The organism is Gracilimonas sediminicola (genome assembly GCF_024320785.1).
Lineage (GTDB): Bacteria > Bacteroidota > Rhodothermia > Balneolales > Balneolaceae > Gracilimonas > Gracilimonas sediminicola.
The window spans coordinates 230,686-461,371 of sequence record NZ_JANDBC010000003.1 but is presented as its reverse complement, the minus strand read 5'-3'; the positions used below and the strand labels follow the sequence as shown (position 1 = coordinate 461,371).

213 protein-coding genes and 1 tRNA gene (2 of these 214 running past the window's edge) are annotated in these 230,686 nt (G+C 43.4%); 94 read left to right on the top strand and 120 right to left on the bottom strand.

Features of this window, described 5'->3' with window-relative positions:
• From NM125_RS15040 to NM125_RS15030, 3 genes are all read right to left on the bottom strand, one after another.
• Positions 1-2,531, bottom strand: partial view of a valine--tRNA ligase gene (locus NM125_RS15040; RefSeq protein WP_255135798.1) — the 5' portion only. It extends 157 nt beyond the left edge of the window; only the first 2,531 of its 2,688 coding nucleotides appear in the window; the start codon lies at positions 2,529-2,531; its stop codon lies off the left edge, out of view.
• A gap of 123 nt (positions 2,532-2,654) precedes the next feature.
• Positions 2,655-3,974: a 16S rRNA (cytosine(967)-C(5))-methyltransferase RsmB gene (gene rsmB, locus NM125_RS15035; protein ID WP_255135797.1), complete on the bottom strand. Its 1,320-nt coding sequence runs from the start codon at positions 3,972-3,974 to the stop codon at positions 2,655-2,657.
• Positions 3,975-4,574: 600 nt separating this feature from the next.
• Complete coding sequence (locus NM125_RS15030; protein ID WP_255135796.1) at positions 4,575-6,164, bottom strand: DUF4139 domain-containing protein; 1,590 nt, start codon at positions 6,162-6,164, stop codon at positions 4,575-4,577.
• A 244-nt stretch (positions 6,165-6,408) separates the two neighbouring features.
• Between NM125_RS15030 and atpD the strand changes: the two genes are divergently transcribed.
• The 3 genes from atpD (at position 6,409) to NM125_RS15015 (ending at position 9,195) form a co-directional block, all read left to right on the top strand.
• Positions 6,409-7,908, top strand: coding sequence for a F0F1 ATP synthase subunit beta (atpD, locus tag NM125_RS15025; RefSeq protein WP_255135795.1), 1,500 nt, complete (start codon positions 6,409-6,411; stop codon positions 7,906-7,908).
• A gap of 18 nt (positions 7,909-7,926) precedes the next feature.
• Entirely contained in the window at positions 7,927-8,184 is a 258-nt protein-coding gene (atpC, locus tag NM125_RS15020) for an ATP synthase F1 subunit epsilon (protein WP_255135794.1), read from the top strand.
• 105 nt (positions 8,185-8,289) lie between these two features.
• Positions 8,290-9,195: a hypothetical protein gene (locus tag NM125_RS15015; protein WP_255135793.1), complete on the top strand. Its 906-nt coding sequence runs from the start codon at positions 8,290-8,292 to the stop codon at positions 9,193-9,195.
• Positions 9,196-9,198: 3 nt separating this feature from the next.
• Here the strand turns inward: NM125_RS15015 and NM125_RS15010 are convergent, their stop codons facing one another.
• The 3 genes from NM125_RS15010 to NM125_RS15000 are packed head-to-tail and all read right to left on the bottom strand — an operon-like array spanning position 9,199 to position 13,320.
• Positions 9,199-11,520 carry a penicillin-binding protein 1A gene (locus NM125_RS15010; protein ID WP_255135792.1) on the bottom strand — a complete coding sequence of 774 codons (2,322 nt, stop codon included), beginning with the start codon at positions 11,518-11,520 and terminating at the stop codon, positions 9,199-9,201.
• A 5-nt stretch (positions 11,521-11,525) separates the two neighbouring features.
• Complete coding sequence (locus tag NM125_RS15005) at positions 11,526-12,296, bottom strand: UDP-2,3-diacylglucosamine diphosphatase (protein ID WP_255135791.1); 771 nt, start codon at positions 12,294-12,296, stop codon at positions 11,526-11,528.
• Between the two features lie 4 nt (positions 12,297-12,300).
• Complete coding sequence (locus tag NM125_RS15000) at positions 12,301-13,320, bottom strand: polyprenyl synthetase family protein (protein ID WP_255135790.1); 1,020 nt, start codon at positions 13,318-13,320, stop codon at positions 12,301-12,303.
• Between the two features lie 98 nt (positions 13,321-13,418).
• Here NM125_RS15000 and pfkA point away from each other — a divergent pair, with 98 nt between their 5' ends.
• The 16 genes from pfkA to NM125_RS14920 all read left to right on the top strand — a co-directional run bounded on the left by pfkA (position 13,419) and on the right by NM125_RS14920 (position 26,492).
• Complete coding sequence (gene pfkA, locus NM125_RS14995; protein WP_255135789.1) at positions 13,419-14,408, top strand: 6-phosphofructokinase; 990 nt, start codon at positions 13,419-13,421, stop codon at positions 14,406-14,408.
• A 2-nt stretch (positions 14,409-14,410) separates the two neighbouring features.
• Positions 14,411-15,697, top strand: a complete 1,287-nt coding sequence (locus tag NM125_RS14990; protein WP_255135788.1) for a glucose-6-phosphate isomerase — start codon at positions 14,411-14,413, stop codon at positions 15,695-15,697.
• A gap of 12 nt (positions 15,698-15,709) precedes the next feature.
• The gene (locus NM125_RS14985) at positions 15,710-16,345 is read left to right on the top strand and encodes a deoxynucleoside kinase (protein ID WP_255135787.1); all 636 of its coding nucleotides are present in this window, start codon (positions 15,710-15,712) and stop codon (positions 16,343-16,345) included.
• Positions 16,346-16,398: 53 nt separating this feature from the next.
• Positions 16,399-16,902 carry a YceD family protein gene (locus NM125_RS14980; protein WP_255135786.1) on the top strand — a complete coding sequence of 168 codons (504 nt, stop codon included), beginning with the start codon at positions 16,399-16,401 and terminating at the stop codon, positions 16,900-16,902.
• Positions 16,903-16,920: 18 nt separating this feature from the next.
• Entirely contained in the window at positions 16,921-17,100 is a 180-nt protein-coding gene (gene rpmF, locus NM125_RS14975; RefSeq protein ID WP_255135785.1) for a 50S ribosomal protein L32, read from the top strand.
• Between the two features lie 11 nt (positions 17,101-17,111).
• Entirely contained in the window at positions 17,112-18,095 is a 984-nt protein-coding gene (gene plsX, locus NM125_RS14970) for a phosphate acyltransferase PlsX (protein ID WP_255135784.1), read from the top strand.
• Positions 18,096-18,108: 13 nt separating this feature from the next.
• Entirely contained in the window at positions 18,109-19,101 is a 993-nt protein-coding gene (locus NM125_RS14965) for a beta-ketoacyl-ACP synthase III (RefSeq protein ID WP_255135783.1), read from the top strand.
• Position 19,102: 1 nt separating this feature from the next.
• Complete coding sequence (fabD, locus tag NM125_RS14960) at positions 19,103-19,990, top strand: ACP S-malonyltransferase (RefSeq protein WP_255135782.1); 888 nt, start codon at positions 19,103-19,105, stop codon at positions 19,988-19,990.
• Positions 19,991-19,999: 9 nt separating this feature from the next.
• Positions 20,000-20,749: a 3-oxoacyl-[acyl-carrier-protein] reductase gene (gene fabG / locus NM125_RS14955; protein ID WP_255135781.1), complete on the top strand. Its 750-nt coding sequence runs from the start codon at positions 20,000-20,002 to the stop codon at positions 20,747-20,749.
• Positions 20,750-20,848: 99 nt separating this feature from the next.
• Positions 20,849-21,088, top strand: coding sequence for an acyl carrier protein (locus NM125_RS14950; RefSeq protein ID WP_255135780.1), 240 nt, complete (start codon positions 20,849-20,851; stop codon positions 21,086-21,088).
• 37 nt (positions 21,089-21,125) lie between these two features.
• Entirely contained in the window at positions 21,126-22,370 is a 1,245-nt protein-coding gene (fabF, locus tag NM125_RS14945) for a beta-ketoacyl-ACP synthase II (protein WP_255135779.1), read from the top strand.
• 6 nt (positions 22,371-22,376) lie between these two features.
• Positions 22,377-23,123, top strand: coding sequence for a ribonuclease III (rnc, locus tag NM125_RS14940; protein ID WP_255135778.1), 747 nt, complete (start codon positions 22,377-22,379; stop codon positions 23,121-23,123).
• A gap of 113 nt (positions 23,124-23,236) precedes the next feature.
• Entirely contained in the window at positions 23,237-24,619 is a 1,383-nt protein-coding gene (mgtE, locus tag NM125_RS14935) for a magnesium transporter (protein ID WP_255135777.1), read from the top strand.
• 16 nt (positions 24,620-24,635) lie between these two features.
• The gene (locus NM125_RS14930; protein WP_255135776.1) at positions 24,636-25,484 is read left to right on the top strand and encodes a thymidylate synthase; all 849 of its coding nucleotides are present in this window, start codon (positions 24,636-24,638) and stop codon (positions 25,482-25,484) included.
• Positions 25,481-25,948 carry a dihydrofolate reductase gene (locus NM125_RS14925; RefSeq protein WP_255135775.1) on the top strand — a complete coding sequence of 156 codons (468 nt, stop codon included), beginning with the start codon at positions 25,481-25,483 and terminating at the stop codon, positions 25,946-25,948. The genes NM125_RS14930 and NM125_RS14925 overlap by 4 nt, the downstream gene beginning before the upstream one ends.
• A gap of 67 nt (positions 25,949-26,015) precedes the next feature.
• Positions 26,016-26,492, top strand: a complete 477-nt coding sequence (locus NM125_RS14920; protein ID WP_255135774.1) for a response regulator — start codon at positions 26,016-26,018, stop codon at positions 26,490-26,492.
• On the opposite strand, the gene NM125_RS14915 is transcribed toward NM125_RS14920, so the two are convergent.
• The gene (locus NM125_RS14915) at positions 26,489-27,739 is read right to left on the bottom strand and encodes an HD domain-containing protein (RefSeq protein ID WP_255135773.1); all 1,251 of its coding nucleotides are present in this window, start codon (positions 27,737-27,739) and stop codon (positions 26,489-26,491) included. The genes NM125_RS14920 and NM125_RS14915 overlap by 4 nt on opposite strands.
• 142 nt (positions 27,740-27,881) lie before the next feature.
• A complete protein-coding gene (locus tag NM125_RS14910; protein ID WP_255135772.1) occupies positions 27,882-28,316 on the bottom strand; it encodes an acyl-CoA thioesterase in 435 nt (144 codons plus the stop codon).
• A gap of 125 nt (positions 28,317-28,441) precedes the next feature.
• Between NM125_RS14910 and NM125_RS14905 the strand changes: the two genes are divergently transcribed.
• The gene (locus tag NM125_RS14905) at positions 28,442-29,524 is read left to right on the top strand and encodes a M42 family metallopeptidase (protein ID WP_255135771.1); all 1,083 of its coding nucleotides are present in this window, start codon (positions 28,442-28,444) and stop codon (positions 29,522-29,524) included.
• Here NM125_RS14905 and NM125_RS14900 read toward each other — a convergent pair.
• The 4 genes from NM125_RS14900 to NM125_RS14885 all read right to left on the bottom strand — a co-directional run bounded on the left by NM125_RS14900 (position 29,521) and on the right by NM125_RS14885 (position 35,891).
• Positions 29,521-30,447, bottom strand: a complete 927-nt coding sequence (locus NM125_RS14900; protein WP_255135770.1) for an L-threonylcarbamoyladenylate synthase — start codon at positions 30,445-30,447, stop codon at positions 29,521-29,523. The genes NM125_RS14905 and NM125_RS14900 overlap by 4 nt on opposite strands.
• Positions 30,440-33,784: a transcription-repair coupling factor gene (gene mfd, locus NM125_RS14895; RefSeq protein WP_255135769.1), complete on the bottom strand. Its 3,345-nt coding sequence runs from the start codon at positions 33,782-33,784 to the stop codon at positions 30,440-30,442. The genes NM125_RS14900 and mfd overlap by 8 nt, the downstream gene beginning before the upstream one ends.
• 113 nt (positions 33,785-33,897) lie before the next feature.
• A complete protein-coding gene (locus tag NM125_RS14890) occupies positions 33,898-34,893 on the bottom strand; it encodes a vWA domain-containing protein (RefSeq protein ID WP_255135768.1) in 996 nt (331 codons plus the stop codon).
• A complete protein-coding gene (locus tag NM125_RS14885; protein ID WP_255135767.1) occupies positions 34,893-35,891 on the bottom strand; it encodes a hypothetical protein in 999 nt (332 codons plus the stop codon). Before NM125_RS14885 ends, NM125_RS14890 begins: the two co-directional genes overlap by 1 nt.
• 153 nt (positions 35,892-36,044) lie before the next feature.
• On the opposite strand from NM125_RS14885, the gene NM125_RS14880 reads away from it, so the two are divergent.
• Positions 36,045-37,340: a peptidoglycan DD-metalloendopeptidase family protein gene (locus NM125_RS14880; protein ID WP_284700219.1), complete on the top strand. Its 1,296-nt coding sequence runs from the start codon at positions 36,045-36,047 to the stop codon at positions 37,338-37,340.
• Here the strand turns inward: NM125_RS14880 and NM125_RS14875 are convergent, their stop codons facing one another.
• The 3 genes from NM125_RS14875 to NM125_RS14865 form a co-directional block, all read right to left on the bottom strand.
• Positions 37,341-38,216 (bottom strand): DUF58 domain-containing protein, encoded by an 876-nt coding sequence (locus NM125_RS14875; RefSeq protein ID WP_255135766.1) that lies wholly within the window; start codon positions 38,214-38,216, stop codon positions 37,341-37,343.
• Positions 38,217-38,440: 224 nt separating this feature from the next.
• On the bottom strand, positions 38,441-38,887 hold the full coding sequence (tnpA, locus tag NM125_RS14870; protein ID WP_255135765.1) for an IS200/IS605 family transposase: 447 nt from the start codon (positions 38,885-38,887) through the stop codon (positions 38,441-38,443).
• 139 nt (positions 38,888-39,026) lie between these two features.
• On the bottom strand, positions 39,027-39,644 hold the full coding sequence (locus NM125_RS14865) for a hypothetical protein (protein WP_255135764.1): 618 nt from the start codon (positions 39,642-39,644) through the stop codon (positions 39,027-39,029).
• Between the two features lie 76 nt (positions 39,645-39,720).
• On the opposite strand from NM125_RS14865, the gene NM125_RS14860 reads away from it, so the two are divergent.
• Positions 39,721-41,682 (top strand): aconitate hydratase, encoded by a 1,962-nt coding sequence (locus NM125_RS14860; protein ID WP_255135763.1) that lies wholly within the window; start codon positions 39,721-39,723, stop codon positions 41,680-41,682.
• Here NM125_RS14860 and NM125_RS14855 read toward each other — a convergent pair.
• Complete coding sequence (locus NM125_RS14855; RefSeq protein WP_255135762.1) at positions 41,679-42,698, bottom strand: glycosyltransferase family 2 protein; 1,020 nt, start codon at positions 42,696-42,698, stop codon at positions 41,679-41,681. The genes NM125_RS14860 and NM125_RS14855 overlap by 4 nt on opposite strands.
• A 103-nt stretch (positions 42,699-42,801) precedes the next feature.
• On the opposite strand from NM125_RS14855, the gene NM125_RS14850 reads away from it, so the two are divergent.
• Positions 42,802-43,314, top strand: a complete 513-nt coding sequence (locus tag NM125_RS14850) for a metallophosphoesterase family protein (RefSeq protein ID WP_255135761.1) — start codon at positions 42,802-42,804, stop codon at positions 43,312-43,314.
• 7 nt (positions 43,315-43,321) lie between these two features.
• On the opposite strand, the gene NM125_RS14845 is transcribed toward NM125_RS14850, so the two are convergent.
• The 13 genes from NM125_RS14845 to NM125_RS14785 form a co-directional block, all read right to left on the bottom strand.
• Complete coding sequence (locus NM125_RS14845; RefSeq protein ID WP_255135760.1) at positions 43,322-44,800, bottom strand: phytoene desaturase family protein; 1,479 nt, start codon at positions 44,798-44,800, stop codon at positions 43,322-43,324.
• Between the two features lie 126 nt (positions 44,801-44,926).
• A complete protein-coding gene (locus NM125_RS14840; protein WP_255135759.1) occupies positions 44,927-45,481 on the bottom strand; it encodes a PH domain-containing protein in 555 nt (184 codons plus the stop codon).
• 74 nt (positions 45,482-45,555) lie between these two features.
• A complete protein-coding gene (gene msrB / locus NM125_RS14835; protein ID WP_255135758.1) occupies positions 45,556-46,128 on the bottom strand; it encodes a peptide-methionine (R)-S-oxide reductase MsrB in 573 nt (190 codons plus the stop codon).
• A gap of 118 nt (positions 46,129-46,246) precedes the next feature.
• Positions 46,247-47,725 (bottom strand): hypothetical protein, encoded by a 1,479-nt coding sequence (locus tag NM125_RS14830; RefSeq protein WP_255135757.1) that lies wholly within the window; start codon positions 47,723-47,725, stop codon positions 46,247-46,249.
• 73 nt (positions 47,726-47,798) lie between these two features.
• Complete coding sequence (locus tag NM125_RS14825) at positions 47,799-48,329, bottom strand: peptidylprolyl isomerase (RefSeq protein WP_255135756.1); 531 nt, start codon at positions 48,327-48,329, stop codon at positions 47,799-47,801.
• Positions 48,330-48,336: 7 nt separating this feature from the next.
• Positions 48,337-48,948 carry an acyloxyacyl hydrolase gene (locus NM125_RS14820; protein ID WP_255135755.1) on the bottom strand — a complete coding sequence of 204 codons (612 nt, stop codon included), beginning with the start codon at positions 48,946-48,948 and terminating at the stop codon, positions 48,337-48,339.
• 18 nt (positions 48,949-48,966) lie between these two features.
• Positions 48,967-49,293, bottom strand: a complete 327-nt coding sequence (locus NM125_RS14815) for a hypothetical protein (RefSeq protein WP_255135754.1) — start codon at positions 49,291-49,293, stop codon at positions 48,967-48,969.
• Positions 49,294-49,298: 5 nt separating this feature from the next.
• Positions 49,299-49,532, bottom strand: a complete 234-nt coding sequence (locus tag NM125_RS14810; protein ID WP_255135753.1) for a cold-shock protein — start codon at positions 49,530-49,532, stop codon at positions 49,299-49,301.
• A 108-nt stretch (positions 49,533-49,640) separates the two neighbouring features.
• Entirely contained in the window at positions 49,641-50,225 is a 585-nt protein-coding gene (locus NM125_RS14805) for a hypothetical protein (RefSeq protein ID WP_255135752.1), read from the bottom strand.
• Positions 50,226-50,509: 284 nt separating this feature from the next.
• Positions 50,510-50,594, bottom strand: a tRNA-Leu gene (locus NM125_RS14800).
• Between the two features lie 60 nt (positions 50,595-50,654).
• Positions 50,655-51,665 (bottom strand): UDP-glucose 4-epimerase GalE, encoded by a 1,011-nt coding sequence (gene galE, locus NM125_RS14795; RefSeq protein ID WP_255135751.1) that lies wholly within the window; start codon positions 51,663-51,665, stop codon positions 50,655-50,657.
• A gap of 9 nt (positions 51,666-51,674) precedes the next feature.
• A complete protein-coding gene (locus NM125_RS14790; RefSeq protein ID WP_255135750.1) occupies positions 51,675-52,022 on the bottom strand; it encodes a taurine dioxygenase in 348 nt (115 codons plus the stop codon).
• Positions 52,023-52,030: 8 nt separating this feature from the next.
• Positions 52,031-52,402, bottom strand: coding sequence for an acyl-CoA thioesterase (locus tag NM125_RS14785; RefSeq protein ID WP_255135749.1), 372 nt, complete (start codon positions 52,400-52,402; stop codon positions 52,031-52,033).
• 182 nt (positions 52,403-52,584) lie between these two features.
• On the opposite strand from NM125_RS14785, the gene NM125_RS14780 reads away from it, so the two are divergent.
• The 6 genes from NM125_RS14780 to NM125_RS14755 all read left to right on the top strand — a co-directional run bounded on the left by NM125_RS14780 (position 52,585) and on the right by NM125_RS14755 (position 63,679).
• The gene (locus tag NM125_RS14780; RefSeq protein ID WP_255135748.1) at positions 52,585-53,343 is read left to right on the top strand and encodes a ParA family protein; all 759 of its coding nucleotides are present in this window, start codon (positions 52,585-52,587) and stop codon (positions 53,341-53,343) included.
• A gap of 3 nt (positions 53,344-53,346) precedes the next feature.
• Complete coding sequence (locus tag NM125_RS14775; protein WP_255135747.1) at positions 53,347-53,634, top strand: hypothetical protein; 288 nt, start codon at positions 53,347-53,349, stop codon at positions 53,632-53,634.
• Between the two features lie 56 nt (positions 53,635-53,690).
• Positions 53,691-56,771 carry an exodeoxyribonuclease V subunit gamma gene (locus tag NM125_RS14770; RefSeq protein ID WP_255135746.1) on the top strand — a complete coding sequence of 1,027 codons (3,081 nt, stop codon included), beginning with the start codon at positions 53,691-53,693 and terminating at the stop codon, positions 56,769-56,771.
• Positions 56,768-60,259 (top strand): exodeoxyribonuclease V subunit beta, encoded by a 3,492-nt coding sequence (gene recB / locus NM125_RS14765; protein ID WP_255135745.1) that lies wholly within the window; start codon positions 56,768-56,770, stop codon positions 60,257-60,259. Before NM125_RS14770 ends, recB begins: the two co-directional genes overlap by 4 nt.
• Positions 60,256-62,058: an exodeoxyribonuclease V subunit alpha gene (recD, locus tag NM125_RS14760; protein ID WP_255135744.1), complete on the top strand. Its 1,803-nt coding sequence runs from the start codon at positions 60,256-60,258 to the stop codon at positions 62,056-62,058. Before recB ends, recD begins: the two co-directional genes overlap by 4 nt.
• A gap of 319 nt (positions 62,059-62,377) precedes the next feature.
• The gene (locus NM125_RS14755; RefSeq protein ID WP_255135743.1) at positions 62,378-63,679 is read left to right on the top strand and encodes a hypothetical protein; all 1,302 of its coding nucleotides are present in this window, start codon (positions 62,378-62,380) and stop codon (positions 63,677-63,679) included.
• 77 nt (positions 63,680-63,756) lie between these two features.
• Here the strand turns inward: NM125_RS14755 and NM125_RS14750 are convergent, their stop codons facing one another.
• Positions 63,757-64,401, bottom strand: a complete 645-nt coding sequence (locus tag NM125_RS14750; RefSeq protein ID WP_255135742.1) for an FKBP-type peptidyl-prolyl cis-trans isomerase — start codon at positions 64,399-64,401, stop codon at positions 63,757-63,759.
• A gap of 217 nt (positions 64,402-64,618) precedes the next feature.
• On the opposite strand from NM125_RS14750, the gene NM125_RS14745 reads away from it, so the two are divergent.
• Both NM125_RS14745 and NM125_RS14740 read left to right on the top strand, forming a co-directional pair.
• Positions 64,619-66,148, top strand: coding sequence for a DEAD/DEAH box helicase (locus NM125_RS14745; RefSeq protein WP_255135741.1), 1,530 nt, complete (start codon positions 64,619-64,621; stop codon positions 66,146-66,148).
• Between the two features lie 75 nt (positions 66,149-66,223).
• Entirely contained in the window at positions 66,224-67,390 is a 1,167-nt protein-coding gene (locus tag NM125_RS14740) for an alkaline phosphatase (RefSeq protein ID WP_255135740.1), read from the top strand.
• Positions 67,391-67,398: 8 nt separating this feature from the next.
• Here the strand turns inward: NM125_RS14740 and NM125_RS14735 are convergent, their stop codons facing one another.
• The 12 genes from NM125_RS14735 to NM125_RS14680 all read right to left on the bottom strand — a co-directional run bounded on the left by NM125_RS14735 (position 67,399) and on the right by NM125_RS14680 (position 81,056).
• Positions 67,399-68,880, bottom strand: coding sequence for a PAS domain-containing sensor histidine kinase (locus NM125_RS14735; protein ID WP_255135739.1), 1,482 nt, complete (start codon positions 68,878-68,880; stop codon positions 67,399-67,401).
• Between the two features lie 133 nt (positions 68,881-69,013).
• Positions 69,014-72,340 carry a PAS domain S-box protein gene (locus tag NM125_RS14730; protein ID WP_255135738.1) on the bottom strand — a complete coding sequence of 1,109 codons (3,327 nt, stop codon included), beginning with the start codon at positions 72,338-72,340 and terminating at the stop codon, positions 69,014-69,016.
• 144 nt (positions 72,341-72,484) lie between these two features.
• Positions 72,485-72,967: an outer membrane beta-barrel protein gene (locus tag NM125_RS14725; RefSeq protein WP_255135737.1), complete on the bottom strand. Its 483-nt coding sequence runs from the start codon at positions 72,965-72,967 to the stop codon at positions 72,485-72,487.
• Positions 72,968-73,051: 84 nt separating this feature from the next.
• Positions 73,052-73,546 (bottom strand): hypothetical protein, encoded by a 495-nt coding sequence (locus NM125_RS14720; protein WP_255135736.1) that lies wholly within the window; start codon positions 73,544-73,546, stop codon positions 73,052-73,054.
• Between the two features lie 176 nt (positions 73,547-73,722).
• Entirely contained in the window at positions 73,723-74,754 is a 1,032-nt protein-coding gene (gene nuoH / locus NM125_RS14715; RefSeq protein WP_255135735.1) for an NADH-quinone oxidoreductase subunit NuoH, read from the bottom strand.
• Positions 74,755-76,491 carry an NADH-quinone oxidoreductase subunit G gene (locus NM125_RS14710; RefSeq protein WP_255135734.1) on the bottom strand — a complete coding sequence of 579 codons (1,737 nt, stop codon included), beginning with the start codon at positions 76,489-76,491 and terminating at the stop codon, positions 74,755-74,757. It lies immediately after the preceding gene.
• Between the two features lie 50 nt (positions 76,492-76,541).
• Complete coding sequence (gene nuoF, locus NM125_RS14705; protein ID WP_255135733.1) at positions 76,542-77,828, bottom strand: NADH-quinone oxidoreductase subunit NuoF; 1,287 nt, start codon at positions 77,826-77,828, stop codon at positions 76,542-76,544.
• A 6-nt stretch (positions 77,829-77,834) separates the two neighbouring features.
• Positions 77,835-78,377 (bottom strand): NADH-quinone oxidoreductase subunit NuoE family protein, encoded by a 543-nt coding sequence (locus NM125_RS14700; protein WP_255135732.1) that lies wholly within the window; start codon positions 78,375-78,377, stop codon positions 77,835-77,837.
• Positions 78,378-79,670 (bottom strand): NADH dehydrogenase (quinone) subunit D, encoded by a 1,293-nt coding sequence (nuoD, locus tag NM125_RS14695; protein ID WP_255135731.1) that lies wholly within the window; start codon positions 79,668-79,670, stop codon positions 78,378-78,380.
• Positions 79,671-79,673: 3 nt separating this feature from the next.
• Complete coding sequence (locus tag NM125_RS14690) at positions 79,674-80,186, bottom strand: NADH-quinone oxidoreductase subunit C (protein WP_255135730.1); 513 nt, start codon at positions 80,184-80,186, stop codon at positions 79,674-79,676.
• Between the two features lie 4 nt (positions 80,187-80,190).
• Positions 80,191-80,673, bottom strand: a complete 483-nt coding sequence (locus tag NM125_RS14685) for an NADH-quinone oxidoreductase subunit B (RefSeq protein ID WP_255135729.1) — start codon at positions 80,671-80,673, stop codon at positions 80,191-80,193.
• A gap of 8 nt (positions 80,674-80,681) precedes the next feature.
• Positions 80,682-81,056 carry an NADH-quinone oxidoreductase subunit A gene (locus NM125_RS14680; protein ID WP_255135728.1) on the bottom strand — a complete coding sequence of 125 codons (375 nt, stop codon included), beginning with the start codon at positions 81,054-81,056 and terminating at the stop codon, positions 80,682-80,684.
• Between the two features lie 238 nt (positions 81,057-81,294).
• Here NM125_RS14680 and NM125_RS14675 point away from each other — a divergent pair, with 238 nt between their 5' ends.
• From NM125_RS14675 to NM125_RS14605, 15 genes are all read left to right on the top strand, one after another.
• Positions 81,295-81,873 carry a bifunctional nuclease family protein gene (locus NM125_RS14675; RefSeq protein WP_255135727.1) on the top strand — a complete coding sequence of 193 codons (579 nt, stop codon included), beginning with the start codon at positions 81,295-81,297 and terminating at the stop codon, positions 81,871-81,873.
• A 3-nt stretch (positions 81,874-81,876) separates the two neighbouring features.
• Positions 81,877-83,490 (top strand): bacillithiol biosynthesis cysteine-adding enzyme BshC, encoded by a 1,614-nt coding sequence (gene bshC / locus NM125_RS14670; protein WP_255135726.1) that lies wholly within the window; start codon positions 81,877-81,879, stop codon positions 83,488-83,490.
• Positions 83,487-84,062 carry a 5-formyltetrahydrofolate cyclo-ligase gene (locus tag NM125_RS14665; protein ID WP_255135725.1) on the top strand — a complete coding sequence of 192 codons (576 nt, stop codon included), beginning with the start codon at positions 83,487-83,489 and terminating at the stop codon, positions 84,060-84,062. Before bshC ends, NM125_RS14665 begins: the two co-directional genes overlap by 4 nt.
• A gap of 45 nt (positions 84,063-84,107) precedes the next feature.
• Positions 84,108-84,830: a PspC domain-containing protein gene (locus NM125_RS14660; protein ID WP_255135724.1), complete on the top strand. Its 723-nt coding sequence runs from the start codon at positions 84,108-84,110 to the stop codon at positions 84,828-84,830.
• A gap of 218 nt (positions 84,831-85,048) precedes the next feature.
• Positions 85,049-86,191, top strand: a complete 1,143-nt coding sequence (locus NM125_RS14655; protein ID WP_255135723.1) for a hybrid sensor histidine kinase/response regulator — start codon at positions 85,049-85,051, stop codon at positions 86,189-86,191.
• A 12-nt stretch (positions 86,192-86,203) separates the two neighbouring features.
• Positions 86,204-87,139, top strand: a complete 936-nt coding sequence (locus tag NM125_RS14650; RefSeq protein ID WP_255135722.1) for a response regulator — start codon at positions 86,204-86,206, stop codon at positions 87,137-87,139.
• Between the two features lie 9 nt (positions 87,140-87,148).
• Positions 87,149-88,339, top strand: coding sequence for a DUF3492 domain-containing protein (locus tag NM125_RS14645; protein WP_255135721.1), 1,191 nt, complete (start codon positions 87,149-87,151; stop codon positions 88,337-88,339).
• Complete coding sequence (pelF, locus tag NM125_RS14640; RefSeq protein ID WP_255135720.1) at positions 88,336-89,919, top strand: GT4 family glycosyltransferase PelF; 1,584 nt, start codon at positions 88,336-88,338, stop codon at positions 89,917-89,919. Before NM125_RS14645 ends, pelF begins: the two co-directional genes overlap by 4 nt.
• Positions 89,912-91,546 (top strand): hypothetical protein, encoded by a 1,635-nt coding sequence (locus tag NM125_RS14635; RefSeq protein ID WP_255135719.1) that lies wholly within the window; start codon positions 89,912-89,914, stop codon positions 91,544-91,546. Before pelF ends, NM125_RS14635 begins: the two co-directional genes overlap by 8 nt.
• A gap of 9 nt (positions 91,547-91,555) precedes the next feature.
• Entirely contained in the window at positions 91,556-93,181 is a 1,626-nt protein-coding gene (locus NM125_RS14630) for an HD-GYP domain-containing protein (protein ID WP_255135718.1), read from the top strand.
• A complete protein-coding gene (locus tag NM125_RS14625) occupies positions 93,178-94,041 on the top strand; it encodes a glycoside hydrolase family 191 protein (RefSeq protein WP_489886130.1) in 864 nt (287 codons plus the stop codon). Before NM125_RS14630 ends, NM125_RS14625 begins: the two co-directional genes overlap by 4 nt.
• The gene (locus NM125_RS14620; RefSeq protein WP_255135716.1) at positions 94,038-96,095 is read left to right on the top strand and encodes a hypothetical protein; all 2,058 of its coding nucleotides are present in this window, start codon (positions 94,038-94,040) and stop codon (positions 96,093-96,095) included. The genes NM125_RS14625 and NM125_RS14620 overlap by 4 nt, the downstream gene beginning before the upstream one ends.
• A gap of 58 nt (positions 96,096-96,153) precedes the next feature.
• Complete coding sequence (locus NM125_RS14615; protein ID WP_255135715.1) at positions 96,154-100,014, top strand: DUF2194 domain-containing protein; 3,861 nt, start codon at positions 96,154-96,156, stop codon at positions 100,012-100,014.
• A 32-nt stretch (positions 100,015-100,046) separates the two neighbouring features.
• The gene (locus tag NM125_RS14610) at positions 100,047-100,355 is read left to right on the top strand and encodes a DUF2752 domain-containing protein (protein WP_255135714.1); all 309 of its coding nucleotides are present in this window, start codon (positions 100,047-100,049) and stop codon (positions 100,353-100,355) included.
• Positions 100,348-100,689: a TM2 domain-containing protein gene (locus tag NM125_RS14605; RefSeq protein ID WP_255135713.1), complete on the top strand. Its 342-nt coding sequence runs from the start codon at positions 100,348-100,350 to the stop codon at positions 100,687-100,689. Before NM125_RS14610 ends, NM125_RS14605 begins: the two co-directional genes overlap by 8 nt.
• 5 nt (positions 100,690-100,694) lie before the next feature.
• Here NM125_RS14605 and NM125_RS14600 read toward each other — a convergent pair whose 3' ends face one another.
• The 3 genes from NM125_RS14600 to NM125_RS14590 are packed head-to-tail and all read right to left on the bottom strand — an operon-like array spanning position 100,695 to position 102,520.
• A complete protein-coding gene (locus NM125_RS14600) occupies positions 100,695-101,567 on the bottom strand; it encodes a DUF5777 family beta-barrel protein (protein WP_255135712.1) in 873 nt (290 codons plus the stop codon).
• Between the two features lies 1 nt (position 101,568).
• The gene (locus NM125_RS14595) at positions 101,569-102,114 is read right to left on the bottom strand and encodes a YceI family protein (protein WP_255135711.1); all 546 of its coding nucleotides are present in this window, start codon (positions 102,112-102,114) and stop codon (positions 101,569-101,571) included.
• Position 102,115: 1 nt separating this feature from the next.
• Complete coding sequence (locus NM125_RS14590) at positions 102,116-102,520, bottom strand: c-type cytochrome (RefSeq protein WP_255135710.1); 405 nt, start codon at positions 102,518-102,520, stop codon at positions 102,116-102,118.
• Positions 102,521-102,632: 112 nt separating this feature from the next.
• On the opposite strand from NM125_RS14590, the gene NM125_RS14585 reads away from it, so the two are divergent.
• The 3 genes from NM125_RS14585 to mltG all read left to right on the top strand — a co-directional run bounded on the left by NM125_RS14585 (position 102,633) and on the right by mltG (position 105,828).
• Entirely contained in the window at positions 102,633-103,178 is a 546-nt protein-coding gene (locus NM125_RS14585; protein ID WP_255135709.1) for an HD domain-containing protein, read from the top strand.
• A gap of 81 nt (positions 103,179-103,259) precedes the next feature.
• Positions 103,260-104,525, top strand: coding sequence for a BamA/TamA family outer membrane protein (locus NM125_RS14580; RefSeq protein ID WP_255135708.1), 1,266 nt, complete (start codon positions 103,260-103,262; stop codon positions 104,523-104,525).
• A gap of 217 nt (positions 104,526-104,742) precedes the next feature.
• Complete coding sequence (gene mltG, locus NM125_RS14575) at positions 104,743-105,828, top strand: endolytic transglycosylase MltG (protein WP_255135707.1); 1,086 nt, start codon at positions 104,743-104,745, stop codon at positions 105,826-105,828.
• Between the two features lie 4 nt (positions 105,829-105,832).
• On the opposite strand, the gene NM125_RS14570 is transcribed toward mltG, so the two are convergent.
• The 10 genes from NM125_RS14570 to metG form a co-directional block, all read right to left on the bottom strand.
• Positions 105,833-107,542 carry an ABC transporter substrate-binding protein gene (locus NM125_RS14570; protein WP_255135706.1) on the bottom strand — a complete coding sequence of 570 codons (1,710 nt, stop codon included), beginning with the start codon at positions 107,540-107,542 and terminating at the stop codon, positions 105,833-105,835.
• Positions 107,543-107,682: 140 nt separating this feature from the next.
• Entirely contained in the window at positions 107,683-109,269 is a 1,587-nt protein-coding gene (locus tag NM125_RS14565; protein ID WP_255135705.1) for an AbgT family transporter, read from the bottom strand.
• 73 nt (positions 109,270-109,342) lie between these two features.
• Positions 109,343-110,893, bottom strand: a complete 1,551-nt coding sequence (gene guaA / locus NM125_RS14560) for a glutamine-hydrolyzing GMP synthase (protein WP_255135704.1) — start codon at positions 110,891-110,893, stop codon at positions 109,343-109,345.
• 56 nt (positions 110,894-110,949) lie between these two features.
• A complete protein-coding gene (gene gcvH / locus NM125_RS14555) occupies positions 110,950-111,330 on the bottom strand; it encodes a glycine cleavage system protein GcvH (RefSeq protein WP_255135703.1) in 381 nt (126 codons plus the stop codon).
• A 6-nt stretch (positions 111,331-111,336) separates the two neighbouring features.
• Entirely contained in the window at positions 111,337-112,689 is a 1,353-nt protein-coding gene (gene accC / locus NM125_RS14550; RefSeq protein WP_255135702.1) for an acetyl-CoA carboxylase biotin carboxylase subunit, read from the bottom strand.
• Between the two features lie 9 nt (positions 112,690-112,698).
• Positions 112,699-113,175, bottom strand: a complete 477-nt coding sequence (accB, locus tag NM125_RS14545; protein ID WP_255135701.1) for an acetyl-CoA carboxylase biotin carboxyl carrier protein — start codon at positions 113,173-113,175, stop codon at positions 112,699-112,701.
• Between the two features lie 8 nt (positions 113,176-113,183).
• The gene (efp, locus tag NM125_RS14540) at positions 113,184-113,753 is read right to left on the bottom strand and encodes an elongation factor P (protein ID WP_255135700.1); all 570 of its coding nucleotides are present in this window, start codon (positions 113,751-113,753) and stop codon (positions 113,184-113,186) included.
• Positions 113,754-113,820: 67 nt separating this feature from the next.
• Positions 113,821-115,227: a sodium-dependent transporter gene (locus NM125_RS14535; protein WP_255135699.1), complete on the bottom strand. Its 1,407-nt coding sequence runs from the start codon at positions 115,225-115,227 to the stop codon at positions 113,821-113,823.
• A gap of 50 nt (positions 115,228-115,277) precedes the next feature.
• On the bottom strand, positions 115,278-117,296 hold the full coding sequence (locus tag NM125_RS14530) for an alpha-amylase family glycosyl hydrolase (protein WP_255135698.1): 2,019 nt from the start codon (positions 117,294-117,296) through the stop codon (positions 115,278-115,280).
• Between the two features lie 206 nt (positions 117,297-117,502).
• Complete coding sequence (gene metG / locus NM125_RS14525) at positions 117,503-119,542, bottom strand: methionine--tRNA ligase (RefSeq protein ID WP_255135697.1); 2,040 nt, start codon at positions 119,540-119,542, stop codon at positions 117,503-117,505.
• A gap of 181 nt (positions 119,543-119,723) precedes the next feature.
• On the opposite strand from metG, the gene tmk reads away from it, so the two are divergent.
• The 9 genes from tmk to pssA all read left to right on the top strand — a co-directional run bounded on the left by tmk (position 119,724) and on the right by pssA (position 127,633).
• Positions 119,724-120,326, top strand: a complete 603-nt coding sequence (gene tmk / locus NM125_RS14520) for a dTMP kinase (protein WP_255135696.1) — start codon at positions 119,724-119,726, stop codon at positions 120,324-120,326.
• Between the two features lie 231 nt (positions 120,327-120,557).
• On the top strand, positions 120,558-121,034 hold the full coding sequence (locus NM125_RS14515) for an SRPBCC family protein (protein WP_255135695.1): 477 nt from the start codon (positions 120,558-120,560) through the stop codon (positions 121,032-121,034).
• Between the two features lie 49 nt (positions 121,035-121,083).
• Complete coding sequence (aroE, locus tag NM125_RS14510; RefSeq protein WP_255135694.1) at positions 121,084-121,968, top strand: shikimate dehydrogenase; 885 nt, start codon at positions 121,084-121,086, stop codon at positions 121,966-121,968.
• Complete coding sequence (gene pgeF, locus NM125_RS14505; protein WP_255135693.1) at positions 121,952-122,698, top strand: peptidoglycan editing factor PgeF; 747 nt, start codon at positions 121,952-121,954, stop codon at positions 122,696-122,698. The genes aroE and pgeF overlap by 17 nt, the downstream gene beginning before the upstream one ends.
• Positions 122,699-122,713: 15 nt before the next feature.
• Complete coding sequence (locus NM125_RS14500) at positions 122,714-123,613, top strand: histone deacetylase family protein (protein ID WP_255135692.1); 900 nt, start codon at positions 122,714-122,716, stop codon at positions 123,611-123,613.
• Positions 123,614-123,655: 42 nt separating this feature from the next.
• A complete protein-coding gene (locus NM125_RS14495; RefSeq protein WP_255135691.1) occupies positions 123,656-124,804 on the top strand; it encodes a 1-deoxy-D-xylulose-5-phosphate reductoisomerase in 1,149 nt (382 codons plus the stop codon).
• Positions 124,805-124,809: 5 nt separating this feature from the next.
• Entirely contained in the window at positions 124,810-126,150 is a 1,341-nt protein-coding gene (gene rseP, locus NM125_RS14490) for an RIP metalloprotease RseP (RefSeq protein ID WP_255135690.1), read from the top strand.
• Positions 126,151-126,152: 2 nt separating this feature from the next.
• Positions 126,153-126,806 (top strand): phosphatidylserine decarboxylase family protein, encoded by a 654-nt coding sequence (locus NM125_RS14485; RefSeq protein WP_255135689.1) that lies wholly within the window; start codon positions 126,153-126,155, stop codon positions 126,804-126,806.
• The gene (gene pssA / locus NM125_RS14480; RefSeq protein WP_255135688.1) at positions 126,803-127,633 is read left to right on the top strand and encodes a CDP-diacylglycerol--serine O-phosphatidyltransferase; all 831 of its coding nucleotides are present in this window, start codon (positions 126,803-126,805) and stop codon (positions 127,631-127,633) included. The genes NM125_RS14485 and pssA overlap by 4 nt, the downstream gene beginning before the upstream one ends.
• On the opposite strand, the gene wecB is transcribed toward pssA, so the two are convergent.
• The 9 genes from wecB to NM125_RS14435 are packed head-to-tail and all read right to left on the bottom strand — an operon-like array spanning position 127,624 to position 138,154.
• Positions 127,624-128,718 (bottom strand): non-hydrolyzing UDP-N-acetylglucosamine 2-epimerase, encoded by a 1,095-nt coding sequence (gene wecB, locus NM125_RS14475; RefSeq protein WP_255135687.1) that lies wholly within the window; start codon positions 128,716-128,718, stop codon positions 127,624-127,626. The two genes, pssA and wecB, sit on opposite strands and share 10 nt — an antisense overlap.
• Complete coding sequence (locus NM125_RS14470) at positions 128,715-129,746, bottom strand: glycosyltransferase family 4 protein (protein ID WP_255135686.1); 1,032 nt, start codon at positions 129,744-129,746, stop codon at positions 128,715-128,717. Before NM125_RS14470 ends, wecB begins: the two co-directional genes overlap by 4 nt.
• Positions 129,743-131,302 carry a polysaccharide deacetylase family protein gene (locus NM125_RS14465; protein WP_255135685.1) on the bottom strand — a complete coding sequence of 520 codons (1,560 nt, stop codon included), beginning with the start codon at positions 131,300-131,302 and terminating at the stop codon, positions 129,743-129,745. The genes NM125_RS14470 and NM125_RS14465 overlap by 4 nt, the downstream gene beginning before the upstream one ends.
• Entirely contained in the window at positions 131,275-132,678 is a 1,404-nt protein-coding gene (locus tag NM125_RS14460; protein WP_255135684.1) for an oligosaccharide flippase family protein, read from the bottom strand. The genes NM125_RS14465 and NM125_RS14460 overlap by 28 nt, the downstream gene beginning before the upstream one ends.
• Entirely contained in the window at positions 132,671-133,687 is a 1,017-nt protein-coding gene (locus NM125_RS14455; RefSeq protein ID WP_255135683.1) for a glycosyltransferase family protein, read from the bottom strand. The genes NM125_RS14460 and NM125_RS14455 overlap by 8 nt, the downstream gene beginning before the upstream one ends.
• A gap of 11 nt (positions 133,688-133,698) precedes the next feature.
• On the bottom strand, positions 133,699-134,640 hold the full coding sequence (locus NM125_RS14450; protein WP_255135682.1) for a PorV/PorQ family protein: 942 nt from the start codon (positions 134,638-134,640) through the stop codon (positions 133,699-133,701).
• A complete protein-coding gene (locus NM125_RS14445) occupies positions 134,637-135,692 on the bottom strand; it encodes an OmpP1/FadL family transporter (protein WP_255135681.1) in 1,056 nt (351 codons plus the stop codon). Before NM125_RS14445 ends, NM125_RS14450 begins: the two co-directional genes overlap by 4 nt.
• Complete coding sequence (locus tag NM125_RS14440) at positions 135,692-137,353, bottom strand: WD40/YVTN/BNR-like repeat-containing protein (RefSeq protein WP_255135680.1); 1,662 nt, start codon at positions 137,351-137,353, stop codon at positions 135,692-135,694. The genes NM125_RS14445 and NM125_RS14440 overlap by 1 nt, the downstream gene beginning before the upstream one ends.
• Positions 137,354-138,154, bottom strand: a complete 801-nt coding sequence (locus tag NM125_RS14435) for a hypothetical protein (RefSeq protein WP_255135679.1) — start codon at positions 138,152-138,154, stop codon at positions 137,354-137,356.
• A 357-nt stretch (positions 138,155-138,511) separates the two neighbouring features.
• Here NM125_RS14435 and trpE point away from each other — a divergent pair, with 357 nt between their 5' ends.
• The 11 genes from trpE (at position 138,512) to NM125_RS14380 (ending at position 149,162) form a co-directional block, all read left to right on the top strand.
• Positions 138,512-139,972 carry an anthranilate synthase component I gene (trpE, locus tag NM125_RS14430; RefSeq protein WP_255135678.1) on the top strand — a complete coding sequence of 487 codons (1,461 nt, stop codon included), beginning with the start codon at positions 138,512-138,514 and terminating at the stop codon, positions 139,970-139,972.
• Positions 139,973-139,980: 8 nt separating this feature from the next.
• A complete protein-coding gene (gene trpS, locus NM125_RS14425; protein ID WP_255135677.1) occupies positions 139,981-140,967 on the top strand; it encodes a tryptophan--tRNA ligase in 987 nt (328 codons plus the stop codon).
• Between the two features lie 139 nt (positions 140,968-141,106).
• Positions 141,107-141,670 (top strand): anthranilate synthase component II, encoded by a 564-nt coding sequence (locus tag NM125_RS14420; protein WP_255135676.1) that lies wholly within the window; start codon positions 141,107-141,109, stop codon positions 141,668-141,670.
• On the top strand, positions 141,670-142,710 hold the full coding sequence (gene trpD, locus NM125_RS14415) for an anthranilate phosphoribosyltransferase (RefSeq protein ID WP_255135675.1): 1,041 nt from the start codon (positions 141,670-141,672) through the stop codon (positions 142,708-142,710). Before NM125_RS14420 ends, trpD begins: the two co-directional genes overlap by 1 nt.
• Positions 142,711-142,713: 3 nt before the next feature.
• Positions 142,714-143,550 (top strand): indole-3-glycerol phosphate synthase TrpC, encoded by an 837-nt coding sequence (gene trpC, locus NM125_RS14410; RefSeq protein ID WP_255135674.1) that lies wholly within the window; start codon positions 142,714-142,716, stop codon positions 143,548-143,550.
• A gap of 93 nt (positions 143,551-143,643) precedes the next feature.
• Complete coding sequence (locus NM125_RS14405) at positions 143,644-144,297, top strand: phosphoribosylanthranilate isomerase (RefSeq protein ID WP_255135673.1); 654 nt, start codon at positions 143,644-143,646, stop codon at positions 144,295-144,297.
• 65 nt (positions 144,298-144,362) lie between these two features.
• Complete coding sequence (gene trpB / locus NM125_RS14400; RefSeq protein WP_255135672.1) at positions 144,363-145,583, top strand: tryptophan synthase subunit beta; 1,221 nt, start codon at positions 144,363-144,365, stop codon at positions 145,581-145,583.
• Positions 145,584-145,703: 120 nt separating this feature from the next.
• Entirely contained in the window at positions 145,704-146,501 is a 798-nt protein-coding gene (gene trpA / locus NM125_RS14395) for a tryptophan synthase subunit alpha (RefSeq protein ID WP_255135671.1), read from the top strand.
• A gap of 9 nt (positions 146,502-146,510) precedes the next feature.
• The gene (locus NM125_RS14390) at positions 146,511-147,614 is read left to right on the top strand and encodes a DUF4837 family protein (protein WP_255135670.1); all 1,104 of its coding nucleotides are present in this window, start codon (positions 146,511-146,513) and stop codon (positions 147,612-147,614) included.
• 41 nt (positions 147,615-147,655) lie between these two features.
• Positions 147,656-148,396 (top strand): hypothetical protein, encoded by a 741-nt coding sequence (locus NM125_RS14385; RefSeq protein ID WP_255135669.1) that lies wholly within the window; start codon positions 147,656-147,658, stop codon positions 148,394-148,396.
• Positions 148,350-149,162, top strand: a complete 813-nt coding sequence (locus tag NM125_RS14380; RefSeq protein WP_255135668.1) for a methyltransferase domain-containing protein — start codon at positions 148,350-148,352, stop codon at positions 149,160-149,162. Before NM125_RS14385 ends, NM125_RS14380 begins: the two co-directional genes overlap by 47 nt.
• Positions 149,163-149,358: 196 nt before the next feature.
• Here the strand turns inward: NM125_RS14380 and NM125_RS14375 are convergent, their stop codons facing one another.
• Both NM125_RS14375 and tadA read right to left on the bottom strand, forming a co-directional pair.
• Positions 149,359-149,799, bottom strand: coding sequence for a hypothetical protein (locus NM125_RS14375; protein WP_255135667.1), 441 nt, complete (start codon positions 149,797-149,799; stop codon positions 149,359-149,361).
• Positions 149,800-149,884: 85 nt separating this feature from the next.
• A complete protein-coding gene (gene tadA, locus NM125_RS14370) occupies positions 149,885-150,361 on the bottom strand; it encodes a tRNA adenosine(34) deaminase TadA (RefSeq protein ID WP_255135666.1) in 477 nt (158 codons plus the stop codon).
• Between the two features lie 58 nt (positions 150,362-150,419).
• Between tadA and NM125_RS14365 the strand changes: the two genes are divergently transcribed.
• From NM125_RS14365 to NM125_RS14350, 4 genes are all read left to right on the top strand, one after another.
• A complete protein-coding gene (locus NM125_RS14365; RefSeq protein WP_255135665.1) occupies positions 150,420-150,962 on the top strand; it encodes an adenine phosphoribosyltransferase in 543 nt (180 codons plus the stop codon).
• Positions 150,963-151,028: 66 nt separating this feature from the next.
• A complete protein-coding gene (locus tag NM125_RS14360) occupies positions 151,029-151,517 on the top strand; it encodes a hypothetical protein (RefSeq protein WP_255135664.1) in 489 nt (162 codons plus the stop codon).
• Positions 151,514-152,740, top strand: a complete 1,227-nt coding sequence (locus NM125_RS14355) for a hypothetical protein (protein ID WP_255135663.1) — start codon at positions 151,514-151,516, stop codon at positions 152,738-152,740. Before NM125_RS14360 ends, NM125_RS14355 begins: the two co-directional genes overlap by 4 nt.
• 122 nt (positions 152,741-152,862) lie before the next feature.
• A complete protein-coding gene (locus NM125_RS14350; RefSeq protein WP_255135661.1) occupies positions 152,863-153,378 on the top strand; it encodes a SixA phosphatase family protein in 516 nt (171 codons plus the stop codon).
• Here the strand turns inward: NM125_RS14350 and NM125_RS14345 are convergent.
• Genes NM125_RS14345 through NM125_RS14315 form a run of 7 tightly spaced genes read right to left on the bottom strand, consistent with a single transcriptional unit; the run spans position 153,375 to position 162,746 of the window.
• Complete coding sequence (locus tag NM125_RS14345; protein WP_255135660.1) at positions 153,375-155,471, bottom strand: hypothetical protein; 2,097 nt, start codon at positions 155,469-155,471, stop codon at positions 153,375-153,377. The two genes, NM125_RS14350 and NM125_RS14345, sit on opposite strands and share 4 nt — an antisense overlap.
• A 21-nt stretch (positions 155,472-155,492) precedes the next feature.
• Positions 155,493-156,485, bottom strand: coding sequence for an AAA family ATPase (locus NM125_RS14340; protein ID WP_255135659.1), 993 nt, complete (start codon positions 156,483-156,485; stop codon positions 155,493-155,495).
• Positions 156,482-157,849 (bottom strand): peptidylprolyl isomerase, encoded by a 1,368-nt coding sequence (locus tag NM125_RS14335; RefSeq protein WP_255135658.1) that lies wholly within the window; start codon positions 157,847-157,849, stop codon positions 156,482-156,484. The genes NM125_RS14340 and NM125_RS14335 overlap by 4 nt, the downstream gene beginning before the upstream one ends.
• Entirely contained in the window at positions 157,846-158,757 is a 912-nt protein-coding gene (locus tag NM125_RS14330; RefSeq protein WP_255135657.1) for a peptidyl-prolyl cis-trans isomerase, read from the bottom strand. Before NM125_RS14330 ends, NM125_RS14335 begins: the two co-directional genes overlap by 4 nt.
• A gap of 3 nt (positions 158,758-158,760) precedes the next feature.
• A complete protein-coding gene (locus NM125_RS14325; protein ID WP_255135656.1) occupies positions 158,761-160,701 on the bottom strand; it encodes a peptidylprolyl isomerase in 1,941 nt (646 codons plus the stop codon).
• A 42-nt stretch (positions 160,702-160,743) separates the two neighbouring features.
• The gene (locus tag NM125_RS14320) at positions 160,744-162,072 is read right to left on the bottom strand and encodes a NupC/NupG family nucleoside CNT transporter (protein ID WP_255135655.1); all 1,329 of its coding nucleotides are present in this window, start codon (positions 162,070-162,072) and stop codon (positions 160,744-160,746) included.
• Entirely contained in the window at positions 162,072-162,746 is a 675-nt protein-coding gene (locus NM125_RS14315) for a thymidine kinase (RefSeq protein WP_255135654.1), read from the bottom strand. Before NM125_RS14315 ends, NM125_RS14320 begins: the two co-directional genes overlap by 1 nt.
• 453 nt (positions 162,747-163,199) lie before the next feature.
• Between NM125_RS14315 and NM125_RS14310 the strand changes: the two genes are divergently transcribed.
• Entirely contained in the window at positions 163,200-163,808 is a 609-nt protein-coding gene (locus NM125_RS14310) for a transposase (RefSeq protein ID WP_255135653.1), read from the top strand.
• 205 nt (positions 163,809-164,013) lie between these two features.
• On the opposite strand, the gene NM125_RS14305 is transcribed toward NM125_RS14310, so the two are convergent.
• Entirely contained in the window at positions 164,014-164,595 is a 582-nt protein-coding gene (locus NM125_RS14305) for a 2'-5' RNA ligase family protein (protein WP_255135652.1), read from the bottom strand.
• Between the two features lie 109 nt (positions 164,596-164,704).
• Between NM125_RS14305 and NM125_RS14300 the strand changes: the two genes are divergently transcribed.
• The 3 genes from NM125_RS14300 to NM125_RS14290 are packed head-to-tail and all read left to right on the top strand — an operon-like array spanning position 164,705 to position 169,704.
• Positions 164,705-166,726, top strand: a complete 2,022-nt coding sequence (locus NM125_RS14300; protein ID WP_255135651.1) for an ATP-dependent helicase — start codon at positions 164,705-164,707, stop codon at positions 166,724-166,726.
• 47 nt (positions 166,727-166,773) lie between these two features.
• Entirely contained in the window at positions 166,774-169,437 is a 2,664-nt protein-coding gene (locus NM125_RS14295; RefSeq protein ID WP_255135650.1) for a TolB family protein, read from the top strand.
• Positions 169,438-169,449: 12 nt separating this feature from the next.
• Positions 169,450-169,704 carry a BamA/TamA family outer membrane protein gene (locus tag NM125_RS14290; RefSeq protein WP_255135649.1) on the top strand — a complete coding sequence of 85 codons (255 nt, stop codon included), beginning with the start codon at positions 169,450-169,452 and terminating at the stop codon, positions 169,702-169,704.
• Positions 169,705-169,716: 12 nt separating this feature from the next.
• Here the strand turns inward: NM125_RS14290 and NM125_RS14285 are convergent, their stop codons facing one another.
• Positions 169,717-169,962, bottom strand: coding sequence for a hypothetical protein (locus NM125_RS14285; RefSeq protein WP_255135648.1), 246 nt, complete (start codon positions 169,960-169,962; stop codon positions 169,717-169,719).
• Positions 169,963-170,028: 66 nt separating this feature from the next.
• Between NM125_RS14285 and der the strand changes: the two genes are divergently transcribed.
• The 6 genes from der (at position 170,029) to NM125_RS14255 (ending at position 174,321) form a co-directional block, all read left to right on the top strand.
• Positions 170,029-171,339 carry a ribosome biogenesis GTPase Der gene (gene der / locus NM125_RS14280; RefSeq protein WP_255135647.1) on the top strand — a complete coding sequence of 437 codons (1,311 nt, stop codon included), beginning with the start codon at positions 170,029-170,031 and terminating at the stop codon, positions 171,337-171,339.
• Positions 171,340-171,428: 89 nt separating this feature from the next.
• A complete protein-coding gene (locus NM125_RS14275) occupies positions 171,429-172,118 on the top strand; it encodes a NuoI/complex I 23 kDa subunit family protein (protein ID WP_255135646.1) in 690 nt (229 codons plus the stop codon).
• 13 nt (positions 172,119-172,131) lie between these two features.
• Entirely contained in the window at positions 172,132-172,662 is a 531-nt protein-coding gene (locus tag NM125_RS14270) for a hypothetical protein (protein ID WP_255135645.1), read from the top strand.
• Entirely contained in the window at positions 172,662-173,267 is a 606-nt protein-coding gene (locus NM125_RS14265) for a hypothetical protein (protein WP_255135644.1), read from the top strand. The genes NM125_RS14270 and NM125_RS14265 overlap by 1 nt, the downstream gene beginning before the upstream one ends.
• A gap of 12 nt (positions 173,268-173,279) precedes the next feature.
• The gene (locus tag NM125_RS14260; RefSeq protein ID WP_255135643.1) at positions 173,280-173,735 is read left to right on the top strand and encodes a redoxin domain-containing protein; all 456 of its coding nucleotides are present in this window, start codon (positions 173,280-173,282) and stop codon (positions 173,733-173,735) included.
• 217 nt (positions 173,736-173,952) lie between these two features.
• Positions 173,953-174,321: a response regulator gene (locus tag NM125_RS14255; protein ID WP_255135642.1), complete on the top strand. Its 369-nt coding sequence runs from the start codon at positions 173,953-173,955 to the stop codon at positions 174,319-174,321.
• Between the two features lie 62 nt (positions 174,322-174,383).
• Here the strand turns inward: NM125_RS14255 and NM125_RS14250 are convergent, their stop codons facing one another.
• From NM125_RS14250 to NM125_RS14225, 6 genes are all read right to left on the bottom strand, one after another.
• The gene (locus NM125_RS14250) at positions 174,384-175,067 is read right to left on the bottom strand and encodes an energy transducer TonB (RefSeq protein ID WP_255135641.1); all 684 of its coding nucleotides are present in this window, start codon (positions 175,065-175,067) and stop codon (positions 174,384-174,386) included.
• A gap of 81 nt (positions 175,068-175,148) precedes the next feature.
• Positions 175,149-176,042: a diacylglycerol/lipid kinase family protein gene (locus NM125_RS14245; protein ID WP_255135640.1), complete on the bottom strand. Its 894-nt coding sequence runs from the start codon at positions 176,040-176,042 to the stop codon at positions 175,149-175,151.
• The gene (locus NM125_RS14240; RefSeq protein WP_255135639.1) at positions 176,039-176,386 is read right to left on the bottom strand and encodes a DUF952 domain-containing protein; all 348 of its coding nucleotides are present in this window, start codon (positions 176,384-176,386) and stop codon (positions 176,039-176,041) included. Before NM125_RS14240 ends, NM125_RS14245 begins: the two co-directional genes overlap by 4 nt.
• A 12-nt stretch (positions 176,387-176,398) precedes the next feature.
• On the bottom strand, positions 176,399-177,343 hold the full coding sequence (locus NM125_RS14235; protein WP_255135638.1) for a succinylglutamate desuccinylase/aspartoacylase family protein: 945 nt from the start codon (positions 177,341-177,343) through the stop codon (positions 176,399-176,401).
• Positions 177,336-178,259, bottom strand: coding sequence for a 30S ribosomal protein S6--L-glutamate ligase (rimK, locus tag NM125_RS14230; protein WP_255135637.1), 924 nt, complete (start codon positions 178,257-178,259; stop codon positions 177,336-177,338). Before rimK ends, NM125_RS14235 begins: the two co-directional genes overlap by 8 nt.
• Positions 178,260-178,262: 3 nt before the next feature.
• Positions 178,263-178,718, bottom strand: a complete 456-nt coding sequence (locus tag NM125_RS14225; protein WP_255135636.1) for an ATP-dependent zinc protease family protein — start codon at positions 178,716-178,718, stop codon at positions 178,263-178,265.
• A 111-nt stretch (positions 178,719-178,829) separates the two neighbouring features.
• Between NM125_RS14225 and NM125_RS14220 the strand changes: the two genes are divergently transcribed.
• From NM125_RS14220 to NM125_RS14210, 3 genes are all read left to right on the top strand, one after another.
• Positions 178,830-179,672, top strand: coding sequence for a 5'-nucleotidase, lipoprotein e(P4) family (locus NM125_RS14220; RefSeq protein WP_255135635.1), 843 nt, complete (start codon positions 178,830-178,832; stop codon positions 179,670-179,672).
• Positions 179,673-179,682: 10 nt separating this feature from the next.
• On the top strand, positions 179,683-180,756 hold the full coding sequence (locus tag NM125_RS14215; protein WP_255135634.1) for an alanine racemase: 1,074 nt from the start codon (positions 179,683-179,685) through the stop codon (positions 180,754-180,756).
• Positions 180,757-181,153: 397 nt separating this feature from the next.
• Positions 181,154-181,543 carry a hypothetical protein gene (locus NM125_RS14210; RefSeq protein WP_255135633.1) on the top strand — a complete coding sequence of 130 codons (390 nt, stop codon included), beginning with the start codon at positions 181,154-181,156 and terminating at the stop codon, positions 181,541-181,543.
• A gap of 300 nt (positions 181,544-181,843) precedes the next feature.
• On the opposite strand, the gene NM125_RS14205 is transcribed toward NM125_RS14210, so the two are convergent.
• From NM125_RS14205 to NM125_RS14110, 20 genes are all read right to left on the bottom strand, one after another.
• On the bottom strand, positions 181,844-182,575 hold the full coding sequence (locus tag NM125_RS14205) for an SDR family oxidoreductase (protein WP_255135632.1): 732 nt from the start codon (positions 182,573-182,575) through the stop codon (positions 181,844-181,846).
• Positions 182,576-182,651: 76 nt separating this feature from the next.
• Positions 182,652-183,329, bottom strand: a complete 678-nt coding sequence (locus NM125_RS14200; RefSeq protein ID WP_255135631.1) for a hypothetical protein — start codon at positions 183,327-183,329, stop codon at positions 182,652-182,654.
• Positions 183,330-183,438: 109 nt separating this feature from the next.
• Positions 183,439-184,188, bottom strand: coding sequence for a VOC family protein (locus tag NM125_RS14195; protein WP_255135630.1), 750 nt, complete (start codon positions 184,186-184,188; stop codon positions 183,439-183,441).
• 173 nt (positions 184,189-184,361) lie between these two features.
• Positions 184,362-184,697, bottom strand: a complete 336-nt coding sequence (locus tag NM125_RS14190) for a type II toxin-antitoxin system PemK/MazF family toxin (protein WP_255135629.1) — start codon at positions 184,695-184,697, stop codon at positions 184,362-184,364.
• Positions 184,691-184,948 carry an AbrB/MazE/SpoVT family DNA-binding domain-containing protein gene (locus NM125_RS14185; RefSeq protein ID WP_255135628.1) on the bottom strand — a complete coding sequence of 86 codons (258 nt, stop codon included), beginning with the start codon at positions 184,946-184,948 and terminating at the stop codon, positions 184,691-184,693. Before NM125_RS14185 ends, NM125_RS14190 begins: the two co-directional genes overlap by 7 nt.
• A gap of 211 nt (positions 184,949-185,159) precedes the next feature.
• Positions 185,160-185,498 (bottom strand): helix-turn-helix domain-containing protein, encoded by a 339-nt coding sequence (locus NM125_RS14180; protein ID WP_255135627.1) that lies wholly within the window; start codon positions 185,496-185,498, stop codon positions 185,160-185,162.
• A gap of 247 nt (positions 185,499-185,745) precedes the next feature.
• Complete coding sequence (locus tag NM125_RS14175) at positions 185,746-186,597, bottom strand: hypothetical protein (protein WP_255135626.1); 852 nt, start codon at positions 186,595-186,597, stop codon at positions 185,746-185,748.
• 13 nt (positions 186,598-186,610) lie between these two features.
• Positions 186,611-187,159: an ion channel gene (locus tag NM125_RS14170; RefSeq protein WP_255135625.1), complete on the bottom strand. Its 549-nt coding sequence runs from the start codon at positions 187,157-187,159 to the stop codon at positions 186,611-186,613.
• Between the two features lie 407 nt (positions 187,160-187,566).
• Positions 187,567-187,914 (bottom strand): hypothetical protein, encoded by a 348-nt coding sequence (locus NM125_RS14165; protein WP_255135624.1) that lies wholly within the window; start codon positions 187,912-187,914, stop codon positions 187,567-187,569.
• A gap of 158 nt (positions 187,915-188,072) precedes the next feature.
• Positions 188,073-188,972: a hypothetical protein gene (locus NM125_RS14160; protein ID WP_255135623.1), complete on the bottom strand. Its 900-nt coding sequence runs from the start codon at positions 188,970-188,972 to the stop codon at positions 188,073-188,075.
• A 434-nt stretch (positions 188,973-189,406) separates the two neighbouring features.
• On the bottom strand, positions 189,407-192,904 hold the full coding sequence (locus NM125_RS14155; protein ID WP_255135622.1) for an amidohydrolase family protein: 3,498 nt from the start codon (positions 192,902-192,904) through the stop codon (positions 189,407-189,409).
• 100 nt (positions 192,905-193,004) lie between these two features.
• A complete protein-coding gene (locus tag NM125_RS14150; RefSeq protein ID WP_255135621.1) occupies positions 193,005-195,446 on the bottom strand; it encodes a DUF5686 and carboxypeptidase-like regulatory domain-containing protein in 2,442 nt (813 codons plus the stop codon).
• A 41-nt stretch (positions 195,447-195,487) separates the two neighbouring features.
• A complete protein-coding gene (locus tag NM125_RS14145) occupies positions 195,488-196,513 on the bottom strand; it encodes a S66 peptidase family protein (protein ID WP_255135620.1) in 1,026 nt (341 codons plus the stop codon).
• 28 nt (positions 196,514-196,541) lie between these two features.
• Positions 196,542-197,126, bottom strand: a complete 585-nt coding sequence (nadD, locus tag NM125_RS14140) for a nicotinate (nicotinamide) nucleotide adenylyltransferase (protein ID WP_255135619.1) — start codon at positions 197,124-197,126, stop codon at positions 196,542-196,544.
• A complete protein-coding gene (locus NM125_RS14135; protein ID WP_255135618.1) occupies positions 197,126-197,965 on the bottom strand; it encodes an outer membrane protein assembly factor BamD in 840 nt (279 codons plus the stop codon). Before NM125_RS14135 ends, nadD begins: the two co-directional genes overlap by 1 nt.
• A gap of 19 nt (positions 197,966-197,984) precedes the next feature.
• A complete protein-coding gene (locus NM125_RS14130; RefSeq protein WP_255135617.1) occupies positions 197,985-198,980 on the bottom strand; it encodes a polyprenyl synthetase family protein in 996 nt (331 codons plus the stop codon).
• Between the two features lie 74 nt (positions 198,981-199,054).
• Complete coding sequence (gene fni / locus NM125_RS14125) at positions 199,055-200,080, bottom strand: type 2 isopentenyl-diphosphate Delta-isomerase (protein ID WP_255135616.1); 1,026 nt, start codon at positions 200,078-200,080, stop codon at positions 199,055-199,057.
• Positions 200,081-200,391: 311 nt separating this feature from the next.
• A complete protein-coding gene (locus NM125_RS14120) occupies positions 200,392-201,114 on the bottom strand; it encodes an SDR family oxidoreductase (protein ID WP_255135615.1) in 723 nt (240 codons plus the stop codon).
• Positions 201,111-201,323 carry a DUF2283 domain-containing protein gene (locus NM125_RS14115; RefSeq protein WP_255135614.1) on the bottom strand — a complete coding sequence of 71 codons (213 nt, stop codon included), beginning with the start codon at positions 201,321-201,323 and terminating at the stop codon, positions 201,111-201,113. The genes NM125_RS14120 and NM125_RS14115 overlap by 4 nt, the downstream gene beginning before the upstream one ends.
• On the bottom strand, positions 201,320-201,562 hold the full coding sequence (locus NM125_RS14110) for a hypothetical protein (protein WP_255135613.1): 243 nt from the start codon (positions 201,560-201,562) through the stop codon (positions 201,320-201,322). The genes NM125_RS14115 and NM125_RS14110 overlap by 4 nt, the downstream gene beginning before the upstream one ends.
• Before the next feature lie 155 nt (positions 201,563-201,717).
• Here NM125_RS14110 and NM125_RS16015 point away from each other — a divergent pair, with 155 nt between their 5' ends.
• Positions 201,718-201,957 carry a DUF4160 domain-containing protein gene (locus NM125_RS16015; RefSeq protein WP_349294201.1) on the top strand — a complete coding sequence of 80 codons (240 nt, stop codon included), beginning with the start codon at positions 201,718-201,720 and terminating at the stop codon, positions 201,955-201,957.
• The gene (locus tag NM125_RS14105) at positions 201,917-202,189 is read left to right on the top strand and encodes a DUF2442 domain-containing protein (protein WP_255135612.1); all 273 of its coding nucleotides are present in this window, start codon (positions 201,917-201,919) and stop codon (positions 202,187-202,189) included. The genes NM125_RS16015 and NM125_RS14105 overlap by 41 nt, the downstream gene beginning before the upstream one ends.
• Before the next feature lie 23 nt (positions 202,190-202,212).
• On the opposite strand, the gene NM125_RS14100 is transcribed toward NM125_RS14105, so the two are convergent.
• From NM125_RS14100 to greA, 14 genes are all read right to left on the bottom strand, one after another.
• A complete protein-coding gene (locus tag NM125_RS14100; protein WP_255135611.1) occupies positions 202,213-202,722 on the bottom strand; it encodes a DUF2480 family protein in 510 nt (169 codons plus the stop codon).
• A gap of 77 nt (positions 202,723-202,799) precedes the next feature.
• Complete coding sequence (locus NM125_RS14095) at positions 202,800-203,138, bottom strand: HesB/IscA family protein (RefSeq protein ID WP_255135610.1); 339 nt, start codon at positions 203,136-203,138, stop codon at positions 202,800-202,802.
• A 21-nt stretch (positions 203,139-203,159) separates the two neighbouring features.
• Positions 203,160-203,711 (bottom strand): NifU family protein, encoded by a 552-nt coding sequence (locus tag NM125_RS14090; protein WP_255135609.1) that lies wholly within the window; start codon positions 203,709-203,711, stop codon positions 203,160-203,162.
• 18 nt (positions 203,712-203,729) lie between these two features.
• On the bottom strand, positions 203,730-204,980 hold the full coding sequence (locus tag NM125_RS14085; protein ID WP_255135608.1) for an aminotransferase class V-fold PLP-dependent enzyme: 1,251 nt from the start codon (positions 204,978-204,980) through the stop codon (positions 203,730-203,732).
• 84 nt (positions 204,981-205,064) lie between these two features.
• On the bottom strand, positions 205,065-206,402 hold the full coding sequence (sufD, locus tag NM125_RS14080; RefSeq protein ID WP_255135607.1) for a Fe-S cluster assembly protein SufD: 1,338 nt from the start codon (positions 206,400-206,402) through the stop codon (positions 205,065-205,067).
• Positions 206,402-207,226 (bottom strand): Fe-S cluster assembly ATPase SufC, encoded by an 825-nt coding sequence (gene sufC, locus NM125_RS14075; protein ID WP_255135606.1) that lies wholly within the window; start codon positions 207,224-207,226, stop codon positions 206,402-206,404. The genes sufD and sufC overlap by 1 nt, the downstream gene beginning before the upstream one ends.
• A gap of 125 nt (positions 207,227-207,351) precedes the next feature.
• Positions 207,352-208,794, bottom strand: a complete 1,443-nt coding sequence (sufB, locus tag NM125_RS14070) for a Fe-S cluster assembly protein SufB (RefSeq protein ID WP_255135605.1) — start codon at positions 208,792-208,794, stop codon at positions 207,352-207,354.
• 567 nt (positions 208,795-209,361) lie between these two features.
• The gene (gene pta / locus NM125_RS14065) at positions 209,362-210,315 is read right to left on the bottom strand and encodes a phosphate acetyltransferase (RefSeq protein ID WP_255135604.1); all 954 of its coding nucleotides are present in this window, start codon (positions 210,313-210,315) and stop codon (positions 209,362-209,364) included.
• The gene (locus NM125_RS14060; RefSeq protein ID WP_255135603.1) at positions 210,315-211,178 is read right to left on the bottom strand and encodes a hypothetical protein; all 864 of its coding nucleotides are present in this window, start codon (positions 211,176-211,178) and stop codon (positions 210,315-210,317) included. The genes pta and NM125_RS14060 overlap by 1 nt, the downstream gene beginning before the upstream one ends.
• Positions 211,178-212,881 carry a caspase family protein gene (locus NM125_RS14055; RefSeq protein ID WP_255135602.1) on the bottom strand — a complete coding sequence of 568 codons (1,704 nt, stop codon included), beginning with the start codon at positions 212,879-212,881 and terminating at the stop codon, positions 211,178-211,180. The genes NM125_RS14060 and NM125_RS14055 overlap by 1 nt, the downstream gene beginning before the upstream one ends.
• A 20-nt stretch (positions 212,882-212,901) precedes the next feature.
• Positions 212,902-214,119 carry an acetate/propionate family kinase gene (locus NM125_RS14050; RefSeq protein WP_255135601.1) on the bottom strand — a complete coding sequence of 406 codons (1,218 nt, stop codon included), beginning with the start codon at positions 214,117-214,119 and terminating at the stop codon, positions 212,902-212,904.
• 7 nt (positions 214,120-214,126) lie between these two features.
• Positions 214,127-215,365 (bottom strand): hypothetical protein, encoded by a 1,239-nt coding sequence (locus tag NM125_RS14045; RefSeq protein WP_255135600.1) that lies wholly within the window; start codon positions 215,363-215,365, stop codon positions 214,127-214,129.
• Positions 215,344-215,802 carry an NUDIX hydrolase gene (locus tag NM125_RS14040; protein WP_255135599.1) on the bottom strand — a complete coding sequence of 153 codons (459 nt, stop codon included), beginning with the start codon at positions 215,800-215,802 and terminating at the stop codon, positions 215,344-215,346. The genes NM125_RS14045 and NM125_RS14040 overlap by 22 nt, the downstream gene beginning before the upstream one ends.
• A gap of 16 nt (positions 215,803-215,818) precedes the next feature.
• On the bottom strand, positions 215,819-216,292 hold the full coding sequence (gene greA / locus NM125_RS14035; RefSeq protein WP_255135598.1) for a transcription elongation factor GreA: 474 nt from the start codon (positions 216,290-216,292) through the stop codon (positions 215,819-215,821).
• A gap of 243 nt (positions 216,293-216,535) precedes the next feature.
• Between greA and NM125_RS14030 the strand changes: the two genes are divergently transcribed.
• Positions 216,536-218,323 (top strand): SLC13 family permease, encoded by a 1,788-nt coding sequence (locus tag NM125_RS14030; protein ID WP_255135597.1) that lies wholly within the window; start codon positions 216,536-216,538, stop codon positions 218,321-218,323.
• 3 nt (positions 218,324-218,326) lie between these two features.
• Complete coding sequence (locus tag NM125_RS14025; protein WP_255135596.1) at positions 218,327-220,060, top strand: SulP family inorganic anion transporter; 1,734 nt, start codon at positions 218,327-218,329, stop codon at positions 220,058-220,060.
• Between the two features lies 1 nt (position 220,061).
• On the opposite strand, the gene NM125_RS14020 is transcribed toward NM125_RS14025, so the two are convergent.
• Positions 220,062-221,297 carry a TCR/Tet family MFS transporter gene (locus NM125_RS14020; RefSeq protein ID WP_255135595.1) on the bottom strand — a complete coding sequence of 412 codons (1,236 nt, stop codon included), beginning with the start codon at positions 221,295-221,297 and terminating at the stop codon, positions 220,062-220,064.
• Positions 221,298-221,419: 122 nt separating this feature from the next.
• On the opposite strand from NM125_RS14020, the gene NM125_RS14015 reads away from it, so the two are divergent.
• Complete coding sequence (locus NM125_RS14015; protein ID WP_255135594.1) at positions 221,420-221,944, top strand: RNA methyltransferase; 525 nt, start codon at positions 221,420-221,422, stop codon at positions 221,942-221,944.
• 52 nt (positions 221,945-221,996) lie between these two features.
• A complete protein-coding gene (locus tag NM125_RS14010) occupies positions 221,997-222,797 on the top strand; it encodes a uracil-DNA glycosylase (RefSeq protein WP_255135593.1) in 801 nt (266 codons plus the stop codon).
• Between the two features lie 3 nt (positions 222,798-222,800).
• On the opposite strand, the gene NM125_RS14005 is transcribed toward NM125_RS14010, so the two are convergent.
• Positions 222,801-223,175: a response regulator gene (locus NM125_RS14005; protein WP_255135592.1), complete on the bottom strand. Its 375-nt coding sequence runs from the start codon at positions 223,173-223,175 to the stop codon at positions 222,801-222,803.
• Positions 223,172-226,285 carry a sensor histidine kinase gene (locus NM125_RS14000; RefSeq protein ID WP_255135591.1) on the bottom strand — a complete coding sequence of 1,038 codons (3,114 nt, stop codon included), beginning with the start codon at positions 226,283-226,285 and terminating at the stop codon, positions 223,172-223,174. Before NM125_RS14000 ends, NM125_RS14005 begins: the two co-directional genes overlap by 4 nt.
• A gap of 212 nt (positions 226,286-226,497) precedes the next feature.
• Between NM125_RS14000 and NM125_RS13995 the strand changes: the two genes are divergently transcribed.
• On the top strand, positions 226,498-227,025 hold the full coding sequence (locus tag NM125_RS13995; RefSeq protein ID WP_255135590.1) for a GNAT family N-acetyltransferase: 528 nt from the start codon (positions 226,498-226,500) through the stop codon (positions 227,023-227,025).
• A gap of 121 nt (positions 227,026-227,146) precedes the next feature.
• Entirely contained in the window at positions 227,147-228,661 is a 1,515-nt protein-coding gene (gene dnaB / locus NM125_RS13990) for a replicative DNA helicase (RefSeq protein WP_255135589.1), read from the top strand.
• 444 nt (positions 228,662-229,105) lie between these two features.
• Here the strand turns inward: dnaB and NM125_RS13985 are convergent, their stop codons facing one another.
• A complete protein-coding gene (locus NM125_RS13985) occupies positions 229,106-230,227 on the bottom strand; it encodes a tRNA-queuosine alpha-mannosyltransferase domain-containing protein (RefSeq protein WP_255135588.1) in 1,122 nt (373 codons plus the stop codon).
• Positions 230,228-230,580: 353 nt separating this feature from the next.
• Positions 230,581-230,686, bottom strand: the 3' end of a protein-coding gene (gene mutL, locus NM125_RS13980; protein ID WP_255135587.1) for a DNA mismatch repair endonuclease MutL. The gene runs 1,742 nt beyond the window's last position; 106 of the gene's 1,848 nt are visible here — the last part of the coding sequence; its start codon lies off the right edge, out of view — the gene reads right to left on this strand; it ends in the stop codon at positions 230,581-230,583.

Here is a 230,686-nt window from a genome sequence, read left to right as displayed (position 1 = left end):
AAGCGATCAATCTCTTTTTGAATACGCTCTCGTTCTTTTCCAAAATCAACGAGGCCTTCCAGCGGCACAAACAATTCATTTCCATCCACAATTGAGGAGGAGTACACTTTGGGTTTGTCAATTTGGGTTGAAATGGTTAGCGACTGAATGCTTTCCAGCTTTTTCAGCACAAGCTGGTTTCTAAGCAGTGCGTCTGCGGTGGATTGTTCTTTTGTACTAATCAGAACATCCAGTTCTTCTTTCGGGGAAACATTCACTTCAGAGCGGATATTTCTCAGGGAAGAAACCATCTGCTGCAGGGTGCTAAAAAGTTTGAGATCGTCTTCGTTTAACTTAGCATCATCGGTTTTAGGCCATTCGGAAATAAGAAGTGCTTCTTCCGCACTTCGTTCCTGAATGTGCTGGTAAATCTCTTCACTAATGAATGGCATGAAAGGGTGGAGGAGCTTCATGAGCTGCTCAAAAAACCCGAGCGCTGTATTGAGTTTATCCACAGGGATTTTCTCTCCATACACTTCCGGCTTGGCTAATTCGATATACCAGTCGCAGAAATCATCCCAGATCAGGGAATATACTTTCTTAAGGGCATCATTCAGCTTGTAGTTATCAAAGTCTTTATTGACTTCCTGAATAGTCTGCTGAATACGCGCAGCCATCCACCGGTCAGAAATATCTTCATTGTTGATTTCAAGGGTTGGCTCATACTTCTCGCCATCTTCCATATTCATGGTAAGAAAGCGGAAGGCATTCCAGATTTTATTACAGAAATTCCGTCCCTGCTCACACAGTTTTTCATCAAAAGGGAGGTCGTTACCGGCCGGGGTTGCAAAAAGCATTCCCATCCGGATTCCATCGGCTCCGTATTTTTTAATGAGCTCCAGCGGGTCAGGAGAATTTCCTAAACTCTTGCTCATCTTCCGACCTTTCTTGTCCCTTACAATACCGGTGTAGTACACATTGTCGAACGGCTTGTCGTCCATGTACTCATAGCCGGAAACAATCATACGAGCTACCCAGAGAAACATGATTTCAGGAGCAGTAACCAGATCTTTGGTTGGATAGTAATATTGAAGCTCTTTATTGGCCTTGCCGGTTCGGATGTAATCCGGATCAAAAACAGAAATAGGCCATAACCAGGAGGAGAACCAGGTATCCAGCACGTCTTCATCTTGCTTCAGATCAGAGGCTTTCAGGTCTTTATTCCCTGACTTCTCTTGTGCTTTAGGAAGAGCTTCTTCCATAGATTTAGCGACTACATAATCATCATGGCCTTCCCCGTAATAAAACACGGGAATTCGGTGTCCCCACCAAAGCTGACGACTGATATTCCAATCCCGGATGTTTTCCATCCAGTGCCGATAGGAATTCTTGAATTTAGCGGGATGAAATTCAACCGTGTCGTCCATCACGTTGTCGAGAGCAGGCTTGCTGAGCTGATCCATATCCACCCACCACTGCAGGGACAGTCGTGGCTCAATGGGTACATCGGTTCGCTCCGAGAAGCCTACTTTATTCTTATAATTTTCCACTTCTACAAGGTGACCGGCTTCTTCAAGGTCGTTAGCTATTTTCTTTCGAACCTCAAACCGGTCTTCTCCAATATAAAGCTGTGCGGCCTCGCTCATACTACCATCAGCGTTCAGCACGTCAATGGTTTCAAGACCATGCTTTTGTCCGATTTCATAGTCATTAACATCATGAGCAGGGGTAATTTTCAGACAACCGGTTCCGAATTCCATATCCACATAATCATCCTGAATAACGGGAATCTCACGGTTAACCAAGGGCACCATCACCTTCTTCCCTTGCAAATGCGTGTAGCGCTCATCATCCGGGTTCACACAAACGGCTGTATCTCCCAGGATGGTTTCCGGCCGGGTAGTTGCGATGGTTACAAACTCATCTTCGCCCACAATCTTATAACGAACATGGTACAGTTTGGAATCTACTTCTTTGTGGATGACCTCTTCATCACTTAGCGTAGTTTGGGCAGCCGGATCCCAGTTAATCATTCGCTCACCGCGATAGATTTTACCTTTCTCATGCAGATCGATAAATACATCAATCACGCTTTCTGAGTAATCCTCATCCATAGTGAAAGCGGTACGGTCCCAGTCGCAGCTGGCTCCCAGCTTTTTCAATTGTTCAAGGATGATTCCTCCATGCTCATGAGTCCATTCCCAGGCATGGTCCAGAAATTCTTCTCGTGTCAAATCTTTCTTAGTGATTCCCTTTGAACGTAGCTTGCGTACTACTTTTGCTTCAGTGGCAATGGAGGCATGGTCGGTTCCGGGAACCCAGCATGCGTTGTAGCCCTGCATACGTGCGCGACGAACCAATACATCCTGAATGGTATTGTTCAGCATGTGTCCCATATGGAGCACACCGGTAACATTAGGAGGGGGGATAACTACGGTAAAAGACTCTCGGTCGTCCGGTTCGGAGTGGAAATAATTGTTTTCCATCCAGTAGGAATACCATTTATCCTCAACTTTAGAGGCATCGTATTGTGCGGGAATTTCTTTACTCAAAACTTCAGCTTTTAAACTAATAGGTTCCGACGCAGAGCGTGCGGAACCAGTTTATTATGGTTGAATGTATTAATAAAGCCTCGCTCCACACGCTCTGCGTTGGAGCGATTGTTTGTAAACTTATTATTTAACTCGTTTCAGGAGCACGCCAAAGTGACCATCACAGCCGTGCTTGTGCGGGAATGTTTGGTAGGCTTTGCCTTCTTCAGCCAATACTTCTTCCGGCAGGTAATCTTCCAGAGGTTCAAGTTCAAAGTTATCGTACTTCTCAAGGAACTTGGTGATTTGTTCCATATTCTCTTCCGGTTCCAGAGAGCAGGTGCTGTACACCAAACGTCCGCCTCGCTTAACCATGTTGGCGGCTTCTTCCAGTAATTGTTCCTGAAGCTCAACTGCATTTTTCAATCCTTCTTCATCACGTCTCCAGCGAAGGTCAGCGCGCTTGCTTAATACTCCGGTTCCGGTACAAGGGGCATCAAGGAGTACGGCGTCCGCCAATCCCAGGGAAACTTCAAGCACATCACCGCGGCGGATTTTAATATTCTCGGCTCCGTAATTCAGGGCACTTTCAGCCAGCTTTTCCAACCGCTCGGAAGAAATATCTACGGAAAGAATTTCACCTTCGGCCTGCATCAGGTCGGCCATCATAATAGATTTAGTTCCCGGGGCCGCGCAGAGGTCAAATACTTTCTCGCCCGGCTGAGGGTCTAAAACAGTGGGGGCGAAACCGGCGGCAATATCCTGTACAAGGCAAATGCCTTTTGAAAGCAATCCCTTTGAAATAAACGGCTGTACAGAATCAATCTGATAGTAGTAGGGAAGCCAATCACTTGGTTTTGCATCAACATCCATTTTTTCGAGGCGCAGCTCAAAATTTTCCGGCTTGGTTCGCAGCGTATTAACTCGCACATAATAATGCGGGCGGGAGTTGTTGGCCTGCATCAGCTGAAAAGCTTCACGCTCTCCAAAACGCTTTCTCCAACGCTCCACCATCCATTCGGGATGAGAGAAAGTAGTGGCTACCAGTTTATTACGATCTTTAAATGCCGGCTTGGGAAGCTTTTCCCGATCGCGCTGCAGGTTTCTCATAATGGCATTCACCAAATCCCCGGTTTTAGAACCGAGTTTCATTTTGGCTATCTCAACCGCTTCGTTAATGGCAGCATAATCCGGAGTACTATCCATAAACAGCATATCATAAATGGCGAGGCGCAGGATATTCTTCAGGCCCGGCTTCATTTCAGCTACGGAAACGCTTGAAAATTCATCGATCAAAAAATCGAGATAGCTTCGTTTACGCATGATATTCTGCACGTATTCTCTGACCTGAGCCCGTTCTCTTGTTTCAAGCTCATCAGCCAGGTTATAATCCAGCCTCTGATTTTCATCGAAGTTTATGAGAATGTCTACACTTACCGAGCGTTCTGATAATTCAGTTTCCAAAGGAGTCGAGTTTTAAAATTGTGGTTACCTGCTACAAAAAAAGGTGATTTTCGTCACCTTGATGTCTTGGATGATGCAATAAAACGAGCCACGGTTTTAGGCGCGGCTCAATAGCTTGTAAAGATAAAATTTTAACAGGGGAGTTGCTAATGGAAGTACACCCAATTTAGCAGTTTTTTTTACCTTATGAGGGGTTTCTTGGCAGTGCTGGAGTGTGTGATCTCTACGAGCCAGCCGTGAACGGCATGATTGTTTACTGGAAAACAGGGGTATCCATAGCACCCAATCATGAATAATTAGTTTTCGTTACGATACTCCGCTCCGTAATGCCCGCCCGAGGCTCCTCCTCAATAACTACGTTCTGCCCCCGAAATCTCTCTCTCAAATTAGTTAACTCTAATCACTAAAAACTAACTAACCCAGCCAATTCTGAGGCTGAGCCTCGCAGTGGGGTTCCGCAGCGGAGCAGCGGAACCAGTACTCTTTAGTACCAACAAATCATGAATAGTTTCGAATCTCTTCCGGTACACAAGCATGGGGTTCAGCCCTGCGCTATTCAGGATCCGGCTCATTTCAATTTTGAAACTACTAATAAGATTTTTAGTAGCTAATCCTTTGATCGGACGGATACTCGATCTGATAGTCAAACCTCAGCGATTCGGAACTATTCGGAGAAAGGGTTAAAGTCCAGGTTACAATACCCGTTTCTTTGTCCAGATTTCCCCCGCTAAGCCGGTTTGCATTCACCTTTATGTCTTCGTTTTCGGAAATCGGAAGCTGATCTTTTACCGTTATCGTAATAGATTCGGACTTGGTGTTCCGGATGTTAATTTCCCAGGCATGTTTTTCCCGGACTCTGTTTCCGAAGAAATTTCGTTCTTCAAAATCCCGGAGCTTAGTACGATCCACAATAATTCCTTCATCACGGCCAAGTGAAACCGACAGGGTGTCACCAAATGAATTGGGATTTAATCGGGTGGTGCCAATAAAGCTGTTCTCGAAATAGATGTTGGCTTCTCCGGCAATCAGATTCAATTCATCCCAGTCCGATATCTTCCCGATCAGGTAGGCATGTTGCGCGTGCTTCGGGATGGTTGAATAGCTGTAATCCGTAGTTGTTTCTGCTCGCTTAATTTCAACATTATGGGCTTTCCCGTCTGACGGAACAGTGTATGGAGTGTTAATTTTATAGCTAAATGATGTTTGGTTTTGGGTGAAGTCAACGCTTGGTAACTGAGCCTCCATAGCTATCTCAGCTCGCTTGGCAGCATCAGATTCTGCATATCCCGTAACTACTAATTCATCCATCATACTCTGTTTGGCAGGTTGAGGATAGGCCTGAACAAAATCGACATAGGTTGGAGAAATATTTGGTAATGTGGCACCGGCTGATGGATTTCCTGAATTGATAGTAAGGTTCACTTCATCCCAATCGATGCCGGTATTCTGATATACCTTTGCTTTGTAATTGATGTGTAGTGGTTCTGAAACACTCTGCGACCGGATATCATAGGAAGGTGTCCACCTGGCAGACCTGACCAGATAACTAAGAGTAAAGGTTAAGGTTTGAGCCTGTTCCGAATGGACTTCAGCAATTACCTCAGAAAACCGATTACGTTGACTCCCACTCAACTCTCGAATCTGAGCATTGATTTTATTAAGTTCGGCCCTTTTGATATTTAAGTTTTTGGACAGGGAGATTCTCTCTCGCTCAAGTTTCGATGCACGGCTCCGGTAAAGATCAAGAAATTGGGTGAGTTCAGCCGCAGTCAGCTCATGATTTTGCACTTCTGAGGTGGTGCTTTCCAATAATCTCATTTCCTGTTGTATCACATTCAGGTCCGATTCCAGGAAAGTAACTTCCTGCTGAAGAGAGTCTCTTCGTTGTTCAAGTTGTAAGACCTGTGGATTTCGTTGCTGAGATTTAAAATAGTTATACCTTTGCGTTATGGACAGAACCGTGAACTGTCCATCCGCTTTAAGCTGAATGCTGTTTTGATTCATAGAAGGGGTGAGCTGCTCAAATACAACGATATTTTTTCCGGCCTTTAAATTGACGGCGGCCTTTCGCTGAATCTGTGCTTGTTGTCTGTATACGGTTACTTCATCAATCTGAGAGGTGGTAAGCAGAGAGTCGGCAGGCGGGAATGCATTCACAAAAAGGAAGAGCACAAATAGGAGGGTGTTCATAATTCACTTGATTGATTAATGGGTTGTTTAACATCAATATAGCTGGGCGTAAATAAACCCGCATTTTAATGTGAGACTGATGCTCAACAAACTAAACGGGTGCATCAAAATTGTCTGTAATATTTCATAAGAATTTTGATTGCCTCTCTTTATGTATCTGCCTATCTTTACCAGCCTTTGCAGTAGTGCATAATTCAGGCTACTAATTCATCAAAGCAAAACTAACAAAATCGCGATATAGCACATGAATAAAGGAACTATAGCGCAGGTAATTGGACCTGTAGTTGATGTTGATTTCTCTGAAAGTAAAACTCCGGCTGTTCTCAACGCCCTTGAGATTAAAATGACAGACGGCTCAACCCTAACTCTTGAAGTTGCTCAACACCTTGGTGAAGATCGTGTGCGTACCATCGCGATGGATTCTACCGACGGACTTGTTCGCGGTATGGAAGTTGTTGACACCGGTAAAGCTATTTCGATGCCGGTGGGAGAAGATATCCGAGGCCGACTATTTAATGTAGTAGGGGATTCTATTGATGGGATCGATGCTCCGGAAGGAAAAAATTCTTACCCAATTCACCGCCAGGCTCCGGCTTTCGATCAGCTTGCTACATCAACCGAGATGCTTGAGACAGGGATCAAAGTTGTTGACCTGCTTTGCCCGTATGCCAAGGGTGGTAAAATTGGATTGTTTGGTGGTGCCGGTGTAGGTAAAACCGTATTGATTCAGGAGCTGATTAACAATATTGCGAAGCAGCACGGTGGACTTTCCGTATTTGCCGGTGTTGGTGAGCGTACCCGTGAAGGAAATGACCTTCTGCGTGAGTTTATCGAGTCCGGTATTATCAACTACGGCGATGAATTCAAAGAATCTATGGAAGAGGGCGAATGGGACCTTTCCAAAGTAGATAAAACGAAATTAAAAGAATCTCAGGCTACACTGGTATTTGGTCAGATGAACGAGCCTCCGGGTGCACGTGCACGTGTGGCACTGTCGGGGCTAACAGTAGCTGAGTATTTCCGTGATGAAGTATCCCGTGATATCCTGCTCTTTATTGATAACATTTTCCGATTTACACAGGCCGGTTCTGAGGTGTCTGCACTTCTGGGACGTATGCCTTCTGCGGTAGGTTACCAGCCAACGCTGGCTACCGAGATGGGTGACCTTCAGGAGCGTATTACTTCTACCAAGAGCGGATCAATTACATCGGTTCAGGCCGTTTATGTACCTGCCGATGACTTGACTGACCCTGCTCCGGCTACCACCTTTACTCACTTGGATGCAACAACCGTACTTTCTCGTGCATTAACACAGATCGGTATTTACCCAGCGGTAGATCCTCTGGATTCATCATCAACTATTCTGGATCCGAAGGTTGTTGGACAAGAGCACTATGACGTTGCCAACCGCGTGACTCGTCTGCTTCAGAACTACAAAGACCTTCAGGATATTATTGCCATCCTCGGTATGGATGAGCTTTCTGACGAAGATAAGCAGGTTGTACACCGTGCCCGTCGTGTTCAGCGATTCCTCTCTCAGAACTTCCACGTGGCCGAGCAGTTTACAGGTCAGCCGGGTGTTTATGTGAAAGTTGATGAGACGGTTAAAGGCTTCAAGATGATTCTTGACGGCGAACTTGATCACCTTCCTGAGAACGCATTCTACATGGTAGGAGATATCAACGAAGCTATCGAGAAAGGTGAGAAGCTGCTCGCTGAAGCTGAAGAACAAGAAGCTGTTTAAATCTAATCAGGTATTTTCATGAGCTCATTTAATGCACAGATTTTAACTCCGAACGGTTCTCTTTTTGAAGGAGAAGTAACCGGAGTGAAGTTACCCGGAACGCAGGGCAGCTTTGAAGTCAAGGCAAATCACGCGCCCATTGTATCAACTCTGGAAAAGGGAAGTGTACTTGTGCGTAAAGATGATGGAGATACAAACTTTCTGATCTCCGGTGGGTTTGTTGAAGTAAACAACAACAAACTTACTTTATTGGCAGAATCTGTAGAAGAAGCCTGATTCTGAAACCATTTATTATTTAGTGTTAAAAAGCCGGTGGGAACATCGGCTTTTTTATTTGGGATATAGTACTATATTTATAGTAGCAACTAAATAATTGAGCTCATGAGATATATCTTTCTTTCAGTTTTGATGATTATGCCGTTGTACGGCCTGGCCCAGCAACAACCCGATACCTCTTTTACGGTTAATATTGACGAACCTCGCTATGTGGCAGGCGAAGGATCTGTAATTTGCTTTGACTCTGCCCATAATAACTTTCATACGCTGATGGGCGGGTTTGCTCCCACAGCTTATATCCTTCGAAAAGACGGCTATCAAACCATAGATTTCCCCGAGCTGGCCGAGCAAATAGCTCAGTTAAATGATTGCCGGATTTTTGTTACGGTCAACCCGCTTCACGAAAGTAATCTTGGCAATTGGCAACTCCCCAATCCTCCGGTCTATTCTGCCAGGGAAGTAGAAACAATCAAGAGATGGGTGGAAGAGGGAGGCAGTCTGTTCGTAATTGCCGATCATATGCCTTTTCCGGGAGCAGCTTCAAATCTTACGAATGCTTTTGGGTTTAAGTTCAGTAATGGTTTTGCTCGCCTAAATAAAGAAGGGAATAGCCCGGATGTGTTTAGCATGGAGAATGGAAGGCTCAGTTCAACGGAAATTACGGACGGAATAACCAGGGTGACTTCCTTCACAGGCTCAGCTTTTACTTATCCTTACGACGCAACACCAGTCATGCTTTTTGAAGAGGGTGATGTAAGCCTTGAACCTGAAATAGCCTGGCAATTTACGGATACTACCAAAACAACAGATCTTTCGGGATTTGCACAGGGTGCAACTATGGAATATGGGAAGGGGCGATTAGCCGTTTTTGGAGAAGCCGCGATGTTTACCGCCCAAAAGATTACAAATGATCAAGGTGAGTTTAAATTCGGGCTCAACAACCGTAACCTTGCGCCTCAAAACATTCAATTTTTACTAAACCTCATCCATTGGCTGGATGAAGGCCGGTAACAATTACCAGCCTATTCTTCCTTTGTCTTTATCCTTAACCAGTTCATTGTTGGTCTTTTCAGGATCTTCGGGCATTACAAATCCAGGGGGTGGATCAAAAGCATCATACTTCCAATAGGCTTGATCGTCTGCTGTGGCATAGTTAATAAAAGTACCAACGATTGGAAGTGCAGACCGGGCACCCTGACCTATATAAGTATCTTCAGGGAAACGAATTCGGCGATCGGCTCCACCAACCCATGCACCCATCACAATGTGGGGCATCATGCCTACGAACCAGTTATCAGCACTGTTCTGGGTGGTTCCGGTTTTACCGGCCACATCCTGGCGAACGCCGTACACATTACGTAAACGAACGCCCGTTCCATAAAAATCTTCCCCGCCACGGATTACGCCCCGAAGCATATCCGTGATTATATAAGCCGTTTCCGGGCTGATCACTTCCTTGGTGTAGTCGGGGTGAAATTCTTTAAGGATGTTACCTTCACGGTCTTCAATACGGGTAATCGCAATCGGCTCAATATGAACTCCTTTATTGGCGAAAGTAGTATAAGCACTGGTTAACTCAAGCAGTGATACTTCCGCAGTTCCTAATGCGATGGAAGGATAGGCCGGAGTTTTGCTCATGTCTATTCCAAGATTGGAGGCCATGGCCTTAATCTTCCGGGCAGCCGGATCTAATTCCCACAACTTATTGGTACCCGGGGCTCCGGCAATTTCAGGAAGCAAGCGTACGGTTACATTGTTCATACTGCGGGCGAGGGCTTCTCTCAGCGAAACATTAATCGGTCCGTCATGCACCGTCTCATCCTTGGGGTTCCAGATTTTTCCGGCTCGGTCGCGGAAGGTTACCGGAAACTTGGAAAACTTGTGATACGGTTTGTACCCGTTATCAATGGCTACGGCATATACAAAGGGTTTAAAGGTAGAACCTGCCTGCCGACGTGACTGATACACATGATCGTATTGAACGTTTCCATAATCGGTTCCGCCCACCCAGGCTAATACTTTACCGTTGCTGGGTTCAATTGCCACAAATCCGGATTCGAGCTTCGTCCGTGCCCGTTTCACTGAGTCAACAAAGGCGGTATCTGCAAAGAGAGAATCGAAAACGACTTTCTCTATCTTGGTGTCATATTTGGAGAAACCATTTTTGTAGCGGTCGGTTTCTCGTAAAAATTGGCGCAGGAATAATGGGTTCTTTTCCCAGAATTCATCCATGTACTCGCCACCGGGGGAGGTCCATTCAGCTTCATAGATTTTTTGCAGGGAATCCAGCTTGGTTTTTACAGCACGCTCAGCATGGCGTTGTAACCTTGAATCAATAGTGGTGTAAATTACTAACCCATCTTTGTATAAGTCATATCCGTTTTCTTCTAACCAAGGCTGAACCTGCTGGCGGACATACTCACCAAAATATCGGCTTTGGCGTCCTGTTTTAAAAGGGGGATGATAATCCAGGCCAATAGGCTCTTCGGTCAGTGTTATATATTCCTGATCGGTTAAGAAATCTCTTTTATGCATTTGAGCAAGAACGATGTTTCTACGCGCAGTTGCTTTTTCAGGAAAGAGCCTTGGATTATAAGCATAAATGGCCTGCAACGAGCCCACCATCATCGCGGCTTCATTAATGTTCAGTTCTTTGGCAGGTTTTCCGTAATGGGTCTGTGAGGCTGCTTCAATACCGAAGGTTGAGTTTGGATACTCCACCGTGTTCAGGTACATCTCGGCAATCTCACGCTTGGTGTACCGCTTTTCGAGCTGAGCGGCCGTAATCATTTCCCGGAACTTACGGGCAATGGAAAATTCCTGTCCGATTTTCTTATAGAGGTTTCGGGCAAGCTGTTGACTGATAGTAGAAGCACCCTGCCAGCGACCGTTGATCAGGTGCCATGGTATAGCCAGTGTAGCATACATATCGATGCCCCAATGGTTGTAAAAACGGTGGTCTTCGGTGGCAACCAGTGCATCAATTACATGAGGGGAGATGTCTTCGTAGCGAACCCATTTTCGGTTCTCGGTAAAATACTTGTCAAGGGTTACTCCATCCCGACTTCTCACCTCTGATGCGATGGCGGTTTCAGGGTTTTCAAATTCATCGGCAGAAGGAAGTCCCTGGAATAAATAAAACACATATCCCGCCACAAACAGGCATAAAACACCGGCTATACTACTGGCCCAAATCCAGGCCTTACGGTATGAGGGGGAAGGCCTTCCAGGAGCTGATTCACCTTTTTCCTTTCGCTCCTTTAATATCTTCTTTCGGTACTCCGGATCGTTGAAGTACCGCTTATGATCGATGGGTTCTTTCTTGTCGTCGCTCATGGTATTTATTTAATTCCTTCGAAAGGTAAAAAATTTTTTGATGCAGCCTTCCATTTAACGAGTTGTATTCCTTCTTTGTTATATAAGGCCATGGTCCGGTGGTTAAAAAATGTTCCCAGATTTATATAGTCTCCGCGCGAAAATGTTTCCACTCTTGGCACATGATCGTGTCCGCTTATTATAAAATCTAAATTATGACGCCCGAAGATCTTCTTGGCCTGCCGGTTCAGAGGTTCGGGATTGTGATTATTTCTCCTTCTTGTAACAGAGGAAAACATTTTCATGGTTGCGAGGCCTGCTTCCGGAGATAATATTTTTTGATAGGTGCTCACAAAAGCCGGGTTTCTCAACAAGCGATGAAAGGCAGCCCTGGGAAAATCAATCTTATTTGCTGCCACTCCGTCACCGTGCATCAGCAGAAAACGTTTATCATTAAGTTCAAGCAGCCTGAAATTGGGTTCAATTTCGAAACCGCGCTCTTCAAAATGGCCGAATGTCCAGTTGTCGTGATTGCCGGTTATATACAGAGCAGGCGCAACGGTTTTGTTATAATCCTCAAAGGCATCTAAAACATGCTTACCTAATGCAGGTACAAAACCTTTCTCCGGATATTCCATCCAGTAATCGAAAAGATCACCCAGGATGTGCATTTTAATCCGTTCCTGCTTACAAAATTGAATGAGAGCTATTAAGTCTTGCTCAATCTGCTTATTGGTTTCCGAAGAAAAAGCACCAAGGTGTACATCAGAAATAAAAACGTGCTGGCTAAAATCCATCAAACTACTTTTTCCGGGTAATTACAAAATGAATCAAATCAGCAAAGTCTTGTTTGGCAGAGGAATCCGGAACCGTTTTTAAACCTTCAATAGCTTCATTTGCATAATCATACATGCTCTGCTTGGCATACTCCATTCCGCCGTTGGAGTGAACAAAATCGACTATGTCCTCAACATTCTTCGATGATTTCTTCCTTTTCTTCATCAACGCCCGGATGTGTGCTGCATCTTTTTTGGAAGCATGCTCAAAAGCTTTGATAAGGGGGAGGGTTACCTTTCGTTCCTGAATATCATTTCGGGTTGGCTTACCTATATCATAAACTCCATAATCAAAAAGGTCGTCCCTGATCTGGAAGGCGATGCCAATACACATGCCGATTTCACGCATTTTCTTGTGGATATCTTCGTCATCGGTAACCGAAACAGCACCGCATTCGCAACAGGTAGAAATAAGGCTGGCGGTTTTTTCGGATATAATCTGGAAGTAGCGTTCTTCAGTCATGTTAAACAGCCCGGCTGTTTTGAGCTGTCGTAATTCTCCTTCACTCATTTTCTGAACGGCGCGCGACTGAACCTCCAACAGGTTATGCTCTTTATTCTCGAGAGCAATCAGTAATCCTTTAGATAGTAAATAATCACCTAACAATACCCCGGCTTTGTTCTTCCATATTTTATTGATGCTTACAAATCCTCGGCGAGAGTTTGCCTCGTCCACCACATCATCATGAATGAGGGTAGCCGTATGCAGCAGCTCAATCATTGTAGCAGCGATGTAACTTCTTTGATTTATTTCACCGAACAGGTTAGCGCTCATGAACACAAGGGTAGGTCGAAGCTCCTTGCCTTTTTGCCGCAACAGGTAGTTGATGATTTGATCTAACAGAAATACATCCGATTGAATGGTATCCTTAAAAAAGCTCCTGAATTCCGACAAGTTTTCAGAAACAGGGGCGGTAATTTCCTTTAAGGTCTTGCGGGTAACGGTCTCCGAATTTATCTGCTCTAACTCTTGGTTATCGATCATCAATTGTGTTGAAATTTTCTTAAACTTGTCGGTGTAATAATTTACTCATAATACGAAACAATTATTTACTCTCAATCACTCACTCTCATTGAAAATTTATGTCAGAAGATTTAGTTAAAGTCAAAACTATTGCAGTTTTGACAAGTGGAGGAGACTCTCCCGGAATGAACGCAGCCGTACGGGCTGTGGTCAGAGCTGCAGCACAATCAGAAATTAATGTATATGGAGTTAAACACGGATATTATGGTTTAATTCACGATGAATTTGTCGAAATGGATACGCACTCGGTGTCTAATATCATCCAACGTGGCGGTACCATTTTGAAATCAGCGCGTTCTGAGGAATTCCGAACCGAAGAAGGACGGAAAAAAGCAGCTGATAATCTGAAAAAGTATAATATCGATGCACTTGTTGCCATTGGCGGAGACGGTACTTTCACCGGAGCAAATTTACTCAGTAAAGAGCATGGGGTAAATGCAGTTGGTGTTCCGGCTACAATCGACAACGACATTATTGGGACGGATGAAACCATTGGTTACGACTCCGCTTTAAACACAGCCCTGGAAGCCATTGATAAAATCCGCGACACAGCTGATGCTCACGAGCGTATGTTCCTCGTTGAGGTAATGGGACGCGATACCGGCTTTATTGCCCTTGAAACCAGTATCGCCAGTGGCGCTGAAATTGCCCTTTTGCCGGAAGAACTCACGAATGTGGAAGAGGTTAAACGTCAGCTTAATAACATGCTGAAAGAACAGCGCCGAAGCAGCCTGGTTGTAGTTGCTGAAGGAGACGAAACCGGAGGAGCCATTAAATTGGCTGAAAAAATCAAAGATGATTTCTCCCAGTACGATATGCGGGTTTGTATCTTAGGTCATATTCAGCGAGGCGGTGCGCCAACAGCGCGGGATCGCGTATTGGCCAGCAGGCTTGGAGCGGCCGCTGTGAAAGTATTAATTGAAGGTCACAGTGAAGTTATGGTTGGTGTGGTCAATAATTCTCTGAAACTTACGCCAATGCGTGTTGCCATATCCAAAAAGAAAGAGTTAGACCATTCATTAATTGAATTAGCAAAAATTCTAAGGTAACCATGATCAACTGTGATATAAGTATTGCCCGAAAATTCATTCAAGATGATGAGTATCTCAAAGCCCGGAAAAAGGCAGATACCGCACTTGATCATTTAAAGAATAAAACGGGTCCCGGCTCCGAATGGCTTGGCTGGCGTGATTTGCTGGCGGATCCAAACGATGCCGAACTTGAAAAGATCGGATCTCTTGGAGAAGAGATTCGGGCTAAAGCCGATGTCTTTATAGTATGTGGAATTGGCGGTTCCTATTTAGGAGCCAAAGCCGTGATCGATGCCCTTTCTCCTCACTTTGGCAGTAATGGACCGGAAATACTATATGCCGGCCATCATATTGGAGGGAAATACCTGGAGCAGCTCCTGAATTACCTGAAGCAGCCCAAAGAGAATGGCGAGCCGAAGCGTATTTATGTGAATGTAATTTCGAAATCCGGTTCAACTCTTGAAACGGCTCTGGCATTCAGGATGCTCAGAGAACTTCTGGAGGAGATGTACGGCGAAGGTGCTTCCGAACATATTATATGCACAACCAGCAAAGAAGGCGGGCTTCTTAATAAACTGATTGAACAAAAAGGATATCGTAAATTTATTATTCCCGACAACGTTGGCGGAAGGTACTCGGTACTGACACCGGTTGGTCTGCTTCCAATTGCCGTTGCAGGCATTGATATCCGGACTCTTTTCTACGGAGCGGTTTCAGCATACAATTCGTACGAAGAAAACGCTGAAGATCTACTGGAATATGCGGCTCTTCGGAATGCCATTCATGAATCCGGTAAAACCATTGATGTATTTGCAACTTTTGAGCCGGAGCTGACTTCTCTTGGCGGGTGGATTCAACAATTGCTTGGTGAAAGTGAAGGGAAGGAGGGGAAAGGTATCTTTCCAACAGTAGCCACTTTTTCTACAGATCTGCACAGTATTGGTCAGTTTATACAGCAAGGTAAGCGCAGCCTGATGGAGACCTTTATAATCGTAGAAAAGCCATTCTCAAAATTGCAGGTAAACAAGCTTGAAGGAAATGATGATGAGCTTAATTACCTGGCCGGGAAATCATTCCACGAAATTAACACCAAAGCCCGGGAAGGAACAACCGAAGCTCACAGCGAAGGGGACGTTCCGATAGTGAGGGTTTCGTTACCTGCTTTAAACGAAGAGAACATCGGGCAGCTGATTTATTTCTTCGAGCTATTAACCGGAATTTTTGTGTATAGTTTAGAGGTCAATCCATTCAATCAACCTGGAGTGGAAGACTATAAAAAAGCCATGTATCGACTACTTGGTAAATAATTAAATCAATCTATGGATCAGGAAAATAAATCAAAATATGTAGCGGTAGCCGGGAATATCGGTGCCGGGAAATCATCGTTAACAGGATTACTGGCAAAACATTTTAACTGGGAGGCATTCTACGAATCGGTAGATGACAATCCGTATTTGCAGGATTTTTATGAAGACATGCGCCGATGGAGTTTTAATCTCCAGATCTATTTTCTTTCCAGCCGTTTTCGCCATCAAAAAGAGATGCTGAACGACGATGTGAACTTAATTCAGGACAGAACCATTTATGAAGACGTGGAGATTTTTGCTAAGAACCTCCACAACATGAACCTGATGAGTGATCGTGATTTTGCCAACTACGAAGCACTGTTTAATGAAATGAGCTATTACCTCCGCCCGCCGGACCTGCTCATCTACTTGCGTGCACAGGTTCCCACTTTGGTGAAGCAAATTCAGCAGCGGGGAAGAGACTATGAGAACACCATTCGCATTGAGTACCTGGAAAGGTTGAACAACCTGTATGAGGACTGGATCGGCCGTTATCCTCACGAAAAACTCATTATTGATACCGATGACCTCGATTTTGTGAATAATGAAGAGGATTTAGGGAAGGTAATTGATTTAATAGACCAGCGAATGTTTGGCTTATTTAATTGATTGAACCACAGAAGTATAATGCTTATTTTAGGTAGCTATTGAGGAGAAGTTCTATGCTTAAGTTTAAGATCTTTGAGATACCTGAAGAACAAAGTGAAAAAACTCTTCAATTAAGTTCTGAGGAACTTGATTTGGGAGACGTCACTTTTAAAGGCGGTTCTTTACATATTGATTTCTATCGCACTATGCAGTTTGTTCGCACTCAGTTTTCAATTGATGCGAACGTTGAACTTGTATGCGACCGCTCCCTTGATGCCTTTGATTATGAAGTGCAGCAGGATTACGAGGTCCTTTTTAAGGCTGAAGAAGTTGAAGAATCAGCTGATGAAAACGGTGCAGTAAGAAATTACGATCACGCAAGTAAGCAAATTGATTTAGAGCAGGATGTTAGAGATACCATTTTGCTTAATCTCCCAACAAAGAAATTACATCCCCGCTTTCTGGACGAGGACGGAAATCCCAAGGAAGTACTGAATGAGCAATTCGGTGATATTCCTGAAGATGATGAAGAAAAAATCGATCCACGGTGGGAAAAATTGAAAGAATTAAAAGATTAACGATACAAGGTAAATTTAATGGCACATCCAAAACGAAGAACATCGAATGCCCGTAAGAACAAGCGTCGTGCACATCACGCAATTTCTGACGTAACCTTATCCAAATGTTCTAACTGCGGTGCTCTCCATCGTTACCACCATGCATGCGCAGAATGTGGTTACTACCGTGGCCGCCAGGTAATGAAAGCAGCTAACTAAAAAACTGATATATGATTGTTGCAGTAGATGCAGCCGGTGGAGATTATTACCCAAAAAATCCTGTAGAAGGAGCCCTTCAGGCCGTTGAAGAAAACAGTGAACTCACTGTTCTTCTGTTTGGCCCTGAAGATCAAGTGAATAAAGAACTCGCAAATCATGATTATGATACACAGCGGGTTCTTGTACATGATGCTCCTCAGGTTATTGGGATGGAAGAATCTCCTGCACAGGCTGTAAAAACTAAACAACAATCATCTATAGTAGTTGGGGTAGGCCTGCATAAAGCCGGTAAGTGCGATGCTTTTGTAAGTGCCGGGAATACCGGGGCTTTATTGGCAGCATCCATGTTTGGCTTAGGTAAACTAAAAGGAGTATTGCGACCAACTATTGCTTCTTATTTCCCAACAATAAAAGGATTTAGACTGCTGGTTGATGCAGGAGCCAATCTGGAAATTAAACCGGAAGCCGCCGTGCAGTTTGCCAAAATGGGGCAAATCTACTGCCAGCAGATCCTGAAAATTGACAACCCCAAAGTTGGTCTCCTTAATGTAGGAGAAGAAGAGGGGAAGGGCACCGATCTCCTTAAAGAAATTCACGCCGAATTAAAAAACCATGACAACTTTGTTGGTAATGTGGAGGGTAAAGATATCCTTCCCGGTAAAGCCGACGTATTTTTATGTGATGGTTTGGTGGGCAATATCGTGCTCAAATTCGGTGAATCCATTCCTGAAATAGTACAGCAAATGATTGGCGGTGCCGTTAAGGAAATGGGGCTTTCCAAAGAGGAAGTGGGGCAGATTCAAAAAGTATTACACACCGCTTTATCCTCATTTAATTATGAAAACGTTGGCGGTATTCCTTTCTTAGGCGTAAACGGAGTGAGTATTGTCGGACACGGCGGAAGCTCACCTCTTGCGATCAAAAATATGATAAAAAGTGCTGTTCAAACAGTAGAAAACGATGTGAACGGCAAAATCGTAGCATCTCTAAACTGAGCTAAATCTCTTCATGGAAGTAAAACGAGCTAAAATTACATCGGTAGGACAATATCTGCCTGAAGATCGAATGACAAACAAAGATCTTGAGAAACTGGTAGATACCAATGATGAATGGATCAGAACACGCACAGGAATTGAGGAGCGGCGAATTCTTAAAGACCCTGAGAAAGCTACGGCTTTTATGGGAGCAGAAGCTGCAAAAGAAGCCCTGAAAAATCGTGGTATATCTGCCGAAGAGATTGACCTTATTATTCTTGCCACGGTAACACCGGATTATATGTTCCCGGCAACAGCATGCCTTGTACAAGGTATGATAGGTGCTAAAAATGCTTTTGCTTTTGATCTTTCGGCCGCCTGCTCGGGTTTTCTTTATGCGCTGAGCACCGGTACTATGTACATCGAGTCTGGCCGGGCCAAAAAAGTTTTGGTAATCGGTACCGATAAAATGAGCTCCATCCTGGATATGACCGACAGAACCACATGTATATTGTTTGGTGATGGAGCCGGAGCGGTATTATTGGAAGAGTCAGAAGACGGCACCGGCATTATAGATCAGAAGCATTACACGGAAGGCGATTCGGAATGCAGCCTGTATCAGCCGGCCGGAGGAAGCAGAAACCCAGCTACCGAAGAAACTGTGAAAAATAAAATGCACTACCTACAACAGGATGGTCGCGCAGTTTTCAAGAAAGCAACGATGGGAATGGCCGATGTGTCACTCGAAATTATGGAGCGGAATAACCTGGAGCCGGAGGATGTAGCATGGCTGGTTCCGCATCAGGCAAATTTGAGAATTATTGATGCAACTGCCCGCCGAATGGGACTCTCTAACGAGAAAGTGATGATCAATATTAATAAGTATGGAAATACAACGGCGGCAACCATTCCGCTTTGTTTGTATGATTGGAAAGATAAGTTGAATCACGGCGACAACATCATATTGGCTGCCTTTGGTGGCGGCTTTACGTGGGGCGCCATTTATTTAACATGGGGGATTAAGTAAGATGAGTACAGCCTATTTATTTCCCGGACAGGGATCTCAATTTGTAGGAATGGGGAAAGAGCTATACGACTCCAACCCTCATGCCGCAAAGTATTTTGATGATGCCAATGAAATTTTAGGCATCGACCTGAAGACCATTATGTTTGAAGGTCCACAAGAGAAACTTACCCAAACCGAGTTTACACAACCCGCCATATTTCTGCACTCCGTGGCGTTATTTAAAACGCTGGGTGTCACACCCGATATGGTTGCCGGACACAGCCTGGGCGAATTTTCTGCCCTGGTAGCATGTGGGGCCGTTTCTTTTGAAGATGCGCTAAAAATTGTTCGCCGTCGGGGTGAATTGATGCAGAAAGCCGGTACGGATAATCCCGGAACCATGGCTGCTGTTATTGGAATGGAGGATGAGGCTGTAGAAAAAGTTTGTGCTCAGGCTACTGAAGAAACCGGCAAAGAAGTGATTGCTGCTAATTACAACTGTCCGGGGCAGCTTGTGATTTCCGGATATCAGGAAGCGGTAGAGAAAGCTGTTGAACTTGCCAAAGAGAATGGAGCCCGAATGGCAAAATTACTTCCGGTAAGTGGAGCGTTTCATTCCTCTTTAATGCAGCCGGCTTACGATGGTTTAAAAGATCAACTGCAGAAATTGGACATCAGCGAAACAAACTGCCCGATTTACAGTAACTACACCGCCGAAGCTACCACTGATCCTGAAGAGATCAGATCAAATTTGTTAAATCAGTTATTGAATCCGGTACGCTGGACACAAACCTTGAACAACATGAGCTCGGATGGAGCGAATGCCTTTGTGGAAGTTGGTCCCGGTAAAGTGCTTCAGGGCTTGGTTAAAAGAACATTGAAAGACGTAGAAATTTCAGGACATCAATAAGAACAGACTATGAGTTTAACACTTGAAGGAAAAACGTGTTTGGTAACCGGAGGCAGCCGGGGTATAGGAAGAGCCATTGCGCTTAAGCTGGCTGATTTTGGCGCCGATGTTGCCATAACCTATGCCCGCTCGGCTGACGCCGCAGAAGAAGTAAAGTCCGAGATTGAAGCAAAAGGGCGCAAAGCAAAAGCACTCCAGGCCGATGCGGTTAATTACGAACGTGCTGAAGAAGTAATCAATGAGATTGTAAATGACTGGGAAAAGCTGGATGTGATTGTAAACAACGCCGGCATTACCAAAGACAATCTTATCCTTCGCATGAGCGAAGAGCAATGGGATGATGTGATCACCACGAACCTGAAAAGTATTTTCAATTATTCTAAAGCAGCCGCCAAACCCATGATGAGAAATCGAGGCGGATCTATCATTAATATTAGTTCCGTTGTGGGTATTACCGGCAACGCAGGCCAAAGTAATTACGCAGCCTCTAAAGCCGGTATTATTGGGTTCACCAAATCATATGCCAAAGAACTTTCGTCCAGAAATATTCGTGCAAATGTAATTGCTCCGGGATATATTCTGACCGACATGACCGGTGAGCTTGACGAGAAAGTATTGGAAGGTATCAAAGCGGAAACTCCACTTGGAAGAGCAGGAGAGGCCGATGAAGTAGCTGATGCCGTTGTATTCCTATCCTCGGATATGAGTTCATACATTACCGGAGAAGTAATTCGGGTTGATGGCGGCATGGCAATGTAATGCGGTTACGTATTGCAGATACCAGACTGAATTTTTAAGTTGAAAACACTTATTTTATAAAAATTATAATTACCAACTAATCACTGAAAAGGACACAATATGTCACAAGACGTAGAATCAAAAGTAAAAGCTATCATTGTAGATAAACTTGGTGTAGACGAATCAGAAGTTGCAGGTGATGCAAACTTCACTAACGACCTCGGAGCCGATTCTCTGGATACAGTAGAATTGATCATGGAGTTCGAAAAAGAATTCGATCTCAGTATTCCTGACGAAGACGCCGAAAACATCGCCACTGTAGGTGACGCTGTAAGTTATCTTTCAGGAAAACTGTCTTAATTAGTTTAATACGTACTACATTTAATAACACATTCCTATGAGCACTCGCAGAGTTGTAGTAACAGGTATCGGTGCCTTCACCCCAATCGGGAAAAGTGCACCGGACTTCTGGAACGGTTTAGTTTCAGGTAAAAACGGAGTCCGGCCTGTCGAACATTTTGACACAACCGACTTCGCCACAAAATTTGCTGCTCAGATTGAGGACTACGATTACTCCAATTATTTCGATCGTAAAGAAGCCCGGCGGTTAGATAAAGTGGCACAATATGCCCTTATCGCTTCCGGTGAAGCGCTCGAAGACAGTAAGCTTGATCTGGAAAAGATAAATAAGGATGAGGTTGCTGTATTGGTGGGAACCGGTATCGGTGGCATGGAAACTTTCTATGAACAATCGGTATCGTTTCATGAGCACGGGCCAAGAGGGGTTTCCCCATTCTTTATACCCATGCTTATTCCCGATATCGTATCTGGCCAGATTTCCATACGATATGGATTCAGAGGTCCTAATTACTGCGCGGTATCTGCTTGCGCAACGGGTTCTCATAACATCGGGCTCGCCTACGATACCATCCGGTATGGACAGGCAGATTATGCCGTTGCCGGTGGAACTGAAGCTCCGGTTACCAAAATCGGGATTTCTGGTTTCAACAGCATGAAGGCAATGTCAACCCGAAACGATTCCCCGGAAACGGCGTCACGTCCATTCGATAAAGATCGTGATGGATTTGTATTGGGTGAAGGTGCAGGTATTTTCATTCTTGAAAGCCTGGAATCTGCTCTCGATCGTGGTGCCCGTATTTACGGTGAAATCAAAGGGTATGGCTTCTCTGCTGATGCATATCACATCACCGCTCCCGATCCGGATGGAAACGGAGTGATACTGGCCATGACCAAAGCCATGAAGGCAGCAGGTATTAAGCCGGAAGATGTAGATCACATCAACATGCACGGCACATCCACACCGTTAGGTGATATAGCTGAAACCAATACCATCAAAAAGGTATTTGGCGATCATGCGAAGAAAATCAACCTGAACTCTACCAAGAGTATGCACGGTCATACTTTGGGAGCTGCAGGAGCTATTGAATCTATCGCATCACTGCTGGCTATATATCACGGTATGGTGCCTCCAACCGTTAACATCGAAAATCAGGATCCGGAATGTGACCTGAACTACACCGCTAATGAAGCGGTGGTACGCGATGTTGAATACGCACTTAACAATGCATTCGGTTTTGGCGGCCATAATTCAACCCTCGTATTTAAAAAGTACAAGGACTAAGCATTCATGCCCGATTGGTTCAGGTCTCTTTTTACAAAGAAGAAGAAATCAGATCTTAGCCCTGAACTTAAAAGCAGAATTGAGAAATTAGAAAGGATCGTTGGTTTTCAAATCGACGATCCTTCTCTTTTTTTAAAGGCTCTGCGTCACCGCTCCACGCTTTCCCAGGAGCAGTACGAAACGTATGACTCCTATGAACGCCTCGAATTTTTAGGAGATGCCGTCCTGGATTTGATTGCAGCAGAAATTTTGTTCAATCAATACCCTGAGAAAGACGAAGGATTTCTCACAAAAGTCCGGGCCAAACTGGTAAGGGGAGAAACACTGTCCGATTTTTCCAAGAAGCTGGGCATAGAAGATTTAATGGAGTTGGGAGAGAGAAACGGTAGTACAAAGGTTGCTAAGAGTATTTTGGCAGACGCTTTTGAATCCATCATTGCTGCCATTTACATCACAAAAGGGTATCAGCATGCTTATGATTTTGTGGATAAGGTGATTGAAGAAAACCTGATTATAAAAGAACTCATAAATACGCTGGACAATTATAAAAGTGCCTTGCTTGAATATGCGCAGGCTGAAAAAATGCCCATTCCCAGGTATGAGCTGGTCAATGAAAGCGGGCCGGGGCACAATCGTACATTCGAGGTGAAAGTACTGATAGGAGAGGAAGAACTGGGAACCGGTGTTGGGAAAAGCAAGAAAAAGGCCGAGCAAAAAGCAGCCCGTGAAGCACTAAAGAGTATTAAAGACTGATTAGTTATTTTCTAAGGTGATTGTAGAGAATTAAGCGTCACCAAACTTGTTTTTTGATGGATTAACCCCGATTCTTAGCCCGTCCACCACAGGCCCATTCAAAAGGAAAATCCATGTTTGTTCAACTCATTAAACCGGAATTCGAAGAGCTCATCGCTTCCAAAGATTGGGTGGCCTTAAAAGAGGTGTTGAACGATGTGCCCGCCGTTGACATTGCCGACCTGTTACTTGAATTACCGGGCGATATTGCCGTGGTTGTTTTCCGGCTGTTGAAGAAACCGGTGGCTGCCGATGTTTTTGCAGAACTACCATCTTCTAAAGGTGTGGAGCTTCTGGAGCTGTTCAGCAAGCAGCAGCTGAGTGATGTAATGGTTAATCTTGAGCCTGATGAACAGGTTTCGATTCTGGAAGAATTGCCCGGACATCTAACCCAGCGGGTTATGAACTCCATCAACCGGGAAGACCAGAAACAGCTTAAGAAACTGCTGGGTTACCCCGAAGAAAGCGTTGGCCGATTGATGACTCCACGCTATGTTCGGGTGAAATCGGATTGGTCGATAGAGCGGAGTATGGCTCACATCCGCAAGTATGGGGAAACTGCAGAAACCATTAACGTAATTTACGTGGTTGATGACAAAGAGCACCTGATTGATGATCTTCGGATTACCCATCTGATCCTGGCTAATCAGGAAGACCAGATTGATGTGTTGATGGACCGCTCTTTTGAAGCTCTGTCTGTTTATGATGATCAGGAAGAGGCGGTTAAGATGCTGGCCAAATACGACCGTGTAGCCTTACCGGTTGTTGATTCGGATGGGGTGCTTGTAGGAATTGTGACTGCAGATGACGTGATTGACGTGGCCGAGGAAGAGACTACCGAGGATATGCAGAAAATGGCCGGTATGGATGCTCTGGATGACTATTATTCTCAATCCTCCATTTTCGATATCGTTAAAAAACGGCTTTGGTGGCTGATTGTGCTTTTTGTCGGACAGATATTAACCGCCATCGCTATGGGTGGGTATGAAGAAGTACTTCAGAAAGTCGTAGCCTTGTCGTTTTTTGTGCCGTTGATTATCTCCAGTGGAGGTAACTCCGGCTCTCAGGCGGCTACATTGGTGATACGAGCCCTTGCCACCGACGACCTTAAACCGGAAGACTGGAAGAAAGTATTCAGACGTGAATTTACATCTGGTCTTATGCTTGGAGGATTGATTGGTCTGTTAGGATTTTTCACCTTAATCGGGTGGGATTTAATTGGAGGAGCTGAGCTTTCCAAAACTGTATTCCTTACAGCAGGAGTGATTGGATTGAGCCTTTTTTCCATTGTGTTGTTCGGGAATTTTACCGGGGCCATGCTGCCGTTCTTTCTCTCAAAAATGAATTTGGATCCGGCCGTATCTTCAGCTCCTTTTGTTGCAACTATAGTAGATGTGAGCGGAATCATTATTTATTTTACCATAGCAATTGTACTTTTAAGCGGAACCTTACTTTAAAGCCCAACATACTTCGATGAAAGCATACCACGATCTTGTAAAAAGCGTACTTGAAAATGGGGTCAGGAAAGAAAACCGGACCGGCACCGACACGATTTCAAATTTTGCTGAATTTTATAAAGTAGATTTATCGGAAGGTTTTCCTCTGCTTACCACTAAGAAAGTGTATTTCAGATCGGTGATTTTAGAAATGCTCTGGTACCTGAGGGGAGAGGATCACATTCGTTGGTTACGGGATGAAAACGATTGCCATATCTGGGACGCCTGGGCCGATGAAGATGGACATGTTGGCCCCATTTACCCCGTGCTCTGGCGAAGATTTCCATATTTTGAGAAAGAATCAGTACGGTTTGAAGGAAACGGCTCAGCCCTGGATAAAGAAGTTTGGGTTCGCAAAGAGTTTGATCAGGTTCAGCGAGCTATTGATATGCTGAAAAATAACCCGAACAGCAGAAGGATTGTGGTGAGTGCCTGGCACCCGGGTTTACTGGATGAAATGGGTCTTCCGCCTTGCCACCTGATGTATATTTTCAATGTGGCTGACGGTAAGTTAAACTGCCATTTAACGCAACGCTCTGGAGACATTGCCCTGGGTATTCCGTTTAACCTGGCATGTTATTCTGCCTTAACCATGGCGGTTGCTCAGGAAGTTGGACTTGAACCGGGAACCTTCGCGCACTCCATAGTAGACGCTCATATCTACGTAAATCACGTTGATGGTTTGAAGGAGCAGCTCACCCGAAAGCCTAAACCACTTCCAACCTTGAAAATAGCCAACAAACCGGTAGATGAACTAACTTTTGATGATTTCACACTGGAGAACTATGATCCCGATCCGGTAATTAAATTTGAGGTTGCAGTATGACCATCACTCTTGTTGCTGCACACGACCCCAATCTTGTAATAGGTAAAGAGGGCGGGTTACCGTGGAGATACCCGGAAGATTTAAAGCATTTCAAAAGAACCACGATTGGTAAAACTATCATAATGGGCCGGGGTGTTTTTGAGGAGTTAAATGAAATTCCGCTTCCTGAACGAAAGAATATTGTACTCTCCACAACTCAAAATTACAAGAACGTTGATACCTATTCCTCTCTCGAAGATGCATTAAAATCGTCTAACGAGGAGGAAGTTTTCATTATCGGTGGCGGCGTATTATACAGGCAAACCATAGATATAGCCGACAAGCTCATCATTACTGAAATCCATCAGGAATATGAAGGAGACACCTATTTTCCTGAATACAGAGATGAAATAGGAACAACCTGGAAGGAAGAATCGAGAGAGGATCACGAAGAGCTCAGCTTCATAACCTATAAGCGTGTCTGATACCCGATTTACAAGTATTAATTAAGAAAGATTAACCTGTAATCCGAAGTCTCTTTTAATAATTTTGATGAGTTACGTGAATGGCGGAAATCATCTTATAAATTATAGAATGAGCCGGGCTTTAAAACATAATCCAACAAAAAAAGATACGAAGGCACTGAAGGCTTTGATCGTAGATGATCTTAAGTTTAACAGAAGCCTGGCCAGGATTATACTCGAGCGAAATAATTTCGAGACACAAGAAGCCGAAAACGGGGTAGAAGCGCTGCTACACTTTGAGGGACAAAAGCCCGATGTAATTCTAATGGATATTTGTATGCCTGTGATGGGCGGTATCGAAGCCATGAGAAAAATCAGAAAGTTAAACCGGGGTAATAAAGTAAACAGCATCCCTATCATCGCTTTTACTTCCGGGGAACATAAAGAATCGAGATCAGACTTAATGAATCAAGGATTTTCGGAATACCTGAAAAAACCTTTTAATGAAGAAGATCTGTTTGACAAACTCTCCCAATTCCTACCCGTTAAAAAATCGGCTTCTTAAATGCTGATATCTTTTAGGTGCACGCAGTAGTGTTTTACAACGGGTTCTGTTAAAGCTATAATATTTTTTGTTTCTGCAGCTTTAGAGAACTCAATAGCCTTCTCGTCCTCCAAAATCCAGATGCTCTCATTCTTATATTTGTAGGCTTCTGAATAGCTGTTTTCAAAACCCAGATAATGTTCCACAGCTGTTTCATCTGTAGGCAATCGAAGTCTTTTTAGCGCTTTTTGAGTTTTCTGGGTGATTTCATTCAGCTGGGCTTTGGTGGGTTTCTTATCCAGAAAGGTGGTTCGGAATAAATCCCGATTTAGAAACCGGTGGCAGAGATTCGACAGAATTTTATCTCCGCATTTCTTCCAGATTTTTATACTTAAGTACACATCGTGGTCATCCATTTCAGCGTAACGGTCAATCATTTGTTTAGTGATTGTTTTCTTGGCTGAAGGCTGTTCGGTCAGGAAATACTGAAGGGCCGGTGAGGCAAAATCCAGTTCCTTTCCGTCAGCAATTAGATGATGTACCCGCTTAAATATGCTTCGAAGTAAAAAATCTGCACTTAAAACAGTTTTGTGTTGGTACACCTGCATGTACATCAAACGGCGGGCGATAATGTAATTCTCAACAGCATATATTCCTTTCTTTTCAATCACAATGTTCCCTTTGAAAACCCGCATGGTCTTCAAAATCCGGTTGATACCTACCGTACCTTCCGAAACACCGGTAAAAAAACTATCCCGTCGAAGGTAATCGAGGCGATCTAAATCGAGCTGGGAAGAAATCAACTGATGCAGAAACTTCTTCTTGTGCTGATTGGTGAAAATATCGATGGCGGTGTCCAGCGCTCCATGAAACTCCTTATTGAGCTCTTTCATGATGGACAAGCTCATCATCTCATGGTTGAAGTCCTTTATCAAAGTATGCTCCAGAGTGTGAGAAAGGGGGCCGTGGCCTACATCGTGAAGTAAAATCGCCATCAATGTCCCTTCGTATTCGGGCTGACTAATGGTGGTATCCTTTTCACGAAGGTTGTTTAGCACGCGCTGACCTAACTCAAGGGCGCCTAAAGCATGTGAAAACCGGGAATGTTCGGCGGCCGGGAAAACAAGGTAACCAAGCCCCAGCTGACGGATTCTCCTCAATCGCTGCACATAAGGGTGGTCGATGAGTCTAAGAATCGGACCTTTTGGAACGGTGATAAACCCATGAATCGGATCATTGAAAATTTTATACCGTGTGCTTTTATCCATGTGCTTTAAGGAGAATTATGTTTGAGCCGTTGAAGATATGTAGAAATGAGGTAAAGAGTGATAAAGTGAATAGGTGATGAAGTGATATGGTGAGACCGCGAGGTTTTTAAAGTCATTATCACTTCATCACCTAATCACTACATCACTCCCCAACAACCATATCGCCTAAATTTTCAATTTCCGGGAGGCGGGTAGGGCGCTTTTTATTGATATCATACCAAACACCGGTTGATTTCGCTACCCCCATCAGGTCTTTCGATTTCTTATCGTAGATTCCCTGAACCGCTTCAATACTGGAGTTTCCTACTTCACCCACGCCTGTGCCAACCAGTAAGGTGGAGGGAAAAGTAATCTGTTTGAGGTATTCTATGGTAATCTTCACCAGTACAAAGGTTTTGCCTTCTGTGAATTCATTTTGCATCTGCCCAACTTCACCCAAAAACTGTATCCGGGCTTCCTCCAGATAAGTGTTAAACAGGGCATTATTTACATGATTCAGTGGATCCAGGTCCCGAAAACGAACAGGGATTTCGGTCCAGTGATAAAAAGTGTCAGGGTTATATTCAGGTCTAAACATGGGTGCTTTTTTTTGTTCTGAAGATGCGGGTGATCAGGCGAAATGACAAATGCTAAAAGGCTTATTCTGGAAGCTATATTTATTATATTCAACCCGACTAAATTTAAACCAAATTCAGTACACGAATGGCCAAGCAGAATGAACGCGATTTTTTAGAAGAACTACTCATCACACCAAGCCCAACCGGATATGAAAAAGAAGGGGTAAAAGTCTGGAAGGAGTATGTGGAACAGTTTGCAGATGAGGTGGTGACGGATGCATACGGTTCAGCAGCCGGTAAAATCAATATGAGTGGGGATGTAGCTACCGTTATGCTGGAAGCCCATTGTGACGAAATCGGCATGGTGGTGCAGCATATCACCGATCAGGGCTATGTTTATGTGAACAAATTGGGTGGAAGTGATTCGACCATTGCGCGTGCGAAAAAAGTTTTTATTCACAATAAAAGAGGACGGGTAGTTGGCGTTACCGGAAACACGGCCATTCACCTCCAAGACAATAAAAACGGCGGAGGTAAGCAGCCCGCTTGGAAAGATATTTATGTGGATATTGGAGTTTCGTCCAAAGAAGAGGCTCTGGAGCTGGTGCAGATCGGAGATCCAATTACATATACATCAGATACGGAGTTTCTGAGTGATGACCGGCTTACTGCCCGAGCTTTGGATAATCGTATTGGCGGGTACATCATTGCTGAAGCCATGCGGAAAATCAGTAAGCAGAAGAAAGATCTTAAGGTGAATGTAATTGCCCTGAACTCCATACAAGAGGAGGTAGGAGGATTCGGAGCACGGATGATGAGTTACCGTTTTATGCCGGATGTGGCTTTAGTGACCGATGTAACTCACGCAACGGATACACCCGGAATAGATCAGAAAGAACATGGAACAGTAGAATTGGGCAAGGGACCAACTATTCAGCATGGTGGAGCTAATCACCCAAAAGTGGTTGAATTCCTGGAAGATGTTTGTGAGAAGAACGATATCGACATACAGCATGAGGCTACCAGCGTGAGAACCGGAACCGATACTGACAGTATTTTCTACCAGCAGACCGGTATTCCAAGTGCATTGGTCTCATTACCGCTCAGATATATGCATTCTCCGGTCGAAATTTGCTCTATGAAGGACGTGGATGCTTTAGTTGACGTGATGGTCAAAGCTGTACTCTCGATGCGCCCAGATCAAACGTTTGGGGTTTTTGAAGACTAACCGATAGCTTTCTGTACTCTATTTAACAGAGCCGGTATAATAGGATGATCCATATCCTGAAAGTTCTCAATGGCTACTGCCGAGTATCCTTCAATATCAGCCTGACGGAATCGGTCGTATATCTGCCGGGCTAAGCGGTCTAAATCGTTGTTGAAATCGATGATGTTGACCGAATCGTAAACATCAGAGCTTAAAAGCAGATAGAGGCACTCTGGATCATCAGTTTTTTCCAGAACTTCCAGCCAGCGTACCTCTGCCTTTGGTTTATAATGGGAATACTTCTGTCCCGGACTCTTAGGTCGTTCCATATGCGCAAAGAAGGATTCATGGACAGTAAAACCCAATACGTCTTCAATCTGTTTGCGGCTGATGCTTCCCGGACGAAGGATTTCAGGCTGATCGCCCGTCAAATCCAGAACCGTTGATTCCAATCCTACTTTCGTTGCTTTTCCATCGATAACCGGAAAATCATCTCCAAAATCAGCCTTCACGTGCTCTGCTTTGGTAGGGCTGGGTCTGCCAGATTTATTCGCACTGGGTGCGACCAACGGCCCGGTTTCGGAAATAAATTCCAGCGCAATGTCGTGATCAGGCATTCGAATGGCTACGGTATCCAAACCGGCGGTGACGGCATCCAAAACTTCAGGCTTTTTGGGTAACACCAGGGAAAGAGGTCCGGGCCAGAACTCTTCGATCAAAACATGTGCTGAATCCGGAATTTGATCAGAAAATTCATGCACTTGCTCTTCCTCAGAAACATGAACAATCAACGGGTTGTCAGAAGGACGGCCTTTAATGGAAAATATCTTCTGGATGGCCGTGGGATTCCAGGCATCCGCTCCAAGACCGTACACCGTTTCGGTTGGAAATGCTACGACATTACCTTGTTTAATAAGATCTATATATGTACTAAGGTCAGGCATGCAACTCACTCATAGCCAATTTTTTAAGGTATTCATATGCGGATTCAATGTCCGGGATATCCTGTACTACGAAGCGTACAGTATCTTTCTTTTGAACCACCTGAAACTTGTCTTTCTTGGTAACTTCCAGTTTCTCAAGGATATCCTGAAATTTACCTGAATCAAAGAAGTTTGCTCCCATTTCAGTTTCCTGTTTTGGGCAAACCAGCCACATTCTATCAGCCCGTATGGTAACTTTTGTAAAGAAGTTTCGGGATGCAAATAATCGAATTTTACTGGCCAGGATAAGATATTTGGCTTCTTTAGGTGCAGGACCAAAGCGGTCAACAATTTCATCTTTCCATTCTTCAATCTCTTTTTCGGTATTAGCCTGGGAGAGCTTGCGATAAAGATTTAATCGCTCAACGTTATCAGACACGTAATTTTGAGGCAGGAGGGCGGTTTCATCAAATTCTACCGTAGTTTCAGGTAATTCAACTTCAATTTCCACATCATCGAACATATCGCTGAATTCGGACTGTTTTAGCTCTTTGACAGCATCATTCAGAATCTTTGTGTACAGATCAAAGCCGATGTCGTTGATAAAGCCGCTTTGTTCGGCTCCCAGTATATCACCCGCTCCGCGGATATCAAGATCACGCATGGCAATATTGAAACCGGATCCGAGATCAGAAAACTCCTCCAGGGCTAATAGTCGTTTCCTGGCTTCTGTACTTAGGGTTTGGATGGGATTGGTTATAAGATAACAAAAGGCTTTACGGTTCGATCGCCCGACTCTTCCCCGTAACTGGTGAAGCTCGGCCAGTCCGAAATTATTGGCCTGGTTGATGATGATGGTATTTGCATTGGCAATGTCTATTCCATTCTCCACAATGTTGGTGGAAACCAGCACATCAAACTTATGCTGATAGAAATCGGTGATTATCTTATCCAGTTGGGAGCCAGTCATTTGACCATGACCGAACCGCACCCTTATATCGGGAGCAAGACGTCTTACCATCTCTGCTATCTCTTCAATATTCTTGACCCGATTATGAATGAAGAACACTTGTCCGCCCCGCGATATCTCCTGCAAAATCGCATCCCGGATCAGTTCTTCGTCAAAGCTGTGTATTTCTGTGTAAACAGGTTGTCGGTTTGGTGGTGGGGTATTGATGACGCTGAGGTCACGAGCACCCATCAGTGAGAATTGCAATGTTCTGGGGATGGGTGTGGCTGTGAGGGTGAGGACATCTACCGAGGCCCGGAAGTTTTTGAGTTTTTCTTTGGCTGAAACCCCGAACCGTTGCTCTTCATCCACAATGATGAGTCCCAGGTCTTTAAATTCAACATCCTTTGATAGTAACCGGTGTGTGCCAATCACGATATCGAGTTCGCCTTCCTTAAGCTTTTTAATGGATTCCTTTTGCTCCTTGGAAGTTCTGAAGCGGGAGAGGGCTTCAATCCGTACGGGAAACTTCTCCATTCGCCGCATAAACGTTTTGGCATGCTGCTCAGCCAGGATGGTAGTGGGGACAAGTAAAGCCACCTGTTTATGATCGAGTACGGCTTTAAAGGCAGCGCGAACGGCAACTTCTGTTTTTCCAAATCCAACATCTCCACAAACAAGCCGGTCCATTGGATGCTTACTTTCCATATCATTTTTCACGGCTTCAATGGCATCGTACTGATCCGGTGTTTCCTCAAATTCAAAGTTGGCTTCCAGTTCTGTTTGCCATTCATTATCCGATGAAAAGTCGTGAGCTGTTTCCGCTTTTCTCTTGGCATACAATTGGATAAGCTCGCGGGCAATGTCTTTAACTTTCTTCTTGGTCTGCGCTTTTTTGCGAGCCCAGGCACCCGAACCCAGTTTGGTAATTCTGGGAGCGGTTCCTTCTTTGCCGGAGTATTTTTGCAGTTTATGAAGGCTGGTCACGTTTACGTAAAGAGTGGAATCATCCTTGTATTGAAGCACTACAACTTCCTGTTCCGTATTTTTTACGTTGATCTTTTTGAAGCCCATAAACTTCCCGATTCCATAATCTACATGGACCACGAAATCACCGAGGCTCAAATCCTTCAGTTCTTTGAAGGAAATTCCCCCATGGAAGCGTCTTCTCTTGGTTTTTGGACGGTGGTATCGGTTAAAGATCTGGTGATCCGTATAAACGGCTAATTTGGCGGGTTCATAGATAAAACCCTCGTGAAGCGTTTCTACCACCAGCAGATATTTAAATTCCTGGCTGGCCTCCCCGAGCAGTTCTTCAAAACGGTCTCTTTGGCCTTCGTTATCACAAAGAATAATGGTATTCAGCCCATTGGAAGAGTTCTTAGTGATATTCTCACGTAATAGTTTGAAATTACCGTGAAAGTCGGGCTGGGGCTTGGTTTCCAGCGTAAGGGTTTTGTCCTCTTTTTCTGATGCACCAACATTAGCTACAAACAGCTGATGGGTAAATTCTCCCAACTCACCCTCAAATACATCTTCTGAAAGATAAAGCTCCTCAGGAAGCGATAAATCATCATCGGCTTCATGTTCGTCATAAGCTTCAACGGCCGTTTCGTAGTTTTTCCCAATTTCTGATACAATCAAATCCTTGTTGGAGGTAACCAGCAGTGTATCTACATCAAAATAGGAGAGAAAGCTTGATTTCTCTGTTTCCGGGAGGTTGGTAAGATCCGGTATGATGCGAGCCTGATTGAGAAAGGCAATCGATCGCTGAGAATCGGCATCAAATTCACGAATGGTATCCAGTTCATCCCCAAAGAACTCAAGCCGCAAAGGATATTCTCCGGAATAAGGGAATACATCCAGGATACCTCCACGAACGGCAAACTCACCGGGTTCGTCCACAAACTTAACGGGGCTATACCCCTGATCCACAAGCTGCTCTCTGAACTTTTCCAGATCCACTTCCTGTCCTTTTTCCAGTACCAGGCTAACTTCATTGAGTGTAGAGGGTGGCGCTATTTTCTCTCCAATTGCTTCCACCGAAGTAATAACAATCTTCGACTCATGATCAGAAATAGCCTGTAGTGCTTCAGACCGCTGAACTAATAAGCTGGTGTCTTTAAGTTGTTGTCGGTCATATGGTTTCTTATTGGAGGAAGGGAATAGGATGACCGGGTTTTCATTACTGATTACATCCAGATCGGCTTTAAGAAACCGGGCTCCTTCATCTGTTTCAGAAATCACCAACACATTCTTTTTTCGGGTAGATAGAGCATTCAGCAAAAAGCTGTTCAGTGCACCAATGCTTTTCTTGAGGGTGAGTTTTTTCTGCTCGGAAATCTCCTCATAAACACGATCAAAAATCCCGTTTTTCTGAAGTTGATCTTTAATTGAAGATATACTCATGAATAGCTTTTGGTGCCTGAAAATTTGTGATTAAAGATACGCTGATTCCGGCCCGATTGGCAATCGAAATAGAATATTCGGATTCATGGAAAGGGAAGTAACCGATAAAACGTTCAGGAGTTTTCAATCCCGTTTAAAATGGTTTTGCTGAGCAGAAAGCTGAGAAATAGAAATCCAAGGGAAAGCCCAAGGTAACGGGCATATAAATCTTCATAATCGGTATAGATGAGTTCTTCCACCTCTGATTTTTCGAGCTCGTCAATTTCAGCGTAGATATTCTCAAGCTGTTCAGAATCAGTTGCCCGAAAGTACTTTCCATCGGTTAAGTTGGCTACCTGGGTGAGCATTTCCTCATCAATGTTCACCTGAATATTTTGATATCTACGTCCGAAAATCGGGTCCTGAATAGGATAAGGAGCTGTTCCGCGGGTTCCGGCACCAATAGTGTATATCTTAATGCCATACGTCACAGCCAGGTCGGCTGCGGTAACAGGGTCAATTTCTCCGGCATTATTCTGACCATCCGTAAGTAAGATGATAACCTTACTTTCGGCTTCACTTTCTTTCAGCCGGTTTATAGCGGTAGCGATTCCCATTCCAATGGCCGTGCCGTCCTCAATAACGCCCATTTCCAGATCATCGAGTAAGCTTTTGAGCAATCGGTAATCGAGAGTAGGTGGTACCACAGTGAAACTTTTCATGGCAAATGTAACCAGCCCGATTCGGTCAGAATTACGCTTGTCAACAAAGCTCTTGGCCACATTCCGGGCCGCTTCAAAGCGGTTGGGTTTTAAATCTTCAGCCCGCATTGAGGTGGACATATCCAATACAAGCACGATATCAATTCCTTCTGCATTGCGCTCAACGGTAGTAAGGCGTTCCTGAGGTCGCGCCAGTGCGATAATCAAAAAACCGATTCCCGCCCACAGAAAAAGTGCATGAACCCAATGGAGGTGTGATTTCCAGTTTCCGGGTAAATCTTCCAGCAGTTCAAGCGATGAAAACGATAGGGTAGCCTGTTTATGGGCAAAGTATCGGTACAGGTACAATCCAATAAGAACCGGAAGAACCAGTAACGCCCAAAACCATTGTGGATTCGCAAACTCCATCAGTCTTCACCCTGATCTTTTTGGGTTGATGTGATCATGAATTGCTGATTGTATTTTGCTTTAAGCCTTCCAATGCGCGCTGAATCGGCCAGTTTTGCCCGCTCAAGGAATTCAAGGGCGTAATCATAGGTCTGCCAGGCATCTTCAAGAGTTGGGGTGTATTTAGCGAATTTTACCAGGTCCGCTTTTCTCAAAATAAGGCGGGTTTTTTCGGTGAGGGTATCATCCACACCATAGGCATCCAGGTAGCGCAGTAACTCACTGGAAGTACACTCGAGGGCAGGGATGTTGTACAAATCTTCAAAATAGGCACGGATGGCATCACCCACTTCACTGTAAAAGAGTTTGAAGTTCTTGGTCTCAGCCACTTTTGATTCTTTTTTGATGGCCAGCAATTGTTTTTCCAATTCTGCAAGTGGATTGTAAAATGGCTCAATCTGAGGTTCAGGATCAACGCTTTCTGTTTTCTCCTGATCATTGAATTTAAACCACCAGAGCAAAAATCCGGCAAGAGCTAAGCCCGCCAGTACCCATGGCCACCATGGACGAGCAAAAGCAAAATTAGGTTTCATGGGCTTTAAGGTGGTATCTCCTACAGCTATTACCGTTTTAAAATAGAGGGAAACCGGATCAGTATACACCGTGGAAGAGTCATTCGTCCCGTAAAGGGTAATGGGCATCGAAGAAATTTGCACATCCTCATTATTAAAGTACTGTAGTGTATAAACCAGGCTGTCTGAAAAATCAGATGTACGAAATTGTTGCCGGCCTAATAGCTCAAGCGAGGAAGGGAAGGAATTTGTGTCCGGGTACTGGACGTTTTGGTACTCCCGGTCAAATTGAATGGCTATGGAGTATTCAAATACTTCACCGATGGTAAGGGAATCGGCAGTAACCCGGGTATTCACACTTTGAGCGAAAGCCTGCGCCGAGCATAAACATGTAACCAACAAAAAGGATAGTCGTAAAGCGCGGAGCCTCAACAGGGTGATTTTCATTAAAATTGAAAATAATATCTTAATTGAACTTAACAGCCTGAAAATATAACAATGAGTTGTAAATATTTTGCAAAAGTAAGGTGCATCTCATTTTTATGAAAGTAGGGTATTAATCCTTATTATTTTCCGAAATATTTAATCTACAGTTGATACATGGTTAATAGTGGTATGAAGTTGGGTTTGGGAATTGGTGTGTTTTGTCTGATTGCGACACTTTCCCTTACACTCTATTCAAACAAAAATGCAGAATTGCCTGAGCTGGTAATTTCACCGGATAATATGGTCGAGATTTCGGAAGGGGTGCAACTTGATCCATATGGGTTCAACCGCATCAACCTTGAAGTTGAGGAAGGCCGGGTAAAGCGGAACGAGAGTTTGTACCTGATTCTCAGGGATTTAGATGTTTCACCTCAAACCATTTATGAGATCAATCAAAAATCGAAGGGTGTCTTTCAAAGCAACAGAATAAAGCCCGGTCAGAAGTATCTCACCTATCTTGATAAGGAATCTAAAGGCGCTCAACGACTGATATTACATACCAATGCGCTCGACTATGTTGTTTTTGAGTGGGGAAATGAGGTAGCGGTGAAAACCGGCCAAAAAGAGGTTACCACCCGTATTGCTGAAGCGAGCGGTGTCATTGAATCTTCTTTATATGAAACGCTGGTTGGTCAGGATGTAAGCGCACTTCTTGGATACCGATTAAGCGAGATTTTTGCCTGGCAGATTGATTTCTTCCGTTTATACCCGGGTGATAGATTTAAGGTGATTTATGAAGAAGAATTTGTAGATGGTGAACCTTTTGGAATTGGAAAAATCCTGGCGGCAGAGTTTACCAATAAAAATGAAACCTTCGATGCGTTCTATTTTGAAACGGACGACCGGGCCGGCTACTACGACCGTGAAGGAAATGGCGTGCAAAAAGCCCTGATGAAAGCACCGTTCAAGTATTCACAAAGAGTAAGTTCAAACTTCTCACACAGTCGTTTCCATCCCGTTCTTAAGAGAAGAATGCCTCACTATGGGGTTGATTATGCAGCACCGCTTGGTACACCCGTGCTTTCTGTTGGGGATGGAGAAGTAGTTGAAGCCCAATATCGAGGGGCTAATGGTAATATTGTCAAAATCCGTCATAACGGAACCTACACAACCGCGTATTTACACTTAAATGGTTTTGCTAAAGGGATACGTGCAGGGCAAAGAGTAAAACAAGGGCAGGTAATAGGATATGTCGGAAAAACCGGAAGGGTAACGGGCGTGCATTTAGATTACCGTATTTATAAAAACGGACAGCCTGTAAACCCGCTTAAAGTTAAGCTGCCACCTTCAAAAGCAATTGATGGCGCTCAAATGGAGCAATTCACCAATCATATCGAAGACCTGAAATTTCAGCTCAGCCATATTGATGAAGCAGGGGAGTCAACGGTAGCCTCATTTGCCGCACCTTGATCAGTAGCGGCTGCCCCGACGCTTAAAGAAGTTCATCAGGGGTTGCACATACGATTCGTTGGTTTGCACCTCAACGGCATCGATCTTCATCTTAAGCATTTTATCGTGTATATAAGCCTTCTGCTCCATACGCCGGATTTTATAAGACTTACGAACTTTCCGGCTTGAGGTATCAATCATTTTCTCAGCTCCGGTTTCTGCATCTCTGATCTTTACCAATCCTACATCCGGCAGCTCATCCTCCAAATGATCGTTAATCATAATGCTAACCAAGTCATGTTTTTGATTGGTAATGCGCAGCTGCTTTTCGAAATCCTTATCCTGAAAATCAGAGGTTAATACCACAATTGCTCTGCGGTCCAGCAGCCTGTTGATATAAGAAAGTGCATCCGCAATGTCTGTACCAGTTCCGGTGGGTTTTGTTGTGTAGAGTTCCCGAATCAGGCGAAGTACGTGCGTCCGGCCTTTTTTGGGAGGAACCACTTTCTCAATATGGTCGCTGAATAGAACCAACCCGACCTTATCGCTGTTTTTAATGGCGCTGAAGGCTAACACGGCGGCTAATTCAATGGCCAGATCCATTTTACTTTGGCTTTGGCTGCCAAAGGTTCCACTTTGAGAGATATCTATACAGAGCATGAGTGTTTGTTCGCGCTCTTCCTCAAATACTTTGATGAACGGGTCACCGGTACGAGCCGTCACATTCCAGTCTATTTGCCGGATATCATCCCCATAGGTGTATGCCCGGACTTCCGAGAACTCCATTCCACGGCCTTTAAAGGCAGACTGATATTCCCCGCCAAATAAAGTATTCACGATTCCTTTAGTCTGGATTTCAAGCTTTCGAATCTTTTTGAGGATTTCCTTGGGGATCATGGGTAAATAATTTGATTAATCTGATTTGAAGATAATAATTGAGGCGGTTAATGTAATAGACAGAAATTTGTATTTAAACCCTTCCAGGGTTACCGCAATTTTTTGAATCAAGCTAACATTTTATTTATCCCGAAGGGATTAAATTTAAATAGCCACAGGTAAAGTGAATCGGCACCTGTGGAATTAAAATGAAAGGATATATAAACCCTAAAAGGGTTTAACGATTAGGGTAAATAACGATCATCAAAAGAAATATCATGGTCACTGAGAAGAGCTTTGTATTCTTCTAAAAAGGTACGATGCTTGTGATGCTCTTCTTGGTTCTTCACATATTCAATTAATTGATCTTTGGCCTTTATTGAATATGTAAAAGCGCCATACCCTGACTGCCAACCTTGAAAATCAGTAAATAATTGATTCTGCTTTATAAACTTACTACTAGCCAATTTTATGTCTTTAACTAAAGTAGAAATAGCTACAGTCGGATGAATATGAGTAATTATATGAAGATGGTTTTCAACCCCATTAATCTGATATAAATGACATTGCTTATTCTTGAGTATGCCCCAAATGTATTTATAAAGCTCTTTTCTATTATTTTTGGTCAACACAGGTTGTCTATTTTTAGTACTGAAAACAATTTGATATAGTAATTGTGTATATGTGCTCATTTTCCTGGTCTATTTAACCCCGTTGGGGTTTTGGTTATGCTTGTACCCTTTGATCCGGGTTTTACCCGGAGTTATTCATATTCAATCCTTTCAGGATTGATTTTTATCTATTCATTTAACTTAAAATGTATGAGAATAATCATACATCCATCTCTATATCCACATACTCATACTGCTTTCGCTCAATAAGCGGCCAGATGAAAAACAAGACCAGCGTCAGGATTCCTATCCAGTACATAACCCAAGCGTAGGTCATGTGTTCCGTCAGTACTCCTTTCATTGAAAACAGGTTATAAAAGTCATGAGAGGATCTCGGAAGGTTTCCGATCAGTGGCATTCGTCGATCCATAGCATCTGCGGCGTAGGCGGCCGATTCTATCCATGCAAAAGCGGTGAGAAGTAACCCGGTTTGAGCTACAAACCGTTTATGATTGTACCACCCAAAGGCAAAGATGGCGAAGGGAAGAAGTATTTCAAAAAGTGTTCCCCCAAGAATGGTAAGAAACCTGCCGCCGATAAAACCAAATAACGTATGGCCGGCCTCGTGGACAATCAACAGAAAATTATCTATAAAAAAGAAAAAGGGTGACAGAAAGAAAGGATAGGGGTAGTTCCAGGAAAAGGAGATTTCCCACCTCAGAGCCATCCAAAACTGTTCGGCCAACACCCAACAAAATGGAATGCAAACCACCGAAAACCACCATTTTTTTATGACCGGTAAGGCTTTCTCAAAGTAATGCTCAAAATCAATGTTCACGAATCTGAATCTTTTTGCGTCTCATGAAGTTGTGATAGTAGCGATAATTCACATTTACAACAATCGGTAAATAGATATGAGCAAGCCACTTAACGTAACGCAGAAATTAATCAAAAGTCATTTGGTGGAAGGAGAGATGGTGCCCGGAGAAGAGATCGGGCTAAAGATCGATCAAACCTTAACACAGGATGCAACCGGCACCATGGTAATGTTGGAATTGGAAGCCATGGAACTGGACGAAGCCAAGACTGAGCTTTCCTGTCAATATGTGGATCACAATTTGATACAGTCTGATTTTAAGAATCCTGATGATCATGTATTTCTGAAATCAGCAGCTGAACGATTTGGAATGTGGTTTAGCCGTCCGGGAAATGGAGTGAGTCATCCTATAGAGACCGAGCGCTTTGCCATTCCCGGCAAAACCCTTGCAGGTTCTGATAGCCACACACCGGCATCAGGATGTATGGGAATGTTGGCCATCGGTTCGGGAGGATTGGATGTGGCCTTTGCGATTGCAGGCGAACCACTTTTTATAAAAATGCCCAAAGTGCTGGGGGTTGAGTTGAAAGGTGAATTAAAAGATTGGGTTAGTGCCAAAGACGTAGTTCTGGAAATGCTCCGCCGCTACGATGTTGATGGCGCTTCCGGCTATGTTATAGAATATTTCGGGGAAGGATTGAAGAACCTGGATACCATGGACCGACATGTGATCGCCAATATGGGTACCGAAATGGGTGCTACAACAACGGTCTTCCCGGCCGATGGGGAAATCCGTCGTTTTATGGAATCACAAAAGCGGGGTGATGAATACGTTGAACTTCTTGCCGATGAAGGAGCAGAATACGATAAGTATGAAGAACTCATTCTGGATGATGTAGAACCGCTGATTGCCCTGCCAAGTTCTCCGGGTAATGTGGTGCCAGTGCGAGAAGTTGAGGGTAGAGATATTTATCAGTCTTACATCGGTTCTTCGGCAAATCCCGGATATCGTGACTTTTGGATTTCCTCTGAAATTGTGAAAGGCAAAACGGTGAATGATAATGTTTCTTTTGACATCAACCCGACATCCAGGCAGATTATCGAGAACATGGTTAAGAATGATGTGATGTTTAACCTGGTGCAATCCGGAGCCCGAATTCACCAGGCGGGTTGTAACGGATGTATTGGGATGGGGCAGGCCCCAGCCACCGGCCAAAATAGCCTGAGAACCGTGCCCCGAAACTTCCCGGATCGTTCCGGTACCCCAGAAGATTCTGTATTTCTTGTGAGCCCGGAAACGGCGGCAGCTTCTGCCTTGACAGGCAAAATAACCGATCCGAGAGATCTTGAGAAGCTGTTCAATATGGAGTATCCGAAATACACACCGCTCAAAGAAGTGATTGTAAATACTGATATGTTGACTCCACCAAAGCCTAAAGAAGAGCGAGGCGAGATTAAGAAAGGACCCAACATTTCAAGTATGCCAAATTTTGGTGAACTGGAAGACTTTGAAGTTCCGGTACTGCTGAAAATGGGTGATGATATTTCAACCGATGAAATACTGCGTGCAGGAACCGAAGTGTTGCCATTCAGAAGCAATATCCCTGAGATTAGCAAGTTCACGCTCGATGTTGTCGATAAAAACTTTCACGACCGAGCGATGAAAGCCAAAGAAGAACATGGCGGACATGTGGTTATCGCCGGAGAAAATTACGCACAGGGTTCCAGTCGTGAACACGCAGCCATCGCTCCGAGATATTTAGGTCAGCGTGCTGTAATTGCAAAAAGCTACGCTCGAATCGGCTGGCAGAATCTGGTAAATTTCGGTATCCCGCCTTTTGAGTTTACCAGTGAAGAAGATTACAATGACATTGATCAGGGAGATGTGCTTAAAGTTGAAAACATCCGTGCAAGTATAGAAAGTGGTAATACGGCAAAATTAGTCAATGTGACCAAAGGAACCGAATACGAAGTAAAACACACGCTAAGTGATCGCCAGCGGCAGGCAGTTCTGGATGGAGGAGTGATTAATTCATTCAAAAAGAAAAAAGCTTCTTAGCCTAAATCACGAAAGCGTTTAACACCCTTGACAAAATGCTGCCAAATGAGACTGATATCCAGCATGGTATCCGGATCATGCGAGATAGTTCGTTGGGATTGAAGTTCTTTTCGCTTCCGGTGCACCCTGAAAAAGTCCTTTGCAAAATGCAGATGGGCTTTAGCTACGGCCCACCATTCTTTGGGTTTTCCGGACAGGAGCGCTTTGTAAGCGGCGATAACATCCAATATCAACCGAAGTAAAAACCTCTTTCGTAAGCTGGATGAACTGTAATTCTTCCAAAGCATAAAGAGGCTGTTGCGGAAGTTATAGTAGACTTTACGCGGTGAGCCCATTGGCAATGAACCGCCACCCAGATGATAGACTAAACTCTCCGGAGCATAACCGATTTTGTATCCCTTATTCTGAAGCCGCCAGCATAAATCAATCTCTTCCATATGGAACTCAAAATCCTCATCAAATCCACCGGATTCTATGAATAGAACCTTTCGGATGGCGAGTGCAGCACCTGATGCCCAGAAGAGGTTAGGGGAATCATCATACTGACCTTCATCCCGTTCTACTTCATTAAAAATTCGTCCCCGGCAAAAGGTGTATCCGTATTTATCCATGAATCCCCCGGCAGCCCCGGCGTACTCAAAATGTTCCGGTTGTTCGACTGCTCTCATCTTGGGTTGAACGGCCGCCATTTTCTCGTCTTTCTCAAATATATCATTGATACCCTGCAGCCAGTTCTTCTCTACTTTGACGTCGTTATTCAGGAATAGTAAAATATCTTTTTCAGCAAGGGGAACAGCTCTGTTATTTCCTCCGCAATAGCCGTAGTTTTGGTCAAAGCTGGCAATTTTAATTTCAGGATACGTTGACTTAACCCATTCTTTGGAACCGTCGGTTGAGGCATTGTCGGCAATGATGATTTCAAAATCAGGATAGTCTGTTTCGGTTACCGACGGCAGATAATTCTTGAGGTGCTCAAGGGCATTCCAGGTAACGATGATAATGCTGAAACTCTTCAATGAATGAATAAAATTTTGCTATTGTTTCGAAATTGGTGGAACGAGATTGAAAAATGTAGTTTCTTGTTCCGCTTTATTGGAGTACTAAGATGATACAAAAAGTATGATCAAAATAGGGCTAATTTCAGATACGCATAATTACCTCGATCCCCAGGTATTCGAGTATTTCGAGGACTGCGACGAAATCTGGCATGCCGGAGATTTTGGGAGCCTGTCTATAGCTCAAGAACTTCAAAAAATCGCCCCTGTTGTTGGTGTTTACGGAAACATTGATGGGGAAGACATTCGCCAGGTTTATCCATTGCATCAGCGTTTTGAGAGGGAGGGACTGAAAGTGTGGATGACGCACATCGGGGGAATTCCAGGACGTTATTGCCTTCCTATCCGTCAGGAAATGGAAACCAATCCCCCCGAACTTTTTGTGTGCGGCCACTCTCACATTCTTCGCATTTCCCGGGATCAGGATTTAAATAAAATGTTGTACATGAATCCGGGAGCTGCCGGCAAACAAGGCTTTCAATCACAACGAACCGTAATTCGCTTCCAAATTATCGAAGGGAAACTGCACAACGTTGAAGTGATTAACCTGGATGTTGAACAGGAAGCGGCAGAGTAGAAAACCCTCAATCAAATTCATAGCGCTCAATCAACTCCACAGCATTAAACGCAGACTGCACCACCAAAGGTATCCCGCCACCGGGGTGTGTGGAACCGCCCACGAAATAAAGCTTTTCTATTTCACGGGACTTATTTCTGGGGCGAAGAAAGGCAGAGAACTTACTGTTGGATGAAGTCCCGTAAATGCTTCCTTTATTTGACCGGTATTTTTGGTAGAAGTCATTCGGGGTAATGGTTTTTCTGAATTGAATATGTTCGGAAAGGTGCTCAAGTCCTCGCTGCTCTAATTCCCGAATCACTTTATCTCCATAAGACATTGCCTGTTCATCCCAGTTGTAGTGGTCTGACAGATACGGAGCATTTATCAGAATGAAGAGGTTGGATCCATGCTCGTGGGCGTGATGTGGATCGGAGTATGATGTGTTTGCGATATAGATAGTTGGATCATCGGGCATCACTCTGTCTTCAAAAATCTGTTTGAACTCTTTTTCATAGTCCTCCGAAAAGAAAATATTATGATGAGCCAGCTGCTCGAATTTTTTGTCGGTACCCAGCATCAGCACAAAACCGGAGCAGGAGGGTTCTATAGATTTTGCTTTGTCCCTTTTCCGCTTGGAAATTGAATCATTCGGTAACAGGTGCGCTATGGTTTCTGTAGTATCACTGTTTGATATCACTAAATCAGACTCTACCTTTTTGCCGGAACGTAGCTTAATGCCGGTTGCTTTGGATTGATCTACTTCAATGGAAGTAATTTCAGCATTAAACAAGAATTCAACACCCAGCGACTCAGCCAATGTGGTCAGCGCCTCGGCCACTTTGTATAAACCGTCCTTCACATAATACCCACCCTGATTTATTTCCACGTGGGGAATTACATTCAGGGTTGCCGGAGCAAGGAAAGGGGAAGAACCGTTGTATGTGGTAAAGCGCTTAAAGAATTTTCTTAGGTATGGCGATTCAAAGGAACTATCCACTCGCTTACTTACTGTTGTAAAGGCATCAATGCCGAAGAAACTCAGGAGGTCTAACTCTTTCAGGTCGCTAAAGCCAAACAAAGGGTTAAAAATGAATGCATCCGCTGTTTTGTGGTACAGCGACCGGGCGTATTCTAAGAACTCCGGATAGGAGTCTGCATCTTGTGGAGCAAAAGCCGTGATTTCATCCTTTGTTGCTTCTTTGTCTTCATAATTGTTGAAAACAGTTCCATCCGGATAAAAATACCTGCAGATGGGATCTAAGGGTTCAAGCGAGAGATAATCATTCAGATCAGCTCCGCACTCTTTAAACAACTTTTCAAGGATGAATGGCATGGTTAAAAGACTGGGGCCCGTGTCAAACCGATATCCATCAGTCTCGATGATATTCATCTTTCCCCCGGTATTCTCATTCTTCTCAAAAACGGTAACCTGATGTCCCTTTGCAGCAAGCAAACAAGCTGCTGACAATCCCCCTAAACCGGCACCAATTACAGATATCTTCATGCTTTAAAGAGCTTTTTTGGGAGATTCATAAAATTGAGAATAGACTTATAGAAACGAAATGGAACGTGTTGTTTTAATTGAAAGCAAAACCACGTGCAGTCATCCAGAATTCCAACTCCCGAAAACTTATTGCGGTAGTTTACCTTCAATGCGTTTCAGAGAATCTCTTATTTCTTTCAGTATCTCTATAGATGAATCGGCGCTTTCATTCGCAGAACCCGAACCTTGGGTGTCAGTTACTTTATCTCGCTGATCCAAAACCATGCTGCGAAAATCGAAGGCATCAACAATGCCAATCAGGGAAAGATCTGGTCCGGCTTGAGCTGAACTGCCGGCAGTTTCAATCCTCAAAATGCTAAGCCCAAAATATTTCAACAAAGGACCTTCTTTAAAGGTCAGATCCTGAATTTTATCAAGCGGGATGGTTCGCTCGGTATGAAAAATATATCCTTTCTTAAATCGGAGGGAGCGGGTGGTTAGCTCACACTCAAGACGCTCAAAGTACTTACTCAGATAGAATGATGCGACAATCAGCCAAATGGGGATAAGAGGTATCATAACAACGGTAATGAAGCAAATTAATACCCCGTACCACAATATGTAATTTTTAATTTTTGGGCTGAAACTGGCTTCGTGTAGAATAGTAGCTTTAGATGGCATGCTGTAACTGTTGGTTTCCATTAAAAAAGGCATCCTGTTCAGGACGCCTTATAATCTAAATAGTTGCAAAGATTTCCAACAACGCAGCCGGCTTTTTATTCATCAGCTGAAACTTCGTCTTTTGGGATGAAATCCATAGCCGCAGAATTCATGCAGTACCTTAACCCGGTAGGTTGTGGACCGTCATCGAAAACATGGCCAAGATGACCGCCGCAGTTTGAGCATACAATCTCAATACGGGTCATAAAAAAGCTGTTATCTTCTCGTTCACCTAAAAGGGAATCTGCCAGAGGTTTCCAGAAACTGGGCCAGCCTGTTCCGCTGTCGTACTTATGTTCAGAGCTGTACAGCTTTTGTCCGCAACCCCCACACACATATATTCCTTCCCTTTTGTTGTCATCATATTCATTTACATAGGGGAGTTCTGTGCCGCGTTCACGCAGAATGCGATATTCTTTGGAGGTCAAAATTTCTTTCCATTCTGCTTCCGTTTTTTTGAACGGATAATCCTCTTCAGGCATGGTATCCTGCCGCGTAGCTACCATCTCGATATCAGCTTCTTCTATCTCATGTTGATGAATAGTCGCCGGGGGTTCTTCAGTATTCACTGACAGGAGAGCGGTTGCGATAATGGCCGTAAACGCTACAATTAAGACTGCGTATTTCATAAAATCCAAAGTTGATTAGTTTGTCTGTTTAGAGCTGCTTAACAGTACGAACGTATTTTTAGTTTAGATTTGATGAAAGCAGATAATCTTACGGAATTAAATTCACGGCCATAATCTGTTACCAGTCAATGTCCCAATTATTGAATTCATCTTTGAAGCGGGGCACAGCTTTTTGTTTGAATAGACGGACTCCGGCTGTAAACCCTACCCAGAACCGGTAATCTCTTCCTTTCCACTCAGGTGACCATAAACTGTACCACGTATAGTCTTCAGCTGCATTTACACGGGTGATTTGGGCGTTGAAAGTAGGTCCGCCATAGAGTGAGAAGCCATTTCCAAATCGCTTGCCTACCAGAAATTTATAGGAATAGATCATATTTAATTTTCGGGACCATTCATCCTCAAACTGATGAGTAAAAGCAAATTCCTGATTCACATACATGGATTCATCTTTCCAGTTTTGGAAGGAATCATTGATGTTCTTCTCAAGGCCTATGGCGAGCCCAACTCGGTAAACATCTCTGTCTAAAAGAGTGTTATATCCAAAAATAGCAGAGTTGTACACTCGATAGGTGCCAAGGGTTAATCCGATATCAGTGAATCCACCATCAGAAAAGCGAACGTCCACATTCTTTCGGCCATTACCGTACAAGCTGATCAGACCAACCGGAACACCTTCAAAATCTTTAGCCAGGTTTATAAGTCCGATTTGAACTCCGGTAGCGGTTTCCGAAAAGTTCAATAAGCCTGCAAACTGAATCCCTTCTAAGTTTTTGGCAATGTTGGCTCCCCCTGAGAATACAAGTCCTTCTACATTGTTGGCTACGTTGAGCAACCCGGCGGCGAATAACCCGCTTGCATTTTCTTTGGCAATATTAACACCTCCGGTAGCCATAAGCCCTTCAATATCACCAAGAGCAATATTGGCAGCTCCTGATGCTTGCAATCCGGAAATATCTGATCCGGCAAAGTTCATAAACCCGGCTGCCTGAAGTCCTTCCACATCTTCCCGAGCTATATTGGCAATTCCTGCTGCCTGTAATCCGGAAATATCACCCCAGGCTGCATTTATGCCTCCTGCACCTTGTAAGCCTTCAATATCACCTTTGGCAATATTCCCTAAACCGGCAAACTGCAATCCACTGGAATTGCCACCGGCTATATTAAAGCCGCCGGCTCCCTGAATACCTTCAAGATCTTCCCCGGCTATGTTGGCAAGGCCTGAAAACTGTATCCCCGACATTTCATCGCTCGAAAGGTTCAAGGCTCCTGCAATATTTACACCGGCCATATCACCTCCGGTGGCATTGACTAAACCTGCTACCTGAAAGCCATGGGCATAATACTTATTGTAATTAATGAGCCCGCCGATTTCACCACCATCTAAGCCTCCATGATAACCACCTAATATATTAATGGAATAACGAGCCGTATAATCCGGTGCGTTAGTCCAGTTTGTACTTAAAGGAGGGAAGAGGGTGACTCGCCATTTCCGGTATTTGAGCTCGTCATAATCACCGCTATCCTGAGCTGAGGAATAATTTGGAGAGAATAGAAGTCCTAACGAAAAAATGGAAAATAGTAACAGTCGTAGCATAGTGATAAGGTTGGTGTGATTATTTTTGCAATCACTACGAATAGACTTTCGAAAAGTTTACAGCATTTTGAAATTAAACGGTGGCCGGTCTAAGATTCTCAAATTGTTCGTCCAGGCTTTCATTCCAATACTGCACTTCATCGATTTTTCTGAGCAACTCTTCATATTCGCCCTCAATATCAATCGATTCAATCTGATCTCCGGATGAAATAGCATCAACTACGTCCTGATCTCCTTCTGATTTAACTTCACCAAAAACAGCATGCTTTCCATCCAGCCATGGGGTAGCGACATGTGTAATGAAGAATTGGCTTCCATTGGTGTCAGGGCCGGCATTGGCCATGGAGAGTTTACCGGGTTCATCATGGGTTAGCTCTTCATGAAACTCATCCTCAAAACGGTATCCCGGTCCACCACGACCATCACCATTGGGGCATCCACCTTGAATCATAAAGTCATTAATCACCCGATGAAATTTCAGGTTGTCATAAAAACCACGGGAGGCAAGATTCACGAAATTAGCCACCGTTCTTGGAGCCCTCTCAGAAAATAGATTAACGTTTATAGTTCCTTTGCTCGTTTTGATGGTTGCTTTCAGCGACATATTGATTCTATTGAATTGAAAATTTTAAAAACAGAAAATTAGAGTCCAGCCCCGGATTTTCGTTGCCTGTTTCAGCATTCGAAATATGATGAAATTTATAACCAAAGGATATCATTGCAAAAGTATTGAATCTTAAATTTGCACCCAGTGTAATATCAAAGGTGAAATTCAGCTTTCTTGCACCGTCAGTTGGGAAATTACGTTCCATAAATATCATGCCACCGGTGGTTCGGATATAAGGAGTAAGGCGTTTTTGAGAATTGTCCATAAGGGTAAAACCTACAGGGGATAACCCAAATCCACTTCGAGAGGTCATGCGATTATTTTCATCTCTTTTGGGATAATTGAAATGAATGTATGGAATCAGGTCAGCCGTGTACCAAATGGCTTTTTGTGGAGGATACTCTTTCAAAGGCCTTTGCAGACCTATACCGAAAATCTGTGTTTGCGAGTTTTCTGTTTTCCCCAAAAAGCGAACAGAATTAAATGAATAGCCTGCCCAAAGGGTAAAGGTTGCTCTTTTGTATTCGGGATTTGTGGTTTGTGCAACACTGGTTTGTGCTGCTGAACAAAAGAATAAAAATAAGGCAGGAAAAAGTAATTTAATCGCGAACTTCAAAAATGGCGATACCTAAAGTTATGATTTCTTTTTTGTCTTTTTTGCCGAACTAATAAATGAAGCTAACCAAATTGCAGCCCAGGCAATAGCCAAATAATATTTCGCAATATAAAGAAATATCGCAATTGTGAGCGCGTAAATTAAATGGTAGAATAGAGGAGGTGCTTCCGTTTGGTCGGCCTTTTTCTGGAGGGCGGGCATGAAAAAAGCGATTACTTTACTTAAAAGTAAGAGACCGGTGTACACCCATAAAACTACTTCCAAAATGTTATTGGTATATACCGCAAATACAGCAATCAACAATAAAACGAGTACATCTAAGTAGGCATCTTTTAGCCAGGCCATATATATTATTCCACCTGATCTTCAACAGGATTTAAGGATACTACTTCTTTGGCGTGCAACCCTTTATCGCCTTCATCTAAAACAAATTCTACTTCTTCACCACGTCGTAATTTCTTAAACCCATCAGCTTGAATTTCTGAATAATGAACAAATGCATCTTCCCCGGTTTCCGTACTGATGAACCCATAACCTTTGGTATTGTGGAACCACTTTACCGTACCCTTTTGCTTTTCTGACATAACAACCCGATTAACTTTAATATTTAACTCACAAGGAGTTATGCTCCCTATGATTGAACCTGAAAATAATTTTTGAGGATAATACAATCAATAGGAAGTTGAATTAAGTTATCGGATGTGAAATTTTTCTACCCAGATGGCAAATCCGCTATCGTTGTATCTGCCCGAAACTTCAGTAGCCGTTTGGTAACCAAATCCCTCGTCATGTTCAATATCAACTAAGAGTCCTTCCAGCTTTACAACATGTCCATCCCGCAGTTGTTTAAGTTGTTCTTCTACAGAGGCAGAAGAAGGAATGAAATGCCATAAATCGCTTTCCTGGTATATGGTAGAAACTTCTACAGGAGGGCGGGTAAGGTCTACATCATGGTTACGATCATCGAGTGTAAAGAAGATGTAATCCAGGTTGCGTTCATCCGAAAGCTGATTCCAGCCTATCACAGCATCCACCGGGGAGTAACGGGAAAAACTGTCAAAGAAATAACGCTTTCTTTTTATAATTCGGACTTCGGCTTCAATGGTTTTTTTGGGCGTCAGTGTAGCTCCTTTAAAAGAAAAGGGTTCCTGCCATGTCAATCGCTTTATCTCAGGTCCTTCTTTTGCAGTAATGCCCGGGCCGTGATTTACCGGAAAATTGGTATAGACAATATAACCGGCTGCTACAAAAACACAGAAAACTAAATACTTGACCATGTTTGCTCCTTCCTTGATTTCTTTTTGTTACAAGAGTGTACGCAACCCATTGGTGTTACAGATTTGTTATAAATAATTAATATTTAAACAGATTCAGAAATAGGGTGTATCGTGTATTTGCTAAGCCGGATGTACTTCAGAAATAGATATTTGTTCCCGGGGAGAGGTTCTTTTTTAATGACATCCGGGATAAATTTTCTCTCAAGATGATTGCACTTTCGGCAAGAAGAAAGTGATGGGTTTCCGAAAAAAGAAAAGCCCTGCAGAAATCTGCAAGGCTTTAATGGTACCAAAGGAGGGACTCGAACCCTCACTCCCGGAGGAACGCGATTTTGAGTCGCGCGCGTCTACCAATTCCGCCACTTTGGCTTTTTTGAAGACTTCAAAGATAAGGTTAGTAACAACTAAATAACAAAGCAGTTTTACTTTTTATTTGTAGCCGTTGGGATTTTCTGATTGCCATTTCCAGGCATCTATGCACATTTCTTCAATTCCTCGTTCAGCTGTCCAGCCAAGTTCATCCTCGGCTTTGGAAGGATCGGCATAGCAAGCAGCGATATCGCCGGGCCGGCGTGGGGTGATTTTATAGGGAACTTCCTTGCCGGATGCTTTTTCAAAGGCTTCTACCATTTCTAAAACACTGGTTCCTTTCCCGGTGCCAAGGTTATAAATAACCAGGCCGGGATCAGAAGTGAGTTTTTCCAGGGCTTTTAAATGACCGATGGCCAAATCTACTACGTGGATGTAATCCCGAACACCCGTTCCGTCCGGAGTAGGGTAATCATCACCGAAAACAGAAAGCTGCTCTAATTTGCCTACCGCAACCTGAGACACAAAAGGCATCAGGTTGTTGGGAATATCGTTAGGGTCTTCTCCGATTAAACCGCTTTTGTGCGCTCCTACCGGGTTAAAATAACGAAGAAGGGCAATGTTCCATGACTCATCAGCAACGTGAAGATCTTTGAGAATGTATTCAATAAATAATTTGGTGCGCCCGTAGGGGTTGGTTGCCGAAAGAGGGAAGTCTTCGGTAATAGGGACTTCATGCGGATCCCCATAAACCGTGGCAGAAGAAGAGAAGACAATACTTTTGACGCCATGCTTTTTCATCAGTTCGCACAAATAGAGGGTGCTGGTAATGTTATTGTCATAATACATCAGCGGCTTCTCTACAGATTCACCAACGGCTTTATATCCTGCAAAGTGAATGACTGAGTCTATCTCATGGTCTGAGAAAATCTGATCCAGAGCGTTTTTGTTCAGAAGATCTTCTTTGTAGAACGTGAGTTGTTTCCCCGTAATTTTCTGTACTCTTTTAAGAGCTTCTTCGCTGCTGTTTGAAAGATTGTCAACCACGATGACCTGGTGTCCCTCATTTAACAATTCCAGTACCGTGTGACTTCCGATATAGCCGGCTCCCCCTGTTACCAATACATTCATGAAAATAGTCTAAGTTTCTTCTTCTAATTCTTTAATGACTTCCGAGCAGATTTGCTGAACTTTATCAGCAGAAGTTTCTAATTCGTTCTGGGGTTTTTCATCCCAGATGAGTGTTTTTGCATGCTCATATTCCTCAAGTATTTGTTCGAGACCAAGCATTTGAGTTACCGGCTTAATTTTGTGTCCCGCTTTTCTAAAATTGGTTTCATCCCGTGCCAGTAAAAACTTTTTATAGTTCTCTGAAAACTCGCTGAAGGAAGAAATGGCGGCTTCTGCAAATTCCTTGATATACTTTTCCTCCCCATAGAGCATATCAGACAGGCCCGAAAAATCAACTAATTTTTTATTGCTACTCAAGGTCGGAGTTATTCGTTAACAGGTTCTTCGATATGGTGGGGCGAAGGTTTCCCAAATTCATCAAGATGAACAAACACAATTTTATCAATGCTGATAATGGTTTCTTTGCTGAATTTATTTCGCACCACACATTTAACTGTAATAGAAGTTCGCCCGAATTTAACAGTTTCCATGCCAATCTCAATAACTTCCCCCAGCTTTGCGGAGTTAACAAAGTTGATTTCAGACATGTACTTGGTCACAATATTACTTTTACCCAGCTGGCACAGCACATAGATGGCGGCTTCTTCATCCACCCAGCTTAAAACGGAGCCTCCAAAAAGGGTTCCATGTGCGTTCAGGTCCTGGGGTTTGATCAACTTTCGGCTAAAAAATCTCATTATATCTTCGTTCTTTATTGCTACATTCAAAGATACAGCATATTGAAGAAATGAAATAATCTCTTTCGGTCTTCAAGAATTAAAAAGTTCTATTGGACAATCCGAAGAACTAATATTATTGTAACAAAAGGGCACAAGATTACTCTCTAAGTAAAAAGAATTGATTACGGCTTAGAATCACCATGAAAACAATCGCATTAACAAATCAGAAGGGCGGAGTTGGTAAAACAACCACAACGATTAATCTTGGGGCAGGACTCGCGAAACTTGGCAAAAAAGTACTTCTCATAGATCTCGACCCTCAGGCAAATTTAACCTATTCCTTAAGAACCCATTCCCACCGGCTTGAAAAAACCATATACCATGCGTTACGTGGGGGAGCCAATGTTGACGATATCATCATTGAACATAATGGATTTGATTTCATCCCATCATCGCTGGAGCTTTCCGGTGCAGAGCTGGAATTAGCCAGTGAACCGGCCAGGGAAAGTTTACTTAAAGATGTGATGAAGCAGCTTGAGGAAGATTATGATTACGACTATGTATTGATTGACTGTCCGCCAAACTTAGGGTTGCTTACCCTGAATGCTTTTACCGCAGTTAAAGATATTTTTATTGTGCTACAGTCAGAATATCTGGCATTGCACGGCTTATCCAAGTTGCTTGATTTGGTGAAAGTTGTACAGCAACGATTAAACAATCAGCTTGAGGTTGGGGGTATAATCTGCACATTGTATGATAGTCGGAAAAACCTGAATAAAGAGGTTGTTGGACACATTAAGGACTATTTCGGCCCCAAAGTTTTTAAGACTATCATTCGTGACAACGTGGCCCTGGCAGAGGCGCCAAGTCACCACAAAACGATATTTGAATACGATGGTAACAGTGCAGGGGCACAAGATTACTTTGCATTAGCCAAAGAAATAAAAAACGGCCAATAAACAATGAGTAAGAAAAAGAGCCTTGGGCATAATCCGCTGGCATATAGCACGCGGAGACATGCTTCTTTTGACTTTATTACTCCTTCTGATTCTCAGGGTGAGAACAATCAGGAAGCATCTAAAGAAGAAAGATCTTCTGGACCCAAGGTGAACAAAATTACAGCCAGTTATTACCTTGAAGAGCCCGTTGTAGAAAGCGTAAAGATGATAGCGGATAAGAAAGAAACTTCATACTCAGCCGTAGTTAATGCCATTCTGAAAAGTTCAATAAGAGATCTCATCAATAGATAATTTCGGCTTTATATCCCCGGGGGTTTTCTTATTATGTGCCCCAGATACAAGGCACTATGTTCAAAACTTATCATTCACAATCACTACAAACGCTTGCACGTCATTTTTCCGGGATCATAAAACCGGATAACCAAAACCCTTTCTCTAAGCCCTGGGTTATTGTTCAAAACAATGAAATTAAGGAGTGGCTGTCGCTTAAAATAGCGGAAGAGCAGGGTATAGCGGGGAACTTTCGGTTCATTTTTCCTTCCGAATTTTTGTGGATGCTTTACCGGCTACAAAAGGACGAAATTCCCCAGGTTTTACCTGCCGACTTAAATTCAATGCATTGGACTCTCTTTGAACTGCTTTCATCCAATAAAAACCTTTTGGATCAAATACCCTTTTACGATTCTGGCTCTGACACTTCAAAAAAGAGATTTCAACTGTGCGGACAGCTGGCCGATATATTTGATCAGTATCAGGTGTATCGACCGGAAATGATGGAAAGCTGGCTACAACGGCAATTGGCTACGAAAGATCCGAATGAGCGCTGGCAGCTATCTATTTGGAATGCTTTAAATAAACAGTGGACCTCAACCGAAAATATTGAGCATTTACCGAGCAGATCTCAAGCCTATTCAGAGCTGGTAGAATGGCTGGATGATGCCGGCCATGAGCTTTGGAACGGAATACCCGGGAATGTGTACGTATTTGGTTTATCCCACTTGTCAAAGCCGTTTATAGAGATCATAAGCCGCATTGGGAAAAAGCACGACGTTCATTTTTTCTCTTCGGAAAAGGCTGATGATCATTCAAATGAGGACCTGAAACTTTTACTGGATGATTGGGGGAGATCCACTCACGAACAGCTACAGCTGCTAAAGGAAATATTGGACAAAAATGAAGTTCCCGCAGAGACTGTTGCCCCGAAAACAGATGAGGAGGTATCCTTCCCGGCGTTCAAAGTACATTCCTGCCATAACATTCGTCGCGAAGTACAGGTGCTGAAAGATGAGGTGCTTCGGTATATGGATAATAACCCTCAATGCAGATTTAGCGATGTATTAGTCATGATTCCCGATGTGGAGGCTTATTCCGGTATGTTAGAGACGGTTTTTACCAATGATGAAGGCGAGCCTGCAGTTCCTGTTTCGAAATTATCGGGCCGGAGTTATCATTCTTCAGAACACACGCTTAGTGAACTGCTGGAGCTTTTGTCGTCTACATTCAAAGCCAGTGCCTTACTCCAGCTGCTAAATCATGAACCCGTTAAAGATAAATTTTCTTTTTCAGATGCAGATTTAGAACTAATAGAAGAATGGGTGTTGGAGAATCGTATTTACCAAGGCGTTGGGAATGACTTTAATAACCGATATAGCTGGAAGAAGGGCGTAAATCAGCTATTATCAGGCTTTAGTATGGAGCCGGAAACTTTGAATGTATATCAGGAAATGGTGCCATATGGTCGTATTTCCTCATCGGATGATGCAATGCTTTCGGCCCGGCTTGCTCACTTTATACATTTATTGAGATCAGCCGCAGAAGAAATAGCCAATCAGAAAACCCCGGTTGAATGGATTGTATTTACCCGTCGGCTTATTGATGATTTTATCGGGGATGAAAACACCCAAAACTTTCAGGCTGGTACCTTGCGGAAGATGCTTGATAAACTGAAAGAACAGGCATCATTTACTACCTTTAGCCAAGAAGTTCCATTTACCTTAATGAAAGATTGGCTGGTTGGTCAAATATCTAATCATGACTCGTCCTCGGGACGATTTGGGCAGGGAGTTACCGTCAGCTCTTACATTCCATACCGCTCCGTACCTTTCCGCTTTATAGCTTTATTGGGGATGAATGAAAGTGTATTTCCGAGAAAAGCCATTCGTCCCGAATTTGACCTTATTTATGCTGATCCCAAGCCCGGAGATCGTATTCTGAAAGAGGATGACACCTATTTATTTCTGGAAACCATTCAGGCTGCCCGGGAACATCTTCATATTAGTTATCGGGGGCAAGACCAACACTCTGAGTCCACCCGGCTTCCGTCTATTTTGGTGCAGCAGCTGCTGGATGTATTCTTTGAGTCTCAGAAAGAAGGCATTATCAGGCATAGTTTGCACCCATTCAACAAACAATACTTTGTCGGAGACAATCCGAATTCATACTCGGATTTAAATCGACAGCTTTCAGAACGAATGCAAATGGGGAAGCGGGAAGGTCAACCGGTTTTTATCGATCAAAAACTTACTTCAATAGAAAAAGAACCTCCGGAACAAGCACACCTTTCCGACTTAATATCTTTTTTCAATAGTCCCTCTAAATATATATTGCAGAATCAATTAAGTCTTTCATCTTATAATGAATTCAAAGAAATATCAGACCGTGAGTCTTTCAAGTTAAACAGCTTAGAACGCTACAAGCTTGATCATTTACTCTTTGAAATGCTGCAAAAGAACGAGACGGTTGGCATGGTTAGGAAGTACGCCAGTGCTGCAGCCATGATTCCTGAGGCTTTGGAAGGAGAAAAAGTCTTTAACCGTGAAAAGGAAAGCGTTGCAGATTTGTTGAAGCATCTGAAATCCTATACAGAGGCGGATGAACGCACAGAAGAAATCTCTATTGAGATAGCCGGAATTCAATTATATGGCCCTATTCATGGATTGTATGGCGATTTATTGGTTTCCTACCGGGTGGGGCAGCGCAGGGCCGAACATGAGGTGGAACACTGGCTGAAGCATCTCGTGCTGCTTCAAAGTGGTTACAACCTGAATAGAAGCCTGTACTTATCAAAGGATGGAGCCGATATAGAAATACTTGAAATCCGGTCATCTGATATACAATCGAACCCGCTTTCTGAGTATGTGAAGCTCTTATCTGCCAAAATTCCGATTCTACATAAAGCTGCTTTCTTTCCGCAATCCTCAAAAGCTTATGCAAAAGCTATCTTAGATGGGAAAGATACGGAAGAGGCTGTTAAAAAAGCCCGGGCAAAATGGGAGGTTAATCCCCATAAATCATATGCTGAGGAAGCTGACTATTACAATTCGTTGCTTTGGCGGGGATATGATCCTATTGAGTCGGAAGTTTTTAAAGAAAACGCCCTAAAGTTCTGGGAGCCATTCTTGCAAGCCCAACGCGAGGAGGAGGAATGAGCAAGCCATTAGCTGTTTTTGAAGCACCTCTGAAAGGCATAAGCCTGGTGGAGGCCAGTGCTGGAACGGGTAAGACCTATAACATTGCCTCATTGTACGTGCGGGCTATACTGGAGAAAGGACTTGAGCCTTCTCAAATCCTGGTAATGACTTATACAGAGGCTGCTACCGCAGAATTGAAGTTCAGGCTGAGAAGTCGCCTTAAGGAATCGCTACAGGCAATTAAAAGTAATGAAGCCGGTAATGACGGGTTTTTGGAAAATCTTATTAGCCAGGGCTATGATGATGCGGAAGCTAAGCTAAAATCAGCAATAGATAGGTTTGATGAAGCAGCGGTATTCACCATTCATGGCTTTTGTAGCCGCTTACTAACTGAATACAGCCTTCAGTTCGGAGTATCACCCAACTTTGAACTGCTAACGGATCAATCAGAAGTGCTCCAGGATTGCGTGGACGATTACTGGAGGTCATTTATAAGGGGGGCTGAAACCTATTCTAATGACTTTCTGCTGCTTGATTACCTTACAGATGAGGGGTTCGGCCCGGATGAGCTGAAGTCGGTGGTGGATGAAATTATGAATCAGCCAAATTCAGAGGTTATACCGGCTAATTATAACTTAGAAAGATTATATAGTTTAGTTGACCGACTAAGGGATAAATTTAAAGAGGTACAAGTACTCTGGGAAGACGAAGGGGAAACTCTTGAGGAGATTTACAGGGGAGATGATTTAAACCGCGGTATTTACCGAAAAAGCACAGAGGAAAGTGACTGGCTTATTCTCCGGGAATGGCTTAATAATGACAGCGCAAAAATTTGGTATTCGGACAGGCTTGAAAAGTTTGGGACCAAGTTAAGCCGTTCAGGGAAAAAGTCTGCTCCCGACATTCCGGTGCTAAAGATATCCAGGGCCATAGACGAGTATATGGAAATAGCGGACCGGTTAAAGATGCTGAAGATTGCATTTATACAGGAGTCAATAGATCAGATAAGAAACGATTTTGAAAAACAAAAAGAGAATAGCAACCTGCTAACCTACAGCGACTTACTTGAATTATCTGAACAAGGATTGAGTGCTGACTCCTCCGGTAAATTAGCAGAACGGTTAAGTGTAAAATATCCTCTGGCATTGGTGGATGAATTTCAGGATACGGATCCTATACAGTACAGTATTTTCAAGCAGATTTACTACAAAAGAGGGGATGCTGCTTTATTTATGATTGGCGATCCCAAGCAGGCCATCTATGGGTTCAGGGGGGCGGATATATTCACCTACCTGGAGGCCAAGAAAGATTCAGATGATGCTCAATCCTATACTCTGAGTGAGAATCACCGGTCTAACAGCAGAATGATTGAAGGGGTTAACGAATTATTCGGGCAATCAGCTTCTCCTTTTTTGATAGATGGGTTTTCCTTTAATCCAGCCCATTTTCCTTCTCAAAAAGAAGACAGCCCTTATTTAAAAAGTAAATCCGGAGAGGCAGTAACTCCACTTCAGGCTATAACCTTGGATGAAGATGAATACACCTCTAAAGGTGCACTTGAGGAGGATATTTATACAGCTGTGTGCAACGAAGTAACGGAGTTGTTATCCGGCGAATACACCTTGAATGGCCGTGAAGTTGAAGAGAAAGACATCGCCATTTTGATCAGGAAAGGATTTCAGGGCGAGAAAATTCAACAAATGCTGCGGGAAAAAGGGCTGAAAAGTGTGTTAAAATCCCGAACCAGTGTATTTCAAACCCGGGAAGCTGATGAATTACTGCTTGTGCTCAAGTCCATCCAAAAAATCAGTAATGAGCAGGGAATTCGGGCTGCATTATCGACCGAGTTGTTGGGCTATACCGCCGGGGATATTTACCCTTTACTTCAAGATGAGCAGAAATGGGCAAAAATCATTCAACAGTTTGTTCAACTGAAAGAAATATGGGATAAGCAGGGCATTGAAGCGGCATTAGAGCGATTGTTGCAGGAGTTTGGTGTGTTAGGGCGACTATCGGTATTTAAGGACGCAGAGAGGAGAATTACAAACCTCATGCATCTGTCCGAGTTGTTAGGCCAGGCTCAAAGAGAACAGCGGGTGCAGGGAAAAGCTCTGTTGAAATGGTTTCACCAAAAGCAGCAGGAAGGCAGCGCCGACTCTGACGATGAACAGTTGCGGCTGGAAAGTGATGAAGACCTCATCCAGATTTCAACCATACACTCTTCCAAAGGACTTCAGTACCCAATCGTACTGTGTCCTTTTTTGTGGGATTCCGGGGCCGATGTAAAATCGACTGATATATTGAAGTTTCACAGCGATGGGATGAATTACATTGATATCAGTCAGGGGATTTCTCATTCGGAGCGGGAGAAGTATGAATTACTTACGATTGAGCAGCAAATGGCGGAGGAGGTCAGGCTTTCATACGTGGCCTTAACACGATCGATAGCTTCGAGCTTTGTGTTTATTCCCAATTATAAGAAGATTGATCAATCCCCATTATCATCAATACTGCACGGCAAGAATGAATCAGATTCAGGTAGTTTTGATTCTTTATTGTCCATTCTTAACAAGTGCGGTCATATTGAAGTACGTGATCCGGCAGATGGTAAGCCCGCCAAAGGAGATCAGGAATCGGAGGCTGCTTCAACTCTTAAGTCGGCCCAATTCCGAAGAAAGGATATGTATCAATACCCGAGAATGTTGAGTTATTCATCCCTGACGGAGGGAAAGAGCCATACAGACTCAGCTCATGATTACGATGAGTTATTCTACCAATTCGAAAACAAAGCCCCGCTTACCCACGATAAATTTGGGTTCCCGAGAGGGGCGAATGCGGGTACTTTTCTGCACAAAATTTTCGAGGATATATCGTTCAATTCTCCCAAGAACCTTGAACAGGTAATCATTGATAATTTGAATTACTATGGGTTTGAGGAGATATGGAAAACCCCCGTTCAGAAATGGGTAGAGGATGCCCTGGCCATGGAACTGGGCAACCCGCCGGTCTGTCTTTCAACCCTCAAGGATACCAATGTGCTAAAAGAGATGGAGTTCTATTTTCCTGTCCAAAACCTGCAGGTAGGTGAAATTTGGGAGATGATCAGGGGAGAGAAACCCGGGTCGGCAGATCTCGATCATGCTTCGGGATTCATAAAAGGGTTTATCGATCTGATTTTCAGGTATGGAGATAGCTATTATATCCTTGATTATAAGTCCAACCATCTTGGAGACACTCCGGCTGACTATTCGTCTGAAAATCTTTCTCAGGCAATCAAAGATTCAGGCTACGATTTACAGTATCATATTTATTCCCTGGCACTTCATCGGTTTCTTAGAAAAAGAGTCGCTGACTATGATTATGAACAACATTTTGGTGGAGTTCTCTATCTTTTTTTGCGAGGTTTGGATAAGGACAAGCCCGGTAGCGGAGTGTTTTTCGACAAACCGGATTTTGAGTTGATCAGCCAATTGAATCACTATTTTGAGCAGGGAGGGAATCAATGATGGACGTCCTGCCTTACCTGGAAAAGCTGTTGACTGAAGACTTGATCTCTTTACTTGAACTGGAATTTGTGCGTTTTTTGAAGCAAATAGAGCCGGACGTAAAACAGGAAGTATTATTAGCAGCTGCCGCCTGTATTTTTGCCCAACAAAAAGGCCATGTTTGCCTTGATTTCGAAGACTGGAAGGATGAGTATTTATTCGAGGACGTTAAATCTGAGATTAAGTTAACCGATTCCTTGAAAAAAGATTGGAATAAGGCTCTGAAAGAAAGCAGCCTAGTGAGTTCGGGAAATGAACTACAACCGCTGGTTCTGGAAGGCTCTCGACTTTATCTGCATCGCTATTGGAAATATGAGGAGGAGTTGTGTGCCTGGCTGAAGCAGAAAGCTGCCCCCCGGTTGGAGTTGAAGGAGAAGCATAAGAAGGCAATCCAATCTGTTCTGCCTCCGGCTAACGACTTATTTGAAGTAAACTGGCAGCATGTAGCCGTGCAGCTCAGTTTTTTGAAAGACCTGCTCGTAATTTCCGGAGGACCCGGAACAGGAAAAACCTTCACGGTTTTGAACATTATTGCAGCCCAGGCTCAGGCGCATGCACAACAAGATTTTCGAATAGCGCTGGCAGCACCAACTGGAAAGGCAGCCCGGCGGCTTTCTGAATCGATAGAAAGTGGAAAGAAGAATTTGAACCCCGAAGTTTTATCAGGAATTGAAATTCCGGAGTCGGCCCTGACCGTCCACAAACTTCTCGGGTCTGATTTCAGAGGAAGTACATTCAAATTCAATGAAGAGAATCACCTTCCATATGATCTTGTAGTGGTAGATGAGGCTTCCATGCTTGATATCAACATGTGGGTAAGGCTGATCAGAGCTATTGGGCCAAATACCAAACTGATTGTACTGGGAGATAAGGATCAGCTGGCCTCGGTGGAAGCCGGTTCCATTCTTGGTGATATATGCGGAGGTGAGAATACTTTTTCTGAAGGTGTGGCAAGTTCTTTAAGAGAACTACAGGGGATTGATATTCCCGTTGGGGACTCAACCTTACCAATCAACGACTGTATCTTATTTCTGACAAAAAGCTATCGTTTTGGAGAAAACAGCGGTATCCAAAAATTTGCTGAAGCTGTGAATGCATCTGATGCTGATAAGGCAATTGATATACTTAAAGATCACAAATTGGAAGGTTTGTCCTGGGTTGAACCGGACAGTAAAGCAATAGAAGCAGTTTTTAAAACCTATGTGCAGGATCACTATAAGGATTACAGCCAGCTTCCGGAAGAGCAGAGACTGGTCGCTTCACATAAGAAAAAGATTCTCTGTGCCCTCAGGAGAGGGCCATTCGGTGTTGAGTACATGAATGAACGAGCAGAGCGGAGAATACGAAGAAATGAAAGCAGGATAGATAACCGCGAATGGTATGATGGCCGGATTGTAATGGCTACCCGTAATGACTCATTATTAAAAGTAAGGAATGGCGAAATTGGTATATATCAGAAAAAAGGGGAGGTCATTGAGTTTGAAGGAGATCGTCCGGTCAGGGTCTCAGCCGCCCGTTTAAAAGACTATGAACCCGCATTTGCGCTTACTATCCACAAAAGCCAGGGCTCTGAATTTGATGAAGTAGCCATCATATTGCCAAATCAAGTAAATACAGTGCTTTCGAAAGAGATTCTTTATACAGCTGTAACAAGAGCAAGGCTGAGCACTCTTATCATTGTTAAGGAAGAAATTTTAAGGAGAATAATTGAACGAACTGTTTCAAGAAAAAGCGGTGTAAAACAGAAGTTGTGGGAGTAGCTGAAGACGAACTTCATTAAATCTCGGAACAAATCCATTCAAAAAAAGCTACAATGCAATTAAGCATAGTAGCCTTCTATATTTTGTACCCCAAAAAGCCAACGTATCAGGGGGGAGCGGTTGATAGCCGTTTCCCCTTATTTCTTTCCCCAATATGCGAATAGATTTATTTAAATGCCCTTAGAGATTCCTAATTCGTATTAGAGAATTTTTAACATTTCCATAAGCAGTTTTAGTAGAGATATCGTGAAATGCCGCTTGGAACAAAGCTTTTTAATACTTGTTTAAGGTTGTGAACATTAATCCAAGAAAAATCGAAATGTTTACAACAAATCATATAAAACTATCAATTGTAATTTTAATAACGGCGTTGGTAGCTATGGGTTGTTCAACAAACTCATCCAATAATGGAAGTGCTACCATAGAAGGTTCGGTACAACCCGAATCTTCCAAGCAAAAAGTTACAGCTTCTTCTGTAGAAGGAGCCGTTGTAACTGCTGCCAGAGTTACTTCTGAAGGTTCTTTCGAAACCATGGAAGGTACCGAAACAGAAACGAATGCGTCAGGCAATTTTATGCTTGAAGTAGACGTGGAAGCAGCTGAAAACATTGTTATTGTTGCGAAGAAAGAGGGTAATGAATGGAGGGGATTTCTTTCCAGTGAAGTTGAAAATGGAAGTTCAGTTACGCTGAAACCCATCAACACAGAATCTACGGCAGAGTCTTCGGTATTTGCCGAAGTAGTTGCTTCCGGTAATGCTGATATCGTTCAGAAGTCTGATATCGAAGCTGTGGTGACCAATAACGTGGCATCAGAGGTAGAATCCGGACTTACTTCTTCTGCTCAAATTGCAGCCGCTCTTAAAAATTCTGCGGAAGCAAGAGTAGAGTTCTATAGCGAAATGATGCAGGACAATTCCGAAGAAGCCCTTGAAGAAACCTACGAACTGTTAGCGGAAGCTCAGTTTCAGTTAGAATCTGAACTTGCTGCTTCTTCAAGTGCTGAAGCACGATCCGAAGCGTACGACGTATTTATAGAATCAACCGTTAACGCATACGTAAATGCCGGACTGGATGCATCTGCAACAGCCAAAGCTCTTGAAATGTGGAGCCGTGTTACTGTTAATAGTATGACAGCCGTTTCTTCTGAAATCAAGAATGATGTAAGAGCTCAAGCTTCCTTAATAGCTGCAACTGCTGTTGACTTAGCCGTGCAGGCAGAAGCTGAAGCAACGGAAATGTCTGAAAGTTCCAAGCAGGCAATTATAGATGCAGGCGTAGAACTGCGATCCGACATTGAAGCAAGTGCCGGCGTAGCCAGCGAAGTAGAAGCTGCATTTGAAGCATACCATGACGAAGTAAGAAACACCATGGAAAGTGATACGGCATTTGAAGCAACTGTTATTCTGAATATCGACAACGAGATTAATTCAGATAATGGTGCCAAATCAAATTTCAGTAGCTCTATTTCAGGAATTCTGAAAGCAAGTGCTGTATTTGATGTGTACGAATCATTCTTTACAAGCATTCAGGGAACAGTAGAAAGTAACCTGTCAGGCAGCAGTGAATCAGAAATTGAAGCTGTTAGCCAAATTATGATTCTCATCAACCTTGCGTCTTAAACGCAACAACGATTAGAAATAAAAAACCCCGGCACATTAAGTTGTGTCGGGGTTTTCTTTTTGGAATAGATATTCTGTTAATTAGAACTTGCTGCTTCTTTTACTTCCAGCAGTTCTACTTTAAATACCAGCGTTTCGTTGGGACCAATGGGGCTGCCCTGTGGAGCTCTGCTGCCATAAGCAAGCTCGGCCGGAATATAGAACTCGTAAGTGGCGCCTTCTTTCATAAGCTGTACACCTTCTGTCCAGCCCGGAATTACACGGTTAAGAGGAAATTCAGCAGGCTGACCTCTGTCGTACGAACTGTCAAATACTTCTCCGTCCAGTAATTTTCCTTCATAGTGCACGCGAACGGTGTTTTCCGCGGAAGGAGACGCTCCATCACCTTCTTCAATCACTTTATATTGAAGGCCGGATTCGGTTTCCTGAATGCCTTCTTTGTTGATGTTCTCTTCAAGAAACGCCTGACCGGCTTCCAGGTTTTCCTGGCCTCTCATTTCGGTTAATTCCTGCAGGTAGCTACTGGTAACCGAACGAATTTGTTCCTGCGTAAGCAGTCCGTCTTCTGATGATAGTCCGGCATTAATTCCGGCGTTGTAGTTATTCATTTCCAGTTCATCGATGCCTTCACGGCTCAAAAACATTCCATTTTGGTAACCAAGTGCATAACTGACACTGTCAAGTTTGGTGCTGAGGTCAGCTTCGGAAGAGCTTGATCCCATTTTTTGTTGATTGCATGCTGAAACTAATAGCATTGCGCTCAATAGAGAACTGAAGAATAGTTTATTAAATCTCATAGTTAAGTTTTGATGATTAGAATTATAAAGTTCAATTTCGTTAATCATTATAAAATAGGGCAAATCATAGCAAAGTGGAATAAATAATCCGTCATCTGTGTATATTGTGGCATCATAAGAAATTTCAATACAGACGAGACCATTGACATTTAACGATTTTGACTTCAAAGACGAGCTTAAAGCCGGCTTGAGAGACATTGGCTACACAGACCCGACTCCCATACAAGAACAGACCATACCCATCATCCTTCAGAAAAAGGATATTATTGGAGCCGCACAAACGGGTACAGGTAAAACAGGAGCATTTGTTATTCCTGTACTACAACAGATTTTAGAAAATCCATCCGAACATACTCAGGCGCTGATCTTATCCCCAACCCGGGAACTGGCGCAGCAAATAGACGAACAAATTTTTGCACTGGGGTACCACACCGGTATTTCCTCTGCAAATATAATTGGGGGTGAAGACTTTTCTCAGCAAGCTAAAGCCATTCGCTCTGGTGTTGATATTATTGTTGCCACACCGGGAAGGCTGATTGATCAGACCAAGGTGCTGGACATTGACTTCAGTCACATTAAGTTTTTGGTGTTGGATGAAGCCGATCGTATGCTCGATATGGGCTTTTTACCGGATGTCACAAAAATCATCAAAAAGCTTCCTAAAGAACGACAAACAATGTTGTTCTCCGCCACGATGCCAAATGAGATCAAGGATTTGGCCAATCAGTTTATGAATGATCCTGAGAAAGTGGAAATCGCTATTGAAAAGCCATCAGGCAGTATTGAACAGCAGGCTTATTTTGTGGATCAAAAACAGAAGCTAAGTTTGGTTCAGAGTGTGCTTGATGATCTGAAGTGGGATTCTTGCATTATCTTCTGTGCTACCAAAAGAGGAACGGACGAGCTGGAACGCCTGCTGGTTAAGAAGGGGATCAAGGCCGGCAGTATTCACGGCGATCGCGATCAGGATGAAAGAAATAAAGCCCTGCATGAATTTAAAAGCGGACAGGTTCCCGTTATCGTAGCTACGGATGTATTGGCCCGTGGTATTGATATTGCGGATGTTTCTCTTATTATTAATTACGATGTACCTCGCGCCGTGGATGATTATGTGCACCGTATTGGCCGAACCGGTCGTTATGATAAGACCGGAGTTGCCGTCACATTTGTAAACAAAAAGGACAAACGTGCTTTTAAAGCCATTCAGGATAAAGTAGGGGATCAGTTGGAGATTTTAGATCTTCCATCTTCAGGTAAACCTGCTTCCCAAGATAAAAAATCATCAAAAAGTACATCAGAGAAAAAGAGACGGCCATCCGAATCGAAGAAGAAGTCTGAATCAGAGAGTAAAAAAGAAAAATCGGATAAACCGAAACCGGAAAAGAAAAAGACCAAGACCAAGAAGTTGACTCAAAAAGAGATAGCTGAAGCCAACAAAAAAGTTCAAAACCTGGATTCTGTTGACGTTGTCTTGAAAGGAAGTACTGCCAAAGATTCGAAACCGAAAGCAAAGAAACAATCGTCGGACAAACCCAAACGATCCGATAATAACAAGAGCTCTCAGGAACCGGTTATTCCTGCCGAACGCATTACCAAGGCTACCAAAAGGAATCAGAATTCACTTAAACCTGCAAAAGGTTTGTGGGGATTGATCAAGGCGTTCTTTTCATAAAAGGATAGCCATACTTTTACATTCTCTTAATTCAAAGCCCAAGCAGAACCGTTACTTTCAGAAAAAAAATTAGCTATGAAGAAGTTTTTATTTCTATCCGTACTGTTAATCATTTCAACTTCCTGCCAGAACCCAGATAATTCTGAGAATACCGAAATTATGCCGGTTGCGACCTCAGATTCAGAAATACCGGAACTCTTACCGCTGGTAGAAGGGAAGACGGTTAAGAACATCATCTTCTTAATCGGAGACGGTACCGGATTGGCACAAATCACATCCGGTCAATATGCTTTGGTCGGTCCGGACGGGTTGTTGCATATGCAAACGATGCCGGTAACGGGATTTGTAAAAACACACTCTTCGGATAATTTAATTACGGATTCCGCTTCAGGGGCAACGGCCTATTCTTGCGGACTGAAAACTTATAACGGAGCTATAGCCGTAAACCCGGATAAAGAAGCTTGTAAGACAATTTTAGAATTAGCGGAAGAAATGGGCTTGAGCACCGGTTTAATAGCCACTTCCTCTATAACCCATGCTACGCCGGCCAGTTTTGCCTCTCATGTAGAAAGCCGAAGTATGGAAGAAGAAATAGCGGTTCAGTTGCTGAATTCCGGAGCTGAAGTAATGCTGGGCGGAGGGTTCGAGTTCTTTTCCTCACAATATCGCAGTGACTCTTTGGATCTGATCACACAAGCCGAGGAAGCTGGGTATCAGTTACTTCGCAATAAGGAGGAGCTTGATAACAGTGAAGCTGAAATGCTTTTGGGTTTATTTGCAAATGATGGCCTGGAAAGAGCGGAAACAGAGCCTTCAACCTCTGCTATGACTACAAAGGCGCTGGATATTCTGAGCCGCAATGAAGATGGATTTTTTCTGATGATTGAAGGGAGTCAGATTGATTGGGGCGGCCATGGAAACAACACCGATTATGTACTCAATGAAGTGGAAGATTTTGATGCGGCCGTAAAAACAGCTCTGGATTTTGCACGCCAAGACGGTGAAACGCTGGTTGTATTAACAGCCGACCACGAAACCGGCGGAATGACATTACAGCGGCAGCGTGCTGAAGGAGATTCTTTAGAGATTTACTGGACCACCGGTTATCACACCGGAATACCTGTTCCACTGATGGCATATGGCCCGCAGGCTACCGAGTTTATGGGATGGAGAGACAATACTTACGTGGGTAAAAGAATGGCCGAATTACTGAATCTCGGTTCTCTCCCTCAAATGAAGTAAAGAAAAAACTACGAAAGCTGGTGATCAGCTATTTCTGATGAGTCAGTTCGTTTAAATGACATGGAGAAGGAGGTTCCGTTTCCTTCTTTATTGTTTTCGTATTCGTAGCTGGCTTCAATTTGCTGGCTGAGTACATCGATTAAGTGTACGCCCAAAGTGCCCTGTTCTAAATTCTTATCGGTAGGGAAGCCAATGCCATTGTCCGTTATTTCAATCCGGATAAGTTTATCCCTTTCCGATAGAGTAAAACTAATATTACCTTCCTCTTTGTCAGGGAATGCGTGTTTGTAAGTATTCGTCAATACCTCATTTACAATGAGAGAGGCGGGAATAGCCTGATTGATGTTGAGGTGGATGAGTTCGCAATCGATATCCACCTCTACATTTGTTGTTGTTTGCAGGGTCTCTGAAATGTTCTCCACCAGTCTGGTCAGTGTATCCGAAAACTCCAGCTTTGAAAAACTTTGTGACTGGTACAACAATTCGTGAACCGTTGCCATGGTTTTTATCCGAACTACACTGTCGTACAATTTCTCTTTCAGGCTGTCATTATCAGCTTCATAAGCCTGTAGTTGCATCATACCGGAAACAACAGCCAGATTATTCTTCACCCTGTGATGAATTTCGGAGAGCAACGTATTCTTCTCCGCCAACGATTCTTGCAGCTTTCTTTCAGCCGCCTTTTCTGTTGTCACATCTTTTTGGGTAGCCCAAACCCGGGTCAGTGCTCCATTTTCAACGATGCCGGAAATATTGTTAAAGAAGTATTTTGTATTTCCGTCCTTATCTAACTCAATACTCAGTGCATCCTTAATGTTGTAATTTGAGTCTATAATATTTTTGAAATACTCAATACTGTGCTCACTTTTTTCACTGCCAAAGAAGAATTCCAGTCTCTTCCCAACAATTTCACTGCTGTCATTATAGCCGTACATTTCTGCCATGGCCTCGTTACAGGCAGCCAGGTATCCATGTTTAAAAAACATAGATACTTGTTCAAGAGGAGGGAGTGAAGTATCGATGGGTTTTTCAAACTCGAACAAATAAATGCCCTCTGTACTGTTCTGTACAAAGCCGCGATATTGTTCCTCACTTTTCCGTAACGACTGTTCCGTGAGCTTTTGTTCGGTAATGTCTATGGATGTACCTACAAGACTTGCTATACTACCATCGTCATCATTCAGCGGAGTCAGAGTGGTCAAATAATAACGTTCTCCCTTATCCGGCAAGTTTATCTTCTCTTCGTATGAGATTCTTTTACCTTCATTCACGCACCTTTGGTACACGTTCTTAAGGTGATTAGCGACCTCGGCTGGAAATATTTCGTGGGTGTATTTACCCACAATTTCATCTCTCTCTTTATTGATGAAGGCCAGTTGAGCTTTGTTTACATCCTTGATGCTGAATAATCCGTTGGCATGTACATTGATAACAAAAACACTATTGGGGATGTTATCCAGTATTTGATGACTGTATGAGGTTGAAACCATGAAGTACTAACTCTTAAAAAGCTTGGAATAGTAATTGGAATAGTAATATGTTATTTAACAAAGAGCGATGTTGCTTATACCTGTTTTAATACTTATCGAAGGTACACGAGTTTACTTTAGGAAAAAATTACATTTATTTAAGATGCCTGTTTCCTATGCCTTTATTGCTTTGTTTTCGGAATGATAATTCAAAAAGAGTTCCGGAAGTTCCATTCTCGTACTTGTAAGTGGCATTGATTTGCTCGCTTAAGACCCGTATCAGATGAAAGCCCAAAGAGGTGTTTACATCTAAGTCAAAACCCTCGGGAAATCCTACACCGTCATCTTTTATCTGAATATTTATATGCTCGTTCTTTTTGTCCAGCTTAAACGCCACATTCCCTTTTTCACGTCCTTTAAAAGCGTGTTTGTAAATATTAGTGATCACTTCATTTACTATCAATGAAGCGGGGATAGCCTGATTTATATTCAATTTAATAGGTTCACAGTCTATGGTTGTTTCGATATAGGTATTGGAGCGCAGGGTGTCGGATATATTCTCCACAAGTTTTTGGAGGGTATCAGAGAATTCAAGCTTGGAAAAGCTTTGAGACTGGTACAGCAGTTCATGTACCGTGGCCATGGTTTTAATGCGAACCACGCTGTCAAACAGCTTAGCTTGTAAATCAGCGTTTTCGGTATCATAGGCCTGCAGTTGAATCATCCCGGAAACAACGGCTAAATTATTTTTTACACGATGATGGATTTCTGAAAGCAATGTTTCTTTTTCAGAGAGGGAGGCCTGAATTTCTTCTTTTGAAAAAACTTCTTCGGTAATGTCCTGAATAGCCCCAATCATCCGGGTGGCCCATCCGTCTTCATTTCTTTTGATGTACCCGTTTTCTCTTACATGCGCATAGTCTCCATTCGCTTTCTTCAGCCGATATTCATAAGCCCAATGATTCATGGATACATCCTTAAGGGTAAACTTTAAGGCCTCCCGAACTTCCTCTACATCGTCGGGGTGAATCAGGTCGATCCATCGGTTAACAGAGGCGTCAATATCCGAAGGTTTGTACCCAAACAGGGAGTACAAGCCATCTCCCCAGTGAATGGTATCTTTCTCTGCATCCCAGTCATAAATGGCATCGCGGGTAGCTTTGGAAACATAATGGTATCGCTCCAGGCTATTCTGGAGTTTTTCCTCATACTTCTTACGCTCAGTTATATCTGTAAGAGATCCAACAATGGATACCGTTTCCCCATTAACTACCAAAGGAGCTTCGTTTACTTCAACCCAAATAATCTCATCTTTGCCTGTCCTTAACTGAAGTTCGTAAGGCGGTTGTGTTTCACCCGTGTCAATAGCTTTTTGTGTTATTGCCACTCCTTTTTGATTGATAGGATGATCGGTGATGAATTCCGTCCATCGCTTTTTGGCTTCTTCCGGTTCATACCCCAGAAAATAGTCCGATTGAGGGCTCACGTAGTTTAGAACCCCATCAACACCATGGGTATAGAACATATTAGTGCTGTGCTCAACAACGTTTCTGTATTTCTCTTCTGCTTTCTTAAGTTTATCCTCTGCTATTTTGCGATCGGTAATGTCTTGGGTACTCCCAAAAACCCGGATACATTCGCCATTGGCTTGTTCAGGAGTTCCTACAGCACGGATCCACTTTTTGTTGCCCTTGGCTGTAATTATGGTCAGCTCAACATCGAATGATTCATTGCGTTCGATAGCATTATCTACAGCTTTTTGAATTTCATTTCTACTTTCACCTTCCTCATAAAATTCAATCGCTGTTTCCAGATCAGGTTCATAGTCTGCTGGCACATCGTGAAGTTCTTTAATAAACGGTGACCAGAACAATTTTTCCTGCTGTAAATCAAGTTCCCAATTTCCAATTTTGGCAATCTGATAAGTTTCTTCCATCAGATTGATGAGCCTTTTTTGCTCATTTATATCAATCATTAACCCACGCAGTAAATCCGGCTCGTCATTCTTCGTGATTACGGTAACCACATCCCTAACCCAGATATACTCGCCCGAGGCTTTTTTGAATCGATATTCAAAGTCGTGATTGAATCCTTTTTTGGTCTGGCTCTGGCAGTATGCTACGGATTTCTCTCGGTCTTCGGGGTGAATATTCTTTTCCCAAAAATTGGAGTTGTTGATCCATTCCTCAGCAGTATACCCAAATATATGTTCCGACTGCGGACTGATATAGGTAAACTCAAAGGTGTCGGCTTTAGCTTCCCAAATAACACCTTCAACACTTCTTACCAACGATTCATACTTCTCCTTGGATCGTTCGAGTAGTTTTTCAGTCAGTACCTGCTCATGGACATCTCTGATATTATCGACAATACCGGCAACTGAGGGTTCATGTCTCAGGTCGGTAATCGATGTTTCGTACCACCTCCAGCTTCCGTCTCTTTGCCGCATCCGAACAGGAGGGACTTTCACACTTTTTCCGGGGTTTTCCATTGCTTTCAGAATGGCTTTTTTCACCAAATGAAAGTCTTCAGGATGGGTAACATCGGTTACATTTATATCTTGTGCTTCTTCCGGCTTGTAGCCAAAAACAGGCTCAACGGAAGGGGTTACATATTTAGGATCTCCATCACTGTCAAGAATTACTACTACGTCACCGCCTTGTTCAACAAGGGATCGAAATCGAGCTTCCTTTTCTTCTAAACTCTGCTTGGCCTTTTTCTCAGAAGTAATTTCTCGTAGTGTTATAAATGCCCCAAAAATATCATCATTGGAACGTTTTGCCGGTTTATAAATCACATTGAAATACCTGTAACCACCGGCCTTAATTGGTACCGGGAGTTCTAATTCAATGGTTTCTCCACTAAGGACTCGGTCATATATTACTTCAATCTCTTTTCTTCTTTCAGGTAGCGCATACTCAAGTATTGAAACCCCTTTTTGAACCTCTATACCGAAAATTTCCTTATAATTTTGGGCAAATTGATCATTACATAGCAGTATTTCTAAATTCTCATTGGTTAAAATGAAGCTTCCTTCGGTGTGGTTGAGGATGATGTCTTTCTGTTCCTCAATCAACACATTGTCGGTAATGTCTGAGGCTGTACAAAGCAAATAGGCTAAACGATCTTCGTTATCATAATATGGAGCTACAGTAAATTCCCAGTATGTAAGCTGAGGCTTACCCTTATCAGTGGTAATATCGTACCGGATTTTTGGGATCTTCTGTATTTGTTCGGTTTCAAGGGCTTTTCGAAATGATGACAAGACCATTTGGAAACCGGAAAACTTATGATTCTCACAACTATTTTGATAAGCATCAGTAAAAGATTTTCCAACGATATCTTTCTCTTGCCGGCTCGAAACTTTTTTCAAGGCATCGTTTACAGCCACAATGGTAAAAGCCGGATCATCAATGTTTATAAGGGCCGTGGGAACAGGCAGTGCCCTAAAGATCTCAACGTTTTTTTCTTTTTCTATCATACTTAATGATAACTACTTATCAAACCAAAATCCCGAGCTTGCTTATTCAAGCCCAAGGTTATTCTTTGCCAACTAACCCTATTAAACTAAAAAAGCCGCCCTGTTGCAAGGCGGCTTTGTGACATAATACATATTTATGATGGATCAGAAATAAAAAGTGGCTGACACTCTGGCTCCGGTTGAAAGGTTTGTAGCGCTATCCCCAAACCGGCTGTTCAGGTTAGCATCAGCGCTTACGCTGAACTGATTTGAAAAGAAGTACTCGGCACCATAACCTACACCAAGATTAAAGTCGGTTACGGAGTTATTTGTATTACTGAAAGAAGTATTTGTAAATCCTAAAGTGCCAGTAAAGTACGTACTCAATGCGTTGCTGGTACTTGCATAGTATCGTGGTCGGATACCAACCGAAACATTAGTTGACTGATCCTGCGTTGTGCTGAAGCCGAGGTAAGGGGCAAGAGAAAGAGATTCATTCAGCATATAAGGCATCTCTATGGAGTTCTGTCCGGTTAAGTTAGCGCGTATTCCAAACGACCCTGTTTCGGGAATGGATTGTGCCTGAGCCGAAAAAGATAAGCCTAGTATAATTCCAAGTAGGATGGTACAAACTTTTGAGAAATTCATTAGTGTCTCCAATAGTTGGTTAGTTCGTATTTATTATTCATTGTGTAAGAGTAAAAGATGTGCAAAATGTTACTCTTATAGTAATCATTCAATATTGTATAACTCTTTAATCTGATCATAGTTCCGATAATCAATAGCTTTGGTTCGGATGATTTCTGAAGGTGGGATTGCGATTACCCGAAGTACATCGCCATCAAAAAGAGCTTCATTTGCCTGATTATTATCAGCTACTTCGCCTTCCAATACCAAGCTGATATTATCAACATCGAATGAATAACGGAGATTTACGAGGTCATTCTCAAAAGGAATGGAATAAGGGAGGGCATGCCATGCTGTGGTACCTTCAAACCGGATATAACCTAATACAAGGCCATAATCAACCATTTCCGCATCAAGATTATCCCATCCATAATTAGCAACAGACACATATTCGTCCTGGGAAACGAAATCGTTGGCACGAATTGTGATAGTGCTTGAATAAACGAGGTCTACTTCGCCTTCCACATCATTATCGTAAATAGTGCAAGATGAGAGTGAAATTAGCATTAGCGCAAGGAAAAGTAATTTAATTGTTTTCATAACCTGCTCCGTATTTTTGGGGTTTAACGTTCCTTCAGGAACACGGAGTAAGGATAGAAAGCAGAGAGCTGGGATTATATCACATCTTTAGATTAGGCAGTTCATGCGATAAAGGATGGGCAATAAAAAAAAGCCGGCATAACCGGCTTTAAGGAAATCAGATATGCTGAATAATCTTAGAACCAGTGTGTATATGCGTACATACCGGCTGCAATCAGCATGAAATTGAGGATACTTAGCGGAAGTAGTCGGGCCCAGCCAAGCTTCATAACCTGATTGTACTTGAATCGCGGGATGGTCCAGCGTACCCAAATGAATACGAAGCACCAGAATACTACTTTAGCCATGAATACGGATACATCCAGAACGCCTTTCGCTAATGCGCTCATTTCGGGCAGCCAATATCCTGCAAATGGCAGGTGGTAACTTCCAAAGAAAAAGGTAGTAATAAGAACACTACCGATGAATACGTGCATGTATTCGGCAAGGAAAAACATTCCGAAACGCATACCACTGTATTCGGTATGGAAACCACCCACAAGTTCCTGCTCAGCCTCAACCAAATCAAATGGAGTTCGGTTAGCCTCTGCAAATGCAGCAATTATAAAGATGATGGCTCCAATCGGGTTTATAAACACATTCCACAGATACTCCTGTGAAGCAGCAATTTCAACCATACTCAGGGACCCGGCCACTAAAACTACCGAAGCCAAGGCCATACCCATGGGGAGTTCATAACTGATCATCTGAGCTGCGGCTCTGAGTCCACCAAGAAGAGAGTACTTACTGTTAGAAGACCAACCGGCCAAAGTAACACCATATACACCCAGAGAGGCAATAGCTAAAATAAAGAGAACACCAGCATTGATATCAGTTACATAAAGGTTTTCCCCAAAAGGAATCACTGATACCGTCATAAAAGCAGTAAAAACCGGAATAACCGGGGCAATATGGTGAATAACTTTATAGCCTTGAGAAGGTGTAACGTCTTCTTTTAGCAGAAGCTTTACAACATCGGCAACGGGCTGTAGCAAACCGGCAGGTCCTACACGGTTTGGTCCCACACGATTCTGAATTAACCCGGCAATACGACGCTCAGCATACACCAAAAGGGCTGCTGAATTAAGCCAGGTAAAAATACCTAAGCTAAGAACGGCAACCCAGGTAGGGATAAAAAGTCCTAAAATATCAATTCCACCTGTACTCATTTATGCAGTTGCCTCTTTTTTGTTTGAAGGGTTAAGGTTCACGCCCATTTCATTGTCCATTCGCTCGTAGCTAATGTTTTCGAAGGATGGGTTTGAAGATGCAATTTCATCCATAATTTCACGAGATGCACCAAATTCAACATCTAATCCCAATCGATCGGCCAATCGGTTCATGATTTCCCAGGCAGGAGCACAATCAACCTTATTGTCTTCGGTAACCCAGTTATCAAAATTGGTTCCGTAGCGATCCAGTCGGCCTTGTGACATTTCCAGATCCAGGCTTCGGTGTGTGTACTTGGTTTCTTTGGCAGGGAAGGAGCGCTGAATTCGCCCATCCACATTTACGTAGCTGGCTGCATGCTCAGCAATACAAGTAACCGGAATCACAAGATCAGCTGATTTACTGGTATCGCATTCATTGGTTGAAAGCAGTATGCTGAATTTACCTTTCAGATCTTCAGCAGAAAGCACGTCGCGATCTATAAGTTCATCCGAAAGCATAATAACGATCTTAGCGTCATTTACGTCAGCTTTCAGGTCATTGCTTTCTTCATAACCAATCAGCTTCACACCACTTGTGTTGGGAGCCTGATCGTCGGTGAGCAAGAAATCATCACCTGCACCTTCAATAATGTGAGGAGCAAACTTAAAATTATTAACGCCCCAAAGATTAAACACTTTCATCAGCGCGTAATTCTCTTCTACAGATGCATGAGCACTTCCGATCACTAAAACATCTTCCGGCTTTCCGGCTTCCAGCGTTTCAGCAAAGGTTTCTATGGCGTTGTTCCAGGAAGTTTTTGACTGGTTATCTCCATCCAGCTTAAGGGCAGGGCGGGAGATACGGTTCTCGTTAAATCTTCGGTAAACTTCCCGGCCTTCATCAGCCATCCAGTGGTCGTTAACTTCTCCATTAAATCTTGGAGTGATTCGGAGCACGAGGTTATCACGCGTCCAGATATCTATGTTGGTTCCCTTACCATTGGTTACATCAATACTTGGGGTTTGGTTCATTTCCCAAACACGTGCCTTAAACCGGAAATCGGTAGAGGTTAGTGCTCCAACCGGACAAATATCAATGGTATTCATTGAATAGGGATCGTCAAACTCACGTCCGGGCGCCGTAATCGGGTAATTCTTATCGCCGCGGGAAGTAATGGTAAGCTGATGTGTTTCACTGATTTCTTCCGTAAACCGAACACATCGCGTACAGTTAATGCATCGTTCAGCATCGAGGGTAACTCTTGGGCCAAGCTCAACACGCTTAGGCTTATGTACTTTCTTAACTTCAAAACGGCTGCCTTCCGGACCGTATTTGTAGGTTTGAATTTGCAGCGGACATTCACCGGCTTGATCACAAATAGGACAGTCAAGAGGGTGATTCACCAGGATCAGCTCCATAGTATCTTTCTGAGCCCGGGCTACTTCCTCGCTTGTTTCCTGCGTTTCAACAACCATACCATCTTGCATTTGCATGGTACAGGAAGTCTGCATCTTTGGAAACCATCTGATTTCTCGGTCCCCGTTCTCATCCAGTTCATACTCGCCAGTTTCCTGATTTTTCACAGGGGTACCCACTTTCACGTAACACTGCCGGCAGTTAGCCGGAGCGCTCATAGAAGGGTGGTAGCAAAAGAAGGGAACTTCTTTGCCGTTATCTAAAATGAACTGAAGCAGACCTTTATCAGTACCTTCTTCAAATTCGTATCGTTGTCCGTCTATAAATATTTCTGGCATCTCACAATTTTTGATTTATGATCGATGATTCAATCAAAAGATCATCACTTTTAGGCTACTGCGTGAACTGATTTCTTACAGCGAGCTTCGAATTCATCTCTAAAGCGGTTAATAGTGTGGCGAATGGGCCATGCAGCTGCATCAGCCAGGGCACAAATAGTTCGTCCTTCCATCTGAGTAGTTAAATCCAGTAATAGATCTAAATCTCTGATTTCACCATCGCCGTTCTTAATTTTCAACAAAATCTTTTCAGCCCAACCGGTTCCTTCCCGGCACGGAGTACATTGTCCGCATGACTCATGGTGATAGAAATGGGAAATTCTCCAAAGAGCATCAACCATGTCTGTGTCTTCATCCATTACAATCATGCCGGCTGTTCCCATCATAGATCCGGCTTCACGGAGGGAATCGGAATCCATGGAGGTATTTTCCAGTTGGTCTGCTCTTAAAACCGGAGTTGAAGAACCGCCCGGAATCAGAGCTTTTAGTTTCTTTCCGCCTCGAATTCCCTGAGCTACATCATTAATTAAATCCATTACAGGAACACCTGTCGGCAATTCATACACTCCGGGGCGATTTACATGACCTGAAATTCCGTATAAAACCGGGCCAGGATGATTTTCAGCACCAATGCCTTTAAACCAGTCTGCACCGTTCTTAATTACCAGCGGTACATTCGCCAGGGTTTCAATGTTGTTAATAGTAGTTGGTCGCCCCCAAAGTCCTTTTTGAGCAGGGAAGGGAGGCTTAACACGAGGATATCCGCGCTTTCCTTCCAGCGATTCGAGCATAGAAGTTTCTTCGCCGCAAATATAAGCTCCGGCACCGTAGGTTATTTCAAATTCAACACTATAATCGGTTCCAAATAAGTTCTTTCCGATATATCCTTTGTCCCGAGCATCCTGAAGAGCTTTCTCCATCATGTTAACCCAGGAAATATATTCGCCACGCACGTAAACATATATGGTGGTGATTTGCATAGCATAAGCGGCAATCAGCGCCCCCTCAATAAAGAGGTGTGGATTATATTCAAAAATCTTTCGGTCTTTAAAAGTCCCGGGCTCAGATTCATCACCATTGCAGGCAAGGTAACGAGGACCGCCATCAGGCTTGGGCATAAACGACCATTTCAAGCCGGCATTAAATCCGGCACCGCCACGGCCTCGAATATTGGCAGCTTTCACTTCATTTACGACCCCTTCAGGTGTCCAGTCGCTGCTTGTAACTACATTCTTAAGAGATTCATACCCGCCATTCTTCTCATAAACCTCAATCTTTTCAAGATTTGGGATGTCGGGAATAAGAACGGGTTCAAATGATTTCCAGTCTGAGGCCATAATTACTTAAATATTTCTTTTTTCGAGGAGAGGCATTCCTACCGATTCAAATTCAGGCATTTTATCATCTTTCAGGCTTTCAATGACTTTATCCAGCTTTTCTTCTGTGAGATGATTTACATATACATCGTTGGTGATTTGCATCATAGGGGCATAACCGCAGGCTCCCAGGCACTCCACCGATTGGATGCTGAACATGCCGTCTTCGGTAGTCTCACCGGCTTTGATGCCCAGTTTATCTTCCAGGTAGTGCAGCATTTCATATCCGCCGCAAAGCTGACAACTGGTTGTTGTACAAACGTCCAGCACGTATTTACCTTTGCGTTCTTTATAATATTGGGTATAGAAAGTTGCCACTCCGTGAACATGCGATTCAGGCAAGTCAAGAGTCTCTGCAACCAGGCGCTGAACCGGCGGTTCAACGTGGCCAAACCGACGTTGAGCTACCCAGAGTGTAGGCAGGGTAGCAGGCATCACCGTAGGAAACTTCGCCTTTATGGTTTCGATTTCCTCTAAGTCTTCTTTTGTAAATTCGTACGTTTCTTCCATTTATTTATCTGCTTCTCCCATTACAGGATCAATTCCTCCGATTATAACAACCGTGTCAGCCACCATCTCGCCATCCAGAATATGCTCCAGTACCTGAAGGTTTCTGAGGGAAGGGGCATTAACTTTTAATCTCCATGGATGGCCGGTTCCATCGCTTTGAATAAAGTAGCCGAGTTCTCCTTTAGGGGATTCTACCGCATGGTAAACTTCTTTACCTGCGGGTGGACAAATACCGGTGTCCGTCATCATGAAATCATGAATCATGCCCTCCATAGAATAATAAACTTCATCTTTGGAAGGGTATGCCTGCTTGGCGTTATTGGTTCTAACCGGGCCTTTTGGCATCTTATCAAAGCATTGCTGGATAATCTTAATACTTTCACCCATCTCTTCCATTCGGACAAAGTATCGGGCAAGGTTATCACCTTCAAGGCGAGTAGGCACTTCAAAATCTACCTCATCATACTTCAGATAAGGATTGATAATACGCTGATCTACGGCATAACCCGCAGCTCTGAGAACCGGACCTGTAGCACCAAGGTCTAAAGCATTCTTGGTTTGAAGGATCCCAACATCCTGGTTTCTTTCAATAAAAATTCGGTTACGGTCTAAAAGTCCGTGCCAGTCTTTAAGTTCTTGGGGGAATTTCTCTACAAACTCTTTAATGCGAGCAATAGCGTCATCGGTAAGATCATTAGCCACACCGCCAATTCTGGAGTGAGAAACCGTGAATCGATGTCCGGCTACTTCATCAAAAATATCATAAATTTTTTCACGCTCACGGAAGGTCCAGATGAAAAATGAGATGGCACCTGCATCCATCACCATGGTACCTAACCATAAAAGGTGAGAGGAGATACGAGCCAATTCACAACAAATCATGCGAATGTATTGAGCACGCTCGGGCACTTCAACGTCAGCCAGCTTCTCAACAGCGGTACATAAAGCTACGTTATTGCTGTAAGGAGATAGGTAATCCATGCGGTCGGTGTACGGCATGAATTCCTGGTACGTCTTGTTCTCAGCAATCTTTTCTACACCGCGGTGCAGGTACCCAATGTCAATCTTGGTTTTTTCAATCAATTCACCCCGAAGTTGAAGGATAAGACGCAACACCCCGTGAGTAGCCGGGTGCTGTGGACCCATATTCAAAATCATTTTGGAATTCAGCGGGTCTTCGCTGTCAATCTCCTCAATAGTAGTGTGCTTGTCCTCAAGGCTTTTATATATACTTCGTTGGTGTTCCTTGAAAAACTTGGGATCTACCTTACTGTTAATGTCTTTGAGTTTCATGCCTTACTCCGTATCTGGGGTTGTGTTAGGCAGTTCGATAGAACCGGGGATACCCAACAGCGGAAATTCTTTTCTAAGCGGGAAGTATTCGAAATCTTCCGGCATATACATGCGTCTGTGGTCAGGGTGACCTTCAAAACGAACACCGTACATATCGTAAATTTCACGTTCAAACCAGCCGGCGGAGGTCCAAAGAGAAGTGGCGGTTGGAACCTGAGGATTCTCTTCTTCCACTCTGATCTTCACAAACATTCGATCCTGAGTTCGAAGATTCATGATGTTGTAAATAACTTCAAACCGCTCGTCAGATGTGTACCGGTCGGTTCCGATAATATCACACAAGAAAATAAAGTGGTGCTTTTCCTTCAGGTATTTCAGAATGTCTATAATGTTTTCTTCTTCAACCCGGATATAGGTATGGCCACAGGACTGATAAACTTCAATCAAATCCTCGGAAAAATCAGAAGAAAGGCCATCTACAACGCCTTGTTCCGTTTTGTTCAAGTCTAAACTCATAATCTTAAGTGTCTAATAAAACAGAGTGCTCAGTTTTAATTTTGTCCTGTATCTTCATCAGTGCATGAAGCAGGGCATCGGGGCGGGGAGGGCAACCGGAAACGTAAGCGTCTACCGGAAGGTAATTATCAACTCCCTGAACCACACCATAGCAGCGATGCATACCACCAGTAGATGCACAAGCACCCATAGCGATACACCATTTTGGATCGGGCATTTGGTCCCAGATTCGGCGAATAGCGTGCGACATTTTATAGGTCGACCATCCTGCCACAATCATAACATCACTTTGCCGGGGAGAGAAACGCATTACCTCCGAACCGAATCGGGAGGCGTCATAACGCGGGCCGGCAAATGCCATCATTTCGATAGCGCAACAGGCTAAACCCATTGGCATCGGCCAGGCGGCATTGGCCCGGGCCCAGTTTGTGAGCGCATCAATTTTAGTTGTAAAAAAACCTTCACCAAGTGCTGATTCGATTCCCATGGTAGTTATTAAGCTTTAAAATGATTTAAGTCCCAGTCTAAGGTGCCTTTCTTCAGGGTATAGAGAAGTCCGACGAATAGTATTACAATAAAGAGCATCATAGCCATGAACGTTCCTACGCCAAATTCTAAATAGCGAACCGCCCATGGATATATGAAAATGACTTCAAGGTCGAATACAATAAATTCCATCGCTACCAGGTAAAAGCTGATAGAATAGCGGTCTTTGGCTTCCCCGACCGGATCCATTCCACTTTCGTAAGGATCTAACTTGTTCTTATTAGGACGAAACGGCCCTAAAATTTTAGATAGGATCAGAAAAGCAGCTGCCAGAATTAAGGCAACGATACCTACAATTAAAATCGGAAAATAATTTTCGAGCATATATCTGAAATGTTCTCGGTTAACGGGCTGAAAAGTTACCCTCAATGTTTCGCAATGTCAACGAAATTGGGCGAGAATATAGGCTTTATTTGAATTTTTATGGAAGAAAAAAGATTGAATTTTGGCTAAACTTTTTAAGATTGATTAAAGTTGCATTAATAAATGAGCAGGTTTAAGACTTAACTAAAATTCGTTACCTTCTAAAGCCAACCTACAAAAGCATATAAAAGGTGTAGATTTGAGTAAAGTATTAATGGAAATTTTGGGACTCTCAACAAGCCCGAGCAGTGGAGGCGCGTACGCTTTAATCTTAACAGAAGCGGAAGGAAACCAAAGACTCCCCATCATTATTGGTTCGTTCGAAGCCCAGGCTATTGCTCTTGAGCTCGAAAACATTAAGCCACCCCGACCAATGACTCACGACTTGTTGAAGAACTTCTTTTTAAGCTTCGACACACAAGTGAAGCAGGTCTTCATTAATGATTTATCGGAAGGAACCTTTTATGCGCAGATTATATTTGAGCGGGAGAATCAGCTGGTAGAGTTGGATGCCCGACCGAGTGATGCCATTGCATTAGCAGTGCGGTTTAATGCACCTATTTATGTGAATGACGAGGTGTTGAAGGAAGCCGGGATCAGTACAGAACCGGAAAGCCAAACCCTCGAAGAAGCACTCAAAAGCGATGAGCCGGCACCCGGGCAAAAAGAATTAACCCAACTCGAAAAGTTGGAAAAAGAGCTTCAAACAGCTATTGAAACCGAAAATTACGAGAAAGCGGCCAAGATTCGGGACCGTATTTCTAAAATGAAAGGATAAATTTTGGACCTATCTGGATGTTCGTTTACCGAACTGTCTTACTCAACGCTATTCACAACCTACATAAACGATTACGATAAACTCAGTTCATTTTATGAGTTTAATCCTCTGGATGAAGCTGATATCGAAAGAAGAGCTAAAGTCCTCTCCGGAGCTCGACAAAAAGACGCTTACATAGAAGCACTGAGAAAGTATCATGATGAACTCGGTATTTCCTCTTCCCAAACCGATCAGCTGAAAAAACTTGGTAAAGAAGATGCACTGGTTGTAGTGACAGGCCAGCAGTTGGGCATATTAGGTGGACCTATGTTTACCATTTATAAAACAATGGCGGCTATTCTGCTTGCCCGAAATTATGAGGAAAAGTTGGGCCGGCCCGTTGTTCCTGTATTTTGGCTGGCAGATGAAGATCATGATTTTGATGAAATTGCGTGGACAGGCATAACCGGCAGAAAAGACTTCACTAAAATTCATTTAAATGAAGAGGGAAGTGGAAAGCCGGTTTCTGATGAATTAGTTACCGGCCGGATTGAAGAACTGAAATCAAAGGTTAAGGAAGAACTTTTTGATACTGACTTTTCGGAAGCTCTTTGGAGCCAAATAAATGAACACTATAAGGAAGGTAAAGCCCACGCCCAGGCATTTGCCGGATTAATAAACCAGTGGTTTGCTGAAGAAGGGCTGCTGATTGCGGGGAGTAATTTTGCCCCGGTTAAAAAATTATTGAACGACGAATTCTCTGCCAGCATATCGAAAGCGGATGTTATTTACGAAGCCATAGAGAAAAAAAGTTCGGAACTCGAGAATGATTTTCATCGGCAGGTGATGAATGGTGATTCCAACTTGTTTTACCTTTCTGAAACTGAAGGCAGACAAAAGCTTAACCGGGAAGGGAAAGGATGGAAGGCCGGTAAGAAAAGCTGGACCGAAGAAGAACTCCTTGAAGAAATCCAGGAACGGCCTGAAAAATTCTCTCCCAATGTTTTTCTGCGCCCGGTAATACAAGATACGCTGTTACCAACTCTTGGGTATGTAGCCGGACCCGGTGAATTGGCCTACTATGGGCAAATGAAAGACTTTTATAAACAATTCGATCTGCAGATGCCTCCCATTATTCCAAGATTCAGCGCCACTATTATAGAGTCGGGAATTTCGAGAATCGTGGAAAAGTTACCGTTTAGTTTTTGTGAGTATGGCAAGCGCATTGAAGACCTCGAATCCGAGTTTATCGAGCAAACCGATACCGTAGATATAGAGCAGGTATTCGGCGATTGGAAGCAAAAGCTGGAAGATTCGGCCGAAGAACCCCTTCAAGTTATAAATGAGATAGATCCCACTTTGGATGGTACCGTCGGGAAAACGGTAGCCGGATTTGGCAATGAGCTTGATAAACTGAAAGGCCGCGTATATCGCTCCATTAAAAAACAGGAAGAAATTCAGCTAAACCGTATTGAGAAGATTAAAGTGAATTTATTCCCGGATGGAGGATTACAGGAGCGAGCAGTTTCCCCGGTTTACTTCATGAATAAGTATGGGGTTGATATTTGGAACGAACTGCTTGCTGAAATTGAGAAAGAAGGGTTGGATCTGACTAAACATCACCTGATTGAATTATGAGCGCCATTTCCCAGAAAAAGCAGGAGTTAAGGGAAAAAGTATTAGCTGAAAGACAGCAAATTGCGGCACGGGAATGGAAGAAAAAATCAGAAAAGATTATCTCTTCGCTTACAAATGCCGACTTTTTCAAAAAATCTAAAACGGTTCATACCTATATATCTATGGACCAACGAAGGGAAGTTTACACCGATGGCTTGCTCGAAGATATTTTAAATGGAAGCAAAAGAGCCGTGGTGCCTGTCACCAATTTCGAAGACGGGACTTTAACCCATTCGGAGATCCGTTCACTTTCTGACCTGAAAAAGAACAAGTGGGGAGTAGCAGAACCAAAGCATATTACTACCGTAAATGTGGAGGAGCTTGACCTTATTATTGTACCCATGGCTGCTGCAGACCGAGCCGGAAACAGGCTGGGATATGGCAAAGGGTTTTATGATCGTTTTTTAAGAGAAGCCGAGGCCATTAAAGTAGGATTAGTGTTTGACGCCTTTCTGTTTGATGAAATACCCATCGAAGAATTCGACGAAAAATTGGATGTGATAATTTCGGAAAAGGAAGTGATTTTCGCGTAACAATGCGCTAATTTAGCCGTAGGGCACAACGGAGGAAAAAATATTATGGCTGACAAAATTAGAACAAAACAAGCATCAAGAACCGGTACCGCATCTCTGGAGTTTAACGATTTTGAGTTAAACTCGACCATGCAGGAATTCCTTAAAGAAGAGGAAAAAGACACAGGCAAAAGCATTTGGAATATTGCCACCATCTCGGGCATGGTAATGTTGTTTTTAGCTATTACTTTTTTGGTGCAGTGGGTTGGGTTACCGATTGGCGAAGGTCTCGCAAATTTTGTGAGTGATGCTATCGTAGGCTTACCCATTATTGGTGGAGCTTTGATTACACTGGTAGGCTTTGGATTCTTTGTTGGAGACCGAAAAAGAGCACGTAAAATTAAAAAGGCCCGAAAGAAGGCCAAGGCAGCATCTTCAGGCTCTTATACAGATATTCCCGGTTCAGAATCAAGTTCCTATTCCTCAAATGCCAAATTGAATAACGCCCTTGATTCAAAATCTTCATCCGGTAAGAGTACATCATACAGCGGTATCGATAGTTATGGATACCGACACTCTAAAAGACTGATGAAATCCAGGTCTGATAAAAAATGGGCCGGTGTGTGCGGAGGACTGGCAAAGTATTTTGGTATCAGCGCTACAGTTGTTCGGTTTATTTTTGTAGCAGCATTTTTCATGGGATGGGGGGCCAGCCTGTTAGTTTATTTTGGCCTTTCTTTGGCGATGCCTAAGGAACCGGTGGAAATGATGGACGACTTTGATTACTAATTATTAGCCTTATTTCTTCGGCTCGGAGACTTTTCTTTTGAGTGCTGAAAAAACACAACTTTATTTGTTATTTCCTCAAGGCCTTCTTTAATTCAGAAGGCCTTTTTTGGTTAATTCTATAAAGTAAATTAATTAGTAAGGTTTTCTCAATCTGCCTACCTTTTCAGCAAAATGTTGTTCTTTAGTGAAGGCAGTTTCAACCCAAAAAAAGTTAGCACTTGAAGCCAGAAGAAAGTTTAATCTTAATTGTAGATGATACGCCTGCCAACCTTCGTCTGCTATCTCATGTACTGACGAAAGAGGGCTATGAATATATTGAAGCCTCAAACGGACATGAAGCCATAGAGTTGGCAAAGAAACATGAACCGGACTTGATTTTGCTCGATATCATGATGCCCGACATTAGTGGGTTTGAAGTGGTCAAGCGAATTAAAGCAAATCAACTGCTTGAAGATACTCCGGTTATATTTTTAAGCTCGCTATCAGATACGGAAGATAAAGTACAGGGATTTAAATATGGTGGAGTGGACTACATAACCAAGCCCTTTCAAAAAGAAGAAACCCTGGCCAGAATCAAGACACACCTGCAAATTCGCTCCCTCCAAAAGCAGCTTAACGAACGGATTAAAATTTTACGAGAACGTGAAATTGAGTTGAGCAGGCTGAACCAAAAAAAGGATGATTTGGTACGAACGGTAAGCCACGATATAAAGAATCCACTTACCGGAATTATCGGGCTGGTAAAACTGATGAGGGACAGCGATAAGATTACAGCAGAAGAACAAACCCAAATGCTTTCTGTCATTGAAGAAAGTGGAACCAACCTTTTGAATTTGGTGCGGGAGGTTCTTGACCGGGAGTCAAAGAAAATTGAGCCTGAAGAACTGGAATACTCAACCGTGTCAATCACGGAATTATTTGAACGAGTTGTTTCCATGAACAAGGCAAAGTCGGTGGTTAAAAACGTAAAGCTGGATTATTCCGTGAGTCCGGCCGGTATAAAGTTGGAAGCTGATCAAACTAAAATAGAAATAGCCGTTAACAACTTGGTATCCAATGCCCTGAAGTTTACCCCTTCAGGGGGAGAAGTTGCCGTCCATGCAATCCAGAATAATGGCAGCTTAGAAATCAGAGTGCAGGACACCGGTATTGGGATCCCAGTTAAATTGCAGGAAGATTTATTCACCAATCCCAATCAACCATCCAGAAACGGGACCAATGGCGAGGTTGGAACCGGACTTGGTTTAGATATCGTGCAGTTATATGTTGAGCTGCATGAAGGAAAGATCTGGGTTGAGTCTGAATTGGATAAGGGCACCACGTTTTTTATTAGTTTACCTTTAGAAGAAAAGTTAGCATAAATTAGAAAGTCTATGAATTACAAGGTTTTAGTTATTGATGATGATGAACCTATTCATTTCATGATCAAAAACCTGCTTAAGAACGAGTTTACCGTTTTAAATGCCCACAATGTGCAGGAAGCCATTGATATTTTATCTGAAAAAGATGTCAACCTGATTCTTTCTGATATCCATATGCCGGGAATTTCAGGACTGGAATTTTTGGAGTCCATTCGGTTGGATGAGAAGAAGAAGAAAATTCCCGTTTTAATAATGACGAACCTGCCAACGATTGAAAAAGAGCAGAAGGCCTACGATTTGGGTGCGGCTGATTTCATCAAGAAAGAACTTTTGAATAACGACCGCGAGCGGGTGCTTGAAATAATCCGAATGAAGATTGTAACGGATATACGCATCACCGGGCTGGACGAAGATCAGTCTAAAAAGAAAGACCGGCTGGTTATGAAATTGATGGAGACGGCCATTTCCGGTTCGTTTTCTGATACCGTAGAAACGCTGGGCAATGGATTGAATGAAATCATTTCGAATAAATTTACCGGCTTCTGGATGGTGCAGAATGACCAATCCAAATTATTATATCTGGGGTCTAAAAATTCAATAAAACCGGATAACGTTACCGATATAAGCGGACAAAAGAGCTTTGAGCTCCTTAAGGAAACCAAAGAAGCCTACATGACCAATCATGTGTTTAATGATGAGAAAGGTTTTTTTGTGGATTTCTCCAAGAAAGAAGATTTGCCCGCAGAAATTACGGTACCGTTGTTTGCGATAAGTGAGAGGGAGTTGTTAATGAATAATATGAACGTTCCGGCTGATGCCCCTATGTTTGGCGTACTGCTAATGAAACGGTCGGTGCTGTTCTCATCTACTGAGTTTGAGCTTGTCTCCAGGTTAATTAAACAATCGGGATCTATTCTATATCGGCTATACAAAAAAGCGAACTCCTGATTTAATCATATGAAAGTTCTGCTCATTATAGAAGGGACCTATCCGTGGTACAGGGGTGGCGTAAGCGAATGGGTGTACCGCTATTTGAGCCACTTGCAGGAATTTGATTTTACAATCTTACAGATCGCTACGGATGAATTTCAGGGATTAAACCCTTCTGAAGCACTGTATCCATTAACCGACAATATCAGCGATTTTATCCGGATTTCACCTCCTGAACCGGGAAGTGACACTTCGGCTTACCTGGAACATTGGTACAATCAGTCGTTGTCGAGCTATACACTTTCGGATTCAGATTTTGATCTTGTACATGTAACCAATACCGGTTTTGCCGGGTGGCTGGGTAGTAGATTTGCTAATCAAACAGACACGCCGCTTCTATTGACAGAACATGCCATTTACTGGAAGGAGATTGAAATGGGAGCGGTTGCGCTGGAATGCGGATATAAAATTCCAGAAGGCAGCCGTGATAAAATCAATATGATGTCCTCTTTCAAAGAACTTGCTTTATACACTTATAAGAATGCCGAGCAAGTGGTTACGGTTTCCGAATCGAATATTCCATATCAAAAAGAATTGGGCGCAACGGACATCAAATATATCCCCAACGGAATCCCGGCTTCCTGGCTCAGATCGGAGAAAAGCAGAGCGGATCGGCCGGTAATTGGTTGGGTGGGGCGATGCGCAGAAATGAAGAATCCACTTGCTTTTTTTGAGTTGGTGGATGGGTTCAGAGGGCAAAGTATCACTCCTAAATTTCGAATGCTTTTAAGTGATGCCAATGAAAACGAGCTTGAAAAGCAGGTTAGATCTGTTTGCAGGGATTATCCGGAAGTGGAATGTATTTGGAACCAGCCAGCCAAAAACTTTTTTAGTGATTTTGATTTTTTGTCGATAACCAGCCACAACGAATCTCAGCCACTGGTAATGTTAGAGGCTTTAGCTCATAAGGCGTTACCCGTTGGGTTTCGTGTAGGTGATTTAACCGAGAAATATGGTCTTGTATCGTCCCCCGGTTCTTCTTTGGAAAGCCTGGCGGGAAAAATAACAAGGCTTTGGAATAACCGGCAACATTTTAATCGGTACGTTAATACCCGTTTTGACCGGGTAAAAGAAAATCATACCTGGGAACATATTTTTTCTGACTATGAGGCATTAATGATGAATATGAGCCGGGTGGAGGAAGCTGCAGAAGAGTGAGCAAAGACAAACCATATGTGCTGTTCGAGACAGAAGGTTCATACCCTTACAGCGGTGGCGGTGTGTCTACATGGTCGCATATCTTGTGCACAGAGCTGGTAGAGAAGGTAGATTTTGAACTGTTGGCCATTACCGGTAATCCCTATGTTGAAACCCGGTATCGACTGCCTGAAAACATACGAAGGATAACCCACATATCACTGTGGGGAGTTGATGAGCCCTCAGACTATTACGACGACCGCCGTCCGTTTTCTTATCAAATTGAAAAGAAGTCGCGGGTATCCAAGAAGGTCGTCAACACCTATTTCAAGCCTATTTTTGAAGACTTCATCGAATGCCTTTTTGATCCCTATACCGATGTAAAGCGCATCAGTGATATCCTGTATGGGCTTTGGAAATACTTTCAATACTACGACTACAAACAAACCCTGAGGCAGCCTTTATTGTGGACCGGGTTTAAACAGTCGCTCATTAACAATTTTGAAGCGTCTGATTTGTCGTATAACGAACAGCCCCGGGTATTTGACATTACCTTTGGTATGCGCTGGTTGTATCATTTTTTAATGCCTGTTGCGGCACCCATTTCTGATGAAATAGATGTTACCCATGCAACCCTGGCCGGTTTTCCGGCATTAATCTCTATTGCCGCTAAATATGAAAAAGGCATCCCAAGTATGGTAACCGATCACGGGGTATATATGCGGGAGCGGTTGATCAACGTAGGGCAGGCCGATATGCCTTTCTTTTCAAAAAAATTACTTGTTGATCTTTCAACTATGGTAAGCCGGGCGGTGTATTATACGGCCGACCAGATTTCGCCGGTTACAACGGCTAACAAGGAGTGGGAAAAACGGTTTGAGGCAGCTGAGGAAAATATAATACCTATCTACAACGGGGTGAATACGGATCTGTTTAAACCAACTCCAAAACCCAGGCAGACACAGGGCGTTCCAACCGTGATCGCCGTAGCCCAGGTTTTTCCCTTAAAAGATATCGAGACGATGATTCGAGCTGCTGACATTGTTCGAAAAGAGATCCCGGAGGTACAATTCAAGGTATATGGTAGTCTTGAAGTGGATAAAGAATATGTAGCCAGATGTAAGGAATTGGTTTCGGAACTGCAGCTGGAGGATACTTTTCATTTTGGGGGATTCCACGATCAACCCAGTATGATTTTCAATGAAGGCGATATCTCCATTTTAACTTCCATCTCGGAAGGGTTCCCGTACACCGTAATTGAATCAATGAGCTGTGCCCGTCCGGTTGTGGCGACCGACGTGGGAGGGATACGGGATGCTCTTGAAGGGTGTGGAATTTTATGCAAGCCCCGCGATCCGCAGGATATTGCAAAAGGGGTGGTTACATTGCTGAATGATGATGATTTACGGCTTGAGCTGGGCAGGAAAGCCCGGGACCGTGTTTTGCTTACATTCACCACCGAAAAATCGGTGAATGCGTATTACGACTCCTATATGAAGCTCGCCGCCAACGAACGTACGCCCTGGAAAGAGCGTGTTCAGGTAAAATCGGTGCTGAAGTTGTTAGACCATGTGAAAGAAGAGGAGTTTGAGTATGCCTGAGCATGATCAAATACAACTTGAACGTCCTGCAAAGGCTGAAGCCGTTCAGGATATTACAGAGCGGGTATATGAGCTGATCGGTAACCCAATCAGTAAATGGGCTGTAGCCGCTACCATCGAATCCCTTGGGGTTCGAAATGTAGATGCTAAAACCGATTATGGCTACGATTCTGTTTTTGACCTCGGCAACGAAGTGTACAACCGGATTAAAAAGAAGGAAAAAGAAGCTGCAGGGGATGCTACGGAAGATGTCGACGAGTTTAAGTTTGGAGGGATAGGGCGTACGCTCAAGCTATTTGCGAAGCATTATACGGCGGGAATGGTTTTTTCCATGCCCATGCTTTCACAAATCATCGCCATTATTGTATTTGAGTACGCCTTATGGGCCTGGTTTGATTTTAATGAGGCACAGGCAACCGTAGTAGCATTGGGTACCATGGTTTCCTTTATTCTAACCGGTGGATTTATTCAAACGTTGGGCCGGCTGGTGTCCAAGTATAAGGGAGAGGGAAATTATTACCTGGCTGCAAAAGCTACCATCGCCGTGATGAAAATTGGGATTCCCTTTGTGTTCATTGCCGCTTTAGCCATTTTTGGGATTAACCTGATCTTGCCCTTTTACCCGCAACAGCTCATCATTCTGTCCATGATTTACATGGTGCTGATCTCGTTGCTTTTACTTTCGGCATCCGTACTATTTGCGACCGAGCAGCGGTTTATGATTTTAATGGGAATTGTATCAGGTACCATTTTCGTGATATTCGGGATGGATTTTGCCGGACTGGGCATTTACCTGTCCCAATGGTTAGGGATTTTAACGGCTACCGTCATAATCTCCGCTTATGCATACATTTATTATAAGCTGAAGATCCGGGCTCTTCGCCAAGAACTCTTTAAGCAATCATTGCCGGAGGGTGAGGTAAGTTATTACAATACCTACCGCTACTTTGTGTATGGATTTTGCTACTTCACCTTCCTGTTTATGGATCGGTTAATGGCATGGTCGGCCGGGCCACCTCCTCCTGAATACATTATTTGGTTTAATACTCCGTATGAGTTGGGCATGGACTGGGCGCTCATTAGCCTGGTAATTACCATTGCCATGCTTGAGTATAGCGTGCACTCTTTTTCACTGAACCTGATTCCGGCTCAGAAGAAAGCCGTTATTTCAAAGCTTAAACTGTTCAACCGCTTTTTTCGAAGATTCTATATCAAACAGATTTTGTTGCTTTTGGTGGTAGGCGGTATATCAATCCTGATTACATATTATGGAGTATTGAGCCTGCGTATTTTTGAAAATGAAGTACCCGAGATTTCAGATTTTTTCGCCAATCCAATGACCTTTAAGGTCTTTTGGCTGGCAAGCATTGGCTATTTATTTTTGATATATGGATTGTTGAACAGCCTGTTCTTTTTTACACTGAATCGGCCCGAAATGGTGATGTATGCCATGATTGGTTCACTATTCGTGAATTTTATAACCGGATTTTTGTGCAGCCGTATTTTTGGTTTAGAATATGCTGTGATTGGCCTCATCGCCGGATCGCTGGTATTTAGCATATCCACCGGAATTTTGGCAAAAAGATTTTTTAAACATCTCGATTATTTCTATTACTCTGCATATTGAGGTATCCCTATGATTAAAGACGTTCGAAGTTACATACATACTGTGGGCAATCGGCTTAGCAAGGCTTTCTCAATGGAGGCTTTCGGAACCGAGCAACAGCTTGAATTCTGGGAGTTATCGGCTGAACACCTGTCGCGAAAAAAAAGTCCCTCATTCGGCGATATCGTAAACTGGATGGATTTGCTGTACCGGGCACCCGTACATTTTGTGTATAGATTGCAGGGCGATAAATTGGTGCTCGACCGGCGACATGTGCTTACCAGGAACATACTACGTGATAAAAACGAAGAACAAGAACCTCACAAACAATCACCACAGCAGAAAGAATACATAAAAGATTTCGAGTACCAGTTGCAGAACCTGGAAAAGAAAATGAGCATGGATGAGGTGTTTAAAGAGCAAGGGATAACCTCACATTCCATCGGACAGTGCGAACATATTCCCTTGTTTAAAAAGGATGGAGAACAGTGGGGGATATACTGCGCAGGTCCGTACACAAAAAGCCCCGATCAAATCACCCCAAAACTATCGATTGTGGGGAGATTACTGGCCAACTGGCTCATCACCCTCGATGATGAAGAGAGTAACCCACAGCGCGAATATGAACAGAAAATCGACGATGTGGTTTCGGATTTAGGCAGCGGGAAGCTGAATACGGAAGGGATCGCCCAGATTATGCTGAGGTATGTAGTCCATGGCAGAAAAGTAGAATCCGGTTGCATCGTAGAGTTCACCCCGGGCGGACATAAGCTGCTTGCATCCATCGGGATGAAGGAAAAAGTAGCCGGTTATTTTACGGCTGAAGGAGAAAAAGCCCTCTTTAAAGATAGTGACGACAAGCTCTCAGCTACTGAATTCGGACAAGAGTTTCTAAAACAGTGGGGCAAGCAGGTTGATGTTGAGTATTTTAACGGAGAGCATCAGTCCGGTTTCCTAATGGTTGAGAAAACCGACAATGCAGGGAAGCTTGATGTTACAGGATTGTTGGAAGAAATAGGGTTGTCGCTGGCTAACCTCTTTGACTACCGCTATAAAAATGAGCTTTTCTCAGATCAGCTTATGGATGGGTATTACAAAATGTTACGCGCCATCGAACAAAGCCGGGAGAAGACCCGTTTTCACACCCCACGAATGGTTGCTTTTGTGCAGCGGTTCGGAATGTTTTTTGGGCTTGAAGATGACGAGATGGAGATCATCACCAAAACAGCCAAGCTTCATGACATCGGTTATGTGGGGGCTATAAGTATTGAGCCGGGTAAAACAATTGGAGGTGAGCTTTCGCACCCTCTTATTGGAGCCAATTTGGTTGAGCAGCTCTCGATACACCGCGACGTGCTTGAGGGAATAAAAACTCACCACGAATGGGTAAACGGAAATGGCTCTCCTTCCGGATTGAAGTCTGAAAGCATTCCGTGGACCGGGAAAATTATCGGCTTGTTCGAGTTTGTTGTGGATTTCGTAGAAACGTATGCCGGTGATGACTCCAAAACCGACGAAGAATGGCTCGAGTTATTATCGAAAAACCTGATGGAACGTGCCGATGTGGAATTTGATATGGTATTGATTCCAACGGCCATTCAGCTTTTACAAGCTTTGGGCTGGCAAGAATGTATGAGGTTAGGTGTTGAAGAATGAAACTGAAGTTTTCGGCAATTTGCATAATGGCACTTCTTTTCACGCAGTGTAACAACACAAAACAGGCTTCCTTTTCTATGACAGATCACACTCCATTTGGCGTTTGTTATGCTAAGGTAACACCGGAACAGGTGCAGAATTACCGCATGGTAATTATAGAGCCCGACTTTTATACCAAAGAAGAAATGGAGGCTTTACGTGCCACCGGCACTAAGGTCATTGCCTATGTCACACTTGGAGAAGTGGATACCAACCGCTGGTATTATCCCCGTTTAGCCGAAATCGGTTTCCTGGGGAAAAATGAAAACTGGAATAGTTTTTTTATCGACCTGGAAAGTACTGAAGCCCGGCGGGTCATTTTAACAGAAGTTTTGCCTGCTATCACGGAAAAAGGGATAGATGGTCTGTTCCTCGATACCGTTGATGCTGTAGCTCCCACCACGGACCGTGCTCATTTACAACCCTACATGGTTCAGCTGATCGAGGGAATCAGGCAGCGATACCCCGGATTGTCAATCATTCAGAATGCGGGAGCTTTTTTACTGGAAGAAACCGGCGATGATGTTGACGCTTTTTTAACTGAGGCCCTCGCATCCGACTATGACTTTGAGAATAAGAAGTACCGGATACGGTCTGCTGCAGAATTCAACGACCGGCTTGAATATTTGAACCACTATTCCACCCAAAGTGGTAAGCCGTACTTTATTGTAGGTTTTGCTGATTCTGATACCAAAAGAAGGCAAATCAAAGCTCGCCTGGATACTTTAGGGCGCCCATATTTTATTAGTAATATTGGTTTGAGTGAACTTCCCGTTCAGCCCGATTCAGTTGCCAACACCCTGAAATCCGGGAGCTCATGAGCTACGACATTCAAGCCATATTCTCGGTGATCAGACTGACCATCAGTTTCCTCTTTGTGTTTGGTTTTGTGACCCCTTTGTTTTTTGAACACGCCGGAAAGAAAAGGGGAATTGATCGTATTGTATTTTCCTGGGTAGGTTTAGGTGGTTTGATCATCATTGGAACCTTTATGCTGGTGAATCTCCATATCTATGACTTCATCAGTATTCTTTTTTGTCTTTTGATGCTGCCGCTATTGGTGCATTTCTTTAAACGTAAATGGGAGGGAAGTACGGTAACAGATATTTTTAACCGGGGCGAAAACCGCATTGTAGCTAACCATGTTCTGTTTATTGAAAAAGTAAAAAACCTGAGCTGGGCCGACCTCAAACAACGAATTTTTAAGAAACCTACCATTAACCCAGAGAATCCATATTCCATTGCTGCTGTAGGGATAGGTATTTTAGCTTCGGTGCTTAGAATCATACCCTCCATTCAGAATTCAGCACCGTTCAGCAGGGTGTGGTATTTTGAACTGGATGCGGTAAAAGGGCTGAGCCTTCAGGAATACTTTTCCGGTTATCCCACGCCCAAGGGAATGCACTCCATTATCAATTTCTTCAGTACCATTACACAGGTAAGCCCGGAAATGATACTGCACATCATCGGTGCTTTGATCAGCTTTTTCCTGGCCGTTATCATTTTCTGGGTAATGCGGGATCTTACAAAAAGAAGGCACCAATCAGCGGCTTTGCTTTCAGCTCTTATCTATGCGGTGTTTCCAACCCTTTTTCTTCCCGTTTCGATGGAGCTTGAATCTGAACTGACATCTCTTTCGTTCTCCTTATGTTTTGCATTGCCTACCATGCTGTTCTTTCTCCGTAATATACGGTCGGGTGGGAAAACGCCCTGGTTCTATATTTTCATGGGAATAGTGGCAACGGGCCTCACAAATGTTTTTGTGCTTTTGATGGTGTTGTTGCCCTTTATGTTAGTCGGGATTCTTTCTATCCCTCAGAAGTACTTCTTCAAGCGATTTGGAAAAATCACGCTCTACCTGATATCAATCTATGTGCTTACGCTGGCGCCGTACATCATTTATTGCCTGGTATCAGGACTCAGCGTTGGCACTTTTTTCCAGGATCAGCTATTTAATACCCAGGTATTCAGCTTTACCACAGATCTGATTGTACCCATTGAGGAATTAAGCCTGATCTATTTCTATGCGGGTATAACTTTATTTGCAGGATTCCTGATCCGGCTATTTGTTCAAAAGAAGAAACGAATTGGGGATGAGATGGTATTTCTGATGCTTTTTGTATTCATTTCATACCTGTACACCCCGTTTTTCGATTATCAATATGTGTATATCGATCCGGATCAGCTTAATAGTTTTTACGGGATGCTAATCTGCATTTTCTTTGGGTTGAGCATGTACTCAATATTCATTTTCCTGGAATGGATTATCAAGCCTGTTGAGAAAATCACCCCTTATATCATGCCGATAATAACGTTGGGTATGGTGGTTTTCCTGTTTGCCTATCAGGGAGGGCTACGTAAAAGCAGTATGCTTCCCAAAACAGAACCCAACGGCTTTTTCAACGCCTATTACGATATCATCAATGAGCGAATACCTTACACTTATGCTACGGTAGGACCGGAACTGGATCGTGAGCTGGCTAAGAACCGGCACTTTTTCATGAACTATCAGTTTTTTCTGGATAACTACGGCGTCATCGATTCCCTGTACCAGCAATATTTAATGGTACCTGACGATCAACGCCCGGAAGTACAGGAAGTACCACCTGCCAGCATCTTTCTGTTTGTTGAAAAGCCACCTTATGGCTCTATTCAACAGGGAATTTTGTATGATGCTCAGAATACAATGAGAGATATTGAGCAATGGCTGGTAACATTCCGGCAGCTTGAAGGAAGGAAAGTCAGAGTATATTATGAAACCGAAGAGGCCATTGTTTATGAAATCGTAAATAGGGACGATGAATCAACTATAGGCGGAGTTTTAAGAAATATCTATCCAACAGAGGAAGGACGTGCAGCACGACTCTTCAAATAACAAACCGGACTTAAAAACCAGAACTACCAGGTTTATTCAAAGCGCAGCATTGGCGTTCATGGTAATTTCTGTAGTCATGCTATCAGGCTGCCAGCAAGACGGTTCGTTCAGAGGATTTTCCGGGATTGAAGTATCATCTAACTCACCATTGGTTATGGTGATTAAGAACCAGGGAAGTGATTTCAGTGCAGAGGCATCCGAGCAGGTTCAGAAAGCACTTGATTACACCAAAATTCCCTACTTCACCATCGACTTTGGAATTTTAACCCAGGAATTTTCCATTCCGCAGTCGGTACGAAGCCTGATTGTAACTTCTGAACGTATTCAGGAGTTATCGGATGCTGAGATTGAGGGGATAGTTGAGTTTGTTACCCGTGGGAATTCTCTTGTAATTATCGGCCCGATTAATAACCCCCGGTTTTCCTTTCTGCAGGGCATTAAACAGGATGCTAATTTTGACGCAGATTCTATAAATGTGGGATTCCGGTTAAAGGAAGACGCTTTTCCGGGCATGCAGAATAGGCAATATAATCCCGACGGTCTGCTACCTCATTTTGGATTGTATAGGGAAGACTTCAGCGACGATATCTCGATTTTAGCAAGTACTGCAACGGATCCTGATCAACCCTTCATAATTTCGAATGAAATTGGGCTGGGTGAAGTTGTGACGGTAAACAGTTTCGTAGTTGGAGGGAAGATTTATCGGGGCATTCTTTTCTCATCTATTCTGAGGGGATTGCAAGGTATTCCATACCAGGTGGCCGATGTGAGTACCATTTTCCTGGATGACTTCCCTGCACCGCTCTATAATGAAAAGCTGCCGCCTATTGATGAAGAGTATGACGTCACACATGCCGAATTTGTAAGTAAAATCTGGTGGCCGGATATGGTAGCCTTAGCCGATTCTTTCGATATTACTTACTCAGCAATGACCGCGTTCAATTATAATGCGAATGTAGTTCCGCCTTTCGACTTTCAGGAATGGAGGCAGGGGTCCATCGTCTTTAATGACAATATCATACAGGGGAGTATTTTTCTGGCCAACAGCATAAAGAACACCCGACACGAACTGGCATTTCATGGGTATAATCACTTTTCGCTGTGGTCCGAGGATTGGGACAACATGAACTTCATGGTTTCGGCTCTTCAGGCCGCTCGCAAACGATGGAGAATTGATGGATTGGGGCCTTTACCAACAAATTATGTACCTCCTACAAATCAAATTGATTCTATCGGCATTCAGGCTATCATAAAAGGTATGCCGAGTATAGAATATATGAGTTCTCTATATTTTGGAGATCGTTCGGAAGGGCAGGGGCGGGAATTTGACCCCGATCCTTATGCTCCTACGGCTTTATTCAATTATCCACGGATAAGCAGTGGTTTTACTATGAATGAAAATTCCCTGATGGATCAACATGGCTTGCAACTGCTTACCGGAATCTGGAATCATTTTGTGCATCCCGATGATGTATTTCAGGTTACTCAACGAAGAGAAGATGAATTCTCGAGTCGAAATCCTTTGGGGCTTGGCTGGAAATCAGATCCGGAATATGGGTATGGTTTATATCAGCTTTTGAGCCGAAGAGTCAAACATACGTACCGTCATTATCCCAATAATAGATTTGTAGCAGCAACACTGGGGGGTAAAAAAACCGAAGACTGGAGGCAGCGGCTTTCCAACTATTCCTTAGACGGACCGTCCATCAAAATTAACACGGGATACAGAAATAATTACGTACCCAAGTTTCCAAATGATAACACACACTGGTACATGTACGTTACCCAAGAGCAAGTGAGGGAAGTTGAGAGTACTTTGAACAAACAAGGGCTGAGCTACAGCAGAACCGGAATTTGGGATGGATATCTATATCAGTTTAAAGTATCATCTGATGTGTTTTTCGTCCCCAATTTTGACAAGAGATTTTACTACGACCGGCAGTTCGTCAATAGCCTGGTCAGGGATCAAACCGATAACTTTCGTCAGTATAGCCTCATTGCATCCGATGGTTCTGCCTTCGATTCAGGGAATTGGCGGGATACTCGGATGGAAGACGCTGTTAGGGCGTGGCGACAAAATCCTACGGTTGCAAATCAAGAGCAGCTCATTTCTTTAAGCGTTGAATTTAATCAGATTTCCCGAGCCATAGATATTCTTGAAGATCGATTATTGCGGAATGAAGTATGGGTTCAGGATGATATTGATCGCCTGTTAACTTACTACGGCTGGGAGGGGATGCAGTCCAGGGCTGAACTTTTCCTGGAAAGATTATGGGAGGCGCATCGTTCGGGTAAAGTTATAGCGCTTAAGAATCAGGTTGTAGCCGAACTCGGACTTTTTGGTGAAGACTTTGAGCGCCGATGGAGATTGAGAGCCTTAGAGCTTGCCCCTGATGACTATGAGACGTTGCTGAGTTATACTAAGTCCATCGAATCGCAGGAGAACTGGCCGGAAATGAAAAAGAATCTGCTGAAACTGTTGAATATGCGTCCTCAAACAGATTCCCTTTATGCCTTCACCGTTCAGCGATCTATTTATTATGCAAGCCCGGACAGCACGATGGCTCTTGTGGAAGAGTTTCCCGATTACGCCTATGATCAACTAACCCCGTTTGCTTCCAACTTAGCGCTCATGTACGGTTTTGAAGCCAATGAGTATGAGAAAGCTTTGTTCTGGGCCAATAACGCTCCGGACTTTGAAGAACAGTTAAAGCTATTTTGGCTTTCACAGCTCAATCTGGATGCACTTTATCTGGCCAAAGCCAACGAGCTGATAACCAACAATCCTGATTATGCTGATCTCCGCTCTTTTGTTGGCTCAAATTTATTTTATGAAGGATTTGAAGAGCAGTCGTACAACACTTTATATCCGCTCTTTGAAAATAACCGGGAAAAGGGGTTGGCTGCTGATACGCTGATCAGAAATGAAATTGGCTTTAAACCGTATGAAGAGAAAAAAAGCTTCTTTCGAAAATACCCGAAGTTCTTTGATCCCGACCAGCGAAAGTCAATCAGGGACGAATACCGATGGACAGAAGGCGTAAGAACATCGCTGTTTGGAGAATACAGAAACGATAACTTCGATAACACCTTTGCCCGTGGTGGGCTTTCTGTTCAATTTGGGAACCGAAGACAAAACACGCATACCTTCAAATCAGAGTACCTGGTGTTTTCAGATGATAACCTCACCGGAAATGGAACGCTAAATTACCAGGGTGGAGGATATCAGTTTACGCATCGATCTGATAATCAACAGTTTGAATTTCGAATTGGCCCAACCGTTCTGGTTGATGGCAGTGAATTCATTCCTGAAGGGCTTATTGGGATGAGTTTCACCAAGGACTCCGCATTTACTTCCATTGAGATAACCGGAGGGGCAGAGCTCACATCCACTTCACTCCAAAACGACTACTACCAGGCACAGCTTCAACTGTACCGGCAGGATTATTTGTTTAATGGGAATGTAGTAAGCGCCTTGTCAGCAACCGGGAAATATTATACCAATGATGTGTTCAGGTATGGAGGGCAAATCCGACTGTTACTTGATTTGATGGAGACCAAATTCAGGGTCAGGCCCGTGGGTGAAGTGAGTTATGCCGATGCTACAGAAAGCTTCTTATCAGGTATACCATATTACACCCCCGATCAATATTTTGCCCAGGGTATTGGACTTGATTTCAGGTACCGCAACCCCGATACCTTTGACTATCGTACGCAGCTTACGGGTGAGATTTTTGGTAAACACGAACGAAGGGAAGGCTTCTTTTACTCAGGAAGAATTCAGCTCGAACATAAATTCAAAAACTTCTGGCAGGTCAGTATTGGAAGTGAAATATCCACCAGCGACGTGTATCGATCAAATCGGTTTTTCTTCACTATTTCTCATTACTTTCCCAGAAAGTTAAGACCCAGAAATTAGAAACTTAACCTAATAAGATGCGTAGTCGGGATATGCGCTTTATAAGAAAACATTTGGAGTGGTTTGTGTTCAGTGCCGGACTTGTGTTACTCGCACTTATGAGTCCTGAAAATGCCGGAACCTCACTCTGCTTTTTTGATTGGATTGGCATTGATTATTGTCCCGGTGAGGGATTGGGACATTCGGTATCCTACACATTCAGAGGAAATTTTGAATCCGCATTGCAAGCCCATTTAGCCGGACCGGCCGCCGTTTTCATCCTCTCAGGAAGAATCATCTACATTTGGAAAGAGCTTTATCAAGAATCAAAACTAACTACGAATAAGGAACAGCATGGCTAACGTTATAGATCATTTACCGGAAATAGAAGGGGACGAAGCACTATACGTCGGGAAGTTACTTTCTGACTTATCTGATGAACAGGCTTCTAAGTTTGCATCTGTGTACCGTTCACGAAGAAAAGACCCGCAAACGGTTTTAATTACCTGTATTCTTGGATTTTTCCTGATTGCAGGTGTGCATCGTCTTTTATTGAATCAAATCGGGATGGGCATCCTGTACATTTTTACCGGAGGTCTTTGCTTAATCGGTACCATTGTTGATTTGGTGAATTACAAAGACATGGCCTTTCAGTATAACCGTGGCGTAGCGAAGGAAATACAGTCGTACGTATAAGAGGTTTATTTACCCAAGCCAAAGAAACGGTTTATATTAAAACCGAACCGGAAATCAAGATCCAGAATATTGGTATCGGTACGGGCAAGCAGGTGTTGTTCGGTGAACCACCGTCCGCTCATAAAAAAGAGCTGAAAAACGTGCCCGCCGGTATCGATTTCGAAAGAGACGGCAACATGATCTTTAGTGTTCGGGTTTCTGTTTCTCAACACGGGCAGGTATTCGAAAGCGAGGGCATTTCGGTTGTTTAACTTATACCGGCCTGCTATTCCAAGACCAACTATGGTGTTGTACAACTTACCGTTATTCTGTTCTTTTACTACAGTATTAAAGTGGGAAACCATTGGAGAAACCTGCAGGCTCAGTTTGTCGTTAAATTTCCGGGCAACCATCACAGAAGTGAAATAATTAAGCCGCTCGGTAAAGGTATAATCAAAACGCCTTTCTTTTTGGGTAGAGATTCCCACATCACCTTTAATGGCAATTTGCACAGGCACTTTGTCTGACTTCAGTTGTTCAAGAATAACGTATTTGGCACGCAGATCTACAACGTCTTCAATGCCGGTCCGGCCAATCCCGATATCGAGCTTGTCTGTCACGCCGTAGTCGATACCTAAGCGAACGGCTGCTCCTCCATCCAGGCCATAAAAATCTTCAATTCCGCCCGATACCAGGCCGAAATTGTGCATCACCATGCTGTTCATGTTCTTTTTGGGCAGAGCAGTTACCGTACTTAAACCGGCAATACTTCCCGCAAGAAAAATATCTTCAACCGGTCCGTCCTGTACCGCTCGTTTTCGTTCCAGTACCTGTGCACTTAGCGAATAGCTGCCGAAAAGAAATACCAGTGTGATAAGTGTTGTTTTTCGAATAATCATATTAATCATCTACCGATTTTAATAATGCTTCAATTTCTATTTCCTGTTCCTGATCCACTTTTACAAAAAGCAGGCTGGGAGGGACGATATCGTAATCCTCGAGACGTAATATCCAGCTGGCTTTCACCAACAGTCCTTCCGGTTTCATTTGGAGGGTTCCTTCAATGGTAACCTCCCGGCTCACGCCATGAATCTTGAATTCACCCTTTACCTTTACTGACTGTTCGGCCGTTGTGTCCGGGTTAAAATCTGAAACCAATTCCCCGAAAAATTCTGCAAAAGGGAATTTCTTTGTTTCCAGGGTTTCCTTCATATCTCGATCTCTTTTCTCGATGCCTGTTTCCAGGGTCGTTAAGTCGATATAGAAGTCAACTTTGTTGTTGCTCAGGTTAATGAGCCCAGTCAGGTTCTCAGAATTACCGGAAAATGTGTGTAGCGGAACTCTGGAATGAAAGATAGCTGTGCCTTCCTCAGTCATATAAGACTGAGCTGAAGCCGTCGCAATAAATCCAAAGATTAAAATGAGGGTTGTTGTAAGTTTCTTCATACTAATTATCCTCCGCACCGCCTGTAATCCAGGCTTCAATTTGTGCGATTTCTGTTGGGGTGAGATACTGACCGGTGGTAGGCATCCGACTTCCGTAGGATGGGTCCGGCTTAATTTTTTCTACTAACGGACTGTTTCCCGGCTCACCGGGTACAACGATAGGCCCGCCCGCAACGGAACCTACACTATTCGTGGTAGTAGAGTAGGAAGTAAGGTTAACCCCGCTTGTTGAAGAATTAATGTGACAACTTCCACAATTTGAGGTAAATATTGGCTGAATATCAGCAGAATAACTAATATCATTTGGATCGATATCAGGAGTGTCTGAAATATCTTCCACGTTGCTGATACAACCAACACTAAAGAATAGTACAAAAAGAATAAGGGTTGAAAAAAAATAGCGCATATTAGCCTTGGTTAAATAATTATTTAGTTATTTAAAAATAACTGTTGAATGTTAAATGAATTTGGGTAACTAATGCAACTGTTAATACGAACATAAATATAGATCAGATGTTATGGCTGTAATAAAAAGAGAAGCTTCAGTTAAGCTGCTAAACGAATTTATTAAAGGAGAAAGTTTACTGAATCATTCAATGATGGTTGCAAAGGCTATGGAAGGTTATGCACGCACATTGAACAAATCAGAACAACAGGTAGAAGAGTGGTGGACTGCGGGTTTGTTACACGATTTGGATTGGGAGAAATACCCGGATGAACATCCACACAAAGCCGTAAGTGAGATACTCCCTGAGCACGATTATCCTGAATCTGTAATTGAAGCTATAAAAGCCCATGCTCCAGAAAGGACGGGTAAAGAACCGAATAGTGAGATTGAGCGATATCTTTTTGCCTGCGATGAGTTATCCGGTTTTATGAACGCTGTTTCATTGATGAGGCCTAACGGCTTTGAGGATATGAAGGTGAAATCGGTTACTAAAAAACTTAAGGATGCCAAGTTCGCAGCCAATGTGCCACGCGAAGATATAAGAAAGGGAGCTGAACTTATCGGCAAAGAACTCAATGATCACATTACCTTTTTGATCGGTGTATTTCGGTCATAGAACCGGGACTTCCTTTTTAAAGTATTTTTAACGTTATTATTCATAGTGGTTTAAGAGAAACATAATACGAGGTACATTACTATGAGAGTAATAACTGCATTTCTGATTGCACTGAGTGTTACACTTGGGTTGCCAGCACAGGATCTCGAAGTCAATTTTTATGAAGGTATTGATTTGTATGAGGGGATTGACGAGAAATTTTACTCCGGCAGTAATTTTGGAGTGAAAAATCCGATCTATTCAGCCTATCCCGTTTCCGGAATGATTCGACATAACAGGGTAGATGGATTATTTCTTGGATATCAGGAAGAAAAGATGGATTGGAATAACGCTAATTTTCTGGGAATTGAGAACGTTGACCTTCACGGGTTGATCGGGTATTCCGTAGCTCAAGATCAGCTACAGTATTCCATTGGTGCTGAGAAGAGTATAGGCACGGAACGAAAGTGGCTGCTCTTGGGAGGAGACCTTCATAATACTACTTCTACAGAAGATTACTGGCGAACAGGTATTTATGAAAATGCACTTACATCATTCGCAACCGGCTTTGATTATCATGATTATTACAATGCCGATGGGTACGGATTCTATGCGATTATCAAACCGGTTCGGTTTATAGAACTTGGAGCATCTTATAATGCAGATGAGTTTAGCTCTTTGGACGTGAATACTGAATTTTCTGTGATTTCAAATTATTCAAGCTTCCGGCCAAACCCGGCTATTGACAGTGACCTTGAGCAAATTAATAAACAAAGCCTCACTTTAGGACTCACCATAAATCCACGTACCGTAAACAGACATTCTTCGGTATGGTCAACGGTGTCAGCTAAGGCAGAAATTGCTGACCTTGGAGGTACAGAGAATGATTTCTTCTATAATAAATACCAGGTAGAAGCAAAGTCTTACTTTCGGTTAGACCACACCACGCTGTTCAAGTGGAGACTCATGGCCGGAAGTATTACGGGTGAAGCTCCGGATTTCAAAAACTTTGCTCTTGGTGGAATTGGAAGCATGCGGGCGGTGGGCTTTAAGTCGTTAACGGGAAACCAGATGGTATTGAGTAATCTGGAAGTAGAGCTTGGCAAAAGTAATTCCTATCGGGATGGGTGGCCGGATTTGAGTTCATTTTATATCTCACTTTTCCTTGATTCCGGAACGAGCATGTTCAACCAACGTTACTTAGAAACGACAAACCCGGTCTCTGATTTTGATGTTGGTTTCTCAGAACTTTCTCATAATGCCGGCATCGGTTTAGGTTTTGGGATGTTCAGAGCTGAGGTCGCAAAACCAATAGCTGGTTCGGAGGGGAGAACGTCATTCTGGATACGATTTAATCCAACTTTCTAAACACAATCTCGCTTAAATAAAGAAACCCGGACCGATCAAGGCCCGGGTTTTTTTCTTTAGGGCATTTGGTGCTTATGCAGCATCCAAAAGCTCTTTGCTCTTCGCCCAACAAATACGACCACGAAAAAGGAATGTTTCAGCAGAATCATAATTTGTTACAGCTGACCAACTTTACATCAGATATTCCCTTTTACATTTCAATTTGTATCTTTAGCGCATGAATATTCAACGACAATTTGCGGTAACAAAGCCCGAATTCATTACAACGATCCTGCTTTTTGTATTAATCGCAGTGATGGTATTGAGTTCAAGGCTCATTCGACTTACATCCGGTTCTTCATTGGTTTTTGAAGAACAGACGGAGATTTTACTTCCCGAGAATTCCGGATTACCAGACCTGCAACAGTATTTAGAAAGTGAAGGCATCGGATTCGATAAAACCGAAATGGAGTGGGCGGCACGTATTCTGGGATGGAGAAAGATGCAGCGTGGGCGGTATGTATTTGAAGGAGAATATTCTTACAACGGCTTCCTGTCAAAAATGGCACGGGGAATTCAGGACCCGGTTTCAGTAGTTATATTACCCGGTATTACAACAGACAGGTTCACTCAAGCTACAGCCGAGAACCTGCATTTTGATTCCGATTCTTTATTAGCATTAATGAATGACAGTACTTTTTTGGCTGAGAAAGATCTCTCCAAAGAAGAACTTTTCGGGCGCATGCTTCCCGAAACATATCTCATTTACTGGACCAGTTCTCCGAAAGAATTTCTGAATAAGGTATTGCGGGAATTTGATAATGCCTTCACGCAAGAGTATCACGAGCAAGCTGAGGAAATGGATATGAGCATTGACGAAGTTGTTACGCTGGCATCCATTGTGGAATGGGAAGCTAAAAATCAGGATGAGAAACCAATCATCAGTGGATTGTATTGGAACCGTCTGAACCGGGGGATGCGCCTGCAAGCCGATCCTACCGTAAATTTTGCTTTAGGGGAGCGAAGACGGCTTCTTTTTGAAGATTACCAGATAGATCATCCTTACAATACCTATATGAACAGGGGTTTGCCTCCGGGGCCAATCACCAACCCGAGTCTTTCCACCATTGAGGCTACTCTATATCCGGAAGACCATGACTATTTATATATGGTAGCTAATCCGGAAGGTGGACACGTGTTTACTCGAACCTTTAGTGAGCACCAGGCGGAAAGTGAGAAATGGCGACGCTGGCTACGTGAGCAATATCGAATTAAGAGGCAGCGCGAAGCTGAACAACAAGCCAACGAGCAGGAAACACGATAACCGTTTACTGTTCGCCAGCCCTTTCTTCGTCCTGAAGCTGTTTGATGCTCACTTCCTGATTAATGTGGGTATTCTGAAAGCTCACGTCCATGATCAGTCCGCGGTAGTTGTTGAATTTCTTTAGCCCTTCTTTCAGGTAAGCCGGATTTTGTACTCTTTTCAAAGTTCGTAATGCCACGTTGGCCGCATCATAACCGATAAGAGCAAAGCGATTTGGATCGGTATCGAAACGCAGGCGGAATTCACTTTCAAAATCTTCTATGTCTGTATTTCCGGGATTCTGCTCAAAGGTCTTGGTATAGTAAATTTCCGTATTCGGGAGATTTCGGGAATCGATATCGGCCATTTCCCATTCTTCAGAACCTAAAACCGTCATATCGGTTCCTATGGCTTCCAAATTGGTGAGTAGGGAACTTATAAGCGTCTCGGCGATATTGCCCGTAAACGGCGCATATACGGCATCTATATTGTAATTGAAAACCGTATCCACTTCGGGGTCAAAGTTTCTGGCGTATTTACTTATGTCGTAGCCTTCTGACTCAAGTTCTTCCACATAATATCTGACCACTTCGCCACCCAGCTTGCGAGCTTCATCAAGAAAAGCCACGGCTGAGGGTTCACCTAAAGAGCCCCGCTCTGCGATTACGGCCAGCGTATCATATCCTAAATTCCGGATGGCAAATTGCGCCATTCTTTGACCCTGAATCGCAAAGGTAGGATTCAACTGGTAGGTATAATTGTGATCAAGGTTCAGGCTGTCTGAATTGGCAAGGGGAGTGAGCATGGGAATTTCATACAGCTCCGCGTATTGAGACATGGCTACTGCCACTTCCGAAAAAAGCGGGCCGATGATGATATCAGCATCGTGGTTCCAGGCCAGTTCATTAGCAATAGCCGGAGCATTGGCTGCATCAGCACCGGTGTTTTTGTAGGTGAGAAACGCCTTCAGATCCGTATTCTCACTGTTGAATTTTTCTACGGCAAGCTGGATACCAAAGTACAGGTGTTGGGGGATTTCAAACTGAGGAGATTCAATTTCAAACTGAGGAAGAGCCACCCCGATGTTATAGGCTAAACCGGATGGAGCCTTGGTGTACCGGTTCGGATTATACCGCTGCATATAGGCAGCAGAATCGCCCAGCAAAGCTTCTATGGAAGCAAAATTGGTTGTGTCCGAGATCGTGCTGGTCTTATAGGCTTTGAAAAGGGCCCGTGCAGAAACCAAATCCAGTTTACCAATTCCGGCTTCAACAAGGTCAAGCCGTACAGCATCATACTTTGTAGCTCTGAAAGCATTGAACCGCTGCTCAAGAGTGAGGTAGTTAACGACATCGCGGTAAAAAGAGAAGGCTGCCCGTGATACAGAAGGTTCTCGTGAATTCTGTTTTAGTTCATGCAGGGCATCCAGAGAAGCTGCAAAGTTCTTTAGCTGGAAATCGGCAAGAGAAGCCGTGTATTTAGCTTCGCTGAATATTTCAGAGGAGGTGCTGTCAACCTTACCCAGATATTCCTTTGCTTTGATGAAGTTGTTTAGTGCATAATAGCTTTTGCCTGCAAATAGCTGAGCACTCGGATTGTTGGATTGTTCAAAAATTCGAAGAGCTCGTTCGTAGTTTCCTTCCTCGTAAAACTCAATGCCGGTTTCTATAGATTGAGCGATGGCGGAAAAAGAAAAAGTGAACAGAAGTACTAAAGAAAATAGAAGTCGTTTCATCAAATAGGGTATGAATATGTTAGTTTCTGAATTTATAACTAAGCAAAGGCTAAAAAGTTCTGAATTTGTGTGTCGTTTATATCACAGTGCGTTTAGTTCAACGTCGCAAAGCTTTTAAAAGGTAATTTCTATAAAGAGCATTACATGGCCGGGTAAACATAATTAGACTCAAAGCTTAATGGAATTCCAATCCACCAGTAAAGCAACAAGAAGATCGTCCAAACAACCATGAAAATTAGCGAGTATGGAAGCATCATGGAAATAAGGGTTCCGATTCCTGTATTCTTAACGTAACGCTGACAGAACACGACAACAAGCGGGAAGTAGGGTAATAAAGGAGTTATGATGTTAGAAACGGAATCTCCGACCCGGTATGCTGCCTGAGTTAAATCGGGTGAAATGCCTAACTGCATAAGCATAGGCACAAATATGGGAGCGATAAGAGCCCACTTTGCAGAGGCAGAGCCAACCAGCAGGTTTACAACTGCACTCAAAATGATGATCCCCACAATGGTAACCTGCCCGGGTAACGCCAGAGACTGTAAAAAGTTAGCTCCCTTTAGAGCTACCAAAAGACCGATATTTGATTCAGAAAAGGCATCGATAAAAAGGGCACAAAAGAAAGCCATTACAATATAATAGCCCATGCTCTCCATCGACTTTTTCATATTATCGATCATGTCTTTAGAGGATGTGTACTTACCGGATACATATCCATAAACCACACCGGGAATTAATAGAAAGATAAAAATCAGGGGTACAATGGCCTGCATCAAAGGTGCCTGGAATGAAAAAAGAGAGCTCACATCCGGGTTGTCCCAGTTTGGATCACGGAGAGCAGAACCTTCCGGCCAGGCCCAAATAAACAAACCAATGATTCCAAGTATCATTGCGCCAAATCCAAGCCAGAAAGCACGGCTTTCTTTATCAGTTACGGTTTCCATCTGGGGCATTTCGTCCTCGTCTCCGTCAACTTTAACATTGGCAAGGCGGGGTTCAACGATTTTATCGGTGATGTACCAGCCAACAAGCACAATCAGAATACTGGAGGCCCCGGTGAAATAGATATTGTTCAATGGATTCAGTGCAATATCCGGGTCAAGAATTTTTGCTGCTTCAAGCGTAAAGCTCATAATAAGCGGGTCGATAGCAGAAGGAATGAAGTTGGCAGAAAACCCGCCACTTACACCGGCAAAAGCAGCTGCAATTCCAGCCAAGGGATGCCTTCCCGCCGCGTAAAAAATCACTCCGCCAAGTGGGATTACCAATACATAACCTGCATCTGCCGCCGTGTGGCTGACGATAGCAATCAGTATAAGCATGGGGGTTAGAAATGCTTTTGGCGTAAAATTCAAAAGCTTTTTCAACCCTGCATCTATCCAGCCGGAATGTTCAGCTACTCCCACACCAAGCATCGCAACAAGCACAATACCCAATGGAGCAAACAATACAAATGTACTGATCATGTTGGCCAAAAAATCAGCCATGCTTTCACCGGTCAGCAAATTCTTAACGGCAAGCTCGTTGCCGGTCAAAGGATGGGTTTCTCCAAAATCAATGGGAGAGAGCACAGCGGATAGTATCCACACAAAAACCAGCAACATGAGAAAAAGCATTGCAGGATCAGGAAGCTTATTCCCGGCTTTTTCTATAAAATTGAGAAATTTGTCAAAGAGAGAAGAGCCTTTGGTTTCTTTTGCCTGCTTTTTTTTGGTTGATTCAGCCACGAGATTTCAACTTAGTTATTGTTGGAATATTGAAGGCAAAAAATAAGATTTTCACCGGGTTTTACAAGCACAATCATTCCCACTCAATAGTGGCCGGAGGTTTTGAGCTTATATCATAAACCACCCGATTAATTCCCTTGATCTCGTTTATAATTCGATTCGAAACATGAGCCAGAAACTCATAGGGAAGATGTGACCAGTCGGCCGTCATACCGTCCAGGCTGGTGACAGCTCTCAGGGCGATGGTGAACTCATAGGTGCGTTCATCGCCCATTACACCTACGCTTTGAACCGGCAGCAGGACAGCCAGTGCTTGCCATACATCGTTGTATAAATTCTGTTCTTTAAGCTCTTCAACAAAAATATAATCGGCTTCTCGTAACAAATTGAGTCGATCTTCAGACAACTCACCCAATACCCGAATTCCAAGTCCGGGACCGGGAAAAGGATGGCGTCCTATAAAGTGATCAGGAATACCTAATGTACGTCCGACTTCACGGACTTCATCTTTAAAAAGCTCACGAACCGGCTCAATCAGATCGAGCTTCATTTTTTCCGGAAGTCCACCCACATTGTGGTGTGATTTTATAGTTGCAGATGGACCTTTGAAAGATACACTTTCAATGACGTCGGGATAAAGAGTACCCTGCGCCAGGTATTTGAAATCGGCATCGTCGCCAATTTCCTCCTCGAAAACATCGATAAAAGTATTTCCGATGATCTTTCGCTTTTCCTCAGGATCAGAAATGCCGGTTAATCGATCTAAGAATAATTTTGAAGCGTCAACGCCTTTAACGGGCAGATGTAAATCCTGCGTGTAGAGATCCAATACCGACTCAAATTCATTTTTTCTCAATAATCCGTTGTCCACGAACACACATTGTAACTGATCTCCAATGGCTTTGTGAATAAGCGTGGCCACTACTGTAGAATCTACTCCGCCGGAAAGGGCACATAATACTTTGTCATCTCCGACTTTTTCACGTATAGATTGAATCTGCTCATCAATAAAAGACTCGGAAGTCCAGTCGCCTTTCAGGCCACATATGGTATAGGCAAAATTCTGGAGCAACTGCTTTCCATGTTCGGTATGGGCAACTTCAGGGTGAAATTGAACTCCATAAATATGATTTTCTTTATGCCGGACCGCTGCAACCTTAGCATTCGTTGTGTGCCCGATAATTTCGTAGGAAGGAGGGAGCTCATGAATGTGATCACCGTGGCTCATCCAAACCACACTTTCATCTTCAATATCCTTTAACAGGTCTTCACTATTATCAATAAGAAGATTAGCCCGGCCATATTCCCGTTTTTCAGCTTTTTCAACACTACCGGGGATTTCAGTATGAGCTAATAACTGAAGTCCGTAACAAACTCCGAGAATAGGGATATCCCAATCTATAATTTTGGCTTGAAGACCAGGGGCATCCTTGTCATTTACACTTTTGGGGCCACCGGAAAGAATGATTCCACCCGGAGTAGGTGTAGATACTTCATCCAGGTTTACGTTGTAAGGGTGAATTTCACAGTAAATATGAAGTTCACGAAGCCGGCGTGCAATGAGTTGTGTGAATTGAGAACCGTAATCAAGGATGAGAATCCATTCCGAATGTCGGCTGTGCATGAAGCTTTTTGTAAGATATTAGTGAATGAAATAAATAAAGCCTGTACCGGAAAGGGTTAAGCTATGACTTCTTCGTATTCTTCAGCTGAGAGCAGGTCGTCCATCTGAGAGTCATCAGCTATTTTGATCTTAACCATCCAGCCGTCGCCATATGGATCATCATTAACCAATTCTGGTTCATCTTCAAGCTTCTCATTCAGCTCAACGATTTCCCCATCGAGAGGAGCATAGAGATCCGATACTGTTTTTACAGCTTCAACGGTTCCGAACGTATCATCCTTGGAGAATTCTGAGCCTTCAGGTTCCAGTTCCACAAAAACAATATCGCCTAATTCACCCTGAGCAAAATCGGTGATACCGATGGTGGCCGTTCCGTCGCCGTTATCTTTAATCCACTCATGTTCGCGGGTGTATTTCAGTTCAGCTGGTATGCTCATCGTTGTTTAGTCTTCTTTGGGTGTATATTTAAATTCTCTTTCCAGATACTTGGTATCAAACTTCCCTTTAATAAAGTTCTCATCATCCATAAGCTGAATGTGGTAGGGAATAGTGGTCTTAATTCCTTCAATGATGAATTCCTTAAGAGCGCGCTTCATTTTCTTGATGGCATCCACTCGGGTTGGTGCGCTAACAATCAGCTTTGCGATCATAGAATCATAATGTGGTGGAATTCGATAGCCGGAGTAAGCATGCGTGTCTAATCTAACTCCATGCCCACCGGGAGGGTGGAATACGGTAATTTCACCAGCAGAAGGACGGAAATTATGTTCCGGATCTTCCGCATTAATACGGCATTCAATCGCATGATTTTTAAACTCCAGTGTGAAAGGCTTCAGCTTTTCGCCGGCCGCTACTTTAATCTGTTCTTCAATCAAATCGATACCGGTTACTTCTTCGGTAACGGGGTGCTCTACCTGGATCCGGGTGTTCATTTCCATGAAGTAGAAGTTGTGGTCGTCATCAACCAAAAACTCTACTGTTCCGGCACCTTCATAATTTACAGCTTTGGCTGCATTGGTAGCCGCATCGCCCATTCTCTTACGAAGTTCTTCCGTCATTAGGGGAGAAGGAGATTCCTCCAGCACTTTTTGGTGGCGACGTTGTAACGAACAATCCCGTTCACCTAAGTGGGTATGATTGCCATGTTGATCAGATAAAACTTGAATCTCTACATGGTGAGGGTTGGTTACAAAACGCTCAATATAGACGGCAGGGTTGTTAAAGGCGGTTTCAGCCTCATTACGGCACATTTTGTAATTCTTTTCAAGCTCAGAGGCTTCCATCACCATACGCATACCACGGCCTCCGCCACCGGCCGATGCTTTAATGATAACGGGGTACCCAATCTCATCACAAACTTTCTTGGCCTCTTCGTAGCTATCCACTTCACCGTCACTTCCCGGCACAACCGGAACGTTGTTAGCAATCATGGTAGCTTTTGCTACGGATTTATCACCCATTTTGCCAATGGCTTCAGGCGATGGACCGATAAATTTAATGTCATGCTCTCCGCAAATACGGGAGAATTCAGCATTTTCAGCCAAAAAACCATAACCGGGGTGAATAGCTTCCGCATTTGTAATTTCGGCAGCTGCTAAGATGCTTGGGATTTTGAGGTAACTTTCCTTACCGGCAGCCGGACCAATGCAAACCGCTTCATCAGCGAATTTAACATGAAGGCTGTCAGCATCAGCTGTAGAATACACGGCTACAGTTTTGATGCCCATTTCCTGGCAGGTGCGAATAATTCGCAGTGCAATTTCTCCTCGGTTGGCAATCAGAATTTTTTTAAACATGAAAGCCGCTTAGTCTTTTTTAATAATGAAAAGTGGTTGTTCGTATTCAACGGGCTGAGCATCATCCACCAGGATTTGCTTTACCGTTCCGCCGAATTCAGCTTCAATTTCATTCATGATCTTCATGGCTTCCACAATACAAAGCGTGTCGCCTTTAGAAACTTTATCTCCAACTTTCACAAAAGGATCAGAGTCGGGTGATGGAGATTCATAAAAAGTACCAACAATAGGGGAAGTTACCGTATCACCTTCAGCCTGTGGCGCTGAGTCATCCGATTCTCCCTGAGCAGGAGTTGTTGCCGGTTGTGCGGGAGCAGCAGGCTGAGCCGGTGCTTGAGGCGCTGCGGCAGGTTGTGAATAGGTAACCTGTTGAACTTCACCCTGTTTCTTAACTTTAATTTTGAAATCGCCTTCTTCGAGAGATACTTCGTTAACATCACTCTCGGCGATCATGTCTAAAATGTTTTTGATCAGTTTTAAATCCATGATAAGTCTTATTTAGCTCGTTCTATATATTCTCCGGTTCGGGTATCAACGCGAATTTTCTCGCCTTCGTTGATGAAAAGTGGAACTTGAACCGTAGCTCCAGATTCCAATGTAGCGGGTTTACTTCCGCCTTGTGCGGTGTCGCCACGAACACCGGGATCTGTTTGTTCTACCGTGGCTTCAATATGATCTTTGGGTTCTACATATAACACCGACTCTTCGTCAGCGTTTACAACCACAACACAGTTGTGGCCATCTATCAGGAACCCCTTTCGTTCTACCTGGGATGCGTTCACGGGAATTTGCTCGTAGGTGTCGGTGTGCATCAGGTAAAAAAGTTCTCCATCGTTATAGAGGTACTGATACTCACGGGTTTCAACCCGGACAGCTTCTGCATTTTCACCTGAACGCCAGGTTTTGTCAATATTCTTATCGTTTACAATTCCTTTAAGCTTCGTGCGGACGAAAGCAGGGCCTTTACCCGGCTTTACGTGCTGAAACTCAGTGATGGAGTAGAGTTCTCCGTCCAGATCCAGAACCATACCGTTTCTGAAATCTGATGTTGATACTTTAGACATTCTTTAAGTTTTCCTCCGATAAATTTCGCTCAAAAATACCACCTGCCCACTTGGATAACAAATGAGTTTAGATGAAATTCGAGATCAAATTATAGAGAATGGCTGCAGGACAAATATATTTGATGAAAACAGGCCAAACTTTAGAAAACAGGGTTTGTTTGATACCCGCAAACCCGTATTCCATTTCGTTCAAAGCCTGGTCGGTTTTCCATACATAACCCACAAACAAGCAGATTAAAAATCCACCAAGAGGTAAACCGATGGTGCTGAACAGGTAGTCGAACCAACCGATTAAGGCGGGGAAGAAGGCAACGGTGATGGAAACAACCAAAATACCCAAACCTACCATCCAGGCTGCTTTCTTTCGCTGTACTTCAAACTCATCAATCACGTACGAAACCGGTACTTCCAACAGCGAAATGGTTGATGTGAGTGCTGCAATACTAAGCAGCAGGAAGAACGTCACTCCTAATAACATACCTACAGAACCGCCAATGGTGTGGAAGAGGGCAGGAAGTATTTGGAAAACAAGATCGGTACTGGAGGCCAATGAACCACCAGCATTAATGTTGATACCCTGACTTTGAGCAAGGTACATCGCCGGTACAATAAGTAAACCGGCTAAAAAGGCGATTCCCACATCAGCTAAGGTTACAAAAGCTGCTGCCTGAGGAATATTCTCTTTCTTATTCAGGTAAGAACCGTAAGTGATAAGAGCACCCATCCCTAAAGAGAGGGAGAAGAAAGCCTGACCCATGGCAGAAAAGATCAGTCCTGCATTAATTTTACTGAAATCCGGTAATAAGTAAATACTCACACCTTCAGCACTTCCGGGTTGAAGTAGTACATAAATAATCATCACCACAATAATCCCGATAAGTAAGGGCATCATTGCTTTGGTAGCGCGTTCAATCCCATCGCTTACACCGGCGGTAATAATCTTAATAGTCCCCAGCATGAAAACGGTAGCAATAATCGCGTTTTTAAATCCATTTCCAGTATCCGTAAGCCAGTCTGCGGCACCTTTCATGCTCGCTGAATATGATTCCCAACCAATTCCACCAAATAGATTTTGTAATAGTTCGGAACTAGCCAAGAAGTAGAAGATTTCCTCAAAGGCGAAACCAAAAGCCCAACCGGCTACTACCGTATAGAAGGAGAGAATCATCACCCCACAAATAACACCCCATAATCCCACCAAAGGGAAAAATTTACTGGAACTGATAGCTTTAAATGCACCAACAGGGTTTTTGCCTGATTTTCTACCAATCGTAATCTCGGCTACCATCACCGGAAAACCGATCGCAAAGGTACATAACAGATAAATTAACAGGTAAGCGGCACCGCCTTCGGTAGCAACTTTAGTAGGGAAAGCCCAAATGTTACCAAGTCCTACCGCTGAGCCGGCAGCTGCGAGTACAAAGCCAAGTTTTGAATTCCATGAACCGCGGTCGGTTGTGGTTGTTCCAGCCAAGTGTGTTCCTCCTTAGGATAATTTAAATGAAAAGGTAAAATATTTTAAGCTTAGCTCACACGCAACTTTCTTAATACAACTCCTGAAGTAGCGGGAACAATCATTGATTTTTCAACACTTTGAATGGTTGAAGATCCCGCTTTGTCGGGGTTTACAACGATTTCCCAATAGCCATCAGGAAGTATAATTTCGTATGCATGCTCTTTGCTTGCGTTCAATGATACAAAGTAATCGTACATATCACCTGAACTTTTTCCGTCAATGGAAAAGGTGATATGAAGCGGATCGTTATATACTTTGAAATTAATCTCATCCGGTGCTGCCTTTCTTAAAGCCGGGGCATCTAACCGTAAGTCTATCAATCCTTTATAATATTCAAATAAAGATTTATTGAGACTGATTTCATTAAAATTCAGCCAGTTCGTCTCATTGTCTTTATTGTAACTGTCGTGATCCAGCATTCCATTTTTCGGATCAATACCGGCCGGATCCTGAATCATTTTTGAGCGTGCCCATTCCTGCCCGGCATGCATCATGGCTATACCCTGAGAAACGAATAAAGATAGCGCAGCCAATTTCGCAATTTTCCCTTCTTTTTCAGAAAGAGATGTGAGTGTTCTTTTGTCTTCAAAAACGGTATCAGCTTTTGAATGATCCAAAGCAATTCGGATATAATCTCCCAATGTGTATCCATCATGACTTTCGAGGTAATTTACCGAGTGACCGGAATGATTGAACAAGCCATGTTCTCCGGATTCCAGCGTACCTCTTAATAAGTTTTCGATGCCAAAGCGGGAGAGGTTGGGATCGGTTTCACCAAAAATGAACCCTTTACTTTCTTTGGGGTGATATCCTTTGAATCCATTTCGGATTTTATCATTCCAGCAAGCCCAGTCATGGTCCGAGAAGCCGGCCGGTTTATAATCTCCGCCCCAGGGTTCGGCAATAAGAATAACATCGGGGTTGATTTTTCGGGCTTCTTCTTTAATAAGATCAATGGTTTCCCAATCGATGATGCCAGCCAAATCAAACCGAAATCCATCAATGTGGTATTCCTTCATCCAGTGTTTAACAGATTCTACGATGAGTTCCCGGGCATGCTTTTGGGAGGTGTCGATGTCATTGCCCGTCCAGCTATCATTCAGGTAGTTCCCCATTTCATCCAGCCGGAAGTAATGATCTTTGGCTGTGTACTTAAGGGGATTCAAATCATAATGCGAGGCATGATTGTACACCACATCCATAATGACGGATATTTCTTCTTTGTGAAGGGCCTTAACCAACGACTTCAGCTCGTTGGCTGCTTTTGTGCTGTTGCCCACAACCTGTCCGGGTTCCAGCGAAGCATCAGAAGCATATATTGTTTCCGGGGCAAAGAAGAAGGAGGTCATATATCCCCAGTAATTTCTGGCATAGGGATTCCAGGTGTTTTTTACCCCTTCGTAGGTTTCTTCGTTGAATGGTGGCTCGTAATACCCAAACTTTTGAAGGGGAAGAAACTCTACCGCATTCACTCCGAGCTTTTTCAGGTGACGGATTCCCCCAACCTCAGCCTCTCGAAAATCATTATAAATTCCCTGCACAAAGGTTTTTGCAGAGGAATGGGCCACCATATCCTTAATATGAGTTTCGTAAATAATCAGATCTCTGGGATCTTCAGGCGTCACATAGTCATCACCTTCCCAATCAAATGTGTTGTTCTCAACAATCTTTGTTTTTGGGAATTGCAGGTGGTGATTGGTTGAGGTCACATGCCGGCTTCTTGGGTCAGCTATGTGGTATTCGGTAGGTTCAAAAAACGGGTCATCCTCGGGTCCATTAATTCTATACGCATACCATTTGTCGTAGAACGTGTCCTGTATAAGTGTTTCCCAGATGCCGTGTTCGTTCTTTTCTAAAGGAAATTCGAGTCCGGCCTTGTGCTCATATTCATCGTAGATAATGACGGCCACTGATGTTGCTTTAGGTGCAAAAAGCCTAAAAACGGTCTGACTTCCTCGGCAGGTATAGCCTAAGGGATATTCCTCGAGACCCTCGATGGTACAAGTATTTTCAGTTTCTAATTTCATTTAGTGTATTCCAAAAAAAGAGGACTGTCTTTGCGAGGAGACAAGTTTATTAATGTCAGTTTGGGAAGCGAAACGACGAAGCAAACTTGGGATAGCAACATCCCAAATAGTAAGGGAGATCGACGCGTCGAATTATAACTGAGTTGAAATTTAGGCACCGATGCTCCTCGCGATGACATAATTAATGCTATTCTAATGGTATACAACTATGTAATCGTACTTCCGGGTTCGGCGTCCGTTTCTACGAACTTCAGATTTCCCTCAGAGTCTTCAGCCATCAAAATCATACCTTGGCTTTCAACACCCATCAGCTTTTTAGGAGCGAGGTTTGCCACCACACTCACTTTTTGGCCAGGAAGGTCCTCTGCGTTAAAATGCTTGGCAATTCCGGATACAATCTGGCGCTTCTCCAGCCCGATATCCACCGTAAACTTAATAAGCTTGTCAGACTTTTCGATTTTCTCAGCCGTAAGGATTTTGCCGGCTCGCAGATCCAGCTTCATGAAATCTCCGAATTCGATGTCATCCTTTAATTCAGGAACATCCGGGGTCGGGTCGGCGGCTTTAGCTTTATCGTACAGTTTTTGAATTTGTTCTTCTATGAGTTCGTCCTCAATTTTATCAAATAGAATGTCGCCCTGGTTAACAGGAGTACCTTTTTCCAGCATATTCGGGGTGATGTCATCCCAACTGAAATTATCACTTAACCCAAATTGAGCTCTGAGTTGTTTCATTTTAGCAGGGAGAATAGGATCAAACAAGCAGGAGAGAGCCGCACTGATTTGCAGACTCACATATAGCGTATTCCCACATTTGACCGGATCATCTTTGCGTGTTTTCCATGGCTCGGTTTCTGTAAAATAGCGATTACCAATACGAGCCAGATTCATCGTTTCGTTGATGGCTTCCTTAAATCGGAAGTTCTCATAAGCCTGGGTAATTTTCTCCTTTTGATCACGGATTGACTGCAAGGTTTCCTTATCTAAATCGGAAGGCTCAATAAGCTCGGGTACTTTTCCGTCCGCATAATTAGCCGTGAAGGAAAGAGAGCGGTTGGTGAAGTTACCCAATACATCCGCCAGCTCTGTATTTACTCTGGTCTGGAAATCTTTCCAGGAGAAATCAGAATCTTTTGATTCCGGCAGGGTAGTCCCAAGCGCATACCGAAGCAGGTCGGGATTGAATTTCTCAACATCCAGGTATTCATGCAACCAAACAGCCCAACCCCGTGAGGTGGATAGTTTCTTGCCTTCCAGGTTTAAAAACTCATTTGCCGGCACATTTTTGGGCAATACATAATCACCATGCTCCATCAATACAACAGGGAACATAATGCAGTGGAACACAATGTTATCTTTACCAATAAAGTGGTATAGCTCGGTATCTTCATCCTGCCAAAAATCTTTCCAGAGCTCCGGCTTGCCTTGTTCCTGCGCCCATTCTTTGGTGGCCGATACATATCCGATAGGAGCATCGAACCACACATATAATACTTTGCCTTTGGCCTCATCAAGAGGTACCGGAACGCCCCAGCTTAAATCGCGGGTGGCAGCTCGATCAGCAAGTCCGTCATTCAGCCAGCTTTTAACCTGACCCATTACATTGGGCTTCCAGTTCTCGCGACTGTCGATCCATTTCTCGAGTTTTGGTTGAACATCTCCCAGCGGCATGTACCAGTGCTCAGTTTTTTTGAGCTCCGGCTTTTCTCCGGACAAAGCACTGACCGGATTTTTTAATTCCGTTGGGGAAAGGGAGGTTCCGCAGTTTTCACACTGATCACCGTAAGCTTCTTCAAAACCACAATTAGGACAAGTTCCTTTTACATAGCGATCGGGGAGGAACATATCCGACTTGGGATCATATAGCTGCTCTTCCGTTTTCTTTTTAAAGAATCCCTTCTCGTGCAGATTGGTAAAGAACTCCCGGGAAGTTTCATGATGAACTTTGGAGCTGGTTCTTCCATAATAGTCGAAGGTGATTCCAAAATCTTCAAATACCTTCTTATTCATCTCATGATAGCGATCCACAATATCCTGAGGAGAAACACCTTCTTTTTCTGCGGCGATGGTTATGGGCACACCGTGCTCGTCGGATCCGCAGATGAAGGCTACATCGGCATCCGTACGGCGTTTATAGCGGCAGTAAAAGTCAGGAGTGAGGTAAGCTCCGGCAAGGTGACCAAGGTGAATAGGTCCGTTGGCATAGGGCAGCGCCGAAGTAACAAGAATTCTTTTTTTATTGGGCATGAATGAGTTTTATCCGTCTTTTTTCCGAAGATAAGAAATGGTGGGTTTAATGTTTAAGGTGTTAAGAGAATAATTTGAACCTCGTAATTGGGTTCCGCAGCGGAGCGGCGGTACCAGAATTAATCATAATTCAAAAACGTGATCTATTTTTCTGTTCCTCATTTCTCCTTAACTTTACTCCATGCTAATTACATTTGAAGGAATAGACGGAAGCGGGAAGTCCACACAGATTTCCCTGCTAAAAGAACGATTGATCAAGCTGGGGCATAAAGTGGAGGTATTTCGGGAGCCCGGAGGAACCGATGTCTCTGAGATGATTCGCGGAATGCTGCTAAACCCCGAACTGGATATTGACCCGGTAACTGAGCTCTTGCTGTTTTCATCAGCGCGCTCACAGCTGGTTGCCGAGAAAGTGCGTCCTCTGCTTAAAAAAGATGTAATAGTAATCCTGGATCGCTTTTATGACTCTACAACGGCTTACCAGGGGTTTGGGCGCAAGAGCATGCCCATCGAACAAATTAATCAAATCAATGCCGCAGCTACGCACAACCTGGTTCCTGATTTTACTTTTTATTTGAGGCTTAGCCTGGAAGAGGCTGCCGAGCGGACCAAGAACTTCGAAAAAGACCGGATGGAGCTCTCAGGAGATTCTTTTTTCAAACGGGTATTTGACGGATTTGAACATTTAGCCAAAACCGAAACCCGTTTTAAAACCATTGACGCGGGGCAGGATAAAGATTCGATTCACGATGATATCTTTAAGGACCTGCACTCATCGCTTTAATTTATCCGCTGTTATTTTTTAAACAATGATATTGGTGTAACAAAAGGGAGGCGGGGGAGTCTTTTTTAAAAAACTTTACGGTTATCCGATTATTTATCTGTGATGAACATTGAGGCTTAATCTTTTTATCCGTAAATTTAAAGCAATCTGGATGAGTCCTGCCTGTTTCCATGACAACCAGTTCATCAAAAGAATACAATTCTAACGATCATAACTACCAAGTAATAAATTATGGCGCACGAAAGAATCGAAATTGATCTACCTCTTGCCAAAGTATACGAGCTCCTTTCTAACCCAGTTGAATTCCCTAAGTTTCTGGAACGTATAGATTTAGTAGAGAGAGTTAACTCTCAAACTTTCGAATACAAGACTGACATTGGAGGAGAAGAGTATCAGTGGACAACCAATCTTATCGATAACCTTCGTAATACTCGCTTTGCCTGGATTACTATCAACGGTAATCTGAATCAAACCGGAACTATTCGATTTACTCCGCTTGATAACGGCGAACGCACACGCGTTGAGTTTTCTCTGGACTACCGTACATTTTTCGGTGATCCTGAAGAAGAATTGGCTTCTTTCATTGAAGATTCACCTGCTCAGCTCAAGAAAGACCTCGAGAAATTCAAGGAATTAGCTGAAGGCGGAACCTTCAAAGAAACTCCAATCGAGCCAACGGAAGAGACCGAAGAAGAAGTTACCGCATAAGGTATTTCAATCTTTATATTATTTACATTACTTGATGCGCATCTCACCGATGCGCATTTTTTTTGTCATTATTAAAGTACGTATGGATTTCAGCGAGTTTTTACAGTCAGAATCGAGCCGTCAACCTCATTATTTATTAATAGGCAGTCCAATAAGCCACAGCATTTCTCCTTTAATGCACAATACGGCTCTGGATCATCACGGATTGAAGGCCGAATATCACGCCGTAGCCGTCCGTAACAGTGAGATATCAACCCTGATTGCCCACTTTAACCGGTTAGAGTTCCTTGGGGCAAACATTACCATCCCTTATAAAGAAACATTGTTTGATGCCATTGACACGCTGGGCATGGAGGCCGCACAAATCGGGGCCATCAATACCATTGTAAAACGAGACGGAAAAATTATTGGAGAGAATACCGATGAATATGGTTTCCGTGTTCCTGTAGAGGAGTATGAAGATCAGCTTGCCGGTGAACGGGCTATTATTTTCGGAACCGGCGGTGCGACCAAAGCTATTTGTTATGCACTGCGTGAACTTGGGGTTGAAGAGATTGTGATGGTTTCTCGTCGCCCGGGCCGATATGATGAGCAATCCGATATTATTATGTGTAATTATGAAAACTGGAATGCTTATGCTGAAGAAGCAGCCATTATTATAAATGCCACGCCGCTGGGAATGACACCCAATACCGATGCTTCTCCTGTAAAAGATCAAGAGGCAGAATTTCTATCTGATAAAATATGCTATGATGTGGTGTATAATCCCCGCGAAACAAAATTTCTGAAACAAGCCAAAGCAGCGGGTGGAATTCCAGTAGAGGGTTTAGACATGCTGATTTACCAGGGAGCGAAAGCATTTAAACTCTGGACAGGGCAAGAATTCCCAACCGGACTCATAAAAATGAAGTTAGAAGATGTCTTCACGAATTAAGCATATAAAACCGGATCTGCTGAATAATGACTCTGTTTCCAGCTGGTTCACGCTGCGAAATCAGGAATTGGTTCATCCCAATCGAGATATTCCCGGTTTAAATTTAGGGCTTAATACTGCTGAAAAGGCGTCCGCTGTTCTTGAAAATCGCCAGCGATTATTAAAAGAGATTGGTCTGGATGAAAAGCAAATAGCTTATGGAGTTCAGGTTCACAAAACGGATATTAAAGAAGTGATCGAAGGGGGGATCTATGAGGAAACCGATGGTTTCGTAACCACCAAACCCGGGTTAGCCCTCGCCATACAGGTAGCCGATTGTGCTGCTGTACTACTCGCAGATAGTGAGAATAAAGTAATTGCAGCCGCTCATGCCGGTTGGAGGGGAGCAGTTGCTGATATCTTGCCAAAAACAATCCGAAAAATGAAGGCACTTGGAGCTGAATCAGAATATGTTAAAGTATATGTGAGTCCGTGTATTTCTCTCCAAAATTTTGAGGTTGGGGAAGAAGTAGCAACTGAATTTCCTGACCGGTTTGTGGACAGAACGAATTATGCCAAACCCCATGTTAACCTAAAGGCTTTTGTCAGGCAGCAGCTGTTGGATGAAGGCATTGAAAGCGATCATATTGAAATTGATGATTCCTGTACTATAGAAGATGAAAACTTTTATTCGTATCGCCGGCAGAAAGACAAAAGCGGCCGAATGATGGGAATCATCAAATTGAACTAAAGATTTTATTACACCTTGAGAGTTAGCTACAGCCCCGGTTACGTTGCCGATATGCCTGATGATCATATCTTCCCGATGAAGAAGTTCAGTGGCCTGCATCGCTATTTATTGGATCGTGGGGTTCTTAAAACTTCCGAAATCATAGAGCCTTCCATGGTCGACCATTCAAACCTGATTATGGCACACACGCCCAGGTACGCGCAAGCAATCTGGGAAGGAACCCTGGACCGGAAGGAAGAGCGGAGAATGGGATTACCCTGGAGTAAATCTCTTGCTATACGTTCCAGGCTGGCTGTTCAGGGGACCATCAATGCCGGACTCATGGCCCTGCAGGATGGGATTGCCGGTAATTTAGCGGGTGGCACCCATCATTCCATGCCGGATTTAGGAGAAGGATTCTGCGTATTTAATGATGTGGCAGTGGCCATTAAAGTGTTACAGCAATCAAAGTGGGTGAATAAGGTGATGGTAATCGATTGTGATGTTCATCAGGGCAACGGAACGGCTCATATTTTTGCAGATGATCCCAGTGTATTTACGTTCTCTATTCACGGAGAAAAGAACTATCCGTTCAAGAAACCGCCTTCCGATTTAGATGTTGGTCTGCCCGATAAAACCGAAGACGAAGATTACCATAAAGCCCTTATTTCCGCACTCGATTCAATTCTACATGATTTCAACCCTGATCTTGTGTATTACTTAGGTGGAATTGATCCGTTAGAAGCCGATCATTTTGGTCGGTTATCACTTACCCTTAATGGACTCAGGGAAAGAGAGCGTATTGTTATCGAAACCATCACCCAACGAAATCTGCCTCTGGTATTGTTACTCTCAGGGGGATATGCCCCTACACTTAATGATACGGTGATTGCTCATGCACAAATGTATGAAGTGGCAAAAGAAATGGGTTTTTAATAATCATTGCTTAATTTCACAAGGAACTAAATCGACAAGGATTTGAAGAAACAAAAACTGGCTATTCTGGGATCGACCGGATCCATTGGAACACAGACGCTTGAGATAGCACGACAGCACCCCGATAAGTTTGAAATCGTTGCTCTTACCGCCCATTCTAACTGGGAATTACTGGCAGAACAGGTTCATGAATTCAATCCTGCATACGTACTTATCAGCAATGAAGAATACTATACTAACTTGAAACAAGCTGTGTCCGGAACCAAAGTGATGTCGGGTGCTGAGCATCTTCCTGCCATAGCTTCTCTGCCTGAAGTAGATACGGTTTTGAACAGTCTGGTAGGCTTCGCCGGTTTTGAATCCACACTGGAAGCCATTCGTTCAGGAAAGAAAGTGGCGCTGGCTAATAAAGAGTCGCTGGTAGTGGGGGGAGAGTTGATTATGGCCGAACTCGTAAAATCTGAGGCTCAGCTCATTCCGGTAGATTCTGAACATAGCGCCATGCTGCAATGTTTGGTGGGGGAGTCGATGGATGACATCGAAAAGATTATCATTACAGCAAGTGGCGGACCTTTTCGGGAGTTCAGCAAAGAGCAGATGCAACAGGTTACTGTTGAACAAGCTCTTGATCACCCCAACTGGAACATGGGAGCAAAAATTACCATCGACTCATCAACCATGATGAACAAAGGCCTGGAAATCATAGAAGCACACTGGCTTTTTGATCTTCCCGTAGAAAAAATTCAGCCCGTCATTCATCCCCAAAGTATCATCCATTCCATGATTACTTTTATAGACGGATCCAGTAAAGCACAGCTGGGTTTACCGGATATGAAAGTGCCTATAATTTATGCGTTGAGTTACCCTGATCGGTTCCCCTTAGATACCCCGAGAATGAATTGGAATGAAGCGCAAAACCTCACCTTTGAACCCGTTGATTTTGATAAGTTTCCCTGTGTTAGATTAGCAATGGATAGTATCTCGAAGGGAGGGTACGCACCTGCCGTTTTAAATGCTGCAAATGAAGTTGCCGTAGAGCGATTTTTGAACAAAGAAATTGGTTATATTCACATCCCTGAAATTGTAAAAGAAAGTTTGGCTAACATCGTATTGAATGATAGTTTGAACACAGAGACGTTAAAAGAAATCGACAAAGAGACGCGAAGCTACGCGCATACAATTATTAAATAATTTACATGGACTGGTTTTTAAGCTTATTAAATACGCTCCTCATTTTTGGCGGAGCGCTGATGATCCTCGTTTTTATTCATGAACTTGGACACTTTTTAGCAGCAAAGTTTTTCGGAATGCGGGTTGAACGCTTTTCGATTGGATTTCCACCGCGGGTATGGGGTTTCCAAAAAGGAGACACCGATTATTGTATTGGAGCAACACCGCTTGGCGGATATGTGAAAATATCCGGTATGATTGATGAAAGCATGGATACCGATCATCTGGAAAAAGAACCCGAGGCCTGGGAATACCGAAGTAAACCGGTTTGGCAGCGTATTGTTACCATTACGGCCGGGGTTATCTTTAACATGATTTTGGCATTCTTTATCTACTTTGGGTTGACCTACAGCCAGGGTAAGGCCGTTCTGCCCATTGATGATACCGAGGGAATTTATGTTCCTGAAACCTCTATTTTGCATGAAATAGGCTTCGAAACCGGAGACAAAATTGTAGGCGTGAACGGGCAACGAGTTGCTTATTTCAATGAACTGGTTTCCGCTTCTGAACTCACTTCAAATAATCTGACGTACATGGTGATGAGAGACGGACAGCAAATCTCGGTTCCTGTTTCTCCAAATTTCCTGGATAGCCTGCAAACACGTGGTTTTTTGGATCCGACCTATTCTTTCCCAAGTAAAATTTCATCGGTTCCTGCCGGAAGACCCGCTGCCGAAGCCGGATTACAAGCCGGTGATCGTATCGTTTCAGCAAATGGCGATACCGTCAAATACTGGGTTCAATTGGTAGAGATTATCCAGAATGCAGACTCAGCGGTTACTTTTGGAGTGCAGCGGGAGGATTCTGTTTTCTATGCGTCAATTACTCCTGACCCGGATACTAAAACCATCGGGATTGCTTCTCCCCAAATCCAAACCTTGGGCTTGATGCGTATCGAATATGGACTTTGGGAATCTGTGGGTGAAGGATATAATCAAACCGTAGAACAAACGGTAGGCATTGTACAGGGTTTTACCCGGATGATAACCGGAGACATTTCGGTAACCCAAAATCTGGGCGGGCCGATTGCCATAGCCAGCATTACCCGTGAAGCAACTGATCAGGCGGGGTGGATTGGCTTCTGGAACATTACGGCGCTACTGAGTATCACGCTAGCAATCCTGAATATTCTGCCGATTCCGGCTTTGGATGGGGGGCACCTTGTGTTCCTGCTTTACGAAGGCATAACTCGTCGTGAGCCTTCTGAAAAAGTTCGCATGATCGCTCAACAAATTGGCTTTTTCCTGATGATTGGATTATTCATTTTTGTAATGTTTAATGATGCATTCAGATACTTCGGACTTTAATTATGTTATCTAAGGAAGGATACCCCACAATTGCACTCGTACTAACCGTTTCCATATTGGTATGTGGATTCGCTTACTATTTTCTGAACCACTGGTTTGCCTATGTAATTTATGCAGGAATGGGGACTTTGAGTGCACTTACCGTATTTTTCTTCCGGGATCCTGACCGTAATATTCCTGAAGATGAAAACCTGATTATTTCACCGGCCGATGGAAAGGTGGTGTTTGTAAAAGAAGTGAATGAAGACGTGTACCTGAAGAATAAAGCTACACAGATCAGTATTTTTCTTTCCCCGTTGAATGTGCATGTAAACCGAAATCCTGTTTCCGGCTCGTTGGAGTACGTCAAGTATCATCCCGGAGAATACCTGATGGCCTGGACCGAACATGCTTCTGAACTTAATGAGAGGGCCGATTTTGGCGTTCTTCATCCTTCCAATACCAAAATCTTTTTCCGGCAGATCACCGGATTTTTAGCCCGAAGAATTGTGTATAACATTAAGGAAGGGGACGAGTTAAAAGCCGGAGAGCGATTTGGTATTATGAAATTCGGCTCGCGAATGGATGTGGTTGTACCCGGCAATGTAGAGGTAAAAGTGAAATCGGGTGATACTACCAAAGCGGGAGAATCTATTATTGGAGTTATTAACGAATGAAATATCCAATTCAGAAAAAATATCATTCTTTCAAGCAGCGCCGACAGCGGAGAAAAGAGCAAAAGCCGCCGGTGAATAAGAAGATCGCTGTTCCCAGTTTCTTTACGCTGATGAATCTTTTCAGTGGATTCCTGGCAATTATTTCAATTTCGGACGGGGATTTTATACGGGGAGCGTGGCTAATCGCCCTTGCCGGTTTATTTGATGTTTTTGACGGATTGATGGCACGACTTGCCAACGCCACCAGCGATTTTGGAATTGAACTGGATTCCATCAGTGATATGGTTTCATTCGGAGTGGCTCCGGGCTTTTTAATTTACAGCTGGAGTTTACACGAACTGGGTTTTGTGGGAATTATGGTAAGCGCGTTGCCGCCACTTTGTGGAGCGGTTCGTTTGGCTCGTTTTAACGTAAATGCACGACTCCACCCACGGCCTGATTTTTTTGTAGGATTACCCATCCCGGCCCAGGCCATTATCCTTGGTGCTTTCTTCCTGACCTTCAGAGACTCTATGGAATTGTTTTCCTTTCTTGAGAATGGTGTGAATTCGGTTCTGATCCCTTTTATAGTGGTTATATCCTTTTTGATGGTTAGTACACTTCCTTTTGATAAAATTCCCCGGTTCGACCGTCAAACCATTAAAGAGCAGAAGGGTAAATTTGTACTATTCCTTGTTTACCTGGTACTAATTCTGGCCTTCAAAGAGTACGGGCTCATGGCCGTCTTCACATTGTTTATGCTGAAGGGAATCATCGTTGGGGCTATTCAATTTTTTACCGATGATTATGGTCCGGCCGGAGTTGATGAATTTCAGGATTACAGCTGATTTTCAATCACTTCTTTGATGATAGCTGCTGCATTACCCTTGCCGAATACAGAAGAAGCATTCGGATAATTATCTGATTGAAGCCATGCATTGGCTTCACTGATAATGGTTTTCTGATCAGTGCCTACCAGTTTTCCTAAACCGGATTCAATCAGCTCCTGTCTTTCTGTTTCATTTCGGAGCACTAACACCGGTTTTCCAAGGGCAGAGGCTTCTTCCTGAATTCCACCGGAATCGGTCAGTATCAAATCTGCCCGGCGGAGCACATGCAAAAAGGTGAGGTAATCAAATGGAGAGGTGCGTTTAAATCGCTCGTCTTTGATTTCAACTTGTTCGATCGCAGCCAGCACATTGGGGTTGGGGTGAGCCGGAAAAATAACAATCAGGTCGTCATTTGAAGCTAAAAGCTGTTTTACGGCCGTGAAAACATTTACCAATGGCTTACCATGATTCTCTCTTCGGTGAGCCGTCAGCACCAGCAGTTTTTGGTTATCATCCACATCATAAAGGATGTCGGGTGCAGAATGGTCGAATGCTTTTGATTTGGTAATGCTGTTCAATGCATCAATTACCGTATTCCCGGTTACTGAAATCGCTTCCTCAGTAATGCCTTCCTTTAGTAAATTTTTCTTATTTAGTTCCGTGGGGGCAAAATGGATGTGAGTCAGATGAGTTATTTGCCTCCGGTTCATTTCCTCGGGAAAAGGGTAGTATGGGTTATGGCTGCGCAACCCGGCCTCTACATGCAGCACCGGGATTTTTTGATAGTATGAAGACAAGGCGGTAAGGTAAGAAGTCGTCGTGTCTCCCTGAATCATCACGAAATCTGGCTCAATCTCTTCAATTACTTTCTTCAGTTTGGGTAAGAGGGATTGGGTCAGCTCAAATAAATCCTGATTCGGCTTCATGATATCGAGATTGATATCCGGCTGAATGTCAAAAAGGGACAGCATGGGATCCACAAGCTCTTTATGCTGACCGGTATGCAGAACCGTTACGTTCAAACTCTCCCTGAGTTCAAGGATCACAGGGGCCAGTTTAATGACTTCAGGCCGGGTTCCGAATGCAATGAGAATCTTCTTCATGCCAAAATTCTTTTGTATTGATTAGCCGTTAATTCTGCTACCCGTTGCCAGGAATAATTCTTAAAAATATGATTTTTCAGGGTATCTGAGGATTCTTTTTCCAACGCTTTTTTTATTCCGCTTAGGAGTGACTTAGAAGAATCCGGATTTATGAACTCAGCATATCCATCAAAGTAGTCTTTGGTGCCGCCTTTCTCGGTTATAACAATTTTGGAACCTGCCAGAGCCGCCTCCATGGCTGCAATTCCTGGTGTTTCGAACTGGGAGGGAAGCACAAAAACGCTGCTGGCAGCATAAGCGGAGGCAAACAGTTCAGAATCATGATCAAGAGTTTCGATTAGGGTCACATTGTCGGCTTCTTCTGCTAAAGTTCTGCATTTTTCTCCGTATTCATCCTTGTAAAAAGAACCGATGACTACAACAGGAGAATCAAGGTCAGAAGCTACTTCAAGCAGCTTGATTACATTCTTTCTTTTGGCTCCGGCCTGACCGGCAAACAGTACAAAGTCTTTCAATCCATAGGTATCAATAAACAACTGAGGCTGAGCCTCTGCGAACTTTTGTTCTACTCCATTTGGAACGACCTGAATTTTGTCATTAGGAATTGAAAAGCCATCCCGGATGAGATCAGCCTCTGCTGAGGTGTTTGGTATAACGACATCTGCTTTGCTGCATAATTCGGTTTTGACGCTAAAATCTGAACGGATTCCGGAGCCAAAAGCAGAGCTCAATCGCTCCATTTTTAGGGCTCTTTTGATAAAAGCAGCTTTCCGGTTGGAAAAGAAAACCGGAGAAAGGGCGAGGGGCAATCCCATTGCTTTCACCTGATCTACAATTCCCACATTTTCAATGGAAGCCCCGAATACATGAACCAAGTCAAGGTTCATGGCTTTCATATCATCCCACGGTGAAATCAATTTCGCTTCTACTCCAAAAGACGTTATATGCTTAGTCGTCATTAAAGCCTGGGTTCTGAGTCCGCCGTTGACGGCCGCAATACTCATGGGAGACACATAACCTACTTTCATAATCGCCCCCGGTTTTTCCAATCTAACAGTGATGTTTTAAGAAGATTCAAATCCCGTTTTCTCATTTCAAGTACCTCTTCAGGCTTAGGAAGATAGGGCTTCGAAAACTTTAATTTTGTTGTTTTTGTGAGGTTGATGATATCCTCACTTGTAGATATCAGATCAAACTCGGAATGGTTCATGGATACCTGAATCAACTTATCAGGATTTGAAGATTTTTCAATGGTTACTTTTCCATCATCTAAATATGCTTCAAAGGTGAACCTTTCCCGTTCTTTCCAAAAGGCAGCAAACTCACCAAAAGTAAGATTTTCAAATTCGTGAATATCAGTGAGTTCCAGCAAGTGATCGATAACAGAAAGCCCGGGCTGTAAAGGGTGGTGATAAAACAAAGCCGGTTCAAACCGTGATAATTTATTTAATAACACATCCTCGAAATACCCTTTCATAACCTCAATGGAATATTTACGGCGGTTTAGACTACCCGTACAAATAGGATGAATGGGAACTTGAAGGGGGAGTTTTTCCTCAGCCGGGCGGAGGGGTAATCCATCATAGCAAAAGGTAAACTCTGAGGTGTATTCAAAGCCGGAATTTTTCAGGGATTTTTCAAGTGCCGTGTTCCAGATACCATAAGGAGCACAAAAGCCGTTGAAATCAATGTTAGCTTTTTCGAGATGCTCTTTGCCGGTTTGAATGTTCCGGTTAACCTTTTTGAAAGAATCTGAAGTACCGTGTTCATAGCCGTGAAGAGCAATTTCCTGGTTCTCATAGGTCTTGAGGTGAGAAAGCCAATCCTCATGTGCTTCTACATGTAAAAACCAGGTTGCCGATTTTTGGTGTTTACGAATCGTTGCATAAAGATCATCCATGGATTCTTTATCGCCAAAGTCAGAGTCAACCCGAAAACAAAAAACAGGTTTAGTTGTCGGGGAAGTCCACTTTTCGATGAAAGGCAAAGATCTTCGAAAGTGTAGTTCTTTTAAAATAGCTTTAAGCACTTCAGCAAGCTCATGCTTGGATACTTTGCTGACAATTTCATCCGGATGTTCTCCATTTCTGCTAAAGAATCGTTTTCTCCTATAACAGGTTGTTTGTAACAGTTCAGCTACATCAACGCCCAAAAAAGCAAGATTTGAATGGTCTTCTGCAGGTAAATGAACCAGACCTTCCAGTAACTCCCCATCCTTATGAAGTCTTACTTTGGTATGTACATCTACATGAGAAATATGAGATAGAAAGCCTTCACGATCAACATTTATGAGTGTATCTTCATGGGATGACCGGGTTTGACTTTTCTCAAGGAAGATCAGATTGTCCGCAATTTCTAACAGGCGGCCATCGTTTTCTACAAAGGATTTCAGGGCTGATTGTTGAGCCTTAACGGGCTTCTTGTTGAGAATTATAACACTGTACTCACGATGCAGTTCTAAGTTGTAATTCACTTCTTCATACCACACCCCCAGCTGATTCAATGCAGCATCCCAGGCTGCATTTCTTTCCTGAATTCCTATACACAATCGCTGCTTCATCCCAGCACCTTTTTCTTCGCCCATTCAAATTGATCAGGCTTCAGAATGCCAAACTGATAGATGATAACGATAAAGATGATCGCAGCAATGGCAGCATTCAAAAGGGGCATCAGCGGACTGAAAATAAAACCACAGAATAGCAGAACAGCTGCCGGGTAACTGACCAGCAGAGGCTTCAGGTAGTTTAAAGGAACTACTTTCCTGAACCAGAAGTAGGTAAACAAGGTAATAATCACCTCAGCAGCTGAAACAGAAATTGCTACCATTTTTGAATTTCCAAGAGCGGTAAAACTGAAAATGAGGATAGCCGAAATGGTTCCGCCAAAACAAGTGGCCAAAAAATATTCTTTGTCTTTATTGGTGGCTATCAAACCAAAGGAGAATAGGCTATTTACGAACGTAGCGGCAATCATCACCGAAAGAATCTGGAGCAGAATCACACTCTCTGCGTATTGATCACCGTAGAGTATAGAAATGATTTGCTCTGCACCAATAGCCGTTACAAGGGCTATGAGAGCTCCGCCTGCCGACACCAACCGAAACACAGTATCTATCTTGATGTTGGCTTCGGCCCGATTCCTGCTCCAAAGGGATGAAAGGTTTGGCAACAGTAAGTTCACAAAAACCCGGTCTATCATCATGGCAATAATTACCACTCGAAAGGCAGCTCCATATAAACCGGCATCACGAAGTGTTAATATCCCTCCAATTAAAATAGGGGGAAGTAAATGCACAATTTGAGCAAAGAACTTACCTAATCCCAAAATAGAGCTCGATTTGAGCAAGTCGGGATAGATTTGAACACCCCGTGACGGAAGGGAAAAAGGCTTGTCCTTGATGGCAAATGTACCAAGCGTTAACGCGGCAATGGTCACACCAACGGTATAAAGCACCGGTACGAGGGTTACATCCTCAACCGATTGAACCATAAAAATGACAAGTACAAAGTATATGAGTCCGTTCAATATTTTAGACAGGGCGATTTTACCAAACTGTTGTTTCCCCGCATAAAACCACTCCATCAGTGCCATATAGGGGACGATAGAGTAGAGGTATCCCAAAATAACCTGCTTCTCAATTTCCCCGGTATTTATCATGGAAACGATGACCGTTGAGGCAATCAAAACAATGATTCCAAGAAAGAGCTTCATCCTGAATATCTCTAAAACCCGAAAAATACGTTTTGAAGGCTCTTTGGCTGTTTCCCGTGTTCCTATACTGATAAGCCCCATATCAGAAACCCAGGTAGCGTAGCCAAGGATTGAAAGAGCAACGGTTATAAGCCCATAGAACTCAGATCCCAAAGTACGGGCCAGGTAAATGGAGGTAAGAAATGAAAGTCCCCGTCCGGCGACATCACCAATGGCTATCCAAAACGCTTTTTCTTTCAGCTTAGCCATTAGCGCGTGCCTTTAAATGCTGTTTAAGCAATTGTTTCAGTTCATCCTGATGGGTGAATAACTCAACGTTCGCCTCTTTTCCTTCTTCACTCAAACAGCCTAAATCCGGGGCTATTATCTGCTTTTCATAAGCTTTAGCCATATGATAACCGCCAGAGGAAAGGATTTCGCGGTAATTAAAAGCACAAAGATCAGCGGCACTGTAAAACCAGGGTACCCGGCTTTCATCAATAAACTGCGGGATGATTTGGATTTGGGCACTCTGCTTCTGCTTATCCTTTAATTCATCAAATAACTTCAGGTTGCCCTTTTTTACCGGTCCAACAACCAGAAGCTTACACTCAAAATCAAAATCTATAACTAAATCAGCTACTTTCTCTATCTGCTTGTAGTGGCTGATGTTACCGAACATCAGTATTACAGGGAGTTCCGGTTTTAATTCACAACCATAATGCTCATTCAGATTTTGACGGGCAACGGATTTGTCAATAGATTCAGCCGGAAATGCGGGGTGGGGAATTAACTCAAATTTTTCTTTTGAAGCTTGCAATCGTTCGCTCATGATGTTCATGGCTTTTTCGCAGTGGACATGAAGCACATCCGACCAAGCCGCCATTTTCTTATGCAGAAAACGGTGCAACCCCAGGTATTTTTGGTCATGGGGAAACTCATTATGTAATGTCCACACAATATTGCCACCCAGCTTATGGAATAAATAGATGCAGAACATTTTCCAGGGCATGCCCAGCAAGGACTTAAAATCCTGAAATTCAAGCCAGTGGTAATGCAGAATAGCCTGACGGTTGGAAAGAATGCCGGCAACCAGTTTAAAGTGATTGAACACACTTATGGATTGAATATCATAATCCGATTCCTCAATCAGGTTTTTGTACAGCAGGTATAAGTAATCAGACTTTTTATGCGAATACCGGATCAGAGGTACTACATAAACGGTGCGTGCATCATTATTAACCGATGCATAAACCTCCTTAAGAGAAGTTGCCTCCATAAATACCCTTATTAAAATTTGTACTGAATCCCGATGGAATGTACTGTTCCGTAGCCGGTATTGAAAGGAACCAATGCATAATTGAAGGTAATCTCGTCGGTTGTGAAGGCAGCCCCAAATGAAACCGGACGAACATTATTCTGGGTTTTATATCCACCGCTGATTTCCAAAACGTCAGCTACGTTAAATGAAAGCCCTAAATTAAAATATGAGCCCGGAACTGTATAGTCGGCATAATCTTTGTCATCCGTTTCAACCAGAGGATAGACATAATCAGCGTAAGCAGTTACCAACACCGGCAAGTCATCGTTTTTTGGTGGGGTGAAGTTGAGTACATCTGCTGAAGTACCAACTTTAAAATTCGCAGGGAGAGGGGTGGAATTAATGTTGAGCTTCTCCATTTCTCCCAAATTCGTTACCGATGCCCCAAACCGAATCTTGTCGTTAAATAATTCACTGGCCATTCCGAAATTAAAAGCATAACCGTTAGCCTGATAAGTGAAGTTCTCTTCGTTCAGATACTGAATTGCACCTCCCAATGCAAAGTATTTGAAATCATAAGCATACGCCGCTGAGATAGAGATATATTGTATAGAGAACTCACCGTTTGGTGGACCCGGGTTATTTCGGGCTTCATAATCATCAGCTCCGGAGGTGTAAAAAGAAAAAGCTACTGCTCTTTGCCCGTTTTTGAAGTTTACACCACCAAAAATGTTATTCACGTTAGCGATCCAGAAAGAATATCCTAAATCTATGGAGGAATAGTCATTAAGGGATAGTAAAGCCGGATTTGAGAAAATAGAAGCTGCCCCTTCGGATATTGAAGTGGTGGCTTCAGCTTTAGAAAGAGAATAAGGAGTTGGAGAAATGCTCAGCATCTCGAAGCCGCTTCCCTGAGCAAAAAGGGCGGAGCTGCTGATGAATAGAAAAAGGCTGAAGAATACGGTTTTCATAAATTCAGGCGTAAGGAAAATACATGCATGTTAGAAATTCGGTACGGTTCCATCACAAACGCATAGTCGATGGAAGGGGAAAATACGTCAAATGGCAGGTGAATGGAAAAACCGCTACTTAAGGCCCAGCTATCCATATTCGTGGCTTCCGGCAGATTCCACCCGGCTCGGAGAGTAAAACGTTCGTGAGCTTTCCATGAGCCGCCTAATCTAACTTGTGAAGAACTGGTGTTAATGGTTTCTGAAGTTGTGATGGTGGATGGAACCCCGTTATCAATAAAAAACTCAGTAGTTTCTGTTTCGGAGCTATAACTTTGCAGCTCGAAATCTGCAGATACGGTGAAAAGCTTTCTCTGGTAGGCTAATCCTAATATAATTCGGGTAGGGAAGTTATTAACCACATCCCGGGCCTGATCCAGGTTATATAAGTTTTGAGCATTCCACGAATAATTAGCAAACAGGTCTTTCACTGAAAAACCAATGTTCAGATATTCTCCGGCATTATATAATGCCCCTAGATCCACACCAACGGTAAAGGCATTGTCAAGCTCGGAGTGATAATCAGCCATGCTAAACTTCAGGCCGACTCCCGCATTGAATTTTTCACTAAGCCGGATGCCAAAGTTACTGGTCAGCTGATATTCATTAACCGTAAACAAACCGGTTGGATATCCGCTTACCGTTCGGCCGTCAATATCTTTTACTCCTGCTCGCATCACGTTGAACGAGATGCCGGCACTGGGTGGAAGTTTCAGGTGTATGCCTGAACTTTGGAATACACGGTCAAATTTAAGCGCTCCAACCGTAAGATCGGTCTGGCGGGTATCTAACGCCAATGCCGCTTGTGCAGGGTTATAGTAGGCGAAAGCGCCTTCAGATGTTACCGCGCTCATGGCGTTACTCATAGCCATTCCCCTGGCGCTGTACCCAATCCGGTATGATGCTCCGGCAAAGCCACCGTTCTGAGCTAAAAGCGATGGCGAAATCAACCCAAACAAGAGGAGGAAGACCGGGAATAAAGTTCTGTTGATATGTGTGAATCTATTCAGCATTAATCCACCACCAAAATTTTACCATTCTTGCGAGTACCGGGCGTATCAATCACATATATATAAGCTCCGTTAGCAACTTTACGGCCTTTTCCGTCAACCCCGTCCCAAACGGCTTCATAAGTGCCAGGCGGGAAAGAAGCGTTTTCAATTTCCCGGACGAGATTCATCCCGAAATCAAAAACCCGGATGTTCACATTGCCCTGATTTTCTACTTCAAACTTGATGCGAACCAGCTCATGGACGGTCGGTGAAAATGGGTTGGGGTAGGCATAGGTGTTTACATCCCGGCCTTCATCGTGAACATTTCCGCCTTTTAGAGGGAAGTTAACCCGGGTGATTTCCCAGTTATCAAAAACCTGGTTGGCTGTGCAGCATTCATGAGAGGCGAGTCCATCGCTTGTAGAGATCCAGATACGATTGGTAGTAGAAGTAGCTGAGTAAAAAACAGCGGTTGATTTTATGAAGGTATTCGGGCTTTTAATTTGAGGTGATTTTATCCAGGTATCTCCACCGTTGGGAGAAATGAACAAGCCATTTTCTCCGGTTGCAAATACATATCCATCCTTAAAACCAATATCATTAATGCGCTCTCCAATCAGCATCTGGGTAAAGGTTTGGCCGCCATCATCGGTGTACACAAGTCCCTGATCTTCCACTCCGGATTCTATCACCCGGTTAGTCATCCATATTCTCCCGGTGCCCGGTTCTTCTTTAATCTCGATTACCCAATTTCCGATAAGTCCGTTGTTAGATCCATCAAATGTAATGTGCGACCAGCGAACACTATCCGTCGGGGCTGATAATGCATTATCCGAAACATTCACTCCGTTGCCGGTTCCCACCCAAACCCGGTTCTGTGAATCGATATGCACCCCAAAAACACGCAGATTCAGTCCAAACTTACTTCTGGGATCATAACGGTTAATCTGCGTGACGTCTCCGTTCGCTAATATGATATCCGAACTCCAGGTGTAATCATCATCCGGGGTCATTTCGGAAACATTGTCAGGGGGGAGAATAACCCGCTCCCAGGTATCACCGAAATCCCGACTTCGGATTAACCCGCCTCCGAAATTAGCTGAATAAACAACGTTATTTTGAAAATCTACTTCATAGGGCGGCGCTTGCTCAGGGACTGTAAAACGAATGCGATTGTAAGTTATCCCGCCGTAGGTAAACTGTATATCGCAATCCGGATCGTAATCCCCGGCACTGGATGGTCGTTCAAAATCAGGGTCATCTGAAAAACATTTCGATGGAGGATCAGGGTCGAGGACTGGGGGCTCAAAACGCCATGAATCGCCACCATCCACTGAAAAATAGTATCCGAATGCGGTTTGGGGACTTCCTTCGGCTTCCGTATTCGTATAGCCAAGACCTGCTAAAACGGTATCTTGTCCAAGCTCCAGCGAATACACACGTCCAATGCCATTGACTACGCTATCAGCGTTTTCAGGTGTGAACCATTCCGCGTTATTATTGATATTTCTATTCAGGGAAGGGCTGATCCAAACGGTATCACCGAAAGCTAATATAGTGCTAACTCCATTTACCCGAATAGTGTTGGTGGTTTCGCGGTCTGGATTCAGTGGACCATAAACTTGGGCTATGCCAACAAAAGGAAGAAATAAAAAAGTAAGGGCTGTTATAAATTTCTTCATTTACTCAACAATACTAAAGGTTGTTGAAACTGTATCACTGGTTAAACCTCCACGGTCAATCGCATAGTAAAACACATCATAGGTTTGAAGTTCATTTTCTGAATTAAACACAAACACTCTTGTGAAAACAGAATCACTCGCTACCTGATCACCATTTGAAGCGTTATCATAAAGTTGGAATGGTGAGCCTGATACTTCTCCGCTTTCACGACTGATCAAACGAAGGAACACTCCTCTGATAGAATCCATACCTTCAACGTCAGAAACTTTTGCTAAAAAACCTACCGCAGCTTCTCCTTGTGTAGGTCGCTGTAGCTCTTCAGGATTATTTACACTTAGGATTTCAGGGGGTTCTACCGAAAATCCGGTGATCTTAAGCGAAGCCGTAGCATAATTAAAATCGCTGGTTTCAGGATTCTGTACAATGGCATTCACTTTAAAATCCTGAAAGAAAGTAGTCTTGGTTTCAAACGGCACCTCAAGAGTAAATTCACCATTAGTTGATGTTACTTCCATATCCTGTTGCAACTCTACCTGGCCGGAATTTCGGTCGGTAATAATTATTCTGGGGACTACACCTTCAGACAGATTCTCTGTTTCTGCTGAAAAGGTGACTATCACTGTTGTATCCTTAACACCATCATCAGCTGATGTGAATTGCACATTCTGAGGCGATACATTAAAGCTTTGGATTACCGGGCTTTCCTCAAATATATCTTTTGGTGAAGTGGTCGAATCACAAGAAAGAAACACGATGCTTGAACCAAGCAAAAGAGTAGTGTAGATGAATAGGTGCTTCAAAATAATTTTGCTGCTAAAAGATTATTTCTAATGGTAAGGATTCATGGTTCTTAAATCCAATACGGATTTAAACTTCATAAATTGTGGAACTTCGTATTGCATGTACTTTGCTATGCCGTTATATTCGACGCGTTATGAAAAAACAAATCGTTCAAATTAATGCTTGGTGGTGGCCTGTTGTTACAAATAACAGTGGGTCTCGTACGTAGATTGAACGATAGATAAGAATGTAAGCAAACCCACTGTTCCCCAGGAATTGTGGGTTTTTTTATTTCTGAATGTTCGTAAACCGTTATTCGTGAATCGTTAATCGATCCGTGAAGTAAACGATTCACGAATAACGATTAACCAAACTAGATGAACAAAGATCAATTTATAGAGCTTAGTAAAAATTATACGGCTGTCCCGGTATATCGCAGATTGCTGGCCGATGTACTTACTCCGGTTTCACTTTTTATGAATATCCGGGAGGGGGCTGAGTTCCCATTCTTACTGGAATCGGTAGAGGGCGGGGAGCAGCTGGCCCGCTATTCCTTTATTGGAAGAAATCCCTATCAAAAACTGATGTTTGATGGAGAGCAGACAACTCTTGAGTCTGCAGGGAAAACAGATAAAATCGATCAGGGTTATTTCGACAAGCTCAGAGAACTGACCACAGCCTATTCCGAACCCACACTCCCCGAACTTCCGCGATTGAAAGGAGGGGCGGTTGGATTCTCTGCTTACGATACCTTTCGCCTGGTTGAAGATCTTCCCGATGTACCTGATGATGATCTTAACCTGCCGGAAGCTATCTGGGCTTTTTATGATGAGATTTTCGCTTTTGATCATGTGAAGCACCAGGTAGTGTTGATAAGAACGGTTTTTGTAGATGAAGAAAAAGACATCGATGAAGCCTATCGGAATGCTCAGCAATGTCTCGACGAAATGGAAGCAGCGGCCCTGAATTCCAATTATCAAAACCGTTCGTTTAGTATTGATACCGAGTCGCTGGCAAGCAATATGGATCAGGATTATTTCGAAGATATTGTTGACAAGGCTAAAGAGCACATTTATGAAGGTGATATATTCCAGGTAGTACTTTCTCAACGGTTTGAAGCCGATATGAGCGGTGATCCCTTTATGTTGTATCGGGCATTAAGAATGGTAAATCCATCTCCGTATCTATTCTATCTGGATTTTGAAGATTTTCAACTGGTGGGCTCCTCACCGGAAGTATTGGTTCGGGTTCAGGAAGGAGAAACACGGGTTTTGCCCATTGCGGGAACCCGGCCGCGGGGGAAAACACATGAAGAAGATCTTGCTCTCGAAGAAGATTTAAAAAACGATCCCAAAGAAGTGGCAGAACACATTATGCTTGTGGATCTGGGGCGTAATGACCTTTCCCGCGTTAGCAAAGCCGGAACGGTGAAGATGGAACGAAATCAGGTTATCGAGCGATATTCACACGTTATGCATATTGTAAGTGATGTGGTTGGTGAGCTTCGCGAAGATCAAACGTCGGTAGATGCACTTATGCAGTGCTTCCCGGCCGGAACTGTAAGTGGGGCTCCAAAAATACGAGCCATGGAAATCATCGACGAACTGGAAACGACCAAGCGTGGAATATACGCCGGTGCGGTTGGTTATTTCGATTTTTCCGGAAACATGGATACTTGTATTGCCATCCGCACCATGGTGGTAACCGATAACAAAGCCTATATTCAGGCCGGTGCGGGCATTGTTGCCGACAGTAATCCCACCAAAGAATTTGAAGAAACACAGAACAAAGCGGGCGCACTCATACAGGCGCTTAGCGTAGCTTTAGATATTCAATAACACAGTTTATGAGCGACACAAAAACAATTTTATCAGGAATTCAGCCTTCAGGAAAGCTTCATATCGGAAACTATTTCGGGGCGATCCGTCAGCATATAGCTATGCAGGAGGAGGGAGAAGCCTTTTACTTCATCGCCAATTTCCATTCGCTGACTTCATTGAACGATGGAGAACAGCTTCGCCAAAATACAATTGATGTAACACTTGATTACCTGGCATTGGGATTAGATCCCAACAAAGCGACCTTCTTTGCCCAGTCTGATGTGCCGCAAGTCACGGAACTGGCCTGGATACTCGGAACTTTGACTCCTGTGTCTCTCATGGAGAAAGGAGTTTCCTATAAAGATAAAATCGCCGCCGGGCTCAACCCGAACATCGGCTTATTCACATACCCGATCCTGCAGGCAGCTGATATCCTTATTTATCACTCCGATATAGTCCCTGTAGGGGAAGATCAAAAGCAGAATATTGAGATTACCCGCGATCTTGCCGGCAAATTTAATCATACGTATAGTGGTGAATACCTCAAACTACCGGAAGAACACATTGTGAAATCAGTGGCTGTTGTTCCCGGAATTGATGGTCGCAAAATGAGTAAAAGCTACAATAATACCATCGATATATTTGCGGAAGGAAAGGCCCTGAAGAAGCGAGTCATGTCTATTGAAACAGATTCAACACCGCTTGAAGATACCAAAGATCCTGAAAGTGATAATGTGTTTGCCCTCATCAAACTGTTTGCCGATAAAGACACTCAAGACGAGATAGCAGCCAAATATAAAGCCGGTGGATATGGCTACGGTCATGCTAAGAAAGAACTGCTTGGAATGATTGAGGAGTATTTTGGAGATGCACGCGATCGACGGCATGAACTGGCTAAGGACCTGGATTATGTACACGATGTATTAAGAGAAGGGGGTAAAAAGGCCAGAGAACGAGCAGAATCTGTAATGGAACCCATAAGAGAAGTAACGGGAATAGTGAGGCACTTTTAAAATTTGGAACACAGATGATGCGGATAGAATGGATGGTCGCTGATTTACTATTATTCGAAGAAAATTCGTCACAACCCTGACTTATGAATGCTATTCCATCATGTTTAACATCTGAAAAATCTTTAAATCCTATGAATCTGTGATCCTTATTATTGACAACTACGACTCCTTCACTTACAACCTTGTTCATTTGGTTGCAGCTGAAACAGATGATTATAAAGTCATTCGAAATGATGCAATGACGCTGGATGAGATCAGGGCTTTGAAGCCTTCTAAGATCCTCATTTCTCCCGGCCCCGGGCGTCCGAATGAAGCGGGAATCACCGAAGAAATTATCCGTGAGATGGGGAAAGACACGCCAGTATTGGGAGTTTGTTTGGGTCACCAGGCTATTGGAGAAGTGTTTGGGGCTAAAGTTACTCACGCTCCTAAGCTTATGCACGGCAAGGTTTCGAAAGTATCACATAACGGGGAGTTTATATTTGAAGGAACGGAAAAAGACTTCACAGCTACCCGATATCATTCCCTGGTGTTAGATCCGGATAGTATCCCGGATGTACTTGAAATCACAGCTCATTCGGATGACGGAGTGATTCAAGGTATTCGCCACAAAGAGTATCCCATCCAGGGGATCCAATTTCACCCGGAAAGCATTCTTACTACCGAAGGACCTAAATTAATTCAAAACTGGTTGCGACAATAATGGATTTCAAAAGTATTCTCTACAAACTTTCATTTTCTGAAGACCTCTCCCAAATTGAGGCTGAAACAGCGCTAAACCTGATCATGTCGGGCGAGGTCTCTGAAGAACAAATTGCCGGTTTCCTTACAGCTATGCGGTTGAAAGGAGAAACGGTAGAAGAACTGACCGCTTTTGTTAAAGTGATGCGCTCCAAAGCCGTAAAAGTAGATGTGGATATTACGGGAGCTATCGATCTTGTTGGAACCGGGGGAGACCAGTCAGGCACCTTCAATATATCTACTGCAGCTTCCTTAATTACGGCTGCAGCGGGAGTGCCTTTAATTAAACATGGAAACCGTAGCGCATCCAGTAAATGTGGTTCTGCTGATGTTTTAGAACATTTAGGGGCCGCTATTGAGCTCGGTAAAGAAGGAGTGGAGCAGGTTTTTGATGAAGTGGGAATGGCTTTCATGTTTGCCCCGATGTTTCATCCAGCCATGAAGTATGTGATGCCGACACGCCGTGAACTTGGCTTCCGGACGTTTTTTAACATTTTAGGTCCAATGGTTAATCCCGCCGAAGTTCAGCGATATGTAATCGGTGCTTTCAGTAAAGAAGTAGCCGAAAAAATGGTTCACATCCTTGCCAATCTTGATACAGACTTTGCTTACACGTTCAATGCTCATGATGGACTTGATGAAGTGAGCTTAACTTCTCAATCCGAGATCTTTGAACTGAAAGATAAAGTAGTCTCCACCTCCATCTTGTTTGACCCTGAATCCATTGGATTTAAGAAAGTGGAGATGGATGACCTTATGGGCGGCGGCAAGAAAGAAAATGCAGAGATACTAACGAATATCATGGCAAATAAAGCGACCGAAGCTCAGCAAAATATTGCTCTGTTAAATGCCACATTTGCTATTCAGGCATCAGGAAAGGTTGAGAAATTGGAAGAAGCCAAGGAATTGGCTGTTGAAGCACTTGAATCCGGCAAAGCCCGTAAGATGCTGAATGACTTTATTGATGCCACCAACGATGCAATGGGGACGTTTAAATACTGATTTATGAGCAACATTCTTGATCAAATAGTTGAAAAGACGGCCGAAGATTTAGCCAAACGAAGGAGGAAGGTTTCGTTTAACGACTTCAATTCCTTTCAGGGTTTCGAGAAGGAGAGCATTTCCTTCAAAGGCGCACTGAGAGACAACGAGTCTGTTTCTATCATTTCAGAAGTAAAAAAAGCCTCTCCATCTAAAGGAATTATCCGCCCCGATTTTGATCCGGTTGACATCGCACTACGCTACGAAGAGGGAGGGGCATCAGCTATTTCCGTTTTGACCGACCAGCCTTTTTTTAAGGGCGATTTGAAATACCTGGAGGCGATATCAAATAGAGTTAAGCTTCCATTATTGAGAAAAGACTTCATCATTGATCCCTATCAGATGAAAGAGGCGAAAGCATACGGAGCAGATGCAGCCTTAATAATAGTTGCCATTACAGAAGGATCTCAACTGAATGAACTATTGCATGCTGCCCGGGAATTTGAATTGGATGCCTTGGTTGAATGTTATGATCAGGAAGACTTCAATCGAATTAATTTCGAATTGGTTGATATACTGGGCGTAAACAATCGTGATCTTAAGAATTTTGAGGTGGATGTGCATCGTGGCATCGGAATTCTTCAACAAGCACCGGAAGGAACGGTGTTGGTTTCCGAAAGCGGGTTATCATCCGGAAAAGATCTGGCTTTATTGCAAAAAGAAGGAATCCATTCTGCTCTGATAGGTGAGTATTTTATGAGACAAGACGACCCCGGTCAGGCTATAAAAGATTTAATTGAACAGACCGAAGAAGAATTTGAACGTTTACAAAAAGAAAAAGAAGATGTAGAACATGGATGATACAGATGCTGAATATTTTTTCACGATAATGCACTTATTAAATCAGCGACTACCCTTTACATCCGCTTTACCCATGTTCCATCAACAATGATTATGACTGCACAGAACCACAGAACAAGAATTAAGATTTGCGGAATAACGAACCTTGAAGACGCACGGTTTGCAGCCGGAGCTTTGGTGGATTACCTGGGTTTTATCTTTTATGAAAACAGTCCCCGGTATATTGAACCCGGAGAAGCCGGAGCTGTCATTAATTGGCTGGAAGGCCCTGAGAAAGTCGGTGTTTTCGTAAATCAGCCTTTAGATGACGTTAACCGAATAGCCAAAGAAACCGGGCTGGATTATGTTCAGCTTCATGGAGATGAATCGGTTGAGTACTGTGAACTGGTGGAAAAGCCCATCATAAAAGTGATTCATATTCAGCAGGAAACGGTTCCTTATTTACTGAAACATCAAATAGATCAGTATTCTGAAGTGGCCGACTTTCTTCTTTTTGATACAAAAATTGATGGACTTTGGGGCGGAACCGGGAAATCATTTGACTGGGATATGCTGAATGAAGCTGATATCGATATACCGTTTTTCCTCTCCGGTGGATTGAATGCAGAAAATATTCATGAAGCAATCAATACGGTTCAGCCTTATGCTGTGGATATATCAAGCAGCCTGGAGCAGAAACCAGGACTTAAAGATTTTGAAAAAATTGAAGCCTTCATGGATCAAATGAGAGCTTTGGAAGCAAATTAACAGAACACGGATTAAGCGGGTTGACAGGACCTGTTTTATCCGTGTTTCTACTCAATGATGATATTATGAGCACAAAAACTAAGACAAAGAAATATACCTTTCCCGATGAACGTGGGTATTACGGCAAATTTGGCGGTAAATTTGTGCCGGAAATTCTAATCCCTGCCATTCAGGAGCTGGAAGCGGAATTCCAAAAGGCTAAAAACGACGAGACTTTTCAAAAAGAATTCAAATCGTTATTGGATGAATATGTCGGACGGCCTACCAAGTTAACCTTTGCGAATCGCTTAACCGAACATTACGGTAAGGGCAAAATCTATCTGAAACGAGAGGATCTGTGTCATACCGGTGCACATAAAATTAACAATGCGATTGGACAGGTTTTATTGGCCCGACGAATGGGTAAAAAGCGAATCATAGCTGAGACAGGTGCCGGTCAGCATGGAGTGGCTACGGCCACGGCCTGTGCGAAATTTGGACTCGATTGTGTGGTGTACATGGGAGAGGAAGACATGGTTCGCCAGAAATTGAATGTAGATCGTATGACCCTGCTCGGTGCAGAAGTAAGAGGGGTAAGCAGTGGTTCAAAAACCCTGAAAGATGCTACCAATGAAGCCATCCGTGATTGGGTAACCAATGTAGATACCACATTTTATATCATAGGGTCGGTAGTTGGCCCTCATCCTTACCCCATGATGGTACGCTATTTTCATGAGGTTATCGGACGGGAAACCAAGAATCAGGTTCATGAATATGAAGGGCGAAATCCGGACCACCTGGTTGCCTGCGTAGGCGGCGGGTCGAACGCCATTGGCTTCTTCTATCCATTTATTGATGACGAGGATGTGAACATTATAGGAATAGAAGCGGCCGGTTTCGGTGTTGACTCCGGACAGACTGCGGCAACCATGAGTAAAGGAACCCCGGGCATATTACATGGTTCGCTGAGCTACTTACTACAAAGTGAGGAGGGCCAGATTGAGCTGGCTCATTCTATCAGTGCCGGTCTGGATTACCCGGGTGTAGGGCCTGAACATGCGCATTTAAAAGATCTGGGAAGGGTGAACTATCATGCTGTTACGGACGATGAAGCCATGGATGCCGTGAAATTGCTTTCGAAAACCGAAGGAATTATCCCGGCTCTGGAAACCGCTCACGCTTTTGCATGGCTGGAAAAGCTAATGCCGGAAACATCGAAAGACGATATTATAATTTTGAATTGCTCCGGCCGCGGCGATAAAGACATGGGCACGATTTCGGAGTTCATCCGCGAGAAGGAAAATTGAATCGAACACGGGTGACACCGATTAAATGGATTCTCACAGATTTACTAACCATCAATCAGTGTAAATCTTTTTTAGTATCAGCGTTTTCCGTGTTCCATAAAAGAAGTTATTTTTAGTTTAATGAACCGAATTCAAAATACATTTACAGAAAAGGGAAACGACTCAAAGCTGATGAGTCTTTTTCTAACCGCCGGCTTTCCTGATTTAGACGCTACCGTTGACCTCATCCTTGGCTTCGAAAAAAACGGAGCCGATATCATCGAGCTTGGTATGCCGTTCAGTGATCCTTTAGCGGATGGGCCTACAATTCAGTATTCCAGCGATGTAGCTATTCAGAATGGTATTACCATGGAGAAAATCTTCGGAATGGTGAAGGAAGTCCGTAAACAATCGGAAATCCCCATAATTTTGATGGGATATATGAACCCGGTACTGCGTTATGGAGTTGAGAAGTTCTGCGCCAGAGCCGAAGAAGCGGGCGTTGACGGACTGATTATTCCGGATATCCCCATTGAAGAAGGCGGGATTATTGAGCAGCATGCCAAAAATTCGAAGCTGTCTCTGATCTATCTCGTTGCACCAAACACCAGCGATGAGCGGATGAAGCAAGCCGATGAAAAGTCACAGGGATTTGTATATTGCGTTTCCGTTACCGGGGTAACCGGTGCCAGAGAAGGTGAGGAAGTGTCAAAATCTGTGAATCGGTTTATAGAACGGGTAAAAACCAATATCACTCATAACCCGGTGATGGTGGGTTTTGGCATCAAATCTCATGAGGATGCGGTTGATATCGCATCAAATGCCGATGGTTTTATTGTTGGTAGTGCCTTAATTGATACCATCAAGAAAAACTACCCGAATGAAGGATGGCAATCAGCGTTGTTTTCTTTCGTTCACTCACTGAAATTTGGAAATTAATTATTCATTATGCGATTAACATTAGGTTCTATAATTGTTTCAGCCGTTGCTCTTCTTTTTGTCTCCTGTGATGGAGATTACCGCCCTTTGGCTGAAGGAAATACCCGCGAAGTAGTTGTGGTTATGGATTCCACCAAATGGGAAAGCCAAACAGCCGAAGCCATCAGAGATGTATTTGGAAAGTGGGTGTTAACCGTTCCAAACGGAGAACCGTATTATGACCTTCAGTTTACACAAATCCGCTCTCAATCGCATTTAGACCGCCTTAAGAGCAAAAAGAACGTAATTTTTGCCGCTCCCATTGATGAGGATTCCAACACCGGCCGGCAAATTCGCGGCTTCCTGGACGAGTCGGTTGAACAGCGAGTCAAGGAAGGTGAAAGTTTCGCATTCCCGGTGGAAGATCAATGGTACAGGGATCAATATGTGTTGATTTTAAGTTCGTCTTCCGATTCACTTTTAGCTCAAAAAATCAGAAATACAGAAAACTCATTGCTCAGTAACATGCTTCAAAAAGAGCTTCAGCGCTGGGAGTATTTTGTGTACGAAAAGAAAGAACAAACACAGCTTTCAGATTCGTTATGGCAAAACCGAGGTTTTAAAGTTCGGTTCCAGCACGATTATATCAAGAATATAGACACCCTTAATTTCATCAGTTACCGTCGTTTCCTTCCACAAAACGACCGCTGGATGTGGATTTGGTATAAAGACAACGTTGATGATATTTCATTCCTGGATGACGAATGGATTATCAATACCCGTGACTCCCTTTCTCAGGAGTATATCAAAGGCGCTCGTGACTCTATGTATGTCCAGACCTATACGAACCGTCCTGAAATACGCCCCATTATTACCGAAAGCTTTCAGAAAGGCCGGCTACTTGCCTACGAAACCCGTGGTACCTGGTACATGGTAAACGGACTGATGGGTGGACCCTTTGTGAATTTCACTTATTATGATCCCGATACCAATCGCTTGTTCATGATCGATTACAACCAATTTGCACCCAGTGTAAGAAAGAAACTCCCGTTCGTACGCCAGTTCAGGGCTATGGGGCGGACGTTTGAATCTGACTCTACCTGGACGCCATCAGCAGAAGATCCGGCATCCTGATCATTAAATAAGAGTTAACTAAGATATAGATTGATCAGAACGTGCATATATCGAAAGAAAAGCTTGATTTAGAAATTATTTCCTACCACGGATGGGGCTTTGATTCGTCGTTTTGGAAAGACTGGAAGTCTATTCTGCCTGAGGGTGTTTTATTTAAAACTGCAGATCGTGGTTATTTTTTGGATGAAAAGCATCCCGGGTTCTCAGGCAATTCGAAGCATAAAGCTCTTTTCTTGCATTCTTTTGGCTTGCACTGGTGCCCTGAGGAGCAAATTGAACAAGCAACCTGCATCATAATCTTCAATGGATTTTGTGATTTTCACCCACAGGATGAAAAGGAACGATTAGAATCACAAAAAGCACTTAAAGCAATGATTTCAGATTTTGAAAAGGACCCAAGAGAGGTACTTAAAAAATACTGGAAGAAGGCATTTCATCCCGATAAAAAAAAGAATATCCCAAAGGGAAAACTTGACGGTGAGTTGCTTTTGAAGGATTTGAAAAAGCTACATACCGATTCCTTTGATCTGCAAAGAATAAAAAACGGGAAGCCGATCATTAGTCTGGACGGAGGGAGCAACAAAATTCTCTCGCACAACCGGGGTAAAAAATTTACCGAGATTACCGAAGGGAATGCCGTCTATCATTTTATAAAGGAAGCAGGGCACGGGTTGCCCGTAACGCATTATGAAGAATGCTGGTCGTTTATCAATGCAATGATTCCTATTTTTCAGCATGATGGAAATTACAGAAGAAAACGACATCAGCCGAATAGCCCGTAGTTTTGGTAATGCTGCAGAAGCCTATCATCAGGAAGCAGAAATTCAAAAGAAGGTAGCCGATGGACTAATATCATCGCTATTGCCCTGGAGGGAGCTTTTACCGTCCGGGCCTATTCTTGAAGTGGGTTGCGGTACAGGTTTTCTGACTCGTCAGCTCATAGAGCATTTCCCGGATAAAGAGTTTTTGATTACCGATGCCTCACCTAAAATGGTGGAGTTCTGCAAATCTGAATTGGAAAAAGAGGGACTAATTTCTGATAAGATTCAGTTTCAGGTGTTAGATGCCGATGAGTTTGATGAGGGAGATACTAACTATGCCATGGTTGTCAGTAATTTTGCCCCTCATTGGTTTAAGGATACATCCGTATCGCTGGAAAATCTGTCCCAATCTATACAGCCGGGCGGATTGCTGCTATGTTCTTTTCCCGGTAATCATTCCTTTGAACAATGGTACGAACACTGCCTGGAGCTTGGGCTTCCTTACACGTCCAATCCTTTACCCGATGTGGAAGAAGTGGTGGTTAAGTTGTCGATGGGTCCAATGCAAATTGATTACTATGAGAATGATCTTTTCCAGGAATTTGAATCATCTATTGATTTCTTTCGTCATTTAAAACGAATAGGTGCTTCTGAAAATGTGAAGGGAAACGCTCTGACGTCAAAACAATTCCGGCTGCTGGTAGATCACTGGGATCAAAAATGCAACAACAAGCTTAAGATCAAATGGCATGTGGTTTATCTGGCCGCTAAAAAAGATTATGCCTGATGATGTCAATGATCACTATCTGGCCCGGGAGTTTTAGAAAACAGTGCTAATTCAGAGTAAGTCCAAATAGAAAAAATCATAAATACATAAATAAATTATGATTTAACCTTACGATTCTTTAAAATCTACCCGAGTACAGGGTTTGGGTTTTTGGGGTACTCTATTTCTTCTACTACTGAAGTTACATGCAGTCGGACTATTTCAGCCAACCTTTTGATATTGCATTTCTGGCTATCCAAATCAGGCCTATCCCAAATAACAAAACCATGATTGGCATAACAGCGCCACCCGGTCCATATACTTCGATGGAATTACTCATAAATAACGAGTGATATAGCTGCACCACAATTCCGATAAAGGAAACAATGAAGAGGGGAAGAGCTACTTTTCTTTTCAGTAAGAGGGATAATGAGCCTAATGCTCCCCCAAATACGGCGAAAGCAAAAGCCCCAGTAGCCCAAGCCGGTGTATTAGCCATTAGTTCTCGTTGTGCAGAAGGCAGTTCAGCCATTACTTCAGGACTCATTGTTACCGTCATGATGTAAGACATTACACCCAGTAAATTCCAGAGAAGAGCACCCCATCCAACCACCCAAAACCAGGTAGTTATTCCGTTTTTTTCTTGTTCGTCAGCCATGTCAACTTGATTAGGTTAAAGTGGCTCTCCTGATATTGATTAGTCAGCGGATAGTACTAATTTTTAGTTAAAAACAGGAATTTTATTAGTCACGCCGGTCCTTAAAAAAAGCCTTCATCAGATGCTCGCATTCAGCTTCCATCACGCCTTGTATCACTTCTGCCTGGTGATTGAGTTTTTTATTCGATGAGATATTGAAAACACTGCCGCAGCCTCCGGCTTTGGCATCTGTTGCGCCAAATACAATTCCACCAAGCTTACTCCATACCGCCGCTCCGGCACACATAGGGCAGGGCTCAAGGGTCACGTACAAAGTGCATTCGCTGAGGTATTTCTCATCCATGGTTTCGCAGGCGGCTGAGATCGCAATCATTTCAGCATGTGCTGTCGGATCGTTTAATCGCTGAACCTGATTATAGCCTTTCCCAATGATTTGCTCATTCCGAACAACGATAGCTCCAACGGGTACTTCGCCTTCATCAAAAGCCTGTTCGGCCAGCATAAAAGCTCGTGCCATAAATCGATGATGTTTCTGCCAAACTTGTCCTTCAATTTCACTCATAAAACTTGATTGCTATCCTTCGAATTAACTACCTTGGCGCGAACTTAATCCTATTTGAATGAAAAAAGTAGAGCAAAGCATAAAAGATTTTATATCCGAAACCATCCGAACCATCCCGGATTTTCCCAAAGAAGGAATTCAGTTTAAGGATATCACCACGCTATTGCAGGACAAACGGGCGCTTGAACTTACTTCCTATATGCTTGCTCAGCCATTTCGCCATAAATCGGTGGATTATGTGGTGGGGCTGGAATCCCGAGGTTTTTTGTTCGGAACCAATCTTGCCCAGGATTTGAACGCCGGTTTTGTGCCCGTTCGCAAACCCGGAAAGCTTCCGGCCAAAACTCTTTCGGAAACCTACGCCCTGGAATACGGTGAAGATCAGGTCGAAATTCATGAGGATGCCATTTTTGAAGGAGCCAAAGTGATCATTCATGATGATCTGATTGCTACAGGAGGGACGGCCTCGGCGGCTTCTAAATTGATTGAACGGCTTGGCGGTGTAATAGTAGGCTATTCCTTTATAATCGAGCTTTCATTTCTGAACGGACGGGATCAACTCACCCAAAATGTACCGGTAGAAAGTATTCTTATCGAGTAGCCGGAACAATATTCGATTTCGTGACTACAATTGCTTGAACAACTAATAGTAATTGAGGACACGAAAATGAGACCCCAAAAACTTATTCCGATTATTTTGTTGGCTTCAATCGTGATGTTAGGCACAGCCTGCAAGACGTTTGTGGTCGAAAATGTGAACTATGCCCACCAAATCGAATCCGTACTGACCCCGGATGAAGATGGAACGGTAACTGACGTCCGTCATGGCATTACCTTTAATGTGGCTCCATTCCATAAAAAAGAGTTTGGAGAGAATGACAGTACCCATCAAATAAAGGAAGTCCGCCTGATCAGAAATGCGGAAGGCTTTTACTTCATCACCGCTAATCAGTTTAAGAATGTATATGTGATGGAACCCGGGAACGGATCGCTAAAGCTGAAGAAAAAAATTAAGGTTTCAGAAGAAAGAATCTCTGAACCGGCTTTCAATATGAGAGATGGCGTTGTTCAGTTGGTAAAAATTGAAACCAATGAGATTGTAAGCTTAAATGAGAATGGCATTAAAAAGAACGATAAAGAGGAGGAACAATCATGAGACGGTTTTATACAGCTACTTTAGTATTGATTGCGCTTGCTGTAGGAAGTGTTTCCATATCAGCACAGACATCAGACTACCAGGTTAAAAACAACTTTGAAGAAAGATATGCTGAACTGAAGTCTTCCATAACGGAAGCAATGACAGTGAAGGAGATTGACAGTTTACGCAGCGAGATTAAAGACTTCGCTTACTACAACGAAGACCACGAGCAACTGTTAGATAACGCTCTTTACCCGGAAACGTATGAAAGCACGATTGAAGAGCTTAAGCAAAGAGCCCGTGCAGCAGAACACAAGCTTTTGATTATTGAAAATCAAAACGAGAAGCTTACGCAGCTTTCCAATGAGTTATCTACCTACAAATCAGAGATTGCCAATTTAAATGAGCGGACCGATTCCCTCAGAAACGCAATCCTGGCTTCTGAAGAGAGTGAAAGTGATCTTTCCCAACTTGTTGAGCGTTATCGCAAAAGTATGGAGGAGCGGGATGAATTCGTACTCAATATGATCGATTCTCTGTTCATTACATACAAAGACATGCAGGGTAAAGCACTGGCTGAATTCACCGAAGAAAATGGTCCGAGAGCTTTACAGGAAGAAGATAATCCACTACATGTTATCGAATCTGTAATAGAAGAAAATATTCAGATTCTGAAAGCTGATAACGGCGCCCTGCAAACCGAAGACTATCTGAGAATGTACGTGGTTCAGAATCGCTTTTCAGAGGTATGGAACCAAATAGGTGATGACCTGACCCGCATTTATGCCGGTAACAAAGCCAGCCAATGGGAAAACAACATAGAGGATAAGCTGGGCGATTGGAAAGCAAGTGCATCTAAAAACATGTGGGCTTCCATGGATAGCTATCTGGAGAAGAATAATGTAGACCTCGGTGCTTTTGATAGCAATGAGAGCTTCTATAAGTCTATTGAGCAATTCGTAAGCAAGGCCACCGATGCCAGTCGCGAGAAAGTAATTACAGATGAAAACTACGCTGACTTCCAGGCTTTTTATGACTTCTGGAATGGTAAAATCAAAAAAGACTGGGGCAAATTTGTTCAGGAAGGTGAAGTACTCACCATGAATCAGATTTCAACCATTGATACGGAAATTATGACCTGGAGAGATGAAGCCAAGCCCAAGTCGTTTCTCATTCCAATTTTATTTGGATTGAGCCTGTTAACCATCGTAGGTCTTATCATTGTATTAGCAAGAAAGTAATACCCCAAATATTACTAACTGTCAAAAAAGGTCGGCCGGGAGGTCGGCCTTTTTTATGTTCTGTAGAAACATAATTAAAAAGACTTCCGTAGGTTAACTCAACTTTTAACCTAACTGACCTGATGAAAAAGCTCCTCCTTATAGCCGGCATTTTACTGATTACATTAAACGTTTTTGCTCAATCTGGAGAGAACCTGGCCACAGAAACCACCCTTATTTTCGTCCGCCATGCAGAGAAAATGGACGATGGAACACGTAATCCCCATTTAAGTGAAGAGGGAAAAGCAAGAGCGGTGCGACTTGCAGACATCTTACTTAAAGAACATAATGTCTCAGCCGTTTACAGTACTCCGTACTATAGAACCAAAGAGACGGCTTCTCCCATCGCAGACAGTTTGGGCCTGGATATTCAGGAATATGGTTTAGATGATCCAAAGGCACTTGTTCAGTCAATCATCGACACTTACAAAGGGAGTACTGCTTTGATTGTAGGCCATTCGAACACTACGCCTTTATTAGTAAACTTATCGATAGGCGAACAACGGTTCGAGCAGCTTGATGAAAAAGCCTACGGAGATATTTTTATCGTAACTATTGCGGATGGGGAAGACCCCGTTGTAGAGAGAATATCCTACTAAGGAAGCGAATAGTACTTTCTAAGCAGCCACTCGCTACCTAACAGCAGTAAAACAATGGCAAACCAGTAAAAGGAACGCACGGGGAAGGTATAATTTTCAACCGTTTGTGTTCGGGTTTGCAGAACATTAGCCGCACGAAGGCTGTCCCACACCGCTGAAGCTTCCTTATATGTGAAAAAGCGACCGCCTGAATTGGCTGCAATGGTTTTCAATAATGCATCATCACGAAGGGTATTGGTAAGCTCTGAGCTCGAATTTGAAACAAGGAACTCACCGGATTGAGACTCAATTTCCCGCTCACCTTTTCGGGCCGTTGCCTGATAACTGTATAATCCTTCTGAAAGCCGGGGCAGGGTAAGGCTGTAATTTCCATTTCCAAGGCTTTCCATATTAAAAGATCGGGCGGTTCCGGCTTCTGAATTCAACTGGACTTCGATAATACCTTCCGCTTCGGGGTCACCTCTTTCATTTCTGAGGCTTGCGTTAATTACAGGAGCTTCAGCCGTACTGAAGGTCTTTTTGGCGGGAGCTATGCGAAGCTTTCTGTTATCGGGATCACTGGATGTCCATGATACCAGGTTCGCAATAAGTGTAGATGCATATTCCCGCTCCATTGAATTGGTACTTTGAATCCATTTATACCATCCCCACGGAAGTACGTGAGACCGACGGATATTACCTTGTTCTAAAACTGCAATAGCAGGTGACTCTGTGTTAATACCATCAAAATTGATAGAATATAATGCCGTGCTTTGCAGGTCAGAAGTTTCACTTCTTAAAACAGAATAAAGAGAAGGGGTATCGTTTAAATTGATCTCCGGCAGTTCTAAAATAGGTTGTTCATCCTGATCTAATATCTGATTTAACCGAACCTGGGCAACCCGGTTATTTTGAGGATCTAAAAGCCTGAGAGTTTCAATGTCCTCGTATCCGAGATCTGACCGGCTGTTCAGTTCAAAGAAAATGGTCGGAGTATCAGTAATCGTATTCAGAAAAGAAAGATTAAGTCCTGAAGGAGGGGTTCCATGCACGATGATCAGGTTAAACTCATCCTCTTCAGGCATATCCTCTACGTATCGATTGCCACCAAGCCAGGTAAGAGTTAATAAATCATTGTTTTCATCTTCGTTGATGACAGACCGAATGGCTTTTACATCGGGATGGATTTGAAAAGCAGCATGCAAAATCTTCACTTTGCTGTCCAAAACATCGATAGTGAACAAACGGGAGTTATTTGATTCCGTCCATTCATCAGGCAAAGGGGTGGCGCTGATTTCATACTGCTTAAGACCTTCTTCGGTGAGTTCCAGCTCAAACTGAACCTGTTTTACCTGATTGTCGGTATCAAAGCTAACCTGCTGCTCATTCAGCACTTCATCACCCGACAAGAGGGAAACAATAAGCGTGTTATTAGCAAAACCGGACTGTGAGATTTCTGCTTCAATGATATGATTGGTGTTCGTATATCCGGTGGTATTGGTAAGGACATTGGAAATCGAGACATCCCGAACGCTCGAAGTATCACCAACCGCAATAGTGTAGAGGGGGATAGAGGAATTGGCTGCATTTATGGACGGATTCCGGCCAAAAGTAATAATCCCATCAGAAATAATAAGTGCGGCCTGAACCTGCTCTTCCATTTCGAGGATAGACTTTATGGGCTCAGCAAGATTGGTTTGGGTTTTGGAAGCGTTCAGCGAATCGGGATCAAATTCAGAAACCTGATCTCCGATCGCAAAGAATCTAAACTCTACATCAGGAATGGCGTCAAAATTAAGAGTATTCAGGAGCTGATCATAGGAACTGAGCCCTTCGTATTCCCCTTTGGTAATCCCTATGCTTTCCGAATTATCCAAAAATACAGCAATGGATGGTTTTACATCAACCTGCCGGGAAGAGTAGAAATAGGGGTTAAGCAACAGCAACAGAACAATAAGCAGGGCAGAACCTCTCAGGCAGATGAGCGCCCAACGCCCGATGGAAGGAATACTACTGAACTTTCGGTAAGAAGCCCATGCAAGAACCACCAAGGCAATGGAAAGAAGTATAATTACAGCCGGTGGAAGTATATGTTGGAAACCCTGAAAGTCCACATTAATCCCTCATTATGATGTTCAGGATTCCTCTTTAAGCATTTCAATCAGCTTAACGGTCGTGTAACCTTCGGCTTCAGCAGCATAATTATTTACTATGCGATGTCGTAAAACGGGAATGGCCAGCGTCTTGATATCATCTTCGGTAACATGATAGCGGCCTTGTGACAGCGCTCTTGCTTTGCCGCCTAAAATCAGGAACTGAGAGGCTCGCGGACCGGCACCCCAGCTCATGTACTTATTTACAAAATCAGGCGCCATATCGGTACCGGGGCGGGTTTTAGATACCAATTCCACCGCATAATCAAGCACGTTGTCCGGTACAGGAACTTCACGCACCAACGCCTGAAGTTCCTTGATCTTCTCTTTGGTAACCAGCGCTTCTATGTTGATATCCTGGTATGCCGTCGTTTTGCTTACAATTTCTTTTTCCTCTTCGAGAGAAGGATAATCAACCCAGATATTGAACATAAAACGGTCGAGCTGTGCTTCGGGAAGAGGGTAGGTTCCTTCCTGCTCAATCGGGTTTTGGGTGGCCAATACGAAGAAAGGCGTATCCAAATCATAGGTTTTACCACCGGTGGTAACGTGGTATTCCTGCATCCCCTCAAGTAAGGCAGCTTGGGTTTTAGGAGGGGTCCGGTTGATCTCGTCAGCCAGTACAATATTGGCAAACACAGGTCCTTTAATGAAGGTAAACTCCTTACGGCCTGAGTCCTTATTCTCCTCGATTACTTCGGTACCGGTTATATCACCGGGCATAAGATCCGGGGTAAACTGAATTCGGTTGAAGGAAAGATTTAGTGATTCTGCTAAAGTCCTGATAAGCAATGTTTTAGCCAATCCCGGAACACCAATAAGTACACAATGACCTCTTGAAAAAAGGCTGATTAAAAGAAGATCAATAATATCTTCCTGACCAATAACAGCCTTGTGTATTTCCTTCTTTATCTGATGAAAAACCGCATGGAATTCATCCGCTAACTTAACCGGATCTTTTACATCGGTGCTCATAAACTATTCTCCATTTCCGGTACGTCGATTTTATACTCTACGTAAATATCATCCCGTAATTCCTGCATCCATTTTTGCATGATGCGATACTGTTTCTGCTGTAAGGCGATACTTTTAATGCGCTCATAATCTTGCTTCAGATTCGCAATATGCTCGGGAATCTGGCGGTCTAATCGCACAATTCGATAAGCCTTTTTATTCTGACTTTGCAGATTAAAAGACTTTGGCTCAGAGATATATCCTTCTTCGTCCATCAGCAATACAACTCTGTACATTGCAGGATCCAAACGGTTGAGGGGGATAAGCCGTTCACCGCTTTGTGGATCAAATATTTTACCACCAAGATTCGAAGTTGATGGATCTTCACTCAGCTTGCGAGCCACATCTGCGAATTTCACATCAGGATTAGACATGATACTGTCGCGGATAGCATTCAGTCGCTCAATCGCATAGTCTTCATCCAGTTCTTCAGAATCGACTGAAATTAGAATGTGATTGGTTTCAATCTGGTCGCCAACCCTGCGGTTTAGCCGGATCACGTGATAACCAAATTGAGTTTCCACCACTTTGGAGATTCCGCCCGGTTTAAGAGCAGAGGCCGCAGCCGAGTATTCCGAAACCAATTCATCAAGTCCCATTAAAGGTAGCAAACCACCTCTGCTGCCTGAACCCTGATCATCGCTGTGCCGGCGGGCTAATTCCTCAATCGATTTCCCATGCGTTACAATAGAGTCACGAAGCTGCTGGGCAAATTCAAAGGCCCGTTGTTCGGCATCACCTCTGGCAGGTGGGATGATCACGATCTGTGATAATGCAACTTGTTCGGGAATGGTAGGAAGGGAATCCGTAGGTATGCTTTCAAAAAACTCATTCACCTCAGGCCGGGTGATCGTAATGGACTGCATTTTCTGTTGTTGAACTTTGCTGGCAATCATCTGCTCGCGGAAATCTGAGCGGAAATCGGCCCGGAGTTGTAGCAAAGATTTCCCAAAAGCCTGTTCAAGTGCTTGCTCACTACCGGCCTGCCGGATCAACTGCTGAATACGCTGGTCCATTCTTAGTTCAACTTCCTCATCAGAAACAGTAATGGAGTCAATCTGGGCTTTTTCCAGCAGCAGGTAATTATCTATGGCAGATTCAAGAAAGTCGAACCAAAGTCCTTCACTGAACTGAACCTGCTGGCCTTGAACCTGTGCCTGACGCATATAATCAGCTACGCTTTGGTCAATTTCAGATTTTAAAATGATATTGTCGTTAACGTGAGCTACAATCTGGTCAGCTAATTGTTGCTGTTGAGCCTGAGTATTAAGTGTGAGAATTTGAGATAGAAAAAGGAGGGGTAAAAAAACGTATTTATTCTTCATTGATTAATTTGGTTCAGTGAAACAGTAGAGTCGTCCACTGCTGTATTCGTTTCGTTTATAACGTTGTGAATTTTAATTTCATTATTAGCCTGCCCCTGAAGATAAAGATTCTTTACGTATGTGTTGAATGCTCTTTTACGCTTTTCCAGGGTCAGCCATTCTTCAATTTGGCCGATCAGCCAGTCCAAGTCCGGGTGATCTCCTTGCGGCCGCTCATCCAATAACTGAACAAAGTGATATTCATTGCCCGAACGGTACGTGGGAGAGATTTCAGAAGGGCCGATGATATTCAAATACCGGTTCAGCATAGAGATATCGCCGCCGGCAATGGAAATAGGCCAGAAGCGTTCCGATTCCCTTATTTTAAGATCGGGATATTTTGAATATTCCTGGGCCACTGTTTCCCACTCAATACCTCGCATAAGATCTCGCTTGGCCCGTTCGGCATCCGAATTACTGCGGGCTATAAGGTGCCGGTAACGCACATAACGTTCATCAAGGGTGAACTTATCTTTGTTCTGCTGATAGTAGTTTCGAGCTTCCTGTTCGCTTACATCTGTATCACCTTCAAACTCGGTAATGATGTAATCCTGAACAGCCTGGAGAATGTACTCTTCCCGAATACGCTGCAACTTCTCCTGCACACCCTTTCGCTGGGTGAAATTCAGGCGTTCAGCTTCTTGTAAAATAACCTGTCGGCGGACCCACTCATCCCTGTAATTCAGATAAGCCGAAATACTATCCGACTCAAAAATGTGAGAAGGGATCTCCGCTTTTGCCGCTTCTTTGGTAAGCTGCTGAGTTCCAACTTCTGCAAGTACAACCGGCTCTGAGCCGGTATCTTGCTTACATGCCGATACCAACAGCAGAAGGGAAGTAAAAAGAAAAATAGAGCGGATGTTTACCATGTGTTATGCGTCTTTATCGAAAGCTTTGCGAAGCTTTTTAACGTGAACCTTCACATTATATTTGTCACGCAGTTGTTGCAGCCATTCCTTTTCACGCTGCGGTTGGAATTCCGCCAGAATACGATTGAAGGCTTCATCAAAAGTCATGTTCCGGGCCTGCAGGCGATCTTCGAGCCAAAATATCCCGCGTATTTTGTTGTACTCAAAGGTTTCGGAAAAGCTGTCGATCTCCATTTCACTGAGCCGGTCAAAAGGCTCCTGTGTGAAGTTAGTGGTAGAATCTGCTGAAACTCCGATTCTGTCAATTCTAACCTTCACACTGTCGGGAGAACCGCCATTATTGACAAAGTCTTTGGCTTTCATCAGGGTTGAATCGTGGCGGGCCGTCATCAAATAGTAGAAGGGCCGCTCCGGGTACTGATATTTACTAATGTTCTCTTCATAGATTGAATGAAGGCGGGAGGTATCTACTGTGGCAGGACTCCATATATTTTCCTCATTGATGTTATAAACCACCAATCCGTTCAGATAGCTTTCCGACTGTTTACTGAACTTAGGATATTTTTCAAGAGTCAGATCAATGATGTTATTGTCCACAACCTTCAAGGTATATTCATTCAGCAGGTTGCTTCTGTAAGCATTGGCCGTTCTGGCGCCATATGTATTTTGAATGAATGCATGATAATCATCGAGTGAGTAATCTTCCCCGTTGAACGTGTACACCGTTTCATCTCCGAGACCTGCAGGTTGCTCCGGAAGGGAGGAAATCTCAGAGCTGTCAAAAGCCATGATCCATTCTTTGTACAAGTCTTCGGCTTCAAAGTGCTTTTGATCGTCAAATTTCTTCTGGAGAAATTCCACAACAAACTGGTTACTCTCTTCGAAGTAGGGGGTATCACCCAGCTGCTCCATCAAAGCTTGGTTTCGCTCTTCTTCTGAGGCATAAGTTTCAACTGAATCTATCTTAAAGATATGGTAACCGTAGTTGGTTTTAACCGGCTCAGAATAAGGTTCTGAAGGGTCCTGACTGACAACAGCCTCAACAAAATCCATAGCAAAATTCTGGCGGTAACTCACCCAACCGATTCGTCCATTGCTTCTTTTGGAGGCACCGTCTTCAGTAAACTGGTTAAGCACCAGGTTCCAGGGCTGTCCGTCTTCCAAAGCATTATATGCGTTATGGATCTTATCGTAAGCGGTTGAGTCTCCGGTTCCACGAACAAAAATATGGTTAACGAGTCGGGCCGGTGTTCGTTCTCTTTTATCCTGCAATAATACAATATGGTATCCGAACTGAGTTTTGAAGGGCTCTGATATTTCACCGACTTCAAGTCCATAGACCACATCTTCAAACTCCTGAACCGTTCGGCCAACTGAGATCCAGGGAATATCTCCACCCATGCTGCGGCCGCCTCTAACGGTAGAATATTTTCCGTTTACTTCGTCCAGAGGAACTCCGTCTGTGATTTCTTGCCGGGCTTGTTTCAGTTTAGATAACGCCTCGTCAACTTGCTGTTGAGGGGCATCAGGACCTACAGCAACCAGGATGTGGTAAGTTTTGAGTTCCATTTCTGCCCGTTTTTTGAACTCATCAAAAGCAGCGGGCTTAATTTCATTTTCCAGCCAGAAAGCATAGGCCGCCTGCTTCACATACGACTCATGCTCAGCTACCAAAGCTGAATCCTCGAAATATCCCTGATCTTTGGCAGCCAGTAATTTGGCTTTATAATCGAGGTAGATAGGGAGGAAGCTTTCAAGATCGTCCAGTGTTGGCTCTTCGGATGAACCACTGCTGTAGTTTTTTTTCAGTTCAGCATAGGTCACTTCCTGATTACCGACTTTTCCAACGACGGTTTTATCATTTTTTGATTGTCCATATATCAAAGAGGGGACAACACATAGTAGAAACAGACTTAAGAATAATCGATACGTTTGGTTCGCCATTGCGAATAGTAATTTAGTTTTCTTGATGGTTAGTTGTTCTGATTAAAAGAGCATTCCCGCGAATGTAGCGGTCATTAAGTTAGCCAAAGTTCCGGCAAAAACAGCCTTAATTCCAAATTTTGCCAGTTCAGATTTTCTACTGGGGGCTAAACCTCCAATTCCTCCAATTTGTATGGCTATAGAAGAGAAATTGGCAAAACCACACAACGCGAAAGTAGCCATCGCTATTGTTTTGGGGGATAACTGTGCGGCACTTACGCCTTCAGCTAATTTCAGGTAAGCTACAAACTCATTCAATACAATCTTGGTACCCAACAGTGAACCCATATTCACGGCATCAGACCAGGGTACACCAATCAGCCAGGCAATGGGAGCAAAAACCCAGCCCAGCATCATTTCGATGGTGAGGCTTTCTCCCAGCAAACCGGTAATGCCGGTAATATCACTTCCCCAGCCTAAAATACCGTTGAACATGGCAAGCAGAGCGATAAACGCTAATAACATGGCACCTACATTCAATGCAAGCTGAAGTCCGGTTCCGGCCCCTGATGCTGCAGCATCAATTCCATTGGCATCTGTCTTCTCAACATTCATGGAAACATCACCTTTGGTAACGGGTTCGCCATCTTCCGGAAACAGGATCTTAGCAATGACAAGTGCAGCAGGAGCGGCCATTAAACTTGCCCCCAGAAGTCGCTCGGCAAAAAGCTGCTGAGCAACTTGTATTTCTAAACCATTGGCTTCAGCAAAGGGAGCACCCAGCATGGCTACATAAGCGGCCATTACGCCACCGGCAATGGTAGCCATCCCACCTGTCATCACCACGAAGAGCTCAGACTTGGTCATTTTCTTGATGAAAGGTTCAACAACCAGGGGTGCCTCTGTTTGCCCCACAAATATGTTGGATACCACCGATAAGGTCTCCGCTCCGGAAGTACCAAGCAGTTTCTGCATCCCCTTAGACACCATCCTTACAATGAACTGCAAAATCCCGTAGTGGTAGAGGATGGCGGTCAATGAGGCAAAAAAGACAATGGTGGGGAGTACCTGGAAGGCGAAAAACACACCCAGGCTGTCTTCGTGTTCAGGGCCATGACCTAACCTTCCGAAAATGAAAGAGGCACCCTCGGTGGTGTAATTAAGGACGACCACAAAAAAACTGGCTACCTTTTGAAACAGAATCATAGGCCATCCTAAAGGTGCCCAAAATCCGGCCAATACATCCGCCTTCAGAATAAAAATGGCAAGGATAAACTGTATTCCGATGCCTATTCCAACCAGTTTCCAGTTTATATTTTTTTTACTGTTGCTAAAAACGAACGCAAGCCCAAGCAGGCTTACAATTCCAATGATACCGCGTATAATATCCATTAGGTGTGCTCTGAGTTTATTTCTTCTGTTTCGTCGGTAGGTTCTTCTTCAGTTTCTTTTAAAGCCGGATTCATAAATGGCTTAATCGGTCGGCCACGGCGCCGATCAACGGGAGGGCGGAAGCAGTGACGGGCCCGGGGTTCATAAGCATCGTATTCCCCAACCAGCACCTGGCCTTCTTTTTCAACTACCCGCTGGGAGTAGTGGGCCATGGTTCCGCTCTCGGCACATACAGCATGCAATTTGGTAACATATTCCGCAATAGCCAGCAGATAGGGCATAGGGCCGAATGGCTGCCCTTTGAAATCCATATCCAACCCGGCTACTATAACACGTTTACCATCGTTAGCCAACGTATTTGCCACATCCACAACCCGGTCGTCAAAAAACTGGGCTTCATCAATGCACACAACACGTGCATCTCCGGTAAGCAGTACAATTTGATCGGCCGTATCTACTAAAATGCTGGGAAGGGCGGTTTCATTATGAGATACTACCTCGTTCTCACTGTAGCGTTTGTCGAGAGCGGGTTTGACCACCACTACTTTTTGTCCTGCAATATGAGCTCGTTTTGCCCGGCGAATCAGTTCCTCGGTTTTTCCGCTAAACATGCCGCCACAAACGACTTCAATCCATCCAAATTCCCGCGGTGCTAACGAAGGTTCGTTTATCATCTAATGCTTTACTTATTAATTGAACCCTATAATTTTGAGGACGGAATATATCAGGCGACAGGCAGAAAAGGAAAGACTAAAATGGTGGAAATGAGATCAATTCTGTTAATTATATAAATCTATATCAACCATCACCCGGCTCTCATATATATAATGCATTTAGCTTTATTCAAACTGACCCGAATGATGGAGTGCCGTTTATTCCATCATTCCGTTTCCCACTGTATGGTACATATTTAGTTTAAGAAAGAAACGGGGTGATGGATATGCCAGATAAAAGACCGTAAGTGGAATCTATTCCATAACCATGCTCTCGGATTTCTCATATTTACCAATATTCGTGCCAAGCAAAAAGATAGATTGCAGCTTATTCGGATAATTAAATGTTAGTGTTTCTGATAAGAAATGAGATGATTAATTGCATTTGATATATGCATCAATTTATTTCTGTTTATGAATTTTCTTCCGGGGCACGTATATCACGTTTATAATCAAGGAAATAACAGAGATAGAATATTCTTTGAGAAAGAAGATTATTTCTTGTTCTTGAAAAAGATGAGAAAGGCTTTTAGATCTGATTGTTCCTTACTCGCCTGGTGTTTAATGCCCAACCATTTCCACTGGCTTCTAATTATAAATGATGATTACAATATAGATTATCATACAACCGAGCGTACCAAAAAATTAAACCCACTAAACAAAAAGATAGCTTCTCTACTTAGCTCTTACACTCAGTCAATAAACAGAAAATATGGCCGATCAGGCTCTTTATTTAGAAAAAGAACAAAGGCTAAATCGTTAAACGAACAAAGATTTTTGCATGATAATTATTTGGCGAACTGCTTTTTTTATATACATCAAAACCCACACAAAGCCGGGTTAGTTGAAAGAATTGAACATTGGGAATTTTCTTCATTCCCTGACTACTGTGAGATTAGAAATGGAAATCTATGCAACATCAATCTTGCACTTAAACTGCTGGAATTACCTAAAACAGTTGAGGGATTTTACGAGCTATCTTACAAGACAATTCCTGAAGATTCTTATAAAAATATTTTTTAATCAATCTATCCGCCATTAGTTCATCCATCACCCGGCTCTCAATGGTAATAAGTATAGCTTTGTTCAAACTGAGCCAAATGATGGATTGCCGTTTCTTCCATCATTCCGTTTCCAATTGTAGGGTGCATATATATTTTAGGAAAGAAACGGGGTGATGGAAATAACCTGGCTTGGCCAATGATTTCATTTTTAAACCCTTCAGAAACTAATTTTGGAGGTTTATGTGAGAATAGAGCTCATAGTTTTCTTTAGAGTTGCTTCGTGTGAGTACCGTCAGCTTTCTAACATCAAAAGTATAGAAAAACGGCTTTTCCAGGTATCTGTCTTTTATTTGTCTGAACACCTTGGTATTAAAGTTACGACCGATAGTCAGATGTGGGGTTTCACTGCTGTAAAATTTGGTGGTTTTAACCACTTCTTTCTTTATGGATTTAAACTCACTGATCAGGGAATTGAATGTATGTGAGGGCTGAACACCTATATAAAAGGTATTCCCGGACTCAAAAACTCTAAAGTCTTGCAATCTCATCTCAAATGTTGAGAACAGAGAAACTCTTCTTTGAACTTTAGCAAGCACATCATCCATTCGTTTTTGAGTTACCAAAAAATTACTGACGGTGATATGTGCTTTCGACTTTCCGGATTTAAACGAACCAAACTCCTCTTTAAGCTCTTTCTTTAAAATGGACACATAATCGGTCACATTTTTAGGGGGCTCGATAAGAATGAGAAACTCATTAACTCTAATATCTTCCGTAAAGAGGGGTAACTGGATTGATTTTGACATAATGACTCTCCGTTAATTAATTACACATATTATTTACATATAATTTAGAAAGCAGTCAATAGTTAATACATAATTTTTACATATACCTTCAGATTGCTATCTTTGAAGTATGAAAAAATTCGTTCTCAAAAAAGAAGAGCCCCGAAAACGACCTGAAGACTATTCCATTCCGTATGCTGATTTACTGAATAAACAGCAGCTGGATGCTGTTTTCCATGAAAAGGGGCCAGCTTTAGTTGTAGCGGGTGCAGGCACAGGAAAAACCCGGACATTAGTCCACCGGGTAGCTCGATTAGTGGAAAGTGGCGTAAAGCCATCCAATATTCTGCTTCTTACCTTCACCCGAAGGGCCGCAAAAGAAATGCTGAACCGGGCAAGCAATATACTTGACGAGCGTTGCAAGCAGGTGCAGGGTGGGACATTTCATTTCTACTGCAGCCTGCTGTTGCACCGGCACGCAGAGATCATCGGTTATCCTTCCAATTTCACGATTATAGATACTGCCGATGCACTGGAGGTCATTCAGTTTGTACGGACCGAGTTGAAGCTGAACAAAAAGAAGAAAAGGTTTCCAAACAAAAATACGCTGCTGAATATTATCAGTACCTGCATCAATAAGCATCTCGATTTGAGGGTCGTTTTACAGGAGCAATATCCTCAGTTTTTGGAACAGGAAGAAAAGATCCAGCAGGTGGGGTTGGCATACCAGGAGTATAAGGAGAAGAATTATGTAATGGACTTTGACGATCTTCTTATAAAAACACGCCAATTACTTACACAGCATGAAGATATACGGATTAAAGTAGCTTCTCAGAATCAGTTTGTAATGGTGGATGAGTTCCAGGATACCAATAAACTACAGGCGGAGTTAACTGAGCTGTTTTCCAGTGTACATGGCAACGTGATGGCCGTTGGGGATGATGCTCAGAGCATTTATTCGTTTCGGGGAGCAGATCACCAAAACATCATGGATTTCCCTGAGCGATTTGAAGGCACTAAACTGATTAAACTGGAAGAAAATTACCGTTCAACCCCACAAATTCTGAATGTAGCCAACAACCTGCTTAAACAAGCCAGCTTCAAATTTGATAAACAGCTTTATTCAGAGATTAAGGACGGTGAGCTGCCTGCATTGGTACAATCTTCCAGCGAGCACGATCAAAGCCGTTTTATAACCCAGGCGGTGTTGCAGCTCAGAGAACAGGAGATGGAGCTGAATGAAATGGCCGTGTTGTTCCGTAATGGCCGCGATTCATTTGATCTGGAAGTGGAGCTGAACCGCAAGAATATTCCGTTTGTGAAATACGGTGGTCAAAAATTCACCGAGGCTGCGCATATTAAAGATGTGCTGGCTCATATCCGGGTGCTGGTCAATCCTATGGATACCATTGCCTGGAACCGGGTTTTGATGCTACTGGATGGAATTGGCCCAAAAACGGCCCAGGATTTATTTGAATGGATTCGCCTTGCCAAAAACCCGTACCGACTGGATCTGTCTGACACCACAAGTCAATCATATATCGATCAGCTTAAAGTGCTCAGTAAACTTCTGGTTGCTCTGAAAGAAAATGATCATTCGGTGGCTAAAGTTGTTGAGTTGGTTGTGGATTATTACCGTGATTTTTGCAAAGATCGATACGACGACTATCCAAAGCGCCTTAAAGACTTAGAGGCTTTTGTTAACGTTTCGGAAAGCTTTACATCGCTTCCAAAAATGCTGGAAGAACTGGCTCTTGATCCCATTACTGCAACAGCCGTTGATACCGAGCAGAAAACCAAGGAGGAAGCCCCACTGATCCTGAGTACTATTCATTCTGCAAAAGGACTTGAATGGAAGCACGTTTTCATCATTCAGTGCCTGGATGGTATTATACCTTCAGCATATTCAGTTGAGGATGAGGAACAGCTTGACGAGGAACTGCGACTGTTATATGTAGCCGCAACCCGCGCCAAAGACATGCTATACTTCAGTTATCCGGTGCTGGCACAATCAGCCTATGGCGATTATTTCACGCAACCATCCCGCTTTCTAAAAGATATGAACAACGATTTGGTTGAAGAATGGAAGCTCGTGGAAGAGGAACAACAACAGCAAATTGAGGAAGGAAACCAACAGCAATTGACGGATTAATTTCATTATTTCATCCTGAATTAGAACCGGAACTCAACCACTGATCGTTGTTCAAGAAGTCAATACTATTCATCGCTTTATCATTTTCAGTTCAGCTGCTATTTGCACAGGGCTTTAATTCTACCAGTGGACGAAATCACCCCGAACTGAATTGGCAGGTAGCTGAAACGGAGCATTTCCTCATTATGTATCCGGAGAGGATTGCCGGAATTGAGGGTGAGGCTGCTGCTATTGCTGAGCAAACTTATGAAGCTCTTTCCAAAAATCTTGAAGTTACTTTCGATCAAAAAATACGCATTTATCTTTCAGACGAAGATGAAGTCAATAATGGCTTCGCTGTTCCATTCAGCCGGCCGTACACCAATATTTGGGTGAATTTAAACGATTACAGCGAAATCTGGACGGGGCAGGAGAAGTGGCTTCGGAAGGTAATAGCGCATGAATTGGCTCATATTTTTCATTTTGAGGCGGTGAAATCACCACTTGGCCTGCTTCAATATACCTTTGCAAATCCACTGCCCGGTTTTTGGACTGAAGGCCTGGCTCAATATGAAACGGAAAAGTGGGATTCTCAACGGGGCGACCGTTGGTTGCGTAAAGCAATTTTTGATGACGACCTGAACTACAGCTCCGGGCAGTCCCTTGAAGACGGGCGTTTGCTCTATGCTATGGGAAATTCACAACTGCGTTACTTTGCTGAGCAATATAGAGATACTTCTCTTGCAAACCTGTTGCAGCATCGAAAAAAGTTGTTTGGGTTGATCAGGTATCATGATTTTGGCAATGCCTTTGAAGAAACAATAGATGGGGGTTATAGTGGATTTTATGACAGATGGCGAAAGCATGTAAATGTGTATTACAATACGGTGGCATCCCAAATGGAGCGTACCGATTCCCTACATGCAGATGAATTCAGCTTTCCAGGTCAGTTTTATTTTGATGCCTCTGTAAGCCCCGATGATAGCCTGCTGGCTGTTCTGTCTCTCACGTCCATGTCCCGACCGGTACGCAGGTTGTACGTCACTTCAACTGATTCATCCAGGCAGAACACACTGATTGGGGAAGGAGCCATTAATTCTGATTTGAACTGGCTGGACCCTCAACACCTTCTTTATTCAAGAATGGTAAGAGGGAAGCATTCTTCACTGATCAACGATATATTTTTGTATGATTTAGAAAAAGAGAAAGAAACCCGGCTTACCGTTAACCGAAAAGCCAAATTCCCGGCTGCAGGTTCATCCCAAAATCAAATTGGGTATATCGTAAATGAGGGAGGGACCGGAAACCTGTTTGTAATGAACCTGGAAACTCGAAAAGAGGAAAAGCTGACTGATTACTCTGGGGATATTCAGCTCTTGTGGCCGCTTTGGGTTGAGGGTGAAAATGTCTGGCTGCTTCACAGGTTTGCTGAAAATGGAGATCGAAATTTGGTTCTCATTGACCCCGAAACCGGATCGGAGAAAACCATAGACCCGGAACAAGTTGATAATAGAAAGGCCATTCTAAGTCCGGACGGCAGCAAAATAGCTTACATTTCCTTGAGAGATGAAGTCCCCAATGTTTTTATTTATGATTTCGAATCCGGTGTAGAATCCCGGTTTACCAATCTGTTTACAGGAGGGGAAGTATTTGGATGGGTTTCCGATTTTGACTCAACCGGTGAAGAGCATTTGGTTATAGGAGCTTCAGAAACCCGCACACAGGATAAACTGCACTTTGTTTCTGCCGGACGGGAAGTCTATCAGCCGGAATTGAATCTTCCGGAAACCTATGCCAGCTGGAGGCATCAGTCTCCTGAAAATGAAATTCCATCAAACATTAAACCAAATCCTGCATTAATTACCGACCGGTATTCCTACAATGCATTTCAGAATCTGACACACATTGCTTCTTTTGGCTTTCCCTATTATTCCGATGCAAACGACTGGGGGGTATTTGCCACCTCTAACTGGACGGAACCGCTGGCTAAACATACTATTTCAGGAGGAGGGTGGCTTTCCATTCCCGATCCACTGAATAAGTCCTACGGGGCGCTATCCTATATCAATAACCAGCTTTACCCAACACTGACCTTTTCGGTATATCAAATACCGGAGAATGGACAGTATTACGGAGAAGAATTCCTGTTTGAGGAGTACATCGGAGCAGATATTGCCATAAACTGGCCGTTGGATGTATTTTCTTCTTCCTATCAAAACAGTAGCTGGTCGGCCAGGTTCCGGCATTATTCAACTGATCCGATGGGAGAAAACCGGTTCACATCAAACCCGAATCTCGCTACTCCGCAAAATGCAACGGTTACAGATCTTCAGCTAAGCTGGCAAATCAAGAAACAGCGTCCCTGGAAGAATAACAGCTACCACCCGCTGGATGGAACCGGACTTCAATTGAGCGTTAAAGCTTCCGAGAAAATTATTGGATCGGACACCCGAACGCTAACTTCTGATATTCATGGCTATACCGTTCAGCCTTTTCTTGGATTGAACAGGATTTTTTTGGAAGGAAGATTCCAATCTCAATGGGGCAATAATCTGCCTCAAAATTATATCGGATTTTCCCGGTACGACAATGTTGATATCAGTCTGCCTAATGATATTCCACTTCAGTTTTTTGGTGATAATGAGCGAATCAGGGGATATCGGAAATTTGTAACCGGCAAGCAGGTAGCTTTTGGTAGTGTTGAATACCGAATCCCATTTATACCATCGTGACAGACGCAGATATTGGGATTCGTTAGATTGGGAGGAGTAAGCATTTCACTGTTCACAGACGGCGGGATTGTTTGGGACGCCCGGTCAGAATCCGGTGAAACCGGAACCATTCAACGATGGGGAGCAGGAGCAGAACTGAAAAATGAAATTTCCATAGCCGGGTTATCCATTTCTCACGCTTTTGGGGTCGCTCAACCGGCTCACCAATTATTCACCGATGCTAAATCGGATATGTACTATAGAGTACAAGCCGTGGTTCCTTTTTAATCAGAGCTCAGCTTAATTATCCTCTTCACGCATATATTTTCGTTGCAGGTACATGTCCACGATTAACCATATAACCGGATAGGGTGGGAATAAAACGGCCAATATAATCTGCCAGTCTTTGCCTTTCTTTTGGCCGCCGTCATAGGGTAGAGAGATGCCTGCGATTCCCGCTATCCACAAAATGAAAAAGATAAACAGAGAGAACGCGGTAATGAGCGCGCCGAAGAAGCCGAGATTGTCATAAAAGCTTTGAAGCATAGTTAATATAGTGCTGAATAATGCGTACCTTTATTGCTTGTTTAATCTAAGAATCTAAGACTTAAAATGCTCCCAGTAGTTTCCATTGTAGGACGCCCCAACGTTGGTAAATCCACATTATTTAACAGACTCATAGGAACCCGTAAAGCAATTGTTCACGATGAGTACGGTGTAACCCGGGATCGACACTACGGAGAATCGTTCTGGAACGGTCGCGACTTCACCGTAATTGACACCGGAGGATATCTGCCTGATGAAATGAATGTCATGGTTGTGGGAATCCGCGAACAGGTACACATTGCGCTCGAAGAGTCGGATGTGATATTATTTGTGGTGGATGTAAAGGATGGCATCAATACCCTCGATAAAGCCGTTGCTAATCTATTGCGCCAGCAGGATAAACCCGTATTGTTGGTTAGTAATAAAGCTGATAACGAAGAACGACGCATGAACTCCACCGAGTTTTATGAACTTGGCATTGAAGATCTGTTTCCTGTGAGCTCTATCAATGGAACGGGAACCGGTAATTTATTGGACCGGGTTGTGGAATTGCTGCCGGAGGAAGAAGAGCCGGAAGAGGAGAATGATATTCCAAAACTGGCTTTTATCGGTCGCCCGAATGTAGGAAAAAGCAGTTTGTTTAATGCTTTACTCAATGACGAAAGGGCTATTGTTACCGACATTGCCGGAACTACCCGCGATTCCATCAACAGTAACCTGGAATATGACGACAAAGAATACCTGCTTGTAGATACAGCCGGACTGCGTAAACGCACCAAAGTAAAGGAGAACATTGAGTTCTACAGCACCATCCGCACCGATCGGGCCATACGCGAGTGTGATATAGCCATTCTTATTGTGGATGCGATGCAAGGCTTTGATGCTCAGGATAAACGGGTAATCCGCGAAGCAGAGAAATTTAATAAAGGCCTGGTTATCGTCCTTAATAAATGGGATTTGGTTCCTGAAAAAGACACAAATACCGTACGCGAGTTTGAGGATTATATTTACACCTCGGTTCCTCAGCTTTATTATGTTCCAATCGTGACTATTTCCGCGTTGAACAAAACCCGGATTCACCGCGTTTTGGATGTAGCTGATGAAGTAATAGCCGAACGCAGAAAAGAAATTTCCACACCAGACTTCAACGACTTCCTGGAGCAAATGCTGGGAGAGAAGCCCCTGCCTATGAAAAGGGGACAGCAGTTAAAAATTACTTATGCTACTCAGGTTAAAAGCAATCCACCGGTGTTTAAGTTTTTCATGAACAGTCCACACGAACTGCCCCCGAATTACCGCAAGTACATTGAAAATAAAATCCGGGAACGATTTGGGTTCCTCGGCGTTCCGATTACCATGGTTTTCCGCCAAAAATAAAATAGAAAAGCTCATAAATAACTTTGATGCTAACCCAACAATGGTTTATTTTTGAGTGCTAATACAGACACGAAAACGATTCGAATTGAATGGCTAAGAATCTCGAAAAACCTACAGTAAACGCACTAAGCGATAATTATAAGAATGAGCGGAAGCTCAATTTTCTTGAGAAACTGTATCTGCCTGAGATATTGAAGGGAATGTGGTATTCCTTTAAACAAATGTTTCAGCCCTCATTTACGCTCAATTATCCGGAAGAGAAATGGGATCCACCGGCAATTTTCCGGGGTCGGCCGGTTTTGGTTGAAGACCATAACAAAGAGCGTTGTGTAGCTTGTGGGCTGTGCGCCCGGGCTTGTCCACCGCTTGCCATTAGCATGCAAGCCAAAGAGACCGAAGATGAGAAGGAAAGATATCCTGACTTTTTCGAAATTAATATGCTGCGATGCATTTATTGCGGATATTGTGAAGAAGTTTGCCCCGAAGAAGCTATCGTGATGAGTAAGGATTACGATATTGTATTTGAGTCAAGGGAAGATGCCATCTATGATAAAGAGCGTTTACTTGTACCTAAAGAAGACGTAGCCGATCGTCTTGAGTATCTGAAGAATTATAGGAACCGCCAGTTTGGTTCATTCTGGGATTTCCAGGAAGAAAATAACATTCACTCCGTAAGAGATAGAGACAAAGACTGGAACACGGGATTGTCTTTGGTTGATATGATTGAGCAGCAAGAAAAAAATGATTCAACCCCGGCATCTTCCAGCTGGAATACCTAATTACTCTTACAAGATGGATATAAAACAGAGCCAGATTGATTCCCTTATTGATGATGTAGCTTACCTTGAACATGAGGCCGAAGCACTCAAATATGTAATTGATTCTGTTCCTTATGATGAAACTTCCCCCGGAAGACGTTCCATCGCCGAGATTCTGATGTTCCTGGATCACGCTCAGCAAAATTATTATCGGGAAGTGATTGAGGATGCATTTAAAAGCGTAAGGCCCATTAACCTGAATGCTTACACCGACCCGGAAGAGACTTTTGAGAAAGATGAGGAGCTGGCTAAAGATATTCAGAAACTGCTTTATAAGATTTCGAAGCACCGGGTTGCCATCTTAAACCTCATCAAGAACATCAACCTAATTGATTGGGAGAGAGAGATTACCAAAGGCAGGCAAACCATTTCTTTGTATGAGTTTACCAATCAAATGGTGCGCAAAGAACGGGCTACACTGAAAGAAATAGCGGACCTCGTACTTACCTATCAAAACAGTAAGCAGATGCAGCGTGAGCTGGAAAGCAGAAATCCCGAAAGCTGATGGAACCGGCTAAATGGATTGATTTAGTTGTCTCGTTTTCCTTCGGAACAGTTAGCTTCCTGTTGTTGAAGCGATTTATTCAGCGCAGAACCATGCTGGACCTTTATTTTAGCCTGGCTGCTTTATTCATATCCATTCCGTATCTGCTTGATCTATTCCAAGTTGAAGCACCAATTAACCTTTTTCAATGGGGGAAATTGGTAGCAGTTACCTTTTATATAAGCGGACTGCTGGTGCTCATCAGGGAGTCTAAGCCCATATTTGCCCGCTTTCCGATGTACCTGACTGCGTTACCCTTTGTGAGTTTCCTTTTCTTTCCGCTCATCATCGATTTTACGGTTATAAAAGACCTCATTAATGCCATTTACCAGGGCGGGGCGCTAACGGTAACCGTTCTTGTTTTTACCATAAATCAGGCACGTAAACGCCGCAGAAGGTACTACATTATCGGGTTGAGCTGTATTGGAATAGCATACCTTGGATATTGGCTCGTATTTAACAGAACGGCTCCTGAATTGATCTGGATTACCGAAATCTTACTTTCAGTGGGAATTCTTTTCATGACTTATCGATTTATCAAGAGCGAAGATTTCAATAACCAGTAACTATATAAGTGCATGAAAACAGCCCCGGATTTTACCCTGAAAAACACAAGCAACGAAGACGTATCTCTATCTGATTTTAAAGGAGAGAAAAACGTAGTTCTGCTTTTTTTCCCGTTAGCTTTTAGCGGGGTTTGCACCAAAGAACTCTGTTCAACAAGAGATAATCTTAAAATCTACAATTCTTTGGATGCGGAAGTACTGGCCATAAGCATTGACAGTTTTTTTACTCTAAAGGCTTTCAAAGAAGCAAACAATTTGAATTTTTCGCTTCTAAGCGACTTCAATAAAGAAGTAAGTGCAAAGTACGACTCTTTGTATGATGATTACTTCGGAATGAAAGGCGTATCCAAGCGGTCGGTATTTGTAATAGATAAAGAGGGAAGAGTAGTGCACCAGGAAATACTGGAAGACTCAGGCAAAATACCGAACCTCTCCAAAGTTCAGGAAGTACTGGCCGGACTAAACTAATCGCATTCTATTCAATTCTATCTGAATTCTTAGAAGACAATTTTGTGTATGAGGGAAGAAGACTATATTAGTGAATCAACCTTACTTTACATAATATAAATTATACGACACATTCTATATTATTACGATATTATAATTACGATGCCCTTATAAAATCTTCTTACTTTGTTGTTAACAACGCTGGCTGAGTTAATATAAATCAACTATCTTTCGCGGTATGAAAATTATTATTGTTGAAGACGATAAAGTTCTTTCACTGCTTCTTTCAAAAATGATCGAGCGGCTGAACTATGAGGTTATAGAAATAATTACCAAAGGTCACGAAGCTATTGAAAAGATCGATGCTCTCAATCCCGATCTGGTTTTAATGGACATTATGCTTGAGGATGATGTTGATGGAATTGATGCAATGACTGCCCTTCGTGAAAAAGCAAACGACGTACCTGTTATTTATATCACCGGGAACTCTGATCCTCTGAATCGTGAGAGAGCTAAAACCACCGATTTCATTGATTACCTGATCAAGCCCGTTAGTTTTGACGAACTAAAAAGTACTATCAACCGACTCGCAGAAAAAGAGTCCTGAACATTTCTGCCCAAGACTCCTTTTACCCACTTACAATCTTAGTTACTCGTTTTGATGGAATATCAGCTGTTTGTTTCCTGAAGTCTGAAAGCAACCGGTAAGCTGTAGCGTACTATAACTGGTTGTCCGCGTTGTTTACCTGGTTTGAATTTTACTTTCTGCACTGCTTTCAAAGCTTCTTCATCGCAGCCACCTCCAATTCCGCGCACCACAATCGGATCAAGCACATTGCCCTCTTTGTCGATAAGGAATTGAACTACAACCCGTCCTTCTATACCGGCCTTAAGGGCCATTTCAGGATAGGTTATATGCTTTTGAACTGCGGCAAGTCCTCCGATCAGTTCCGGCATCTGCTCTACTACCACGAAGATTTCCTCTTCTTCCTCTTGTTCAATCATTCTTGGCGGTGGCGGTGGTAATTCCATGATGGCCGCATCCATATCCAGTTCCGCATCAAGATCAATGAGTTCATCTTCTATGATTTCATCATTGGGAACTTCGACGGGAATCATTGGGCGTGGTGGCGGCGGTGCCTTAACTTCTTGTTTTGTTTGAACGATCTCTTCAACAAAAACTTCTTCCTGTCTGTCCACTACAATTTGATCACCTTTCTCAGAAGGTTTGATGGTGAGCTTGGAAGCAGATATAAAAATCAGCAGTGAAAGTATGAAGCCAATTTCCAGACGGAGTAAATAGCCTTGTTTCAGATCATTTTTGCGATCGATTATTTTAACCGGACCTCTCATAGTGTTATCCTCCTTTTGTTTAGAAGTTACCTAAGAGTACCCAGGAATAGTGAAGATTTAATGAAGCGCTTTTCTGAATTTTTATGAAGCAACTATCACTTCTAACGCACCCGGTAAAACTTCGAACACGAAGTGATCGGTTTTCGGTACTTGTTCACCATCTGCATGAGACTTAAGCACACGATCTGTGCTTATGGTTACGGTATCCGCAAATAAATATTCATCCACTATCTTTTTGTTGAAGGAAAAACCGAAGGAAAGTTTCAGGAACTCCAAAATTAATCGCATTCTGGAAACCGCCTTCACCACAATAAGTTCAACTTTTCCGTCAGAATTTATAGAAGACGGAGAAATTTGATACTTCCCTCCTTCAGATTTCCCATTGGCTACGGCCACCATCCATACCTGTTGTTCGATGGCATCATTAAGACCAGAAATTGAAATTTTGGCTTTAAAGGGCTCAGACATTGATAAAGCCTTCAGTCCACCCAAAAAGTAACGTAAAAAACCACTCTTAAAGCCGGATTTTGAAGCATAGTAGTTGGTTAGCCCATCAACGCCAATTCCGGTGGTGTTGATGAAATATCCCCACTCACTCTTGATTGCATCCACCTGTTTAGTTTCCTGCTGTATCAATACCTGAATATTTTTATCGAAATCTTTACTCAGGCCAATACTTTGAGCAAAATCATTTCCACTACCAATTGGTATTACCCCAAGTTTACTGTCACGACCAATCAGACCGTTAGCCACCCGGTTAACGGTACCATCTCCACCGCAAGCAATGACATGGGAATGTTCCGCGGACTTTTGCCGGGCAATTTCAGCAATGGAATCATCTTTCCTTACGTAAATGAAAGAAGTCCCGGGAAATTTATCCTCAAGCTCCGCTTCTTTGCTTCTGAAAAAAGCCTCAGCCCGAAAAGCATTGGATGCACAATTAATGATGAAGCAATATGACGGATCGTTGCTCAATCGAAGTGTTTAACGTTAAGCGAGAACTTTCCTTTTTTATCAGAACTCAGCTTTATTTTGTCAATAATGGCATCAATAGAAACCGCTCCCTGTATAGCTGTAAAGCTGAACCCGTCTTCTTCGATGTGCTTAATGGGCGTCTGTATTCGAAGCGGATCCAATACGATCAACAGTAGTTTCTCTTCTCCTTCAAAGTAGTGATTGATTACTTTTTCGGCATGTTCTCCGGTAAAAGATCTCACGTACCCGGCTTCTTCAATGGAATCGGGACTAAAGCTGCCGTTATCGGATACATTCTTCCAATCGGAAGGCTTAATGGCGGTAAATAATAAATCTATTTCCACAGTATTTGTTCGTTATTTGTTATATGCAAAATGAATGAGGGCATCACCCTTATTTACTACAGGACAGTTATTTAGACCGATTACCATGCCGTCATGAGGTGCCACAACGCGGGAGTTCAATTCCCCGTACGGATCTTTAATTGATCCCAGGACTTGTCGTTTGTTGAACTCTTCCCCAAGTTCAGCTTTGGTGATAAACAACCCGGCATTTTTGGTTCGTATCCATGTAGAATTGTTAAATACTTTCGTTTTATTTGGCTCCGGAGCACTCGTAATCATACCCAGATATTTCATGAGTCTTTGAGTGCCCTCAATGCCTTCTTCAATACCGGTTTCGTCGTAGCGAAGCGATTCCCCGGTTTCATAAACCAGAATTTCTTTCCCTTTTTTATGAGCCGCACTCCGGAATGATTTGGAGATCAGCGAGGAATGCATCATAACCGGAGCACCCATCGCTGTGGCCAGCTCTTTGGCTCTTTTTATTTTGAATGAACAGCGTATTTGAGGATAATTGGCCCTCGCAGCACCTCCGGTATGGAAATCAATGCCGCAGTCCACTTCCGGAATAATTTCTTTCATTAAGGTATGAGCCAGTAATTTAGCCAGTGAACCGCCTTTTGCTCCGGGAAAACTTCTATTGATATCTTTCCCGTCCGGCAAGCCACGAGAATTCTGAATAAAGCCATAAATGTTCACAATCGGGATGGCGATAACCGTTCCTTTTTCGGGAATAACGATCTCGCGTTCAATCATGCGCCGAACAATTTCAACCCCGTTTACTTCGTCACCGTGAAGACCCCCGGTAAGTAACAAAACCGGTCCGTCTTTGGGCGCGCGATAAACCAACACGGGTAAATCGATGCTGGTGTAAGTTGGCAGCCGGGCGATGTTTAGATTCACAATCTTTTGTTCCCCAAGCCCGATTCTCTGCTTATTGATGGTAATAAACTCAGGCATGCTTCTTCGCTTTTTTCTTGCGGGCCGGGTTCTTCTTACGCTCTTCAACGGCCTTCTCAATATAGCTGATGATGGTTGCCGCAATATCTTTCTTGGTGGTTTTTTCGATGCCTTCTAATCCCGGGGATGAATTCACTTCCAAAATCAAAGGTCCGCGGTCCGATTGCAGCATATCAACTCCGGCAATTTGAAGGTCCATCGCTCTTGCGGCAGTAAGGGCTGCATCTTTTTCAATTTTAGAGAGCTTAATTAGGGATCCGCTTCCACCCTGGTGAAGGTTGGACCGGAATTCCCCCTCTTTACCCTGTCGTTTCATGGCGCCAACTACTTTGCCATCTACCACAAATGCCCGGATATCAGCGCCCTTTGATTCCGAAATAAATTCCTGAACAATCACACGGGCTTTCATCGCATGAAAAGCTTCAATAATAGATTCGGCGGCTTTTTTGGTCGGCCCCAGAACCACACCGTGTCCCTGTGTGCCTTCCAGTAACTTCACGATAAGAGGCGCACCGCCTACCGACTCAATAAGTTTTTTCACCTCTTTGGAGTAATTGGTAAATACGGTTTTCGGAAGCCCTACCCCTGAACTCGCCAACAGCTGCAGGCTTCGCAGCTTATCTCTTGATCGAACCAGCGCCTGTGAATGTACCGCGCTGAAGACTTCCATCATTTCAAACTGGCGAACCACCGCTGCTCCGTAAAAAGTAACCGATGCACCAATTCGAGGAATGATGGCATCCAGATAATCAATTCTTTCGCCTCTGAAATAAATCTTGGGATTGTCCTGTTCTATAACAATATCGCACTTCAGGTGGTCAATCACCTCTACATCGTGCCCTTTTTCCTCGGCAGCCTCAACCAATCGTGAGGTTGAATAAAGAGATTTGTTTCTGGAAAGAATTCCTAATTTCATTATTTAAGACTCCTCGGTCTTTATATTCTTTGAAAGATTTTTACTTGTAACATCTACCATAAAGGGGCCTTTTCTCAAAAATTTTCTACCGATTAATAATGGGTATTTCATAGCTGAACGATCGGTGAGCGAAAATTCGATGGTATAAAGAGAGCTAAAAAACTCAATCTGGGTTCGGATGAAATACCGGAGTTCGATATCCCCGTTCGAACTTTTAACTTCCCGCTTATCAAAGACCGGCATTTCCAGCATCTGCTCGTTATAGGCCTCATGGTCCGGATCCAGCATATAAAATCGAATCCAGGACTCCCCCTCTTTTTCAAAAGGCTCCAAATGATGACAGTGCAGACTCGATGTGAAAGCACCTGTATCAATTTTGGCTTCCAAATCGGTAAAATTCCACTCCGGTAAATTCACCAGTTCAATACGGCCAATAATTTGTTGGTTGGATGTGTTCATAGGATCCCCAAAAATACAGGTTTTATTCCCCTTATCACATTTCCATTTAAAATTGTTTAGCTCTGGTTTCGATTTCCTATCTTTGGCAAAAAGTTCAAAGAAACATCCTTTATGCACTACCTGAAACACGCACTGATCCTTTCTGCCTTTTTCCTTGCTTCCTGCAGTACCGTTCAACAAAGTACGATTAATGATGATCCCACCACTCAAGCCACATTGTGGGTTCAAAATGCAGCTGAGTATGATGCCATTGCTATGCAGACGTACGCCACGGCCATGCGAACCCTTCCCCTTCCACTTGAAGATTCATTCTGGACGGCTTCTTTGAATCAGGAAGAGGACGACAATTTTATGTCGCTGCCTCCCGCTATAATCATGGATGTGGATGAAACAGTACTCGACAACTCCCCATTTCAGGCGCGGATGATAAAGCAGGAAAAAGATTTCAACATCGAAGACTGGAACGCCTGGTGTAAGGAAGCCAAAGCCGAGGCCGTGCCCGGAGCGGTGGAATTTGCCAATTATGCAGCCGACCGTGGCGTAACCATTTTCTATATCACCAACCGTGATTATGAAGTAGAAGAAGCAACGCGCAAAAACCTGATTGAAGAAGGATTCCCCGTTTCTAATTCCATAGATAACATCATGACAAACGGTGAGGAACCCGGCTGGAACTCCTCTAAAACCGAACGCCGCCAGCAAGTAGAAGAAAATTACCGTGTGGTAATGGTTATAGGAGATGATTTAAATGATTTCCTCCCTGCAAAAGGTATTACACAGAAAAAGCGAGCCGGCCTGGTACAGGAAAACAGCGATTGGTTTGGCCGACGCTGGTTTATCCTCCCAAACCCTGTTTATGGTTCCTGGGAACAGGCTCTTTTTGATTTTGAGGATGGTTTGAGTGAGTCGGAAAGAAAAACTATCCTCCAAAAAAGACTCAACTCAAAAAATTAGCATATCACTGATGCAGCCTTTTCCTACTCTCTACGTTGACCTCGATATCGTTCGGTCGAATATTGCCCGCATGGCTTCAAAAGCTGAAAAAGCCGGAGTCGAATTTCGTCCTCATTTTAAGACGCATCAATCCAAAGCTATCGGAAAAATATTTCGGGAATATGGGGTAAGTGGAATCACGGTTTCCTCGATCAAAATGGCTGAATACTTTCTGAATGATGGATGGGGTGATATCACTATTGCATTCCCTGCCAATGTCTTAGCTCATGATTACTATAATAATATCAGCAAGACGGCTTCAGTAAAGACACTTGTTATTTCTGAGGAAGTAGTTCAAAAACTCGACAATAAACTGGATAATGAACTCGGGCTCTATATTGAAATTGATCCGGATTATGGACGAAGCGGTGTCCCGGTTTCAGAATTGGAAAGGATTAAGTCACTGCTTAATGCTATCGAAGGTTCTGATCATTGCTACCCGGCGGGGTTCTATTGTCATGCCGGGCATACCTACAAGGCATGCTCTAAAGATGAAGTTGAGAAAATAAGCAGGGAAGCCCTTCAGAAACTGGAGGCGCTCAGGGAGCATTTCCCCGATCTTCCCATTTGCTTTGGAGATACCCCCTCCTGCAGCGTGCTCGATGATTTTGGTCCGGCCACCCAGATAAGTCCCGGTAACTTTGTGTTTTACGATTGGATGCAGGTTCAGATAGGCTCCTGCTCTCCCAATGAAATTGCGGTGTATATGCAGTGCCCCGTTATTGAAACGTTCAGCGACCGAAATCAGGTGCTTATTCATGGCGGAGCCGTGCATTTCTCTAAAGACTCAGTTCAGGTTGATGATTACCTGAGTTATGGTGAACCCATGCTTAAATATTTATCGGAAGAAACCTACGTGAAAAGCCTTTCTCAGGAACACGGCATCATTCAATGTAGCCCCGATGTATTTAGTAAACTCAAAGTCGGTGAAACCATTCAAATCTTCCCTATTCATTCCTGCCTTACTGCTGATTTAATGAGAGAGTACTACACTAAAGATGGTCAGGTATTGGATCATATGAATGGGAAAATGGGCGGTAGTTAGACTTTATTATCCTGTTCATGCATTCGGTTGTGAACCTTGATTTATGGGATTTAAGGATGTTCAGGATTGGCTTTTTGAGACGATTACTACTATTTGTTGGATGAGCAGGATTTTATTCTTATCCCCTTACCTACTCATAGTCACCAAGCTCCAGCTTCCAGTCATACAGATCGCAAATCGATCATTCGGTCCATCGATCTATCGCAATTCATATCACACTACACCTGCGTGCGGTTGGCCTTGTTTTGACTCTCAGATACCGGTAAATATTAAAATTGGGTACCGGCATAGACATTAAACCTTAATTTGACTAAAGTGGGTTTATAGCAGTCTATTGTTTTAAAAAGATAAAGCAATTGTGAGATGTTTAGGATAACAATAACTAAATCCACAAAACATGAAAGCTAATCTAAAAAAGCTGGCAATCATCGCAGGTTGTATCATTTTCCTGCATAGCATATCTGGTAATGTGATTGCACAAGCTCTGGTATTGCATGATGTAAATGGGTATCAATTTACCTGTAATGGGGTCACTTATGTTACGTTCGACACTCATATAACGATCGCCAGTAATGGAGGCGGAGTCGTAGCTGTAAAATTTACCGGGGTTGATACTTCTTGCCTGGGTGGTAATAACAAAAAAGCTACGGCTGTAAGAACCTATGTTGTTCCTGTTCTAATAGAGGGTGTGATCTACTTTTCAAAACCAGGGACCCTTGTAACCACTCCAAATGGAAAAGCCATTTTCCGAAGTCAAATTGCTCCGGGTACTGTACCTATGAGCTAAGTACAATCCTAATTCTAAAAAGGTAAAAGCCCCGGATAATTGCCGGGGCTTATTTTTTGGCCAGGTAATGGATCATATGAATGGGAAAATGGGCGGTAATTAGACTATATTATCCTATTCATGCATGCGGTTGTGAACCTTGATTTATGGTATTTAAGGATGTTCAGGATTGGCTTTTTGAGACGATTACTACTATTTACTTGTATAAAATCTCCTTCCAAGTCCCAAAGCTCAAGCTTCCAGTCATACAGATCGCAAATCGATCATTCGGTCCATCGATCAATCGCAATTCATATCATACTACACCTGCGTGCGATTATAAATAACCGGCATCTGCCCTTTCCAGGTATTCCATAAGTCTGTATCAAGGCTTAACTCCGACATGAAATTGGCTACATTGATTCGGCTGGTTTGTCCTGCATCAAAAATGGGATTTCTGATCGGGGAAGTATGAATTTCATAGTCACTGACTTGCTCCTCATCAATCAGGCCATCGGGTCGCACAGCCACCCACTCCAGCTTATGGTGATCCTGACCAACCTGGACTCGAAGGAAATCTGCTGCCTGCTCATTATCCACATGAGGTGGCAGAATGAGCCGCAATAAGGCAACAACCAATCTTTGAGAAAACGGTGGCTTTTCCGGTATATCCCGATTGCTGTTGCCGGTGGTATTCATCAAAACCATTTTGATTGGGTGATCTGACTGAACCAGCTCCATAGCCCTGGCCACTTTAGCAACCGCATCGGTCACTAACCGCCTGGGATGCCCATATATGCCCTTGAAGCTTACATTATGGCCAAGGCACGAAAATACAGAAGTGCATCCGGCAAGTAATTGCGCTAACTCCTGATCCTGCATGGTTGATATTTCCGCTTCCACAATATCTAATCGCCCATTGGAATCTATGATGTTAGCGAGAGATCCCTCTTTCCGGACTAAAGCGATTACCTGTACCCCTTTGTTCAGCAACAATTTCACCAATAAACGACCGGTGGCACCGCTGGCGCCTAATACTAATGCTTTATTCATGTCTTTCTTTTGTGATGATAGAAACGGCTGCCTACGCAGGAACCTCGAAAAGGTTTAACCACCTCCGCCACTACTATTAATCTTCAACATGATATTCACAACTTACCGATGGATTAAACGGCATAAAGAGACCGTGCTCATTTTCTTTGTACAACCACATATGGAGGTCATAATGGGGTTCAAATTTATGGGCTTCATCGGGTTCAGTTTCGGGATTGTCGACCATTGCAAAATAGTCGATACCCATAAAGTCGGGACGTGCTTCATTACCCGCATCATGCCATCCTTTTTGGAAAACCAGGTTCTCAATGGCTACTAACTTCATAGAGCCGTTCTCCATAGGTTCATAAATCAAAATAGCCGGATTGTTGAAGTCCGTATGCAGGCCATTTCCATCGACACGTTCGGTTCCGGGCACAAGCCCCAGTAAATCAGGTCGAACGTAGTGAACCCCCATTGCTCCGGTAAATTCAGGCCATCCCATCATCGGGCCTGTGTCACAAATATTAAACGGATCTCTTACATATCCTTCTTTCAGCGCTACTTCCACATCCTGAAAACGTTTAGTAGCGTGATATACTTCTATAAGTTTTTCAGCCATTTCAGCATTCTTATCAAATGCATTCTGAATGACAGCTGCTACACTTTCATTTTCAATTGAGTTAATCGAATTCTGGGCCTGTACGAAATATGAACCCGGCATTAACAGGAAAAGAGTGGTGATTAAAACACCGGTAGTTTTATTGAGATGCATATTTATCCCCATTATATTTTTAGTTTCCCTTTAGAAAAGCATGTTAGAAGGGATTATTCCGAATCTTAATTAATTCAGGAATGATTTACAAAAGCAAAGATGGGCTACATCAATTCCCGTCCTGCAAGGCTATATATACACCAACGGGATCCCTGATTACGGCGTGTCCGGCCTCAGTCTCTTCCTTTACGATCTCACCGCCGCCCTCACGAACATGACGAAGGCTCTCGTCGAAGTCACCGACCGGCAAACTAAGTATCCAGACGGAAGGAATGCTCCCGTTGTCGTCATTCTTAGGACAGATTTCTGCCGCGGCAATACCATCCGGCCGCCGCATTTCAAATCCACCTTCTTTGTCGGCCGGGGCCGCTGACCAACCAACGACCTGCTCGTAGAATTCACATATCGACGAAACGTCTGAGACCACAAGTGAAAGCCAGGCTATGCAACCGATACGGTCGGAATGACTTGTACTGTCCGTATCTTCGTCAGCAGCTGGGATTACCCCGAATGCAGCACCAGCGGGGTCAACCAAGACGGCCCACTGACTCTGCCCGTCATCGCCTTTGGCATGAATCAGCTCCTGCCCTCCGAGTTCGAGCGTACGATCCACACTTGCAGCTACATCGGAAACCTGTATGTGCGGCATCCATTGCAGTGGCAGGGCTTCATACTCAGGTGAACGAGCTCCCAATCCTATCACCGGTGTACCCTGGTTGTTGGTTAAATCGTCTTGCCACAGCGGAGTCGCACCCATCGTTAAAACCTTGGAGTAGAAACGGAGTTCCCGCTCATGCTCCGGTACTGCAATATCTGCGCTTAGTACTCCCCCAACACCGTGTAAGAATGGATTTCGCATGACTACCTCATTTGGTTTAGAGTTGGCAAGATTTAAAATTGGGGTGTAACGACCTGCCGCATAACCGGCGCAGGGATTATGATTTGGTTGAAGTAGCGAAATTAATTTCTGGCAATCAAGCTCCATCGAATTCCGTCCTTGGCCGATTTAAAAAGCCTTGTTAGGTGGGGAATTTATGGGGCAAACATCTCTTGTAATGTACTCAATACTTTTTCTTCGGCCGAAGAACTAATTGTCCCAAGGCTTTTAATCAATCTGGTTTTATCGACTGTTCGAATCTGATCTAATACAATTTGTCCTTTCTTGCCTTGAAATGTAGTAGTGACTCGCGTTGGGTAATTTTTAATGGTAGATGTCATTGGAGCAATGATCACTGTTCTGATATGCTTGTTCATTTCATCAGGAGATATAATCAAACAGGGACGAGTTTTTTTAATTTCAGATCCTTTGGTGGGATCAAGTGAAATCAGATGAACTTCAAACCTTTTAACTGGCTTTACTTTTACCATGTCCACTCAGTTTCATCCCAGTCTGAAGGTTTTTCAATCTCTTTTTGATCTAATAAAACATCATCACCTTGTTCCGCCATTTTTTGGAAAGACGCTTCCCAATCCTTTCGAGTCATATCAGCAGGCCGAAGAATAATTTCATTGTCTCTGAGAATCATTTCAATTTCTTTAGTAATCCCACTTTCTTCGATCAGGGGTTTGGGAATTCGAACTCCCTGGGAATTACCGATACGAATTATCTTGGTTTTCATAGCTTTGATTATTTGTAAATATCTACACGAAGATAATTACAATGTACTTACAATACAACTAAAGAAGAATCGATTTATTGAGCCGCCTAACCGACCATGCCATTAGTGGTGGAACAAATACACGACCTTTGATGGATATCACAAGAACGTACTATCTACAGTGGGAAAACTATGTGCTCTTGACAATGTCCTTTTTAAAGATATTATACACCTATATCTCAACACCCATAGAAATTGCAATACCATAAGCTATAATGAACGCAACTATAAATGATACAAGAGCTGCTTTTTTATCTATATCCATGACTTTAAATTTCAGTAAATCTGCAAGTGAAGGCTCTGATTTCTGATAATTATCATTTACGGAAAGCTCATCAAATTGAATATCAAAAGCAGCACAAATACATTTAGCTGATTCTGGTGATACAGCCCCTGTTTTTTCAATTCTTTGAATGGTTCTCATACTAACTCCACTTACTTCAGCAAGGTGGGACTGACTCCAGGCATTTGATTCTCTAAGCTGTTTTAGTTTGGCATTATCCAGTTGCATGATCTCTTTTATTTATTTGGTTATAACTTTATGTAAATATCATGATTTATCAGCTGATTTGATACGTCATCTAGATGACAATAAAATGTCATAATCGCGTCAAAGATGTATAACGGTTTGGCAAATAAGCGGCTTGTACTTACCACTTAGGAGTTAGTTAATTACTATGATTTTAACAACAAACGAACAATAAACTAATGCGCAAACAGTGTACAAGTCCGCTTAATTTGCATTGTTATACTGCTACCTACATATCGAATGAATCTTTACAACTACAGAGTAGACCAATTAATGCAATTGTTCTTAAGCTGTTAGCCTCACTTGCATAATCAACATCTCGGCCATGTAAAATTGTATGTCTGTTAAGTGGATTTAAATTTGGATCATGATTTTTTCTCTTTTCAATTTCAGAGAAGTTTTCATGTAATAGGCTTTCTTCCTCAAGTTGTTTTAAAAGTAAATAACTTAAGGAAGTTGTACTTGTTGGATGCCCATTTTCTGCAAGCCTTGCCAATAGATTTCGTTTAATTTTCTTTAGCTTTTTTTCATCATTTGAATAAAAAGTTGTTCCAATAAGCTCTTCAAATATTCCATCTCCTTGTGCTAAAAATACAGGAATACTTAATTCGTACTTTCCTTCCACATGGGCTTCAAATGCAGAGCTTATAATTTTATTACGTTCAGGATAAAATTTCTGACATTGATGCTTAAAAACTGAAAGGTGATCTTTAATGTATTGCTGAACATCATTCTCAATAACTTCATGCTCACCATTATTTATGAGTGCTTCATATCTTTTAAAGACACCAAAATCTGCAAAGTGAAATGGTACAAACCATCCGCGCTTGGCTAAATAGGCGTAAATGGTATCGACTCTATCGGGAATATTCTTAGCTTCTTCAGCTAATGCTTCGAATAGAGCATTATATTTCTCAAGATTAAAATCAAATGAAATAGAGGCAAGATTTCTCTGAATTTCCTGCAGTTGTTCATGTATTGGTGTGAAAGCATTACTAATATTTATCGATTGTGCAGCCATTTTTTGAGCTGCTTCTCTTAACTTTTTAAAGGGATCATTTTCAAAATGAAATTTAAACATGCAAAAAATCGATTTAGTCTTCGTCGATTTCCTCTTTAAAAGGCTTTATCTCGCCCATGTTAGCTAAAAGGAAAACTACAATTGAGAAAGAAGTTAGGACTTGAATGCCTGCAATTGATTTTGCCCAGTAACTTGTAGGCTCAACTCCAGAATATCCTAATGTGGTAAGGGTCATTACTGAGAAATAAACAAAATCAAAAATTTTAGAAAATATTGAGGTTCCAGTGTACCCTGTAAAAGAATTTTCACCGAAGTGATCGATCAATAAATAATCCACTGCAAAAGAGACTGAAATCGAGAGAAGAGTTAAGACAGTAGCGAAAACTGTTTTTGGAAAATTTTTCTCAGACACATAGTGTAATCCAATCCGTTCTTTTAGATACAATACGTAATAAAATGATTTATAAATACAGAACATAAGTATCAAGATTGGTAACACGAAAGAATACCAATCTTGTAGTTCAACTTCTTGACCTAGTATATACGAGAACCCCCATACTACGAACCCTAATGCAACAATCGCTTCAATGTGTTCAGAAAAGTATTTCGCAAATTTTTTCATTGTTAAAGCAGTATAACGGCTCAGCGCATAACGGGCGCGGATATTATGAGTTAATAAACAGTTAAAATTTCAAAACAAGCAACTTTGGAAACCAACGGCACGTCCGCGTCCCAGTTGATGCGTGTGTTATACGTTAATTTTAGTCAACCTTGAGTATCACTCCATTGCCCATTAAGAGAACAAGAAACAGACACTTGACCTCCTTCAGTGTTTATTGTCATAACATGTTCAACTTCATCATCAACGATTATCTTAGCTGAAGGTTCAGGTTCTTCTGAATGAAGTGATTGCCAAATTCTTCTTGCGAAAATCCACCTAATGGTTCCATAGTTTTAAATTGAGTTAGACTTCACATTATTTTGTATCAGTCTGACAACTTAGCTTTTAAATAGCGAGTATTTTATTAACTACTTATTATATCTATGCTCCCAAAATAAAACTTTAGCAGCAGCATAAATTGGGCCACGGCCATCTTTACGGGTCTTGCACTTAGAGCTTTCGAACCAAGAATTTGAATAGTATGTATGACCGGTTATATCGGTTTTTGTCCACTCTCCAGAAACCATTTTCTTTACAACCCATTCTTGCTTTGGATATGAAGCTACTTTTTCTAATTTAAACAATCCAATTTCATTAGATTTACTTATTCCATATTTGCCGGAATCATAAAGTTGAAATTTGTTATCCGCCTCGTAGAAGACAATAGTTCCATTTTCCCATGAATAATTGGCCTTATTAATTTCAACTTTTTTCATAAATAATACATTAAAGTTTACCAGATAATGATATTGAGCTTCACCAGTAGGCGCCAACGTGCTAATTTGTTACAAGAATGAAAGACTAACTATAAAAAGTAAAAGTAGCAAAAATGGATAGACCTGTCCGAGTTGAAGTACGGGTTATGTGGCTATTTTCAATTTATATTTTTAGTGATTATTTCAGGTAAATTATTTTTCTGTATGATAGAATTATTGTTAGTAGTCTTTATTAGGATTTTAAACTTTGGATATAATTGAAATATGTTTTCTAGAAAACAGTCCCAATAAATTATTCTATCAAATTTATTTTTTGAATATTTGACATTCTTTAGTTCTTCTTCAAAAAATGTGATTGTATTTCCCAAATTATTTCCACCTGCGTAAATCAATAACCATTTTTCTTCACAGCCACTAAAATCATGATCTTTTTTATGTTTTTTGATAATTGGTTTATTCAAAACACTAGGTTCATATTCTAATTTTCCCGAAAGTAAAGAGGATTCCCACCATAGCAAATCAGACTCTGGATAGGTAGTAAGACTTAAAGAATTGCAATGTTTTTTTAAATAAGAAGATGATTTAAAATCTTCTATTTTAGTTTTGAACGGAAATTTATGAGAAGTTAAAATATTTATTAGCTCATCAATTAAGTCATTATCTGATTTAAGACATTCGTTAAAATTCTTAAGACTTAAAACACCATATATGTATTCATATCCCTTTTTTAAGCCACGCAAGTTATCCTGAAGCTTTGTGGAAAAATTTTTCCATTTGGCAATTTTCTGTTTTTGTAAAGATCCCTGATCAGTGTTATCCCAATACAAATCTGTTAATTCACAACCGATTTTTCGTACTTTTGAATCAGAATTATAAAGAGAGAGTATTATATCGGGCTGTGGCGGAGATGGAGATTCGAATTCTATGTTTTTCAAATTCAATCTCAGCATTAAATCAGCAAAAATATCTCTTTCATATTGAGTTTGATCTGACCTGTTAAACCATCTTTCTTCATATAATATTTTTGATGCCAACTGACTTCTGACAGATTTTCTCATAAGGGTTTAGATTTAATAACCGTATAACATATAATTATTTAGAATGTACGAAGGTGTGAAAATTCTATATAAAAGTACAAATCAATTATTGACAAGCCTATGATATCCATTCAGATATGTTATCAAGAATTTCAGTGAAAAATAATTACAGATAACATCTTCGAGTGATATCCCCTACTCTAAACTACTACTGATGATAACTCTTTTTTCAGCAGAGACGTCACAGTAAAAACACTGAGCTTATTTAAAGCAAGCAGATTCCAGCCTTCGCAGGAATGACTTATCCGGAAATGGTTTTTGGATTAATGATGAGGTAAACAAAAAAGGCTCCCGAAGGAGCCTTTTGTCGTTGATCGTGTTTCGTTATTCGTTATTCGTTTAATCGGGATAATCTGTTATTCAATAACGAATAACGATTTCCTATTAACGAACAATTATTCTTTTCCCGGGAGCATCATCTGCGTTGGATTTGGGAATTCCCACTCATAGGGAGTTGCTTTAACCTGCATTGGGTAGAGCTGGTCCAGTGTATCGCCGTCATACAGGCGGCCGTTTTTCATGACCCACTCTATGGAATTGGTGTTTCTGAGGTCATCCAGCGGGTTTGCATTCAGAATGATCAGATCTGCCAGTTTGCCGGCTTCTATAGACCCTAAATCACCATCCAGGCCAATAGCGGTGGCACCGTCAATGGTAGCTACCTGAAGGGCGTCGTGGTTATTCATCCCTCCTGCTGCCATGGCCCACAGCTCCCAGTGGAAACCAAGTCCTTGTAACTGACCGTGGCTTCCCACACCGGAAAGTCCGCCGGCTTCTTTCAGGTCTTTCTGAAACTCGGCATGCTTCTGGAAGACATGCTCATCGTCATGGAACCAGCCCGGACGACGGCGTGACTTGGAAGCCAGCTCTTCGTACGGGGTAAAGGTGCGCAGCTTCTCGTCAAAGAACGGATTCTCGCGGGAGTAGAAGTAATTTTCGGCCCACGGACCGCCATAGGCTACCAGCAATGTTGGGGTAACCGCCATTTGGGCTTCGGCTGTAGTGGTGATCACATCCTTGTAAATCGGGTACACCGGGAATGAATGTTCATGCCCCGGGTAACCGTCAATAAGTTGTGTCATATTCAGTTTCCAGTCGAGGGCACCTTCGGTGGTTGGCATAATGCTCTGCTCCTTAGCTGCCATCAGAATCCATTGCCGCTGCTGCCGGTTCCCTGCCAAATACATCTTGATGGTTTTGGTGTTGTAGTACTTGCTGTACTGCTTCATCACGTTTTGGGCGTGCTCCAGGCTTTGAATGTTGTACGCCCAGAATCCAAGTCCCGGTCCGGTTGAATACACACGTGGACCTTCCATCATTCCGGTTTCCACCATATCTGAATAGGTGAGTACATCGGTGGTGGCGGTTTGGGGATCACGGGTAGTGGTTACACCATACGCAAGGTTAGCGGCATAGCCCCAAAACCGTTGTTTGTGGATGCCCCATGAAGCCCATAAGTGAGCATGAGTATCTACAAAACCGGGTACAATGGTCTTTCCGCTGAGATCGCGGGTTTCTGCTCCGTTTGGTGCGGTAAGATTGGTTCCCACTTCCACAATGCGATTGTTTTCAATCAGTACATCGCCGTTCTCAATTACTTCATCGCCATTCATAGTAATAATACGGGCATTTTGAAGCAGGATGGTTCCTTCAGGAATATCGCGGGTAATGGAAACCTCAATGCTGAGTTCTTCCGGTTTATACCCTTCGTCCTCCTTCTTCTCTTCTTTCTCTTCATCGGTTTCTTCCTCTTCTGCTTCTTCATCAGCATCGCCGGAATCATCGCCATCATCGGAGTCGTCATCTTTCTTCATCTTCTCCTCCTCTTTCTTCTTCTCGGCTTCGGCCTTCTTGGCTGCTTCCACGCTGTCTTCGTAGGCTTCAGCTGCTTTCAGATCATAAATGAAATGGCCTTTACCTATCGACCAATGCACTTTACCGGCATCATCCGACCAATGAGGAAACTGCCCGCCAATGGTAGTCAACTTCTTGGCAGGAAAAGCCGCACTTGCCGCTCTGGCTACAGATATTCTCGGAGTATCGCCGCCCACTTTAGGTACGGTAACTACATAAATATCATTGTTGATGAGTGCCATTGCCTGATCTCCTTCCGGAGCCATCGCAATAAAGCTGGCGTTGGAGGGCGGGTTATTCTCTTTGGCGGCTTCTTCGGGATGAAGCATGTCGGGAGTTGGGTAATTCACGCCCATATTTCCAAATCCGGCTGTGGTGATCCCGGTGATTCGAACATGCTCTTTTTCATCGGTTCCGTCCCAACGAATAGAAAGCAACGTACCATTGCCGCGATTCAGATAAATACGGTCATCGGATTTCACAAAATGAGGGTTTGAACGTCCGCTGCTCTTGGCAATAAAGTTGTTGGAACTGCCATCTGCAGAAACCCAAACAAGATCTTCGGTAGAACCAAAGGCAAAAGGACCGGTGGAACGGTCGTAGCTTCTGTTATCACCTCTAAGAGCTACAATTCGGTTGCTGGATCGTGACCAAGTGGGTTCACTGTAGATACCCGGCTCTTCGGTAATCTTCACAGGTCGAATTCGCCGTGCATTCGGGTTCACTTTATATAAAGCACCGCCGTCTTCCATATCGTAAGTGGCATAAACAATCCATTTTCCATCAGGCGACCAGGTTGGCTGCGCTTCAATAAGATTGGAATTGGTTAGTCTCTTAGGTTCGCCATCGGGTAAATCCTGAATGTAGAGTTTATCAAGAACGGTAAAAGCGAGCTGCTCACCATTGGGCGAGGGAACGGCATCTCGAATTTGAGTAGCAAGCATTTCCTTACTGTCATCCACCGGGTATTTAAAGAACACTTCCGGCCCCATTTCAAGATGAGCATTTACTTCAAACGGAATTTCTTTAGATTCGCCGCTTTCAATATTGATGCTATATATCTTTCCAGCATAGGAAGTTAGCAGGTTCTTATTATCCGGATTGAAGCTCATGCCGGGCAATACACCCATCGTAGCAATAGACTCTTGCTCATCTCTTTGAACCGGGTAAGCCAGCCATCTTTCATCGCCGGTTTCAAGGTCCCGGATTACCAGACCGGTTTTATCCTCATACCGGGAACCGAATACCATCCATTTCCCATCTGAAGAAAGCGTGGGTGTGAATGCGGATCCGTATCTGGAAGTAATAGTTCGGCGTGAGCCATCTTCCCGGTCGTATCGAGCAATTTGATACTGTGGCAGCTGCGCATTGTAGTTCCAGGCACCGTTGCGCTGAGAGAAATACACATAACGCCCATCCGGTGAAATAGCCGGGTCAATAATTTTAAGACCATTTGGTTCACCAATAAGAGCGGTACCACTTCCGCCTTCTTTATGAATCAGCCACAACTTAGGTGTTAATCCACCTTTTGAGGCAATCACATATTCACCATCGGGGGTCCAGTCGGCATTGGTGTATCGGGTGTTTCCGCCTTTGGTAATCTGGGTAATTTCAGAAGTGTCAGCGACTTCCACGTAGTATAAATCCTCTTCACCGGAAGCATCCGAGGTAAACAAAACGTGCTTGCCGTCGGGGCTGTACCGCGGATGGGTATCAAAAGCCATACCATCGGTAAGTTGTTCAGCCTCCCCTCCGGATGCAGGAATACGATAAATATCCCCCATTAAATCAAAAACGATATGTTGACCGTCCGGGCTGATGTCCAGCGACATCCAGGTGCCTTCGTTGGTGTTAAATTCAATAATGCGCCCGGGTTTCATCGGGAGTTCGTTGTCAGCTTTGGGGATTACTGTCGTATCCGCTTCAGTAGTGTCTTGCCGTACCTCGAAAATAGAAGCATGCACACTCTGAACCGAGAAAAGCCCCAAAAACAGGAAAAATGGAATCTGTGTCCATCTTATGGATTTAATCGTATTCATAGGTATAAGGGATTTATTGTAGTTAGAAATGCTTACCTACGGAATTAAAGCAATTAGTTGCTGCTTATCCCGTAAAATTTTGTTTTTGTGACAAAGCGCTTTAAAACAGAATCAAAAAGCCAATGGAATTTCCATATTTGCCGTACAGTTTCTTACTCACTTCAGCGTATAAAATCCCGAATATTTTGGAAGCAGCAATACCGATCTCTGCCTGGGCTTTAGATCCTGAATACGGCAGCAGAGGCTCCAGGCTGGAAGTTTGATCAATAACACCAGCTGTCAGCACAGTGGAAATTTTAATCCCACTCTTCTGAATAAAATTGACGGGGATACTGCGGGTGAGCGAACTACCGAATTTATACCGGACTTTAATTTGAGAAATGCGATTCCCCAGCGGTTCCCTGTAATCGATGGTGTTAAAGGGCTTATATCTCACATAATCGTCCAGTACATATCCGTTGTAAGTAAACAATCGCTGATTGGGAACTCCAGCATCGGAAGCACCAACTATGATATCGGTTTGAAAGAAGTGGGATGAAAATACCGGCCAATAAAATTTCAAGCCTACCCGATATCGATTGTAGTCAAAGTCACTCCCCCAACTGCTGATGCCTTTTTCAAGTACGGCATCGGTCAACCACCCAAACGCACGAATGTTATAATCTCTGAGGAACTGTGTTCTCAGGTACTGACGGGTATCATGATGAAGGTGAAGGTATAACCCTTTGATCGTGCCCTCCTGAGCAGGAAATATCGGGTCATTATTGGCAAATTCCTCCGGTATAAGTCCATCCCCAAACAAACTGAAACTACTGGTAGCAGTGAGCGAGCGATGTGTTTCATCCAGATAGAGCGTTCGCAGGAAAGATTCTGTTCCAAATCGGAATCTGAATCCGGCTTCGTATCCCTCCCGCTCAAAATAGTTATTGCCTGAAGTTCCGGTTGTTAAGGCATACATAGTCTGCCGGGCTTCGAAGAAATCCAGTGGAGTCCGGTTATATTCGTAATCCTGATACTGAGGCAGGGTCTGTTTGTGATAGCTGCCTTCAGGGGCTACAAATGAATTCCCAAAGAAATGATACCCACTCAGTTCATAGCTCCAGGATTGATTGCCAAATCCATAACCACCTATTGCCCGGTATTCATAATCAGGATGGACCGGAGTTCTTACGCCCAGCCCAAGGTAATTCCCTTCCACCCGGTTGTAATGGTAAATATCACTGATGTTGGTCATGTAAAAACGCTCCAGCTGATAAGGAAGTCGAAAAAATGTACGCATAGCCGACATCCCGACCTTTACCATTGCCCGGTCTTCTTCGTATTCTTTCGCTTCATCCAGCAGCCGGGCATTTTCATTCTTCTCACGGGTTGACAGCGTATCCCAATAAGCCTGTTGCCGTTTGTGAGCATCTTGCAAAATGTTGGTTGTATTGAGTTCTATCTGCTGGGGATCTATGCTTCGGGCGTTAAGCTCGTAATTGTCCCACGTCCATTCATCGTGATAGTAAATGCGGTCTTTGGAGGTGATAAACTGCAACATGGCCGAAAGCTCGGTTTTCTCAGGCAGCCAGAAATCCCCTACTTTTTTATAGCTCTGCTGATATCTCAGGTCAGAAATCTTAAAGGTTCCGGAATTGGTTTCGGCATATTCGTTGAGCGTTACATCAATCCCCAGAATCACCGATTGTTCTTCATCATACCAAACCTGGCCTTCAAAAAGCGGGCGGTTATCGGTTTTTGGTTCGAAATAAATCTCTATGGTTCCTTCCGGCCAGCTGCTGTCTGCTTCTTCGTCGTATAGCTCATAGAATCGCCCGGCCTTATCGGAAATCGGACCAACCACGGACATGCCTTCAGAAAGAATACTCAGAACCACCTCATCCGAATTCAGATTTAGCGGAGCCCCTCCGGTCGAAAAAAAATCATATTCACTAAAAAAGTTATCGCTTGCCCTGTTTGCTTCCAGCGTCTCAGAATATCGCTCAGGATCAGAGGTGTACCTAATCTCTGACTTTCGTTCTGAGAATGCGATAGGTTCCAAATCGTCCTCCCCGGCTTCTTCATATTTAAAGCTCTTATCAACATTGCTGAGAATGGCCAGCTTATACACTTCGGCTTTATAGGAGTTCAGGTTCGAATTCTGCTGATCACGCAGGCGGGCCAGTTCCTGAACCTTTCGGGCCACCCGGTCGGCACTTACTGTAACTTCCATGGATGTGAGATCAGGCCTTAAGTACACATCCTGTTCAATCTCCCTGCCGGGCTGAATTTGAAACTGAATTACGGTATCGCGAAATGAGATAAACCGGTAGCGAATGCTGACAGTGCCGGTATCCAGCTTGATGGTATAAGAGCCGTCACTTGCCGTATAGGTTCCTTTGCTTGTCCCCTCCACAATGATGTTTGCATACGGAAGAGATTCCCTTGTTTCAGCATCGTACACAAAGCCTGATAACGTTCCGGATTGTGCAAGTACATTCATTCCCGGAATCAAAAGTAACAGGAACACAATCAATCCGGAAAAGCAGGATTTACATCTCATTATCTGTACCAGATTGCATACAAATTGAAATTTTTATTCGATCAAACAACAGCCGGTTCTGATACGTGAATTGTTTTCTTTGTTGCATCAATCCCGGCATTCAAACCAACCGGCAGGGTAATATTGTCGTCCTCGTGGCTGATCATAGCCCCGTAAAAAGCCGGGATATCGAGTGGTTTGATGTGGTCATCAAAAACCTGCTGTAACGTAAGGCTGTTATCCCCGGCATCGCAATCGGTACATTTCCCGAACACAAATCCTGAAATCTGGTCAAGAATACCTGCCAGTTTAAGTTGAGTCAGCATCCGGTCGATTCGGTACACGCTCTCTCCCACATCTTCCAGATACAGAATAGCATGTTCAAAGGACGGCAAATAATCAGATCCAATCATTGAAACCAATACCGAAAGGTTGCCTCCAAGCAATTTACCTTCAATGGTACCCGGATTTATAACAAAATTTCGTTCATCGTCAGCGGGGATTTCAAAAGTGGGTGTTTCTCCATCAAAGATTATCTCTTTAAAAGCGTTGGTTGTGAACCGATTCCAGTTAGACTTCCCCACCGGCCCATGAAAAGTAATAAGGTCACTTTTTTGATACATAGCCATATGCAGCGAAGTGATATCACTAAACCCGCAGAATGCTTTGGGATTATTTTTGAATACATCGTAATCCAGCAAAGGCAAAATACGGTTACATCCCCACCCCCCGCGAATACACATAACTCCATCCACCTGTGGATCCCGAAACATATTCATCAAATCATTAGCTCGCTGCTGATCGGTCCCGGCCAAATATCCTCTTTGGTTTCGCACATACTCACCCAGTTTAAGTTTAAAGCCCAGGCCCCGAAGGTTGGCCAGCATCTCATCAAATACGGAGGATTCGTAAATGGGGCTTGCGGGAGCTACAAGCCCCAAAGTATCACCGGCTTTTAATGCTTTCGGTTTAATTTTTTGGGTTGAACCGGGAGCGGCTTTTGTTTCACAGCCTGCAAGCCCAATTGCTGCTCCTGTAAATGAAGCGAGTGCGGTTGTCTTGAGAAAGTCTTTTCGGGTAAATGCCATTATAAACAGATTTTATGAATGGCAGTAGTTAGCTATATAACTGCTCTTTTTCAATTACTTTTACGACTTCTTCCGGCACCCGATCGGTGATAGAAATTCCGGCTGCTACTTTCTCTCTGATTCCGGATGAAGATACATCGAGGGGCGTATGATCCACAAAGTGGGTGCGCTGTAAAATCTTATCTTCAACGTCTTTGTGTGTCTCACCGGGACGCTGGGCAACCAACAGCTCACATTCTTCCAGGATTTCCTCATAATACTTCCAGGTATGAAACTTAGCCAGGCTGTCTTCTCCCATACAATAAAAGTAAGTGTTATCGGGCAGGTGTTCCTTTAAGTATCGAATGGTCTGAACGCTATAGGAAGGCTTAGGCAGTTCGTTTTCAATAGTCTTAATGGACAAGTTGCTTATCCCCGAAAAAGCTTTTTCCAGCATCTCCAGGCGGATCTCGTAAGGCGTCTGGAACTCCCGGGTTTTGTGTGGTGGGTATGGAGTCAGCAATACCCAAAGCTCATCTATTAAGTCTGATTGGAGGAAGGATTGCGCAATGGAAATATGTCCGTTATGAACCGGATCGAAAGTACCTCCAAATAAACCAATCCGCCCAGACATTAATCCTGTCCTGAGTCAGCAACCTCGCTTTGGCTGCTTCCACCGCTTCGAACATCAGCCAGTTTTCTTACCGCTTCATCATGATAGTTTTCGACTTCTTCGCGGAACTTACTTTCAGGGAACAGCTGCAGAAACTTCTCGTAGTTTTCAATGGCTTTACCGTAACGCTCAGCCTGTCGGTTTATGACACTGTTATCGGCGTAATTGATGTAGGTTTGAATTTGGTCAACCAATGCTCGTTCTGCCCACTTTGATTCCGGATACTGATCAATGGTTTTATCCAGGTAAATAGTGGCTGCTTTATACTGTTCGGTGCGTACATAAAACCGTGCTGCTTCATAGGATTTATGAGCCAGCTTTTCTCTGAGTTCATCAATACGAGCTGCAGCTTCCTGCACTTTTTCATGGTCCGGGTAGCGATTATTGAACAGGCGGAATCGCTCAATGGCTTTTCGGGTCTGGTTCTGATCCAGTTTATAACGCGGACTGAGTTCGTAGTAACACATCGCCGCTCTAAATTCGATCTGTGGTCGACGTTCGTCCTGTGGGTAATAACTGATGTACCGATCATACTCACTGGCAGCCAGTAAAAACTGCTTATCTTTGTAATAACTTTCGGCAAGATAGTATTGAGCATCCTGCCCGTATTCGGTGCCTCTGGCTACCCTTGTAACGGTATCAAAGGCGTTGGCGGCCTCGCTGTAATTTTCTTCTTCATAGAAAGCCATCGCTTTTTGATAGGCCACTTCAACAGAGTCTCCCCTTTTGATAAGCCGGTCGTTTTTACAGGCCGAGAAGATGAATAAGAAAGCTAAAACTGCAAGTAGTTTACTGCGCATTGAGTATAATTTTTGTGATTTAATGGTCACGATTCTGTAAGAAGATAAGAAGTTTTTCAAGCTCTTGTTTGTAATCAGAAGATTCAAATTTATTTAATAACTGAAACGCTTTTTTGTAATGCTGATCAATTTCGGCGGCAACATCATCCAGTACATCCAGGTCCGACATTATTCCCAGAACTTCATCAACATGTTCCGGGGCCGGATTTTCTGCATTCAGCGTTTCCTGAATGAGAGATGACTGCTCAGCATTCGCCCGTTCTAACGCAAGGATGGTAAGATATGTTTTCTTTCCTTCAAAAATATCGCCACCCGGACGTTTTCCGAACTTTTCCGGATCGGCGGTAGCATCCAGCAAGTCGTCCTGTATCTGGAAGGCAATGCCCATCTCATAACCCAATTCAGCCAGCTCTTTTCTCTTTTCGGAAGAAGCATGAGCTGAGATTGCCCCAAGTTCCAGGGCCCCGCTCAGCAAAGCCGCTGTTTTCCCGGCTATCATTTCCAGGTACTCATTATGGTTTACGTCAGTTCGATCAACGAATTCCATATCCAGGGCCTGACCTTCACAAACCGTAACAATAGCTTTGGAAAAAACCGAGTGTACAGCCGCAAACTCTTCTTTAGAGTAACTTTCATTAGTACCGTAGTAACTGAGCTGCCTGTAGGCATCGGCAAACATCACATCTCCGGAAAGGATGGCAATATTTTCATTCCATTTCTTGAATACGCTGGGTTCACCGCGTCGGGTATCTGCGCTGTCCATGATATCATCGTGAACAAGGGTGAAATTATGAAGTATTTCTACAGAAAGAGCAGCAGGTAAAGCATCATTCAAATCACCGCCACATAATCCGTTAGCAAGCAGCGTGAGCATAGGTCGAATCCGCTTCCCTCCAACCGATAAGACATACCGGTAAGGCTCGTAAAGAGTTTGGGGATGATCCGGAAAGTGAAGGTCCTTTAGCCCGGTTTCAATCCTTTCCAGTAATTGTTGTTGGAGATTCTTGTTACTCAATGCTCTTTTTGTAGATGAATAAACTGAATATAAGGAAATTAAGGGACGATGTTAGTTCTCAATCGCCCGGATCTCTATTTCATTTCCTGAAGATGAGAAGCGGATAATTCCTGTACACTTGTGCATCCAAGTAGCGTTAAGATGGTTTTTAAATCCTTTTTCCATTGGTTCAAAAGCTTTTCAAGCCCGGTGTATTCATCGTTCTTTATTGCTTTGATAACCGGTTGTGCCGTAGCCGCAAAATGCGCCCCCAAACACAACGACTTCGCGATATCAAAAGCTGAACGGATACCACCAGATGCTATGATTTCAAAACTTTGTTCCCATTCCAGTTTGCTCAGCTGCTGAATACATTCTACGGTTGGGATTCCCCACTCATCAAAGCCATGGTTGGCGGATTGATTGGACGAACGGAAGTTCTCGACTTTTGCCCAGCTTGTTCCTCCGGCACCCGCTACATCAATTACATTCACCCCAACATTTAATAATCTGCGGGCAGTATGTTCAGAAATTCCCGCACCCGTTTCTTTCACAATCACCGGTAACTGAGTGTCTTTAACCAACTGTTCAATACCATCAAGGATTCCTTTAAAGTCACGATCGCCTTCCGGCTGCATTAGTTCCTGCAGTGGATTCAGGTGGACAATTATGGCATTAGCTTGAATCGAATCCATAAGTTGGGTAAGCCTTTTAGTATCAAGCCCGCCAATGAGTTGTGCGCCTCCGATGTTTGAACATATAAAAGCATTCGGGGCTTTGTCCCGGACTACAGAAAACGTATCTGTCAGGGATTCATCTTCCAACATAGCTCGTTGACTCCCTACCCCAAAGGGTAGATTTTCCGCTTCACAAAACTCGGCAATGATAGCATTAACCGGACCTGCTTCAGAATAACCACCCGTCATAGAAGAAATGAAAAGAGGCATACTGAAGGTTCGTCCCAACAACGTTGCTTCGGTAGTCACTTCATTAAAATTGACTTCCGGAAGTGCATTATGAATAAAGCGGTAGCGTTCAAATCCGGAGGGCTGATCGTATTGGGTGCCTTCTGTTACGGTAAGCTCAACGTGGTCTTTTTTTCGGTCTCTGATGTCGGTCATGGCAGAAATTCCAAAAAACAAGCACCAAATCCCAATAGTTATTTTTGATTGTCATCGCGAGGAGCCTCCTAACTAGTAAAGACTGATTAAGGCTCTCGACGTCGCGATCTCCTTAATCTGCTTGGTGTACTTTATTAGGAGATTGCTTCGTCGTAATACTTACTAAATAGAATCAAAGATCTATACTCCTCGCAATGACGTTTTTATAAAGTAGGTCGTCCTTGCGCACCTGATGCGGAATCTGAAGAGGCGTAGGTGCAGCATTTGGTTATTCAGATGCTGAATCAAGTTCAGCATGACAAAAACGTCTGTTAAACCAGGTAACTTCCCGAGTTAATGTGAAAAGTTTGCCCGGTGGCGTGCTTGAGTTTTCCTGAGGCAAGTAAATAACTGATTTCCGCTATCTGCTCCGGCGGAGCGATGGAATCCAGAGCTAAATCTTTAGTGAGATAATCCTCTCCATACACTTCGATGGAGCCCTGAGCCATATCGGTGTTTACAAAACCGGGGGCGATGGTATAAGCGGTGATTCCATGCTTCCCAAAACTGCGGCCGATACTTTTGGTGAATGCGGTCATTCCTCCTTTACTGGCTGCATAACTGGCGTATTCCTGGGTGTCTCCACGTGTTCCGGCCCGGGATGAGATATTGATAAGCCTCCCTTCAACCCCGGCTTTCTTCCAGGCGTTAAGTGCCCATTTGGAGATCAAAGCTGCTGAACGTAGGTTTACCTGTAGCGTCAAATCCCAGTTTGCCAGCCATTCTTCATCGGAAATATCAAAATCAGCTTCTGCAAACATCCCGGCATTGTTGATGAGTACTTCTGGGATTTCGTCTTCCTGAAATACCGACTTAAGCTTTTCAAATTCATTGGGCTTGGATAAATCACAGGCGATGTGCCGGTAGTTTTCGTCATTCGGGAATTCGTGATTCGTTGATCGGGAGGTTCCAATCACTTCATGCCCTTCATTAAGTAATTTTTGAGCGATGGATTTTCCTATTCCACGAGAGGTACCGGTTATTAAAACTATCATTTAGCCCTTTCTAAATTAGGAAGCTTTGAAACTGAAATTTCATTCATATCCAGTTTTTTACTGGCATTATCGATGTCAATTCCAACTATATTATTCTCATCATCATAATCTATATGGATACCTTCCGAAACTTCTTCAGTATATGAACTAAGCTTTGAGGAAAGGTCGATGTAAAGAGAATCTGTCTCCGGATAATAATTAAGTTTCATGGCTCAAATCTCCTGTCTGGAAATGCATTATGAATGGTCTTCTTGTCTTCCAATGTAATAACTCTAAGATAACGATTATCCAATTCTGAAATTTTAGCCCAGAACCTGAACCTGTTATCCTCCTGTTTTTCAACTTTCTCAGGATTATTAACAACTTCAATACACCACTCTTTTTTCAAATAAGGTCTTTTCCTTAGAACTTCATTCTCAAAATATGCAGTGTATTTGTATTGAGTCATTAGAATTTATTTCAATGTGTCATAAATCTACATGATTTTTTGGAAAAACTTGAAATCAATCAGCTTTGGGCTCAGAAATGAATAGCTGATAAGGAAGTGATAATGACTAATATCTGCATGCTTGATTCGTTAGGTTAATGAAGTTAGATTAATATATGAGTCCAACAGTATTCAGATTTAAAGGATACCGTTTCTTTTTCTTTTCACGGGAAGAAGATAGGATACATATTCACGTAATTCATGCTGAAGGTGAAGCAAAAGTTTGGTTAGAACCAGATATTGAACTTCAATCTTCATACGGTCTTAGTTCCAAACAAATCAAAGAGATACTTGAACAAATAATCAAACACGAAGATGAAATCAGAGAAAGCTGGAATAGTCACTTCGGAAAATAGAACTGAAGTCACCAATGTCTCATCACATGGCATATGGATCTATCATATTGGAAAAGAGTATTTCCTTGATTACGATAAATTCCCTTGGTTCAAGAATGCCAAAATTGGTGAAGTAGTAAATATTGAAACCCCCTCCGAAGAACATTTTTACTGGCCCGATTTGGATGTTGACCTGCATTTGGAGTCCATTAAACATCCCGAAAAATTCCCTTTAATGAGCAAAGAAGATTAAACGAGTACCCAAGTTATCGGTTTTCACCCTCTCCAAACCGGCACGTTCGAGCAGGCTTCCCCGTACATAATTTTTTTAGCTCTCTTCATAAGCTTATTGGTAGCGAGCATATAAATGGAATCAGGTACGTGTACTTTTCCGCATCCTTTCAGTAATACAAACTTGTCTTCGTATTGATCCCAGTCGTACTTGTCCAGCTCTCTCTGATATAACTGGTGTTGAAAAGCTTCTTTTCTCCCCTTGAATACTTCTTTGGCAAATTCAGAAGCATAAGAAGTTATAAGCATCCAGGCCCATGGAGCAATAATGGCATCGGTGCTGCAATAAACGGTCAGGTATTTTCCCTCATATTGCGACCAGTCGAATTCCTTAATCTGCTCCCGGAAGTCTTTTTCCTTCAGCATCAATTCCTGAAACAGAAACTGTTTGATATCCAGCTCTTCGATGGGGGTGTCATCGTGGAATTTCTGCAAATCCAGCGTAACCAGCTTGGTATTTTGCTGAACCCGGTTTACAATGGTTTCTTCTGACATGGTTTCGTTATTAGTTTTTTCGTTAATGGTTAATCGGGATTCTATCCAACGAATAACCATTAACGATTAACGATTCACTAAATAGAGAAAGACTCTCCGCAGGAACAGGTACGCGAAGCATTTGGATTTTTGAAATGGAAACCCTGTCCGTTTAATCCTTCGGTATAGTCCAATTCGGTTCCCGCCAGGTAAAGAAAACTGCGCATGTCGACCAGCACTTTAAGGCCGTCAACATCAAAGATTTTATCGTTTTCCTCCGGCTGAACATCAGAATTGAATTCCAGATCGTAGGTTAGCCCCGAGCAGCCACCGCTTACCACACCTACCCGAAGATAGGCATCGTCCGGTACGTTTTGCTCCTTTCGGATCAGGTTAATCCGCTCAGTAGCTCGATCTGTAATGGAAAGCTCTTCCATAATAATGCTTCCTTTCTTTTTTTAGACTGAAACAACTTGAATTTCCGGATCAATACGCTTCACCATACTTTCGATGGCATACAGCGTTCCGGTTGTAGCTGTTGGGCACGTTCCGCAAGCTCCCTGATAGTGTACCTTAAGCCGGTTTGATTCCAGACCCAATACTTTAAGTCCGCCACCGTCAGCCAGCAAATAAGGACGAACCTGTTCATCCAGCATGCGGTTGATTTCCTGCAGGCGTGGATCATCAGATTCCTGAGCTTCTTTACTTACGTGTACTTCAGAATCATCTTCTTCATGATTGTCAGGCTCAGCCTCCCGAATCGGAGGTGCAAGCTTTCGAAGCAATTCAGACCAAACCGCTTTTCCATCCTGCGTAACGGTTACGTACTTATCTACATAATACACGTTAATCACATTATCGATTGCAAACAGTGCCGACGCCAGTTCATCGCCTTCAGCTTCAGCCGCGTTCTCGAACGAGCGGGTGGTGCCGTTGGTCAGCGGTTCAGCCAATACAAAGCGCATGGCATCAGGATTCGGTGTGCGTTCTATTTCTTTAATTTTTGCCATCTCGATTCTCGTTTGTTTTTAAAAAAATTCTTTTACGTATTTGATTCCTTCCACTAACCGGTCAATATCCTCTTTATTATTGTAGAAGGAAATAGATGCCCGTGCAGTGCCCGGAATGTTAAAATGATCCATAATGGGCTGAGCGCAATGATGTCCGGTTCGTACGGCAATGCCTTTTTGATCCAGAATGGTACCTGCATCAGTTGGGTGAATGCCCTCCAGTAAAAACGAAATCACAGACGCCTTATTCTTTGCTGTACCGACGATTTTAAGACCGTCTATCTTACGCAGTTCTTCCGTGGCGTAATCAAGTAATTCCTGTTCACGGGCGGCGATGTTCTCCATCCCGACCTCATTCAGGAAATCAATAGTTTCGGCAAAACCAACTCCGGCTGCAATAGGGGGAGTTCCGGCTTCAAACTTATGTGGCAGATCATTCCAGGTGGTTTTCTCAAAGGTCACCTTATCAATCATGTCGCCACCTCCTCGATATGGTGGCATATCTTCCAGCAGTTCTTTCTTGCCATATAGAATGCCAAATCCGGTTGGACCGCACATTTTATGGGCTGAAAAAGCGTAGAAGTCAGCGTCCAGTTTCTGAACATCAACTACGGCGTGAGGAACGGCTTGCGCTCCGTCAATTAAAACAGGAATATCTTTGGCATGAGCCGCTTCGATAATCTCCTCTACCGGGTTGACGGTTCCTAACGCATTCGATACATGAAGAACCCCAACCATCTTGGTTCGGTCTGAAAGCAGGTTGTGAAATTCTTCCATCACCAACTCGCCTTCGTCAGTCATTGGAATGACTTTGATCTTGGCTCCCGTTTCCTCTGCCACCATTTGCCAGGGCACAATGTTAGCATGATGTTCCATGGCGGAAAGGATGATTTCATCTCCTTCCCGAAAATGCTTTCGCCCGTAGCTGTTGGCTACCAGATTGATGGAGTCGGTAGTTCCGGTAGTGTAAATGATTTCTTCCAGGTGCCGGGCATTGATGAAATCTTTTACTTTGGTCCGGGCTGCTTCAAAAGCATCCGTTCCCTCCTGACTCAAGGTGTGTATTCCGCGGTGAACATTTGCATGTTCATTGGAATGATAATCGTTGATACGATCAATCACACGCTGTGGCATCTGGCTGGAAGCACCGTTGTCAAGATACACCAAAGGATTCCCCTTTATTTCCCGTTTAAGCACAGGAAATTGATTACGAATGGCTTCCCAATCCGTAGTTAATGTGGCGGTATCTTGTTTCAGTGCTTCTTCCATTTCCAAATAATCTACTGGTGGCGACGCTCTGCATCGACACCAATTAAGCTCCGATGCTGAGCATCAGAGCAGGGTGTGTAATACTTACTCACCCACCGAAACAAATTCCTCGTCGCGGCTGGTGAATTTGACTACTTCGTCTAATAATAATTTATGCACCGATTCCACTTCCATATTCTCGATACTTTCGAGGGTGAAAGCGTAAACCAGTAATTCGCGTGCCTTCTTCTTTGTGAGCCCGCGACTATGGAGGTAAAATACCTCGTCTTCATTCAGGTGACCAATAGTCGCACCGTGAGAACACAACACATCATCAGAAAAAATCTCAAGCTGAGGTTTGGTGTGAACCGTACCATCAACAGATAACAGCAAGTTTCGGTTTTCCTGGAAAGAATCGATTTTTTGAGAATCTTCCCGAACAAAAATCTTACCGTTAAAGATGGAATGCGCTTTGTCGTTCACTACTACTTTATGCAGCTGGTGGCTTTTCGCATGCCAGTGTCTGTGATCGATTGCTGAATGCGTATCGGCAATTTGCTCGCCATCAATCAGCACCAGGCCATCGATTGTGAAATCGACTTCTTCATCGTTCTGAACAACACGCGGATCATTTCTGAACAATTTAGCACCCAAACAAATAGTGTATGAGTGATACTCAGCGTACTTATCCAGGTGAGCAATCGGGCGGGAAATATGATTCGCCTTCTTACTGTCGCGCTGAATACGTGCATGGTGAACATGCGCTCCTTCAAACAGTTTAAACTCATTCACGGTCACGTTCAGGTATTCATTCTGAACCAGCGCCACGTGCTCTTCAACAATCGTTGATTTGGAATAAGCTTCTCCCACAAACAATACGCGTGGAGTAGCATAAAAAGCTTTCTCAGCGTCTGTAAATACATTCAGTATATGAATCGGAGCTTCTACTTTCGTTTCCTTAGGAACGTAAATGAAAGCACCGTCTTTGAAATTGGCGTCATTCAATGCCGAAAAAACATCCTGATCATCATCGTAGGTAGTATACGCACCTAAATGTTTTTCAATAATTTCAGAGTCACCGTTTTCAGCCAGTGTGCCAACAACTACATTTTCAGGGATATCTGAAGTTGAAGATAAATCGGCATCAAATACACCGTTTACAAACACCAGTCGGCTGTTGGTGGCTTCCGGCAGGTAGTACTCACTGATATCGCCCGGGGAAACTACTCCGGCTTCTGAAACCGGTACAAAATGACTTCGGCTGATTGATTTCAGATCCGTGAATCGCCAGTCTTCGTCCTTCTTGGTTGGAAATGGGAATTCAGAAATATTCCCTGCTCCTTTCTCATTCAATCCGGCAATGGCTGAAACATTGGATACTGTTTCAAAATTACCGTCCAGAAAGTCTAAAATGGTTTCTTTTTCTTTTACTGCTACACTCATTACTGAGCCTCTCCGTTTAGGGAAAATTCTTTTTCTAACCAGTCGTAACCTTGGTCTTCAAGCTCGAGAGCAAGATTCTTGTCGCCTGATTTGACGATTTTACCACCCATCATTACATGGACGTAATCCGGGGTGATGTAATTCAGCAGACGCTGGTAGTGAGTAATCAGCACAATTCCGTTTTCCGGTCCGGCAATTTTGTTGATGCCGTCAGAAACGATTTTCAGCGCATCAATGTCAAGACCTGAATCGGTTTCGTCCATAAAAGCCAGCTTTGGATTCAGCACGGCCATCTGGAATACCTCATTCTTCTTCTTCTCTCCACCAGAAAATCCGGTGTTGATGCTTCGCTCGAGGAATTCATCTTTCATATCGATGACTTCGAGGCGACTTTTCAGGTAATCCTCAAATTCAATCGGGTCAAGTTCTTCACGGCCGTTTTCACGGGCTATCGTGTTGTAGGATTCACGAAGAAGGGTTTTGTTGGTGATCCCGGGAACTTCAACCGGATACTGAAATGCTAAGAACAGCCCAAGGTGAGCTCGTTCGTCGGCATCCATTTCGGTGATGTCTTCTCCTTCAAATAGGATTTCACCTTCGGTTACTTCATACTCCGGGTGACCTGAAACAACTTTGGCCAGCGTACTCTTCCCGCTGCCGTTCGGTCCCATAATAGCATGGATTTCACCTTTGTTAATCTTCAGGTTCACACCCTTCAGAATCTGTTCTTCTTCGCCTTCTACTGAGGCATGTAAATTTTTAATCTCTAACACGTTATCGTTCTTTTCTTTTTTTTGATTTAAGTTCTTTGTCGTTTTGATCATCCTTATCATGCCGGACTTGTGAAGATTCATCGCTATCGCTCTGAATGACTTCGCCACTGGTGATGGCGCTCTGCGTCGTCACCAAACGCTACAACGCAGAGCGTGCGTAGCCAGGCCGACTGGTTTTACCCTACACTTCCTTCCAATTTAACATCTAACAAAGCGTTTGCTTCGGTAGCAAATTCAAGCGGGAGTTCTTTCAGTACTTCTTTCACAAATCCATTAATAATCATGGAAATGGCATCCTGCTCACTAATACCTCGTTGCATCAGGTAGAAAATCTGCTCTTCTCCTACCCGAGAAGTTGAAGCTTCGTGCTCCACACTTGCAGTAGGATTCTGAGAAGAGATATACGGGAATGTATGCGCACCGCATGTCTGCCCGATCAACATCGAGTCACACACTGAATAATTACGCGCACCATCTGCTTTCTTGGAGATCTTAACTTCCCCACGGTAGCTGTTTTGTGAATGTCCGGCAGAAATACCTTTCGAAATAATTGTACTCTTGGTGTTCTTACCCAGGTGAATCATTTTCGTACCGGTATCAGCTTGCTGACGTTTGTTGGTTACAGCTACTGAGTAAAATTCACCGATGGAGTTATCACCCTGAAGAATCACACTTGGGTATTTCAGCGTTACAGCTGAACCGGTTTCAAGCTGAGTCCAGCTGATCTTGGAGTTGTCACCGCGGCAAGCACCTCGCTTAGTCACAAAATTATAAATACCGCCTTTTCCATCTTCATCTCCGGCATACCAGTTTTGAATAGTGGAATACTTGATTTCAGCGTTTTCCATTGCGACCAATTCAACAACCGCTGCGTGTAGCTGATGCTCATCAAACATAGGGGCTGTACAGCCTTCGAGGTAACTAACATGACTATTGTCTTCACAAATAATCAGGGTTCTTTCGAACTGTCCGGAATTCATATTATTAATCCGAAAATAAGTAGAAAGCTCCATTGGGCACACGGTGTCTTTCGGCACATAGCAGAAAGATCCATCTGAAAATACCGCTGAGTTCAATGCTGAATAAAAATTATCTCGAATTGGCACTACAGAAGCCATGTATTTTTTGACCAACTCAGGATATTCTTTGATGGCCTCTGAAATAGAGCAGAAAATTACACCGGCTTCGGCTAATTTTTCTTTGAAACTGGTGAAAACGGAAACACTGTCAAACACAGCGTCAACGGCTACACCGGCCAGTTGTTTCTGTTCTTCCAGCGGAATTCCCAATTTATCATATGTCTCGCGGATTTTTGGATCTACTTCGTCAAGACTGTCCAATTTGGGCTTATTCTTTGGAGCAGAATAATATTGAAGAGAATCGAATTTAGGCTTTTCATAGGTTGCATTGAACCAATCCGGTTCTTCCATTTCAGTCCATGCCCGGTAAGCCTTCAAACGGAACTCAAGCATCCACTCCGGCTCTTCTTTTCGAGCAGAGAGTTCGCGGATGATATCTTCGTTAAGTCCCTTTGGAAAATCTTCGTATTCAACATCGGTGGAAAAGCCATACTTGTACTCTTCCCCAATCATTGACTCTAACGCTTGCGTTTCGCTCATTAGTTATTTGGTCTTAAAATTTTGCTTCTTGATTCCGCCTGAAAAACAACCTTTTTCAAGTTTAAGTTCGCTGTTTTGCAGGCCTATTTAGATTGAGTACAAATATACGAAATCTCCCTTTCTTAACTAAATCTGAAATGATTGAGAATCTCTATTGAATGAATAGGTTTGAAACGGTAAGTAATTGCGAGCCAAACGTTGAAAAGTGAAGGGCATGTTTAGCCATAGAAATTGATCGCTTCTTGTCCACAAAGTCCTTCAAAGCAAATGATGAACCTTTGCCATGATGTAATGACCCAATTAATCAAGAAAATCCTCACATCCCATACCTCAAGGTTCAAAAATATGGAACCTTGATTGGCTTGATTTTCGGATTACCATGATTGTCATTGAGGGCGAAGTCATGAAATTAATCTCGAAATAACTCCTAACCTGTTCACTGAAAGATCCTTCGCGGTAAGCATCCTAAACCTACTTCTACTTTCTTACGCTCAGGATGACTCAGTTAGTTTGTAATCAAGGTAATCCAACCATCCTTTAAATCAAGGTTCAAAAATAGTGCCTCGATTAATTACTGCCCATCAAAGAACAAACACAGGCAGTATTCACAATGTCTTCCCAGGAGCATCCTCTCGACAAATCCATCATGGGTTTTGCCAGTCCCTGAATAATAGGGCCAGTAGCGGTGGCACCGGCCAATCGTTCGGTGATTTTATAGGAAATATTCCCGGCATCCAGGTTTGGGAAGATGAACACATTCGCTTTTCCAGCTACTTCAGAGTCGGGGGCTTTTCGCTTAGCGATGTCAGGGATGATGGAAGCGTCAAATTGTAGCTCGCCATCAATGGGAAAATCGAGATTGTGAGACTTCACGATTTCCAGGGCTTCCCGAACCAGGTCAATGCGCTCATGTTGGGCACTGCCCTTTGTTGAAAAGGAAAGCATGGACACCCGAGGCGCCTGACCGGTTACTTTTTTGTGAGTTTGAGCCGAATCCATTGCAATAGTGGCCAACTGTTCCGCATTAGGGTAAGGAACCACAGCACAGTCTCCGTAGGTAAACACCCGTCCATCATCAAAACTCATGAGAAATACACTGGATACAACGTTGGAGCCCGGCTTGAGACCAATGGTTTGTATAGCTGCCCGCAATACATCTCCGGTTGTGGAAACGGAACCGGCAACGCATCCATCAGCATCTCCGGCGGCAACCATGGCCGCAGCAAAAAACAGCGGATCCTTGATCACATCGATAGCTTCCGCTTCGGTTAAGCCTTTGTGCTTTCTTCGTTCGTAAAATGCGCGGGCATATTTTTTTAGATTTTCATCCGAAACAGGATCTATGAAATCAAGTCCTTCCGGAATCCCGGCTCCCTCATTTTGAATAAGAATCGGTTTTGCGAGTTTGTTTTCCTTTAGGTATTCCGCCGCTTTAATTATTCGCTTGTCCGAAGAACGGGGGAAAACGATTGTCCTCAATGATGATTTAGATCGACTGCGTATGTCTTCGATTATGTCCATTATCCTACTAATAAAATGATTGAAATTACCGCTATGGCCAAACCTGACCACTGTTTAACGGAGGGTCTATCCTTCCAAATTCCGATGCCTATCAAGGTTCCCAAAACAACCAGGCTCACATTCACCAACGGGAACACAATAGATCCCGGCATCAGCTTTAATGCGTAAATCAAAAATATGGATGAATAGAGATTTACCACTCCGGTGGCTATACCATACACGATTTCTGTGAAGGTAAAATGAATCTCTTTTCTTTTTAAAAGGATTCCAACCCCCACCAAAAAGGAAAAAAAGAAGATTCCTGATACAAAAAGATCTTCCGATATTTGTTCAGAAAACACTTGTTCATATACTTTCAGTCCGGTATCGGCCATCCCGGTCATTATAAAAATCAAAACCGGAAGCCAGGCATCAGAAAAACCAGAGATACTTTTCGTTTTGATACGAGGCACCATCAACAACAAAGAACCCAAGGCCAGAATAATGCCGAAATACTTTAGTCCTCCAATGGCTTCCCCAAAAACGAAAAGGCTAACGGCAATCGGGAATATAAGCGACATCCGCATGGCAGCTATACTTACCCCCATTCCTACCCGGTCTATGGAGCGACTGTAAACCACCATGTTTGCGATAAAAACAATACCCAGAACCATGGCCAGTGATACAAGCCAGATGCCCGGTTCCGGTGAAACTTCAGGGAATACCTCAAATTCAGCCGAGTTGAACAGGCTAATCAGAAATCCCGCAAGGTAATTACACACCAGGATTTTGAGCACATTCAGCTTTCTGTTTTCGGCAAGCTTAAGGATCTGAGCAATAGTCAGCGAACAAGAAATACTCAGAAAGATGTAAACAAGTCCCATCAGTTCAGAAGCTCAAGCTCTCTGTTCCCAAAAAACAATGGATTCTGCGGCTGCTCGTACAAACTTCGTGAAGTGAAGGGCACATTCCGCTCAAGGTGGCCGAAAATGGCATTCATCGACATATTTCGTTGCTTAATCGCCTCAGCTAAGTAGTAGGTAAATATGCTGTGGCGGTTTTGCTCGCCATTGGTTGAGGAGTAAATACCGGAACGCTGATCGGGACGGGAGGCAAAAAACACTGCAGAGGCAAAATTTCGGTCTGTTATAATAGATGCCAGGTCTTCAAGAGCCTGTGTTGAACCGTCATCGTTAAGAATATCCAGGTCGGCAAAAACCTTTATGGAATTCAGGTCCAGATTATTAAATGCCCGAAACAGTTTTTGAAGATCTATCAGCTGAATTTCACCATCTTCATTTAATTCACTTCCCAATAAGTAAACCTGTCCGTCCCTGATTTCTGCATATCCATTTATATACACATTCAGGTTGTGGCGGGAATCGCTCAGGGTGGCAGCCAGCCTGGAATAGGCTCTTTCTACCATAAGATCACTGGTGGCGTTCATAGCTTTTATAACCCGGGTACTGCGAACCCCAAATCCCTGGATAAAATACTCTTCCATCAACTTGGCATCACGCTGTCCATAAATCCGCTCCGACAGCTCCCCTTCGTACTGGTTGTTGGACAATATAAAAGCACCGGAGTTGAGTGAGCTTCTCCCCAATACCGGAATGTTCCGTTCCACATCAACCGAACCGAAAGGAACATTTGGAATAGCGATCACCGAAAGATCGGATGCAAATTCAGAAGGGCGCCAAATCATGCGTACGTCGTTGGCAGACACCCAAGTCTCAGAAATACCATACAACACTTTGTACCAATCTCCTTCTTCAGAAACCAGTTTAAGCTGACTACCTTCGGCAAGGTCGGTTAAAATATTTCCCGGATTCGATTCCGCCTCATTTCTGAGGGCGGTTATCTGAACATCCACCACCACAAACTGTTCAAATACGGATGGAACAGGGACTTCTTTTCTTTGTGAAAGTGAATCATAAAAAGCCTCAACCACAATATTGTGAGCGGGGTTTTCCCCAAATATCCCGGCATCTATTTCTTCGGCAAGATTTATGGAAATCCGTCCGCCGTTAAAATCCCATTCCTTATTCTCAACCAACACCCGGTTATTGTACGATATTCGGATGCCCGGATTGTCGGTGTTATAGGGTCGGGCATTCGTGGTATCAATTTCGGTAGCAGTTCCGGTTTGTCGTAAAAGCCGGCTCTCCCCTGTCCTTGTAGGCTCACCAACTGGTTTCATATTCAAAAAAGATAAGCCAGTGAGTAGCGTCCCGGCTCCCATAAGGGCATACCGCTGTTCATCGGTCGGTCGGTCCAGCAGTTGGTCAGAAAAAGCTGCGTAATACGAAAGCCCGGCTCCTGCCGCCCCCAACAACACATATCCAATCCTTGGCCTGTACCGCTGAATGTAGCGCTCCGTTTTAACCCTTTCCGCATACTCATAGGTGTTAATCGATTTCAGGTCAAAATGAATGAGTGGTTGGTTTGGGGTGATACCATTGGTGCTTTCCAGGTAGTACCGGGACGAGATGAGTTCATAGTCATTGATATCCAAAGCCTGATCATCTACCACTACCCAGCTGGTACTGGAACATCCCTGAAACAGCAACGCTGAAATCAAGGCCATAAAGAGAATAAAAGGTTGTTTTAAGCCCATGGAGTTTGTTTTGAAGCCGTGGCAATCTTAGCCGAGTCAATGGCTATCACAAGTTCTTCGTTTGTTGGGATAACGTGAACGTCAACCTGGGAAGTATCCGAACTGATCTTGGTATCACCATTCAGGTTTCCATTCTTTTCACCGTCAATTTCGATGCCGGCATACTGCATGTCGCCCAATATTTTTTCCCGAATCGGGGCTGCATTTTCACCAATTCCCCCGGTAAAAATAATGGCATCCACCCCATTCAGTGCTGCAATATACGAACCGATATATTTTTTGACCCGATAACAAAACACATCAATGGCTTCGTTACTTCTTCGGTCACCGCTTTCTGCCTCATCCAGCAAATCCCGCATGTCGGCTGCATAACCGCTGAGCCCTAAAAGCCCGCTATGTTTATTTAGCAATGCGTGAACATTTGCAAGAGATAATTCCTCTTTCTCTATGAGGTAGAACAAGATAGACGGGTCGATGTCTCCGCTTCGGGTTCCCATTACCAGCCCTTCAAGCGGGGAGAATCCCATGCTGGTATCATATGAATTTCCGTCTTTTATGGCTGTGACCGAGCATCCATTTCCCAAATGACAGGTAATAACTTTAGAACCTTTCTTGGGTTTATCTGAAATTTTGTGATACTGGCGGCTAACATAATAATGAGAGGTTCCGTGAAAGCCGTACTTCCTGATCTTATACCGCCGGTAAAGCCGGTTTGGGATTCCATATAAATAGGCGTGCTGCGGTATGGAGTGATGAAAAGCCGTATCAAAAACAGCAACATGCGGCACATTTGGCAGGTGTTTCTTGGCAGCGCGAATACCTTCCAGGTTTGGAGGATTGTGCAGCGGGGCTATATCAAATGCCTGTTGGATGGCCTCTTCCACATCCTCATCAATAAGCACAGAATCTTTGAACGTTTCTCCTCCGTGCACAACCCTGTGGCCTACAGCCTCAATTTCATCCAGCGATTGCAGGTAATCGTTATCTGCCTCAATCAAAAGCTCCATAATCTTTTTGAGCGCAGCCGCGTGATTCTCAATCACCATGGATTTTTTGAGCGGCTTTTCGTCCTTAAACTCTTGCTTAATAATGGAGGTTACGGCACCAATTCGTTCCACTAACCCCTTACAAAGGCATGCTTTATTTTCTGTGTTTATGAGCTGATACTTAATCGACGAACTGCCGCAGTTTATTACAAGGGTTTTCATAAGTGAGTTAAAGTGAGATTACTGCTCCAATGCCTATCAAATTACGAAATTTGAAGGATTCTTCTCCATTTACAGGGTCCGAAAGCCAAAGTGGAATTTCATACCTAAGGGCAAGTCCCCGGTCTTTACCGAGCCAATCCGGAATGTTGATGGAAAACTGAAGTCCAATTCCGGCATCAGCAACGGTTTGTTGAAAGCCGAGAGAGATATCGTCTTCAATTCTGATTCCGCTTATTCTTCCGATATCCTGGAATAAGTATGATTTAAGGTGAATAAAATCTCCTACAATGGAGCGTTTCAATAAAGTGTTGAGGTAATTCGGGAAAATCAGTTCTGTATTCAGAGAGAAACCTTTATCCAAAGTTCCTAAGTAACTAATGGTATAATCTTTATTTCCACCCGAGTTGGTAAAAGATGCTTTACTGTATCCTCTTAGATTAAATCCGCCTGCTATTTGAACAAGCCCATTTTCAAAAAAGAGATCCGGGATTGTACCGCCGGCCCTTGTTACCCCATTATTCAACCAGGATATGGGCACTCTGTTAGCCATGCTGTAATTATATTCAAGGGGAGCATCGGAACTGACCAAGGCCCCAAATGCCCTGAGATTTAAACCAAACCCTTTCCCTAATTCCGTCAGGTGTTTTACTTCAGCAATTCCCGATGAAAAGTTTTCGGAAGCCGGATTAACATTCTGTTGAAAAGAAAGGTGTGTTTTTAGCGCACCAAGACTCGTAAATCCGCTGGTTCGAAATTCGATTCCGGCCAGGGTTTTCCAGTCGGTTTCCTGAAAAGCATTAAGCCTGTAGGCATTTTCGGTAGCCTTTTCCTGAAGCACACTTACCCTGATTTCCTGGTGCCGCAGTTCATCAAACCCTTTCTGAAAGCGCTTATTAATTGCCACTCCATGACGGTTGTACCCGGTTCTGATGCTGCTGATCAGCTGTACATTAAATTCTTCCCCAAATTCTGAAAGCGCAGGTACAGGCTCGGTGAATGACACATAGTACGACACCGGCTGATCGGGGAAATTGGTTCCCAGCCACATTCCGGCATCCAGTCGGTGAGGTCCATCCTGAAAGGAGCCTTCCATATCCCCCAACACACGCGCACCAACTCGAATGCCATCTACGCTGTTATACCAGAGATCGGGAGCAAATTCCAGCTTATACTTATCGTCCTGAGCAAAAAGCGCTCCGGGAATCAAAACAAAAAGAAGGGTGATTAAGAAATATCGATTATCCACTCTGGAAGTATTTGAAGGAATTGATCGGTTAAAATGTCGTGCGTCATCTTCATGAGTCTGCGCTGTTCCGGCCAGCTTATGTAAGGCTCTATACCTTCAATACTAACCCATTTATATTCAGAATGTTCGTCATCAAGCGTAATTTCTTCGTTTCCACTCAGCTCAGCTGCAAAAGCCGGTATGGTATGAGTGGTATCTGATTTTGCTTCATAAAACTGGTTTACTGAAGGGATGGTCCAGAATTTCACCGGAACAAGGCCGGTTTCTTCCTTGAGTTCGCGAAGGGCTCCCTCCCAGCTCGATTCCCCCTCTTTCACTTTACCGCCCACCATGCGCCATTGATTTCCGTAGATTTTTTCGGATGACCGCTTAAAGATCAGGAAAAGAGGTTGCCCTCCCTTCATCTTATACGGATACACATCAATGAGCTTTTTCATGGGAAGGTGGGTGAAATCAGATTTCGATGTTTTTCACTTCCAGTTCGAGCTTACCGGCCGGTACGTCCACCTCTACCGTTTCACCAATTTCACGTCCCATTAAAGCCTGCCCAATCGGAGAGTCAACGGAAATTTTACCGGCTGCAAAATCGGCTTCATTAGGAGAAACGAGGGTGTACTTCATCTCCTTGCCCATTTTCTTATTCAGGATGGTAACGGTTGTAAGTACCCTCACTTTGGAAAGATCAAGCTCACTTTTATCCAATACCCGGGCGTTTGCAAGAGCGTCCTCAAGCTTGGTGATACGGTCTTCCATGTGTCCCTGTGCCTCTTTGGCCGCATCATATTCTGCATTCTCACTCAAATCCCCTTTGGCGCGGGCTTCTGCTATCTCTTCTGCAATCTCTCGTCGTCCGCGGGTTTTAAGATCTTTCAGTTCCGCTTCCAATTTGTCGTAACCTTCTTGTGTGAGGTATTGAACTTTGCTCATAATCTCTTCTTTTGTTCGGTTTCATTAAATAAAAAAAGCCATCCACCACCGGCAGACGCCTTTCTATTTCTGTTCATCAACAGGCCTAAAATAAGATGTTAACGGATGTATATCCATCATTGATTTCAATATAACAATTCAAACTATTTTTTCTTTGAACTTGTAATATTAAGTAAGTTATGAGATATGTCTTTTATTATATAACCACTAAGGCTGCTTCAACTAATTCAATACCTATAGCTGATGTTCGGAATTTCACTTGAAATTTGGTTCGTTTACAGTCTCATTGTTTTAGCTGTATTCCTTTTTGTGAATAAGCGGATTTCGTTTGATGTAACTTCCCTTATCCTGCTTGCCACATTGGTTGTATCCGGCATTCTAACCCCGGCTGAGGGGCTCTCTGGATTCAGCAACACGGCTACGGTTACCATTGCCTGTATGTTTATCCTCAGCGAGGGACTAAGGCGTACCGGAGCACTTAACATTGTAGGTGACTGGTTTTTTAAGCTGAGCCAATTGAATTACCGCATGGCTATTTTCATCATTATGATGACCATCGGAGTGATATCTGCCTTTATTAATAACACGGCAGCAGTAGCTATTTTTATTCCGGTGATAATCGGGCTTTCTAAAGACCTGGGTGAAAGTGCCTCGAAGTTATTGATGCCTATGTCTTTTGCCGCGATGTTTGGCGGTGTTTGCACGCTCATCGGTACTTCCACAAACCTGCTGGTAGATTCCATAGCTACCGAAAACGGGCTGGCCGGTTTTGGAATGTTTGAATTTGCCCCGGTCGGCATCATCTTTTTTGCAGCCGGTTTTCTATATCTGTTCACCATGGGAATCAACCTGATTCCTGAGCGGCGCAAAGACCAGGAGCTGACTGATACCTTCGAAATGCAGTGTTACCTTACTGACGTTATCCTGAATGCCCAGTCCCCTTTTGTGGATACTCCGTTAAAAAATACCAAACTAATCCAGGACCTGGATCTTGATATCGTTGAGGTTTTTGATAAAGATGGAACCTCTAAAACAGACCGTGAAAGTATTACCCTGGAAGCTGAAGATGTGCTCAGAATTCGCGGAAGCGTAAAGGAAATCAACAAGCTGTTGAATCGTGAAGATGTGCTCATAAAACCTTCCGAGCACTGGGAAGATAAGGATTTTGAGATGGGTAATGCCCAGCTGGTTGAGGCGGTAATTGCACCGGAATCTTCTTATGACGGAATGCCCCTGCGTGATATTGAATTCTACGAATTATATGAGGCACAGGTTCTTGCAATCCGGCAAAAAGGTAAAGTTCAGCAGGATAAACTATCTGATATTCGCTTGCAAAGCGGGACTTCTGTTTTGCTTTACGCTAAAAAGGAACGGGTAAATGACATTAAAACGGCAGAAGAATTTGTACTTGCAACCGAAATTGACATTCCGGATTTAAACCAATCCAAAATTCCTGTAGCCATAGCCATTATTCTTGGAGTTGTTGGGACAGCCGCTTTTGGTTTGCTGCCCATTGTAGCAAGTGCAATTTGCGGGGTGATACTGATGATTTTGTCGGGCTGCCTGACCAACGAAGAGGCCTATCAAAGCATCAACTGGAAAGTGATCTTTCTTTTGGGCGGGGTTCTGCCTCTGGGAGTGGCCATGCAAAAGACCGGTGCCGCACAGCTATTGGCAGATACCTTAATCACAAACCTTGAGGCTTTTGGTCCAACTGCAGTGCTGTCCGCCTTTTTCTTTCTCTCCATGATGCTCACCAACCTGATTTCCAATCAGGCTACAGCCGCCCTGCTCGCCCCTATTGCCATTGAAGCCTCCACCAGCATTGGTGTGAATGCAGAACCTCTGTTGGTGGCTGTAACCATGGCTGCGTCGCTTAGTTTTATGTCGCCCATTGGTTACCAAACTAATACCATGATTTTTGGCCCGGGGCAGTATCGTTTCATGGATTTTGTAAAAGTCGGAACCCCGCTTAACCTGTTGTTCTGGATTATCGGTACCTTTGCCATCCCGTTATTTTGGTCGTTTTAACAAATGAAGAAATTGCTTAGAAAATACTTACCCATTCTCGAGGTACTCAGCAACTACGATATCAGCAAGCTGAAAAACGATATTGTAGCCGGAGCTACCGTAGGCGTTGTATTGATTCCTCAGGGTATGGCTTATGCCATAATCGCCGGCGTACCTCCAATTTATGGACTGTATGCCGGGCTTTTACCGCTTTTCATTTATCCGCTTTTCGGGACCTCCCGACATATTTCAATCGGACCGGTAGCCATCGACATGCTTATTCTGGCAGCAGGATTAGGTATTCTTGCCGGAGATGATCTCACTCAAAAGGCAATTCTCGCCGTTATGATTGCCGTGCTGACCGGGATCTTACAAGTATTGATGGGAGTATTTAAGCTTGGCTTTGCCTTCAACCTGTTCTCGAGACCGGTCATATCCGGATTCACCATCGCAGCCCCCATTATCATCATTGCCAGCCAGATGGGAACGCTGCTTAATATTGATATTCCAAACACTCAGTATATTTATGAGATTTTTTATCACCTGTCGGGCCATTTTGACCAGGTTCATTTTCCATCGCTGGCACTGTCTATTGCGTTTATTTGTTTTTTAGCAGGGATGAAAAGGTTCTACTCCCATCTGCCGGAGTCAGTGATTCTGGTTGGGCTTACCATACTGGTTGTTTCTTTTGTAAACATAGCTGATTTCGGTATTTCTCAAATTGGAGAAATCCCTTCCGGACTTCCTGATTTCGCTTTACACAGCACCAGTTATGAGGAGATAAAATCACTGTTGCCCAACGCTTTAACGCTGGCACTTATCCAGTTTATGACCGTAGCATCTTTGTCAAAATCATTTGCCCGAAAGCACGGCTATACCGTAAATCCTAATCAGGAACTCATCGCGATTGGAAGCAGTAATATCGTGGGCGGATTGTTTCAATCGTTGCCGGTTTCTTCCAGTTTTTCCCGGTCAGCCATCGCCGAACAGGCCGGGGCGAAAACTTCCATTAATAATATATTTGCAGGAATACTCATTTTGCTAACCCTCCTGTTTTTAACCTCTCTTTTTGAGGTGCTTCCCGAACCTTTGCTTGGGGCCATCATCGTGGTATCCGTGAGCAGCCTGATTGACATCAAAGAGCTGCGGTTCCTGATTAATACAAAGCGCAGAGACGCTGTGGTAGCTTTTATCACCTTTGCCAGCGTATTGGTTATTGGGATTCAGGAAGGCATTATTATTGGCATTATTGCCTCGGTGCTGGCTCTACTCATCAAAATGAGTAAGCCTACGGTTGCAGAGCTCGGGTTAATACCGGATACCCGTGATTTCAAGAATATTTCCCGGTTCGATAACGCCAAGAAGATTCCCGGTGTACTAATTCTCCGTATCGACGCTTCCTTTTCATTCGTAAATGCCGAATTCTTCAAGAACTACATTCTGGAAGAAAGCATGAACCGAAACACCTCTCCCAAATATGTGATTATAGACGGCAGTACTATCGGTGACCTGGACGTTTCAGCAATTGATACGCTCATGATGATCATCGAAACGCTTAACAAGTATGGCATAGAGCTGTATTTATCAGGATTAATCGGACCGGTAAGAGATGTAATACGCCGGTCAGAAATTGGTGCGTTTGTGAAAAGTGACCGAATATACAGCACCGTCCATGAAGCCGTTAAAGCTGCTCTCAGAAAGCAGGACTTGGGTGATGAAGGTTCAAGGCTATCCGATTATTCCAACCACAGCGCCTGAGTTAATCATCGCCGTACACCACTACTTTCTCTTTAATCCCTAACGACTTTGTAGCCCAGAGAATAGCTGCAATCACTAAAACCGCTCCAAGAAAGAAAGGTGCCCCCGGAAAGTAAAACGGAGCTATATCTGAAGTAAAATACCCAAACAGATTCGTCATCATAGGCGGACCAAAGATAGCCGAAAAGCTAATGAGGCTGGTTAACGCTCCCTGTAGTTCACCCTGAGCATTTTGCGGGACTTCATTAGAAATAATGCCCTGCAAAGCCGGTGTAGCTAATCCACCTACGCAGAACGGAACAATCACCGCAAACATCATCCAACCCTCATTGGCAAAGGCAAAACCAAGAAAGCCAAGCACGTACATCATCAACCCAAAATAAACCGTCCGGTTGTTGCCAAGTTTGGGAATAGCCACTTTGATCAATCCTCCCTGTACAGCCACAACTGATAAACCTACCACTCCCAGGGAAAGTCCTACCGTCATTTCGCTCCAGCTGAATTTCTCCATCGTAAAATAGGTCCACGTGCTTTGTGTGGCGTGATTGGCTACATAAACCAAAAAGAAAACTCCGACCAGGCTCGCAATTTTGGGAAACTTCTTTACTTGCTTCAGCGCACCGAACGGATTGGCCCTTGTCCAGTCAAATGGTCGCCGGTTTTCTTTAGAAAGGGACTCCGGAAGTACAAAATAGCCGTATATCATGTTTACCAACACCAGTCCTGCTGCGGCAAAAAACGGAATTCTGGCACCATATTCCCCTAAAATACCTCCCACAGATGGCCCGATTATAAATCCTAAGCCAAAAGCAGCGCCGATCAGCCCAAAGTCCTGCGATCTTCTTTCGGGTGGGCTGATATCCGCAATGTAGGCACTGGCTGTGGTATAACTCGCTCCGGTAATACCAGACAGAAACCGCCCAATAAACAACCAAACGATGGTGGGCGCAAAACCAAGCAGGATGTAGTCCAATCCAAAACCTAAAAGTGAGAATAGCAGAACCGGCCTTCTGCCAAACCGATCGCTGAGTCCGCCTATTACCGGAGCAAACAAAAATTGAGTTGCAGCATAAGTAAAGGTAATCCAGCCGGCATATAGCGAAGCTTCACTTAATCCACCGCCGGTAAGCTCCATAATGAGAGCCGGCATTACCGGTATAATGATGCCCAGGCCGATTACATCCACCAATACCGTAATAAAAATGAAGATGAGCGCTGCGCTTCTCTTTTGTTTCATGAATTAATGCAATGATGCCTGAACAATGATATTTTGTGCGGGATAATGTTGGCCTCAAAGTTAAACAATCATTAGTGTGTAATGAGGCTTTTTCTGAAGAAATTTTAAACTATTCACTGGCTTTGAACAAACTTACTACGAAAGAAATTCTTAAGGAGAACCTCTCCAGAACAGCTCCCAAAAAGCTGAGCAGCTTAAAGGTGCTGGTTCATAACATCCGGAGTCTGCACAATGTAGGTTCAATTTTTCGTTCAGCCGATGCTTTTGGGGTTTCAGAGATTGTGCTTTCAGGTTACTCTCCTACTCCTCCCCGGCCTGAAATCAATAAGACAGCAATCGGAGCCGAAGAATTTGTAGAATGGTCGTATGTGGAGGAAGGCACTGAGGCCATCCAAAAGCTGAAGAAGGATGGGTACTACATAGCCGGACTGGAACAAACCACTGATAGTGTTGCCCTGCCTGATTTTGATCCGAAATCATACGGCAAAATTTGTATTGTTTTGGGGAATGAGGTCACCGGAATTGATGACGAACTTCTTCCTCTTATCGACCGCTTTGTGGCCATTCCCCAGTTTGGGCAAAAGCATTCCCTGAATGTATCGGTAGCGGCCGGAGTAGTTCTGTATGCAATGTTGGAGAAATTGTAGTGAGCAGCCTTTATCTTAGTAGATGGTATGAAATCGTTTTAACAGCTAATTCATGAACGACCCTAAAGAATTTTTAGAAAAAGCCACCCGGTTCCTGCAGCAACAACGGGAAATGTATGGTGATTTTTCCGTGCACGTTGAGGAAAAACACGAGACTGAAAGTGAACAGGTCCAAGAACCGAATACATCCTATAAATCTGAATCACAGGACCATCAACAACCTGAAGTTTCCGAAGAAAAGAAAGCGGAAGTTGAGGTTCGGAAATCACCGGCAGAACTAATTGAAGAATGCTCAACTCTTGAAGAACTGAGAGCGCTTTGTGAGGAAGCCGAAGAACTGAAAACAGATCTCGAAGGTACCAATCTTGTATTTGGTGTAGGCAACCCTAACGCCGACCTGATGATTGTAGGAGAAGCTCCGGGTTACAATGAGGACCAACAGGGAGAGCCTTTTGTGGGTCAGGCCGGACAGCTGTTGGATAAAATAATGGCTGCCATCAAATTCAAACGGTCTGATATATACATTGCTAATATTCTTAAACACCGCCCACCTGATAACCGGGATCCGGAACCGGAAGAACGTCAGCGAAGCCTGCCCTACCTGCTTAAGCAGATTGAACTTATAGATCCGAAGCTCATTTTATGTGTGGGAAGGATATCAGCAACGACCCTGCTGGATAAAGAAACTTCTTTGGGTAATCTGAGAGGCACATTCCATGAATTCCATGGGCGGGAACTGATGGTTACTTATCATCCGGCAGCCTTGCTCTATAACCAAAAGTACAAGCGACCGACCTGGGAAGATGTGCAACTGCTCAGAAAAAGATACGATGAGTTGGGCGGGCAGCCCTGATCATTAGGATGGAATAGATTCCAAAATCCGGTTGGCTACCACCTCAGAACTATACGGTTTTTGGATGTATTCCTGAACCAAACCTTCATCAATGGCTTCTTTGACTTCATCGCTTTTCTCGAAGCCGGATAAGATCAGGTAAGGCCTGTCGTTGAATTTGCTTTTTGCTTTCTCCACGAATTCAAGGCCGTCCATTTTTGGCATCCTCAGATCAGTAATCACCACTTTAATTTCAGGGTGCTCATCCAGCTTCCGCAATCCTTCCGGTCCAGAAGATGCCGTCAGCACTTCAAAGTATTTGTCCATCAACCGCCCAAACAAAAACAGGTTGATGTGCTCATCATCTATATACAATATTACCGGCTTGGATGACATCATTGCTCCTGCTTTTCAGGAAATTTAACGGTTACGGTTGTACCGGCACCGGGAGCTGAATCATAATGAATTTCTCCGTCGTGTTCTTCCACAATGTTATAAGCAATAGACAGCCCCAATCCGGTGCCTTTTCCGGGATCTTTGGTGGTAAAGAACGGGTCAAACAGCTTGTCTTTTACCGAATCGTCAAAGCCTTTTCCGGTGTCTTTCACTTCAATATAAACGATCTGATCCTTAGTCCGGGTTTTGAGAAAAACCGACCCCTCTCCTTCTATAGCCTGTATGGCATTCATAATAAGATTGGTGAACAACTGGTACAACTTGCCTTCATTGCCCTGAATAGTGACTGCGTCCCGGCTGTAGTCTTTCACAATTTCTACCCGGCCTTTGTACTCATTTTTCAAAATCAGCAAACACTCGTCGATAATACCGTTAATATCGCAGTCACCTTTGTCAGTCTCATTGGTTCTGCTGAATGAACCAAGGCTTCGGACGATAGACACAATACGCCCAACTCCAATTTCAATGGTATTGAACACTTCTTCAAAAACCTCTTTCTCTTTGATAACCAGTTTATCGTCTTCCTCTTCTATCATTTGGTTAATGATTTCTGAGGCGGATTTGATGTAGTTCACAGGGTTATTGATCTCGTGAGCCACGCCGGCCGTTAAAACCCCCAAAGCTGCCATTTTCTCTTTCTGAACGAGTTTTACCTGGGCTGTTTCTAACTTTTTCAGGGCAGAGTTAAGTGAGTCGGTCTTTTCATGTAGTTCTTTGTTAACCTGGATCAGTTCTTCGTTTTTAGATTTGATCTGCTCATTTTTCTCTGTAATACTTTTGGTGCGTTCATCCACCATCTCTTTCAGCTTTTTCTGCTTGGTAATCAAATACAAATAACGCAAATGAAGAGCTGTATATATAATCACAACAAACAAAACGACGGCCAACCCAAAGAACCACCAGGTACTGTAAAAAGGCTTTGCAATGCTAAAGGTAAATTCCCTGGATTCACTCCAGTCACTGATTTCATTACGCGCCTGCACCTCAAAGGTGTAAATGCCGGAATCGAGATTTCGGTAAGTGGCACCGGGGTTGCTGAAATTGTTAGAGAAATTCCAGTCGTTCTCCAATCCCGAAAGCCGGTAGCGGTAAAAAATACGGTCATTATATAGGAAAGAGATTCCCTTGAACCGGAACGTTAGCGTGTTCTGAGTGGCCGCAAGTTCCGGGGAAGTAGCTAAAGTCAATTCACGGTCATCTTCAGTACTTATGGATGTAAAGTATAAGTCCGGGTCTTTCTCGGCCGACATATCCTCGTCTTCATCATAGGCGCTCACTCCCAGTTCGGTGCCAATCCAAATATCGCCTTCTTTATCCTGTATTAAAGCATTCCTGTTTATTTCGTTTCCAGTCAACCCCTGTGCCACCGAAAATTGCTCCAAAGTTTGTCCATCCCATTTAAACACACCATTAAAAGTACCAATCCAAAGTTGATCGTTTCGGTCAACCAGCAAGGAAAAGACCACATCATCAAAATTACTGATTTGAAACGGGGTGATTTGATCTCTATCCAGAGTGGCTAAACCAGCAGAGGTGCCTAACAACAAACGGTCTTGCCAATACACGGCGTCATAGATGTTATTATAGTTAATCAGCCCGGAACCGTAGTTCGTTATATCTTCATCTTCATCTTCATAGAGGTACAGCCCATCACGTGCACTAAGAAAAGCCAATTTACCTTCGTCTAATTCAACAATATTGCGAATGTATTGAAAGGGCTCTTCATTCAATTTTGAGAAGTTACCATCCTCCTCTATTCGGTATATGAATTCTGTATCGGAGAAATAGATTTGCCCATCAAAGTTTTGTACTCCCGTTACAAATTGGGGGGATTGACTTTCAAATACCGGCGATAATGCTCCGGCTTTTAATTGATATAAACCTGCAGCACCGGCCGCTAAATAAAGAGACCCGTCATCATGTTCAGTTATTTGTAATAACCGGGTTGGCCTTTCCTGATTCGGTTTGAGTGCATATTGCCGGGATATTTGCCCATCCTCCAAAACATGCAGGTGTGAAGGGTTAGCTATATAAAGCGTGCCATCAGATGCTTCAAATATGGCGCTTACCTCATTTTCAGCAAGTCCGGAATCCCTGTTGTAACTCTTAAAGTTCAGGATATTAAACTTGAACAAACCCCGGTTGTCAACCGACCAAATATTTTGCTCTTTATCCAGGTACAGTTTGTTGGAAAAGATATTATTGGTGCGCCCATTCACTTCCAGCGGTATGGTTTTACCCGTCTGTCTGTTAAACTGCATAACCCGTGAATTACTGCTAAAGAAAATTCGGTTGCGTTGATCAATCACCAAAGAATGACGGTTATAGGTAGAGCGAACTTTTATACCCAAGTCGTCTGAAAGCAGCTTAAAACTGTCATCCTCAATTTTTGCCAGCCAATCGAACCCTAATACATACAGGATGCTGTCTTTCTTTGTAACTGTGAGTACATCCTGAAATTCATGGAAATAAGGTGCGTATTCACTTCTGACAATCTCCCCATTTTCTATAGCATATTGTCCTTTCCGAGTGTTTATATAGACACGGTCTTCGATATTAACCGTAGAATTGATTGCAGGACTAATCTCTCCGGGAAATTGAAGCTGCTTCCACTGTTTGGTTTCGGTAGAGTATAGATGCACCTCTCGCATGCCGGCCAATACAATTCTATGTTGATCTCCGGTTGTTATAACTTCAAAAGAAAAAGCAGACTGTGTTTCTCGCCAGGCTTCGGGGAACGGAATGGCACCCCACTTCTGGTCATCATAAAGCTTAATGACATACTCGGTATCATTTTTACCAGCAATCCAGATACATCCATCACTGCTTTTAACAATTTTGGAACTTAGGTAAGTGGGCAGCTGTAAACTGTCCGGGAATACCCGCCATTCGTGAGCATCATAGGTTGTAACGCCTTTGGATGTAACAAACCACATAACGCTATTATCTGCCTGAACTACATCATAGATGGCATTGGAGGGTAACCCATCTACAATGGAATATGTTTTTGCCGGGTAGAATTGGGCCGACAGGTTGACGGGCCCAAATATCATCAAACAAAAGAGTAAACAACGGAAAAAGAAGTAGTGAAAGAACTTCAAAACTTATGTAGAAACATTTTTTGGTATTAAATAATTATCAGCAATCCTGCGATTAATTAAAACTGCTCTTGAATTGTCCTTGACAGAAATTTCGGCTAAATATACAATGTTTAAAATTTATGCATTATATATTATTGCTTTATTAACCAAAGCTAACGAGCCACATGATTCCCACCCTTAAAACCGAACGGCTAATTCTCCGCTCCTTTACCGAAAGCGACCTCGATAATGTGTTTAAAGGTCTATCCAACCCGGACATCATTAAGTATTATGGCATCAGTTTTGAAACCAGGGATTCAGCCAGAGAGCAAATGAAATGGTTTGCTGATCACGAGAAAAATGAAACCGGTGCATGGTGGGCTATTTGCTTGAAGGGTTCAGGAAAGTTTATTGGCGCGGGAGGTCTAAATGATATTGAACAGGATCATAAAAAGGCTGAACTCGGATTTTGGCTGCTTCCTGAATTTTGGGGAAACGGTTTTATGGGTGAAGCCATCCCGGCCATCCTGAAACATGGGTTTGAAGAATTGAACCTCCACCGCATTGAAGGATTTGTTGAGAGCCAGAACACCAACTGCAAAAAAGCACTCGATAAACTCGACTTCACCTTCGAAGGAACCATGCGAAATGCAGAGATAAAGAACGAGCACTTTATCGACATTGACATCTACTCAAAATTGAGTACCGATTAACTAATCCAATGTGGATAACCCTGTTCAAAAATTGTTTAAAAAGAATCTCATATTGGTGTCATTTTATACCTATTTTCGATGTTCGGATTTCAGCAGTACCCTTTAGTTTTCAGTTTCAATCATGGCAAAAAAGAACGGATCTTACGGCAACAATTATAAGAATGATGATAAAGTTCTGGAACAAGGCGGGCGTGTTCCTCCCCAGGCCGTAGAAGTTGAAGAAGCCGTATTAGGTGCCATGCTGATTGAACACGGAGCGGCTACCATTGCTCTCCAAATGTTAAAGCCCACCGATTTCTACAAAACCGCCAACCGCCATATTTTTGAAACGCTATCTAATCTGTATGAGCGGGACAATCCGCTGGATCTGCTCACGGTAGAGACCGAGCTCAAAGACAACAACCTGCTGGATGCTTGTGGCGGGCCAACCTATTTATCTGACCTTACCCGCTCTGTGAGTTCTTCGGCTAACATCGAGTATCATGCTCAGATCATTATTGAGAAAGCCATCAAGCGGAACCTGATTCTGGCAAGTAACGATGTCATCAAAGATGCCTACGACACCACCAGCGATGCATACGATGTGCTGGATACCGCCGAGCAGCGTATTTTTGACCTTTCCAACCAAAAAAGCCGAAGTTCTGCCGTTCCGGTTGAAAAGCTTTTGAAGGATACTCTCTCCTACCTGGAAGACCTTCGTGGTAAAGATTATGGAATTACGGGGGTACCTTCCGGACTTGCCGTTGATGACATGACCGCCGGCTGGCAAAAAGGAGACCTGGTTATTATTGCAGCCCGACCTTCGATGGGTAAAACCGCTTTTGTATTGACTGCTGCCCGAAATGCGGCTATGCATCCAGATGAAAACCTCCGAACCCCGATTGCTCTTTTCAGTTTGGAGATGTCTAATCAGTCGTTGGTTCAGCGTTTATTAACTATGGAAGCCCGTGTTCGTGCTGATGAAGCCCGAAAAGGTACCCTTAAGGATGAAGACTTCCGTAAGCTGATTGATGCAGCCAGTCGCCTGTTCAGTGCAGAAATTTTTATCGATGACACTCCCGGTATCAGTTTGATGGAATTGAGAACCAAATGCCGACGACTGAAAAGTGAAAAAGGCATCGGACTCATTGTAATTGATTACCTCCAGCTGATGCAGTCGAACGCCAAAGACATCGGAAGTCGTGAGCAGGAAATTGCCTCAATTTCCCGTGGGCTAAAAGGACTTGCCAAAGAGCTGGATGTCCCTGTAATTGCCCTTTCTCAGCTCTCACGTGCGGTTGAGCAACGTGGTGGAGATAAACGTCCACAGCTATCTGACCTTCGTGAGTCAGGTTCTATTGAGCAGGATGCCGATATTGTTATGTTCCTCTACCGTCCAGAATATTATGGTATCACAACCACCGCCGAAGGACAATCGACTGCCGGAATTGCCGAGGTTATTATCGGGAAGCAGCGTAACGGACCGGTTGGCAGCAAGATGATGTACTTTGTGAAAGATTATGCCCGATTTGAAAATCTTACCTCAGCTGAGAATAACGATCCTTTTCTTGGTGATGGTGGAGGTAATAATGGCGGCGGAAATGACGCCCCTCCCATGCCACACAGCCCCGCCCCTGACGAAGACGCCCCATTTTAATTAAGAATCCGAAGTCATTCTGAAGGTACTCCCTAAGATTCTTTGCCACAAAATGATTAGGGTTCTTTCTTATGGTCAGAAGTTAAATGTTACACCGTTTGAACCATGATTTTTAGGATGGAGAGGATTATAACGATTTGCTATCTTAACGTCATCGCGAGGAGACTTGTAGTGATAGTTTATTTCGTTGCTTGACGACGACGCGATCTCCTTAAGCCACTTGGGAGTTCTATTCAGGGAGATTGCTTCGTCGTTGTATATCCCAAACCGGTATTCATTAATTCAGACTCCTCGTAATGACGTGGGCAATTACTGGTTAACTCGTTCCGGTGCTCCGCTCCGGAATACCCTAACGAGGCTCTGCCTCACATTACCCAGACAGAGCAGGAAGCTGAGCTTCCATCATGCGTTCCGCAGCAGAGCGGCGGAACGAGGATAAACTCACTATCCAACAGCATCATCAAAAAGCCGGTCAAAATCTTTGATCCGCTTCTTCCAGTCCAGATGACTATTAATATTCTGAAGAGAGTTTTTAGGCAGCGATTTAGTTTTACCGGTTAGCAAATCTTTTAGGTGATGAAAGAGATCGTCTTCCGTTTCATATAAAACCGGGGCATGTAAAAGCGGGTCGTGCAAGCTTTGGGGAATCAGTTCCGGGTAGTGCAACGAATTGGGTACCAGCGGATGGCAGCCACAATAAATGGCTTCCATGATGGCCACACAGAAAAACTCATAACTGGCTGTAGAAACTACAATATCACCGGAATGGAGCAGCTTGCTGTAGTTCTCCTTATCATCCACATAGCCAAAATGGGTGATCTGCTGCCCGAACCGCTGCCAGGCTTTTTCAAACTCTTCGGGCTTTTCGTGTTGAGTATCCCCTGCTAAAATCAGGTCGAATTTCAGATCAATATCATTCAGCCGATTCAGCACTCTGAAGAACATGGCGGGATTCCGGTCAAACTGCCAGCGCTGGTTCCAGACAATCACCGGGTTTTCATTCTGATTTCGGGTATCCGGCTGCTTGTCAAAACTGGAAAGATCCAACCCCGGGTGCATGACGATACTCTTCTTGGCAATACGTTCAACGGTATTGTATTGATTGGTATCCTGAAACTTATCCAAAAACTTAGGCAGGGCTTCCAGCAAATCATCCAGGTGAAACTGAGAAGAGAACAGTAGCTTATCAGCCACCAACATACTTAAGTAGTTGATGTAGCAGTAGGTCAAATCCCGGCTCTCACCTTCCGGAATGGGACGGGTAAACTGGTTATCGTGCATATACATAATGACCGGTGTGTGAGCAAACCGGGGATTAGTCAGCGCCATGAACGCTGGTAAATTAGTCATGCTGCTGGTAAGCAACAGATCGATATCCTCATCCACCTTCTTGGTCATCTCAGCCAGTGAAACCGAATCACCGTGCATCCGCCATTTCCATCCCTTATAATTAAGCTTAATGGGGATAATATTATGGCGGGAATGCTTTTCCAGTCCTTTTAAAAAAGCCTTGTGCGAGCCGCTGTAAAATGGTTCTACCGCCAGAATATTCATGCAAATAGTCATAATCTTAGGAAAGCGATAAGTATAAGAAATTTATTACTGAACCGAATAATGGTAGTGTTAAGAAGGTTTTGAACCATGATTTTCAGGATTGAGAGGATTTCCAGGATTAACTGTAATACGTCATCGCGAGGAGGCTTGGTGGTGATGTTTTTGCCTCTATGCCTTACGACGACGCGATCTCCTTAACTCACTTGGGAGTTGTACTGGTTCCGCCGCTCCGCTGCGGAACCTAAATCGGAGGCTCTGCCTCTAGTGAGATTGGATAATAATTAACCCTATTATGAGGCGGAGCCTCGGAGGGTCGTTACGGAGCGGAACTAGTTGGCTGCGGAGCGGAGCCTGAAAGACAAATACTACCTAAACCTCGACTGTAGCTCATCCAGGGGGATGTAGCTGATCGTGGGTTTCTTCAATGGATCCAGATACGGTTGCTCGCAGGCAAAAAGTTGATCCACAAGT

What these genes read in the sequence shown, in the direction of transcription:
- NM125_RS14115 (WP_255135614.1), bottom strand. Translation starts at nt 201,323, where the DNA reads ATGAAACTTAATTATTATCCGGAGACAGATTCTCTTTACATCGACCTT.
- NM125_RS14095 (WP_255135610.1), bottom strand. Translation starts at nt 203,138, where the DNA reads ATGGAAGAGCTTTCCATTACAGATCGAGCTACTGAGCGGATTAACCTG.
- NM125_RS14515 (WP_255135695.1), top strand. Translation starts at nt 120,558, where the DNA reads ATGGCGCACGAAAGAATCGAAATTGATCTACCTCTTGCCAAAGTATAC.
- NM125_RS14890 (WP_255135768.1), bottom strand. Translation starts at nt 34,893, where the DNA reads ATGGAGTTTGCGAATCCACAATGGTTTTGGGCGTTACTGGTTCTTCCG.
- NM125_RS15000 (WP_255135790.1), bottom strand. Translation starts at nt 13,320, where the DNA reads ATGATCGATAACCAAGAGTTAGAGCAGATAAATTCGGAGACCGTTACC.
- NM125_RS15015 (WP_255135793.1), top strand. Translation starts at nt 8,290, where the DNA reads ATGAGATATATCTTTCTTTCAGTTTTGATGATTATGCCGTTGTACGGC.
- trpC (WP_255135674.1), top strand. Translation starts at nt 142,714, where the DNA reads ATGAGCAACATTCTTGATCAAATAGTTGAAAAGACGGCCGAAGATTTA.
- der (WP_255135647.1), top strand. Translation starts at nt 170,029, where the DNA reads ATGCTCCCAGTAGTTTCCATTGTAGGACGCCCCAACGTTGGTAAATCC.
- NM125_RS14985 (WP_255135787.1), top strand. Translation starts at nt 15,710, where the DNA reads ATGGATCAGGAAAATAAATCAAAATATGTAGCGGTAGCCGGGAATATC.
- NM125_RS14615 (WP_255135715.1), top strand. Translation starts at nt 96,154, where the DNA reads ATGGTAATTTCTGTAGTCATGCTATCAGGCTGCCAGCAAGACGGTTCG.
- NM125_RS16015 (WP_349294201.1), top strand. Translation starts at nt 201,718, where the DNA reads ATGAGTCCAACAGTATTCAGATTTAAAGGATACCGTTTCTTTTTCTTT.
- NM125_RS14885 (WP_255135767.1), bottom strand. Translation starts at nt 35,891, where the DNA reads ATGAAAATCACCCTGTTGAGGCTCCGCGCTTTACGACTATCCTTTTTG.
- NM125_RS14875 (WP_255135766.1), bottom strand. Translation starts at nt 38,216, where the DNA reads ATGATCCCCAAGGAAATCCTCAAAAAGATTCGAAAGCTTGAAATCCAG.
- aroE (WP_255135694.1), top strand. Translation starts at nt 121,084, where the DNA reads ATGCGCATTTTTTTTGTCATTATTAAAGTACGTATGGATTTCAGCGAG.
- NM125_RS14595 (WP_255135711.1), bottom strand. Translation starts at nt 102,114, where the DNA reads ATGAAGAAACTTACAACAACCCTCATTTTAATCTTTGGATTTATTGCG.
- NM125_RS14680 (WP_255135728.1), bottom strand. Translation starts at nt 81,056, where the DNA reads ATGCTCGAAAATTATTTTCCGATTTTAATTGTAGGTATCGTTGCCTTA.
- NM125_RS14905 (WP_255135771.1), top strand. Translation starts at nt 28,442, where the DNA reads ATGGCCAAGCAGAATGAACGCGATTTTTTAGAAGAACTACTCATCACA.
- NM125_RS14660 (WP_255135724.1), top strand. Translation starts at nt 84,108, where the DNA reads ATGGCTGACAAAATTAGAACAAAACAAGCATCAAGAACCGGTACCGCA.
- NM125_RS14305 (WP_255135652.1), bottom strand. Translation starts at nt 164,595, where the DNA reads ATGTCAAAATCAATCCAGTTACCCCTCTTTACGGAAGATATTAGAGTT.
- NM125_RS14165 (WP_255135624.1), bottom strand. Translation starts at nt 187,914, where the DNA reads ATGAAAAAAGTTGAAATTAATAAGGCCAATTATTCATGGGAAAATGGA.
- fabG (WP_255135781.1), top strand. Translation starts at nt 20,000, where the DNA reads ATGAGTTTAACACTTGAAGGAAAAACGTGTTTGGTAACCGGAGGCAGC.
- NM125_RS14465 (WP_255135685.1), bottom strand. Translation starts at nt 131,302, where the DNA reads ATGGGCGAAGAAAAAGGTGCTGGGATGAAGCAGCGATTGTGTATAGGA.
- NM125_RS14250 (WP_255135641.1), bottom strand. Translation starts at nt 175,067, where the DNA reads ATGAGAGGTCCGGTTAAAATAATCGATCGCAAAAATGATCTGAAACAA.
- NM125_RS14750 (WP_255135742.1), bottom strand. Translation starts at nt 64,401, where the DNA reads ATGGGATCAAGCTCTTCCGAAGCTGACCTCAGCACCAAACTTGACAGT.
- NM125_RS14150 (WP_255135621.1), bottom strand. Translation starts at nt 195,446, where the DNA reads ATGAGATGTAAATCCTGCTTTTCCGGATTGATTGTGTTCCTGTTACTT.
- gcvH (WP_255135703.1), bottom strand. Translation starts at nt 111,330, where the DNA reads ATGAGCATACCAGCTGAACTGAAATACACCCGCGAACATGAGTGGATT.
- NM125_RS14320 (WP_255135655.1), bottom strand. Translation starts at nt 162,072, where the DNA reads ATGGATATTATACGCGGTATCATTGGAATTGTAAGCCTGCTTGGGCTT.
- NM125_RS14285 (WP_255135648.1), bottom strand. Translation starts at nt 169,962, where the DNA reads ATGCTTCAAAGCTTTTATGACAATCTCGGCTTCTTCGGCGCGCTCATT.
- NM125_RS14485 (WP_255135689.1), top strand. Translation starts at nt 126,153, where the DNA reads ATGTTATCTAAGGAAGGATACCCCACAATTGCACTCGTACTAACCGTT.
- accB (WP_255135701.1), bottom strand. Translation starts at nt 113,175, where the DNA reads ATGGATTTAAAACTGATCAAAAACATTTTAGACATGATCGCCGAGAGT.
- NM125_RS14365 (WP_255135665.1), top strand. Translation starts at nt 150,420, where the DNA reads ATGAAAAAAGTAGAGCAAAGCATAAAAGATTTTATATCCGAAACCATC.
- NM125_RS14590 (WP_255135710.1), bottom strand. Translation starts at nt 102,520, where the DNA reads ATGCGCTATTTTTTTTCAACCCTTATTCTTTTTGTACTATTCTTTAGT.
- NM125_RS14000 (WP_255135591.1), bottom strand. Translation starts at nt 226,285, where the DNA reads ATGATATTTGGGCCCGTCAACCTGTCGGCCCAATTCTACCCGGCAAAA.
- NM125_RS14185 (WP_255135628.1), bottom strand. Translation starts at nt 184,948, where the DNA reads ATGAAAACCAAGATAATTCGTATCGGTAATTCCCAGGGAGTTCGAATT.
- NM125_RS14270 (WP_255135645.1), top strand. Translation starts at nt 172,132, where the DNA reads ATGGATATAAAACAGAGCCAGATTGATTCCCTTATTGATGATGTAGCT.
- NM125_RS14355 (WP_255135663.1), top strand. Translation starts at nt 151,514, where the DNA reads ATGAGACGGTTTTATACAGCTACTTTAGTATTGATTGCGCTTGCTGTA.
- atpD (WP_255135795.1), top strand. Translation starts at nt 6,409, where the DNA reads ATGAATAAAGGAACTATAGCGCAGGTAATTGGACCTGTAGTTGATGTT.
- accC (WP_255135702.1), bottom strand. Translation starts at nt 112,689, where the DNA reads ATGTTTAAAAAAATTCTGATTGCCAACCGAGGAGAAATTGCACTGCGA.
- NM125_RS14460 (WP_255135684.1), bottom strand. Translation starts at nt 132,678, where the DNA reads ATGGCTAAGCTGAAAGAAAAAGCGTTTTGGATAGCCATTGGTGATGTC.
- atpC (WP_255135794.1), top strand. Translation starts at nt 7,927, where the DNA reads ATGAGCTCATTTAATGCACAGATTTTAACTCCGAACGGTTCTCTTTTT.
- rimK (WP_255135637.1), bottom strand. Translation starts at nt 178,259, where the DNA reads ATGAAATTAGGAATTCTTTCCAGAAACAAATCTCTTTATTCAACCTCA.
- NM125_RS14195 (WP_255135630.1), bottom strand. Translation starts at nt 184,188, where the DNA reads ATGCGAAATCCATTCTTACACGGTGTTGGGGGAGTACTAAGCGCAGAT.
- recD (WP_255135744.1), top strand. Translation starts at nt 60,256, where the DNA reads ATGATGGACGTCCTGCCTTACCTGGAAAAGCTGTTGACTGAAGACTTG.
- NM125_RS14780 (WP_255135748.1), top strand. Translation starts at nt 52,585, where the DNA reads ATGAAAACAATCGCATTAACAAATCAGAAGGGCGGAGTTGGTAAAACA.
- nadD (WP_255135619.1), bottom strand. Translation starts at nt 197,126, where the DNA reads ATGTCTGGGCGGATTGGTTTATTTGGAGGTACTTTCGATCCGGTTCAT.
- NM125_RS14275 (WP_255135646.1), top strand. Translation starts at nt 171,429, where the DNA reads ATGGCTAAGAATCTCGAAAAACCTACAGTAAACGCACTAAGCGATAAT.
- NM125_RS14100 (WP_255135611.1), bottom strand. Translation starts at nt 202,722, where the DNA reads ATGTCAGAAGAAACCATTGTAAACCGGGTTCAGCAAAATACCAAGCTG.
- mfd (WP_255135769.1), bottom strand. Translation starts at nt 33,784, where the DNA reads ATGAGTATATCTTCAATTAAAGATCAACTTCAGAAAAACGGGATTTTT.
- trpB (WP_255135672.1), top strand. Translation starts at nt 144,363, where the DNA reads ATGAGCACAAAAACTAAGACAAAGAAATATACCTTTCCCGATGAACGT.
- NM125_RS14020 (WP_255135595.1), bottom strand. Translation starts at nt 221,297, where the DNA reads ATGAAACAAAAGAGAAGCGCAGCGCTCATCTTCATTTTTATTACGGTA.
- nuoH (WP_255135735.1), bottom strand. Translation starts at nt 74,754, where the DNA reads ATGAGTACAGGTGGAATTGATATTTTAGGACTTTTTATCCCTACCTGG.
- NM125_RS14310 (WP_255135653.1), top strand. Translation starts at nt 163,200, where the DNA reads ATGAATTTTCTTCCGGGGCACGTATATCACGTTTATAATCAAGGAAAT.
- NM125_RS14530 (WP_255135698.1), bottom strand. Translation starts at nt 117,296, where the DNA reads ATGAAATTAGAAACTGAAAATACTTGTACCATCGAGGGTCTCGAGGAA.
- NM125_RS14920 (WP_255135774.1), top strand. Translation starts at nt 26,016, where the DNA reads ATGAGTTACGTGAATGGCGGAAATCATCTTATAAATTATAGAATGAGC.
- metG (WP_255135697.1), bottom strand. Translation starts at nt 119,542, where the DNA reads ATGCCCAATAAAAAAAGAATTCTTGTTACTTCGGCGCTGCCCTATGCC.
- NM125_RS14180 (WP_255135627.1), bottom strand. Translation starts at nt 185,498, where the DNA reads ATGCAACTGGATAATGCCAAACTAAAACAGCTTAGAGAATCAAATGCC.
- NM125_RS14585 (WP_255135709.1), top strand. Translation starts at nt 102,633, where the DNA reads ATGGCTGTAATAAAAAGAGAAGCTTCAGTTAAGCTGCTAAACGAATTT.
- pta (WP_255135604.1), bottom strand. Translation starts at nt 210,315, where the DNA reads ATGGACATAATCGAAGACATACGCAGTCGATCTAAATCATCATTGAGG.
- NM125_RS14710 (WP_255135734.1), bottom strand. Translation starts at nt 76,491, where the DNA reads ATGCCAGAAATATTTATAGACGGACAACGATACGAATTTGAAGAAGGT.
- NM125_RS14965 (WP_255135783.1), top strand. Translation starts at nt 18,109, where the DNA reads ATGGAAGTAAAACGAGCTAAAATTACATCGGTAGGACAATATCTGCCT.
- NM125_RS14600 (WP_255135712.1), bottom strand. Translation starts at nt 101,567, where the DNA reads ATGATTATTCGAAAAACAACACTTATCACACTGGTATTTCTTTTCGGC.
- NM125_RS14735 (WP_255135739.1), bottom strand. Translation starts at nt 68,880, where the DNA reads ATGGTTTCAACCTCATACAGTCATCAAATACTGGATAACATCCCCAAT.
- mltG (WP_255135707.1), top strand. Translation starts at nt 104,743, where the DNA reads ATGAATATTCAACGACAATTTGCGGTAACAAAGCCCGAATTCATTACA.
- wecB (WP_255135687.1), bottom strand. Translation starts at nt 128,718, where the DNA reads ATGAAGAAGATTCTCATTGCATTCGGAACCCGGCCTGAAGTCATTAAA.
- pssA (WP_255135688.1), top strand. Translation starts at nt 126,803, where the DNA reads ATGAAATATCCAATTCAGAAAAAATATCATTCTTTCAAGCAGCGCCGA.
- NM125_RS14335 (WP_255135658.1), bottom strand. Translation starts at nt 157,849, where the DNA reads ATGAAGAATAAATACGTTTTTTTACCCCTCCTTTTTCTATCTCAAATT.
- NM125_RS14350 (WP_255135661.1), top strand. Translation starts at nt 152,863, where the DNA reads ATGAAAAAGCTCCTCCTTATAGCCGGCATTTTACTGATTACATTAAAC.
- pgeF (WP_255135693.1), top strand. Translation starts at nt 121,952, where the DNA reads ATGTCTTCACGAATTAAGCATATAAAACCGGATCTGCTGAATAATGAC.
- NM125_RS14225 (WP_255135636.1), bottom strand. Translation starts at nt 178,718, where the DNA reads ATGAACACATCCAACCAACAAATTATTGGCCGTATTGAACTGGTGAAT.
- NM125_RS15010 (WP_255135792.1), bottom strand. Translation starts at nt 11,520, where the DNA reads ATGAGCGACGACAAGAAAGAACCCATCGATCATAAGCGGTACTTCAAC.
- NM125_RS14005 (WP_255135592.1), bottom strand. Translation starts at nt 223,175, where the DNA reads ATGATGTCATCCAAGCCGGTAATATTGTATATAGATGATGAGCACATC.
- NM125_RS14625 (WP_489886130.1), top strand. Translation starts at nt 93,178, where the DNA reads ATGAAACTGAAGTTTTCGGCAATTTGCATAATGGCACTTCTTTTCACG.
- NM125_RS14445 (WP_255135681.1), bottom strand. Translation starts at nt 135,692, where the DNA reads ATGCTGAATAGATTCACACATATCAACAGAACTTTATTCCCGGTCTTC.
- NM125_RS14055 (WP_255135602.1), bottom strand. Translation starts at nt 212,881, where the DNA reads ATGGCCTTGATTTCAGCGTTGCTGTTTCAGGGATGTTCCAGTACCAGC.
- NM125_RS14805 (WP_255135752.1), bottom strand. Translation starts at nt 50,225, where the DNA reads ATGGTCAAGTATTTAGTTTTCTGTGTTTTTGTAGCAGCCGGTTATATT.
- NM125_RS14755 (WP_255135743.1), top strand. Translation starts at nt 62,378, where the DNA reads ATGTTTACAACAAATCATATAAAACTATCAATTGTAATTTTAATAACG.
- greA (WP_255135598.1), bottom strand. Translation starts at nt 216,292, where the DNA reads ATGAGCAAAGTTCAATACCTCACACAAGAAGGTTACGACAAATTGGAA.
- NM125_RS14325 (WP_255135656.1), bottom strand. Translation starts at nt 160,701, where the DNA reads ATGGCGAACCAAACGTATCGATTATTCTTAAGTCTGTTTCTACTATGT.
- nuoF (WP_255135733.1), bottom strand. Translation starts at nt 77,828, where the DNA reads ATGGCCTCAGACTGGAAATCATTTGAACCCGTTCTTATTCCCGACATC.
- trpD (WP_255135675.1), top strand. Translation starts at nt 141,670, where the DNA reads ATGGATTTCAAAAGTATTCTCTACAAACTTTCATTTTCTGAAGACCTC.
- NM125_RS14620 (WP_255135716.1), top strand. Translation starts at nt 94,038, where the DNA reads ATGAGCTACGACATTCAAGCCATATTCTCGGTGATCAGACTGACCATC.
- NM125_RS14665 (WP_255135725.1), top strand. Translation starts at nt 83,487, where the DNA reads ATGAGCGCCATTTCCCAGAAAAAGCAGGAGTTAAGGGAAAAAGTATTA.
- NM125_RS14120 (WP_255135615.1), bottom strand. Translation starts at nt 201,114, where the DNA reads ATGATAGTTTTAATAACCGGTACCTCTCGTGGAATAGGAAAATCCATC.
- NM125_RS14210 (WP_255135633.1), top strand. Translation starts at nt 181,154, where the DNA reads ATGAAAGCTAATCTAAAAAAGCTGGCAATCATCGCAGGTTGTATCATT.
- NM125_RS14570 (WP_255135706.1), bottom strand. Translation starts at nt 107,542, where the DNA reads ATGAAACGACTTCTATTTTCTTTAGTACTTCTGTTCACTTTTTCTTTT.
- NM125_RS14850 (WP_255135761.1), top strand. Translation starts at nt 42,802, where the DNA reads ATGATCAAAATAGGGCTAATTTCAGATACGCATAATTACCTCGATCCC.
- NM125_RS14405 (WP_255135673.1), top strand. Translation starts at nt 143,644, where the DNA reads ATGACTGCACAGAACCACAGAACAAGAATTAAGATTTGCGGAATAACG.
- NM125_RS14450 (WP_255135682.1), bottom strand. Translation starts at nt 134,640, where the DNA reads ATGAAAACCGTATTCTTCAGCCTTTTTCTATTCATCAGCAGCTCCGCC.
- NM125_RS14690 (WP_255135730.1), bottom strand. Translation starts at nt 80,186, where the DNA reads ATGAGTTTAGACTTGAACAAAACGGAACAAGGCGTTGTAGATGGCCTT.
- recB (WP_255135745.1), top strand. Translation starts at nt 56,768, where the DNA reads ATGAGCAAGCCATTAGCTGTTTTTGAAGCACCTCTGAAAGGCATAAGC.
- sufB (WP_255135605.1), bottom strand. Translation starts at nt 208,794, where the DNA reads ATGAGCGAAACGCAAGCGTTAGAGTCAATGATTGGGGAAGAGTACAAG.
- rseP (WP_255135690.1), top strand. Translation starts at nt 124,810, where the DNA reads ATGGACTGGTTTTTAAGCTTATTAAATACGCTCCTCATTTTTGGCGGA.
- NM125_RS13985 (WP_255135588.1), bottom strand. Translation starts at nt 230,227, where the DNA reads ATGACTATTTGCATGAATATTCTGGCGGTAGAACCATTTTACAGCGGC.
- NM125_RS14265 (WP_255135644.1), top strand. Translation starts at nt 172,662, where the DNA reads ATGGAACCGGCTAAATGGATTGATTTAGTTGTCTCGTTTTCCTTCGGA.
- NM125_RS14810 (WP_255135753.1), bottom strand. Translation starts at nt 49,532, where the DNA reads ATGTCAGAAAAGCAAAAGGGTACGGTAAAGTGGTTCCACAATACCAAA.
- fabF (WP_255135779.1), top strand. Translation starts at nt 21,126, where the DNA reads ATGAGCACTCGCAGAGTTGTAGTAACAGGTATCGGTGCCTTCACCCCA.
- NM125_RS14720 (WP_255135736.1), bottom strand. Translation starts at nt 73,546, where the DNA reads ATGAAAACAATTAAATTACTTTTCCTTGCGCTAATGCTAATTTCACTC.
- NM125_RS14840 (WP_255135759.1), bottom strand. Translation starts at nt 45,481, where the DNA reads ATGGAAACCAACAGTTACAGCATGCCATCTAAAGCTACTATTCTACAC.
- NM125_RS14825 (WP_255135756.1), bottom strand. Translation starts at nt 48,329, where the DNA reads ATGTCGCTGAAAGCAACCATCAAAACGAGCAAAGGAACTATAAACGTT.
- NM125_RS14340 (WP_255135659.1), bottom strand. Translation starts at nt 156,485, where the DNA reads ATGAGCACCGATGTAAAAGATCCGGTTAAGTTAGCGGATGAATTCCAT.
- NM125_RS14980 (WP_255135786.1), top strand. Translation starts at nt 16,399, where the DNA reads ATGCTTAAGTTTAAGATCTTTGAGATACCTGAAGAACAAAGTGAAAAA.
- NM125_RS14030 (WP_255135597.1), top strand. Translation starts at nt 216,536, where the DNA reads ATGTTCGGAATTTCACTTGAAATTTGGTTCGTTTACAGTCTCATTGTT.
- NM125_RS14700 (WP_255135732.1), bottom strand. Translation starts at nt 78,377, where the DNA reads ATGGAAGAAACGTACGAATTTACAAAAGAAGACTTAGAGGAAATCGAA.
- guaA (WP_255135704.1), bottom strand. Translation starts at nt 110,893, where the DNA reads ATGCACAGCCGACATTCGGAATGGATTCTCATCCTTGATTACGGTTCT.
- NM125_RS14785 (WP_255135749.1), bottom strand. Translation starts at nt 52,402, where the DNA reads ATGAGATTTTTTAGCCGAAAGTTGATCAAACCCCAGGACCTGAACGCA.
- NM125_RS14155 (WP_255135622.1), bottom strand. Translation starts at nt 192,904, where the DNA reads ATGAATACGATTAAATCCATAAGATGGACACAGATTCCATTTTTCCTG.
- NM125_RS14830 (WP_255135757.1), bottom strand. Translation starts at nt 47,725, where the DNA reads ATGCTACGACTGTTACTATTTTCCATTTTTTCGTTAGGACTTCTATTC.
- NM125_RS14010 (WP_255135593.1), top strand. Translation starts at nt 221,997, where the DNA reads ATGAACGACCCTAAAGAATTTTTAGAAAAAGCCACCCGGTTCCTGCAG.
- NM125_RS14725 (WP_255135737.1), bottom strand. Translation starts at nt 72,967, where the DNA reads ATGAATTTCTCAAAAGTTTGTACCATCCTACTTGGAATTATACTAGGC.
- NM125_RS14580 (WP_255135708.1), top strand. Translation starts at nt 103,260, where the DNA reads ATGAGAGTAATAACTGCATTTCTGATTGCACTGAGTGTTACACTTGGG.
- NM125_RS14160 (WP_255135623.1), bottom strand. Translation starts at nt 188,972, where the DNA reads ATGAGAAAATCTGTCAGAAGTCAGTTGGCATCAAAAATATTATATGAA.
- NM125_RS14330 (WP_255135657.1), bottom strand. Translation starts at nt 158,757, where the DNA reads ATGGTAAACATCCGCTCTATTTTTCTTTTTACTTCCCTTCTGCTGTTG.
- NM125_RS14930 (WP_255135776.1), top strand. Translation starts at nt 24,636, where the DNA reads ATGAAAGCATACCACGATCTTGTAAAAAGCGTACTTGAAAATGGGGTC.
- NM125_RS14635 (WP_255135719.1), top strand. Translation starts at nt 89,912, where the DNA reads ATGCCTGAGCATGATCAAATACAACTTGAACGTCCTGCAAAGGCTGAA.
- NM125_RS14685 (WP_255135729.1), bottom strand. Translation starts at nt 80,673, where the DNA reads ATGGGAATCGAATCAGCACTTGGTGAAGGTTTTTTTACAACTAAAATT.
- NM125_RS14260 (WP_255135643.1), top strand. Translation starts at nt 173,280, where the DNA reads ATGAAAACAGCCCCGGATTTTACCCTGAAAAACACAAGCAACGAAGAC.
- NM125_RS14050 (WP_255135601.1), bottom strand. Translation starts at nt 214,119, where the DNA reads ATGAAAACCCTTGTAATAAACTGCGGCAGTTCGTCGATTAAGTATCAG.
- trpS (WP_255135677.1), top strand. Translation starts at nt 139,981, where the DNA reads ATGAGCGACACAAAAACAATTTTATCAGGAATTCAGCCTTCAGGAAAG.
- msrB (WP_255135758.1), bottom strand. Translation starts at nt 46,128, where the DNA reads ATGAAATACGCAGTCTTAATTGTAGCGTTTACGGCCATTATCGCAACC.
- NM125_RS14605 (WP_255135713.1), top strand. Translation starts at nt 100,348, where the DNA reads ATGGCTAACGTTATAGATCATTTACCGGAAATAGAAGGGGACGAAGCA.
- efp (WP_255135700.1), bottom strand. Translation starts at nt 113,753, where the DNA reads ATGTCTAAAGTATCAACATCAGATTTCAGAAACGGTATGGTTCTGGAT.
- NM125_RS14915 (WP_255135773.1), bottom strand. Translation starts at nt 27,739, where the DNA reads ATGGATAAAAGCACACGGTATAAAATTTTCAATGATCCGATTCATGGG.
- trpA (WP_255135671.1), top strand. Translation starts at nt 145,704, where the DNA reads ATGAACCGAATTCAAAATACATTTACAGAAAAGGGAAACGACTCAAAG.
- NM125_RS14190 (WP_255135629.1), bottom strand. Translation starts at nt 184,697, where the DNA reads ATGGTAAAAGTAAAGCCAGTTAAAAGGTTTGAAGTTCATCTGATTTCA.
- NM125_RS14650 (WP_255135722.1), top strand. Translation starts at nt 86,204, where the DNA reads ATGAATTACAAGGTTTTAGTTATTGATGATGATGAACCTATTCATTTC.
- NM125_RS14375 (WP_255135667.1), bottom strand. Translation starts at nt 149,799, where the DNA reads ATGGCTGACGAACAAGAAAAAAACGGAATAACTACCTGGTTTTGGGTG.
- nuoD (WP_255135731.1), bottom strand. Translation starts at nt 79,670, where the DNA reads ATGAAACTCAAAGACATTAACAGTAAGGTAGATCCCAAGTTTTTCAAG.
- NM125_RS14040 (WP_255135599.1), bottom strand. Translation starts at nt 215,802, where the DNA reads ATGAAAAAGCTCATTGATGTGTATCCGTATAAGATGAAGGGAGGGCAA.
- NM125_RS14090 (WP_255135609.1), bottom strand. Translation starts at nt 203,711, where the DNA reads ATGGCAAAAATTAAAGAAATAGAACGCACACCGAATCCTGATGCCATG.
- mgtE (WP_255135777.1), top strand. Translation starts at nt 23,237, where the DNA reads ATGTTTGTTCAACTCATTAAACCGGAATTCGAAGAGCTCATCGCTTCC.
- NM125_RS14645 (WP_255135721.1), top strand. Translation starts at nt 87,149, where the DNA reads ATGAAAGTTCTGCTCATTATAGAAGGGACCTATCCGTGGTACAGGGGT.
- plsX (WP_255135784.1), top strand. Translation starts at nt 17,112, where the DNA reads ATGATTGTTGCAGTAGATGCAGCCGGTGGAGATTATTACCCAAAAAAT.
- NM125_RS14300 (WP_255135651.1), top strand. Translation starts at nt 164,705, where the DNA reads ATGAAAAAATTCGTTCTCAAAAAAGAAGAGCCCCGAAAACGACCTGAA.
- NM125_RS14730 (WP_255135738.1), bottom strand. Translation starts at nt 72,340, where the DNA reads ATGATAGAAAAAGAAAAAAACGTTGAGATCTTTAGGGCACTGCCTGTT.
- NM125_RS14610 (WP_255135714.1), top strand. Translation starts at nt 100,047, where the DNA reads ATGCGCTTTATAAGAAAACATTTGGAGTGGTTTGTGTTCAGTGCCGGA.
- NM125_RS14220 (WP_255135635.1), top strand. Translation starts at nt 178,830, where the DNA reads ATGCACTACCTGAAACACGCACTGATCCTTTCTGCCTTTTTCCTTGCT.
- tadA (WP_255135666.1), bottom strand. Translation starts at nt 150,361, where the DNA reads ATGAGTGAAATTGAAGGACAAGTTTGGCAGAAACATCATCGATTTATG.
- NM125_RS14255 (WP_255135642.1), top strand. Translation starts at nt 173,953, where the DNA reads ATGAAAATTATTATTGTTGAAGACGATAAAGTTCTTTCACTGCTTCTT.
- tnpA (WP_255135765.1), bottom strand. Translation starts at nt 38,887, where the DNA reads ATGAGCACATATACACAATTACTATATCAAATTGTTTTCAGTACTAAA.
- sufC (WP_255135606.1), bottom strand. Translation starts at nt 207,226, where the DNA reads ATGATCAAAACGACAAAGAACTTAAATCAAAAAAAAGAAAAGAACGAT.
- NM125_RS14775 (WP_255135747.1), top strand. Translation starts at nt 53,347, where the DNA reads ATGAGTAAGAAAAAGAGCCTTGGGCATAATCCGCTGGCATATAGCACG.
- NM125_RS14380 (WP_255135668.1), top strand. Translation starts at nt 148,350, where the DNA reads ATGATGGAAATTACAGAAGAAAACGACATCAGCCGAATAGCCCGTAGT.
- NM125_RS14060 (WP_255135603.1), bottom strand. Translation starts at nt 211,178, where the DNA reads ATGGGACTTGTTTACATCTTTCTGAGTATTTCTTGTTCGCTGACTATT.
- NM125_RS14860 (WP_255135763.1), top strand. Translation starts at nt 39,721, where the DNA reads ATGAGCAAGCCACTTAACGTAACGCAGAAATTAATCAAAAGTCATTTG.
- sufD (WP_255135607.1), bottom strand. Translation starts at nt 206,402, where the DNA reads ATGAGTGTAGCAGTAAAAGAAAAAGAAACCATTTTAGACTTTCTGGAC.
- NM125_RS14770 (WP_255135746.1), top strand. Translation starts at nt 53,691, where the DNA reads ATGTTCAAAACTTATCATTCACAATCACTACAAACGCTTGCACGTCAT.
- NM125_RS14815 (WP_255135754.1), bottom strand. Translation starts at nt 49,293, where the DNA reads ATGGCCTGGCTAAAAGATGCCTACTTAGATGTACTCGTTTTATTGTTG.
- NM125_RS14135 (WP_255135618.1), bottom strand. Translation starts at nt 197,965, where the DNA reads ATGCGCAGTAAACTACTTGCAGTTTTAGCTTTCTTATTCATCTTCTCG.
- NM125_RS14925 (WP_255135775.1), top strand. Translation starts at nt 25,481, where the DNA reads ATGACCATCACTCTTGTTGCTGCACACGACCCCAATCTTGTAATAGGT.
- NM125_RS15005 (WP_255135791.1), bottom strand. Translation starts at nt 12,296, where the DNA reads ATGGATTTTAGCCAGCACGTTTTTATTTCTGATGTACACCTTGGTGCT.
- trpE (WP_255135678.1), top strand. Translation starts at nt 138,512, where the DNA reads ATGAACAAAGATCAATTTATAGAGCTTAGTAAAAATTATACGGCTGTC.
- dnaB (WP_255135589.1), top strand. Translation starts at nt 227,147, where the DNA reads ATGGCAAAAAAGAACGGATCTTACGGCAACAATTATAAGAATGATGAT.
- NM125_RS14145 (WP_255135620.1), bottom strand. Translation starts at nt 196,513, where the DNA reads ATGGCATTTACCCGAAAAGACTTTCTCAAGACAACCGCACTCGCTTCA.
- NM125_RS14170 (WP_255135625.1), bottom strand. Translation starts at nt 187,159, where the DNA reads ATGAAAAAATTTGCGAAATACTTTTCTGAACACATTGAAGCGATTGTT.
- rnc (WP_255135778.1), top strand. Translation starts at nt 22,377, where the DNA reads ATGCCCGATTGGTTCAGGTCTCTTTTTACAAAGAAGAAGAAATCAGAT.
- pfkA (WP_255135789.1), top strand. Translation starts at nt 13,419, where the DNA reads ATGTCAGAAGATTTAGTTAAAGTCAAAACTATTGCAGTTTTGACAAGT.
- NM125_RS14085 (WP_255135608.1), bottom strand. Translation starts at nt 204,980, where the DNA reads ATGGAAGAAGCACTGAAACAAGATACCGCCACATTAACTACGGATTGG.
- NM125_RS14200 (WP_255135631.1), bottom strand. Translation starts at nt 183,329, where the DNA reads ATGCATCTCAATAAAACTACCGGTGTTTTAATCACCACTCTTTTCCTG.
- NM125_RS14990 (WP_255135788.1), top strand. Translation starts at nt 14,411, where the DNA reads ATGATCAACTGTGATATAAGTATTGCCCGAAAATTCATTCAAGATGAT.
- NM125_RS14025 (WP_255135596.1), top strand. Translation starts at nt 218,327, where the DNA reads ATGAAGAAATTGCTTAGAAAATACTTACCCATTCTCGAGGTACTCAGC.
- NM125_RS14235 (WP_255135638.1), bottom strand. Translation starts at nt 177,343, where the DNA reads ATGCCTGAGTTTATTACCATCAATAAGCAGAGAATCGGGCTTGGGGAA.
- NM125_RS14455 (WP_255135683.1), bottom strand. Translation starts at nt 133,687, where the DNA reads ATGGAGGCAACTTCTCTTAAGGAGGTTTATGCATCGGTTAATAATGAT.
- NM125_RS14630 (WP_255135718.1), top strand. Translation starts at nt 91,556, where the DNA reads ATGATTAAAGACGTTCGAAGTTACATACATACTGTGGGCAATCGGCTT.
- tmk (WP_255135696.1), top strand. Translation starts at nt 119,724, where the DNA reads ATGCTAATTACATTTGAAGGAATAGACGGAAGCGGGAAGTCCACACAG.
- NM125_RS14845 (WP_255135760.1), bottom strand. Translation starts at nt 44,800, where the DNA reads ATGAAGATATCTGTAATTGGTGCCGGTTTAGGGGGATTGTCAGCAGCT.
- NM125_RS14110 (WP_255135613.1), bottom strand. Translation starts at nt 201,562, where the DNA reads ATGACTCAATACAAATACACTGCATATTTTGAGAATGAAGTTCTAAGG.
- NM125_RS14910 (WP_255135772.1), bottom strand. Translation starts at nt 28,316, where the DNA reads ATGTTTAGACCTGAATATAACCCTGACACTTTTTATCACTGGACCGAA.
- NM125_RS14440 (WP_255135680.1), bottom strand. Translation starts at nt 137,353, where the DNA reads ATGAAGAAATTTATAACAGCCCTTACTTTTTTATTTCTTCCTTTTGTT.
- fni (WP_255135616.1), bottom strand. Translation starts at nt 200,080, where the DNA reads ATGACCGACATCAGAGACCGAAAAAAAGACCACGTTGAGCTTACCGTA.
- NM125_RS14315 (WP_255135654.1), bottom strand. Translation starts at nt 162,746, where the DNA reads ATGATAAACGAACCTTCGTTAGCACCGCGGGAATTTGGATGGATTGAA.
- NM125_RS14205 (WP_255135632.1), bottom strand. Translation starts at nt 182,575, where the DNA reads ATGAATAAAGCATTAGTATTAGGCGCCAGCGGTGCCACCGGTCGTTTA.
- NM125_RS14950 (WP_255135780.1), top strand. Translation starts at nt 20,849, where the DNA reads ATGTCACAAGACGTAGAATCAAAAGTAAAAGCTATCATTGTAGATAAA.
- NM125_RS14470 (WP_255135686.1), bottom strand. Translation starts at nt 129,746, where the DNA reads ATGAAAGTAGGTTATGTGTCTCCCATGAGTATTGCGGCCGTCAACGGC.
- fabD (WP_255135782.1), top strand. Translation starts at nt 19,103, where the DNA reads ATGAGTACAGCCTATTTATTTCCCGGACAGGGATCTCAATTTGTAGGA.
- rpmF (WP_255135785.1), top strand. Translation starts at nt 16,921, where the DNA reads ATGGCACATCCAAAACGAAGAACATCGAATGCCCGTAAGAACAAGCGT.
- NM125_RS14175 (WP_255135626.1), bottom strand. Translation starts at nt 186,597, where the DNA reads ATGTTTAAATTTCATTTTGAAAATGATCCCTTTAAAAAGTTAAGAGAA.
- NM125_RS13995 (WP_255135590.1), top strand. Translation starts at nt 226,498, where the DNA reads ATGATTCCCACCCTTAAAACCGAACGGCTAATTCTCCGCTCCTTTACC.
- NM125_RS14740 (WP_255135740.1), top strand. Translation starts at nt 66,224, where the DNA reads ATGAAGAAGTTTTTATTTCTATCCGTACTGTTAATCATTTCAACTTCC.
- NM125_RS14215 (WP_255135634.1), top strand. Translation starts at nt 179,683, where the DNA reads ATGCAGCCTTTTCCTACTCTCTACGTTGACCTCGATATCGTTCGGTCG.
- NM125_RS14360 (WP_255135664.1), top strand. Translation starts at nt 151,029, where the DNA reads ATGAGACCCCAAAAACTTATTCCGATTATTTTGTTGGCTTCAATCGTG.
- NM125_RS14105 (WP_255135612.1), top strand. Translation starts at nt 201,917, where the DNA reads ATGAAATCAGAGAAAGCTGGAATAGTCACTTCGGAAAATAGAACTGAA.
- NM125_RS14390 (WP_255135670.1), top strand. Translation starts at nt 146,511, where the DNA reads ATGCGATTAACATTAGGTTCTATAATTGTTTCAGCCGTTGCTCTTCTT.
- galE (WP_255135751.1), bottom strand. Translation starts at nt 51,665, where the DNA reads ATGAATGTATTGGTAACAGGGGGAGCCGGCTATATCGGAAGTCACACG.
- NM125_RS15030 (WP_255135796.1), bottom strand. Translation starts at nt 6,164, where the DNA reads ATGAACACCCTCCTATTTGTGCTCTTCCTTTTTGTGAATGCATTCCCG.
- NM125_RS14900 (WP_255135770.1), bottom strand. Translation starts at nt 30,447, where the DNA reads ATGCCTGACCTTAGTACATATATAGATCTTATTAAACAAGGTAATGTC.
- NM125_RS14880 (WP_284700219.1), top strand. Translation starts at nt 36,045, where the DNA reads ATGGTTAATAGTGGTATGAAGTTGGGTTTGGGAATTGGTGTGTTTTGT.